Here is a 230,686-nt window from a genome sequence, read left to right as displayed (position 1 = left end):
CCGGCGGTCTGCCGCGAGTTACCGAGCTGTTCGAGGCCCGGCGACCCAAGGAGCCGGCGGTCATCGCCGAGATCGACGGCCGCGTCGAGTTGTTGGACGAGAAGCGTCGTGGTAAGCGAACGATCATCGTCAAGAACGAGAGCGGCATCGAGCGCGAGCACCTGGTGCCGCACGGTAAGTACCTCCGGGTCCACGGTGGCGACCGCGTCCGGGCCGGCGACGCCCTGGTCGAAGGGCCGCTGGTGCCGCACGACATTCTCCGAATCTCGGGTGAGGAAGCCGTCCAGCGCTACCTGCTCCGCGAGATCCAGAACGTCTATCGTTCCCAGCGTGTCGAAATCGACGACAAGCACCTCGAGATCATCGTCGCCCAGATGCTCCGCAAGGTCCGCGTCGAAAGCGTCGGCGATACCGGCTTGCTCCCAGGCTCGGTCATCGACAAGTTCGATTTCCGCGGCAAGAACCTCGAGCTGATGACTTGCGTCAAGGTCAAGGACCCGGGCGAGAGCGACTTCCGCCAGGGCGACATCGTCCCCCGCGACCACTTCGACCAGGAAAACCTCCGGGTCGAAACGGCCAGCGGCAAGAAGGCCGAGTGGATTCGTCCCAAGCCGGCCGCCGCGAGCACCCAGCTCCTCGGGATCACCAAGGCGGCCGTGCAGTCGGACAGCTTCATCTCGGCGGCCAGCTTCCAGGAGACGACCAAGGTGCTGACCGAGGCCGCGCTCGCGGGCAAGGTCGACTACCTCGTCGGCCTGAAAGAGAACGTCATCCTCGGCCACCTCGTTCCGGCCGGAACCGGCTTCAAGTCCCACCAGGATGCCGAAGTCCGAATCCGACCCGAGGCGCTCGAAGCCCTCGCCGAGAAGGGTCCCGGCTATAGCCGTTACCCCCGCGACGAGACGCCCAGTCCGGCGGCGGCCCCCGCGGGGGCCGGCAAGGCGAGCGACTAATCGCCCGTTTTCGTGTTCTCACCGTGGTTCAACCAACGGCCCTCATCTCCTTTCTCTGGGGGGATGGGGGCCGTTGGCGTTGCACTCGTACCGCGTAGACTCGACTCCCATGCGACCTTCCCCCGCGGCTCAGCCTGAAGCCAACCTACGTGCCGAGCTCGTGGCTTTCAATGCAAGGCTCCGCTCGTGCCGCCTCTGCCAGCGCGCAGGCTATCTCAGTCAGGCCGAGTCGGTCCCGATCGCCCGCGACCCCGAACCTGACGCCGCTTTGCCGCGGATCCTCCTGATCGGCCAGGCCCCCGGGCTGCGGGCCAACCTCGAGAACGTCCCCTTCGCCGGTGCCGCGGGGGAGAAGCTTCGTCTCTGGTTCGAGCTCGGCGGCATCCCGCGCGAAGATTTCTGGCGGAAGATCCACTTCAGCGCCGTCACCCGCTGCTACCCAGGGCGGCTCCCCGGCGCCCGCGGCGACCGCGTCCCCTCACCGGCCGAGCAAGCCCTCTGCCGCCCCTGGCTCGACGGCCAGTTCTCAGTTCTGAAGCCCGCGGTCGTGCTCCTGGTCGGGCTCCTCGCCATCCGCACCTTCCTGGGCCGCGTCCCGTCGCTCACCGCCGTCGTGGGCACGGCGACCCTCCGCGACGGCGTCCGCTATCTGCCGCTCCCCCATCCGTCGGGCGTCAGCCGCTGGCTCAACGACCCCGAAAACGTCGCCGCCGTCGGTCGAGCGATGGGCCGACTCCGAAGCTGGGTCGACGAGTTGGACCTCTGAGGGGAACCATTTTCGCTCGCCCCTCAGGCGAGCGGGGAGCGTAAGCTTCCTGGCTTCGGTGCTCCGCAAGCAAGCAGACCAAAGAAGACAGAAATCTTACGCTTCCTGTTCGTTTTCGGCTCAGCAGAAGACATGAGCCTTACGTTTTCTGTTCGCTTGCGATTCAGCGCAAGGACTAACCTTACGCCCGCCAGGGAAACAAACCGTTCCCGCGGATCCATTTCTCAGCCGGATCTCGGACCGAAGAGAATGACGCCCGTTCCCACCAGACAGAGGCCGGCTCCGGCGAGGTCCCAACGGTCGGGACGCATGCCCTCGACGGCCCAGAGCCAGGCGAGTGAGGAAGCGATATAGATCCCCCCGTAGGCGGCATAGGCCCGACCGGCGTGGCTCGACTCGATCCGAGTCAAGGCCAAGGCGAAGAGGACGAGCGCGACGACGCCGGGAACCATCCACCAAGGGCTTTTCTGATTCCTCAGCCAGGCCCAGAAGGCAAAGCACCCGGCGATCTCTCCCAGGGCGGCAAGTCCGTACCAGAGCAACGATCTCATGCCTGGCCCCTCCACGCCGTCATCGGGCACCACGGCGTGACGCCAAGGCGTTAACCAGCAAATCGTTGGCGGCCTGCCAGCGGTAGGACTCGGCGATCTGGCGTCCCAGATGGGCGCGACGAGCACGCTCGTCCGACTGATCGAGCAAGTTGCGCAGGGTGGCCAGGAGCGAGTCGTCGCTTTCAGGGTCGAAGTACCAGCCCGCCGCGCCCCCGATCTCGGGGAGGGCGGTCGAGTCGGCCAGGGCCACCGGAATGCCTTGCGCCATGGCCTCGACGGCGGGAATACCAAAACTCTCACAGAGCGAGGGGAAGACCAGGGCCGTGGCCTCGGCGTACGCGGCGCGGAGCAGCTTGCCCTGGCGGTAACCCGGCATCCGCACGACCGCGCGAGGGCCAAGAGCCGAGATCGCCTCGCGCAAGAGCCGGTCCTCGGAATCCGACCCTGCCCCCAGGAGCACCAGCGCCAGGTCGCCTCCGACCACCTCGGGCAACCGCCCGGCGACGCGAACGAGGCGGGCCAGGTTCTTCCGGGGCTGGAAATTGGCCACCGAGATCAAGTAAGGGAGGCCGCGCGGCAACTCCAGGTCGGCCCGAACGGCCGCCCGCTCGGATTCGCTCGCCGGTTCAAAGAAGAGGTCCTCCGCGCCATTGGGCACGTATTCCACCCGCCCCTGGCATTCGGGGAAAGCCTCAAGAAGTTGCTCGGTATTGAACCGTGAGACCGAGAGGATCAGGTCGGCCTGGCCGAAAGTCTCGCGCAACCGGTGGCGGAACTTCGGGTGGCTCCGGAGGTTCTGCAAAACGTCGTGGCAGGTCACCGCTCGTCGCGCCTTCCGGGTGGGTACCGCGTACTCGGCCGGGCAATAAACCCAATCGACCTCTTTCGACCAGAGTTCGATCGGGGGCCAGGAGCAGAGCCGCCACCACCGCAGGGCGTCGCGGGTCCGCACCGGCAGTTCCCTACGCGGGAGTGAACCCAGGCTCTCCCAGTAGACGAGGCCATCGGGCTCGCTGATCCGTCCCGAGAGCACGCTCAAGGCGACCTCAGGCCGCTTTGCCAGCCGCTCGAGTTGGGCCAAGGCATGGCGGGTGACACCGGTCGGTCCCCGGCAGGCGTCCATGTCGTAAACGAGGGCGACCCGCATCGCAGCCGGCGTCCCTGCCGTCGGTTCAGCCACCATGTCCGCCGTTCCTCCTGGCAGCGTTCGGCCTCACCATCGCCAGACCCACCCCAGCACGACGACCATGCTCAGAAGGAAGCCCAGCACAAACCACCAGGGATAGCGCCTTGGGGCGTCCTCCACCGAGAGATAGTGGCCACAGTAAAGGCAACGCTCCGCCTCCTCATAGACTGACAGGCCGCAGTAAGGACAGGGAATCGTGTCATCATCATCGTCCGGCTCATCGGGATATTCCGAGTCGTCGAGATCAGCCTCATAGTCGCGGTCATACATGCAGCATTCCCCCGGCCGCAAATCGTAGGGCAGGGGGACTCTCCATGTCAATTCGGTCGCCCACTCCCGCCCCGCCGGCACGCTCGGGAGCGGCTCCGGCTCGTCTGGGCAAGCGCTCCCGATCGCACCGCATGTTTGTCTTGACTCGTCTTGACAGGTCGAAGTAAGGCGTTACACTACTTGCTTCGCCGTTGTCCGGCCATTGCTTCGTCTTGCGCAGCGGTTCGGTGCACGGACCTGTTCAAAATGCGCCAGAGCACTCTCCCAGCGACAGGATCGACCCCGGCAAGGGAGTGACCGGCCGGGAAGAATGGAACTATCGACTCATGCCCACGATCAACCAGCTCGTCCGTAAGCCACGCAGGCCGGTGGTCTACAAGACCAAGTCGCCGGTGCTCGAAGGTTGCGCGTTCAAGCGCGGGGTCTGCCTCCAGGTCAAGACGATGACCCCCAAGAAGCCGAACTCGGCGTTGCGTAAAGTGGCGCGCGTCCGGCTTTCTAATGGCAAAGAAATCACGGCGTACATCCCCGGCGAAGGTCACAACCTTCAAGAGCACTCGATCGTGCTGGTCCGGGGCGGCCGTGTTCGCGACTTGCCGGGTGTCCGTTACCACATCGTCCGCGGCGTCCTCGACAGCCTCGGCGTGGCAGATCGTAAACAAGCTCGCTCCAAGTACGGAGCTCCCGCCAAAGCTGCCGCGCCGGCCAAAAAGAAGAAGTAATACACAAACGACCTTCAGGTATCCCCAGGACGAACGCGCATGTCCCGCAAGTTTACCGCCAGCAAGGCGCAGCTTCGCCCCGATCCTCGTTTCGGCTCGAAGTTGGCCAGCAAGTTCATCAACTGCCTGATGCACGATGGCAAGAAGAGCGTCGCGCAGAAGGTGTTCTACAACGCCATGGAACTCATCGAACGGCGCCTGCCCAACGACAACCCGATCGATGTGTTCAGCCGCGCCGTCGAGAACGTCAAGCCGATCATCGAGGTCCGCTCGAAGCGAGTCGGTGGTGCCACCTACCAGGTGCCGATGCAGGTCAACAAGGTTCGCCAGCAGACCCTCTCGATCCGCTGGATCCTGATGGCCGCCCGCGAGAAAAAAGGCCGCCCGATGGCCATCAAGCTCGCCGACGAGCTGGTCGCCGCCTACAACCGCGACGGTGCCGCCATCACCCGCCGCGAGAACGTCCACCGCATGGCCGACGCCAACAAGGCCTTCGCCCACTTCGCCTGGTAAGACCAGACCTCACGCAGTTCGACGCTCGAACGAATTACTGCCCCGAGTCCTCGTCCTTCATCGGCGAGCGCACGGGGTTTTTTCGTTTCCGGGGGCGGTTCTCGCTCGGCACAGTGGGCTGTCCCATCCCAGCCATTTGCCAGGCAGGTGGACCTGGTCTTCCTTGATATTGAATGATGTGCAAGCCCTGGGTGCCACGGGGTTGTACTCAACCCGTGAGCCAAAAACCTGGGCGATCGCTCACGGGTTGAGTACAACCCCGTGGCACCCAACGTCAGTAACTCGGCGTCGTCAACAACGGATGTAACTCTCACCGGACCAGAGAATTACTGCCGCTCCGTGGCTGCGGTTCGTTCGAGAGAAGGGGGGGCAAAAAATCGCCGTTCTTCGTCATGATGGGTGCGGCTAGCAACCGGCACTCACCTGGATTGAGGAAGAACGGCGATGAAGGCAGCTCGGACGCTGCAAGGCTTGCAGCAACCGCAGTCGTTGATCGGCTATGTCCGACAGTTTCTCACCCCGACGGTCTGGAAGCAAGCCCGAGGGGTTGTTCCTCAAAGGCGGTCGGCGCCGCGGTGGGATCTCCAGCCACTGGTCGTGGTCATGCTCGCCATGACCTGGGCCACCGGCGACTCCGAGTCCGAGAGGTTTGAGAAGGCCCGGGGATACTACGTCGCCTGCCATGAGTCGCGAAGACGCCCGGGAAAGACCCTCGTCGGCTTCCAGAAAGCGATGCGACGCGTCCCCATGCGACAACTCAGGGCGTTGGCCGCGGGGGTTCGGCAACAGATCCACGCCCGACTGGGGTCGCGGCGGATTGTCGACGGCTTCGAGCCGATGGGCTGCGACGGCTCGCGGATCGAGTGCCCCCGCACCCCCGAGTTGGAACGGGGACTCGGGCAGGCCGGCAAGAACGACGCGGCCCCCAACGTCTGGCTGACGGCGTTCGTCCACTTGCCCACGGGACTGCTTTGGTCGTGGCGACTCGGCCCGGGCACCGCGGCCGAGCAAGAGCATTTGAGGCACTTGCTCGCCACCCTCTCGCCCGAGGCCCTGATCGTCTGCGACGCCGCTTATATGGGCTTCGATCTGGTCCGGGCGATCCTCGGTGTCAAGCGATCGTTCCTGTTCCGGATGTCGTCGCGGGTCGACCTCTACACCCTCGAAGTGGCGAACCTGGAGGATTGGACCGAAGGCCCTGTCTTGTACTGGCCGAACTATGTCCAGAAGAAAGGGGAAGCGCCGATCCAATGCCGCTTGATCCGGATCCCGGCCAAGGGCAAGGGTAAGGGGTCGGTCAAACGCGACGTCTGGCTCCTGACCGACGTCCTCGACCCAGCCCGGATGTCGGCGGCGACGGCCGCCAAATTCTACCGCTGGAGATGGCGTAATGAAGGACTATTTCGCACATACAAGCGTATAATCAATAAATTGAAACTCGCTAGCCGCACGGTGGCCTTGGTGCATCGCGAGGCCGAGTTGTCACTGCTGGCCACGCAGATCCTCCTGGCGCATGCCGACCTGGCGCTTCGGCCGGCGTCGGCGTCGGCGACCGATGGCCCAGTGATCAGCCCCCGCAAAGTTCTGATCGAGATCCGCAAGGAGATCGACGCGGCCGTGAAACCCAAGGCCAAGTGTTACCACAAGCGACTCGCGGGCTGCCGCGCCGGGTGCCGGAAGCAGAAGAGCCCGAAAGCCACACGCAAGTGGCCTCGTCGCAAACCGCATAAGCCGCCGAAACCGCCTGTGCTCCACACCCTGACTCAGGAACAGAAAGCCTTGCTAAACAAGCACATGAGTGCAGTAGGATGAGGCATCAGTAATCGACGTTGCGTGGCACCCAACGTCAGTAACTCGGCGTCGTCAACAACGGATGTAACTCTCACCGGACCAGAGAATTACTGCCGCTCCGTGGCTGCGGTTCGTTCGAGAGAAGGGGGGGCAAAAAATCGCCGTTCTTCGTCATGATGGGTGCGGCTAGCAACCGGCACTCACCTGGATTGAGGAAGAACGGCGATGAAGGCAGCTCGGACGCTGCAAGGCTTGCAGCAACCGCAGTCGTTGATCGGCTATGTCCGACAGTTTCTCACCCCGACGGTCTGGAAGCAAGCCCGAGGGGTTGTTCCTCAAAGGCGGTCGGCGCCGCGGTGGGATCTCCAGCCACTGGTCGTGGTCATGCTCGCCATGACCTGGGCCACCGGCGACTCCGAGTCCGAGAGGTTTGAGAAGGCCCGGGGATACTACGTCGCCTGCCATGAGTCGCGAAGACGCCCGGGAAAGACCCTCGTCGGCTTCCAGAAAGCGATGCGACGCGTCCCCATGCGACAACTCAGGGCGTTGGCCGCGGGGGTTCGGCAACAGATCCACGCCCGACTGGGGTCGCGGCGGATTGTCGACGGCTTCGAGCCGATGGGCTGCGACGGCTCGCGGATCGAGTGCCCCCGCACCCCCGAGTTGGAACGGGGACTCGGGCAGGCCGGCAAGAACGACGCGGCCCCCAACGTCTGGCTGACGGCGTTCGTCCACTTGCCCACGGGACTGCTTTGGTCGTGGCGACTCGGCCCGGGCACCGCGGCCGAGCAAGAGCATTTGAGGCACTTGCTCGCCACCCTCTCGCCCGAGGCCCTGATCGTCTGCGACGCCGCTTATATGGGCTTCGATCTGGTCCGGGCGATCCTCGGTGTCAAGCGATCGTTCCTGTTCCGGATGTCGTCGCGGGTCGACCTCTACACCCTCGAAGTGGCGAACCTGGAGGATTGGACCGAAGGCCCTGTCTTGTACTGGCCGAACTATGTCCAGAAGAAAGGGGAAGCGCCGATCCAATGCCGCTTGATCCGGATCCCGGCCAAGGGCAAGGGTAAGGGGTCGGTCAAACGCGACGTCTGGCTCCTGACCGACGTCCTCGACCCAGCCCGGATGTCGGCGGCGACGGCCGCCAAATTCTACCGCTGGAGATGGCGTAATGAAGGACTATTTCGCACATACAAGCGTATAATCAATAAATTGAAACTCGCTAGCCGCACGGTGGCCTTGGTGCATCGCGAGGCCGAGTTGTCACTGCTGGCCACGCAGATCCTCCTGGCGCATGCCGACCTGGCGCTTCGGCCGGCGTCGGCGTCGGCGACCGATGGCCCAGTGATCAGCCCCCGCAAAGTTCTGATCGAGATCCGCAAGGAGATCGACGCGGCCGTGAAACCCAAGGCCAAGTGTTACCACAAGCGACTCGCGGGCTGCCGCGCCGGGTGCCGGAAGCAGAAGAGCCCGAAAGCCACACGCAAGTGGCCTCGTCGCAAACCGCATAAGCCGCCGAAACCGCCTGTGCTCCACACCCTGACTCAGGAACAGAAAGCCTTGCTAAACAAGCACATGAGTGCAGTAGGATGAGGCATCAGTAATCGACGTTGCGTGGCACCCAGCACCGTTGCGTCCCTCCGGTAGTCCATCAGAAAATCAAAAAAAACACACCGAGACCAACGGCTTAGGCGCCGGCCTCATGGAGCTCCACGAGGGCCGTGATCGCCGCGTCGCAGGCCTTGCTGACACCGTCACCACCGGCGTTGGTCGCGACCAGGACCGCGAAATCGCGTTTCGGAGCGATCCAGATCGTGGCATACCACATCGTGTTGCTTCCCGAATGCGTCAGGGCGCGGCCCCCCGCCCAGGGACGGTCGACGATCATCCAGCCTCCGGCGTACTCCGAACCGGGTGGTGGGGTCTGGAGCTTTTCAAACGTCTCCGCCTTCAGCAGACGAGGCTTCCCTTGCGCAGCCCGCATGTGAAGGATGGCGAACTGGGCCCAATCGGCCACCGTGCAGTGAACCGTACCGGCGGGTCCCAGCGCCGGGGCATTGTCCTCCTGCCGCGGTACAAAGCTCTCGCCTTTCGCGACATGGCCCCAAGGCTGGTCCACCTCTCCCTTCGTCCCAGGAGGCCCGAACCCCGCCGAGGTCATCTTGAGCGGCTCGAAGAGCCGCTGCCGCATCAACATTTCCCACGACCGACCCGTCGCCTGCTCGGCCATGTGCCCCGCCAAGGCGTAGCCGACGTTCGAATAGGCGAACTTCGTTCCTGGTTTGGTCAACGGAGCGCTCTGGAGCATCCCGGCCATGAGCACTTTCCGCTGCTCGGTCGTCGATCGCTTCGCCCCAAGCATCCCCCACGGGCCGTTCGCCGGCAGGCCGGCGCGGTGGGTCAGGAGATCCCAGAGCGTTACTCCCCGGAAACCGGGATCGATCTGCTTGGCCCGCGCGGGGAAGACCTCGCCGATCGTTGCCCCCCAGCTCAGTTTCCCGTCATCGACGAGCGAGCCGATCATCGTGGCCGTCATCGCCTTCGTGTCCGAGCCGATATGGACCTGGTCGCTCACCCGGAACAGGGTAGGGGAGCCAACCTTGCGGACGCCCACGACGCCGATCGATTCGAGACGGCCTCCCTGGACCAACCCACCGACCAGCCCGGGCAGGTGATGCTGCTCGCGGATCGGAGCAAGCACTCGGCCAATCGCCTCGCTCGCGCGAACCACCGCGGGCCCCTCGCCGCCCCTGGATGACGAATTCGGCGGCTTGTCCCCCGCCTCTTGCGCCAACCCACGACTCGCACCGGCCCCGTACGCCGCGATTCCCAGGGTGATGTCCCGCAAAAAATCACGCCGCTTTGACATGTCATTCTCTTTCTGAACAGAGAGAGACTCGTTTTTCATTCTCGGACAACGAAACCTCACAGTCGTCCCATTTTTACCGTATTCAAAATAAGAGAACAGTGTCGGGGACTTGGGCATGGTAATCGCACCAAGGTCGCTTCCCTTGCCTGGGTTGAGCCCTGGGCGTTTGCCGTGACCGTCCCGACCTTGAAATCCGAGGTAGGGATTCCCTAAAGTTGGTGTTCCAACGGCCGGATTTCTTGTCGGATCGGACTCCGACGGATTTCCGGCCCTTCGCAGAGGAGCGAACGATGCGATCGAGACTGCGCACCCTGACTCTGACAAGCCTCGTGGCCCTGGGTGGTCTGGTGACCGCCGGCGCGGAGAACGCCAAGGCTCAGCTCATCGTCACCACGCCTGGAGTGAGCGTCGGCCTGGGCACCCCATACGCGGCTTACCCCAGCTACGCACCGGTCGTACCGCTCACGCCGGTCTACCGCCCGATTCCCGTCAGGCCCTTGCCTTACGTCTACGGTCGCCCTGGCTTCTACGGCTCCCGGCAGTTCGGCCCCCGCCCCTATTACGGTCCCCGCGGCGGCAACCGCGGCTGGTACGGCGGTGGCGGCCGCCGCTGGTGACACTCGCTCCCCAGCGGAGCGGAACAGCGGAGTTGAAAAAATAAGGCGAGGGGGATTTGGACAAGCCAAACCCCCTCGCTTTTCGTTGGTGGCACGCCGAGCCACACACTCAGGTCATTGGCCGAGCGTATGTTCGTATACCACGCGAGAAACCCGCGCGATGAGCTCATGGGCCTTCGCGGAGTCCTTGATCCCTCGGGTCAACACGACCAGGACATAAGGCGCACGACCGGCGGGCTCGATGACCCCGGCGTCGTGAGCGATGGCCGTGATCGACCCGGTCTTGTGAGCCACGGGTACGCCCGCGGGCAAGCCCGCCGGAATTCCCTCATTAAACTTCTGGCCGCGAAGGATGGCCAACATCTCCTCCGACGCCTTGACCGAGACGACCCGACGCGCGGCCAGTTGCTGAAGGATCGTCGCCAGTCCCCGGGCGGTCGTCTCGTTGTTGAGACCGCGTTCAAAGGCGCGGTTGTCTTCAACTCCGCGGAGCACGCGGACATCCCCCGCGCCCATCGCCTTCATCAATTCCGACACACGCGGCGCCGTCACGCGTTCAATCAAGAGGTTCGTGGCCAGGTTGCTGCTCTCGGTAATCATCAGCCGGACGAGTTCGCGGACGGGTCGCTCCTCCCCCAGGTGGCGGTAGAGCGTCTTCTCGGAGTCCTCCGCGACATCGAGAGTGAACCGGCTCCCATCAGCGATACTGACGAAGTCATTTTTGAGTCGGATCCCGCCATCAAGGGCAAGCGTTCCCAGCTCGGCCTGGCGGAAGACCTCCATCATGACCGGCACCTTCATGGTGCTCGCCGGGTGAATTCGCTCATCTCCTTTGATGAAGACTTGCTCGCCATCGGCAAGGTTGGTGTAAACCACCGCCACCTCGCCGGCCGGTTCGACGATCGCCCGGAGCGTTCGCTCCAGGTCGGCGGCCTTCGCGGCTCGACCTGGTTCCACGCCGGGAACCCGGTGGGGGGCGATCAGTGCGAAGCCGAGGAGACCAAGCAAAAGGGCGGCGCCCCTCCATCGGCCTCTCACATCATGAAACGAGAAAGTGAGGTGGCGGGTTGATGAGCAGGGACGGAGGGATCTGCGAAGTTGCATTGACGGGCATCCCAATGGCGAAGCTTCAGGCCAACGACTCGACGCCCCAGGTTACTCCGAAATTGACTCGCGGCGTTAGGGGATTCTGTACTGCCATGAAAACCTCGGTCACGCGGCGTCCTGCTGGGGTTCAAGCGTGACTTTATGTCCCGGTTTCTCCAGCCACTTGGGTGAGCGTCTGGCGCCGCCAACGATCGCCTTTGGTCGTCCGGCCGCTCCGCCGTTTCCCGACGCTCTGATCGTTGCCCGGGCTCATCACCGCCCACGAGGCCAGGTGATCCGCCCTCGGGTATCGCTCCATGTCACTCCCGATCTCGGCGACGAGACTCTCCGCCATCCGCTGGTCCACCCCTGGGATCGTCGTCAGTCGCTCCACCGCCGCGGCAAATGGGGGCATCACGGCCTCGATCCTTGCGCTGAACCCCGCGATCAGCCCCTCCAGGGGGTCCAACTGGATCATCAACATCCGTAACATGAAGAGGTGATGTTCGGTGATCGGCCCCTGCAACGCCGTCCGGAACGCGGGCAACTTCCGTCGCAACCGTTGGCGGGCCAACTCGGCCAGTTCGTCCGAATCCTCCTGGCCGGCGATCGGGACACGGATCATCGCTCTTCCGGAGACGCCCAACACGTCGGAGGCCACCGAGTTGAACTTGATGTTGGCATCCTCCAGAGTCTTCTGGATCCGGTTGGCCACCGCGGCCTTCTCCGCCACCAACTGACTCCGCTGCCTCGTCAAGGCGCGCAACTCGCGGATCGACTTCGGCGGTACGAAACTGCCCCGCAACAGGCCGTGCTGGAGCAACTGGGCGATCCACTGGCAGTCCTTGACGTCGGTCTTACGCCCCGGGACCTGCTTGATGTGCTGCGGGTTGACCAGAAGCACCTCGAAGTGCCTCTCCAAGATCTTGAAGATTGGCTTCCAGAAGACCCCCGGTCGATTCCATCACGCCGTGTTCGGCCAGCCAGTCGAACAGAGCCAACAGTTCGCCGGTCATGGTGCCGAAGGTCTGGACCGACTCGCGGGCTCGGCCCGTCGCACACACGCCACGACGGTCAGCTTCTGGACGTCGAGTCCGGCACAGCGAGGATAGATCGTCTCCATGTTCGCCTCCTGAGGCGACCCCACGTCGGAGGACATCGTACGGGACAACAGTCTTTCATGCGTGCTCCGCAACCGGTGAGGGCGACAATCTCGGGTTCGTGGCGGTGTCCGGGTCAAACTGCCCTACAGGCTCGAAGCACCAAAGAACAACGACCTCCGATCCGAGGTCGAGTCACTCGATTCATGACATGGTCGACCCGTGCCGCTTTCATGATCTCTGGATGCCACAGGGCGGCATAACTAACTGAAGCGGCAGACCACGTATGTCGAACTGGGAGCCGACGTCCTGGACCACCACGAGCCGGAGCGGCTCACTCGTCAAGCGGGTGGAGAAACCGGGTCATAAAGTCACGCTCGAACCCCAGCAGGATGCCGCGTGACCGAGATTTATGGCAGTACAATCTAAACGCAACGGAATGCTTACACGACGCAGACTCTTTAGCGCCCTCCTGCTCACTATGATGCATGCCACATTTGACGCATGCGGCTTTGTGGCGACCTCCCACGGTCTTACCTGATCTGGGAATGAATTTCTTGACATCATCTCGCCCGTTTTTTATTATTCAATTTGCCCAAAGCCCCCATTTTTCATTTCTTGTCACGGTTCAAGGACCGTTTCGAAGGAGGGTGCTCGAAAATGAGAGTGCGAATCTTGATCGGCGCGTTGACATGCTTCGCGGGAACATTGTTGCCGGCGTCCAACGTCGAGGCAGCGGGGCCTCTGTCCCGCCTGTTCCACCACGTAGGCAACACCCGCCCCCCACAGCCGGCGACAGCGGTCTGTAATTACTACGGCTACTATTACGACGGTTCGGGCCAGCTTAAGTATGGAATACTCACAAGGATGTCCGACGGGACCACCGTGGTTGCCCAATCCGTGCCTCGGGCGGTGGCTCCCGAGTCAGATCCGGAATTGGAGGCGCTTCGACAGCTGGTCCTCCAGTTACAGGCGAACCTTGGCGTCGTAAATGGGACGGCGACCACCGCCGACAAAAAGGCGACCGCGGCCGACACGAAGGCGACCACGGCCGATGCCAAGGCGGTCGAGTTCAAGAACGAACTGGAGAAGAAGCTCGATACAAAGGTTGACAAATAAGCTCTGGCGAGATGCGACGACCGGAACGCCTCCACCGCTCAGGGACCGGGTTCGCTCAAACCATGGGGGGAGGTGTCGTGGAGACACCTCCTTCCCCGAGATACGTCCCGACGAAGCGGCTCCCGGGTCGAATTACTGGCGGACTAGCGGACCCTCGTCAGCCGAGAAGATGCCGTCGGGCAAGCTATCGGCAAGACGACCATTCTGCGGGCCAAACTACGAAGTTTTGCGAGGTGTTGTTAGGCCGTAATGTCCCCTCTAAACAGATGCTCGCGCCCTTTTTCAAGCCAAGGGGGAACGTGTGGTCGTCGTGCCAGCGGAAGGTCGCCGTATGGGAGAAGTTCGGGCTTTTCAGGCACTCATCACACTGGTCCCCGAGGAGGATAATCATCTCCGCCGGAAAGTCGATGACCGTCCCCGTCCATCGGATGAGTTTCCCTTCGTATCTCGAGATCGTCCATGGTTGAGTCGCTCGTTCCTTGATCAGATCCTGAAACGAGACGGGGCTTTCGGCGGTCCCCGCGAGGGCGACCGTCTTGAACCGATACGGGTCCGCGACAGCCTCCAACTTGTTCCCGTACTCGTCGGACACACCGTACACCTTCAGTTCGTACTCGGTCCCGGGTTCGAGCTTCCCATAATTGTTCGTGTCAATAAAAAGGTATTTTGAAGAGAATCGATTCTGTTCGAGCGACAGCCTGCCTTCCGCCACCAGGGGGGACAATACCTTCCCTTCGACGACTTTGGCCAGCTCGTAATCGCCGCTCACGACCGGCGCATTGAAGTAGACCTTAATCTTCGGCCGGAGCGGGAAGAGCCCGGATTCGGTTTTGTCGAGGATCGACCATTTGTGGAACTCCGGCGGTTGATCGTGGCCTTGCGCCGAGGTGTAGCCCCACTCGCACTCGGCGAGCGGGATGGTCTCGCCCCGCTCGTTCTTGACTCCTTCGAGCGTCACCCGGTATGTTGTGCCGCATCTGAGCCCCTTGGCGTGGAACGTCAGAATGCGACTGGCCGACACGCCCTCCGGGAGTTTTTCCGGGAGGATGCTCCCCGGCGAGTTTCCCGATGAGGCGGTGTCGCCTCCCGCGTCCTTCTTCCGGTCGGATCCCTCTCCGTTCGCGACATCCTTCGAAGTCTTGGTGCTCTTCGGGCCGGACGTGGTCGGCTTAAGGATCAGTTTGGCATCCGGCTTCACCGGCTTGTTGAAGATCACGAAGACCATCGGGTCCCTGGCGAGCTTGTCGTGGTACTTGGGCGGCCAGACGTCGACGATCGAGAGCAGCTCGGGCCGGGTGGCCCAGTAGGTCAGGAGCCCGACGAGGCTGAAAGAAAGGTAAGCATGCGGCAGGAATGGCCTGAGTCCCAGCCGCGGGTCGGGGACGATGCGTGCGAGGGTGGCCTTGCGGTAGGCGGTGTATTCCGCGATCAGGTCCGAGAGCCGCGACTGCTGATCCTCGCCCACACCCCGCTTCATGAATTCCAGCAGGTCGACTACCGTGAACCTGACGTTGGATCGGTCGTATTGGTACAGGCAGCGGACGAGGCCGCTCGCGAAGATTTCGGGAGGGCCTTCGATCGTGACTCGGCCCCTCAACTGCTCGAACTGGTCACCTCCTAGAACCAATTCCAGGAGCGATTTGCGACCGGAATCCCCCTCTTGCACGAGGTGGAACCGCTTGACCTCCTCAATGATCCTGGCACCAGGATAGGCCGGGAATGGATACGTCGGGATGCGGCGGAGTCTGGTCGGTCGCCTCCCGAAGAAGTCTTTGATCTGGGTGCGAAGCATCCGGAAGAATGCGAACATGGATTTGCCCTCACAGCTTCGCGAGGATAGACGGGGCTTTGTCTTTCAGGTCGGCCAGGATGGCTCCCATGGCCGTGCCGGCGTTGCGCAGAACTCGCGACGGACTCCCCGGGATGTCAACAAACTGGCTCGAGTGGTGGATCCCAACGACGGTCGGCCCGTTGAGGTCGAGAATCGGTGAACCGGACGAGCCCGGCTCGGTGCTCGCGGTGTACTGGATGACCGTCGCGTCGGCGAACTCGACGGCGTTATTACGCAAGGAGATCTGCTTGAGGTGTCCGTTGGGATGGCCGATGATCGTCACAGCGTCGCCGCGACGGGACGGATTCCCCCCAAGTTTCAGCGGGGAGCGGGCTGACTCCACGCTGGCAACCTGGACGACGGCGAAGTCCAGGGTCTCATTCGCGTAGAACAGCCCCCCCTCCACGGAGCTTGCGACGGTGACCGGCTTGGGCGCACAGTCCGTGTCGAGTTCGAAGTTGAAGACGAAGGTCGACCCGCGGGCCTGCTCCGCCGTCCTGATCACATGATGATTGGTCATGATCAGATCGGGTGCGACGAGGAATCCCGTGCCGGTCCATTGATGGTTCCCGTTGGAGACCACGACGCGATTGACCGAGTGCGAGGCCTCAATCGCCCGCTGGAGGATATGGATCGGGTAGAGCGTATTCTCGTCGAGGATGAGTTCGCGGAATTTCAGGCTCGAGGGGCCGTCGGCCTCGCCCTGCCACGCCGATCCGTCCATCGCCTTAATGGAGACGGCGGCATCCAGGGGATACTTGTCGAACAGCGAGCGGATCTCGCCCTGGATCTCGACGCCGACCTCGCCGATGACGGCGTTGAGGAAGACACCCAGCGCCTCCTTGCCGTATTCCACCTGCCCGAATCGGGCCAGCTTCGTGATCACCTCGACGGAGGCGATTGCCGGCGGGGTGTCGAGTCCCAACTGGCCTCGGAGCGTCTCGGCCCTTGGCGTCGACCCTAATGCCATCTCGACGAATTGGCGGCGTTCGCGTGCGCTATTCTCGAACCATGCCAGTTTCGAGACGATCTGCGCCAGGCGCCGCAGGTCCTGGGTCTCCAAATTAATCGCCACCGGGCTACCTCATAAATATCGACAACGTGTGCATATCCTCGGTTCGCTCCCATCAAACCACAGCGGCCCGGCGGGTTGCAAGCGGGAAAGGTCGGAGGGCACGCGACGCGGCGTGGGCGGGCGCCACGAAGGTCTTGTACCGCATTGATGACCTTCTGCCCGTAGAGCTGGAATGATCCGGTCCGGCTTGGTTGCCGGCGTACCTTTTCGCCGTGGTCATCTCGCTCGCGATTTGGCTCGCTGCCCTCGTCACGTGGTCGCGTCGCCGCTCCAAGTCGTCGCGAATAAGCGACAGCGAGTCCGAATGAATTAAATCACAAAAAGTGTAGAGTAGGATTCACACATAGGAGTTACGTAGTCGGACTGCATGTAGTGAATGTTTGTTCGCAGTTCGCCAGGTTCCACCCTTTGGACACGGCAATATAACTCGCCCAAGGACTCTAAAATCTCACGCACCTATGAACTGTTGTTCGTGAACTGCGTAATTTCTACCACACCTCATTTTCTATCGAGTCGGGCGGGATGGACGATCGGCCTTGGAAGGGTCCTCTTCTCCGCGGGTCGCCCGCGGTGACAACGGCCCCAACCCTCGAAAGAATCGGAAGGGCATCCCGCCTCGGTTTGTGACTTGCGCTGTGTTTTGACCTCAACCCGGTTAAGCTAGAGCGTTGTCGAATCGAACCCACCGACCCGGCTCCCAGCCCGTTTTTCACGCAACGCAACGGATAGCCACCATGGACACCAGCGACCCAGCGCATCTGCAATCGATCCGAAACATCGGCATCATTGCGCACATCGACGCCGGCAAGACGACCACGACCGAGCGGATCCTCTATTACACGGGCGAGATCCACCGGATGGGGGACGTGGACAAAGGGTCCACGACGACCGACTACCTCGAGGAAGAACGCGAACGCGGGATCACGATCGTCGCCGCGGCCATCACCTGCCGCTGGAAGGACGTGACGATCAACATCATCGACACCCCCGGCCACGTCGACTTCACCGCCGAGGTCGAGCGGTCGCTCCGCGTCCTCGACGGCGCGGTGGTCATCTTCTCGGCCGTCGAGGGAGTTGAGGCGCAGAGCGAAACCGTCTGGCGGCAGGCGACCAAGTATCACGTGCCGCGGCTCTGCTTCATCAACAAGATGGACCGCATCGGCGCGGAGTTCGACCGCGTCTTCGCCGAGATCCAGGACCGGCTCGAAAGCCACCCGATCCCGATCCAGATCCCGATCGGCGCCGGCCCCGAAGGGACGATGGGCGAATTCCAAGGGCTCATCGACCTGATCACGATGAAGGCCCTCCATTTCACGACCGAGGATCTCGGCTCAACCTTCACCGAGGGGGAAATCCCCGAGGCGCTGCTCCCCAACGCCCAGCTCTGGCGGGAGCGGATGATCGACTCCCTGGCCGACTTCGACGAGCCGTTCGCCGAAGCCTACATGGCTCACCTCGAAGGGGCCGAGCTGACCGAGGAGCAGATCATTGCCGGACTTCGCCGGGCGGCTCTGACAGGGCAGGCGCAACCGGTCCTCTGTGGCTCGAGCTTCAAATACGTGGGCGTCCAGCAGCTCTTGAACGCAGTCTCCGCCTATCTTCCGAGCCCACTCGACCGGCCGCCCGTCGTCGGACACCACCCCAAGAAGGGGACCGAGATCGTCCGCAAGCCGAGCCCCAACGAACCGTTCTGCGGCCTCGTCTTCAAGATCACGAACGACCAGCACGGCGACCTCTCCTTCGTCCGGATCTACTCGGGCGAGTTGAAGTCAGGGAGCCGGGTGTACAACCCCGGGCGCGACAAGAAGGAAAACTGCTCGCGGCTCTACCACATCCGCGCGGACGACCGCGAGAAGGTCGAACGGGCCGAGTCGGGGGACATCGTCGGCGTGGTCGGCCTCAAGGACTCGGTCACCGGTGACACCCTCTGCGACTCCGCGCACCCGATCCTGCTCGAGAAAATCGAGTTCCCCGAGACGGTCATCAGCATGTCGATCGAGCCGGTCAGCTCGTCCGACAAGGGGAAGCTCGCCGACACCCTGGGGGCCCTGGCCCGCGAAGACCCGACCTTCTCGTACAAGGTCAACGAAGAAACCGGGCAAACCCTGATCTCGGGGATGGGAGAGCTCCACCTGGAGATCCTCAAGAACCGGATGATCCGCGACTTCAAGCTCAAGGTCCACGTCGGCCGGCCTCGGGTCAGCTACCGCGAAACGATCAAGAAGGCGGTCAAGCGCATCCAAGGGGTCTGCATCCGCCAGACCGGCGGGTCGGGGCTCTACGCCAAGGTCACGATCGACCTCGAGCCCGAAACCCAGCCCAAGGGAGCGCCCGTCCTCGCGTTCGTCAATCGACTCAAGGGGGGCGTGATCCCCGGCGAGTTCCTGGGCGCGATCGAGGCCGGGATCCGCGAAGAGGCCAAGTCAGGGGGCCGTACTGGCTTCCCCTTGGTCGACCTCAAGGTGACCTTGATCGACGGTGACACCCATGACGTCGACTCCAACGAACACGCCTTCCGGTTCGCCGCGGCCGACGCCCTGAGCAAGGCGGTCCAGGAGGCAGGGGCCGTCCTCCTCGAGCCAATCATGAAGCTCGAGGTCGTCACCCCGGAAGACTACCTGGGCAACATCACGGGCGACCTCTCGAGCCGCCGCGCCCTGATCGACAAGACGTTCACCCGCGGCAAGCTGATGGTCGTCGAGGCCCGCGCCCCCCTCGAGAAGATGTTCGGCTACTCGACGGCCGTCCGCAGCCTCAGCCAAGGCCGCGCCAGCTACAGCATGGAACCGCTCGAGTACGCCGCCGCCCCCGACAGCATGCTCGAGAGCCTCGCCGGGGGTTAATCCGCCCAAGGGTGGTCCTTGCCGCGAGTGGTCCCCAGAGCGTTCGCCATGATGAAGCGAACGCTCTGGCAAGGGCAGGGGGGAGTTGTCCTCCCGCTCACCATGACCGAAAAGGAATCAGGGTGTCGGCCTGGGTCCCAGACGCGCAAAGAGCGGTCGAAGCGGAATCCTCAACCCGGTCAGAACGGGACTGCCGTCGAGCTCCTGATCTTCGCCCAAGACAAGCCCTTCACCGGGCGTGGAGAAAACTCGGACCGTCCTTGCCGCAGGATCGACATACCAGACGAGGCGGACACCCGCCTGGAAGTATTCCAGAAGCTTGCGGTCCATCTCCCGCGCCGTGTTACTCGGGCTCAAAACCTCCACGGCAAGGTCGGGGGCGATATCCAGGAACGGAGTGGAAGGAACGCGGCGGCCGGGAAGCCGATCCCACGAAATGAACGACACGTCGGGGATCCGCACGAGACCGGATGCGAGACGCGCCATACCATCGGCTCCTAGCACCATCCCCAGGTCGCCCCGCGCAGCAAAATCGCCCAAGAGACCCGCAATCAAGATCGCCAGGTAGGATTCCTGAATCCCCACAGCCTTCTCCACAAGAACCCCATCGACGAGTTCAAACAACCGCCGTTCGCGATCGCGGATCGCAAGGACATCCTGCTCGGTCGCGGTCCCGGGACCGGGGACCTGCCGAATCCGCCGAAATGGAATCGGGCCGAAATGCTCAAACAGGTCGGCAACCGTCCAATCCGGTCGGGAGAGAGTGGTGATCGTGGCCATGCCAGATTGCCTCAGAGCGAACCTAACTCAACCAGAATAAACCCATGGCGGGAATCAAAACCGACGCGGTAACTCCTCTTCAACAAACGAGAACCAGCTCGCTTAAGGAGAATCATAAAAACCGTCGCCAGCAACCGTCCCAAGTCGCACAATATGTGCTATTACCCTACCCGGAGCGGCCAAGCAAGCCAAGCCAGAGCCTCTTCTCAAAAAAGTCGCACGAGTTTCATTGACTTCGCTCTAGACGGTCGTTACATTCTTACTTTCCCGCGTGACATGCGGGCTGTGATGGTACGTCAAGGGAAGGCCGACGGGTCGGCGGTCGTCGGGAAGCGAAGGGAACCACGCGTGGCGGGTATCAGCAACGAACGGATACGCATCCGGATGGAAGCGTACGACCACACGATTCTTGACCAATCGGCCAAGGACATCGTTGACACGGCCAAGCGAACTGAGGCGATCGTCCACGGACCGATTCCGCTTCCCACCCGGATCGAGCGCTACACAGTGCTCCGAAGCCCGCACATCGACAAGAAGTCGCGGGAACAGTTCGAGATTCGGACCCACAAGCGGCTGATCGACATCGTTCAGCCCACGAACAAGACGATTGACGCCCTGAACAAGCTGAGCTTACCGGCGGGCGTTGACATCAAGATCAAGGCATCCCCCTCCGGGGCTTGATCGAATCAGTCCGCGGACGCTGGCGTGAGGGCCGGGAGCGGGGTGGCCGGGGAACGACGGGGCTTTGGCCCGGTGACGGTCTCGGCGTCGAACGAAGTCAGGGCACGGGAATCGGCCCTCATACTTCATCCAGCAGCGGCGATGCGATCGTCGCTGCGGCCCTCACATGATTCCGCAGAACAAATATTGATGCGAACGACTTCGCCGGGCGGCGGCATCGGGATGCCCGGGTAGGGACGACTGACGACGGAGTTTTGTGATGCGCGTCGGATTGCTCGGCCGCAAAGTCGGCATGACACAGATCTATGAAGCCGACGGCACGGCCGTCCCGATCACGGTCCTGGAGTGCGGCCCGTGTACCGTGCTTCAGGTCCGGACCGAGGAACGGGACGGCTACCACGCCGTGCAACTCGGCTACGCTGACAAAAAGCGAAAGAACGCCACCCAAGCGGCGCGTGGCCACGCTAAGAAAGTGGACGCCGAACCGAAGCGATTTATCCGCGAGCTCCGTCAAGACGGACCCACGGAAGTCGCCGCGGGGCAGACCCTGACGGTCGAGGTCTTCAACGAGATCGGCCGGGTCGACGTCATCGGCACCAGCAAGGGTCGTGGTTTCTCCGGCGTCTTGAAGCGACACGGCTTCAAGGGGCTTCGAGCCACGCACGGTGTGAAGCGAATGCACCGCCACCCTGGCTCCTCAGGCCCGAGTGCTGACCCGGCTCACACCCGCAAGGGAATCAAAAAGCCAGGCCAGTTCGGCAACGCCCGAATCACGGTGAAAAACCTCAAAGTGGTCCGGGTCGACCTCACTAACAACCTGTTGCTGGTTCGGGGCGCAGTCCCCGGTCCCAACGGCGGCTTCCTTACGATCCGCCAGACGAACAAGGTGTAATCGACCGACGGATCGAATCCGCAAACCTGAACCGTGAAGCGATCGAATCAATGCTGACCGTACCCGTGTATAACCCTGCCGGCGAAAAGGTAGGGGAGGAATCGATTGACCCGGCCGACTTCGGCGGCGAGGTCAACAAGCAGCTCCTGCACGACGTGGTGGTGATGCACCGAGCAAACCGTCGCGTCGGCACGGTGAACACGCGTGGCCGAGCCGATGTGGCCGGCTCCGGCAAGAAGCTGTTCCGCCAGAAAGGCACAGGCAACGCCCGTGCCGGATCGAAGCGGACGAATAAGCGAGTGGGTGGCGGTGTCGCCTTCGCCCGCCGCAATCGTGACTACAGCTACGCGATGCCCAAAAAAGCGGTTCGCGCTGCGATCCGCATGGCCCTCTTGTCGAAGTTTCAGGACGGCCAAGCCCTGATCATCGACGGCCTGGCACCGACGGTCCCCAAGACCAAGCAGGTGGTGCAGGTGCTGCGGGCGATCCGCAGACCGGACATTACCGAGGCCGAGGCCGTCATCACCGACGGTGAGACCAAGGCCAAGGCGAAGGATCGCACCCTCGAGGATCGGACGATCTTGATCGGCTTGCCCACGCACGACCCGATCTTCTACCAGAGCGCCCGGAACATCGAGGGGGTCCAGGTGTCGCCGGTGGCCGACTTCAACACCTACGACATCCTCAAGCAGCGTTACCTGCTCTTGACCCGCGAGGCGCTGGCCACCCTCAAGGAACGGGTCAAGGACAAGCCGGTCCGCCGCCCCGCCCCGACCGCCTCAACGGAGAGCTGAGTCTCATGGTCACGCTTCGTCGTCCACCCCAATATCAGCGCAGCGGGCCGGTCCTGGAACCGTACCAGGTCGTGCTCCGCCCGCTGATCACCGAGAAGGCCACCCACCTCTCGGAACGGCACAACGCCTACACCTTCGAGGTCAACCCCCTGGCCACGAAGACCGAGATCAAGGCGGCCGTTGAGGTCTTGTTCAACGTGAAAGTGGCCGACGTCCGCACCCAGAACCGCCGCGGCAAGCTCCGCCGGTACCGCCTCAAAGCGGGCCGTATGCGAAACTGGAAGAAGGCGATCGTTGCCCTCCACGAAGATTACCGAATTGACTTTTATTGATATCGACTGAGATCAATCGGCCGGGCAGCACCGGACCGGTCCAGCGAAGGACGCGACCCCGATGGGTATCCGCCACTACAAACCGACCAGCCCCGGGCGCCGGAACGCGTCGGTCAGCGACTTTTCCGAGCTGACCGACAAGAACAAGAAGCCCGAAAAGAGCCTGACCGAACCGATCAAGAAGACGGGCGGCCGGAACAATCAAGGTTTCATCACCGCGCGGCACCGCGGCGGCGGCCACAAGCGGATGTACCGGATCATCGATTTCCGGCGCAACGACCGCGACGGCATCCCGGCGCAGGTCACCCACATCGAGTACGACCCGAACCGCTCAGCGCGGATCGCCCTGATCGTCTATCCCGACGGCGCGAAGAAGTACATCATCGCTCCCGAAGGATTGAAGGCCGGGATGACCGTGAATACCGGTCCCGGGGCGGAGCCGAAAGTGGGCAACTGCCTGCCACTCTCGAAAATTCCGACCGGCCTCTCGATCCACAACCTCGAGATGCAGCCCGGCGGCGGCGCCAAGCTCTGCCGCTCGGCGGGGGTCTATGCGACCTTGACGGCCCGTGAAGGGACCTGGGCGCAAATCACCCTCCCGTCGGGGGAAGTTCGCCGGATTCCGGCGGCCTGCCGCGCCACGATCGGCGTGGTGGGGAACTCCGACCACATGAACGTCCGGCTGGGCAAAGCGGGCCGCAAGCGTTGGCTCGGACGCCGACCCCACGTCCGCGGCGTGGCGATGAACCCGGTCGACCACCCGATGGGTGGTGGTGAAGGACGCACATCGGGTGGACGCCACCCGTGCTCGCCCACCGGCAAGCTGGCCAAGGGGGGTAAGACCCGCCGCCGCCGCAAGCCGTCGAACTCGGCCATCATTCGTCGTCGCCGCAGCGTCCGCTACGGCCAGTTGAAAGTCTAATCGGCCTCGGCGTTTTGCCGCGTCCGTCTTACTCCGGCCGGTCGTCGTCTCCATGTACGAAGGCCGGCCGGGCTGTCTGAAGTGACGTCAACCCGATCCGGGCCGAACGGAATCGAAACCACCGCGAGATCTTGCTCCGTATCTCCACGCAATTGACCCCGAAGGGGGTCTGGGACCTGACACTCATGGGACGTTCGTTAAAGAAAGGCCCGTACGTCGTCGAGCGCTTGCTCGAAAAAGTTTACCGGGCCGACAACAACGGTAGTCGCGAACCGATCAAAACCTGGGCCCGTGCCTGCACGATCGTGCCTGAGTTCATTGGCAAGAACTTTGCCATTCACAACGGGCGGAACTTCATCAAGCTGTACGTGACTGAAGATATGGTCGGCCACAAGCTCGGCGAGTTCTCGCCGACCCGGACCTTCAAAGGCCACGGCGGCAAGTCGACCAAGGGCGCCCGCAAGTAATCGCCTAACAACCGCGTGGGAAACCGGCCATGAGCCCTTCATCTGATTATGTCGCAAAGCATCGCTTCGCCCGAATTTCGGTGCGAAAGCTTCGCCCGATCCTCGACTTGGTGCGTGGCAAGTATGCCGACGACGCCATGGATACACTCAAGTACCTGCCCCACCGCGGGGCACGGATGATCGAGCAAGTCCTCAAAAGCGCGATGGCCAACGCCGAGGATCGCGGCATCCGCAACGTCGGCGACCTGGTGGTTGTCGACGCCCGCGGCGATGGTGGGCCGATGTTCAAACGGCTGATGCCTCGGGCGCGAGGAATGGCTTACATGATTCGCCGCCGGAGCGCCCACATCGAGATCGGCCTGGCCGACCTGGCGGCCGTCCCCGTGACCTCGGACAACGACTAACCAAGAGGACGCCGATCCATGGGCCAGAAAACTCATCCGACCGGATTCCGCGTCGGCATCATGGAGGACTGGCGAAGTCGCTGGTACGCCTCCAAGCACGAATTTAGCGACCTCCTGGTCGAAGACTTCAAGATCCGCAAGTTCATCAAGGGGAAGTACAGCTATGCTGGCATCCCCAAGATTGAGATCGAGCGAACTCGCGACGCCGTGACCGTGTTCCTGTCCACTGCGCGACCGGGCATCATCATCGGCCGCAAGGGCGCCGAGGTCGACCGGCTCAAGGATGAACTCCAAGAGCTGACCGGCCGCCGGATCGAGGTCAAGATCGTCGAGGTCACCCGACCCGAGATCGACGCCCAGCTGATCAGCGAAGATATCGCCGAACAGCTCCAGAAGCGGTCGAGCTTCCGCCGGACCATGAAGCGGGCGCTCGAGCAGACCATGGACGGTGGCGCTCGCGGGGTCAAGATTCAACTGTCAGGCCGTCTCGGCGGCTCCGAAATGTCAAGGACCGAGTCGGCCAACCTCGGATCGATCCCCCTGAGCACGCTCCGGGCCAAGATTGATTACGGCTTCCACGAAGCGAAGACCGCGCAGGGCCATATCGGGATCAAAGTGTGGGTCAACCAAGGCGATTACCTGAAGACGGAGGGCGGCACCGATGGCCATGATGCCCAAGCGGGTCAAGTACCGAAAAAGCCAAAAAGGCCGCGTAAAAGGTAACGCGACTCGCGGCAACTACGTCGCCTTCGGCGAGTACGGCCTTCAATCGCTCGAGCCTGGCAAGATCAGCGCCCAGACGATTGAAGCCGGCCGCGTGGTCGCAAGCCAGTCGGTCAAGGGGGGCGGGAAGCTCTTCATCCGAATCTTCCCCCACAAGAGCATCACCTCGATTCCCGCCGAAACCCGGATGGGTAAAGGTAAGGGAGAAGTCGAGTACTGGGCAGCCGTCGTCAAGCCGGGTACAGTCCTGTACGAGATCGGTGGCGTGAGCGAAGAACTGGCCCGGGCCACCCTCGCTCGCGTTTCCCACAAACTTCCCGTCGCCTGCCGGTTCGTTACGCGGCGGCCCACGCTATAATTTCCACTCCTCGGCGCCAGGTCGGCTCGAGGGATTTCGACGATCAGATTATCGGAAAGCGATTACTCCGCGAGCCGACGCCGCCAGGAGAAAGCGAACATGAGCAAGACTGCCGAGCTCCGCGAACAGACCGATGAGCAGCTCGACCTGCTGCTGAAAGAAACTCAGCAGAACCTGTTCCGGCTCCGCCTCCAGAGTGAGACCGAGCGGCTCGAAGCGCCCAGCGAGATCATCAAGGCCAAACGGGAGATCGCTCGCATCAAGACGATCCTCCGGCTCCGTGAGATCGAGCGGGAACAAACCGTCGCCACGGCCACCACCCCATAACCTCGGAAACGAACCGGTAACCTGCGATGAGCCAACCGACAACCACTCCCGACGCCAGCTCCAGCGCCCGCTCCAGGCGCACCACGGAGATTGGGGTCGTGACTTCCGACAAGATGAACAAGACCCGGCGGGTCGAGGTCGAAATCCTCTTCCCCCACCCCAAGTACGGCAAGCTGCTCCGCCATCGGACGGTCTGCCACGCGCACGACGAGACGAACGTCTCGCACCTGGGGGACGTGGTTGAAATCATGGAGACCCGCCCGCTCTCGAAGCTCAAGCGGTGGCGGATCGTCCGGATCGTTCGGCAAGGTGCCCAGCAGGCCCTGGCCGGCGAAGGCGAGGCGGCACAGAAGCCGGCCTGATTCCGTTGGTAAAAGGTGGACGTCGTCCACCTTTTTCTTGGTTTGGATCGGTGGGCCACGTCCACCTTTCTACTTATAAGAGAATCGCGGGCATCCCCTTAGGTAGCGTGTCCCATGATCCAGATGCAAACGCGGCTTGACGTCGCCGATAACAGCGGGGCCAAGGAAGTCATGTGCTTCAAGGTCCTCGGTGGTAGCGCCTCGCACTACAAGCGACGCACCGCCGGGATCGGCGACATCATCATCGCCAGCGTCAAGAAGGCCAGCCCCGGTGGCGACGTCAAAGCGGGGGACGTTGTCCGCTGCGTGATCGTCCGCGTCCGCAACTCGACCCGCCGCATTGACGGCTCCTACGTCAGGTTCGACCGCAACGCCGTCGTCCTGATCGACAACGAGAAAAACCCGCGCGGGACCCGGATCTTCGGCGCCATCGCCCGTGAGCTCCGCGAACGCCAGTTCATGAAGATCATCAGCCTGGCCTCCGAAGTGGTCTAAACTTCCTCGTTTCGCAAGGGTGGGAGCGGCCCGCCAAGCCTGGAAGAGGACCGGTGGGGCGTCCCCACACCCAAACGACGACTCCGCTAAGAGCTGACTATGCAAATTCGCAAAGACGACCAAGTTGAGGTCATCACCGGCGACGACAAGGGTACCTCCACGAATCGCAAGATCGCCAAGGTGCTCCGCGTCCTCCCCGAGAAGAACAAGATCGTCGTCGAAGGGGTCAACCGAGTCTGGAAGCACCTGAAGCCGAGCGCCAAGAATCAGCAAGGGGGCCGGCTCTCCAAAGAGATGCCGATCGACGCATCCAACGTGATGCTCTACTGCCCCTCTTGCAAGCGCGGCGTCCGGATCGGTCACCGCTTCGCCGAGAATGGCCAGAAGCAACGGTACTGCAAGGCGTGCTCGGCCAGCCTGGGTAGCGTCGGCCCCGTCAAGCCGTCGCACGCCACGGCCGCCAAGAAATAAATCTCGAAGCCAAAGAGAAAACGCAACTCCGCGTTTGAAGGACGACCGGAATGGCTCGCTTGCTCGAACAGTACAATACGACGATCGCTCCGGCGATTGCCGAGAAGTTCAACCTGACCAATAAGATGGCGATCCCGAAGCTGGAGAAGGTCGTCATCAACATGGGGGTCGGACGCGCCACCCAAGACAAAGCCTTGCTCGAGGTGGCCGTCGATAGCCTGACCCGAATCAGCGGGCAGAAGCCCGTGATCACCAAGGCCAAGGTCTCGGTCTCGGGCTTCCGGCTCCGCGAAGGCAACGAAATCGGCTGCAAGGTCACCCTGCGCGGCAAACGGATGTACGAGTTCCTCGATCGCCTGATCTCGATCGCCCTGCCTCGTATTCGTGACTTTCGCGGCGTGAACCTCAATAGCTTCGACGGGCACGGCAACTACACTCTCGGACTCGCCGAGCAGGTTGTCTTTCCCGAGATCGACGCCGACCGGCTTCAGCATACCCAGGGCATGGACATCACGATTGTCACCACCGCCGACAATGATGACCAGTCCCGGGAACTCCTGCGTGCCATCGGCATGCCGTTCCGTCAACCCCAGCAGAAGTCCCGTTGAGCCGAGCGACGGGCACCGTCGTCCGGATCGGATTCCCAGGAATATGACCCTCTATCCCAGGTGACGGTGAGACAGCGATGTCGACCAAAGCCCAGATGATCAAGTCGCTGAGCACTCCCAAGTTCGCGGTTCGACACCGCAACCGGTGCAAGCTCTGCGGCCGCCCCCGTGCCGTCTATCGCAAATTCGGAATCTGCCGAATCTGCTTCCGTAACCTGGCCGCCCGCGGCCTGATTCCGGGTGTTAAGAAAGCTAGCTGGTAACCAGCCGATCGGGCCGTCGGGAAACAACCGACGCGCCGCTCTGTACGAACCTGCCGCGCCGACGCGGCCTTCCCGGCGACTGTCTCGCCGGCCCAAGGCGCGTTACCCGTGGTGGTTGATGGGACTTGCCCCTGCCATGATGACCGACCCGATCGCCGATATGCTCACCCGGATCCGCAACGCGACCCGGATTGAGCGCCCCCTGGTGGAGATGCCCACCTCCAAGATCCGCCGCGGGATCGCCCAGGTGCTCAAGGACGAAGGTTACATTTGGGAGTTCGAGGAACTCGACACTCTCCCCGCCAAGACCCTTCGCCTGCACATGAAGTACGGGCCCAACGGCGAACGCCTGATCACCCGAATCGACCGGGTCAGTAAGCCCGGCTGCCGGGTCTATCGCGGCTACAAGGATCTGCGACCGGTCCTCGGGGGCATGGGCATTCAGATCCTCAGCACCCCGAACGGGGTTGTCAGCGACCGCCGCGCTCGGACCGATAAGGTCGGCGGCGAGGTCCTCGCCCTGATCCATTGATGTCGACCCCAGAACCCCTTCGCCGGTTGGCGTGGGTCAGATGATGGGATCAGCGCTCAGTCGCGGTCCCATGGAGTTCGGGTCTCTTACGGATATCACCGAATCGCATCGCGGCGGCGAGGGCGGTCGGTCTCCCAGATGGTGCTCAAGAGCGAGAGGATGACGGTCCCATGTCCCGTATCGGTCGCAAGCCGGTGCCCGTGCCGGCCAATGTGAAAGTGTCCGTGGCCGACTCGACGGTCAATGTCGAAGGTCCCAAGGGAAAGCTGACGTTTACCTACCGGTCCGAAATCGAGGTCAAGTACGATGAGTCTGGCAACCAGATTCTCGTCACCCGATCGGACGACGAGCGCGAGAGTCGCTCACTCCACGGTTTGACCCGCAGCCTGGTCGCCAACATGGTCCAGGGGGTCACCGATGGCTACACCCGGAAGCTGGAAATTGTCGGAGTCGGCTATCAGGCCCAACTGAAAAAAGCGAACACCGTGGCGCTTCAGGTCGGGTTCGCCAATCAGATCGTGCTCGAGGCTCCCGCGGGAGTCACGGTCACGCTCCCCGACCCCACCCACATCGTGATCACCGGATCCGACAAGCAGGCGGTCGGCCAGTTTGCCGCCGTGGTTCGCAAGGTTCGCCCCCCCGAGCCCTACAAGGGCAAGGGAATCCGTTATGAGGGCGAAGTTGTCCGCCGTAAGGCTGGCAAGGCGTTCGGCTCGAAGTAATCTCTCGCATACTTCTGAATCCAAGAACTCATGGGCTGGACGTCCGGCTGATCCGGCCGTCCCTCAACCCCGAGTATTGCAAAGGATCATCCGGTGAACGAGCGCAAACAGGTGCAAGTGAGGAGGCTGCGGCGGCAACGGCACGTCCGCAAGCGGATCTTCGGCACCCCCGAACGGCCTCGCCTGGCCATCTTCCGCAGTTCCAAGCATATCTACGCCCAAGTCATCAACGACCAGGACGGGACGACTCTGGCCTCGGCCAGCACGCTCGACTCCGAGGTTCGCGGCGAGCTGACTTACGGGGGCAACAAGGCCGCCGCCACGGCCGTGGGCCGCAAGGTTGCCGAGCGCGCCAAGCAGGCCGGTATTGACAAGATTTGTTTCGACCGTCGAAGCTACAAATACCATGGCAGGGTTCAAGCCCTCGCCGACGCCGCCCGTGAGGCGGGACTGCAATTCTAATAGGAGCCCGCCGTGTCGAGCGACAGTCGTGAACGAGGGGAGTGGTCGGAAAGCGTCGTGGCCATCCGCCGCTGCGCCGCGGTCGTCAAGGGTGGCCGTCGGTTCAGCTTCAACGCCCTGGTCGTCGTCGGCAACAGCCGAGGACAGGTGGCCTGGGGTTACGGCAAGGCCAACGAAGTCCCCCCTGCGGTCGAGAAGGGCGTCAAAGACGCTCACAAGCAGATGAATCGGGTCAACCTCCGCGGCGGAACGATTCCCCACCGCGTGATCGGTAAATTTGGCGCGGCACGCGTCGTTATGCTCCCGGCCAGCCCGGGTACCGGCGTGATCGCCGGTGGCGCCGTCCGCGCCGTGGTGCAGGCAGCCGGCATCACGGATATCCTGACCAAGAGCTACGGCTCCACCAACAAGCTCAACCTGGTCAAGGCGGCAATCAACGCCCTGACGCAACTGCGGACCAAAGACGAAGTCGCACGTCTGCGGGGAGTGGCTCTGTAATGCAACTTCACGACGTCGATCAAGGCATTCACAAGCATAAGAAGCGGAAGCGGATCGGCCGCGGTATCGGCTCAGGGCACGGCAAGACCTCGGGCAAGGGACACAAGGGTCACTCCTCCCGCCAAGGGTTCAAGTACAACGCCCTGTTCGAAGGCGGTCAGATGCCTCTGGCCCGCCGCGTCCCGAAACGCGGGTTCGTCAATGGCGCGTTCCGCAAGGATTACGCCATCCTCAACCTGTCCGCGCTCGAGGCCTGCTACGAAACCGGGGCCGTGATCAACGAAGAGATCCTGCGGACCCGCGGCCTGGTCAAAGGTCGGCATGACGACGGGGTGAAAATCCTCGGTGAAGGCGAACTGACCAAAGCCTTCACCGTTCATGCCAACAAGTTCAGCGAATCGGCCGTCGCCAAGATTGTCGCGGCGGGCGGCACCGCGGTCGTTGTCCAATAAGAGCTCCCGAAGGCGGATCCGTCCGCTGGCATCAGGGCCGCCGTTCCCACGCGTGGCCCTTGTCCGTCTGTCGTATCCGCCGTCTCTTTCGTTGCCGACTACCGTCTGGTCCGCATTTTGACTGCCTGCAGCCTTAAGGAGGCGTCCCGCCGTGGGCAAGCTCTACACGATCCTATTCAAGGTGCCTGAGCTTCAGCGCAAGGTCCTGATGACGCTCATGTTCCTGGCGGTCTATCGGCTCGGCTTCTATGTGCCGCTGCCGATTGTCAACCAGGATCAGCTCAAAAACTGGCAAGAACAGCAGAGCCAGAACGCCGCGGGTAAGCTCTTCGGCACAGTTGCCATGTTCGGTGGCACCTCGATCGGGATGAGCACCATCTTCGGCCTCGGGATCATGCCGTACATCTCTGCGTCGATCATCTTCCAACTCCTCGGGAGCGTCGTCCCATCGCTTGAGGCGATGATGAAGGAGGGCGAGAGCGGGCGGAAGAAGATCAACGAGTACACCCGGTACGCCACGGTGATCCTCTGCGCGATCCAGAGCGCATTCTGGGTCCAGTACATGATGAGTCCCCAGATGGGTGTCGTGTTACCACAACATCAAAACTTCTGGGACGGCCTCGTCTGTGTCTCAATCATGACCGCCGGCACGATCTTCCTGATGTGGATCGGCGAACAGATTGACGAATACGGAATCGGCAACGGGATCAGCCTCCTGATTATGGCGGGCATCCTGGCGCGGATGCCGCTGGCGATGAAACAACTGTGGGAAAATGCCACCCCTCGGCTCACGGCCGACGCCGGCAAGTACCCGATCACCACCATCGTCTTGCTGATCGGCCTCTTCGTCGCCGTCGTGGTCGGTGTGATCGCGATCACCGAAAGCCAGCGACGGATCCCGACCCAGTCGGCCAAGCACGTGCGAGGACGGCGAGTCTTCGGCGGGACCCGGCAATACCTCCCGCTCAAGGTCAACCAAGCGGGTGTGATGCCGATCATCTTCGCCTCCAGCCTGCTCATCTTCCCCTCGTTCATCCTCAACGGGATGGCGCGTGCGACGCAGAGCTGGCGGACCGACACCTGGACCGTCTGGTCGAGCATCGCCACCCTCGCCCAAGAAATGTCCGACGCCTTCCAGAAGCAGGGTTACGTCTACACGCTCTTCTACATCGTGCTGATCTACTTCTTCTGCTACTTCTGGACGGCGATCACGTTCAACCCCAAGGATATGTCGGAGAACCTCAAGGATTACGGCAGCTTCATCCCGGGCTACCGTCCGGGGCGGCGAACCGCCGACTATCTTGAGAAGGTTATGCTCCGGATCACCTACGTCGGTGCGGCCTTCTTGAGCCTGGTTGCGGTCATTCCGTCCCTGGTCCAGAACGCCTTGAACGTCGACTTCACCATCGCGTCCTTCCTCGGTGGTACGGGGCTCTTGATCGTCATCAGCGTCTGCCTGGACCTGGTGCAGAAGGTCGACAGCCACCTGATCATGAGGAATTACAGTGGTCTGGTGAGCAAACGTTGATTGGGACGATATCGACTCGGGCGACCGCCAAGAGCCGAGACGCGTCAGGGATTGAAGCGACACTGTCCTCCGCCACGCCGCGGAACGGATCGAAACGAAACGAACCGTGCTCAAGCTGAAAAGCCCCCGTGAGATTGCTCTGATGCGCGAGGCGGGGCGAGTGGTTGCCCAGGCCCTCGACCGGGTCCGCCAACTCGCCGTGCCTGGCGTGACCACCGCCGAGCTCGACGATGCGGTCTCCGCAATCTTTCGCGAGCACAAGGCGATCCCGTTGTTCCGAGGCTATCCCAGTTCGATCAAGGGAAAGCCACCGTTCCCGGCCGTGATCTGCGCCAGTGTCAACGAACAGGTCGTCCACGGAATCCCCAACCGCCGTCCCCTTCGTGAAGGGGACGTCGTTTCGATCGACACCGGCTGCAAGCTGAACGGTTGGTGTGGCGACTCCGCCGTCACGCTCCCGATCGGCCCAATCGCACCGGAGATCCAGAAGCTCCTGGACGTCACGTCCGAGACTCTCGACCTGGCGATCCGGGCGATGACCCGGTGCCGGACCTGGTCGGAAGTGGCCGGCCTGATGGAGCAATACGTCAAGAGCCAGGGGATGTACGTGGTCGAGAAGTTCGTCGGCCATGGCATCGGTCAGGATATGCACGAAGAGCCGCAGGTCCCGAACTTCGTCAGCAAATCGCTCCGCAAGCACGATATCCGGCTTGAGCCCGGCTTGGTGCTGGCGATCGAACCGATGGTGGCGATCGGGACCAAGGACGTGCGAACCCTCGACGACGGTTGGACTGTGGAAACCAAGGACCGACGCGCCAGCGCCCACTTTGAACATACCGTTGCCATGACCACGGAGGGCCCGCGCGTCCTGACCTACCTCAATGACTAACTGAACTCAAACGCCCAACGGGCGGACGGCCACCTTCGGGGTGAACCTTCGTCGGCCTTGTCGGCAATCCTCCTTCACCCAGATGATTCCGGTCTTGCGGAATGTCGGGGTGGTCTGTATATTGGCCCAATTCGGCCTCAGGACTGGATTGGGATTCTCAACGAGGCGACCTCAAAGCGAGGGCTGCCTCGTGGTTCGGCCTCGCGATGTTAGGAAAGAGAGTTGGGAGTCCGATGAAGATCCGATCCAGCGTCAAGCGGATTTGCGAACACTGCAAGATCGTTCGCCGCCGGGGTAAAGTGTACGTGATCTGCGAAAACCCCCGCCACAAGCAGCGGCAAGGCTGAGGACGCGCCGACCTCGGCCCGGAGCTATGCCCACGCCACTCCACGTTCTTGCTTCACGGAGATAGGACGGATGCCTCGTATCCTCGGTGTCGATATCCCGAATGACAAGCGCACCGTGATCGCGTTGCGCTACATTTACGGGATCGGGCCGTTCCTCGCCGAGCAACTCTGCGAACGGACAGGAATTGACCCTGACAAGCGTTCGAAAGATTTGACCGAAGACGATCTGGCCAAACTCGCCTCGTTGCTCGATAGCGAGTACGTGGTCGAAGGCCAGTTGCGTCGTCAGGTCCAGCAAGCCATTTCTCGACTGCGCGACATCGGCTGCTATCGTGGCCTGCGGCACCGTAAAGGGTTGCCGGTCCATGGCCAGCGGACCCGAACCAACGCCCGGACCCGTAAGGGACCGCGGAAGACGGTCGCCGGCAAGAAGGGCGTCAAGGAAATGCGCTAAGGGCGTCGCGAAGTCTTGCGACCTTGGGTTCAGGCTTTCAACGGCATGGCCCAGATTTGCAAGGTTCGCGAACCGCCAGCGCCGCAACGACCAGAGCTCGCCCGGTTCTGACTGGCTCACCGTGGATCGGTTGGCCGGGGCCGAGGGGACCACGCTAGGGACTTACGTCTCTGCAAGCCCCCAGGTCATCCGGGAGTCGAGAGTTCGGTATCGTCTTCTCGTTTCCATTTCGAGATTCGACCAGGGAGCAACGGACCCGTGGCCAAGGCCAAGAAGCGGAAAACACGACGCAACGTCAGCCGGGCTGTCGTGCATATCAAGGCAACGTTCAACAATACGACGGTCACGATCACCGACCCCAACGGCGACGCGTTGTGCTGGGCCTCGTCCGGGACCGTGGGCTTCAAAGGGAGCCGCAAGAGCACTCCCTTCGCCGCCCAGCGTGCCGCCGAGACCGCGGCAGCCACCGCGACCAAGTACGGGGTCAAAGAGGTCGAGGTCAAGGTCAAGGGGCCCGGCTCCGGCCGTGAGAGCGCGATCACCGCGCTGCAAGCGTCCGGCCTCTCGATCAAGGCGATCGAAGACGTCACCCCGCTGCCGCACAACGGTTGCCGTCCCCCGAAGAAGCGGCGGGTCTAAGGCTCAACGCGGTTTGGACCAGGCCTTGCTGCCTTCCCGTTCACGCCCCGATGATCGCATCGCTTCGTTGAGAATGTTTCGTTTCGATCCGACCGGACCCGCGGGTCTGTCGTGATCCGGGTTGCCGAAACCCGCGGTCAGCCCCGGGCGGATCGCTCGCCAGTCTGAATTACCGAGGAACCCGAAGGCTCAACGAGGGCCTTGGAAAACTCGGCCGAATGCAACCCGACGTTGAGGAATGCCGAACCACCATGGGACGCCATATCGGGCCGGTCTGCCGGCTCTGCCGCCGCGAAGGACTGAAGTTGTTCTTGAAGGGGACGCGCTGCGATACCCCGAAGTGCGCCGTCGAACGCCGTGAAGGCGTGCCGGGTATGCACCAGTTCCGCCGCGGAAAAGCGAGCGAATACTCCATCCGGCTCCGTGAGAAGCAGAAGGTCAAGCGCTATTACGGCGTTTTCGAGCGTCAGTTCCGCAAGTACTTCGACCTGGCCGGTCGCCGCCCCGGCAACACGGGCGATGCCTTGATGGCCTTGCTGGAGCGACGGCTGGACAACGTCGTCACCCGTCTCGGGTTTGCGACCAGCCGCCCGCAGGCGCGTCAGATGATCACGCACGGCCACATCACGATCAACGGCCGCAAGCTCGACATCCCCAGCTACTTGGTCCGCCCCGGTGACCAGATTCAGGTCAAGGATCGCGAGCACTCCCGCAAGCTGGCCGCCGCGAACCTGTCCGCCGAAGGGATGCCCCCCGTGCCCGAGTGGCTCGACCGCTCCAGCACCGAACCGCCCGAGGGGCGGGTCTCCCGCTTGCCTGGGACCCAGGATATCTCGCTGCCGGTCACCCCGCAGTTGATCGTCGAGTTGTTGAGCCGCTGAGCCAAGCAATTTGTCGCGATCAGCAGTCTACTTTCAGGCATCCGCCAGGGATGAAGTTGGTCGCGAGGCCTCTCGGCCTTGGATCGATCGCTGAAGGCTGGTCGCGTTTTTGGAGAGAGCGATGCGCATCCGTTGGCGTGGCCTCGAACTTCCCAGCCGGGTCGTCTGCAACCGTGAAAAACTGACCGATACGTACGGCGAATTCCATGTCGAGCCGTTCGAACGCGGATTCGGTCACACGGTTGGCAACAGCCTGCGCCGCATCCTCCTTTCCAGCCTGGAGGGGAGCGCTGTCACCAAGATCAAAATTCAAGGGGTTCAGCACGAGTTCTCCTCGATCCCGGGCATGGTCGAGGATATCACCGACCTGGTCTTGAATATCAAGGGCCTGGTCGTCAAGAACCACTCGGAGCAGAACCGGACGATCCGGATCGAACGCGACCGTCGCGGTGTCGTCACGGCAGCCGACATTCTCCACGACGAATCGATCGAGATCATCAACCCTGATCACATTCTCTGCACGCTCACCGACGACGTTCCGTTTGCCTTGGAGATGACCGTCGAGAATGGCCGGGGATACCGGCCCGCCGCGGAAGGACACACCGACGACCTCGAAGTCGGCGCGATCCCGATCGACGCGATCTACAGCCCGGTCATTCGGGTGGAATATCGCGTGGAGAACACCCGCGTCGGCCAGCGGACCAACTACGACAAGCTCGTCCTGCGGATCTGGACCACCGGCACGCTCGGCCCCGAGATGTCGCTGGTCGAGGCCGCCAAGATTCTCCGTAAGCACCTGAATCCGTTCGTCCAGTACTACGAGCCGGGCCCCGGCCTGCCGTCCGATGCCAGCGGCCAGGATGGTTCTCGGTCCGAACCGGTCGACGCCGAACTCGAGCGCAAGCTCGATATGAGCTTGGCCGAGCTGGAACTCTCGGTCCGGGCGACCAACTGCCTGGAAAGCGAAGGGATCACGACCGTCCGCCACCTGGTCAGCCGCTCGGAAGACCAGCTCCTGACGGTCCGCAACTTCGGCGAGACCACCCTCAAGGAAGTCCGCGCCAAGCTTCACGAGATCGGCCTCGACCTGGGCATGGATATCCCCATGCGACAAGGGGTCTGAGACTCCTGCCAATCCTGTAGAGCCCTTTTTCGCTGGCGTGGCGAAGGTCTTCGAGCCGGGTGGGCAATGCCCACCATCGGAGGCCGAGATGGGTGGGTCACGCCCACCCCCTACAACGAACCAAACTTAGCTGCGAGCCTGAGAGACCATGCGACACCGTAAAGCCGGTCGGAAATTCAAGCGGTCGCCGTCGCACCGGCGAATGCTCCTACGGAACCTGGCCACCGCTCTGCTCGAGCACGGTCGGATCGAGACCACCCTGGCCAAGGCCAAGGAAGTCCAGCCGTTCGCCGAGAAGTTGATCACCCTGGCCAAAGACGGCTGGAATCTGAATGACTTCCGTCGCGTCTTGGCCGTCGTGACCAAGAAGGACGTGGCCTTCTCGCTCTTCAAAGAGATCGGCCCCCGGTTCAAGGATCGGACGGGTGGATACACCCGGATCTTCAAGCTCGCCAAGGTCCGCCAAGGAGACGCCGCGCCGATGGCCGTGATCTCGTTGCTGGGCGAGAACGAGCAGATCAAGGCGGCCACCAAGCCGACCGTTGTCGCGACCTCCGCCGGGTCCTGATTCCAATCCAGAAACAAGGCGGCCCCGCGTGGTCCTATCCGTCCGCGCGGGGTCGCTTGACCCTTGGGAATGAAGAAGTCTCGCTCTCATGGCTGGTCACGCTTACGATTCTCATTGTCCGTTCTGCCGGATCGTGCGCGGGGAGATCCCTTCGTCGAAGGTCCTCGAGACCGACGATGCGCTGGCCTTTCTCGACATCAACCCGGTCAACCCCGGGCACGTCTTGCTCGTCCCCAAATCCCATCACCTCAACCTGACCGAACTGCCCGATGCGACGGCCGCTCAACTCGGCTCGCTCGTCCCCCGACTCTGTCGCGCGGTGCAGGCAGCCACCCAGGCGGATGGATTTCATCTGATCGTCAATAACGGCCGCGCCGCCGGCCAGACCGTCGATCACAGCCATTGGCATATCATTCCCCGTTTCTCCAATGATTCAGTTCATTGGCCCTGGCCGCACAGCCAGTACTCGGGCGATCAACTCTCCCAGATCCAGCTCCGCATCGAGCGCGAGCTGAACTCGCCGCCCGGCGACGGCTGAGCGATCGGTTCGCCAGTCCAGGCCCCCCGAATCCGGCCGTCGTCCCCAGCGCAGGGCGCAGGTTCCCCCAAGCGCTCTGGTTGGCATTGACGGAGAAAGCTTCCCGCCATAGACTTCCGGCCCAGCTCCTTCCCCAGCGTGGTTGCCTCTTCACTCTATCTCGGTGACGCGGAAAGGATTCCGCTCCATGACTTGGAAAGCCCTGGCCCTTGGGATGGCCATGATGGCCGCCGCGGGCTGCTCGTTGAATCGCTCGGACTTCGGTCGCGACACGTTTCTGGCCAGGATCGGCGGTGGCGGCCAGATCATCGAACCCAAGCGCTGTAATCTGCGCGTGGCGATCCTCTCGCGGCCACTCCGTGACGAGGCGATCAATGGCGCTCTCTGGAGCGTGGTCGACGAGCAGTCGATTGCGCCCGAGCTCCGTCGCGCACTCGAGGTCAATGGGCTTCGGATGGGTTTGATCACCGGGGAGCTGCCCCACGAGGTCGACTCGATTCTCAACGCCAAAGCGCCGCACAAGGTCGAGCCGTCGCAGTTTGAGTTCCCGGACGGGGACCACGCGATGATCGACATGGTGGACACCACCCCCGAGGTCAGCCTGCTGCTGAACCGGGAGGGGCGTGCGTTCGGCAAACCGTACAAGGACGCCAGCGGTTGGTTCCGGGTCACGGCCAACCATGACGGGACCAGCGGGGTTGCCCTCCGATTCGTCCCTGAGATCCATCACGGCCCGATTCAGCGTGCGTTCACCGCCTTGCCCAACGCCGGCAGTTACGCGCCGCAGCAATTCATGCAGAAAGACGGTCAGCAGGAGGAAAGCCTCCGCGAGTTGTCGACCACGCTGACTCTCCAGCCGGGCCAGGTCGCCGTGGTCGGCTGTCTTCCCGAAGCGAGCCAGAGCCTCGGCTCATTCATGTTTACCCATGCCGAGGCGAACAGCGACCGCCTGCTCCAGCGCGTGCTCCTGGTCTGGGCGTCTCGGGAGGGGACGAACCCGTCCGCGCCGGCCAGTCTCCCCAGCCTTTTGCCGGTGGATCCGCCCAAGCCGTAACGCAAAGCCCGGTGAAGCCAGGTCGGTTTGCCGTTCGCTCGATCGATCAAATGGGTTGCCGAAGCCGGTGAACCGCCTCCTCATCTTGTTTGTCTCTCTGTTTGTCTGTCTGCCGGATCCCGACCGCCACGGGATTTCGGGAAGGAGTCTCCGCCATGGATTGGCAAGCGTTGAAGACGGGGTGGGGTAAGAAGGAACCGATTCCGTCGCGCAAGCGCTGGGTGATGCATGGCGGGCACGATCGTGTGGCGACTCCCCACCGTCTGTCGGACGAACTTGAGTCTCGAACCGAGGAGCCTCGGGTGGTGTCGTCGCGTCTGATCACCCTGGATGGATCGCGTGGAGAAGGGGGAGGGCAGATTCTCCGGACCGCCCTCACACTCTCGCTCCTGACCGGCCGCTCGTTCCGGATCGTCAAGATCCGCGCCAACCGCGACAAGCCCGGGCTCCGCCCCCAGCACCTGAAAGCGGTCGAGGCCGCCGCGAGCCTGGCGGGGGCCGAAGTCGTCGGCGCCTCGATCGGCTCGCGTGATCTGACCTTCCGCCCCGCCGCGTACACCCCGCGCGACCTCCAAATCGACATCGGCACGGCGGGGTCGACCGCCTTGGTGCTCCAGACCCTGCACCTGCCCTTGGCCCTCCGCGCCGAGCAGCCGATCCGGGTGACGCTCACCGGCGGGACGTTCAACACGGCCGCCCCCTCGTTTCCGTTCCTCGAAACGACCTGGCGGGCGCACCTGGCACGCCTCGGCTCCCCAATGGCCCTGGCCATGCCCGCGGGCGGCTTCTATCCCCGTGGTGGCGGCCGGCTCGACGCCTGGATCGAGCCCGCAACCCTCAAGTCACTGACCATGACCGAGCGCGGCCCGTTGACCCGGCTCGTCGGCATCGCCGGCGTGGCGAATCTTCGCCCCGAGATCGCCCAGCGGATGCGCGACCGGGCCCAAGCCCGACTCGCCGAGCGCGGGCTGTCGGCCGAGATCGAACTGATCGAGTGGCCGAGCCTGGGGCAGGGGGCTGCCATCAGCCTGTCGGCCACCTACGGCCAAGACGGCATTCCAGCCACGTTCGTCGGCCTGGGCGAGCGTGGAAAGCCCGCCGAAGTCGTCGCCGACGAGGCGGTCGACGAATGGCTCGCGTTCCACGACGCCGAGGGAGGAGCCGTCGATCCCCACTCGGCCGACCAGATCCTCGTCCCGTTGGCCCTCGCGGCAAGCCGGAGCGAGTACTCCGTCTCGGCCGTCACCGAGCACTTGCTCACCAACGTCGCGACCATCCGCGCCTTCCTCGACCGCGAGATCGAGGTCGAAGAGTCCGACGGAGACGGTCCCGGCCGGGTCATCATCGCCTGACCACGGCCGGAACTTCGTGCTCTCGGTCACATCGATCCCATCAAAGAGCGACGACTAGTCTGCCTTGTCTCCTCCCATCGGGAGGGCAAGGCGGAATCCGAGCGTCGGCGTCCGCTTTCGCGTGATCGCCGCCGCCACCGCGCACCGCAATCGCCCCGAGGCACGCGCCAGGCGTTCCAGGACCAAGGCGGGCGCAATCTGCTCCGAGGGGGGTTGAACGCAGACGGTGACCAGCAGCCGAGACGCGTCGGGCGCCGGCTCGACCGCCACCACCTGCAAGTTCCGCAAGACGTCGTCGCCGCAATCACCCGCCAAGACCTGGCCGAGCGCCTCGGCCACCTGGCCGCAGAGCTGCCAGGCCTTCCGCGACGTCTTCCGACCGGTTCGCCCCTCCTTGAGCCACTCACGCGGCTCCACGCCGTCGTCAGGGTGAGGCTGGGCGCACAGCGATCGCAACTGCTTCTGAGAAGGCTTCCTGAGTGTCATCCGGATCTCTCACGCGCAAAATCGGCGCACCCTCAGCGCCGAGGATCGAACGAATGGGACGTTCATGCGTGGGAGAGCCTGGCCCGAGACAGGCCGCGAGAGAGGGTTACCCGACCGCGGAGCGCAGGCTCGACGAGACAATCAGGCGTGCTGGGCGTCGCATCGTCGGCCTCCTCTCGGAACGGGGGGGGGACGGAGTCAAGCCGCCGTTTCAGCTCGACTCTTGGACAATCTATCCTAGAAGTGGGCTCGGTTTGAGTCAACCGGTCTGAGTGCGATCCAAGCGCGCCGAGAACATTGGAAATCAGGGGATCTCAATGTCGACCTTACTGTCGGTCGGCTGAAGGATCTTCGCGATGAAGTGGGCCTTCTGCTCGGCGGTCATGCCGGGCACGGTGACGCTGATGTGGTTGGTGCCCACATAGGTCTTGGCGGAATACGAACCATCCTTGCCAATCGGGGACTTCACCGTTTCGACGGCCGACCGCGACGAGGTTTTCGGGTCGAGGGTCACCTCACCGCCCGTCGCCGCCTTGCCTCCGACATTGACCGTCCCGCTAATCGAAACCTTGTCTTTCGAACTATCCAGTTCGACCGTGTTATCAGTAGGGGGGGCACCGACCGAACTGCTCGTTTCTGCGCCGCACCCTCCGAGGGCGAGTAAGACCGCAGCCACCAGAGGGGCCGCACACCATCGATATCGTTGACGCATCACCTTGGTTCTCCTGGCCAGGCGTGACCTCACGCCTCGCGGGGTGCTGGATCGATGAAAAGGAGGTACGGATGATGAGCGATCCCCACCCGAGGGCGGTTCTGATCCGCACCATCCTTGACCAACCGTTGCCATCAAGCAATCCGGCTTGAGTCTCACAAGTCCGGGAGGGCCTGAGCACGCCCCGCCCGGACGTCTTCTGCATCAATGACACAACCACATATCAATCATCTGCACCAAGCCAACCCGGTGCCGGAGGAATGACACCGCTCGGGTCACAACGAGCTGGCGTCGATCACCTCACTACCTCCCATGGTCCCGACGGCGTGCCAGGTCGAGATGTTGATCGTGCTCTTAATGAACCGCACCGAACCGTCCATCATCAACACGTTGACGCCGCCGGAGTGGCGGCTTGACGCATCGGAGGTGTTGTTGTAGTTCCAGTTGGACCCGTCGGTGGAACAGCCAAACGTATTGGGCGGCATGACGTGAGTATACGATCCCACCGACATCTTGGAATCACACCACCACCCCCCAATCCCGTCACCAGTGGCGAGCGATGGCGAGGTCCCCTTCGGTGCCAGCGCCAGACACGCCGTGTAGACAGCAAAGGGAGCCGTGCCCGCGCTGTAGAACGAGGTGGCGAGGCCGGTCACATTGTTCGAACCGGGGACAGTCGGATCCCACACGGAGTTCGTGCCGAGTCCCTTGACCTTCTCGGAAGCCGCAGCCGTGTTGCTCGTGCCGTCGGTGATGGCCGCCATGTTCCCGTTTTTTTGTGAACCGGCGCCACTGACGAACGGGCCTTGGAACTGCGAGTAGCCTTGCTCAGAGGCGAGGTCCGAGCCCACGTTGAAACAGTAGTTCAAGTGGGCCGTATAGCTGGTCAGGCGGTCTCGATCAGACGGGCAAAGAATGACGTTGAGCTGCACGGTCGATGACGTCGTGTTCGCACCGCCGGCAGAGCGAACACTGCCGCTCGTCGAGCCACCGAGCGCCGAGTTGAAATTGAAATTATTGAACACATTCTGCTGTTCCAGGTTGGGCAACAGCATGATGATCGCGCCCCAATCGTTCCAGGATCTGACCCCGTGGGGGAACGCGCCTACTGTGTCGTGATAGTTGTGAATCGCCAGGCCGAGCTGCTTCATGTTATTGGTGCACTGACTGCGCCTTGCCGCCTCCCGCGCAGCCTGTACGGCGGGCAGCAGGAGGGCGATCAACACGGCGATGATGGCGATGACGACCAACAACTCAATCAACGTGAAACCTTGGCGTTGGCCTGCGCCACGACCTGCTCTCTGGATATTCATGTGCAAATCCTCTTAATAAAAAAATCTTGTTTACAAAGCCACTTAACCAAACTTCTAGCCCGCGCACCCGCCGCTGGAAACAAAGAATGAGTAGGCCAGCGAGCCTACGGGACTATCGCTTGGCCAACCGCACTCACAGGGGGGGGGGGAGGGGGAAGAAGGACCGCTCGTGCCGGACCAGAAAACGATCGACGTCCATGGACTACCATCGTGAGTCACGACAATTACATGACCCACGCGTCGACAGGCGAGGAGTATCGTTTTGGTTTCGCAAGCGAACGGCCAAGTGATGGGATGAATATCTCCCATACCTTAAATTTGCACGACCATCGCGTCTTAAGGATATACGGCACTGCCCAACATGGCAAGAGCAAGAACGATCTCATGCATTAATTAAATCATCGCATCGAATATCGATGAACCGCCTTTTGGAAACCATAAGCTGTGATACGATTGACAATGTTCGACGGTTCCGCTTCGCAGAGGTTCCCCCCAACTGTTCGCTCGAGCTGCCTCCTGACCAACTCGCCGACGGCAAGTGAGTCCTTGTGACGTTCCACAAGGTCTCCAAAGTCGTCTCCTGGCGGATTGCTCAACTCCTGGCCTCCCTAGCCGATGCGCCAATCCTCGAGGAAGAGGGAGGAGATGAGAGGAGGGAGGAGGTGATCGGTCAAGTCTCGGAGATCATTGACAGAATCAGCGACAAGCCGAACGTGACGGGTGAGACCACAAAAAAATCGAACGAGCGGACAAGTGTGATACTAACAAACCTAATCAACCCACAGTGCTACAAAGCAGCAGGCCTTGACAACGGTGTTCGGCACATCGAGTTATCAGTCACGGCCCATGATTCCGAAAACGCGCACTGCGACGGTTTCCTCATTCAATCAGGCGAGAGACTGTCGCCACGTTACCGGCTTTTCCGCCCGCCCCTGGGTGGCCGGCCCCATCACCCCAATGCCCTTGTTCCAGTGTCAAGAGTCACGCAGTTTACAGACAAAAGCATTGAGGCACATGGGTGACTGAGCGAACCGCGAGTCCTGTGACCTCGTACCAGCAGCCTGAACTCGCCTGTTCGACCGACAAAGTTCCACTCTGCTCACTCCAACCGCGTAACTCCTCAGTCATCGGTGTTACGCCGTTCACGAACAACCGTTCATAGGCACGTGAGATTCTGGAGCCCTTGGGCGAGTGATCTGATCGCGGCCCCAGGCTGGAACCTGGCGAACCACGAACAAACATTCACTACATGCAGTTCAACGGCGTCGCTCCTCTGTCAGAGGAAATCCGATCGGAGCGACTCCTTTTTTTTTCAAGCGGCGCCCCATTTCAGGGCGGAACCGGCCTTCGATCGATCAAAGGTAGCCGAGGTCGGCCAGCCGTTGCTGGATCTCGGCGTCCTCTTCCTCGGTATACGCCACCGCCGCCGGAGTCACGCTGGGTGCCCCGGCCGCCCCGGACGCCGCTCCGTCGGTCGGGGCGAATGCGGAGTCGAGGATCTCGGTCAAGACGCGGCCATCCATGTCATCGGGGACCGGAACGCCGAGCAGGTGCAAGACCGTGGGAGCGATGTCGAGCAGGGCCGCCCCTTGGGGCGTCGCCCCCGCGCGAAAGGCCGGGCCGGACGCGACGATCATTCCTTCCATCCGATGGTCCCCGGTCGGTCCGAACGCCGGCGCGATCAGCTTGTTGGTCGTGAAGTCGTGCAAGCCGATCGTCCGATAGCGCCAGTCGCGGAGGACCACCGTCAAGTCGGGCGCCAGATGCGCGTGCGGCCCGGCGTAGAGGTCGTCACGCTCGCAGACCCGGTCGACCAGCGGCTCCCCCGTCTCAGGGTGGGGGATCGCCAACAGGCCCGCCTTGATCTCGTCCAGCAGGCCCCGCGCGTCCTCGGGCTCGACGCACCCTTGCGGCTGCCTCCCCTTGAGGTTGAGGAAGATCTGCCCGAAGTTCCCCTGAGAGTAGGCGCGGGTCTTCGACCAGTCGATATGCCTTCGCGACAGGAAGGCCGACTCCGCCAGCCGATCCAGGAGGCCCGTCTGCTTCCCCCGGAACCGGCTGACCCGCTGCCCGGCCAGGCCGAACTTCGCCATCAGGCCGTAGAACCACTCGGGGGTCGCCCCGCGCTTGTAAAACCAGTGCTTCTGCTTCACATAGAGCGAATCCTGAAGCGCGAGATCCCCGCGTTCCAGGAGCCAGACATTGAAGTTGACGTACCACTCGATCCCGCCAAACCCATGGTCGCTCATCAAGATGAGCGCCGAGTCGGCGGGGAGCTTCTGCTCGATCGCGCCGATCCCCTGGTCGAGCTTCTTCCAGAACGCGTCACACCCCGCCTGCAAGGCCGAGAAGTCCCGCCCCTTGGCGAGCCGATGCGCCTGGTCCCAGACGTGCCAGAGCTCATGTTGGATGCGGTCGGTCGCCATCAGGTCGAACATGAACAGGTCCCACTCGCAGCGACCCATCAGGAACTGAACCGCCTTCAAGTGTTGATCGAGAAAGTCGGTCAGCTCCTTGAGGACTTGCGCTTCATTCCCACCGTCATGCACCGTCGACGCCCAGGGGCGATAGGTCCCAACCTCCTTCTCCAACTCCGCGAAGATCGCGGGGTCGCTGGCAAAGTCAGGCGCATCGGCCGGGCTGAGGAAGTCCCCCAAGTAGAACCCCGGGGCCTGCCGGTGGGGATAGCTCATCGGCACCCCGCCCGCCACCGACTTCTTGCCGTGCCGCCCGGCGATCTCCCAGACCAGGTCGGTCTTGATCGCCCTCGACGAGTTCACCCGCCCCTTGAGCGGGTTGTGCGCGTACTCCAAAAACTCGAAGACCCCGTGCTTCCCCGAGTTCTTCCCGGTCATCACCGTGGTCCAGGCCACCGGACTGAGCGGCGGAAACACGGAGCCGAGCGTCCCCGACGCCCCCTTCTCCATGAGTCGCTGAAGGTTGGGCAGTTCCCCCCGTTTCACCAAGGGTTCGAGGATATCCCACGTCGCCCCGTCCAACCCCAGCACAAAGACCTTCATAGACGCCCAATCCCTTCCCACAACGCCGTCAACCAAAGTCCTCGAATCTCCTCCACTTCGACCCAAGAATCTTACCGAAGTCATGACGGGAAAAGCGACTCGGGTTTCTCGACCACCGCTTATGCCTCATTTCAGACCACGACCGCTAGATTATGAGGCACGTTTCATCGATCCCGCGCACCATCCTCATCGGATCTTCAAAAAAAACAGCAAACGCAACCCATTACCAGAATGGGTTTTAAGCCACCTCAGCGACGGGAGCGACCAGGCCCAGGCGGAATGGCACGCCAGATGCCTTATTACCTCTCACTCAAGTGACGCGACGACCCAAAAGCGTCCGGCCGGTTGATCGCTCAAAGAGTGGCCTACCGAAATCATGAGTTCAAATCACGAGCAAGCGTCGTTCTCCCTGGCTGTGCCCGGCCCCCTCGTGGGGGGCCGGGCTTTTTCATTGCTTGCCTGAAACCATGGCCAAGCCAAGATTTACAACGCCCAATCACGAAAAGCCCCAATCCCCCCGCCGCATTTCTGAGTGTATCGCTGCACGATGACAGTCTGGCGATTCCTCGGGGGCAGGAGAAACTCACCGTTTTTTTTCTTTCGCCGCAATGATCGTCCCTCTCCTGCTGACTCGAAGTTCGTCGTGCCTCGTTCCCCAGGCAAACGTACCGATGGAGTCGATTGATTATGCTTACGATGATCGTCGCGATTCTCTTTGGCGTGCTCGTCGTGGTCGAGGTTGTCTCAATGACGAAACGGCACACGACCACTCAGCCCATTGCGCCTTCAACCAAAAATCCCGCCTGAGCTTTCGAGAGGCGGGCAACCCAGAAATGTCCGCAGCGCCTTGGAAATCCTCTCAAGGATTTCCGCGCCTGCCTGACCGCAATGAATCTCGGTAGCGCTTTCTCGCGCCAACAGACCACCGCATAACCGCCATCACCCCTGCCACGTCCGCAATCTTGTGAATCCTGCCCGCTTGGCTCGCAGGGCGATTGCACCATAAGTCCTGTTCCAAGCAGCACTTGTTCGAGATAGTCGCCATTCCAGTCGGCGGCGAGTCGTTTCGACTTCACCCCCAACTTCTTGCTCTTCTCGTTCCTGAGCAGGCTCAAAGGCGTGCGGCGGACGATGGAGAAGCTGGCGTCGGCATGACAATTGTGAATCCGACTGTGATCTTCGCCCGCTTGGGCCTGGACAGTTCACGCGGGCGCAAGACCTTCGACGCGCTTCACCACCCACGACGCGTTCCCCGCCTGGGCCGACGCGTCGATTCCCCTCGCCAGCGTCCCCGCACCGTCCGGCGATCCTTTCCTCTCCCCGCTGAGCTCCCGGCAACGCCCCACCCGCTCGATCGCTCCGCGCGACGCCGTATCGCCCCTCACTGACAACCACCGCCCCACTCACCGGTGGTGTTCGGCACCAATCATCACCCTCTGAACCCGCCTCGTCAGGGGCCGACCTGCTCATGGCGATCGCCCAAGCATCCGAACTCTCTTATCCAGATTCTCGGCATTGCCAATTTTAAGTGCCTGACCACCTGGTGTTATTCATCAATCAGCAGAGGCATTACCCTACGTTCCGCACATCTCTGGTTCATTATCTCCGAATTTCCGGCGGCCTGCAATTTCAGCGATCGTAGGCCGTCGCCATGCCAAGCAGGTTCAGAATCTGGCGTTGCAACTTGGAGAGCTCGGTCGTGAATTCCACTGGCGCTTGCCCCTCCACGATCAGCTGATGACGCTGCACCTCCTCGAACAAATCAATCACCCGACGTGCCGTCGGGCGATGGCACGCTCGACCTTCCGGGTACAGAGGCACACTCTTCACACCATCGCGTTTCATCGCCGCACGCAGTTCCCGCTCCAGCAGCGCCTCGGTCAACAGGGCCAAGAAATAGACGCAAAGCAGCGACTGGATCCGCCCCACGTTCTGCAGGTACACGGGAGCCACTTCGAAGTCTGTCTTGAGTTGCGAAAACCGCTTCTCGATTACCGGCTGACGCTTGTATGCTAATAGCAATTCTTCCTCAGTAAGCAATAACTCGTTGGTGATTAGGGGAAAGACACCGTCGACGCACATTTCCGCCGCGAGAGCAACATGGTCGATGCGGTAAGTCAATGCGATGCGAACGGTCTCCTCTTTCACGTAGCGCGTCTTGTCGTTGGGACGGCCACGCCCCTCCTGACGGTAAGTTTCCTCCCGTTTTTCCACGACTTCGACTGTGATCCACCGGGCCAAGTCCCGCGGCTCCAGGATGGCCGCGACCGCCTCCTTGACCTTTCCGAGTTGGCGATAGCGGCTACGCGGCGAGCTGAGTTTTAACCGCAGTTCCGACAACGCCAGCAACGCACGCTCCACTTGCTGATGACGTGATGATGCGTCGACTTCCGCTTTCCGTGTGCTGTGACACCAGATCAGACGGTAGCCCTCGGCACTGAGGGTCGCCTGGTCGGCCACGCTGTAGCGTTCCAGGAGAACTCCCTTCTCATCCCGCTTCTCATGGATCGGCTTCCAGGTCACCTGGTCCTGGTACAACAACGCGCGGAATTCGCCATCTTCGGAGCGGGTACGAGGCAGGATGCTCAGGAATCGGCCGCCGTGCTGGTGCAGGTAAGCCATGTTCTCGGCGGTGGCGAGCTTGCAGTCGGCCACATAGAGAAAGTCCCGTCGCCCGGTCAACTGGCACAGCAGGTCCCAGGTGGCACGATGAGTGCGGTCGTCGGTGGTATTCCCGCTTTCGACGCGGAAGTGAACCGGTACGCCGCCATCGCGAGTGACGGTCAGGACGTAGAGCAGTTGTTTGAGGTCAGGGCGATGATCCTTGTTGTGCCCCCAGGTAATGGCCTGGGTCTTCTGGCCCCGCATCAGGTCCTCTTGGGCCGCCTCGCGATAGTCGCCGTGGAAGGTGATTGTGGTCGAGTCGTTATGGAGTTCGTCCAATGCGACGTTGAACTCCGCCACGGCATGGGTGGCGACGGCCAGGGTGAACGAGGGGACATTGGCGTCGAAGAGTCGGTCGAGACAACGTCCGACGCGGTCGTCGTTCCAGTGGGGCAGTTGGGCCGGGGTCAGAGCGAACCACTCGGCGGGGTGGCGACTCGCCCATTGGCCGACGCCATACATGGGTTCACGGGAGACGAGAAGGTTCTTGAGCAAGAGAAGGAGGCCGGTGGAGGTGGCGATCTTTTGGCGGGCATCCTCGGGGGGAAGGTATTGGCGGAGGAAGTCATCCAGTCGAAGTCGGCGGATGATCCGATCGAGGATGGGAAGGGCGCCGAGCCGGAAGGACTTGAGGGACTGACCGCCGGTGTGGGCCGCCTCGCCGGGACTGAGATCGGGAGCGGGATTCGACTGGCGCGGTCGTTTTTGTTCTGGCATGGACCATGGCCTCGAGAGGGATCAAATCGTCCTCGACATGCCCGCGATTGGCGACAGGCGTCGGGTTGTGATTCCCGTCGGCATGATTGTCCGAGAGTCGAGCGGGTCAAGGTGGAAAATTTTGTTGACTTGCAGAAATAATTACGCCTTGACGTAAGTCTAGGCCCGCAAGACTTACGTCAAAAGCGAATCCTCAAGTTTGACTCCGAAAGGAGGCAGGGAACGGTTGGGACATTGCCTTGCATGGGAAACAAGCGAAGAATCGATGGGGAACGATCACGATGGGTTGGCGGGACGAGGAGGCGTGATGTGAGCAAGTCAGTGGCGGAGATCATGGAAGGAGCGGGTCGCGGGAGCCAATACATCAGCGTATGCCAGAAATAGCAGGAGGTGAAAATTCCGAGAAATTGCAGGCGAGATGTGCGGAACGTATGGCATTACGGCTTCTGGTTCCAACATTTGTCAGCACGATTTTCAATGGGGACACCCATCGCTTGATGCATGAAACCGCCACCATTTACCACACCCTGATTTCTGGATTCCCCATTTTTCATTCTGTCACCAGGAGAAAGCAGAGAAAAGCCCGAAGGTCTCGCGGCCAAATCTCATCGAGTCGCTTGAGAGAGACCTGGCCCCCTGCTACACTCAACGCGATTCTGTCCCGTGCATCGGCTTGGGAATGTACCGACCGTGCCCGACTCGCTTCCCCAAAAGAGGGGGGAGGCAGAAGTTATGCGGCCCCCCCCCATCCGTTCATCACTTCAATTCCGGAACACTTCATGCTCACTTTTCAACGCGATCACGCAGTTATAAACTTCGATCATTTCGAAACTCAACGACGATCGTATCCAATTGTGTTCGCATTTCAACAATCCGTCAATTTCCAACAACAACTTATCAAATGATTCGTTTTTTTAACTCAACGTATTATTAGTGAATTCTCTTAATAACAAAAACTGCGATTTCACACTTCGCGATCGTGCATGCAAGCCTACGTGATCTCCAAGACGGGTGAAAATTACCCCAGGCAACCTCTTGACAGCGTTCTCGTCGTGGACAGCGTAGCGACCCTATCGCTTGGCTCGCTATTGCACCCATCGACTCTCTATCTTTTAATCCAACATATCTAACACGAGGTACAGATGCCGACTGACTCAATTATTACCCGGGCAGCGATCCATCCCGCGATCGGCATTGCACGGGTCGGAAACAGTGTCGAATTCGATGGATATTTCATCGGTCCCGAAGTCCCCGATGCGCCCACGCTTGCCGAGGGGGAATACAAGGACCGGGCAGGGGCATTGAAACGGCAGGCGGCCTGCTTCCGGATCTACGGTTACAACGCTGCGGGAGAAGTGGTGGCGGAACTGACGGCCGACAATGCCGAGATCGAATGGACCGTGCATCTCGCGAATAAGAAGGCGGAATGGTACGAGTTTCAATTGGCACTCGACATCCCTTCCGCCTCCGACGCGGGGGTCCCATTATCGCGCCGGCGAAACGCGTCGATTACCGGGAATGAACGGGCCCAGTTGGTGATTGATCCTGGACCTCGCTCGATCGCCGGCCGGAGCCAGCATGGTTCATCGTTTCATTTCGATGGCGGTTATTTCTTTCACCTCCCGGTCCCACTCGGAGAACTCCGCACCGATGCTTCCGGGCGATTGCTGGTATTCGGAGGTCACGGCTTGTCCCAGTCGCGGATCGGTACGTTACCGACGACCTTCGCCAATAATGATGACTGGCACGACGACATGTCTGATGGCCCGGTCGACGCCACGGTCACCATCCACGGAATCGACATACCTGTCGAGGGTGCCTGGATCGCCGTGGCTCCGCCGAATTATGCCCCGGCATTGAAGACTACCCGTACCTTGCACGATCTCCTTCTCGATCGAATGATTGCCTGGGGGTTCATTCCTCCCCCCGCACCGGTCTCATTTCAACGACACATCCGTCCGATTTTTGAACGACTTTCTGGCCTGCAGTGGGTCAACCACGGTTTTGCTTCTTGGTTTGGTGCGGGAGCACCTTTCGAGGCCGACGCGATTTTGCCACGTCTCGCGGATCAAAGTCCCAGCAACCGCGAGTTTCGCGAGCGAATCTACGTTCAATTCCGGAATCCCGGTCGGCCCTCAAATCTGGGCAAGCAACTCTGGCCACAGTTCTACGGAGACGCATTGGACGGTATGGATTCGGTGTCACCTCAAAACCCCGATCCGAGTCTGGCCGTTCCTGGCGGATTGGCCTCACTCTCGCAATTGCAGTTGAGTTGGCTGCAAAAATGGGCCGCCGGTGATTTTGAAAGCGATACGCCGCTCCCCATTGCCCGTTCATTGGCTGACCTCGACTTGCAACGACAACCCGAGGCGCTCGATGAAGCCGCACTCGCGTTCTGCCTGGCCGACGCCTTCCATCCCGGGTGTGAGCTGACTTGGCCGATGCGGATTCGGCACTTGTATCGCGGGTCTTTTCGGATCAAACGGCGGCCGCCAAGTTCTCCCGAGCCGGACTTTGGCGATGTCCTGTCCCCCGCGGTCGCCGTGTCGCCGACGGGGCCACTGAATGGCGCCTCGGCAGGCGACCTGACCAAGTGGATGGCCGTTCCCTGGCAGACCGACACCGCCAGTTGTCTGGCAGGCTATACCTTCTTCAATACATCGCCGAAACTGCTACCCACCTTCTGGCCGGCCCGTGTTCCCAACACCGTGCTGCGCGAATCAGACTACCAAACAGTCATGGACACGACCCTGTCACCACAGGCAAGAATCGAAGCATTCCACTCCCGAGTGGATTGGTTCCGAGGCCTTATTGGAAATGGAAGCTCCGATATCGCTCAGATGATCACCGACTTTGGAAAGCTCGGGATCATTGAAGAGCGAGACGGCCCCCAAGATTTACCCGGCGTCCCCTCGCGCATCTGGGTTGAATCACCGCCGGATTTACCAGAACCGGGTATGACGAGAGCAGTTGGGGCAACGACGGCCGCAGCAGCGCCGGCGCAGTTCGGGGGCCGCAAATTGCGCCAAATCGGAAGGTATGGGGCCCCTCCCGAATAGGGTGCACAGACTTCAGGAAACGATGCTCACCGCGCGGAGGCTGCCGCTCCGACTGCCCCGACGATGCCGTGCATACGTCCGCGTGATACCGTCGTTGTACAACTCAAACCACCATTCATCCCATTGCTGGCACGTGTTCCGATGTTAGTAAACGCCTCGATCGTAGTCATCGGCGGAGGACCCGCTGGAGGCGCCGCCGCGTTGGAGCTTGCGCAGGCCGGCTGCGATGTCGTGCTGCTCGAAAAACAGCCAGTGCTGGGCTGGAAGATCGGCGAGACACTGCCACCCGAGGCACGGCTCCACTTGCAGCGTCTGGGGCACTGGGAGCGTTTCCAACCCGAGCGTCATTTGCCCTGCCATGGCGTCGTTTCCGTTTGGGGACACGCCGCCCCTGTCGAGAAGGATTTTATCTTCAACCCGCACGGGCACGGTTGGCAACTTGACCGAGCCCAGTTCGAGTCGGGATTCCTCAATGCCGCCGTGGAGGCTGGCTGTAAAGTCCGATTGGACGTCGCTGTCGAACGAATCGAACGCCAGGCAGCCGCATGGACGGTACACACGTCGACGGGGAGTCTCCTCGCGGATGTGCTGGTGGACTGTACGGGCCGCCGCGGCACCCTCATCCGTCGAGAAGGAGGCCATTATGAACAAGTCGATCGACTGGTTTCGATTTTCGCCATCGCGACGACGTCGCAAGCCAGCGATTTTGATTCCAGAACGTACGTTGAGTCGCACCCTGATGGCTGGTGCTATACGGCCCTGATGCCGAATGGAACGCGAACGGTCGCATTCCAAACCGACGTTGATCTCGTACCAGAGGGGGCGCCCACAACAGCCTGGTTCTGGGAGCGGGTGAGGGCTTGCCACGAGATCTGCCGACTTTTAAATACTCATGCATACCAACTGCTCGATGCGCCACGGATGGTTGCTGCGCACTCGGGCCGGTTCCAGCACTGCGCCGGTCCGAATTGGATCGCCGTGGGAGATGCCGCCATGACGTTCGATCCGCTCTCCGGCCAAGGATCGGCCAAGGCGCTCGAGTCCGCTCGCCTCGCCGTTCAAGCCATCCTGCACCAAGGTGACTATCGAACGGCGTGCGAACAGTTGTGGCTCAACTTTCTCCGCGAGCGACGAGACACCTATCGCGCGGAACTTCGCTGGCGAGACACCCCGTTTTGGTCTCGCCGACATGCGGCCTGAACTCATCGCCCCTCCACGCGTCCCGGCGCGATACAGCGCGACGTCATCAAGCCAGTGGATCGACGTCGTTGATGGTTGTCGGTGCTGAAAAGACGGTGCTGGCCTCTTCCAAGGAACTGGGCTACTTTCTTAGTTCAAGTTTCGCATAAACAGGGACGGATCGGGAGCGGCCCGAGGCCTGTTATCGACCCCGGCGACCCCTTGATCAAGTGCGAGTGAGGGCCGAAATCTCCGGCCGATGTCGGCTCAGCCCGCGCGGCTGAGAAACTCGGTGAGCTGCGCAATCCAGGCTTTTAGGTCATACCGGTTGGATAGCGCTCCCTCGGTTTTCTCCTCATAGCTGACCCGCCTCAAGGTCGTCAGCAGGTCGGCAAACGAGGCCTCTTGCTTCTTCGGATACCACGGGCGGACCGGAAAACGAAGAAATCGATGACCGGTCTGGTGGAACCAAACCACCACCAAGCTGTAGAGAAACAACGCCATCGGCGCGGTTCGCTCGATGGCCTTGGGGAGGCGATTGGCGGGATCCTCGAGGCCGAGAAGTTGCTTGGTATTTTCAAAAGTACATTCGATTGCCCAACGGTACGAGTAGGCCGAGAGAATCTGCGGGACGGTCCAATCGAGCTTGGTGCAGTAGAACATCTGATCGGGACGTTTCCCCTGGAGGTCACGCACCAAGACGATCGTCAGGAGTCGGTCCTTGCCGGCCTTGTAGTAGAGGGCCTGGATCGTCTTGACCGCCAAGCTGGCATGGAGCCCGAACTGGTCAAAGTCGTGTGGGGTCCAGGGTTGATTCGCATCCTCGGCCCACTCCTTCATGCCGGGGAGGCGCTGGCCTTTCTTGCGGGGCGCCCCTTTGGATTTCTCCTCCTTGGGAGGCGCTGGCTCATAGAGGGCCCCCTTGGGATGGACATGGCTAATGAGATGGACCGTGGGCGGAAGTTGGCCGAGGATGCTCTGGCCCCCATAGGCGCTGTCGCCGGTGATGACGATCTCGTCGTCGGGGAACCAGTCCGCCGCCAAGTGGATCAATTCCATCGCGAGTTCGGGGCGGGTGCGATGATTGGGATCGGGCTTTGCCTTTTTCTTTTTCTGGTTCTTTTTGCCCTTGGTTAAGCCTTGGCGGTTGACATAGAGCCGCATGGCGATGGGCAAGGCAAAGACTTTGGTCGGTGCCCAGAACGGGTGGACGACGATCAGGCAGAGGACGACCCAGTCGTGTCCCCAACTGACGAGAGCTTTGGCTCGACTGGAGATGAGTGGGTCGTAGTGCATGCCGGCGCCGTAGAGGGTGAGTCCGCGTTTTCGGCAGAGGGTGTCGTCGACGGCCCAGTAAAAAGTGGCGCCCGGTGCGAGGATGGAGACGACAAGCTTGGCCAGGGACATCGAGAAGTGATCGAGGTCCCAAGCGGCATGGCTGAAGAAGCGATGGAAGCGTGACCAATGTCCGATGCCAACCTGGCCGCTGGAGAAGATGAGTTCGGTAATATAGCGGTGGCGATTCGAGAGGATCCAGCCGGAGGCGATCAAGGTGAAGGTGTGGAAGGAGGGATTGGTGAAGACGGGTGTGAATTGCTGTAGCAAGAGGAGGAAGGAGGGTGTAAGTTCCATGGGTCGGCGTCCTGTGTCAGGGGAAATTGTTCGGTGTAAGGCCCAAACAATTTGCCAAAAACTGACAGAGACGCCGACGTTTTTTTTGGAGCCCTATTGAATCTACAAGTCGGAATTTGACATTTGGGAAAAGTGCGAAACTTGAACTTAGGCGGGGAACTCTTGAGCCAATCCAAGAATCCATCCGCAACAGGGGAGAGCCTTATCATGAATAAGCGAACGTTCCTCAAACTCTCGGCCGCGATCCTGGGCGGATCGTCCGGGGCACCGCGCTTCGGCCAGGCGTCCGACGGCCCCCAGCGAGCAGCCCACTCACTAACTGGGCCGGCAACTACCGATGCAGCACGAACAACTTGTATCCTGTCACGTCGATCGAACAGATTCAAGAATTCGTCAAGGAGCACGATTCCCTGAAGACGCTCGGCATGCGTCATTGCTTCAATGGCATCGCCGACAGTTCGCATGCCTTGCTCTCCCTCAAGCCCATGGAGAAAACTCGGTGTCAGTTCATGTTTCCGCCTCGGTCACTTGTTGAGACATGAACTGACACCGAGTTCTTCCCGCGATCCGTTTTCCGCCCCCGAGAATGTTGTAGGCGATGTTCAGAACATGGTCGGATTCGTGAAAGGGGAGATGGGCTTTAAGGAGTTTGAGCCGGGCGTCGATGTCGCGGATCAATCCGGTCCTGCGCGCCAGCAAATGGATGGCGCCGATACCGCCGGGAGCCAGTCCCGCGACGAGATCGGACAGTTCGTAATGAATATTGGCGGCCGTGATCATGGGCTGGTCAAGCTCGGGGATCGCCTTCTTCTGGAGACGTCGGCGGATTCGCGGATTCTCTGCTTGCGTTGCTGGGACTTCTTGTGGACAGTAGGAGTCACTCGAAAGCCTCTTTTGTGTTTAGAAACTACGACATCTCGATAACTTCATTATTGATAAAAACAGGGAGGCTTTCGAGACTTATCTGCAAAACCGACCAAAACCCCCAATCCATCACGCTTGGTTCAGGACTACACCCCATGCATACGTACGGCGTACCCAAGGAGGATCCGATGGAGCAGGTGGACGTGCTGGTGGTCGGCGGCGGCACGGTGGGGTTGGCGGCGGCCGCGTTCCTGGCCAAGCACAGGGTACGGCCGCTCGTGGCGGAGCGGCACGCCGGCCCGAACGTGCACCCGCGCGCCACCGGCGTGGCGATCCGCACCGTCGAGATGCTCCGCGAGCTCGGCGCCGAGCAGGCGCTGAACGAGCTGGCCGTCGACCTGTCCGGCGCGTTCGGCAAGACCTCCGCGCGCACCGTCCGCGACCTCGATCCGGCCGAACTGCCCGCGCACCGCGCGGTCCGCCGGGCGATGACCGAGGAGGCCGGTGCGATCAGCCCGTCCCGCCTGCGCGGCACCTGCGCCCAGGACCGCCTCGACACGGTCCTGCTCGACCAGGTGACCCGCCGCGGCGTCGAGGTCCGCTACGGCACCGAACTGCTCGCCCTCCACCAGGCCCCCGACCACGTCACCGGCACGCTGCGCGGCCCCGCCGGGGAGGGGAAGGTGGAGGCCAGGTACGTGGTCGCCGCGGACGGCGCGGGCAGCACCGTGCGGCGGCTGCTCGGCATACCGGTGTCCGGCCCGGGGCCGCTGGGCGACGAGCTGGCCAACATCCTGTTCGAGGCCGACCTGGCGCCGCTGCTCGGCGACCGCCGGTTCGCGTTGTGCCAGATCACCCACCCGGACGCGCCCGGCCTGGTGGTCGCGATCGACGGCGAGCGCCGCTGGGTGTTCCACACCAGCGCAGCCGCGCCCGACGCCGGCCCCGAGGAGTGCCGCGTGCTGGTCCGCACCGCGCTGGGCGACCCCGACGTCGACGTGAAGGTCGTGAGCACGCTCCGCTGGCGCCCGCAGTCGCGGCTCGCCGACCGCTTCCGGGACGGCCGGGTGTTCCTGGCCGGTGACGCCGCGCACACGATCTCGGCGCTCGGCGCGTTCGGCATGAACACCGGCGTCGCCGACGCCCACAACCTGGCCTGGAAGCTGGCCCACGTGCTCCAGGGCCGCGCCGGCGCCCCGCTCCTCGACACCTACGAGCAGGAACGCCGCCCGGTCGCGGCCACCACCGTCGACCAGGCCCTGCTCCGCCTGTCCCACCCCGACCTGCACTGGGACCGCGGCCCCGGCACCGCCTCCCGTCGCGCCGCCGTGGGCATGCTCAACGCCCCGGTCGTCATCCTCGGCTACCGCTACACGTCCACCGCCGTCCGCGGCACCCAACCCGTCCTCCCCTCCACCGAGGACATCGCCGCCAACCTCGACGGCTCCCCCGGCACCCGGGTCCCCCACGTCTGGCTGACCAAGGACCGCCCCACGACGGAGGACGGCCAGGCCGACCGGCTGTCCACACTGGACCTGGTCGCCGGCCGGTGGACGCTGCTCGCCGGGCCCGATGGCGAGACCACGCCGGCTGGAGGCGCCGGGCCGGCTGGGACGACCTGGCCGGAAGCGGGCGCCGAGGCCGCCCGGCGGGCCGGCACGGAGCTGGCCTGCTACCGGGTCGGTGTCGACGTCGAGGATCCGGAGGGCCGCTTCCCGGCGGCGGCCGGGATCTCCCCCGACGGCGCGCTGCTGGTCCGGCCGGACGGCTTCGTCGGCTGGCGATCCCCCACCGCCGCCGGCGCCCCCGACCTGCCGGCCGTCCTCGCCAACCTGATCGGCTGCGGCTGAGACCGCTCGGGTTATCGTGCGGCGCATGTGGCATGGGCTCTGGGAGGGCGCTGGGTGGGGACCTTGTGGCGGGTCAGTGACCTGCACGTGGCGTACCCGGAGAACCGCCCTTTTCGAGCTTCTCGACCCACGCTTGCCATCGGCGCATCCGCTCCTCCATCTGCCGCGATGAGGGGTTCTGCGTCGGCGGCCGACGGTACAGGAAGATGAACTCACTCATGGCGTCATAGCTCCTTGTTGGGATCGTCGAACGGTGGAACCGAGGGGCCAGGTACAGCCTCGTAGAACGTTCTAACGGGGAATCGTTGCTGCCTAGCCCATGTGCTTACGACATCCAAGGTAGCATCGACAGAACCATTATCGACCACTATCATGGAAATGCCGGGCATGACTCCAATGGCTAGCGTCACCGATTCAAGAGTGCGAAATAGCGAGTCAGCCCTACTGCGAGCAAAAATTACTAGACTTATCTTCATGAACAATAAGATGATTACGATTTCTCAATTCAACAAATTAACGAATCTCAATTTCTATTTAATCCAAAACTGCCGATACCATTTATTGTCGCCAGGAATTCGCATAGTGTCATTAACAGGCAATAATTCCCGTTACCTTGACCTCGGACGCAGGACGTGCATAATGCGGCCATACAACCGAGAGCTTCAAAGGGGCCATTCCTATATCTCGACGTAAGCCTGAGAATCTGGGCAATCTCGCAATCGCCTGACCTATTCTCTGGTGGTTGGCCCGTCGAGCATGACCGTCAACGCCACAACGGGCCTGGTGACATGGAGCCGGCGACGTCGGCAACCACGACGTCACATTCCGTATTAGCGACGGACGTGGCGGGTCGACACTCCAGCACTCCGATGGCAAGGACACGCATTGCACTCTGGATCCTCACGTCAGAATCTCTTCGATTCCTCAGATTCACCCAGAAGACCCAACAATAACGATCGCTCGCGCTCATATCGTCGCCCCCGACGTCACACGATGGTATCACTGCATTACGCGATGCGTCCGACACGACTTCTTGCTCGGTGAAGGCGGCCCTAACCGGAAGTTCTGGGTCGAAAACCGGCTTCAGGAGTTGGCCGGCCGCTTCACCATCGCTGTCGGCGGGTTCGCCGTGCTCGACAACCACCTCCACGTCCTGGTTCGACTCGACCCGCAACGCGCCGGAGTCTGGCCCGACGAGGAGGTCGTACGTCGCTGAGCCGTCGCAGTGCGGTGCGTCGTCATCAAGCCAGAGGATCGACGTCGTTGATGGTTGTGGTACTGAAAAGTCGGTGCTGGCCACTTCCAAGGAACTGGGCTACTTTCTTAGGCGGGGAACTCTTGAGCCAATCCAAGAATCCATCCGCAACAGGGGAGAGCCCGGTCATGAATAAGAGAACGTTCCTCAAACTCTCGGCTGCGATCCTGGGCGGAGCTCCCGGGGCTCCGCTCTTCGGCCAGGCACCCGACGGCCCCCCAGCGCGCGGCCCACTCACTAACTGGGCCGGCAACTACCGATACAGCACGAACAACTTGTATCCTGTTACGTCGATCGAACAGATTCAAAAATTCGTCAAGGAGCACGATTCCCTGAAGACGCTCGGCACGCGTCATTGCTTCAACGGCATCGCCGACAGTTCGCATGCCTTGCTCTCCCTCAAGCCCATGAATCGGGTGCTTGCGCTCGATCCGATGGCACGCACGGTGACGGTTGAAGCGGGGATCAACTACGGCCAATTATCCCCCTATCTCCACGACAAGGGCTTCGCGTTACACAACCTCGCGTCCCTGCCGCACATTTCCATCGCGGGCGCTTGTGCCACCGCAACGCATGGATCAGGCGTCAAGAGTGGAAACCTGGCAACGGCGGTTTCGGCCCTGGAACTCGTCACGGCCGACGGCAACGTCCTCAACCTTTCCCGCGAACGCGACGGTAACACCTTCCTCGGGGCCGTTGTGAACCTGGGTGCGCTCGGGGTGGTGACCAAGGTCACGCTGGACATCGAGCCAACGTTCCTGATGCGCCAGGATGTTTACGAGAACATGACGCTGACTCAACTCGCCGACCACTTCGAGGCCATTGTGGCAAGCGGCGACAGCGTCAGCCTGTTCACCGACTGGCAAGCCAAGCGGATCAGCGAAGTCTGGGTCAAGCGCCGGGTCGAGGCAGGGGACAGATCGGCGGCCAAACCTGAGTTCTATGGCGCAACCCTCGCGACCAAGAATCTCCACCCGATCGCCGAACTCTCGGCGGAGAACTGCACGGAGCAGATGGGAGTGCCCGGCCCCTGGTACGAACGGTTGCCTCATTTCCGGATGGGGTTCACTCCGAGCAGCGGCAAGGAGTTGCAGTCCGAATATTTCGTCGCCCGCAAGGACGCCGTCGAAGCCATCCTCGCGATCGAGCGATTGCGGGACCGAGTCAGCCCCCACCTGTTGATCTCGGAATTGCGCACGATCGAGGCGGACCGCTTGTGGATGAGTCCTTGTTACAACCAGCCCAGCCTAAGCATCCACTTCACCTGGAAGCCAGACTGGGATGCCGTCCGCAAGCTGCTGCCGATGATCGAGAAGGAGCTGGCACCTTTCAAGCCCCGGCCTCACTGGGGAAAGCTATTCACCCTGGACCCCGCGCAACTGCAATCCCGCTATGAAAAATTGAACGACTTCAAGGGTCTTGTCAAGACCCATGACCCTCTCGGCAAGTTCCGGAACGCGTTCCTGGCCAGGAACCTTTACGGCTGAGATCCGGCTCCCCATTGAAACCAACCCGTGAGCCAATCACCTGGGACTCGACTCACGGGTTGGGTCCAGCTCGTGGCACCCAAAACTCGCGCACAATTTCAAAGGAAGGCCCTGTCCGCCTGCTGAGGGTCCGGCTCAGGCGAGGCGATAAACCCGCAGGGCGTTGTCGTGGAACAGCTTTCGCCGCTCGATCTCGCTCCGGTCCTGGACGATCTTCCGCAGCGCCTCGACCCACTGACGCGGGGTTGCGGCCAGGGTGCAGACGGGCCAGTCGCCGCCGAAGATGACGCGGTCGGGGCCGAAGGCGGCGAGCACGTGGTTGACGATCGGGGCGAGGTCGTCGGACGTCCAGGGATCGGGGGCCGCCGAGGCGACGATCCCTGAGACCTTGCAGACGAGGTTCTTCCGTTCGGCCAGGCGGGTGATGTCGGCACGCCAGGGGGCCAGATCCTTCTCGCGGACGCTCGCGTTACCGCAGTGGTCGAGGATGAACGACGTGTCGGGGCAGGCGTCAACGAGTTGGGCGGCGTCGTTCAATTCGCCGGCCCGCATGCAAATGTCGAAGCTCAGGCCCCGCTCCCCCAAAAGCTGGACCCCGCGGATGAACTTCGGGTCGAGGCAGTAGCCCCGCGGCGTGCTGCCACCATGGAGCACCTGGCGAACACCCTTGATCGCCGGTTCATCCTTGTGTCGGTCGAGATAGGCTGCGAAGCCGTCCGAGGAGGGCCGCCCGCCGATCACGGCGCCAACCATTGGGCCGACGTGGCGGCGACAGAGATCGATGACGTAGTCGGCCTCCGCCTTGTGCTGCTCGGGGTCAACGTCCACTTCCATGTAGACCGACTTGACGACGCCCAGGCCCTCGACGGCCTGCAAGTAGTCGTCCATCAGGAAGCTCTTGGCCAGTGGCGTGCCGTCCTTCAGCCAGGGCAGGCGGAACCGGTTCAAGTCCCAGAGGTGCTGATGCGTATCGATGATTGGAATCATTTTCCGAGTCTCCCCTGATGCTGGTGCGCCTGCCACCGCCGGCTCTTGTCCGAAGGCCCGACCCACTCCCTGGGCACCCGATCCTGCGGCCACCGCCAGCGCGATCGCCTGTCCCAAAAACTGCCGTCGCTCGGTTCGCCGCGTCATCGTGATTCGTCCCCCTCGACCGGTCGTTTCCCCCTGACCATCGACCACGAGACGCACCAATGTGCCTCGTCACGTCGCCAGGCAGAGGTCTCAATGAAATCAAGCGATTCAAGGTTTTCGCAAAGTCAATTGGTGGGTTTTGAAATAGGCGTCGCGGAGCGTGCGGAACTCCTCGAGCTCTTTGATGTAAGCCTTGAACGACGCATCCAGACCGTCCGGCCCTTTGAGGAGGCTCGCATCCTTGTCGGCGAAGAACCGGCTCAAGAGAATCAGGGCATGATGCTGATGCGTCCGCGCCTTGCTCAGTCGGTCAACCATGGCCTGGAGCTCCGGATTGCCCACGGGCAGCGTTTCGAGGCGGCGTCCCAGGCTCTCTGACTCGGCGCTCAGGCGGTTCAGCGTCGGCTCGATCTGACTCGCCGGCACAACGCCTTGATCGATGTCGCTCATCACCCGCTCGGTGGCTCGGGAGATGCGGTCGAACTCCTGAAACAGCGGCGCCGACGCTTGCTGAAACGCGTTCCACGCGGGCCCTGCGTTCAGGGCGGACTCGAGTTGGGGTCCCATGGTGGGATCGGCCAGGATCCGATCGTGGGCCCGCTCGATCGTTTGCCGGGTGAGCACAAAGAGTCCAACCGAGAGCACCGCGATGACCCCGACGCGACGCATCAATCCCACGCGATCGGGCCGATTGATGCGGCCGTCGGCCAGAACCAGGCCGACGACGAAGCCCGTGGCCAAGCCGCCGAGGTGGGCGGCCATGTCGATCGTCGGGCTGGTCAGGCCGAAGAGCACGTTGTAGGCCAGGAACCCGAGCGTCCCGGAACGCATCGGTTGCAGGATCGCGGGCGGCACGTCGCGGTGGCGGATGGCGAGGAACCCGAGCAAGCCGCCGAAGACCCCGAAGATTGCGCCCGAGGCCCCCGCGCAGATGAAGGTCGGATGGACGAACAGGCTGGCGGCCGCGCCACCGAGGCCCGCGAGCACGTAGAGCGCGGCGAAGCCGAGGTGGCCGAAGAACCGCTCCACCACGGGGCCGGTCGTGAGCAGGCACCACAGGTTCATCGCCAGGTGGATCAGGCCGAAGTGGAGAAACATGCTGGTCAGGAGCCGCCAGGCCTGGCCGTCGAAGACCACCGAAGGGCCGAAACTTGCCCCCCACTCCAGCATGACGCGGGGCGTGGGATTGATCGGCGAGACCCCTCGTGCGACCATCGCGACGTAGACGAGCACGCAGGCCGCCGCCATCAATGGGGTGACAACCGCGCGTTTGGCCACCAGGGTCTGAGAGTGGTAACCGCGGATGGCGGCCTGGAGCGTCCGCGCCTCGGCATCGGCGGCGACCACCGCCGGCCAGGCCGACCGCGTTTGATCGGCGGCCGCCGGGACGAGGTGGGGCAGGGGCTTCTCGCCGACCATGATCGATCGGACCTCCTTGAGGTATCCGATCAGGGCCTGGAGCAGGGGGATATGCGGCCCCAGGTTGAGCTGCCGGCCCTCGCCGAGGTCGATCACCTTGGTGAGCGCGCCGGTCAGGTCGATCGCCTCGGGCAAATCCTTGTAAGCGATGTACTCGCAACGTAGCGGCGGACGGCCGATGGCCTGCGCGTCCGGGTGGTCCGCATCGTCCCACTCCGCCTCGTCGCGCCGGGGGTCGCCCGCCCAGTAGATCCGTTTCGTCGTCAGGGCGCAGCTCTGGGTCGGCCCCTTGCCGACGATCGCCAGCAAGGTCTCATCGTCCGCGAGGCTCAAATAGTTCGTGAGAGCCGATGCCAGGACCGGCTGAGGGATCTGCGGAGCCACCCAGCCGTGCCCTTGTTGCCCCATCAGGGCGCAGAAGATCCAGGCGATGTGGTCGAAGGTCAGGACATCGTCCCCGCGCCCGGGCAAGATCTCTTCCATCGCGAACCGCGCTCCCTATCCACCGGCATCGAGCCACCACGGCATCGCGCCGTTCCCGGCGGATCTCCATCGTCAACGACCTCTGGAGTTGGCCCGACCATCGTACACGCCCAACGCGACCGGCGACATCCATTTCGGGCCGGCCGAGGCAAGCCCAGGCCAGGCGAACAAGCCTGCGGAGTTCGGGACCTGCCGAGAGAATCGCCAAGACCGGGGAGCCGGGGCCCCAACAGGAGGCAAGACCGTGATTTCTCGATTAGGATGGCAAGGGGGCACCGTTCTCTCGAGAGCCGTTGAAGCCATTGGCCCCGCGTTGAATCGGGATGGAGAGGGATAGCGATGAGTGCCACGACGATCAGACCGAGTGAACTCGAGGAATTGCGCCGCCAGGGAAGTCCGGTCGACCTGATCGACGTGCGGACCCCGGCCGAGTACCGGGAAGTGCACGCCGAGCCCGCCCGCCTGGTGCCGCTGGAGGCTCTCGACCCGTTGGCGATCATGGCGGCCCGCGACAACCCGACAGACGCCCCGCTCTATACGATCTGCCGGTCGGGGAGCCGGGGCCGAGCGGCGGCCGAGAAGTTCCGCGCCGCCGGATTCACCAACGTGATCAACGTCGAGGGGGGCACGCTCGCCTGGGAACAGGCGGGATTGCCGGTCGTCCGAGGCGTGAAGGCCGTCTCGCTCGAACGCCAGGTGCGGATCGCCGCCGGGTCGCTGGTCGTGCTCGGCACCGTGCTCGGGGCGTTCGTCCATCCCTGGTTCCTCGGCCTGCCTGGGTTCGTCGGCGCCGGCCTGGTCTTCGCCGGGGTCACGGACACCTGCGGCATGGCGATGATCCTCGCCCGGATGCCTTGGAACCAGGTCGCTTCCCAGCCGCCGACGAGCACCCCGTGATCGCCAAGGTGGCGGAACACGAACGGGCCATCGAGCCCACCCGTGGTCTGCCGAGCCAACGCAGAAAACAGCCACTATTTCAAGAATGAAGACGATTTCAATTTAAGAGCGGGCGGGACGCCCGCGGTCCCAGGGGAAGACGGAAGTACGCGAGAAGTCACAGCACGTGCCCCCATCTTCGAGGAGATCGTTATGCGTGAGCATCTCTGGTCGCAGTCGAAATCCCGCCCCTCACTCGCCGTCCTGTTTGCCTGCCTGTTCGGCATGGCGGCGGGAGCATTCCTAACGAACCTCTCGAGGCCGTCCCGAGCGCGAGCCGACGACGGCAAGGCCGCCCATGCGCCGCCACCCTTGCCTAGCGTAAAAGCCCCGATTCAGGAGGTGCTCCATTGCCCGCTGGCCTTCGCCGGGGTCCACCTTATGAAGGACTTGCCGGAGCACGCCCAGGTGGCTTATCACTACTGCAAGCCCGTGAATGACGACCTGTCCCAGTGTATCCTCTACGATGGCACCGGACCGGACGCCCATCTCATCGGCATTGAGTACCTCGTCAGCGATGCGTTCTACCAGAAGATGCCCCCCGAGGAAAAACTCTACTGGCACAACCACAAGTACGAGATCGACTCCGGGTTACTGAAGAGCCTCACCCAAGTCGGAGCCGAGGCCAAGCAGACCTTGGCCGCCGTCCGCCCGCTCTGGGGCAAGGTCTTCCACACCTGGGCATCCGGAAAAAGCTACCCGACCGGCCCGCCCCGGCTCTTCTGGAGCGTGACGGGTGAGGATCCGTTCGTCCTCTCTCCCCACGCGAAACTGCCCGTCGAGTTGGAAGCAAGCCAAGCGGATCGACCGGAGAAACCGGCCGGGCGATGAGCGACCGAGCCGTTGCGCCATCGACCCCATCGAAATCACCGGCCGGAGCGAAACCGCATGAGGATCTTTCCAGGAACGATATTACCCATGGCCTGAGGTCACCCTGCATTGTGGTGGATTTTGGTTGCCTCGCTGTGCGCTCAGGCTTGGCCCCCCCTTCGGCCGATCCTCAGTCGTCCTTGCTCACGAATGCTCGCGCGATTCGGCTCCTGGCCCCGGACAAGGCAGCGATGGGGCTGCCGGTCCGACTTGAAGCCGTGATCACCTACTTTGATATGGGCGCGACGACGTTTGTCCAGGACGACACGGGGGGGACGTTTTATCAAGGGCTGCCGCGGCATCCCGATTGGAGATGCGGGCTTCGCGTCCTCATTGAGGGAAAATCGTTTTCGGGGCTGTACGTCCCGGGGATCAAGGCCACCAAGGTGCATGTGATCGGACCGGGAGCGCTCCCGGCTCCATTGCCGATCACGGCCGATGTCCTGGCATCGGGCCGCTATCATTACCAGTGGATCGAGCTCGAGGGGATCGGGCGTTCGGTGACGGTCACCGGGGAGAATACGTCGGTCTTGCGACTGGCGTCAGGGTCGAGTCCGGTGGAGGTTCGGATCGACGAGCTCCCCGCGGGACACCTCGACTTGGTGGACGCCCGACTGCGGATCCAGGGGCTGGCCGCGGGATTCATCAACGATCGCCGGCAACTGGTTCTGCCCCACCTCAAGGTCCGCGGCTTTCGCGACGTGGCGATCCTCGATGCTCCGCCCGACCCGGCCCAACTCCCCTTGGTTTCGGTCGACGACCAGCTCCGGTTCCCCCCCAACGGCGCCTCGGGTCGGAGGGTCAAGGTCCGCGGTGTTGTCATCAGCGATCAACCCCATGAGCCGATCTTTCTGCGTGCCGGAGGGCGCGGGCTCCTGGTCGAGTCGAGGCGCAGCGAAGCGTTCGAGCCGGGAGATCTGATCGAGGTCCTGGGATTCCCCGAGATGGGGACCTTTCGCGCCTTCCTCGCAGACGCGACGACGACGAGGGTGGGGAACGAGCCGGCCCCCACGCCCCATCGCGTGACCGCGCAAAACCTTCTCACCGGAATCCGCGATGCCGACCTGGTTGAGTTGGAAGGGGAGCTCGCGGCGAGCTTCGCCGGGACCGAGGGGGTGGTGCTCACGATCCAGGCGGGGGAGACCGCGTTTCGGGTGCGCTGTCCGAGCGGCCCGCGTCCCCAGTGGACCCAGGGGAGCCGGCTCTCGGTCAGCGGGATCTGCCGGATCGCGGATACGGTCATGGCGGCCCGAAGCTACCGAGTCCAACCCGTCTCGTTCGACCTCTGGGCCCGCTCGCCGGAGGACATCCGACTGCTCCGATCTCCCACCTGGTGGACCCCTCGGCGGCTCACGGCCGCGGTGGCCGCGCTCGTCTCGGCGACCGTGGCCGCCTTGATCTGGGTCTTCCTGTTGCGCCGGCGGATCCGGGAACAGACGGCGATCATTCGATCGCAATTGGCCCGCGAAATCGTCCTCGACGAACGCCAGCGGATCGCGCGTGAAGTCCACGACACGCTCGAGCAAGAGCTCGTCGGTCTCGCCTTGCGGCTCGATGCCGCGGCGAGCGTCGCCGACCCCCGGCTGGTCGCGCTCCTCGAGGCGGCCCGGCACCTGGTCGACCGGATCCACGCCGAGCTCCGGATCCTGGTCTGGGACCTCCGTGAACAAGAAGACGGCCCGCGCGACCTGGGAGAAATGCTGGCGCGGTCAACCCAGGAATTGCAAACGTCACCCACCACCCAGTTGGATCTCACCGTGACCGGGACCCCCTGGCCCCTCGCCGCTCCCGTCGAGCACAACCTGCTCCGGATTGCCCAGGAGACGATCACCAACGCCCTTAAACATGCAGAACCTTGCATGATTCAAATCCAATTATCCTATGATCCGGAAGCCGTCTCGTTGCGGATTCAGGACGATGGCCGCGGCTTCGAGACCGACGGGCCGGCCGCCGTGAAGTTGGGGCACTTCGGCCTGATCGGCGTGCGCGAGCGGGCCCGGAAGATGGGCGCTCAACTTGAGCTGAGCAGCGAACTGGGCCAAGGGACGACGATCAAGGTGACCGTGCCCCGGGCGCGGCAACTCCTGGGGGGAACCGAGCATGGAGGAAGGGAAGGCGATGCTTCAGCCAACCGCGATCACAATCCTGGTGGTGGATGACCATTTCGTCGTCCGTAGCGGGCTGGCCGCATCGCTTGGCCTCGAAGCCGACCTCACGGTGGTGGCGGAAGCGGAGTGCGGCGAAGCGGCACTCACCCTCTACCGCCAGCATCGGCCGGCCGTCGTGCTCATGGATTTGATGCTGACAGGCCTCAACGGCATCGGCGCCACCGAGCAGTTGCGCAGCGAGTTTCCCGAGGCAAAAGTGATCATCTTTTCCACATTTGCCCGAAATGAAGAAATTTACCAGGCGATGCGTGCCGGGGCCAAGGGCTATCTCCTCAAGACCGCCCCCCGCGCGGAACTGCTTACTGCGATCCGCACCGTGTCGGCCGGGAACAGCTACTTGCCACCCCTGCTCACCGAGCGCCTGGCCGAGCGCCTGACCCAGTCGGAGCTGACCCCCAGAGAGCGAGAGATCCTCCAACTGATCCGCCGCGGCCTGAGCAATAAAGAAATTGGCGCCGCCCTCTTCATCGCCGAAGACACGGTCAAACGCCACGTCAGCAACCTGATGCAAAAACTGCAAGCCGGCGATCGCGCCCAGGCCGTCGCCGAGGCGCTGCGGCGGGGCCTGATCACGTTGGATTGATCCAGTGTGTTGGAGATTCCAACCAAGAATGGTGGGCACGGCCCACCAGGGAATCGTCCTTTGAGGTGGGAAGGGGACAGGGAGCTCACGCTCGCCTTCAAGTATTCCATTTCCTGGGACCGCGGGCGGGGTCACCATCTACTGCCTGTATGCACACCAACACGAAAGTGTTAGCTCAAGATCCCTCTTGGGTTGGATCGACGGTCCGCTCTCTTTCGCATAATGTGATTCCAATAGTCCCACTCCCGCCTTCCAAAACAATCAGCAGGTTTGCCGATGTCATCATTCCCACGACTCCGGCCGCTGGTCGGTGGAATCCTCGTCGCGCTGGGCGTCGGCGGCGGAATTGGCGCCGGGCCGGCCGCGGCGAAGAAGGAGCCAAAGCCGGACCTCGGGCTTCACGTCGTCCCGGCCGTGGACCACGATCGGCTGCCGAAGGATCGGGTGTTGGTGGAGATCTGCGAGGAAGGCGTCCCCATCGACGACACGTGGTCGCCCACGGCGCTCACGTCGAAAGAGTCGTATTCGGCGGACGCGTTCGGCTTCTCCCGGACCCCGTACAAATATATCGACACGGGGATCCGCGCGGACCGCCCCAACCCGTTCGTGCTCCGCGCCGTGGCCCGGATCGACCTGCCGGCCGGGAGTCACCGTATCCTGCTCCGAGGGCGTGGGGCTTCGCGGCTGCTGGTCGATGGCACCCTGCTCTTGAAGACGCCGTTTCCGCCCCCCATCACCGATGGTCACGCGACGATCCCCAACGACAGTTTGAACCTGGCGCCTGACTTTCGGTTCGCTCCTCCGGGGAATCGCGAGAGCTGGACGACCTTCGTGAGCCCGGGAGGGACGCACCTCGTCATCCTCGAGACCATCGTAGGGGGCCGGAAAGGGAGCGCCCGCCGTCCCGAACTGGGCGAGACGGTCGCCGCGATCGCCACGGAAGGGTCGGAGTCGTTTCGCCTGCTCGCCCCGCGCGCGGTCGTGGCGTACAACGACGCCGGCTGGCGGGACTACGCCGAGGGCGAGTCGCTCGCGATCGCGCGGATCGACGCGGAACGCCGAGCCGCCGCACTCCACGAACATGCCGCCGAGTGGGAGCACCGACGCGAGCGAGGCCGGCAGTGGCTCAGCGCGACGGCCGAGCCGGTCGTCCCCGAACTCTCGAAGGACGTCCCGGGCTTCAACGCCATCGACCGCTTCCTCAGCGCAAAGCTAACCGTGGCGGCCCAGCCGACCGACGAGAAACGGACGATCGACTTCCCCAAACAGATCCGGCCGATCCTCGAAGCCAAATGTTATTCCTGCCACCAGGGCCAGAAGGTCCGCGGCAAGCTCCGGCTCGACCAGAGCGAAGGGATCGCGAAAGGGGGGGCATCGGGCGAGCCGGCCGTCGTGCCCGGTCAGCCGGACGAGAGCCTGCTCATCGACCGGGTGACGAGTACCGACAAGCTCGAGGCCATGCCCCCCAAGGGGGATCGCCTCTCCGCGCCTGAGGTTCAACTCCTCAGGCAATGGATCGAGGAAGGGGCCTCGTGGAACCCGCTGCACGAGCAGTCGATCACGCCGCTGACGGACGACCTGCCGTTTCTCCGCCGGGTCACGCTCGACACCGTGGGGGTGATCCCGACCGAGGCCGAGGCGCTCGCGTTCCTCGCCGACCCGCGCCCTGACAAGCGGGCCCGCGCAATCGATCGCCTGCTGGCCGACCCGCGCTGGGCCGACCAATGGATGGGCTACTGGCAGGACGTGCTCGCGGAAAACCCGAACATCCTCAACCCGACCCTGAACAACAGCGGCCCGTTCCGTTGGTGGATCTATGAGTCGCTGCTTGATAACAAGCCGGTGGACCTGTTCGTGACCGAGTTGATCCGGATGCGCGGCAGCCTCAGCCTCGGCGGCCCGGCCGGGTTCGCGATGGCTTCGCAGAACGATGTTCCGATGGCGGAAAAGGCCGTGATCGTGAGCGCGGCCTTTCTGGGCGTCCAGATGAAGTGCGCCCGCTGCCACGACGCCCCCGCGCACAAGTCGACCCAGCAAGATCTCTTCGAGCTGGCCGCCCTCCTTGGGGAAAAGCCAATCACGCTGCCGAAAACGAGCAGCGTGCCTCCCGACAAGCTCCACGGTCAAGGCCGCAAGTCGCTGATCAAGGTCACGCTCGCGCCGGGGACCGTGATTCAACCGGCCTGGCCGTTCCCGGAATTCGCCTCGGCGGACCAGCTCACGGCGGACTTGCCGAGCGACGCCACGCCACGCGACCGCCTGGCGGCCTTGATCACAGGGGCCGGCAACGAACGGTTCGCCCAGGTCATCGCCAACCGGGCCTGGAAGCGCTTGCTGGGTCGAGGGCTGGTCGATCCGGTGGACGACTGGGAGAAGGGCACCGTAACTCATCCCGAGCTGCTCCGCTACCTGGGCCGCGAGCTGGTCCGAGAAGGGTTCGACCTCAAGCAACTCGTCCGGCTGATCCTGAACTCGCACGCCTACCAGCGCGGGGCGGACCTCGCCCTGACGGAGACCGATCCGAACTTCGCCGCCCGGGCGCAACGGCGGCTGTCGGCCGAGCAGATCGTCGACTCGCTGTTCCACGCGACCGGCAAGCCACTCGAGATCGAGGAGGTCAATCTCGACCTCGACGGCCGACGTGCCGTCACCAACTCGATCAACCTCGGGAAGCCGAGGCGCGCCTGGCAGCTTGCCTCGACGTCGAACGAGCGGGACCGACCGAGCCTGGCCTTGCCGCGGGTGCAGGCCGTCATCGACGTGCTCGAGGCGTTCGGCTGGCGTCCCTCGCGGCAGGACGCGGTCACGACTCGCGACAGCGCCCCCAACCTGATCCAACCCGCCGTCCTCGCCAACGGCACGATGGGCGTCTGGCTCACCCGACTCTCGGACGACCACGGGATCACCCATCTCGCCCTCGAAGATCAAGCCCTCGAACGCCTGGTGGATCGCCTCTTCCTCCGGATCCTGACTCGCCAGCCGCTCGAATCCGAACGGCAGTCGATCGTCGCCTACTTGCGGGACGGCTACGCTCAGCGCGTGCTCGAACCGCCCGCGCCGACCCCGGGGGCCGCTCCCAAGGAACGCCGACCCCCGCGCTACGTCTCGTGGTCAAACCATCTGACCGAAGAAGCGAACATGATCAAGGTGGAGCGCCAAGCCGAGGCGAGACGAGGCGACCCGCCGACCGATCGGCTCAACGCCTCCTGGCGCGGTCGGCTCGAAGACGTGCTCTGGACCATGCTCAACTCTCCCGAATTCCTCTTCACGCCCTGATTTGCAGGTGTAGGCATCGGTGCAATGGTGGACGCAAATCCACCCGAAATCACCACATCAGACATGCTTTGGGGAAGAGCCTTTCATGGATACCCAATCTCCCATGTTCAATCGTCGCGCATTCCTGGCGGCCGCCTCCGCCTCCCTGTCGACCACGGCATTGCGGGGCGTGCCCTGCCTGGGCGAGTCGACGGCCGCCCCGGTGCGGGGCAAGGCGGAGCAATGCATCTTCATCTGGCTGGGCGGCGGCATGTCCCAGATCGACACGTTCGACCCGAAACGGCTCGGCGTGCCCAAGAAGCGTGAAGCGGGATCGGCCTATCAGGCGATTCCGACGGCAGTGCAGGGGGTGCAAGTCAGTGAGCACCTCAAGCGCACGGCCCACTTGATGGACCGGATCACGGCCGTCCGGACGGTGAATCACAAGGTCATCGACGAGCATGCGTTCGCGACCAACCTCGTCCACACCGGGCGGCCGACGGGGGGCACGCTCATCTTCCCTTCGGTCGGATCCGTCGTCGCTCATGAGCGCGGAGCGGCCGCCGAGGGGGTGCCTGCCTACGTCTTGATCGGATACCCGAACGTGAGCCGGGGGCCTGGCTTCCTCGGACCCAAGGCGGGGTACGTCTACCTGACCGACACCAAGGCCGGCCCTGCCGGGTTCTCCCGACCGGAGGACGTGAGCGTCGAACGACAAACCGCCCGGACCCAGTTGCTCCAGTCGATCGGCCGCGAGGCCGCCAAGGCCGCCCCCGTGGCCGACTACGACCAGACCGTCGCCGAAAGCCTGCGGCTCGCCGGCCCCAAGTTCATGAACGTTTTCCGACTCGAGGACGAGCCGAGCAGCCTCCGCGAGAGCTACGGCGGTGAGTTCGGCCAGCGCTGCCTGGTCGGCCGCCGCTTGATCGAGTCCGGCGTCCGGTTCATCGAGATCTCGCACAACCTCGGCTTCCTCAACGGCACCGGGTGGGACACCCACAACAGCGGTCAGCTCAAGCAACACTTGCTCATCCAGGAACTGGATTCAGCCCTCGCGACCCTGATCACCGACCTGGAACAGCGCGGCTTGCTCGACAGTACGCTCATCGTGATCGGCACCGAGTTCGGCCGTCCCGCCCAGTTCGACGCAGGAGGGGGCAGGGGCCACCAGGGGACCACTTTCAGCCTGGTCCTCGCCGGCGGCGGCCTGCGGCACACCGGCGCCTTCGGTGTCACCGACGAGTTGGCCAAACTGCCCGTCGAAAATCCCGTCTCCGTGCCCGACTTCCACGCCACGATCTACGCGACACTCGGGATCGACACCACCAAGTCGCTCAGCGGCGGCCCTCGCCCCGTGCCGATCACGGACGGCGGCCGGCCCCTCGCTCAGTTGGTCGGATAAATCAAAGTCAAGTGGTGCGTTTTCAGAGAGTGCCCGAACCGCCGAACCGCCCTCGCCGGATCAGGCCCTGGCATCTCAGGCGGTGAGTCGGGAGAATGTGGCAAATCGCTATCAAGCTCGTGTCGGCCCGGGAGTTGCCACGCATGCCTCTGCCTCTCTCTCCACGATCGAAGCTCGCCTGCACTGGTGCCATCGCCCTTTCCGGCCTCTTCGCCTGCCTGGCGGCCGATGGGGTCCGCACCGGAAACCCGGTCACACGCTGGCGTCAGCACGACATCCAGCGCCCCAAGCCACCGGTCGTCGAACCCTCGGAAGCAGGGATCGTCACGAAGCCCCCGAAAGACGCGGTCGTCCTGTTCGACGGCACCAACCTCGACGCCTGGAAGTCCCCCGCGGGAAAGCCGTGGAAGGTGGTCGACGGCACGATGGAGACGGTGCCGGGCTCCGGAATGATCGAGACAAAAGGCAAATATGGCGATATCCAGCTCCATATCGAGTGGGCCGCCCCCAATCCACCGAAGGGGAAGGGGCAGGACCGCGGCAACAGCGGGATCTTCCTCATGGGCCAGTTCGAGATCCAGGTGCTCGACTCCTACAAGGCCGAGACCTATGCCGACGGCCAGGCAGGGGCGATCTACGGCCAGTATCCCCCCTTGTTCAACGCGTCGCGCCCGCCCGGTGAGTGGCAAGCCTTCGACATCGCGTTCCGCCGCCCCCGGTTCGATTCGTCCGGAACACTCCTCGAGCCGGCGCGGATCACCGTGTTCCACAACGGTGTTCTGGTCCAGAACAACGAGGAGCCGTTCGGGCCCACCTCCTGGCTCAAGTGGCTCCCGTATGAAGATCAGGGCGAGCGCGGACCGATCACGTTGCAGGACCACAATCATCCCGTCCGGTATCGCAACATCTGGCTCCGCGAGCTCCCCAAACGCCCCGCCCCCCCCACGGTGGTCGACCGGCCGAAAACCGTGAAGCTCGCGACCGACCTGCTGGATCGTTACGCAGGGCAATACCGCTTGAATCCGAATGCCAAGCCGAACGACCCGCAAGCCACGATCGCACGCGAAGGGGATCATCTGACCATATCGTTCCCATTCCGGCCCCGGCCGCTCGCCCTCGAACCGATCTCGGAAACTCAGTTCGACATGCCGTATACCGACGGGCGATTCACGTTCCAAACGGACAACTCCGGCCAGGTCACAGGCGTCCATTTCCGGATCGGCGACGGCGAACGGCAGTTGATGAAGTCCAAGCCCTGATCGATAAGGCAGAATGGATTTCCTGATTTGATGCTGAGTTCCGGGTGGCCCCAATGACGAGCCACCCGGAACTCTTCGCATTCAGGGACGAACCCAAAACCCAGAGCAGACCCCCGTCTCTCTTCCCGCTGGGACCGCGAGCGACCCGCCCGCTCTTGATTTGCCTTCCCAATCAAAACCAAGACTGTAGACAAGTTAAAATTCCCCATAAATCGTGACGGCTAAAGACACCGAGATCTCGTTCCCACGCTCGGCGTGGGAATGCCGTCTGCGACGCTCCGCGTCGTCTTGTCTTCCCCGGCGAGCGGGCCGCAGAGCGGCCAATACGGCATTCCCACGCCGAGCGTGGGAACGAGTTTCTCCCGTGAACTTCGGCCCCCGGGGCCGACAGGCGGCCCGCTTTCCTTGCGACTAACTCTCAAAATCCATTCAATTCTAGAAAATTGCAGGCATGACGCCCGCGGTCCCAGGGGAGGGGGGGACTTCCGGCACAGCGGTTAGATCACCTCTTGACAAGCCGTTCTAATTTTACAGAATGAGAACCCTCATGATTGCGTCGTGGAAACGAGGAGCCGAATCCCAATGGCCAGACCCCCCAGTGCGCACCCGACCGACGCCGAGCTGGAGATCCTCAAGATCCTCTGGGACGCCGGCCCGTCCGAGTTGGGGCCGATTGTCACCCGCTTGAACCTGGGCCGAGCCGTGGCCACAACCACGGTCGCCACCACACTCAAAATCATGATGCAGAAGGGGTGGGTCGAGCGGCGCCAAGGGGATCGGGGCTACCTCTGGGCCGCACTGGTCAGCCAGAAGGAGGCCACCTCGGGACTGCTTCGGAAGCTTCTCGACCGCGCCTTTGACGGCTCGGCGGGGCGGCTGGTGGCCCGGCTGGTTGAAGACGGTGCACTGAGCCAGCGCGACCGCGACGAGATCCGTCGGCTGCTCGAGACGCACGAAGCGGACGCCACCCCGAAGAAGAAGAACGGCCCAAAAAGGAGTCAGCCATGACGCTCACGGCACTGACCGCATCGCGGCCCTGGTTGCTGGTCGGCTGGACCATGCTCCACTTCCTCTGGGTCGGCGGCCTGCTCGGGCTGGTGGCCGCCGGGCTCCGCCGAGTCCTCCGCAAGGCGCGCCCGGAACTCCGCTACACCATCGCCATGCTCGGGCTCGCGGCGCTGGCCGGGGCGCCCGTCGTGATTGCCTCGTTCCTGCTCAAGGCCTCACGACCCATGCCCCCTCAGATCTCGATCACGAGCCTGCCGACCACGCTCGCGGTCGAAGCGACGAGCCCCCGGATGATCCCTCGGGAATCGTCGCCCCCAATCCGGCCGATCTCGGTCCCACCTCAGCTCGAGAGTCGAGCCCTACCGCCAGCACGTGCGGCCCTGGAATCGTCCCTCCTGACGGCCGCCGCGCGGGGCCTACCAGGGCTCTGGCTGGTGGGAGCGCCGGCGACGTTCGCTCTGCTCGCCACCGGCCTGATCGGCGCTGAGCGACTCCGGCGGCAGAGCCGGCTTGTGACAGACGGCGAACTCCTCGACCGCTGCCGCCGTCTGGCCAAGTCCATCGGCGTCGTCCGCCCGGTCGCCCTCGGGGTCTGCGACCGCCTCGTGACCCCGGTCCTGCTGGGCGTCGTCCGCCCGATGATCTTGCTACCGACCTCGGCGCTGACCGGTTGGAGTCCCGAGCAGGTCGAGATGGCCCTATTGCATGAACTCGCCCACATCCGCCGGCTTGACAACCTGTTCAACCTGGTGCAACGGACCATCGAAGCGGTGCTCTTCTTCCACCCGGCGGTCTGGTGGGTCTCGGCCTGGGTCCGCCTGGAACGAGAGCACTGCTGTGACGAGGTCGTCATCGCTCAGACAGGGCGGGCTCGCCCCTATGCCGAGTTGCTCGCCGCGCTGGCCGTGCCCGGCGCGTCGTCTCCCGGCCGCGCCGCGGTGGCCATGGCCGAGGCCCCGATCGTCGTTCGGATTCGTTACATCTTGAAACTTGAGGACAACCCGATGCGTCTCTCGCGTGCGTTCGTTGCTCTCGTGCCTGGTCTCCTCATCGCCCCCGCCGCCCTCATCACCTCGCAAGCCGGGCCGCCGGATCAAGCGGAAGCCCGACCTCCTGCAACGGCCGACCGCCCCGCGGCAACCCAACCTGTCAACGTCCGACTGGAATCGCTCTTCCGCGAAGCCAAGAAAGGGGTACAGGCAATCAAGGAGAAGACAGGGCGAGTCATGGCCCTGATTCAAATCGCAGAAGCCCAGGCACGGACCGGGGACCGGGACGCAGCGGGCCAGACGCTTGCAGAGGCTGCGACCATCGCCAGGGAAATCCGCAACGAAGACTCGAAGTCTGTCCCTCACCCCTTGTACTTCATCGCCGAGGCTCAGGCCGAGGCGGGCTTTCGGAACGAAGCGATCGCCTCGCTGAGGACGCTTCTGCAAATCGCCGAGACGCCCCCCCAAAGGGAGTTCAAGAAGGGTGAGTTCAACAACAGCGAGGTCAACAAGCCCACCCACTACCGGATGATGGTCGGCGCCCAGGCCAGATTGGGAGACGAGGAGGGCGTCCGTCTCACGCTTGAGAAGGGGCGGCGTTTCCACGCATCAAACCAAGATAAACTACGCGAAATCAGCACATCACGATTACTAGTCGCCTTGCAAGCGAGTTCACGCGACTTGATCGGGGCGCTTCGCATGCTTGACGACCCTGCTTTATTCCAGGGCCGGAATGCCGTGAGCGACCGCCACTTCGCCTTGCTCGACCTCGTTCGCGAGCTCAAGGCAGGCGATGATCAGGCAGCCGCACCGATTCTGGAACGGGCGAAACAGTCCACGGAGGTCAACACCGACGAGGTTCGCAAACCATGGGCGAAAGAACGCTATGGAAATGGCAGCCAAAATCACGACTTGGGTATCATCGCCATGGCCGAAGCGAGACTGGGACGTTTCTCCGAGGCGGCGAAGACGGCCCGGACCATCGACCCGCTACGCGTGAAGCCCGTCGAAAAAAACAGAGACGTTGCAAGCAATATCACCATGGAAGGGACAATTACATATACCGTGACAGGGTCGCTCCAATATAAGGATTTGGGCTCCTCATCGAGTAACGTTGTCAAGTTTACGAAATCCTTCGATTCTGAAATCGAAGACCTTGATACCGAATGGGACAATAAAGCCGCTAAGCTCGCCTGGATCGGCGAAGCGCAGGCGAAGGCCGGTGAGCAGGCCGGCGCCCGCGGCCTGGCCGAGGAGGTCGTTCGCATTGCCGAACGGATCCGTTCCCCTCGCCGGAAGCAAAGCCTATACAAGGCTGCGATCCAGATTCGCCTGCTAACCCTCGACTTCGAAGAGGCGCTTCGGATGAGTGAGGGCAAGTTCATGAATGCCGATATCGAGGTCGAGAACCACTTGCTCGTTGCGAAAGCTCAATCGGAAGCAAACGACAAGGCCGGTGCCCGGGCGACACTCGACATCGCTCTCCGACGTCTCAAGGCCCGGATCGACCACATCGAGCAGGAAGATGCCACTGAGGACCCCTCTCTAACTCGAGAACGCCTTCTTGGATACGTCGGATTGATCCAGGCGAGGCAGGGAGATCTGCAAAGCGGCCTTGCCTCGATTAAGAGAATCGCCAACAGGAAGCTCAAGTCCGAAGCGATCGCGCGTCTGGGCAAGGACCGGGCCTCGATGAACGACCCGGACGGGGCGATCGAGGTCGTCAGTCGGCTCGAGCTTCCGGAGGAAAGAGCCGAGGCCGTGGGGTTCGTTATGCTTGGCCTCCCTCACCCCATCGAGGCCGCGAGTCAGCCGGGCAAAGCCAGCCCACGGTGAACCGTTCGCGGAAATACGAGACGCCGAGGCATTTGACCTCGGCGTCTCGTAGGAATGCCTCAATGAAGCGGCCCGTCAATCCACAACGGCCGGCGCGGGGTCCAACGACCTCGATCCTGCCGAAGAGGTGGAAACGGGGTTCGGCACCGCGGCTTGGCCAGCCGGGATCAACTCGAGCCGGAGGTCCTTGTAGCGGACTTCGGTCGGACCGCCCGAATGGAGCTGGAAGGCGAAGATCCCGCGGCGGGCACCGGTGGGGTCGTCGAGGTCGGCACACGCCTTCCCGTTGATCGCCGTCTTGATCTTCGAGCCAACAGCCACGATTTCATACGTGTTCCACTCGCCCATTTTCACATAACGCTCTCCCGACTCTTTCCAGAGCAGGCCCCGGCCGAGTTCCTCGTAGACCTTGCCCCACCAGTCGGGGCCGATGTCGGCCTGATAGCCCTTGACCTCGTCATGAGGCGCGGCCTGGCTGCGGAACTGGATGCCGCTGTTGCCCTGATTGGCGACGAGCTTGACCTGGAGTGTCAGCTTGAAGTCGGAGCAGAGCAGGTCCGATCGCAGGAACGTGTTCTGCTTGAGCCCGGCCGTCTTGCCGACGATCTCGCCGTTTTCGACGGTCCAGAGCGTCGGCTCCCCTTGCCAGCCGGTCAGGTCGCGGCCGTTGAAGAACGAGGTGACGTTCTCGGCCGTGGCGAGCATCGGCACTTGCGCAGCGCTCGCGAGATAGGCGACGAGCGAGCGGACCTCGTGGTCGCTCAGCGGTGTGAACAAGTCGTCGGGCATCATCGACTTCTCGCTCGGGCGCCGGTCCTCGACCTCGGCCTTGGGGACGGTGACCGTCTCGTTGGCCGTGACGATCGTCAGGGCGTCCTTGTCCTCGTCCCGAAGGATGCCGGTGAGGACACGGCCGTCGGCGGTGGCGATGACGTGCGCCAGGTAGTCTTTGCCGATCAGGGCGCTGGGGTCGAGGACGTTCGAGAGCAGGTAGTCGAGGTCGGACCGGTTCGATCCGGTCAGTTCAGGGCCAACCTTGCCGCCGACCCCGAACAAGGTGTGGCACTGCTGGCAGGTCTTGGCGAACACCGCGCGTCCGAGCGCGGGGTCAGGGGCCTGACGCGGGCGAGCGGCCAGCTTCGCCTTGGTGGTGGCGATCAGCTTCGCCTTATCCTCGGTCGTCTCACGAACCGCCCCCCAGTGCTTGGCGATCTGGGCGTCGACATCCTTGTCTTTGTGGTTGCGCAACTGACGGATCAGGTCGGCCGACAGGTCGGCGGATGAGACCGTTCCCTTGCCGACGGCAGCCAGCAGCGGGCGCGCGAAATCCACCCGCGCCGCCAGGGTGTTCAGCGCATCGCGTTTCTCGGTCGGCGTGAACTTGGCATAGCCGCTCAGCACGACCTCGGGGGTCTTCGGGTCATCGAACGCCGCCAGGGCGCGGAGGGCAGGGCTTCGGAAGGCCGGGTCGGCAACCAGGACCTGCAAGGTCGGGACGGCCCCCGCGTCCTTGATCTTGACCAAAGCGGTCAACGCGTTCTGTCTCAGAGCGACCTCCGCGCGGGGGTCGGCCAGGGTCTTCCGCATCGCCTCGAGAGCCGAGACGTCGCCGAAGGTCACGCCCAACGAGGTCGAGAGCGATCGGACCGCGGGGTCGGTCGCCTTGGCCAGCTTGGCGAACGCGGCGGGCCAGGCGGCGGGCCGGCCGACCTGGCGACGCCCCTTGAGCGCATCGTTCAAGCCTTGCAAGAAGGCGAGTTGAAGCTCGGGCCGGTCCACGCGTTCCAAGGTCTCGACGAGCAAGGCAATGGCCTCGGGCGTGCCGATCGCCCCGATCCGTCGCGCCATGAACGGCAAGAGGGTCGGGATCTTGGCCTCGGTCGCCAGCCGGAGGGCGCGAGCGGGGTCGGCGACGGCCAGCGGCTCGGCCGCGTACCACTCCATCAAGGGGAGGTTGTGATCGCCCGCGTCCTCACTCCACTGGGTGAGCGCTCCGAGGATCTCCCAGCGGTCGGCGCCTGGAATCCGCTGCAAGGCCGAGGCGAGGTAGAGCCGAACGACCGGTGACGCATCGGTCTTGGCTCGCTCGGCGAGCCAGCCCAGGACCGACTGCGACGGTGGCGTTTCGCTGGCGAACTGGACCGTCCAGGCCCGAAGGTAGGGGTCGCGATCGCCGAGGAATGTCTTGATCTCCGCCTCGTTAAGTCCGCCCGCGGCCTGCAGAGTCCAGAGACCGCGGAGCCGATGGATCGGATCCTTGTCCTGATCGATCAAGGCATGCAAGCCTTCGCGAACCTCGGGCTTCGCCCCCCGCTCCTGAAGGATCCGCCGCGCATGACGCGCAAAGAAGTCGTTGGCATGGGTCTGGAGCTTGACGAGGCTGGCGTCCGTCGCCTTGTCGAGGTTCACCGGGGAGTGGGACGAACCTTGATACGAAACCTTGTAGATCCGCCCATTCGTGCGGTCGTGGATGTGGATGTTGTGGTCGTGGCACTGCTGGCGGTCGTACCAGTCGATGAAGTAGACCTGGCCGTCGGGCCCGTACTTGAGGTTGATGATCTGCGACCAGCTATCGTTGGCCATAAGGAAGTCGGGGGCATGCTGACCGACGAAGCCGGAACCGCGAGGAACGAGAACGTCGCGGTTCAACCGCCCGCCATGAATGTTGTTCATGAACAGGGAACCGCGATACTTGTCGGGCCAGGCGCCGCCGAGGTAGATCATGGCACCGGCGTGCGCGTGTCCGCCGCCGGCATCGCCCGATCGGCCGTTGCCCGCGTGCGGGTTGGCGCCCAGGTAATGGCGGTGGTCGGCGATCGTCTTGATGTCGTCATAGGTGTAGGGATTGAAGTGCGGCCCGGCCTGCCGTTCGTAGCGCCCCCCTTGAATCATCTGGTAGAGGTGGGGGATCACGCAGGCGGTCTCGAACGCTTGCCCGTGCTCGTTGAAGTCGATGCCCCAGGGGTTGCTCGTCCCTTGCGAGAAGACCTCGAACTGATGCTTCGTCGGATGATACCGCCAGATCCCGGCGTTGATCGGAACTCGCTGCTCATCCGGAGTGCCGGGCTTGCCGACCCGTGAGTGGGTGAAGACGCCGTGGCAGCCGTAGAGCCAGCCGTCGGGCCCCCACGTGAACGAGTTCAAGGTCTCGTGCGTGTCCTGATATCCCCAGCCATCGAGCAGGACCTGGGGGGGCCCGTCGGGCCGGTCGTCGCCGTCCTTGTCGGGGATGAACAGAAGCTGGGGCGCGGCGCCCACCCAGACACCCCCAAAGCCGACCTCGATGCCGCTGACCAGGTTCAACTTGTCGGCGAACACCTTCTTCGAGTCGAACTTGCCGTCGCCGTTGGTGTCTTCAAAGATCAGGATCGTGTCATGCGCCTGGTCGTCGGGGAGGCGAATCGGATACGAGTGCGCCTCGGCGACCCAGAGGCGGCCCCGGTCGTCGATCGTGAAGCCGATCGGCTGATGGACGTCGGGTTCGCCAGCGAAGAGGGTGACCTTGAACCCGTCGGGCACGGTCATGGCGGCCGCCGCCTCGGCGGGGGGGAGCCCGGCGTGGAGGAAAGCATCAGGCGCTGCGAGAACGCGACGGGGGTCGGCGACGGGTCGGGTCGCGTGCAGCCGGAAGTCATCGAAGTTGAGGTGCCCCCAGCCGCCGCTCTGCTTGTCCACGAGCCGGACGACCAACTCCTGACCGCGATAAGGGGTCAGGTCGACGACCACGCGCTTCAACTCCTCGGTATCATCGCCCGAGACTCGCGAGACGACCTGCCCGTTCTCCTTGCGGACGAGCTGCACGCAAGTCTCCGGCGACGATCCGCCGGCCACGAGGAAGCTCGCGAACGGCTGAGTCACCTGAAACGGCAAGGAGGTCAAAGTCCCTTGCACCTGGTCGCCGTTGCGTTCGTAGGTCCCCACCCAGAAGTTGCCGGCATGACCACTCTTCATGTCCGATCGTCTTGATTTGACTACGTCTCCCTGGATCGGCTGGCCGGCGAATGCGTCGCCCTCGGCCGTCCAGCCCTTGAGCGATCCGGCCTCGAAGTCGAAATTCAGAGGCTTCCCCGCCCGGTCGGTCGGCGCGACTCCGAGGTCAGCCCCCTCGGTTCGGGCCGCAAAGAGTAAGGGGGACAAAGACAAAATCAACCACAATCGGAGCCGTCGATGACCCGTCATTCGCGATTGCCTCTCATAGACCCATCACCAGGTAACGCCTGGGCTCAGTTCGTGCGGCCAAAATTCTCGGATCCGTCACCCGGACGTGTGCCACCCCAGGAAATCGTTCCGGGGCAAGCCAGCTCGCTGAGGTTGCGGGCAAACTCTCGAGCATACCGCCTGGCGGGTCCCAGGTCAGCAGAGTTCCGCCGATCCCTCTCCGTTGCCATTCGCTCGCCCTCCCCAAAAAAAAGAAGGCGAGCGGGGAGCAATTAAACCCATCCATTAATAACTATCCGAGCTGACCACCTCGGACCCCTTGGCGGTGGAAATCGCCCGCCAGATCACCAGGCTGATCGAGTCTTTCACGAACCGGACCGAGCCGTCGGCCATGGCTGCGTTCACGCCGCCGGAGTGCTTGCTGCGGGCGTCGAACGACTGCTCCTCGGCCCAGCCATTATAGCCGTTACTCGAATTGATCACGGTGCAGCCCGGGATCCCATTCAGGTCCTGCTTCTGCGGGCAGACGCGAAAGATTTCGTCGTAGACCTTCGAGTTCGGGGTCAACCAGGACTGGAACGTCTGCGCCCCCATGCCGATCATTGAGTCGCCGAGCGGGCCGGTCCAGTAGTTGGTCGACGGGCTGGTCGGGGTGATGTTCTCGGAGACGAACAAGGTGTTGCTCAGGCCGTCGGTGATATCCGAGAAGCCGCCGCTCTTCCCGTTGCTGAAGGGAGCTCCCCCGAAAATTACATTGGCCTTGGTCCACTGGCCATAGTTGGTGTTGCCGTAGTTGACCGGATAATTGCAGCGGATCCGCGACCAGGTGGGGTTGTCCCACTCATTCTCCTTGAGGCCGTCCGACGGGCAGCCAAAGGTGCTGACCTTCGTTTTCCGCGCCGTGATATTCGCGGGGTTGTTATTTGAGATCGCGAAGTTGAACGAGTTGAACCAGGCGACCTGTTCGATCTGGGGCCCGATCCGCGCGTGCCAGGTCCCCTCGTCGTACCAGGCGCCGCTGGCGCTGCCGGGCGGGAGTGCGTAAGGGTAGGGGTAGGGCGTCCCCGGCGGCATCGAGCCCGTCGTGTCATGGTAGTTGTGCATCGCCAGAGCGATCTGTTTCAGGTTGTTCACGCATTGCGACCGGCGGGCCGCCTCGCGGGCCGCCTGCACCGCGGGCAGCAGAAGCGCAATCAGAACAGCAATAATCGCGATAACAACGAGCAATTCGATCAAAGTGAAACCGCGGCGTGATCGGCCCATGGCTTAGCTCCGCTGCTTGGTGTTTGGGGACTTGGAACCGGACTCCTTCGAGCTCATCGGGAAGTCTTGGTCCGCCTTGTTTTCCTTGACCTCGATGGGAAAGCCGGTCTTATAACGGTTCGGAATCCCGACCGTCTTCGGAGTCTGGTAATCGCTCGTGATTTGCGCGGGGGGCGCGGGGGGATTGGCGTGAAGAATCGCGGTGACCTTGCCCAGGGGAACCTTGTTGGCCACGTACCGGCCCTTCATGATCGTGGCCTGGGTGATCGGTCCGTCCGCCAGGTTGGCCGGAACGAACTGGACCGTGCCGTCCTCGATCGGCTGTCCGTCAACCGTGACCTCCCCTTCGAGCCGCGCCGACTGATAGTTACTGCTTGCCGCCTCCTGGCAGCCGGCCAACAGCACCAAGGCGATGACTGGGATCAAATCAGAGATTGGCCGTAAAGCGTTCATGATCCGAAGCACTTTGCCTCCATCCGCTTGCTGAGGCACTCAAGCGATCGCGGCCCGCGCGTTCCGAAGGCCAAACCGATCGATCCGTCGTGCCTGGAATCCCGAAGTCGATTCAATCCGAGCACTTGAGAGTTCGCCGATGCGGGCTCCCCACGAAAACCGAGTCCGCCGGAACGGATCTTCATCAGAACATAAATATTGCTCCTTCCTCAGGCAGATTCCCCGCCACCGCCGCGCCCACAGCAGCGGCGTTCCTCACTCAGTGACCTTTGCCGTCACCGATGCGTGCAACCTTTGCCGGCGACTCGATCCCGACCTTATGGAAGCCATTTTCGCCGTGCGGATGCGCGCCGTTCGCCACGGAGAGCCCGCCCGACGGCGCCGGTTTCCCCGGGGACGACGCCGGCCGCAGCGCAGCAAACTTGCGGACCTGGGTGGTGATCCCCGCCTCCGTCGGGAGCCGCTCCATCGAGCTCGCCCCGTAGAAGCCGACCAGATCCGCGCAGCGATCCAGAACGTACTGGGCGTCCTCAGGCAGCGCGATCGGCCCGCCGTGGCAGAGGAGGAGGATGTCCGACCGGTGCGCCTTGGCGGCCGCGCTGATCCGCTGGATCTCGTCGACACATTGGCTCAACGACTTCGCCGTGACCGTCCCGGCGGTTCGTTCGACCGTCAGGCCCATGTGGACGATCAGGGCATCGGCCCCCGCGTCGGTCATCCACCGCGCCTGCTCGGCGTCGAAGACATAGGGAGTCGTCAGCAGGCCCATCGCGTGGGCCTCGGCCACGCACTCCACCTCGAGCATGTAGCTCATCCCCGTCTCTTCCAGATTCTTGCGAAAATGGCCGTCGATCAGGCCGACGGTGGGGAAGTTCTGGATCCCGGCGAACCCAAGCTCGATCAACTCCTTGAGAAAATGGGTGCGGAGCAGGAACGGGTCGGTGCCGCAGACCCCCGCCAGAACCGGGGTCCGCTTCACCGCCGAGAGGACCTCGGGCGCCATTTCCTTGACGATCTGATTGGCGTTGCCATAGGCGAGCAGGCCGGCCAGTGAACCGCAACCGGCCATCCGGAAACGCCCCGAGTTGTAGACGACGATCAGGTCGGCCCCGCCCGCCTCCTCCGCCTTCGCCGAGATCCCGGTGCCGGCACCGGCCCCGATGATCGGCAGGCCGGCATCGACCTTCTTTCGCATCTGTTTCAGAATTTCCGCACGCGTCAACTTGTTCATAATCAATATGCCAGGGACGGCGGTGTGTTCCAGAAGGCCCGCTTGAAAACCAGCATTTCGAGGCGTTGAACAATCCAAAGCGATCGCCGCGAACCTCCCGTCCATCGACGCGAGGAACGCATCCCAAACTCCCCGGTGGGTGTCCGGGGAGCGGGTGTCGAGAACAAGCCTTGGGGTGAATTTGTGGAATCGTTGAGAATCGGGACGGTTGGCCGCCAACGCACAGCGGCCGCTCTGCTCTCATGCAGAACTCGCGCCAACATGTCCCGACCCCATCAAATAACACCCAAACCACTTCCCCATCAAGCACTTAAGAAATTCCACCGAAAGATCAGCATCGACTAGACACTGTGTACCCACTGTGCCACAGTATCCATCGGGTACACAGCCCCCCACATTCCGGGGACATTTCCCGAACTCCCAAATGAATAGCATTCATAAAATCATCGCATCACACCGTAGCCAGAGGTCGCCGCTGGTTGGGGTGGTTGCGGGGTCGGGCCTGGTCACGAGCGGGGCGCTTGATGCCGGCGCCGACTTGCTGTTTGCGCTTAACTCCGGGTTCTATCGGAGCCAGGGGAGCGGTTCGTTCGCCGCCTTTCTGCCGTATGGAAACGCCAACGACCAGACCGAGGCGTTGCTCCGGGAGCATCTCTTACCGCGCCGCGGTCGGATGCCGGTGATCGCGGGCCTGTTGGTCAACGACCCCACCCTCGCGCTCGACGAGCGGTTGACCCGACTGCAACAGCTCGGGGTGGAAGGGATCGTGAATTGGCCGACGGTCGGCTTCGTCGACGGCCAGTTTCGCGAAGCGCTGGAGGCGGCCGGCCTGGGAACCGAAGCCGAGATCGAGATGCTCCATCGCGCCAAGGCGATGGGGTTCGCCACCTTCGGGTTCGTCGTGGTCGGTGACGGCTCCGCCTCGAGGTTCGCCCGAGCGGAGGTCGACGCGATGATCATGGGCCTGGGCCTGACCCACGAGGTCCACGACGTCCAGGAACGACGCGACCATATCCAGCACTCATGCACGTTACTCAATGCCATGCTCGAGGAGGTGCACCAAACGGGCCACTCGCCGGTCTGCCTGGCGTTCGGCGGGCCGATCACGACCCCCGAAGATTTGGAGCAATTGCTCACGCATAGTGCCATTGATGGATTCGCGGGGGGCTCGGTCTTCGAGCGGCTCCCGTTTCAGAGTGCGATCGTGTCGTTGGTCCGCCGGTTCAAGAGCCTCTTGCTCCGCGCGGGCGACGTGGTCCACCCCGCCGGGTTTGGCCCCTTGGTCGGCGTTTCCGACGAGATGCTCGAGCTCTACCGCCGGGTGGAGCGCGTGGCCCCGTTCGACGTCAGCGTCTACATCCAGGGCGAATCAGGTTCGGGCAAAGAACTGGTCGCGACCCAGATCCACCGGCTGAGCTCGCGACGTCATCGCGCGTTCGTCACGCTCAACTGCGGCGCCATTCCCGACAGCCTGTTCGAATCAGAGCTCTTCGGTCACGAGAAGGGGGCGTTCACCGGCGCCCACCGCCGCAGGCTCGGCAAGTTCGAGCTCGCCCATGGAGGGACCCTCTTCCTCGACGAGGTCGCCGACCTCAGCCCGCACGGCCAGGTGGCCTTACTCCGCGCGATCCAGCAGCGCGAGATCACCCCGGTCGGCGGCGAGCGTCCCAAGTCGGTGGACGTCCGCATCCTGGCTGCGTCCAACCGGCCCCTCTCCCAGCTCATCGACCAAGGAGGGTTCCGCGCCGACCTCTATTACCGCCTGAACGGCGTCACCATCGAACTGCCGCCGCTCCGCCGCCGCCTGAAAGACATCCCCTTCTTAGCCGAACACATCTTGGGCCGGCTCAGCGTCCAGTTCAAGCGGATGGTTCTCAGCCTCTCCCCCGACTTCTACGCGAAGATCATCAAACACGATTGGCCGGGCAACATCCGCGAGCTCGAACACGTACTTACCCAATCCATCATGCTTGAGGACGGTCCGATCCTCGAGGGCAAGCATTTCGAACCGGTCTCGCGACGGGCGACCGGCGCCGGCCCGCCCCAGGATGACCGCGACATCGATCCCTTGGCCGCCCGCCGAACGGCCCTCCGCCGCGCCTTGCGACAGGCAGGGGGCAACAAGAGCCGAGCCGCGGAGCTCCTCGGAGTCACCCGCCGGACGCTCTACGCCTGGATCCGCGACGCCAACCTCGAAGCCGATCCTCTCGCGGAATCTCAATAACGCAGCAAGCCAAATCTCTACACAAGCAATCAACCAACTATTTAAATTTATTAGCGTTATCGGACTGAACCTCAACCCCAAACCGACCATCAACACCACACGAACGAAATGTCATATTTCAATGGACAATATCCGTGAAACCAACGAGGGGCAACTGCTTCCGCGTTTCCCCGAGCTAGGCGTGAGATTCAATGCGTACCGCACATCCGTTCTCGGTCGACACCGCGATCTCCCCAAGCTGCTATTCTTCCTAAACCACTCAAGCCTCCCCGTTGAAGTGCCTGCGACTTAGCCCCTTCCATCGTGTATCGCTTGCACTCCATGCGACAATGTCGTACAGTACCAATATCCCGATAAAAACAGAAATCAAATCATGTACGACGACTTTCAACCAACAGAATGGCCCCGAATTCTGCAATTACCTGGCTTCACTCGGTATTGGGATAAACTTGGCTTGGACAACACCGCTTTGGTTGACCTTGAAATCGAAATTCTTGAGGATGTTTTGGGTCATCCGGTGATGAAGGGGACGGGAGGTCTTCATAAGGTTCGATTTGTACCGCCCGGGGAGTCGAGAGGAAGAAGTGGTGCCTACCGAGTTGGGTATTTCGCTTTCCCATCACATGGCTTAGTGATTCTTGCAATTCTCTGGTCTAAGAACGAAAAGGCTAATCTTACGTCAAGCGAGCGCAATGCGATCGCCAAGGTCGCCAGTGAGATCGAAGAGCTTCTCAAGAAGGGAATGATCTAAAATGGGGAAGAAGTCGACCAAAGCGATCTCTCCAAAGGTCGCTGAGATGCTCTCGGACATGGAACTCTTGAGAGACACCATCGCAGAGGGTGTCCCTATTGAAGACCGATTTACGGTTCGTCGCGTCGAAATGGTCCCCCCGCCTCGGGAATATTGCCCAGATGATGTGAGGCGGGTTCGTGATCTCATGGGTATGAGTCAGGGTGTTTTCGCGTTGTTTCTGGGGGTTGATTCCGGGACAATTTCTGCGTGGGAGCAGGGGAGGCGTAAACCTACTGGAACCGCTCGACGGCTCATGGATGAGATCGAAGCCGATACCACGCATTGGAGAGTAAGGATTCATTCTCTCGTGAAACCTAAGACTGGCGGCTCGTCTTGCAAGTAACATCGGGTGCAAAGCCGCACATCCCTTTCTCGGTCGACGCCGCGATCTCCCCAATCTGTTGGACAAGGTTTTCCTTGATTTCCTGACAAATGATCGCAGTCATGCAAATATTTCAGGACGCCACGGGTTGGGTACAACCGTGGCCCCCAGGCCTCACGCACAATTCAATGCAAGGCCATATCCACCTGCTTGGCGCCACGCCATGGGCGAAAGCGCATCGCCCTGATCAATCAGGCACATCAACAGCCGTGACGACCGGCTGTGGATCCGCCGGGTCGTCATGAACCGCGGGCGGGACGGTTGCGATGGGCAGTTCGATCGTGAACCGGCTGCCTTGTCCCAACGCCCCTTGTGCGGAGATCCGGCCGCCGAACGCCGTGACGATTCTTCGGGCCACGGCCAGGCCGAGCCCGACCCCGCGCTGGTCGCGCCGGGTGGCCTCAGGCGCACGGTAGAACGGCTCGAAGGCTCGGGCCTGCCCTTCGGGCGAGAGCCCATCCCCCTGATCCACCACGGTGAGCGAGACAAGGTCGGCTTGCCGCCCCGTCCGAACGATGATCGGCGTGTTCGGGGGACTATATTTACAGGCGTTGTCGAGCAGGTTATCGACCGCCTGCGCGAGCAAGAGCGGGTGGACCCGCACCCAGAGCGGGCCGGCGTCGGTCGCTTCCGCCTTCAGATCCGTACCGCGCACATGGCTGGACCACGCCTCGAGGTGCTCGGGCACCCAGGCGGTCAGGTCGATGACCACCGGTTCCGGGCGCCCGGCCTCCGCCTCGGTTCTCGCCAGGAAGAGCAGGCTCTCGATGATCTGCTGGAGGTGGACCGCCTTGTGGCGGACGATGCCGAGCACTCGGCGGTATTCCTCGGGCGGGCGATCGCGGCGGAGCACGACGTCGACCTGGCCGAGCAGGCCCGCCAGGGGGGTGCGTAACTGGTGCGACGCGTCGCCGGTAAACCGGCGCTGTTGCTGGAGCGTTTCGTGGAGGCGATCGAGCAGGCCGTTGAACGCCTGCCCCAGGTCCTCGAGCTCGTCCCCGGTTTTCGGGACGGGCAAGCGCTCGCGGCGATCCTCCGCGTCGGCATCGCGCGCGGCCATGGCCATCTCGGTCAAGGGAGCGAGCCCGCGCCGGCAGAGCCGGCGGTTGACCGCGGCGGCCACCAGCCAGAGGACCGTCGACAGGCCGAGCAAGGTCAGCCCAAGCTGGCTCAGGGTCGCCTCCGTCGGCCCAAGCGGGGCGTAGGCGACCAGGATCAACGCGGCGTGCCTCCCGCTCGCAAGCGGTTCGAGCGGTTCTACCGGCTCCTGGAACGGCTTGGGAACGGTCAGGCGCCTCGTCTTCACCATCCAGGGGCGGCCGTCACGCCCCGACAATCGGCCGGCGGGCGGTTCTTCGGGGAGTTCGATCGGCAGCCGGCGCGGATTCAGGTTGGGCGACTGGTCGATCAACCGTCCCCGCGCGTCGCGGACGACCCAGCGGATCTGGTCGGCCCCCGCATCCAGGCCCACCCCCAGCACGCGCTCGCCGGGTTCCCACTCGACCCCCTCCGGACCGACCTCGGCGGCGGCCGCCAGGGTCGTCAGGGCCGAGTCGAGCCGCTCGTCGATCAGGCGATAGAGGTGGTGGACCGCCAACCCGCCCAGCGCCGCGGAAAAGCCGATCAGGACGATCGCGAGCGCGGCCAGGAACGACGCGGAGAGCCGAGAGGCGAGGCTCATGGGGCTCCTTCCGACCCTCGGGGCGATTCGCCGAAGAGGTACCCTCGGCCGCGCAAAGTATGGATCAGCCGGACGCCATTCTGCGCTTCCAGCTTGCGCCGCAACTCTTTGACGTGGACCTCCAAGGTGTTGGAGAGACCGTCAAAGCTTTCATCCCAGACATGGTCGTAGAGACGGGTTCGCGTCAGGACCTGCCCCGGGTGTCTCAGAAAGTAGACGAGCAGCGACTGCTCCTTGGGCGTCAGGTCGAGCGCCTTTCCCGCGCGCTCTGCCCGCCCGGCGATGGCGTCGACCCGCACGTCGCCGTACTTCAAAACTCCTCCGGCTCCGTGCCCGCCCCGGCGGACCAAGGCGCGAACCCGGGCCAGCAATTCCTCGAAGCTGAACGGCTTGCAGAGGTAGTCGTCGGCCCCGCCGTCCAGGCCGCGGACCCGGTCGGAGACCGCGTCACGCGCGGTCAGGAAGAGGACGGGCGACTCCCCTCCCGACTGGCGAAACCGCTTGAGCAAGACCAGGCCGTCGGGCCCGGGGAGCCACCAGTCGAGAATGATCAAGTCCCAGTTCAGGTCCAGGAGCGCAACCCGGGCGGTATCACCGTCCGGGGCATGTTCGACCGCGTACCCCTCTTCGCTCAACCCGCGGATCAACGAATCAGCAATTTCGACGTCGTCTTCAACGACCAAGATCCGGGTTTCCATGACGCTGAAACCGCCCTTCCCACCCGAACGAGCCGCCCCCCCGGCACTCGACCGGGGGGGCATCTTTTTTTATCGAAAACTTGACTCAGCTCGCGAGCGATGCAATCCTCACCGCTCCACGACTTCCCATCACCAATCACTTGCTCTTGGCGGGAGTCGCTTCTTTCTCATCATCGTCGTCGTCTTCTTCCGTCTTGACGATCTTCCCCTTGGCGTCCAGGACGACTTCCTTCGACCCCACGATCACCTCGTAGCTGACGGCGCCCGTATCTCCCTTGGTGATTTCCTCGGCCTTCTTGATTTTCACATTGGGAAACTTGGCCGCCAAGGTGGCTTTGACCGCCTCGGGCAACTTCTCGACGGCGACTTCCTTCTCGATTTCCAAGATCGTGCCGTCCGCCTTGAGCGCCAAATCGACGGCGTGCCCGTCGACCTTCAGCTCGACTTCATAGGTCGTCACCCCATCCTCAACCTCTTTGGAGGCTTCTTCGATCTTCGCCGTGGGAAACTTGGCCTTGGTCGCCTTGAGCACGGCCGCGGGCAACTTGTCCACGGGGATGGATTCTTCGTCGGCCCCGGCCGCCGCGCCCAGGACCAGCGAGCCAACGAGTCCCGACAGAGCCGTCCATCGCGTAAATCGAGTCATCATCATTCTCCGCTTGATTTGGACTTGGTGAAATGTCGCCGAGGAATTCTCGAACCCCACCGGCGATGACCGATCTTAGCGAGTGGAACTAAAGCCTCGATGAGCGAAATCTAAATTATTCCTTATTCGGAAAAATGCGGTCCCCGGATCGCAAACCAAGGGGCGTCAACCTCGAACGGGTTCCAAACCCTTTTCATCTGATCGCCTTTTGCTCCCAGAGGTTTGCGTACCTGGAGTGTTCACCCGTGGTTTTTCAGGCGAGTCCCAGGATGCCGAGTGCGTCCCGTTCGATCATTGCCTCGATCGCCTGCTCGTTCAGTTTCGGTAGGCCGGTTCCCTGGGTCATCGCGTTGAGTTTGCGCAGGCCGTCGATCGAGGCATTGACAGTGGTAAACGGGTAGTCGCTGCCGAAGAGGAGCTTGTCCCAGACGCCATACTCCTGCACGAGCATCAGGCTCTGGTAAAGCTGAAACGGCCGGTAGTGCAAGGCGCTAACGTCGGCGTAGACGTTCGGGTGCTTGCGGATGGTGGCGACGCATTCCCCCTCGTACGGATGCGAGAGGTGCGCCATGATGATCTTGACGTCCGGGAAGCGGATCGCGACGGCGTCGAGGTGGCGTGGGAGCGTACACTCCAGGGGGGCCTGCGCGATGAAGGTCGTGCCGGTGTGGAGCAAGACGGGCAAGTGGTGCCGCGTCGCGTACTGCCAGAGTGGGTCGAGCCGCGGTTCATCGGGCCGAAACCCCGCGTACATCGAGAGCAGCTTGATCCCGCGCAGGCCGAGGTCCTGGTGCCCTTGCTCCATCTCCGCTTCCCAGCCCGGTTGCGTCGGGTCGACCGAGAGGAAGCCGATCAGGGTCTCGGGATGGGCGTTAACGTAGCGGGCGACGTACGGGTCGTCAACCCAGAGTCCGCTCAGCTTCGCCTTGCCGCCGAAGACAATCGCCTTGGCCCCCGGCTGGGTCGAGGCGACGTAGTCTTCGAACCGGACCGTGAGGTCGACCTCGACACCCGCGCGCGCCCGGCAGGCCTGACGGCGAAAGTCGTCGTTGAAGTGGAGCGGGTACTGCCAGGCATGACTGTGAACGTCGACGATCATGAAAGTTTCCCCCAGGCATCGACGGCGATCGGGCGGAGCGATCGACCGTCGAGCCACCAGAATCGATCTTGGAGGTTGACGCAAAGGGCGACCGTCAAACGAGCGGGCCGGCACGGACGGTCGCCTCTCATTACCCAAAGCCACCAATACACCTAACACTATTTATAGCATCATGCACCTTACTCGAAGCGGTCGCCCCTCCGGGGCTACAAATTCCGTTTATCACTTTTCAGCTTCACCCGATTTCACCCTATAATGAAGGGGCAAGGGAGCGTTTTCCCCTGACTCGGTTTGCTGCCCGCCCCCACCAGGTCGGCACACCAATTGCTTTCGATAGTCATCCGCACAAGGGATCGGCCCGTGCTCGACAGCCTGCCGAGTCGGCCCAAAAACGCAAAGTCAACCCAGTCAATCAGGACTCCAACATGCGAACAATCCTCGTAGCCGTCGCCATCGCCGCGATCACGAGTGGCTGTGCCGAATGGAGGGGTATTGTGCAGCCTTCATCACCGCACGTCAAAGCCTCTCCAAACGTCCCGGTCGCGGCGAAGCCCCCGACCCCGAGTTGGCCCTGAACGGGGAGCCGGACGACGAACCGAACCGCCAGGGCCAACCCAGAAGTCAGCACCCCGCCATGCCCGAGCTGACAACCGGGTCGGTCCCACAGCTCTCGAAAGGCCGCTGAGCTTTCAGCAACGCTCACTTCTCGGCCATACGAATGGCGTAGAGATCGGCGTCTTTCATGACAAAGCGTAGGCGCACCTCTTTGCCGGCGAGGGCCCGGAGGTCGCTGCCATCCTTCCACCGCGCGGGGCGTTCGATCTCGTTGCCGATGGACTCGACGCTCTCGGCCAGGGTGAAGCCGGGGATCGGTTTACCGCTCGCGTCCTGGATCTCGACGCGGATCCCCCCCGCGGCCGAGGTCGCGAAGTTGAGGAAGAGCCGCGTTCCCTGAAAGGTCAGCGGCTTCATGACCAGTTCGCCCCCTTCATAGGGTGCCCGCACCGACGCGAAGCCGTCGAGCCGCAGGCTGTAGCGATGGAGGTGGGCGGTCGGCTGAGCGTAGTCCTGGTTGGTATAGACCGACATCTCGGTCGGCCCGGTCGGCACGACGTTCAAGGCGGGATAATTGGTCCGCGAGACCCAGTTCCGCGCACCGATTCCCGGGCGGATGAACGAGCCCAGAAATGTGCGGTCGTAGACCTTTCCGCCCCGGCTAGTCATGAAGATCGCGTCGGAGGTATCCTTGAAATAGCTCGGATCGACGCCGATCGCTTTCGCCTCCTCGGCGCTCAAGACCTGGCGACCGGGCATGAAGCGAGCCGCCGTCGCAATCGCGAGGTGCGGGGCGCGAAAGTAGGGCTGGGTCTGGTTCGTGTAGAGGTGCTCGACCGGAGCAGGGCGGCCCTCGGCATCCTGGTATTCCATCAACTGGATCGATTTCCAGTTCACGAAGTCATCGCTCTCCGCGCGACAGATCCGCCGCACCTTCCCTTCAAAAACCCGGAAGTACGTGAGGTACTTCCCTTCCGCGGGCGACCAGAACGCCAGGTTCTGCGAGTCGAACATGGAGGGGAACGGGACCATGCTCTTGGTCAGCACGGGCTCGTCTCGCAGCGTCTTCCACCGGAGCCCGTCGGCCGAAACGAACGCGACCAGGCCCGTCGACATCGTGCCGCCCAAAGCCTTGTAACGCTGGTCGGCGGGGGCCGCCGGGTTCGTATCCAAAAGTGGACTGAAGTTGTGCGACAGCCCATCAACGGCCAGCACCACGTTGTTGTCGCGGCTGCCGCCAACTTCGACCAGCCCGAGTTGCGGCTTCACCCAGTGGATCCCGTCCGTGGAGTCGGCCACGCAGGTCACCTCGCCGAGCCCATCCTTCTGGGCGGTCGCCTTCCCTCGGTAATAGGCCCGATAGTTCTTGCCGTCGTGGATGATCGTACAATAGCCGGAGAAGCCCCCCTCCCACGGCTTGTCGAAGGCGAGGACCGCCCCCTCGTCCCTTGGTTCGCACAACCGGAGCGAGACCCCGCGCATCCGGTCGATCAACCGAGCGTCCACAAACGGTTCGACCCGACCTGCCGGGGCCCCGGTGGCCGGCTCAACCGCCAACCCGGGCGTGGAGAGGACGATCGAAACGAGTGTGCAAAAGCCAATCAGGCGCATGCTTGATCTCCTTGGACAAGGGGTGGCCCGCTCCTCAGGCACAGCCCAATGATCCTATATTGGTACGGACAACCGGTTCAACCCTGACGCGCCAGGGCCGCCCATTTTGCCGTATAGCGGAGAACGTAAGCCCCGATCGTCTGCCAAGGCGGCTTCCAACGCCGCGCCAGGTCGGTAAGATGGGACAGACTCCGCTCGACCCGATGCCCCTGTGACCTTGGGACTCCGCAGAAATGAATTGGCCTCAATCCGAGCAACTTCTGGCTGACAACGCCCGACTCATCCCCGGCGGACTCGCTTCGCTCAATCGCAAGGCCGATCCCGTGATCGCGTTCGTCCGCGCCAAGGGATCGCGGCTCTGGGACATCGACGGTCATGAATATATCGACTACCATGCCGGTTTCGCCCCGTACATTCTCGGCCACGGCGACGAGGACCAGACCGCCGCGGTGATCGACGCGATGCAGAGCGGCCTGTCGAACTACGGGTCCGGTCCCACCCTGGAAGAAGGGGTGCTCGCCCGGCTCTTCCTCAAGGCGGTTCCCCATGCCGAGAAGGTCCAGTTCTTCAACACCGGCTCGGAAGCGACCTCGCAAGCGATCCGCGTGGCCCGCGCGTGGACCGGTCGATCGCACTTGATCAAGATGCAAGGGGGTTATAACGGCCACCACAACGCCGTGGCCACGAACTTGATGAGCACGCGTGAACAGCTCGGCGGCGTCGCCATTCACGGCGACGAATATCCGAGCGTGCCGATTTCGGCCGGGATCCCCCCCGTCGAGCAAGCGCTGACCCACGCGGTGCCGTTCAACGACCTGGCGGCCGTGGAGCAGATCGCCAAGCGTGGTGAGATCGCGGCCTTGATCACCGAACCGGTGCTCCAGAACATCGGCGTGGTCAAGCCGAAGCCGGGCTACCTGCAAGGGCTCCGCGACCTGGCCGATCGTTACGGCTTCGTCTTGATCTTCGACGAGGTGAAAACCGGGTTCCGCTCCAGCCTCGGCGGCTACCAAGCGGTGGCCGGAGTATCGGCCGACCTCTCCACCTACGGCAAGGCGGTCGCCAACGGCTTCCCGCTGGCCGCGTTGGCGGGTAAGGCGGAGCTGCTCGACCTGGCGATGAGTCCCGACCCCACCAAGCGGGTCTTGATCGCCGGCACCTACAACTGCCACCCCGTGCCGGTCGCCGCCGCGATCGCCTGCCTGAAGAAGCTGATGGATCCCGCGCACCGGGTCTACGACAAGCTCGAGGCGCTGGCCCAACGGCTCGAGGCCGGGCAACGTGCCTTGTTCGACCGGTTTGGCGTGCCGACGGTGATCAGCCGCGTCGGCAGCGCCAGTTGCGTCTACTTCTCGACCGTGGAGCCGTCGGATTGGTGGGACGTGCTCGAGCACCACGACGCCGCGTTCGATACCCGCTACCGCCGCGCCTTGATCGAACGGGGGATCTACCACTTCCCGGTCATCGTCAAGCAAGGAAGCATCAGCTTCGCACACAGCGAGGCGGATATCGATCAAACGCTCGAGGCCACCGAAAGCGCTCTGCGAGCGCTGACCGCCGGCCCCAAAACGACCACTTGATAGGTTTCCCCAGAAGCCCGCTCAGGCCGACGTCGAGACGGCCACGGCCGACTTGGCGGGAGTCCCACCGGCCGAGGTCAGGTTCTCCTCGGCGGCGGGAAAGACCTTGGCCAGGATCCGGTCGCGGGCGTCGGCCAGCGTGAAGACAACGTGGGTGGCGCCGACGTTCGTCAGACGCTCGGCCGCGGCCGCGGCACCCCCGGTCTCGCCCCAGCGACCGACCACGATCGGCAAGACGGAGGACTGCGCGCGGAGCCGGCTGACCAGGTACCGCGACTGCGCCAGCCCTTCGGGCGGCACGTGCGACAAGACGACGAGTTCCGGGTTCCGCTCGGTCACTTGCTCGACGACTTGCAGGGGCGATCCCGCGTCCGCAACGATCTCGAGATGACACCCCGACGGAGCGAGCAACTGCCCGAGCATCTTCAAAACCAGCAGATCCGAGTGATCAACCACCGCCACGCCCAGGAGCTCGACCGCCAAGGGGGCAGGGGCCTCCTGCTTCGCGGCGGTGCTCGAAGACTCGCCAGGGACCGAGGCGGGCGACTGCAACGTCAGCTCCGACACCCCTTCGAGGTTATCGACGATCTCGCCGATGACTTGCCAGATGAACGCCTGCTCGCGCTCCTCGAGATCGGCCCGGGCGGCGTCGCGCTCGGCCAGCGTCAGGGTCGGGACCAGGACCCGATCGAAGACCTCAGCGCGTGGCCACTTCCGCTGCGCCTCTTCGACCAGCTCAACGGCCCCTTCGCGGTCGAGGGAGACGAGCCGCTGGTAGAACCGGACGTGCGGGTCGAGCTCCGCCTCCTCGCCCAGCATGAGGGCGAAGAAGCGAAGGCCGGGCACGTACTTGCCGACCACCGCCAGGCAGACGGTTAAAGGCGTGGAGAGCAAGAGCCCGAGCGTTCCCCAGAGCCAGGTCCAGAACATCGCGGCCACCAGCAGGCCGAGCGCGGAGACCCCGGTCGTCTTGCCGTAGATGATCGGCTCCAGAAAGCTGTTCAGCACCGTCTCGAGCACCGCGAAGAGCGCGACGACCAGGATCGGCTCGAACCAGCCCGGGAAGTAGGCGAACGAGAAGACCAGGGGGAGAAGAAACGCCACGGCCGGCCCCACGTAAGGGATGAACCGCGTGACCGCCGCCAGGCAGCCCCAGAGCACCGCATACGGGACGCCGATCAAGGCCAGGCCCACGCCGATCACCAGCCCAAACGCCGAATTCATCAGCGCGAAGGTGGCCAAATAACGGCTGATTCGCTGGCCGATCTCCTCCGTCGTCCGGGTCGTCAAACTCACCTGGCGGTCGCCAAACAGACTCACGATCCGGTCGCTGAGATCCTCGTGTCCCATCAGGATGAACAGCACCAAGATCAACACGAAGCTGCCGACCCCGAGGAATTCCAGGTAAGGGCCGGTGGTCGACCGGAGCCGCTCCTGAAACGATGGTTCGGCGACCACAATCACACGCGGAATCTTATTCGCATTTTCATTCACATATGAGTCTTCGCCTCGGGCGGCAGACGGCTTATCGAGTTTGGCCATGACTCGGTCGGACATCGTCGTGAGCTTCTCGGCCGCCGACTCCTGCCCGGGCTTCAGCACGCTATTCAGCTTCTTCTCGATGTTCTCTTGGTAGTCGGGCAACTGATTGGCGAGCGTGGTCAACTGGTCTCCCACGACGTAACCCAGCCCACCGAGCAGGCCCAACGCCAAGACGACCGTCAGGACCACCGCGGCCGCGCGGGGCATCCCGAGCCGCACCAGCCGGCGCACCGGCGGAGCCAGGGCGAAACTCAGGAGAATCGACAGGGCCAAAGGCTTGAGCACCTCCGCGGTGAAATACATGAACGCGATGATCGCGAAGATGAGAATCGTCAGCTTGAACGGGTCGTTCAAGGCGGATGACTTGCGTGCGTTGGCCATGGAGTCTGCCCCTGCATGAGGTCCATTCGAGTCGCTGAAGCTGGAACGCAGGATCGACCTGCGCCCTCAGGTTCAGTCGATCGCGCCACCGGGGATCCCGCTTCGAGCGAACTTCAACGCGCTCGTCCCAAAAACAAGGAAACCTGTGCAACCCTCATGCCGCCCTCGCCAATCCCGGATCGACCCTTGTTTCAGGGACACAGCTCTTCGACCAGGCGGCGAATCAGGACCGTCGTCCGCGCCTCGTTGAGATGCAAGGGGTTGATGACCAATTTCCCCTCATCGAGCCGTCCGTGGCCCACATAAACCGGTGGTGATCCGTGCCGTAGCCGACGGCAAACGTCGAGCGCGGAGCGTCCCAAGCCCGCCTCATCGAGACCGATTTCCAGCACCGGCAGGCTTTCTCCATCGGCCGGTACCACCAATCGGCCCCGCGCCGGTGTCCCTTCCCATTCCAGAGCCGCCGCCACCCGCTCGAGATAGCTGCGGAAGACCGCCAGCTCCCGGTCGTACGCACCTTCGTTGAAGAGGCGCAAGGCGGTCAGCAGGGCAACGATCTGCTCCTTGGAAACCTTCATGCCACGGCCGATGCCATGCCGGGGCAAGCCCGCCAACCGCGTCCGATCGAACAGGTTGTCCGGCGGCTCCCAGAGGTCGAAATGATCGTCCATATCGAGCATCTGCAAGGCCGCCGCCCCGACGAGCTCGCGCCGGCCGCAGAGGAGGCCCGTGGCTTGCGGACCGCGAATCGCCTTGCCACCGCTGAACGCCACGAGGTCGGCCCCGGTCGCGACGATCTCACGCAGGTTGGCACGCGGAGGCAATTCCCCCGCCGCGTCGACCAGAACGCTGAGACCATGCTCGCGCGCCACGGCGACCACTTCGGCGAGCGCCGGTCGCGAGTGCGGCCCATAAACGTAGACGATGCCGGCCGTCAGCGGCCCGATGGCGCTGGCGTATTCCCAGGCCTCCACCCGCCGCACGCCCGCGCCGGCGATCGGCTCGTGAAAGCCAACCTCCACCAGGCGGGCCCCTGCCGCGCGCACGGCGTGGTCATACCCATTGCGCTGCTCGCGAGCCATGATCAATTCATGGGGAAACCCGTCGCAGTTCGGCAACCGCTCCATCCGCCCCAGGTCATACCCCGTCAAGATCGCGGCCGCCCCCAGCGTCAACCCCGCCGCCGCCCCCGCCGTGACCAACCCGGCCTCCGCCCCCGTCGCCTCGGCAATCCGCCGCGAAGCCGTAAGCGCTCGAAATAGCCAGTCTTGTGCCGCCTGATAGCCTGGAAGACGGACCATTTTGTTCGTCCTCCGGAGTCAGAAGATGCCACGTGCCGCCAATCCTGCCCTCCCAGTCCTCTGGCGTCGGCGACTGCAACAGCAGTCCGACAGCGGTCTCACCATCGGCCAGTTCTGCCACGGCCAAGGGATCTCGACCGCGTCTTTCCACGCTTGGAAGCGACGCCTCGCCTCGGATTCGCCTGGCCCTGTCCCCTCTCCGGCTCGCGAACCGGCATTCGTGCCGGTCATCCTCGCCGCCGCCCCCGAGTCGCGATCCGGCGATTCCGCTGAATTCCTCACCATCCGACTCCCCGACGGCGGACGAATCCTCCTGCCCATCGCCGCGGGCGACGAACTCGTCTGCCGGGTCGTCGAGACCGTCGCCCGCGTCGCGGCGAGGATGGAGGACACCTCATGTTGAGCGTCCCACACACCGTGCGGATCCTCCTTCACGCCGACTCCGTCGACCTCAGAAAAAGCTTTGACGGGCTCTCGGGAATCGTCAGCCAAGCCTTCCCTCAGGAGGAGCTCCTCTCCGGCCATCTCTTCCTCTTCCTGAATCGCCGACGTGATCGCATCAAGATCCTCTACTGGAATGTCGATGGCCTGGCGATCTGGTACTATCGCCTCGAAGCCGGCTCGTTCCAGGTCCCCCTCCGGCCCTCCTCCGACGCCCCGATCGAACTCCGGTCCGCCCAACTCGCCATGCTCCTGGGCGGCATCGACCTGGGGAACGCCCAGCAACGAAAACGATACCGGAGGCCTGAGAAAAACAGGGAGAATCCCGGGAAAACCACTTGAAATCAGAGGTGAGCATGCGATAATTCAAGTGATGACTATTCCTCTCGGTCGAAATGCCCAATCCGGCCCCGAATCGCCCGCGTCGCCGCCAGTCTCTGGCGACGCGGCCCCTCCCGTCGATGCGATGCAGCAACGGATCCAGGACCTGCTCGCCGCACTCGATCAAGCCACCAGGGCCAATGAGGAGTTGGCGCAAGAGAACGACCGCCTGCGCCAGGAGTTGGAGCGGTACCGCCGCTATGTCTACGGGCGACGTAGCGAACGATGCGACGATCCCGGACAAGGTCATCTCTTCGCGTTCGGCGAGGACCTCGAGGTGACTCCCGAGGCCGAACCGGAGGCCCCGACGCCGGCCGCTCCGAGGAAGTCCCGGCCATCGCGGACGCTGGATTTCAGCCGCCTGCCCCAGGTCCGCATCGAACATGACGTGCCCGAGGCGGACAAGACTTGCTCATGCTGCGGCCGGTCCAAGGCACGCATCGGCGAGGATGAGCGGCGTGAGCTCGAATTCATCCCGGCTCGCCTGGAGGTCCGGGTCCACGTCCTTCCCAAGTACGCGTGCTCGCACTGCCACGACGGTGTGAAAAGCCCCGACGGACCGGAGCGGCCGCTCCCGGGGTGCATCGCGGGAGCGGGTCTGCTTTCGCAATTGCTGATTTCCAAGTTTATCGATCACTTGACCCTGTACCGCTTCGAGGACATCTCGGTTCGCTACGGTTTGCACCTGCCGCGTGCGACGCTGTGCGATTGGGTCCGCAAGGCCGCCGAGTTGATGGGGCCGCTCTACGACCTCCAGAAGCAGCTCGTGCTCCAATCTCCGGTGATCTGGACCGATGACACCCCCGTCAAGGCGCTGGGCGGCGAGGCTCCCGGGAGCCTGACGACACGGTTCTGGCTCTATCATGGGGACGAGGATCATTCCTACGACGTGTACGACCATACGGCGAGTCGCAAACGCGACGGGCCGGCGACGTTCCTCGCCGGCTTCGCGGGTTATCTTCAGGCTGACGCATATGCCGGATATGACGGACTCTATCTCGGGTCGCCTTCGGCGATCCTTGAAGTCGCTTGCTGGGCGCACGCCCGCCGCAAGTTCTACGATGCGCGGTCGTCGTCGCCGGGGAACGCGGGTTTGATCCTGGAAGCGATCCGCCGGTTATACGACGTGGAGGATCGCGCCCGAGGGTTGTCCGTTGAGGCGAGACAGGCCCTGCGTGCGCAAGAAGCGGTGCCGATCCTGGAACGGCTTCGAGGGGACCTCGATCGGCTTGCGGACCAGTCGCTGCCGAAATCGGCGTTGGGCCAGGCTCTGACCTATGCGCGGAATCAGTGGAAGGCGTTGTGCCGCTACACCGAGGACGGCCGGCTGACGATCGACAACAACGTGGCGGAGCGTCGCCTCCGCGACCAAGCCATCGGCCGGAAGAATTGGTTGTTCCTGGGGAATGTGGATGCGGGACCGCGAGCGGCGGTGTTGAGCACGATAGTGGCAGGGGCGAAGCGTCATCGTCTGGAGCCGTGGGCCTACGTCAAGGACGTGCTGATGACGCTGAGCGTGGCCCCGGAACGAGTCGAGGACCTCTTGCCCGATCGGTGGGCTCGGAACCATCCGGGACACGTGCTGACGCATCGCCTGGAGGAATCACGTGAGCGGGCACGGCGTCGCGACGCAAAACGAGCGGATCGTCGCAAGCGGAAGTGATCCAAGGGCGGTCCGATGCGCGGAGTGACGGGAGTGCCAATCGCGGCCTCCCCCCTGGGAATCTCGAGCGCTTACGCGAAGCCACCCCCTGCAACTGTTCGAGCGGCACCGATTCACCGGCCGCCGCGCAGAACGCCTCCAAAACCAACGGAGCCATCGGCGCCCCGCCGAGTCGCGTCACCGCCCCCGAAGCATTGATGATCGGCTCAATCCCCAACCGCTCGAAAACATCCATGACTCGATCCTCAAAACCCAAAAACGGCAGCCAATCGGCACCGCAACGACACCAACGGCTCCGCCATCAAAGCCACGGATCGGCCGTCCCGATCTTGTCAACTTGGCCCATCATGGCGACTCACCGACGAATGATCCAATCCCGTCCGCATGAGTTCCCAAATCAACGGTTGAGACGGCGGCGACCGGCTGGACCGCGTGTGCCCGACGATTGGTCCGCGCTTCTGCCTCAGAGAGGCTTGAGCTCGCTCTCGGCAACCTCCTTCCCATCCAGCCGAGCCCGATGGCCGAGAATTCCAGCCCGCTACTCCCGAACTTACCACTCACACATGCTCACTCGCTAATTTTATTCAGACTTGAGAGACGCCAGGTCGATGGCGAAGCGATACTTCACGTCAGACTTCAGCAGCCGCTCGTAAGCCTCATTGACCTTCTGGATGGGGATGACTTCGACGTCGGAGGTGATGTTGTGTTCTCCACAGAAGTTGAGCATCTCCTGGGTCTCGGGGAGGCCGCCGATATTCGAGCCGGACAGGTTGCGACGCCCCATGATCAGGCTGAATGCGGAGACCGCGAGCGGCTTCGCCGGGGCACCGACGAGGGTCAGGTTGCCGTCGAGGCGGAGCAGGTTGATGTATGCGTTGACGTCGTGCTCGGCCGAGACGGCGTCGAGGATGAAGTCGAAGCTGCCGGCATGCTTCTGCATCGCGTTCGCATCGCGAGAGACGACGACTTCGTGGGCACCGAGGCGAAGGGCATCTTCCGTCTTGTGGGGCGACGTGGTGAAGACGACGACGTGGGCACCGAGTGCACGGGCGAACTTGACGCCCATGTGCCCGAGACCGCCGAGTCCGACCACACCGACTTTCTTGCCTTTGGTGACGCCCCAGTGACGCATGGGCGAGTAGGTCGTAATCCCGGCACAGAGGAGCGGGGCGGCTCCCGCGAGGTCGAGATTGGAGGGAACGCTGAGGACGAAGCGTTCATCGACGACGATACTGTCGGAGTAGCCGCCGTAGGTGACGCCCCCGAGGTGCTTGTCCGGGGAGTTGAAGGTCAGGGTCAGGTTCGGGCAGAAATTCTCAAGGCCGGCCTGGCAGTTGGGGCAGGTACGGTCCGAGTCGACCAGGCAGCCGACCCCGACCCGGTCGCCCGGCTTGTATTTCGTGACCGCGGAGCCAACCTTGGTGACCCGCCCGACGATTTCGTGGCCCGGCACAATCGGGTAGACCGTGGGCATGAACTCGCTCCACTCGTTGCGAACCGAGTGGAGGTCGGAGTGGCAGATGCCGCAGAAGAGAATCTCAATCTGCACGTCGTGTTCGCCCGGGTCGCGCCGCGGAATCGTGGTCGAGGCCAGCGGTGACTTCTCAGTGGCGGCGGAATAAGCCTTGGAGCTATTCATGAAATCCTACTCCCTATTTCAAGCAATGCCAGCAGGCGTGAGGGGAGGGGGCGGTGCCCCAATGACTGGCTCCGATGCCAACACCTCCCGGACCGGCTCACCGAGATTCATTAGAGGGCAACCGGCCAGCAACGGAAAGGAACGTTCCTCCAAAAGATTTGCCTAATCCTCTTAGAGATCCAGGACATCTATCGAGCCTACCCCGAAAATCGTATCCTAATGCTATGAAACTCCGAGTAAGAACGGAGGACCGAATGGACGACCGACACGACAATCGCAAGCGACTGGCCAGCCTGCTGGACGAGGCTGCCGTTCACGAAGGGCTGCACCCGACGCGGATCGACGGCGTCCAGGTGCTCCGCAGGTCGCAACCGTTGCCCCGTGCCCCGATGGTCTACCACCCGAACATCGTCATCGTCGGCCAGGGCCGGAAGCGGGCCTATCTCGGCGACGAGGTCTACACCTACGACGCGTTCAACTACCTTGTTTCGTCGGTGCCGATGCCGGCGGAGTGCGAGGCGGACGCGAGCCCGGAGGCCCCCATCCTCATCGTCGCCATCGACGTCGAGCCGACCATGCTCGGCGACCTGATCCTCGAGATGGACGAGCTCTCGCCCCCGGTCGGCCCAACGCCTCGGGGCCTCTCCACGACTCCGATGAGCGAGGAGCTGGTCGAGGCTGTGAACCGGCTCCTCGAATGGCTCAGATGCCCGCTCGACAGCCGCATCCTCGGCCGCCAGACGGTCCGCGAAATCGCCTATCGGGTGCTCCGCGACGAGCAAGGCGGGGCGCTCCGTGCCCTGGCCAGCCGAGACGACCAGTTCGCCCGCATCGCCCGGGTCCTGAAGCACATTCACACCGAGTACGCGAAACCGCTCGGCGTCGAGGAGCTGGCGAAGCGTGCGGGCATGAGCGTCCCCGCCTTCCACCACCACTTCAAGCTCGTGACGGCCAGCTCGCCGCTCCAGTACCTCAAGCGGATCCGACTCGACCAGGCCAAAAGGCTCATGGCCCACGACGGCTATAACGCGGGCACCGCCGCGCGGGCGGTCGGCTATGAAAGCCCGTCGCAGTTCAGCCGGGAGTTCAAGCGGCTCTTCGGAGTGACGCCCGTCGAGGAGGCCGAGCAGACGCGGGCTCGTCTCGTCGCCGGTTGAAGCCACTCGGAACGTGCTCCATCGAGACCCTAGAGCCACAGCCGGTTTTGCCGGAGATCATCTCCAATTCCACCAGGAATCGCTCCAACAACACCCCTTTGACTTCCAGAGCATCCGCTCCCGACGCAATCCGGCGGCAAAACCGTTCCGCCAATCCCTCCGCTCGCGATCCTCACACCGAGGATTCACGATTTCCAAGCGAGATCCCCACGGCCCGCGCGTAGGCTGATGGTTTGAGGCCGCCGTCAGGGTTGCCGAAATGTGCGGGATCGAACAGCGATCGGCATTCACCAATTCGGGATTCATGCCCATGGGAAAACCAGCGATTATCGCCGGAATCATGCTCCTGTCTTCATCGCTGACGCAGGCCGCTGCCGAGCGTCGGCCGGGGGTGGTGCGATTTGCCACATTCAACGCCTCGCTCAACCGTGAGTCGGCGGGCGCTCTGATCGGCGACCTGTCGACGCCGGACAACACGCAGGCACGCAACGTGGCCGAGATCATTCAGCGGGTGGCGCCCGACGTCCTTCTCATCAACGAATTCGACCATGATCAAGATGGCAAGGCTGCCGACTTGTTTCAGCAAAATTACCTCGCGGTCAGCCAGCACGGCGCTCCGGCGATCGTATACGCCCACCGCTACACGGCGGCTGTGAACACCGGGATTCCAAGCGGAGTCGACCTCGATCACGACGGCAAAATCGTGACCGAACCCGGTACGCGCGGCTATGGCAATGACGCGTTCGGGTTTGGCCAGTTCCCTGGGCAGTACGGGATGGTGCTCTACTCGAGGTTTCCCCTCGACGTCGCAAAGATCCGGCGGTTTGGAAAAGTGCTCTGGAAGGACATGCCCGGAGCACTGCTGCCCTTGAAGAAGGATGGGACATCCTGGTACTCGCCCGAGGCTCTCGCCGTCTTTCGGCTCTCGTCCAAGGACCACTGGGACATCCCCGTCCTGGTCAACGGACGAACGATGCATGTCCTGGCGAGCCACCCGACGCCGCCCGCGTTCGACGGCCCGGAAGACCGGAACGGCAAGCGCAATCATGACGAGATCCGCCTCTGGGCCGACTATCTCACGGGCGGGGAGAACGCCGCTTATCTCGGGGCCGACGCGAAGCAGGGCCGGCCGGCGGAGTTCGTCATCCTGGGCGATCTGAACTCGGACCCGGTGGACGGTGGAAGCGTGCCAGGGGCGATCGACCAGCTCCTGAACCACCCGCGGGTGGATGCCCGGTTCATCCCGACGAGTGCGGGGGCAGACGAAGCGTCTCGTCTTCAAGGAGGCGCGAACCAAGGCCAGCACGGTCCCGCCGATCAGGACACGGCCGATTTCGACGACCGGGCGGTGGGCAACCTTCGCGCCGACTACGTCCTGCCGTCGAAGGGCCTGCACATCGTCGGCGGGGGCGTGTTCTGGCCCCGTCGCGACGAGCCGCTCGCACCGCTCGTCGGGATGTCTCCCGTGGCGAGCTCGGACCACCGCCTGGTGTATCTCGACCTCGACCTGGGCGAAACCGAGGCCAAATAGCCGAGTCGCTCAGCGGCCGTTGGTGAACGGGACGGCGAAGGCTTGACCTTGAAGCGTGGCCTTCAACTCCCCGATCATCGGGTCGACCGCATAGTCGCCGGGCACCGAGGCGAAGCGTCCCGGATCGTTGCGGGAGTTCGCCTCGGTCACCGGCTTCAACGGGATCGTCTCCGCCACCCGGTCGGGAAACTCCAGCTTGATCGACACCTCGCCAGGCAGTGGCTCAAGTGCCGACTTCAGGTCCGGTCGGAGGAAGCGAGCGACGAGCGTTTGTTTCGAGGATCGCTTGGAGGCCCCTTGCGGGGCTTCCAACGAGACTTCGGCCAGGCCCTTCTGCTCGGGCAACGGCACGAGAATGCCCCCGTGCGGGCCCGCCTCCAGCGTGGAGGTGGAGACGGACGCCCCGGGGTGGGAGCCCGCCCCGCCACAGCCGCCGAACGTAACACATAGCACTGCCCCGAACATCATCGTCCGCATCGGCGATCCTTGAGAAATAGCTTACAAACGAATCAATACTATTAACTTCGTAGATTTCAGTATCGGTCCGTCAGTAGCTGTCGGCGCTCAGGACCTCGCCGCCGTTGCGACTTCCCAGGCCGCGCCAGACCGGCAGCGCGATGCTGTCTTTGAAGAACTTGACTGCGCCGTCACCCAGCAGGCCGTTGACCCCGGCCGGGTGCGAGCTCCGCGCCGAAATGATCGCGTATTCGCCGGGGACGTCGGTGATCGCGCTGGCGGCCCCGCAGTCCTGGCCCTTCCAGTTTGGCGTCCCCATGTGATTGTACATGGTGGACGAGTACCAGGCGAACGGCCAGCCGTTCGAGTACAATGAGCCTGGCGGGAACCGTCCTGAATCCATGAAATTGAACGAATCGACCTTGGGCTGATACTGCAAGCAATCAAAATAGAGTTGATACTCGCCGTTCGCGCCCGGAACCAGCTCGCCGACGTTCCGATTGGGTGACGTGATGATATCCGATCGGGTCGGAGCGACCGAGGCCTTGGACTGGCTGCTCCCCTTGCTCCGCTCGGCGAAAACCACGGTGTTGCTCAAGCCGTCGGTGAACTGCGCCGTCGCGAACGCCTGGCCGATCGTAAACCCGCCATTGCCCGGCTTGGAGCGGTCTTCATTCTGGTTCCAGTTGATCGCCCCCGCCTGGGGCGTGCTGCCGCCGAAGTTATACCGATAGTTGTTCTCGCTGACACCGCCACCCGTCATGTTCGGGTCGGACGGGCAGAGGAACGTGCTCTGTGCGAGGGCATAAGCGGTGAAGTTGGGCGAGTAGACGGTGGTCCCGGAACTATACATTCGATCCGTATTCGTCGTTGCAAAATTCAACGCATTGTAGGCAGGGACCTGCTCCATATAGTTCAAGATTTGCGAGTGAACCGAATAATAGCCGCTCCAATTGCCGGGTCCGGGAGGGACGGTACTTGTGTATTGCGTCCAGTACCCTTTCTTCTCAGCCCCACCGATCACGACGTCGGGGCTCATTCGACCGGGCGGGAAGGCGGTGTGCGTGCTCAGGTAATTGTGCAGAGCCAGACCAATTTGCTTCAGGTTGTTGGTACACTGGGCACGTCGAGCCGCCTCTCGTGCGGCCTGCACCGCCGGCAGCAGCAAGGCGATCAAAACGGCGATGATCGCGATCACCACCAGGAGCTCAATTAAGGTAAAGCCGGGGCGGCGGGACCGAGATAAAAGGCGGTTGCGAGTCAGTGGCATGGTCGTCATCTCGTTTAAAGCCAACAATCATACAATCGCTCTCCATCAGTGTAGATTTGACTGTAAAGATCTCGTGGAGAACACGAGACTTAATGAGGAATTCCGGATTTGCAATCCCTCTCAACCGGGGACCTGTCTCGGCAACCGATCGACTCAACTCGATCGGGGTCGAGGCCGTGCATGGCGAGAGTACGCGGAGGCAAGCCGGGGCGCTCGGACACGGGGCAGGGGCGGGCGCAAAGCATGTCGTCAAGGGTCGGCTCCGGCCCCGTTGGATTGGATGGGATTACATCCCGAACCGGGTCGATTTTGCGGAACAGGCCTCGAAAGGGCCAGGGAGCGAGGTCACAGATGCCAGTCGACTCTTGGGAGTGGATACCGGGGAAATCGGTCGGTCCGTTTCAACTCGGCGCCGAGGCAAACGCCGTGATCGATCGGTTCGCTCTCCGAAAGCTTGAAACCGCTTACCCGAATGCCGATTCGGACACGTACGAAATCCCGGGGCATGAATCCTGGATTTCGACCGAGGACGACACAATCTCATCAATTAACTGTTGGGATCGTCTCGATTACAAAAACGCAGACATCCTCACACTGAGCCTGGACGAAGCGCGGGCACTCCTCGGCCCCGAGGAGGAATCGGAACCCCTCGGTGAAACCGCGCTGATGGCCGTGTACTACCACAGCCTCGGATTGACCCTCTGGATCGAGGACGGCTGGATCAAGAGCGCCACTTGTGAAGAGTGCTCCAACGCGGACCCGATTTTCCAGATTCTCCCAGAGAATCTCTGGGGGAAAGCGATGCAAAGCGAAAAGAGACGAGCGTTCCGGAACAACTGAGCCTCGAACGCTCATGCCGTGACGCACAAAACCCAACATGATTTATTGCATACATGATCCCGTCGGCAGGACAGGGCCGAGCGATCAGAAATAACTCAGCCAGGGATCGCGGCGACGTCGCTTCACATCGGCAAACCAACGGCAGGGGAGGTAGAGGATCGCGATCGCGACGACCCAGCACAGGTAGACCGTCGCCAGGCTGTTATTGTAGCCTTCGGGCGACTGGAAGGGAGCGGTCTCGAAGAGCCAGGCGACCGGCTGTCCCCTCAATGCGGCGACCGCCACGCCGAGGCCGTGGGCCAAGGGCATCTGCAACAAGAAGAAGAACAATGGGACCCGCCCGAAGGTGGCCAGCGGGCCAGCCAGGAAGCTCGGAAGGCGGTCGAGCCAGGCCAGGGCGAAGAGCGCCGGCCCGAGCGTCATCAACAAGTAAAGCAACGACGGCGGATACTTCAAACAATTCAAGAACGACGCCACGGTCAAGAGCGGGGTCGCCTGGACCGTCCAGGGCCGGGGGTCGCCATAGACATTCAGCGCCCTGAGCCCGACAAACCCCAACGTGAGGCCGATCCCCAACGCAACCAGGATCGTGCGCCGCCGGTCGGGCGGAACCAAGAGCACCGGACCAAATGCGTATCCCACCGCCATGACCCCGATCCAGGGGATCAGCGGATACCCCTCCAGGATGCCGAGCCCCCCCGTCAGCGGCACAAAGCCCGGTTGATGGAGCAGGCGCCAGAGGAGCGACCCGACGCCCGAACTCTCGACTTGAACACCATCGAATAGGTTATGGAACGCGATCAGGCCGATCCCGATCGCTCCCACCGCAACCCTGGGCAGGCAGATCAGGCCCGCCAGCGCGATCATCGACCAGCCGATCGCCCAGAGGATCAACGCCAGGATCACCTTCGGCAGGGTGAACGTGAGCGAAACGCTGACCCAGGTCTGCTCGAGCAGGATCAGCCAGAGCCCCCGCTTGACCAGGAATAAGGAAAGTTGCCCTTGGGTCTTGCCTCGCGTCCCCGCGAGGAAGGCCGAAGCCCCGGCGAGGAAAATGAAGGTCGGGGCACAGAAGTGAGTGATCCACCTCGTGAAGAACAACGCAGGGGACGCCACCCCGAGATTCGTCGGGTCGACTCGCGCGTCCATCAAGTAGTCGCGAACGTGGTCGAGGACCATCAAGATCATCACGGTCCCACGCAGGAGGTCGACGGAGACCAGCCGTCCGTTGGCCCCCTCTCGATCACCTTCGACCCGACCCGAGGTCGTATCGTCCGCTCTCGTGTGAACTTCGAGGTCATTCATAATCGAGGCTCCGACTCGTCCATTGGGGTTCAGGGTTGCGTCGAGTGTCTCAAAAGTCGCACGGCCGAAACTCAAGGCTTGCCGGCTGCACCACCAAAGCGACAGCATCGGCATTTTAATCACGAACATTCCTTGGGGACACAATCAAACCCACTTGTTCAAGTTGAAAGACCCCGCCCAACGCCTGTAACACCAAGATCTGAAATGAGACGCTGACTCCATCGACTCATACGATGGCATGAGCAATCGAAAGTGCGTCCCGCGTTTCGAGGACAAACGTGGCGGAGGTAGGTCTTGGCTTTCTCCGTGCGAGCCGGACTATAATCAGAACGGATCCAAAGGGACTGACGTCGAGGACCACTCCGAAACGGATGGAATCCATGAGCGTGCCAGCCGGAGAATCAGAAGCGCCGCAGGCTCAACTTCGGTGGCGCGAGCCGATCCACCTTCGCCTCACGCTCACCCTCCTCCTCCTGTTCGGCTGCTGTCTCGCGGGCTCGACGTCGACGAGCGCGGTGACCCTGGCGGAGGCGGACACTCTGTTCCGCACCGGACGTTACGACGAGTGCGCCCAGGCCGCCACCAAGGAAATCGAGACCGGCGTCTGGGGCGAACACTGGACGCGACTCCTGATCGAGGCCGAGCTGGCGCAAGGGAAATACAAGGCGGCGCTCACTTCGTTCGAGGCGGCCAAGCGACGCTATCCCGCGAGCGGCACGTTGCGCATGCTCGGCCGCGACGTCTATCGCGCGAACGGGCGCGGCGACGAGGCGGCGGCCGAGATGAAGATGCTCGAGTCCCTGGTCATGAGTGCCCCCCACCGCTTCGCCACGCCGGAGGGACGGCTCGTGCTCGGGCGATTCTTCCTGATCCGAGGCGCCGATGCCCGCAAGGTGCTCGACCAGTTCTACGACGTCGTCACCAAGCAGCACCCCGATGATGCGGAAGGCTTCTACGCCACGGCCGAGCTGGCCCTGGAAAAGCAGGACGCCGCCCTGGCGGCCCAGACGCTTCAAAAGGCGCCGAAGGACGCGGCCGAGGATCCACGCTATCACTACCTCCTCGCCCGTGCCTTTTCCGACGACGACCGCGCCCAGTCCGACAAGGCGCTGGCCGAGGCCCTTAAAATCAACCCAGGGCACGTGGACAGCCTCCTGCTCAAGACCGATCATCTGATCGACGGCGAGCGGTACAGTGAGGCCGAAGCCACGCTCAAGCAGGCGTTCGCGGTCAACTCCGAAGAGCCGCGAGCCTGGGCCTATCAGGCGGTGCTCGCCCACTTGCGGAACGACCGCGCCGGGGAAGCGTTCGCACGACAGGCTGCATTGTCACGCTGGGCGACGAACCCCGAGGTCGACCACCTGATCGGCCGTGAGCTCTCCAAGAAATACCGGTTCGCCGAAGGCTCCACCTACCAGAGACAGGCGCTCAAGCTCGACCCCGAGAACCTCCCCGCCAAGATCCAGCTTTGCCAGGACCTGCTCCGACTCGGCGAGGAAGAGGAGGGCTGGAAGCTCGCCGACGAAATCTTCGCCACGGACGGCTACAACGTGGTCGCCTACAACCTGACCACGCTCCGCGATCGCCTGGCCGGATTTCGGACACTCGAGGACGCTGGGTTCGTGGTGCGCATGGAGGCACGCGAGGCTGACCTTTATGGCAGCCGGGTGCTGGCGCTGTTGCGGCGAGCGAAAGAAACGCTCGGGAAACGATATGGGGTGACGCTCAACGAGCCGGTAATCGTCGAGATCTTTCCTCAGCGCAAAGAGTTCGCCGTGCGGACCTTCGGCCTCCCAGGGGCGGACGGACTGCTCGGGGTCTGCTTCGGCCGCGTGGTCACAGCCAACAGCCCGGCCTCCCAAGGGGAGTCGCCCTCGAACTGGGAAGCCGTCCTCTGGCACGAATTCTGCCATGTGATCACCCTGAGCAAGACGCATAACAAGATGCCCCGCTGGCTGAGCGAGGGAATCTCGGTTCATGAGGAAGGGCGGGAAAACCCGAGCTGGGCCGAGGCGTTCAATCCTCGGTTCCGCGCCATGATTCTCGATGAAACCACGTTCACCCCGCTGAGCCGGCTCAGCTCCGCGTTCCTGGCCCCCAAGTCGGCCGTCCACCTCCAGTTCGCCTACTTCGAATCCGCGCTTGCCGTTGATTTTCTCGAACAAAAGTTCGGCCACGACGCCCTGAACGGCGTGCTCGACGACCTGGGGTCGGGAATTCTGATCAACGAGACCCTGCCGGGTCGGACAAAAACGTCGCTAGATCAACTAGATCGAGATTTCACCGAGTTTGCGCATCGAAAGGCCAAGAGCATCGCCCCTGAGTTGACCTGGGAGGAGCCGGAGCTCCCGCCCGACGCCAGTGCCGCGGCGCTCACGACCTGGCTCGAGACCCACCCCCAGAGTTTCTGGGGACGGAAACGGCTGGGGGCTCAGCTCGTGGCCGAAGCGAAGTGGGGACAAGCCAAGGACGTTCTGGAACAGCTCAAGGGCCTTTACCCGGAATATGTCGGGGCGGAGAACGCCTACGTGCTACTCGCCAAGGTCTACAAGCAAGCGGCCGATCCCACGGCCGAACGCAAGGTTCTCGAAGAACTGACAGCGCGGGTCGGCGATGCCGGCCCGGCCTACGAGCGGCTGATGACCCTGGACGAGGCGGACAAGAACTGGAAGGCCCTGGCCCACAACGCCTGGCGTCTCCTGGCGGTCAATCCGTTGATCCCGAGCCCACACCGCCAGCTTGCCCGCGCGGCCGAACATCTGGGAGAACGGGCCGAGGCAGTGACGGCCTATCGCGCCCTGGCGTTGCTCGACACCACCGACCCGGCCGAGGTCCACTACCGCCTGGCCAAGTTGCTCCACGAAGACGGCAAGCGGGATGAGGCCCGCCGCGAAGTGCTCATGGCATTGGAGGAAGCGCCCCGATTCCTCGACGCGCACCGGCTCCTGCTCGAACTGGTCGAGCCCGATGGAAAAGCACGCCCCAATCCGGCCCATTGAAAATGCGATGGGTGGGCACAGCCCACCCTTCTCTCTGATGCAACACACATGAAGACTTCGTGGGTTGTACCCACCTGATCGGCCCGAACGCGTCCCATTCCCCAAAGGGCCCAGATCCCATGACCCGACGACGCCTGATCCTGATCGCGCTTCCTTGCCTGCTGGCGATCGTCACGGGCGTCTGCCTGGCTCAGCCACGGTTCGGCCGGAGGCCGAGGACAAGGCCCGGAATCATCCCCGACGATCGCGCGGGCGTGCCCGACTGGAAAGTGGACGAACGGTTCAAGAAGGACGTCTTCACCTTCGTGCGAGTGGAGTACGACGCGGACTACGGCGGAGGTGGTGGCGGAGGATTCGGATATGGAGGACGGCGACGCTGGGGTGGAGGTGGCGGCTGGATGACCGACTGGCCCGACAGCGACCTGAATTTCTCGTTCCGGCTTCAGCAGTTGACATCACTGAAGGTCAACCCCGAGCCGATCTCGATGCGGGTGACCGACGAGCGGCTGTGCGACTATCCCTTCCTCTACATGATTGAGCCTGGAAACTTATCGTTCTCGGAAGAGGAGGTGGTCGCCTTGCGCCACTACCTGCTCAACGGCGGCTTCCTGATGATCGACGACTTCTGGGGCGACCATGCCTGGCAGACCGTTTCCGACCAGTTCAAGCGGGTCTTCCCCGACCGTGAGCCGACCGAACTGTCGATCGAGCACGAGATCTTTCGCTGCGTGTACCGCCTCAAGGAGAAGCCGCAAGTCCCCGCCATCAACGTCTGGGAAAACACGGGCGAGACCTGGGAGCGGCACGATGGCGACTCGCAGACCGTCCATTACAAGCAGATCGTCGACGACAAAGGGCGGATGATGGTGATCCTCTGCCACAACACCGACCTGGGGGACGGCTGGGAGCGGGAAGGCCTGAGCACGGACTACTTCCACGAGTTCTCGGAAAAGAAGTCGTATCCGATGGGAATCAACATCGTGACCTACGCCATGACGCACTGAATCGCGGACCGATCCGAGGGATCCGCCGGCGCGGCACGGGGTCGAGTCGAAAGGAGCGATCGTGACGGCAGACGTCGATGCCTACGAAGGAGAGCGCCGGATCGTCGAAACGATCCACGAGAGCCGCGGCCGGATCGAGCGTGAGCTCGGCAAGGTGATCGTCGGCCAGCGGGAAGCGACGCATCAACTCCTGATCAGCCTGTTCGCCGGCGGCCACTGCTTGATCACAGGGGCACCCGGGCTGGCAAAAACCTTGCTCGTCCGCACGATTGCTCAAGTCTTCCACTTGCAGTTTCAACGAATTCAGTTCACCCCCGACCTGATGCCGGCCGACATCACAGGGACCGAGATCCTCGAGGAAACCGGCGACGGCCGGCGGCGGATGCAGTTCGTCAAAGGGCCGATCTTCGCCAACGTCATCCTCGCCGACGAGATCAACCGGACCCCGCCGAAAACCCAGGCTGCGCTCCTCGAAGCGATGCAGGAGCACCAGGTCACGGCGGCCGGGGTCCGCTACCCGCTCGAAGAGCCCTTCTTCGTCCTGGCCACCCAGAACCCGATCGAGATGGAAGGGACCTACCCGCTCCCCGAGGCCCAGCTCGATCGATTCATGTTCAACGTGATCGTCGACTACTTGCCCGAAGACGATGAAGTCGCCGTCGTTCAGCGAACCACCTCGCGCAAGACCGAACCGCTCGAGCCCTTGTTCGACGGCCAGGACGTGCTCCGGTTCCACGAGGTGGTCCGCAAGGTCCCGATCGCCGAGGACCTGGTCCGCCACGCCGTCAGGATCGCCTCGGCGACCCGGCCAGGGCCACAAGCCCCCGACTTCATCAACAACTGGGTGAGCTGGGGCGCGGGACTTCGGGCCGCGCAATCGCTGGTGCTCGGGGCCAAGGCGCGGGCCTTGCTCGAAGGCCGATTCCACGTCACGCCCGACGACATCCGCGCGCTCGTCCATCCCACCTTGCGGCACCGGATCTTGCTCGGGTATCGGGCCGAGGCCGACGGCGTGGCCGTCGACGCCGTAATCGACCGCTTGCTGGAACATATCAAGAGGCCACACGACTGATGCCCCCCTTGGATCGTCACGACCCGCGCCCTGCCGGATCTGCGCCAGCCCCGATTCGAGGCGGAGACCCCGCGCGGCCGGGCGGGTCCTTGATCGATCCGGCGACCTTGATGCGAATCAAGAGCCTGCAGATCCGCGCCAAGGTCACGGTCGAGGGATTCATCAAGGGGATCCACCGCAGCCCCTACCACGGGTTCTCCGTCGAGTTCAGCGAGTATCGCGAGTACAGCCCCGGAGACGATCCGCGCTACCTCGACTGGCGGCTGTTCGCACGCTCGGACCGCTATTATGTGAAGCGGTTCGAGGACGAGACGAACCTGCGTTGCTACCTCGTGCTCGATACCAGCCGGTCGATGAGCTACAGTTCGGGCACCTACAGCAAGAGCGATTACGCACGCACGGCGGCGGCCACGATCGCCTACTTTCTCTCGATGCAGCGCGACGCGGTCGGCCTGCTCACGTTCGAGGACAAGATCACCGAGTACCTCCCCGCGCGGCACCGCCCGGGGCATCTCCGCCGGATCATGGCCACGCTCGACCGCGAACCGACGGGCCGCGCGACCAACCTCGCCGAACCGCTCGAACAGATCGCCGCGACGGTCCGCAAGCGCGGCCTGATCGTCCTGCTTTCCGACCTGCTCGCCCCGACCGAGGCACTCAAGACCAGGCTCGGCTACCTCCGGTCGCGCGGGCACGACGTCGTCGTCCTGCGGATTCTCGACCCGGCGGAAGTCCAATTCCCGTTCACGACACCGGCGATGTACCACGACGTGGAGTCGGGGCGCGAGCTCTACATCGACCCCGACCAGGCCCGCGCGGAATACCTCCGGAAGTTCAACGCCCACGCCGCCGAGATCGAGCAGGCGTGCGTCGACCTCGGAATCGAATATGAGTTGGTGACGACCGATATCCCCCTGGAACTCGTGCTCTTCGACTTGCTGAAAGCGCGAATTCGCCGGGGCCGTCGGCCAGGCCGGCGCAACGCTCCGGGGCGGGGAGGTGCTCGTTGAGCTTCCTCACTCCTCTCTATGCACTGGGGCTGCTGGCCATCGCCGGCCCAATCCTGTTCCACCTGATTCAGCGCAAGCCGCGCGGCGAGGTGCCGTTCAGCTCCTTGATGTTCCTCACCCCGACGCCCCCGCGCCTGACCCGGCGGAGCCGCCTCGACAACTTACTGCTACTCCTCTTGCGAGCGGCGGCCCTCACGTTGCTCGCGTTCGCGTTCGCGCGGCCGTTCTGGCGGCAAGCGGCCAACCTCGAATTCGGCAACGTCGAACGGCGCCGGGTCGCGGTGGTCATCGATACCAGCGCAAGCATGCGTCGCGGCGACCTCTGGCCCAAAGCGAAGCAACTCGCCGAGGAGGCGATTGCCGCCTGCCGCCCGGCCGACGAACTGGCCCTCTTCGCCTTCGATGGGTCGTCGCGGCCCCTGCTGAGCTTTCCCGAGTCGGCCACGCTCGACCCGAGCCGGCGGCAGGCCGTCGCGCGCGCCATGGTGGAACGGCTCGAGCCGACCTGGGGGGGAACCCAACTGGGGCAGGCCCTCATCGATGCCGTCGCCGCGATTGAAGACGTGACGGATCAGAGCGAGAAGGCCGGCCGAATGCCGCGGCGGATCGTCTTGATCAGCGACCTCCAGCAGGGGAGCCGGCTCGAGGCCCTGGGGGGGTTCGAGTGGCCCTCCGACGTCGAGCTCGACCTCAAAACGGTCGCCGACCGGGGCTCGAACGCCAGCCTGCACGCGCTGGCGGAGCTGACAGAGACCGAGCCGTCGACGGGGGCAACCGGCCGGCGGGTCGGGGTGAGCAACGAGCCCGGGTCCACCCGGGAGAAGTTTCAAGTCGTCCGGGTCGATGGGAACGGGGTCGAGACGGGCCAACCGATCGACGTCTACGTCCCGCCGGGAGAAAGCCGCGTCGTGCGACTGCCGAAGCCGCAGGGGAAAGCGGCTCCCGGGACGCTCCGGCTCAAGGGCGATGCCCATCCGTTTGACAACACGCTCTACGCGGCCGACGAGCGGCGTGAGGAGTCGACCGTGCTCTCAATCGGCAAGGACGATCCCGACGACTCGGCCGGCCTCCTCTACTACCTTGAGCGCGTCTTTCACGACACACCGCGGCGGAGCGTGACCATCCGCACCGTTTCGCCCGCCGAGGCGCTGACGCTCGAGGCACCGCGGTCGCTGCCGCTGGTCATCCTCACGAGTGAGACGACCACCGAGAACGCCCGCAAACTCCGAGCCTATGCGCAAGCCGGGGGGACCGTGCTCGATGTCGTCACCACGGCCGGCAAGGCCGAGACGCTCGCCGCGCTCCTGGACGTCGCCCCTTGGAAGATCGAGGAGGGGGCCGTAAACCGCGATGTCATGCTCGGGGAGATCGCGTTCGACCATCCGCTCTTCTCCGCGCTGGCCGCCGCGCAGTACAACGACTTCACCAAGATCCACTTCTGGAAATATCGTCATCTCGACACAGACAAAGTCAAAGACTCGCGAGTTCTGGCACGGTTCGAGAATGGCGACCCGGCGATCGTCGAGCAGGGGGTTGGCAAGGGGAGCCTGATCGTGCTGGCGAGCGGTTGGAATCCCAGCGATAGCCAGCTCGCGCGATCCTCAAAGTTCGTTCTGTTGATGGCGGCGCTGCTCGAGCGACGGGAGGGGCGGCCGGCGACTCAGGCGAACCACCTGGTCCATGACCCGGTGTCGCTACCGGTGATTGAAGGGACAGCAAAGGGCCTGGTCGTGCGTACGCCGGGAGGGGGGACGGTCGCCACGACGCCGGGAACCCCGCTTTTCTCGGAGACGGACCGGCCCGGCCTCTACACGATCGAGACGCCGGCGGGCGCTCGCGAGTTCGCGGTGAATCTTGATCCGATGGAGAGCAAGACCGCCCCCTTGAACGTCGAGACCCTGGAACAGTTCGGCTGTCGGCTGGCGAACCACTCGAATGCAGCGGTCGACCGCGATCAATTTCGGCAGTTGCACAACGCCGAGCTCGAAGGCCGCCAGAAGCTCTGGCGCTGGCTGATCCTGACGGCTATCGGCATCTTGATCGTCGAAACCTGGCTGGCGGGGCGACAGCCCGCGCCTCGTTCGGCTCGTGCGGAGGTTCTGGCAACATGAGCACGGAACTGCGGCAAGCCCTGGAACAAGTCGCGCGCCGATTCCGGCAGGTCAGGCTCTGGAGCTCGTTGGCGCTCTGCTGGCTGGCCTGGGCGATCGTCGGACTGGTCATCGCCGTCCTGCTGACGCGAGCCAACCTTGCGGAGTCAACATCGTCGTCCGCGACCTGGGTGCCGGCGATCCTGGCGGCCCTGGCCTTGGCGACCGGTGCCGTTTGCGCGATCACAGCGCATCGTTGGGCGCGTGACCTGCGCTGGGTGGCCCGACAAATCGAAGCGAAACATCCCGAGCTCGCCACCGGCCTGCTCGCCGCGGTCGAGCAGGCCGTGGCGACGCCCGCCGAGCGGTTCGGGTTCTTGCAGGCGACCGTGATCCGCAAAGCGCTCGACCACCGCCGGGCCTCGAACTGGGATGACATCGTGCCGACCTGGAGGCTGCAAGCCTCACACCTGGCCCACGCGGTCGCACTCGCGTTCCTGATCGTCGCGGTCGTCGGCCTCTTGGTGGAGACCCGCTCGCACGCCAGCGGGCGGAATCCAGGCGGGGCCAGGCCGGTCGCCACCGGCGTCGTGGTCGACCCGGGGAACACCGAGCTCGAGCGCGGTGCATCGCTCCTGGTCGTCGCGCGGTTCCACGACGCGGTCCCGGCCGAGGCGAGCCTCGTCATCGGTCCGGAATCGAACGCGGGTGCGAGCCGGGTGATGACCCGGAGCCTGGAGGACCCCACGTTCGCCGCGCGGGTTGAGTCGGTCGATACCGACCTCTCCTATCACGTCGAGTTCGTGGGGCGGAGCACGCCGACCTATCGCGTCCGCGTGTTCGAGTACCCCGAGCTTCAGCGCACCGATGCCACCCTCGTCTTCCCCCATTACACGTCGCTCGACACCAAGACCGTCGAGGACGTCCGCCACGTCACGGCGGTCGAGGGGACCGAGCTCACCTTGCTCTGTCACCTCAACAAAGACGTGTCCGTGGCCCGCCTGGTTGACGAGCAAGGGCAGGCCCTGACTCTCAATCGCCAAGCCGAAGGGGGCGACCACCTCTATCGCGCCCGGTTCACCCTCACCCAACCCAAGCGGTTCAAGGTCCAGCTCGTCGACCGCGACGGACGGGCCAACAAGCTGACCTCCGAGATCGTCATCAACGTCACGCGGAACCGGCCGCCGGTCGTCGCGATGACCCAGCCGTCGCGTGACGTTCGGGTCTCGCCGGTGGAGGAGCTCACGCTCAAGGCCAAGCTCGACGATGATTTCGGCGTGGTCCGCCACGGCCTCACCTACAGCGTGGCGGGCCAAGACCCGCAAGAGGTGGTGCTGCCGGCTCCCGCATCCAAGAGCCAAAGCAAAAACCTAAAAGCCGAGCATCTGCTCAATTTCGAATCCTTTCACGCCATTCCCGACCAGCTCGTCACCTACTTCTTCTGGGCTGAGGACGTCGGACCCGACAATCAGCCGAGGCGTGCCTCGGGCGACATGTTCTTCGCCGAGGTCCGCCACTTCGAGGAAATCTTCCGACAAGGCGAGGCGCCTCCCAGCAGCTCGTCCGAGAACCAGGAGCAACAGCAAGGGCAGAACGCCCAGCAGGCGGAGAAGCTCGCCGAGCTCCAAAAAGAGATCATCAACGGCACCTGGAAAGTGATCCGTCGCGAGACCGGGGCCAAGCGTTCCGCCGAGTTTGCCGCGGACAGCAAGCTCCTCCTCGAGTCCCAGCAATCGGCCATCGCACAGGCAACAGAACTTGCCGAGAAGCTCCGCGACCCGAAGTCGAAGGCCAACCTCGAGCAGGCGACCCGGTTCATGAAGGACGCCGAGACGCAGCTCAGTGAAGCGGTGAAGTCGACCTCGATCGCCGCGCACACGCCGGCCCTGGCTGCCGAGCAAGCGGCCTATCAAGCGTTGCTCAAGCTTCGCGCCCGTGAGTTCGAGGTCACGCGTAGCCGCTCGCGACAACGAAGCCAACAAGGAGGACAAGCCTCGGCCGGCAGCCCGTCGCAACAACAGCTTCAGCAGCTTGAGCTATCGAACGATGAGAACCGGTACGAAGAGCAGAGCGCGGCCCGGGTTCAGTCGCAAAAGCAACAAGAACAGCGCGAGACCCGACAAGTCATCAGCCGGCTCCGCGAGCTGGCCCAGCGGCAAACCGACCTCAACGACCGGCTCAAGGAACTGCAATCGGCCCTCGAAGAGGCCAAAACGGCCGAGGCGAAGCAGGAGATCGAACGCCAGCTCAAGCGGCTCAGGGACCAGGAGCAGCAGATCCTCCGCGATACCGACGAACTGCGCGAACGGATGGAGCGCGAAGAAAACAAGGAGCGGATGGCCGAGGCCCGCCAGCAGATCGAGCAGAGCCGCGAGCACGTCCGGCAAGCCTCCGAGGCGCTCGAACAGGGCCGCGTCCCGCAAGCCCTGACCGAGGGCGCCCGGGCCGGTCGCCAACTGAACGACCTCCGCGAGGAGCTCCGCAAAGGCGCGGCCGACCGGTTCACGGAAGAGATGACCGAGATGCGCCACCAGGCGCGGCAACTCAACGACGATCAAGACAAGCTTTCCGAGCGGCTCGAGGCCAAGGACAATCGCCCCGCCCGGTCGCTCCGTGACAACGGAGAAGGCGAGCAAACCAAGCAAGGGCTCGAACAGCAGAAGAAGCGGCTTGACCAACTCCTGGACCGAATGCAGACCACCGTGCAAGAGGCGGAGGAATCGGAGCCGCTCCTTGCCAAAGGTCTCTACGACACGGTCCGCAAGGCGAACGAGCAGAAGATCCCCGACGCCCTGAAAGTCGCCGAGCAACTGGCCGACGCGGGAATCGCCGAGGAGGCCGCCAAGGCCTCTCGCCACGCCGGCCGGGGCATCAACCAACTGCGGGAAGGCGTCGAACGCGCCGCCGAAAGCGTGCTCGGCGACGAAACGGCCGCCCTGAAGCGAGCCCAAGGCGAAGTGGAAGACCTCGCCGACCAGATCAACCGCGAAATCGCCCGAGCCACGGGCGAAGAACCGAATGGCCGGCCAGGCCAGGCAAATCCGCGAAATCGCCAGGGCCGCCAAGGTGAGCAAGATCCTGAACAGGGACAGCAGCCGGGTCAACAGGGACAGCAGCCAGGCCAACAGGGACAACAGCCAGGGCAACAGGGACAACAGCCAGGGCAACAGGGACAGCGTGGTGGTCAAAGAGGCCAGCAAGGGCAGGGGCCCTTGCGAGGCGGCAACACCCCGCAAGGCGATCAACCGGGACAGCCAGGACGACAGGCAGGTGCCCTAGGTGGTGGTGGGGAAGGTTCTGGGCTTGAACAGATGCTGGAGGGACTCTCCAGCAACGGCGGAACCCCCGGAGGGCCGATCACGGGGGAAGGCTTCCGCCGCTGGTCCGACCGGATGCGCGACGTCGAGGAGCTGCTCAACGATCCCGAACTCCGGGCCGAGGCCGCGCGGATCCGGGATCGCGTGCGGGGGGCGCGTGAGGAATTCAAACGCCACTCGAAAGAGCCCGACTGGACCAAGCTCAAAGATCTCGTGGCCGAACCGATCGGGGAGCTCAGCAAACGCATCGCCGAAGAAGTGCGTAAGCGTGAATCCCCCGATTCGTTGGTCCCGATCGACCGCGACTCCGTCCCTCCCGAGTTCGCCGAAGGCGTGCGCCGCTACTATGAACAATTGGGAAGCGGTCGCAAAGGGATGACCGGACGATGATCACCCTGGCTCTCCAAACAAATCCAGCAAAACATGGAGACAGTCGCAAGAATACCGGGATCTCGTTCCCACGCTCTGCGTGGGAATGCCGTCCGCGACGCTCCGCGTCGTCTTCCCCGGCGGGTGGGACCGCAGAGCGTGGGAGAACGAGCCGAGGCCGCGAGACGACATGACCACCCAATGACCCAACGATTTCAACACGCAAACAATTCACGCCATGCACGAATGAGACGTGGTCGATGACGATGCCTTCCATCATCTGGGGATCGCCTCAATGGCTGACCGGAGCGGGCCTCATCATCGGGGTCGCGGCCGTCTCGCTCCTTTGGAGCTACGGACGGGCGCGGACGACTCGGTCCGTGAAGGTCGCCGGCGTGCTCTTGAAAGTCGCTGGCTTCACGGCCCTGGCGCTCAGCTTGCTCGAACCGCTGCTGACCGGCACGCGGCCGCGGCGCGGGGCGAACGCGTTCGTGATCCTGGCCGATAATAGCCAGAGCCTGCTGATCCGAGACGGCAACGCCCCGCGTACCCGAGGTGATTGGGTGCGCGACTTGCTCGCCAAGGAATCGAGCTGGAAGACCCGGCTCGGACAGGACTTCGACGTGCGCAATTATGCGTTTGACTCGCACCTCCGCGCCGTCGACGGCTTCGACACCCTCGCGTTCGACGGCACGGGGACCACGCTCAACGCATCGCTCTCCGCGCTTGCGAAGCGGTTCCACGGCCTGCCGCTCGCTGGCGTCTTGCTCTTCAGCGACGGCAATCGAACCGACGTCGGCAACCTCGACGGGCTGGACTTGCCACCGATCTATCCCGTGATCCCCCCCGCGCAAGGGGTCGCCAAAGACATCGGCGTCACCCAGGTCTCGATCAGCCAGACCAACTTCGAGTCGGCCCCCGTCGTCGTCCGCGCCGACGTCACGGCCACCGGCTTCAAGGGGGAGACGATCGTCGCCGTCGTCACCGACGAGGCCGGCCGAGACATCGAACGGCTCGAGGCGAAAGCCACGGGGGACAACGACAAGCCGCTCAACTTTCGGTTCCAGTTCCGACCCGAGCGAAAAGGGGTCAGCATTTACCGCGTCCGGGCGTTCGCCGGCTCGGAAGAAACGGTACATCAACAACCGAACACCACAAAACCTTCCGGCGAGCAGACGCTCGCCAACAATAGCCGGCTCATCGTCGTCGATCAGGGGAGCGGCCCTTACCGGGTGCTCTACGTGAGCGGGCGGCCCAACTGGGAATTCAAATTCCTTCGTCGCGCCCTGGCCGAGGACGAACAGATCGATCTCGTCGGCCTGGTCCGGATCGCCAAGCGCCAGCCCAAGTTTGATTTCCGGAGCGCTCGCTCCTCATCGGCGGCCCCGCTGTTCGACGGGTTCGACAACCCCGACGCCGATACGGCCGAGCGCGTCGACCAGCCGGTCCTTGTCCGCCTGGGCACGCGCGACGAGGTCGAGCTTCGCGACGGATTCCCCAAGACGGCCGACGAACTGTACCGCTACCACGCAGTCGTGCTCGACGACATCGAGGCCGAGTTCTTCACCCAGGACCAGCTCGGCCTGCTCCGCAACTTCGTGAGCCAACGCGGTGGCGGACTCCTCATGCTCGGCGGCCCCGACTCGTTCGCCGACGGCAAGTACGACCGCAACCCTGTCGGGGAGCTCTTGCCCGTCTACCTCAACCGGCCCGCCACGATCCCCGAGCCGGAAGACTATCAGCTCGTGCTCACCCGCGAAGGCTGGCTCCAACCCTGGGTCCGAACCCGCAAGACCGAGGAGGAGGAGCGGCAGCGGCTCGCAACCATGCCTCCATTCCGCACGCTCAGCCAGGTCGGCTCCATCAAGCCGGGGGCGGCCGTGCTCTCCCAGGTGCGGAACACCGCCGGCAACCTCGCCCCCGCACTCGTGGCGCAGCCGTTCGGCAAGGGGCACGTCGCGGCCCTGATGATCGGCGACCTCTGGCGCTGGGGGATGCGCCGCGCGGATCCGGCCGAGAGCGACCTCGATCGTTCATGGCGTCAGACCGTCCGCTGGCTGGTCGGCGACGTCCCGGGACAGGTCGAGGTCAACGTCGATCCCAAGGCCGATTCCACCGCGCCGGCCGTCGTGCTCACCACCCGAGTGCGCGACGCCGAGTACCGACCGCTCGACAACGCGAAGGTCCGCTTCAAAATCAGCCTCCCTGGCGGAGACGACCTGACCCTGGACGCCGAACCCGACCGCAAGGAGGCCGGCGTCTACACCGCGACCTACGTCACCAAGCAGCCCGGCGCCTATCGAGTGACAACCACCGCCAACGCACCCGACGGCAGCACCCTCGGCGAGAAGGAAGCGGGCTGGGCCGCTCAACCCGCAGCCGACGAATTCGCCCGCCTCAAGCCCGACCGGGAACTCCTCGAGACGATCGCGGCCCAGACCAAGGGAGAAGTCGTGGACGGCACCCGGCTCGCCCCGTTCGTCGCCAGCCTCTCGTCACGCCACGCGCCGATCAGCGAACCGTGGACCTCGCCGTTGTGGCATCAACCGCTCTACTTCCTCATCGCCATCGCCTGCCTGACGGCCGAATGGGGACTACGACGCATCAACGGACTCGCGTAACCCCAACAACAATCATGACAATACTCCTCGCGATCTGCTTGGGCTTGGGCGTGACCACGGCGGCCGCGACCGACGATCATCGGCCGGCCGTTCTCATCGTCGTCGGCGCTCCGGGAAGTGCGGTGTACGAGGCCCGGTTCCGTCAGTGGGCCAACCAGTGGCAGGCCGCCGCCGAGAAAGCGAAGGCGGAATCGATCGCGATCGGCCTGGTCCATGAACCGGGCACGGACACCAAAGGCACCACCGACCACGATCGCTTGCAGTCGATCCTGGCCGAGAAAGCCAAGGCAGGCGCCGGGCGGGAACCGCTTTGGATCGTTCTGATCGGCCACGGGACCTACGACGGCCGCGAGGCCAAGTTCAACCTGCGGGGTCCGGATGTGACCGACCTCGAGCTGTTCGAGTGGCTCAAACCGCTCCAGCGGCCGATCGCGGTCATCAACTGCGCCTCGGCCAGCGGCCCGTTCCTTAACCGCCTCTCGGGCCCCGACCGCGTCATCATCACCGCGACCCGGAGCGGCAACGAACAAAACTATGCTCGCTTCGGCCAGCACATCGCCGAAGCGATCGCCGACAACCCTCGCGCCGACCTCGATAAAGACGGCCAGGTCTCGCTTTTGGAAGCCTATTTAACGGCCGGGGGACGGGTCGAAGAATCATATCGCGAACAGTCACAACTCGCCACCGAACACGCACTCCTCGACGACAACGGCGATAAACTGGGTACGCCGGCCGCCTGGTTTCGCGGCGTCCGCGCCACCCGTCGCGCCAAGGACGGAGCCCCCCTGGACGGCATCCGCGCCAACCAGTTCGTCCTCATCCCGAGCGATCGCGAACGCAAGCTGCCCGCAGAAGTCAGGCAAAAACGCGACCAGCTCGAACTCTCCATCGCCGCCCTCCGCGACGAGAAGGAGAAACTCACGCCCGACGCCTACTATCGCCGCCTCGAACCCTTATTGGTCGAACTGGCCAAGCTCTATCGCTCCATTCCAGCCGCGTCCCACGGCTCCCCACGCTGAGAACGTTTCTTCTTCGCTCGCCCCGAATGGGCGAGCGGAGAGCGTCAGTTCCCTGTCTTTTGGTATTTTTCTGATGGGCGACCGCAGGGATGCAAAGGCCTTGGGTGCCACGGGTTGTACTCAACCCGTGAGCGATGGGCCAGGTTTTTGGCTCACGGGTTGAGTACAACCCGTGGTACCCAAGGCTTGCACATTATTCAATACAAAGGTCGTTCAGGTCCACCTACTGAGACGACAGGGAGCTTACGCTCCCCGCTCGCCTGCTGAACCACGAATGCGAGGTCCCTGATTACGGGCGTGTCGGCTTGAGCTTGGCGATCAGAAACTCGGTGCCGTTGGCATAGTCCGGATCGTTTTGGCCCGGGTACTTGAGGTGGGTTTCGACGCCCTCTTGTTTGAGCTTCTCTTGAAGCATCAGGCCGAGGACGGCCGAGTGGGTAGGATCGCGCTGTTCTTCGCCGACTTTGGCCGGCTTGTCCTGCGCCGGGTAGTCGAGGTAGAGGGGCGGGTCGCCTGCGCTGGCATGCTCATGGGGGGAGTATTCCTTGATCCAGGGCAAGACCTCATCGCGGTGTTCGTAGAACGTCCGGAACTCGTCCGTGCGATTCTGCCCTTTTTTCCAGAAGCCGAAAGCGTGACCCCCATAGGCCATATTGGGCATCCACGACCGGAGTTGCTTGGCATCAAGCGCCGTCTGCGCGCCGACGACCGCCGCACAGGTCAGGCGGGTCGACTCGCGAGCCACCGGGTCGGTGCTCTCAGGCTTGGCCAGGTCGTCGTGCATCGCCAGCCAGAGGGACGAGCAGGCGCCGGCCGACCCGCCGGTGGCCGCCACGCGCGTCTTGTCGATGTTCCACTCGCCGGCCTTGGACCGTAGGAACTGAAGCGCTCGCGCGGCGTCTTCCAGCGGCCACTTGACCGGCGGCTTGACGTCGGCCTCATACGCCTGGGGAAGGAACCGATAATTGATCGCCGCGACCGAGATCCCCTGATCCAGCAGCTTCTTCAAATCGACGGTGCCCACCCGCGCCTTGTCTCCGTTCATCCAGCCGCCACCGTGGATGTAGACAACCAGGGGAGTCGGGGTCGTCGACTCCGCCTTGTAGAAATCGAGAACCTCGCGCTCGTGATCTCCATAAGGCACGTTGGCGAACGTAGGCGGCCGTTGCGGCACCGCCGGTTTGTCCTTCGCCTTGTCTTTGGCCTTGGCCTCGGGCTTCGGGGCCTGGGAGAGTGCCGGGCTGGTCGCAAATGCTCCGATGAGCATCGCCACCAGCGTGCATGCAAGTGCGCGTCGTAAAATGAAGAAAAGCGAGCGCATCGAGATGAGTCCTCCAGAATGGTTCGGTTCGCCTGGGAGGTTCGTCCTCGCGGGGGACAAGCCGCGGCCGCGGAATTCCGCACGACGATCGGCTCTGGAGTGGAGCATACCGGGCGCGGCGAACCGAGTCACGTCTGTCCCGCCAGCGTGCGCCGCGTCAAGTCAGCGGCGGGCGAGGCCCAAAGTTCATCTGCCGTAAAGGCTTACAGGTTCATGAGGTGTGATGTTTTCTTGCGAGTTCAAGTCCGGTTCGGCCGACTGGGCTATTGAATTGGTCGGTGCGATCCGGTGAAATATTTGTTCGCATCCATCGCCCGAGGCGATAAGCGGGCCAGACCGGAACAAGCCGTCCTCCCGGCAAAGCTCCACCCCCGCCTCGATCCAGGGCACCGCCGCTCTCGACCAGCCGCCCAAGACGTGGAATGGAAAGCCCGATTCTCTACCTAGCGTCGATCGATAATCCTGGCCCAAGCGCCCCTGGCGCCCCCCGGCCGGACCACCCGACGCTCGGCTTCGAGATCGCCCGCCGGACGCTCCCTTTCTTGCGAAGGCCGGACGACGGATCGAGTGCTGGTCCCACTCGGTTCGTAGAGCGCTTCTATAACGTCTAGATATCAAGGGTGATTCTTTGGAACCGATACGGGTTCATTTCCCGGGCTCCGGAACATTCCACCTCGAGCTCAAACGCCGGGTTGCCGAGTACTTCGAAGGGGTACGGATCTCGCCGCGCGACGCCGCGTGGATGTATCTGAAGTCGGCGATCCTGCTCACCTGGACAATTAGCTTCTACCTCCTGCTGATCACCAACACGCTGGTCTGGTGGCTTACCCCATTCGCCGCAATCTGCCTGGCAGTCGGAATGGCCGGCATCGGCGTCAGCGTGCAACATGACGCCAACCATGGCGGCTACTCGCGCAATCGCTGGGTCAACCGGATCTTCGGCTGCTGCCTCGACGTCATGGGCGGCAGCTCCTACATCTGGTACTGGAAGCACAACATCGTCCACCACACCTACACGAACATCTCCGGGATCGACGTGGACGTGGACATCGAGCCCTTCTTACGGCTCGCTCCGACCCAACCTCTGCTTCGTTACCACAAATACCAATACATTTACATCTGGTTCATTTATGGTCTTTTGCCCGCCAACTGGCATTTCTACGCGGACTATCGCGACCTGGTGAACAGCGACATTGGCGGCACGCCGATTCCGAGGCCGAGCAAGCTGGTCTTGATCGCCACGCTCTTCGGCAAGCTGTTCTTCTATGGGTGGTCGCTGATCCTGCCGCTGATGCTCTATCCGACCTTGCCCGTCCTCGGATTGTATGCGCTCACCACGTTCACGCTCGGCACGGTGCTGACCACCACGTTCCAGTTGGCGCATTGCCTGGAGGAAACCGAGGTCCATGTCGCCACCACCGAGTCCAACTCGGTCGAAGCGGGCTGGGCCGAGCACCAGGTGCGGACGACGGCCAACTTCGCGCCGCGCAACCGGTTCCTGACGTGGTATCTGGGCGGTCTGAACTATCAGATCGAGCACCACTTGTTCCCGAAGGTCTGCCACGTTCACTATCCGGCGATCTCGCCGATCGTCGAGGCAACCTGCAAAGACTTCGGCATTCCCTACCAGATTCACCCGACCTTCCGCGACGCCCTGGCATCGCACGTCCGCTGGCTCTACCGAATGGGCCGGCTCGAACCGGTGCCGGCGAACGAATTGGTTCCCTCGGCCTGACACCCGAGAGTTGGCGAACCACGCCACCGTTCATGGCCAATGGGGCCGGAGCCAATGCGGCTCCGGTCCCGATCCCCGTCTGACGTCCCCCCATCACACCCCCTCAGCTCTGCTCTGCCCATCAGTGCGCGGGCACACCCTTGTATTCTTCGATGATTTCCGGCACAATGAGGAAACGTCATTTTCCTCGGTCCAGCGTGCAAGTTCCGGGGATCAATCACGCTTCGCTTCATCCCAAGGCAGGCTGGCCCCGGTCGGTCCGCTGGGGGGACATAGCACTTCGGCATAACCAACATCACATCCCCTCAGGGGTTGGTGCGATTACACCATGAAATAAGCACTCATCATCAGATTCAAACAAACCCTTCATTTGCATTTCAATCCTCGCTGTTAGGTTCTTGACCAGCGGCGGGCAACTCCCGAACAATTCCACCGTCGGGAGCCGGAACCTTCTCGCTGTCGCTTCGGCCCTCGGCGAGGCACCGCGCCTCGAGCGGCCGACAATTGGGCCTCCGCGAGGACTTCACCGATGGTGACCACCCTGATCCAGTTCTTCTCGATCGTAGGGGCACTCCTGGTCCTGTCCGCCTACGGCGCAAGCCAGTACGCCGGCATGCGGGCCGACGGAATCGTCTACGGTCTGCTCAACCTCTCCGGTTCGACCCTCCTGGCGATCTCGGCCCTGACACCGCCGAATCCCGGGGTCCTGCTCGTGGAAGCCGCCTGGGCCTTGATGAGCCTGGGCGTCACCGTTCGCGCCTTACAGCGCCGGAGAGTCGTCGTGGCGCCTCGATCCCTCCTGATCGACCCCTGACCTAACCTCCAGGTGCCGGGCACCTGGAGCATTAGCATTCCCTGGGACCACGGGCGCCTCGCCCCCCTCGGGTATGGAATTCCATTCCTCCCTGGGAACGCGGGCGATCCGCCCGCTTCTCAATTTCAAACCAAGAGCGGGCGGGTCGCCCGCGGTCCCAGGGGGGAGGATTGAATGGCGGGTGGAGCACCTGCGGCCCCCGGCCCCCTCACTGACTCGTCAGGACAAACCATCTCAGGTCGGGTCGGGCGGCGACGGCGTTGTTCAGACCGGCTGCCATTCGTGTTGGACCTCGTCACAGGTCTTGCTCAGGTGGACATGATCGTGGACCTTGGCCACCCACGCCAGCGGGATCATGTGGTGATGGCCATCGGGGCTATCGCTCTTGGTCAGCTTGATCTCACTCCCCTCGACGTGGTCAACCTTGCCGATCAGTTTGCCGCACGCCCCGTAGACTTCCATGTGCTCGCGGATGTCGGCGGTCGAACCGGTCGCCCCTTTGCTCTGGTCGAGCGTCGCCCCGGTCTTGTGCTCGACTTTCTGGACGACCTCCTGGATCCGATGGCCTGCCTGATGGGCTTTCTCCTTCGCCCAGTCGGCCGCCTCCTCAACCTTCTCCCCCACCTTGTGCTTCACCTCGGTCGCCTTCTCCCCCACCTTGTGGCCCACCTCGGTCGCCTTCTCGGCGATCTTGTGCCCCGCGTCCTCGACCTTGTCTTTGAATGATTCGGCCATGGCTTTCTCCTTATGCTGGGGTGTTGAGACAACTCGTCCCGTGATCCGAGCCGAATTCGTCTCCACACGGAAATCCAACACGCAATTGTCGCGCCGAATCGCCCGCCTCGTTCCAAGGCCGACCCGGGTGAAACCGCGCCAGCTTGATCCCCAGTCGCAACCATCGGGCTGGCCCGAACGAACCTTCCGCCGCTTGGCCACGGCACCAAGCGCCGCCGATTCGGATCCCTGTCATCGGCCCGGCGGCCCGGATAGACTGGCCGGAATCGTCGTCGGCCGTGGTGGGGCGCAGCGAGCGTTCCGATCTCTTCCGACGTGTTGAGGATCCCCCCACCCCACCCCCTTGGGAGCACCAAAGGCATGCCCGTGACTCGACGATCCCTGCTCAAAGCCGCCGCGCTCTCGCCCTGGCTCTCGACGCAATTCGCATTCGGAGCCGATGCGACGCCGGCCGACGAGTCGCTTCCTCCGCCGCGTTACCAACTCGCGATGAACCTCGAAATCATGTTCCCGGCGAAGATGTCGTACGAGGATCGAATCGTCGAGGCCGCTCGTTGCGGCGCCAAGCATTACGGCTTCTGGAACTACAGCGGCAAAAACCTCGACCGGATGCTCGAGGCTCAGCAATCGCACGGCATGACCTGCGTGAGCATCACCGGCGCCCCCCGCACCGGCTGGGGATCGGGACTCACCAAAACCGGCCAGGAGCAAGCGTTTCTCGACGACTTTGCCGAGGCCTGTCGAGTCGCCAACCGCTTCGGCGCCGAGAACCTGATCACGTTTGTCGGCAAGATCCAGCCCGACATCGCCCCGGAAACCCAGCACGCGCAGATCATCGCCGGCCTGAAAAAGGCCGGTGAGATCGCCAAGGAACACAAGGTCTATCTGACGCTCGAGCCGCTCAGCCGCGTCGAGTCGCCCCAGATGACCATGGTGACGTCGGCCGACGCGTTCCGCTACGCGACCGAGGCCGGGCATCCCAACGTCAAGGTTGACTTTGATATCTACCACCGTCAGCTCGGCGAAGGGAACGTGCTCAACACAATGGCCGACGGCCTGAATCGCGGGCTGATCCAGTTCATCGAGGTCGGTGACGTGCCCGGCCGCAAAGAGCCGGGGAGTGGCGAGAGCAACTACGTCAACATCTTCCGATTGCTCCGTCGAGTCGGCTACGCCGGCGCGATCGGCATGGAGCACGGCACCACGAAAACGCCCCAGTACGCCTGGGACACCGTCCGCACCCTGGCCGGCCTCAACTGACCGGCCGCTCGGGGCGGCAGGGTGTTGCTCGAGCGCATCCGGCCCGACACACTGGGGCCGACTCGAGGTGGATCGGCCGGGCGGCCGGCCTCGGCGTTTCTTTTATTCCTCGAGATCAGAGAGATCGCTCCCATGCCGCTCGCGAGCAAACCGATGATCCGGGTAGGGCTCGCCCTCCTGGCGAGCCTGGCCGCCGTGGGATCCCTTTCGCAAGCCCAAGGCGCGGAGCCGGTTCAGGCTCCGAATCAGTACCTCGAGTTCATCCGGGGCCAGGCCGAAGCGCTACGGGCCGGCGAACGGCCCCCTGAGACGATTCCCGAATGGGAGGCCCAGGCCGCCACGGTCCGCAAGGGCCTTCAAAAAGCGTGGGGCGAATTCCCAGCCCAGCCGTGCCCGCTCGAGCCACAGGTGCTTGGGATCCTCGACCGCGACGGGTATCGCGTCGAAAAGGTCGTCTTCCAGACCCGGCCCGGCCTGCGGATGACGGCCAATGCCTACGTGCCCAACCGACCCGGCAAGCACCCGGCGATCCTCGCCGTCCACGGCCACTGGAAAGGGGCGAAGCAAGACCCGGTCGTCCAGGCCCGTTGCATCGGGGCGGCCAAGCTCGGCTTCTTCGTGCTCGCCGTCGACGCCTTCGGAGCCGGCGAGCGCGGGGTCGGCAAGGCGCTCGGCGAATATCACGGCGAGATGACCGGCGCGACGCTCTTGCCCGTCGGCTTGCCGCTCTCGGGCATCCAGGTTTACGAGAACATGCGGGCGGTTGATTATCTTCTCACCCGGCCCGAGGTCGACGGCGCGCACATCGGGATCACAGGCGCCAGCGGAGGCGGCAACCAGTCGATGTACTCAGGCGCCTGGGACGACCGGCTCAAGGCCGTCGTCCCGGTCTGCTCCGTCGGCAACTACCGGGCCTACCTCGGCGCCGCCTGCTGCATCTGCGAGATGGTCCCCGGCGCCTTGAGGTTCGCCGAGGAGTGGGGCGTGCTCGGCCTCACCGCCCCGCGTAACCTCCTGATCGTCAACGCCACCCAGGACGCGTCCCAGTTCTCGGTCGAAGCGGCGAAACGGACGCTCACCCCGCTCCAACAGGTCTACCGGCTCCACGGCGACGAGGGGCATCTCCGGCATGCGATCTTCGAGTCGAAGCACGACTACAACCAGGCGATGCGCGAAGCGATGTACGGCTGGATGACCCTTCACCTCAAGGGGGAAGGGGATGGGGCGCCGATCGCCGAGCCCGAGATGAAAACGGAAGACCCGGAGACACTCCGCTGCTACCCGGGAGACACCCGGCCCGACGACTGGATGACCCTCCCCCGGTTCGCCGCGGCGGAAGGGCGAAAGCTCGTCGCGGCGAAAGCGGTGCCCGGCGATGCCAATGCCTGGCGTACGGAGGCCGAGACACGCCGCAAGGCGCTCGTCGATACGGTCTTTGGCGGGTTCCCGACCGTGCCCCCCATCTCGTTTTCGCACATGCTGGACGGTTCTCTCACGACACTCTTCGAATCCGAGCCCGGGATGTTGCTCTCACTGGGGGCTGCGTACGAGCCAGCGCCCTTCCGGAGTCTCGATCCCAAGGTTCAGGAGAAGGCGGACCAACATCTTGCCATCGTGATTGACCTCGACGGCCCCGATACGGACGGCAACCGCTTCCTGGTGTCGGAAGTCAGTCGCGCCGGCTGGCGGTCCGTCCCACTCTCTTTGCGAACCACGGGCAGAAATGCCTGGCCGACCGATAAGATCGGCCAGGCTCCTGACCATAACTCGGCGGAGTGGGCCCTCTGGATCGGCCGACCGCTCCTGGGGCAGTGGGTGTTCGAGGTGCGTCGGTTGCTCGACGCGATCGAGAAGAAGGAGAACCGGCTGCCGGCGAATCTCGTCTTGATCGGCAAAGGTCCTGCTGGGTTGGTCGCACTGTGCGCGGGGGCGGTCGACCCGCGAATCACCAAGGTCGCCGCCGTCGGCACACTCGCCAGTTACATCACCGAGGAGCCCTACGTCGGGCAGAGGCTCGGCGTCATGGCGCCTGGGATTCTCCGCGAAGTGGGGGACGTCGCTCATCTGGCTGCCCTGAACGCTCCCAAGCGCATGGTCATCGCCGGTGGGGTCGCCGGCAACGGCACAACGCTCTCGGCTGAGGCGGTTCGCGACGTCTATCAACCGGCCGCGCACGCCTGGGAACTCCTGAACGCCAAGGAGAACTTCCGCCTGATCGACGGCACCGACCCCGCCGATGTGCTCGAAGCGCTTCGGTGAGGGCCGCCCCGTCGTCGTTGTCCTGAAGTCCGATCCCGACCCGACCCGATTCAATCAAGGAATCTCATTCATGAAGCGTCAACGCTTGCCGATTTCTCTGGTCGTGGCTCTCCTGGCGCTGGGCACGCAGCCACTGCGAGCGGCCGAGCCCGAACTCGTCTCGGTCGAGAAAATCTGGGACAAGGGGTCGCATAACGCGTTCACCGACCTGACTCGTTGGCACGACAAGTGGTACTGCACATTCCGCGAATCCGCCGCCCATGTGGGAGGCAACGGCAAGCTGAGGGTGCTCGAATCGAGCGACGGCAAGACCTGGGAATCGGCCGCTTTGATCGCCGAGGACGGGGTCGACCTCCGCGACCCCAAGTTCTCGATCACCCCGGACAACCGCCTGATGATCGTCGGCGGGGGTTCGATCTACAACGGGACAACCACCCTCCAAGGACGACAACCGCGGGTCACGTTCTCCAAGGACGGCCGCGAGTGGACCACGCCGACGCCGGTCCTGAGCGAAGGAGAATGGCTCTGGCGGGTCACCTGGCACGACGGTAAAGCCTACGGCATCTCTTATGCCTCGGGGGCACGAACGACCCCGGAGACGAAGCCCGCGGCCGACTGGAAGCTCAAGCTCTTCGTCAGCAGCGACGGTGTGAAGTACGACCTCGTCACCCACCTCGACGTCCCCGGCAACCCCAACGAGTCGACCGTGCGATTCCTGCCCGACGGCGAGATGATCGCCCTGGTCCGCCGCGAAGCCGGCAGCAAGCTCGCCTGGATCGGCCACAGCCAGGCCCCTTATACCGAGTGGACCTGGAAAGAGACGAAGCACCAGGTGGGCGGCCCCAACTTCATCCGCCTGCCGAACGGCTCCCTCTGGGCGGCCGGCCGCAGCTACCCCGGCGGCGCCAAGACTGTGGTGGCCCGAATGACGGGCGACAGCTACGAGCCCTTGCTGACCGTGCCGAGCGGCGGTGACACGAGCTATCCCGGCCTCGTCTGGCACGACGGCCTCTTGTGGATGAGCTACTACTCCTCCCACGAAGCGAAGAAGTCGTCGATCTACCTCGCCAAGATCAAGCTCCCCCTGGAATAACGAGCCGACTCCTATCCCCTTGCAATCAACGACCCGATCCAGGGCTAGGAAGCCTCTCTTTCCTCGTTCCCACGGGGGACCGTGGGAACGAGGGTGATTCTTAGCTCTCTGGCGGGTCGTTGCTTGCAATGGCTGAGACGACCCACCATGGCTTCATCCGGGTGGGCCTACAAGAAAACACAATCCCAGACATCATACCGTAAAGACACACAACAATAACCTACTCGAAGATATGATTCAACTCATTGGCCAGACGGACCCCCGCCTGGGCGAGGCGGCGTTCGAGGATTGGGCGAGCGAAGGTCTCGTAGTCCTTGCCAAGGCGCGTTCCACTCTCCATCGGCCGGCGCGCACCGGCGGGGAACAGATAAGCGGACTTGGCGTCTTGCAGGCTTTCATTCGCCCAGTCCTCGACACTGCCGCGTGACCAGGCTCGAATGTTCTCCTGGGTCAGTTGCGGTTCGATCCGGTCGACCCAGGCACGTTCGTTGCGGTCGATCTGGTTGATCAGGCCCGAGTCCCAGAGCCGATGAAGGTTCGTCCCTTCGCCGAGGAACTGGAGCTGGGTCTGGTTCCCGCCCCGGTCGTGGTTGTCGCCGACGTGCAACGGCTGGTGAATGTCCTCCACGAAATGGACCAGGAACAGCAAGGCCCGCTGCCGCTCGCGCACCGGAGCGCGACGGTCGGCCAGGACCGTGCGGAAATGCTTGATCTTGGCGACGACGCAATCGCCCTTCGAACAGTAGCGATCCTCATAGCGCGCGGCCGTGATCGGCACGTTGACGTAGTGCCAGGGAGCGCTTCCCGGCACGGCGTCATGGCCGTCCTGATCGGCCCAGGTGGAGACATCCACCAGTGTATCCCCCTTGAGCAACAACTCGCTCACGGCCCGACGGGCTCCGGGATTGAGCCTGGCCTCGGCCACCCGCGTGGCAATCCGATGGCCGTGCGGCCCCCACGCCCAGCTCGGTGGAGGAGCCAGCGTCAGAACAACGAGTGCGATGAGCCAGACCGAAGTCGATCGCGAAGGGCGCATGACGGAGGGTTCCCAAGGGCAAAAGACGCGTGAATCTTCGATTCCAGGGGGAACGAAGGGTTGATCGCTCCCAGTCTGCTGGCTCACCCAACGCGAAGCCACACGGACAGGGAGTGATCCACTCCCCGCTCACCTGACGGGCGAGCGAAAGCTTCAAAATCAGGACAAGAATAACCCGACATCAGTCGACGGTAATGATGTCCTTGATTTTCCCGAACTCGACGTCTTTGATCCCCTTGACCGTCTTGATGTCCTCGATCTTCTTGAACGGGCGGGCCTCGATAATCGCCTGGGCACGCACCGGGCCAATCCCCGGCAGGACGTCGAGTTCCTCCTTGGAGGCCGTGTTCAGGTTCACCTTCTGCCCCGGCGCCAGAGTGGCTTTGGCGGCCGCCTTGCCCTTGGCCGTCTTGGTCGCCGTTGTCCCCGGAGCGACCGGCTCGGAAGCCGCGGCCGCCTTCTTCTGCACCATCTTCGGCTTGGCCGCCGGCTCGACAACGGCCGGCGCAGGGGCAGGGGCCTGGTTCACCGTCACCAGGCTGCGGATTCCATCGATCGTTCGGGCGGGCACCCCCGCCTTCGCCAGGTCGTCAACCTTGGCATAAGGCCGGCCCGCCACGATCTTCTTCGCCGTCGCCTCGCCCACGCCGGGGAGGGACGCCGAAAGCTCCTCCTCGCTCGCCTTGTTCAGGTCGAGCGGTGCCGAAGGGGCAGGGGTAGGAGTCGCCGCCTTCTTCCGCGCCAACTTCTCCTTGGCCGGCGTTTCGGCCGGCGCAGGGGCCTGGGTCACCGTCACCAGGCTGCGGATTCCGTCAATCGTTCGGGCGGGCACCCCCGCCTTCGCCAGGTCGTCTACCTTGGCATAGGGCCGACCCGCTACGATCTTCTTCGCCGTCGCTTCGCCCACACCGGGGAGTTGTTCGACGAGTTCCTCCGCAGTCGCCTTGTTCAGATCAAGCGGCGTCGAGGCGACCGCCTTCTCTTTCTCCTTTGCTTTCTCCTTGGCTTTCTCTTTGGCCTTCGCCTTGATCTTTTCCTTGGGCTGCGCCGTGGTGGTCTGCCCGGTGGTCACCGTGCCGACGCCCGCGAGGACGACGCTCAACAAGGTCGACATGGCCGCAAACTTCGCAAGACGTCCAGTGAACATTCAAGCCTCCGTTTCTTCAGTTTCGGGAGACGAAATTTCGGGCACAACCACAGCGACTTCGTCCTCGGCGATACGCCCCTCGGGAGTCATCGTATCCACTGCGTGCGGAAGAATCTGGGAGAGCAAGGCCGCCGCCTGCTCGGTGGGAATCCCGATCTTGGCGGCGAGATTCTGAACCAGGTCGGAACCCAAGGCCTGTTGAATCTGCTCGCCCGAGATCGGCAGGTTGGCACCAGTGCCGACCCAGGACGACACCACGTCCCCCAGTCCCCCTTCGCGAAACTTCTGCAACAGGCCCCCCAGTCCTTGCTGCTCGACGACCTCGGCCACATGATCCGTGACGGCCGTCGAGCTGCCTGCCTCACCCTCCTTGGACGATCCTCCGAGAAAGCCGGCCAGTTGGCTCTGGACCGCGTCGGTGATCTGGCTCTTGACCGAGTCAAGCAAGCCCATGGGTGAAACTCCGAGATGTTAAGTGCGAAACAGCGACCCGGAAAAGACTTGAATCGTTCCGATTTTGACCGATCCTATGCAGGCAGGCAACTTCCATCTCACATCCGTCTTAAATTATTTTTTCAGGTGCCGCTCCGGTCGCTTCGGGTCCGCCACGGCTCTGGGTTGCCCGTGGCAACAATGGCTCGACCCTCGCCTTTCGGCAGCGGCTCAGGACCACGGCGGCAACAACTCACAACCGAAGACACCATTGCCTCTTGACGTTCTCGCATAATGCTCCAAGCATTTTTTATGAAAATCGCTCCGGGCCAACCTGCGTCGCCTTCGCGGCCCTCCGGGTTTCCCCAACCACGCTGACCGGCCCCGAAACATCCGCCCGGAGCGTTCTTGACGTCAACTACGCACCGTAGTACTATCGCCGGAGTACTACACAGCGGAGCCGAAGTCATGGCGAAGAAATCGGTGGAGGAGCTCGGAACGCTCCAGGCGGCGACGCTGGAGGCGGTCTGGGCGCTGGGCGAAGGCACGGTGCACCAAGTGCGCGAGCACTTGGCGAAGGACAAGCCGCTCGCCTACACGACCGTGCTCACGGCCCTCCAGAAGCTGGAAAAAGGCGGTTGGCTGACGCATCGGGCCGAGGGGCGAAGCTATGTCTACGTCCCGACGGCGACTCAGCGGCAGAGCGTGACGGCGTCGGCCCTGCGGCTGGTCAAGAATTCGTTCGGCGGCGATCCGCTGCGGTTGTTCCGGCAACTGCTCGACGCGCGCCCCTACTCGGACGACGAACTCGCGGAACTGCGGCGGATGATCGCCGCCAAACGCAAGGAGCAAAAGGATGCCTGAGTGGCTCAAGGGATTGCCGACGGCGTTCGCGGCCTCGGGGACCGTCTGGCTCACCCTGGGATTGGCGACCGCCTGGTTACTCCGGCGCCGGCCGGCCCGAGCGCATAGTGTGCTCACGCTAACCGCGGTTGCCGCGCTGGCCATGCCGTTGCTCGTCGTCCTCGTCGAGCAGGCCAACTGGGGCGTGCTCCCCGCGGCCACCGCCCCGTTCCTGGCGGCAGCCCGCCAACCGACCGATCCGGCCACGGCTGCGGCTGCGGCTGCGACCACGGCCGACTCTCCGAGCGAACGGCATTCCGATTCGGCACGACCGCCGCTCCTCCCGGTGGCCGGCAGCCCGAGGATTCGGCCAACGCCCCCAGGGCTTGAACGGCCTTGGTGGACCGCGGCGCTCGCCCTCTGGCTCACGGTTTCGGCGGCGCTGATCGTGCGGTTGCTCGTCGACGTCGCCGCCGGTTGGCGGACCGTCCAGCGCAGTCTGCCGACGGCCGACGCCGCCTTGGCCCAGGCCCTGTGCAACGCCTTGGAACGGATCGGCGGTGCACAACGGTCCCAGTCCCAGCCTCGGCTACGGACGAGCCAGGCCGTCGCCTCGCCGGCCCTCTGGGGCTGGAGTCGCCCTGCCACGATCTTGATCCCGGACTCAGCCCCGCTCCCCGGCGATGGCGAGGCGGTCTTCTGCCACGAGCTCGCCCACCTCCAGCGCCGCGACCACTGGACGGCGCTCCTGGCGGAATGGCTCGTCTGCATCCTTCCCTGGCACCCACTCGCCTGGGCGACCCGGCGATGGATGGACGAATTCTCCGAGGAGGCATGCGACGACTGGGCCGTCGCTTGCGGCTGCCCGCCGGTCGACTACGCCGCCACGCTCGTCCGCCTGACACCGACGGCCACACCGGCCCTGACGATGGCGGCGGTCTCCCGGCGTTCGCCGCTGGCGACCCGCGTCCGGCGACTCCTCGCCGGCGGGTTCCAACCGCCCCGGCTCGGTCGCGGCTGGATTGCCGGCGCGACCTTCGGAACCCTGATCCTCGCCGCCACCTGGGCCCTCTGGCAACCGCGCCATGCCGAAGCCGAGTCCACAAAAGGCGCCCCGCCAACCAAGGACCACGCTCCGCCGACCGAGACGAAACGACTCCGCGTCGTGGTCCTCGATCCGAATGGCAAGCCGATTCCGGACGCGACAATCCGGGCCTCCATCAGGACCGAAGCAACGGAGGGGCAAACCATGCGTGAGGCCAAGACGAACACGGCCGGTGCCGCCGAGGTGGAACTCCCCAAGACCGTCACCCGTCTTCGGCTCCTGGCCGAAAAACCGACTTTCGTGTCGATGGTGGCGAGTTGGGATCAATACGAACTGGCGAGCGGACACGACGTCCCGACCGAATCCACGTTCCGACTGGAACCCGCCGTCACCGCGGGCGGCCAAATTCAGGACGAGCAGGGAAGGCCAATCCCCGGCGCCCAGGTCCAGGTCATCCTGGGCGACATGCTGCGGCCAGCCAAAGGGGACGACCGGATCAGCTACGCCATTGTCTTGACCGACCGGGATCACCCCATCACGACTGACGCCGAAGGTCGGTGGCGCATCGACAACGTCCCGGACCATCCCCAATTGGAATTGAGGCTGCTGGTTTCCCACCCGGATTATGCGCCGTACGGGTATTGGCAGGAGGGTCAGAAGAAGGCCGCCGGGGTCACGACCGCGATGCTCCGGCAAGGGACGGCCACACTGACCCTGAAGTCTGGCGTGATCGTGCGTGGACAGGTAACGGACCCCGCCGGCAAACCGATCCAGAACGCGTTCATCGCCTATGACAACGATTCTGGGGCCTCGGTGACGACCGACGCCGAGGGCCGGTTTCGTTTGCCGGCGCAGGCGGTGGGGGAGCGGACACTGACGGTCATCGCCCCCGGCTGGGCCCCTCAAATGCGACCGGTCAATCTTGAGACCGAGCTACCGCCCCAAAGCTTTCGGATGGAGCCGGGTAAGCCGATCCGCTTGAGCATCGTTGATTCCGCGGGCAAGGCGATTCCCGATGCGTCCGTCAAGTTCGTCGAGTGGAATGGAAAGACGTCGCTCCTCAACAGCGACGCTCCCCACGGGCACGACACCAAGATCCCGCGCCGGGCCGACGGGGACGGCCGCTGGGAATGGACCTGGGCACCCAACGAACCGGTGCAGCTTCGAATCGCGTCCCAGGGCTATACCACGCTGCAGCTCGAAATCGGCGGCGGTGAAGCGCCCCGCACGGTCGTGCTCAAACCCGAGCTCCGTATCACCGGCCGGGTCACTGATGCGGTGACGGGCAAGCCGATCCCGGTCTTTCGCGTCTATCCCATCAACTTTCTTACGATCGCCGAACGGTATCACTCCGTGGCGGGCAGAGAGGGCCGGCTGAATTACTCCGAAGCGAGCCCCGACGCACCGTTCTCTCTGCGGGTCGAGGCGGAAGGATACCTGACGCAGGATGGGCCCGAGTTCCGGGTCGGGGGCGATACCGCCCTCTCGCAGGATTTCCGCCTCCGTCCGAGCCCACCGATCACCGGCAAGGTCCTCGACACCCACGGACGGCCGATCGCGAACTTGGAAGTCCTCCTGGCAACCCCAACCCAGGTGGCCGATCTCTCGGCGTTTGACACGAATTATACAGCGATGACCGATGCTTCAGGAAAGTTCGCATTTCCCGATCCTGGCGAACCGTGGGCCGTCATCGCCCAGAACGACTCCGGATACGCGAGCGCCGAGTTCACAGCCGGCGAGCACGACGCCGGCGCCCTCCGACTCTATCCCTGGGCCTCGGTTCGCGGCCAATTCCGCGAACGTAACCGGCCGGTGCCTGGGGTCCGGATCAATCTGGCGTTGGATCGGCTCAACGGCCCCGGCCGGCCACGCATTGACGGCGGACTCGGAACTGTCACTGACGCGGACGGCCGATTCGAGTTCCCGCGTGTGCCCCCGGTCTCGGTGAACGTGAAGTCCTATATCAAGGCGGAGCGAGGCACGACCTACCACCCCGGGGCGAGCAGGCTGCTGGATCTCCAGCCAGGACAACGGGCGGACGTCTGGACGTCCGAGGTGACGGAGCGACCCTGAATCGGCTCGGAAAACCCGCGCATCGCCAATCTCGCCCAGGCAGCATGGAAATGCGTCCGGTCCCCGAGCCGCTCGGAGACCGGACGCATGCTGATTCACCGACCTTCAAAGAATGACGGCGGGACCTCAAGCGACCAGACCTCGCTGTTGAGCGGCTTGGCGTGCCCGCCCGCGACCCAGATCTTGTCTTTGAAGACATAAGTGGAATGCTCGTGGCGCTCCTTCCAACTCACGTTGGACCGGAGTTGGGTCCACTTCTCACCGTTTTGCGAATACCAGACGTCGCCCCAGTTCTCCGACGGGTTGTTCGACCAGCCGCCCAGGACCCAGATCCGGTCGCGGTAGACCACCGCGGAGGACCAGAGCCGAGGACTCCAGGGCGCCTTTTCCGTCACCTGCTCCCAGTTCACGCCGTCGGACGAGCACCAGACGTCGTTCCGCGCGTGATAATTCGGGACGTAGTTGCCGCCGCCGAGGATCCAGATCTTGCCGTCATGGACGACCGCCGAGTGGTAGGCGCGGGGCGACCACGGGGCGTTGGCCAGCTCTTGCTTCCATTCGATGCCGTCGGCCGAGCTCCAGACGTCGTTTTTGACGCTCTTGTCGTCGCCGAAGTAATAGTCCTCGATCCCGCCGAGGATCCACATCCGCCCTTGGAAAACCACCGCGCCGGCGGCGAGCCGCGGACTCCAGCCCGCTTTTTGGGTCACCGAGTCCCACTGCAAGCCATCGGTCGACGACCAGACTTCGTTGGTGGCGCCATGCCCCGGAAGCCGGCCGTTGTACCAGCCGCCCAACATCCAGATCCGGTCGTTGAAGACGAGGGACATCGGCAGGTCGCTGTATTTCCAGGGGGCTTCCTTGGTCACAAGGTCCCAGGCCTTGCCGTCGGCCGAGCTCCAGACGTCGCGCGGTGGAGCGGCGAACGAGTCGAACCAGCCGCCGAGGATCCAGAGCCGGTCCTTATAGACCACCTCGCCGCTGGAGTCGCGTGCCTGCCATGCCGCCTTGTCGGTCTCTTTCACCCAGTCAAGGACCTTGTCCTCGCCCGGAGCGGCCCCGGGAACAAGGGAGAGCACCGCGCTCGCCAGGACGATTAAACGCCAACTCATCAGGCAAATCCCTCCCGATATGTTGTCAAAAAAAGTGCAGGCTCCAGGCGGACCATCACCCACCGCCGACCGACCGTTAAAAAAGAAGCGGGGAAACCCCACTCGGCCGGTTCCGTTCGCCAAGATAGCTCGCCCCACGAGCAAACGCCAACAAACGGGCCGGTTCACCGCGATGATGGGAACCCCGCACGACGCTCAGGCGAGCCAATCCGGTTGTTGTGCTTCATCGCGATCGCGAACTCCGTTAGAATCATGGCCCGAGGCCTTGGACGATCGATTCCTGTTGTCAGTCAGCTCGACCGAATGCAAGCCAACCGCACCCATCCCATCTCCGAGAATGAGCTCTACCTGCAGCTCTTCATCACCAATGGCGGTGGCTGGTAGCCAATTCCCCCGTCTGCTCCGCTCTCATAGGTTGGAGACTCCCTGCCTGTGGGACCCGATGAACTTGTCCCCCAGACAAGTCTGGTCCTCCGCGTGCCCACATCCTCATAAAAACAAAGCAGAGTAAGAAAGCCCTTCATGGAACATCTCAATGTCCCCCAATTCCTGGGGCTACTCGTCATCATGCTCGGCGCGGCCAGACTCTGTGGCGCGTTGGCCAAGGCCGTCGGACAACCGACCGTCCTCGGTGAATTGGTGGCCGGGGTCCTGCTCGGATCCTCGATCCTGGGGCTGGTCGATCCCCAGGTCGACGTCATCCATCTGCTCGCGGAGCTCGGGGTGATCCTGCTCCTGTTCGCGATCGGCCTCGAGACCGACTTGCGAATGCTCTTGAAGGTCGGCGGCGCCTCGGCGGCGGTCGCCGCCGTCGGCGTCGCCCTGCCGTTCGCACTGGGCTATGCCGTCTGCCGGCTCCTCGGGCTCCCGAACCTCGTCGCGCTCGTCGCCGGGGCTTCCCTCACGGCCACGAGTGTCGGAATCACGGCCCGCGTCCTCTCGGATCTGGGCCGGCTGCAAGAGCCGGAGAGCCAGATTATTCTCGGGGCCGCGGTAATCGACGACGTCATCGGCCTGGTGATCCTGACCGTCATCGCCGCCCTCACCCAGGGGGAAGCGGTCACGGTGCTCAGCGTTGCCAGGATCACCGGCGTGGCCTTCGGATTCCTGCTCGGGACGATCCTGATCGGCAGCCTGGTCGTACCGCGACTCGTCAGTCTCGTCAGCAAGATCGAACTGCCGGGGACAACCACGATCCTGGCGCTCATTCTCGCGTTCGGGCTCGCCTGGCTGGCGGACCGGGCCGGCTCGGCGGTCATCATCGGCGCGTTCGCGGCGGGCCTCTTGCTGGCCAAGACCCCCCAAGCCCGCGAGGTGGAGCATGGGGTCACGGAGCTCGGGAATTTTTTCGTCCCCTTGTTCTTCGTCTCGGTCGGGGCCGCCGTGGATATTCGCGTGTTCAACCCGCTAGTCCCGGCGAACCATGCGACTCTGCTCGTCGGTACACTCCTGATCGTGGTGGCGGTGGTCGGCAAGTTCGCGGCCGGTTATGCCGCACCCTGGTTCAAGGGGAAGAAGAACGTCATCGGCGTGGGGATGATCCCTCGGGGCGAGGTCGGCCTGATCTTCGCACAGATGGGACTCACCAGCGGCGTCTTCGATGCCAAACTCTTCAGCGCCGTGACCTTGATGGTGATGGCCACCACCTTCCTCGCTCCACCCCTCTTGCGTGCCTTATTTCCACCCCGCGATGCCAACTGGATCCCACCCAAGCCGGACGGGATCGAAGAATTGGTGACGGGCGGCTAAGACTCACGATTCCATTCCAAAAAGGCGACTTCGCGTTGGAATGGGCTCGCGGACAGGGAACTGACGCTCCCCGCTCGCCTTACGGGCGGGCAAAATCTTCCCTGATGACAGGGCCCCAAATGACCGATACGATCGTCCCTGACTCCATCCGAGCAAACAACCGAAAATGAAGCCGTTGCCGAGGGACGGCCGATTGACTATCGTAAGGGTTCTTCCTGACCCACCCTGCCCATGTTAAAGTTCAAGGCGAAACACGACGCCGACTAATCCGGTCGAGGAGCCCACCCGATGGATCAGGCGAGAAGTTCGGGCCCCCTGGCGAAATCAACGCCTGGCACGCGTTCGCTTCGATGGCGGATCGGCGTCGCGTTGGCCACCGTCGCGGCGGTGACCGGGATCGCGGCGGAGGGAGTTGCAGGGCAGGGGGATCCCAGCGCCAGCCCCGAGCAGGTCAAGTTCTTCGAGACGGAAGTCCGCCCGCTCCTGGCCGCGAGCTGCCTGAAATGCCATGGGCCGGACAAGCAGAAGGGGGGCCTGCGACTCGACTCCAAGGCCGCGATCCTCACCGGTGGCGAGAGCGGGCCCGCGGTCGTCCCGGGCAAGCCGGCGGAGAGCCTGCTCGTCGAGGCGATCAACTACGAAGGCCCCGAGATGCCCCCCAAAGGCAAGCTCGGCGCCCCCCAGCGCGAGACGCTGACCAAGTGGATCGCCATGGGCCTCCCCTGGCCGGCGAACGATCCCGGGGCCTCGGCCTCCGCAACGCCCACCCAGGCCGCGAAGTCGAAGATCACCGACGAAGACCGCGCCTTCTGGTCATTCCAGCCGTTGCGGCGACCCGACGTGCCGAGCACGAATGACGGCGGCTGGGCACGCAACGCGGTCGACCGATTCATCTTCGCCCGCCTGCACGCCGAAGGGCTGACTCCCGCTCCCCAGGAAGACCGCGAGATCCTGATCCGCCGCCTCACGTTCGACATCTGGGGGCTCCCCCCCACTCCGGCCGAGGTCGACGCGTTTTTGGCCGATAAGGGCCCGAACGCCTATGAGACCCTGGTCGACCGGCTGCTCGCCAGCCCTCGCTACGGCGAGCGGTGGGGACGGCACTGGCTCGACCTGGTCCGCTACGCCGAGTCGGACGGCTATCGCGCGGACGGCTACCGGCCCGACGCCTGGCGCTATCGCGACTACGTGATCAAAGCGTTCAACGAAGACCGGCCCTACAACCGGTTCGTCACCGAGCAACTCGCCGGCGACGAGCTCGACCCAAGCGATCCCGAGTTGAAAGTCGCCGTCGGCTACTACCGGCTCGGGACCTACGAGTACAACCAGCGCGACGTCCCGGCCCAGTGGTCGGCCATCGTCAACGACATCACTGACGTCACCGGCGACGTCTTCCTCGGGCTCGGCATGGGCTGTGCGCGCTGCCACGACCACAAGTTCGACCCGATCCTCCAGAAAGACTATTATCGGCTCCAGGCCTTCTTCAGCCCGATCCTGCCCCGCAACGACCTCAACCTGGCGACCCCCCGCGAGTGGCCCGCGTACCAGGAAAAGCTCGCGGCCTGGGAAGCCAAGACCGCCGAGACCCGCGCGGCGATCGCCGCGCTCGAACGCCCCTACCGCGAGGGCGTGGCCAAGATGGCGATCGACCGGTTCCCGGCCGAGATGCAGGCGCTGATCAATAAGCCGCAAGCCGAACGAACGCCGAGTGAAGAGCAGCTCGTCGCGCTCGCCTATCGCCAGGTCACCCACGAATACGACCTGATCGCCGACAAGATGAAGAAAAGCAAGGACAAGGACGCCTGGACCGCCTTGCAGAAGCAGTTGGCCGAACAAGGCCGCGACCGGCCGACTCCTCCCGCGGCAGTGCTGACCGCCACCGATGTCGGACCGCTCGCGCCTCCGACCATGATCCCGGGGGATCGGAAGAAGGAAGCGATCGACCCCGGCTTCCTGACCTTGCTCGACCCCGCCCCGGCGACGATCAAGCCCGTGGCGACCGCACCCCAGTCGACCGGCAGGCGCACCGCCCTGGCGAGCTGGCTGACCCGCCCTGACAACCCGCTCTCAACCCGCGTGGTGGTCAACCGGATCTGGCAGTACCACTTCGGCCGCGGAATCGTCAGCACCTCCAGCGACTTCGGCCGGCTGGGCGAGCGCCCCAGCCATCCCGAGCTGCTCGACTGGCTGACCACCGAGTTCGTCGCCCGAGGCTGGAGCTTCAAGCAGATGCACCGGCTGATCCTGACCTCGGCGACCTATCGCCAGTCGGCCACCCACCCGGACGCGACCGTCGCGCGACGAAAGGACCCCGAGAACCGGCTGCACTGGCACCGACTCACGCGCCGGCTGGATGTCGAACCGATTCGCGACGCGATGCTGGCCGTCAGCGGCGAGCTCGACCTGGCGATCGGCGGCCCGGCCGTGGACGCGGATCAACCCCGACGAACCGTCTACTCCCAGGTCAAGCGCAACAAGCGCGACCCCCTGGGCGAGGCCTTCGACGCCCCCGACGGCTCGATCACGACCCCCCAGCGCGACGCCACCGTCACGCCGATCCAGGCCCTCTTGATGATCAACGGCTCCTGGACCTTGGACCGAGCCAAGGCCTTCGCCACCCGCCTCCAGAAAGACGCGGGCGACGACGAAGCGCGCGTCGAGCTCGCCTATCGCCTGGCCTTCGGCCGAAAACCAGGCCCCGCCGAGCAGGCGGAAGCCCTCGCGTTCCTCCACCACCAAGCCCAAGTGGCCGAGCCCACTCCCAAGCCCGAGGTGGCCGACGGAGAGGGGGCGGGGGCGGCCTGCAACAAGCCAGGTGAATCCAGGTCGGCCGAAGTCGATCCCGCCTCCTGGGCCGACTTCTGCCATGCCCTCTTGAACGCCAGCGAATTCCTCTATATCGACTAATCTAGCCGGCACGAGTGAGCTCGCTAGCCAGCCGCGAGGCCCGACCATGAGCGATCCGAGGCGCGACGGACACCAGCCGACTCCCCATATTGCGGCCCCGCTCTCCAGACGCGAGATGCTGGTCCGCGGTGGGGGTGGCTTCGGGGCTCTGGCCCTGGCCCACCTGCTCGGCAGTAACCCGTTACGGGGGGCAACCCCGCCTGAAGGGGTGCCGAACGCCTTGCTCGGGGGCGTGTCGTACACGATCCCGACGCGGGTGAAGAGCTGCATCTTCCTGTTCATGGAGGGGGGGCCGAGCCATATCGACACGTTCGACCCCAAGCCGATGCTCAACAAGCTGGCGGGGCGGCCGCTGCCGGCCAGCTTCAAGCCGGTGATCACGCCGATGGGGGAAGCAGGGTCCCCCTTGCTCGCCTCAAAGCGGAAGTGGAAGCAGCACGGCAAGAGCGGACTCTGGGTCTCGGACTGGCTGCCGCACCTGGCGGAATGCGTGGACGACATCGCGGTCATCCGCTCCTGCTGGTCAAACGGCCTGAACCACGTCGGTGGTGTCTGCCAGATGAACACAGGTTCAATCCTGGCCGGCCGGCCCAGCCTGGGAAGCTGGGTCAGCTACGGACTCGGCAGCGAGAACCAGAACCTTCCTGGCTATGTCGTCCTGCTGGATAACCCCGGCAGCGTGGTCGCTGGCGGCCCCCGAAACTGGGGCGCGGGGTTCATGCCGGCCACCTATCAGGGGACCCGGCTCGGGGCGGCCAGCGACGTGATCCCGAACCTGGCGACTCCCAAGCAGGTCAGCGCGGACCGTCAGCGCGACAAGGTCGAGTTCCTGCACCGGCTCAACGCACGCCACGCCGACCAGCGCCAGGATCAGACCGAGCTCGACGCCCGAATTCGCGCCTATGAGTTGGCCTTCCGGATGCAGGCCGAGGCTCCCGAGGCGGTCGACCTGACGCGAGAGTCGGAAGAGACCAAGTCCCTCTACGGGCTCGACCGTAAGGAAACCAAGGTGTTCGGCCAGAACTGCCTACTGGCCCGCCGCCTGGTCGAGCGTGGGGTCCGCTTCGTCCAGCTCTACCATGGAGCCGGTTCCAAGTGGGACGCCCACGCGGGTATCGAGAAGAACCACACAGGGCTCTGCGAGGGCATGGACCAGCCGGTCGCCGCCCTGCTCAAAGACCTCAAAAGGCGCGGGCTGCTCGACGAAACCCTTGTCGTCTGGGGCGGCGAGTTCGGCCGCACCCCGATGTCGGAGCAGGGGGACGGCCGCGACCACAACCCCTACGGCTTCACGATGTGGATGGCCGGCGGCGGAATCCAAGGCGGCCGAACCATCGGCGCGACCGACGAGGTCGGCCTCCACGCCATCGAAGACCGGCTCCACGTCCACGACTTGCACGCCTCGATCCTCGCCCTCATGGGCGTCGACCACACCAAGCTCGTCTACCTCCACAAGGGCCGCCCCGAACGGGCTACCCTCAACGAGGGGATCGTCTCCGAGAAGCTGCTGGCTAGCTGATCCTGGTATTCGTCCAAATCAACATCTCTTGAGGCTAATCCGTCTTATAGGGTGGGCACGGCCCACCAGGGTTAAATCCTGGTGGGCCTACAAGACGGGTCGAACCCCGCTCACACCACTCACCATATCAAATCAACGACCCGCCGGAGAGCGAGGAATCACCCTCGTTCCCGCGGTCCCCGTGGGAACGAGTCGCGAGAGGCTTTCTAGCCCTGGATCGGATCGTTGCATCAAATCGGCTTCATGGCACAAGCTTAAGAATCCGGTGGTTGCTGCTATCGGAGATAAAGAGCACCCCGTCGGGGGCGAGTGTAACCCCATGGGGCTGGTTGAACTCCGCCTCGGCCGGCGCCTTGCCGACGCCCGACGTCCCCTTCCGGCCGGTGCCGGCGACGCCTTGGATCGTTCCGTCGGACGGGCGATAGAGGCGAATTCGATGGTTCTCGGTATCGGCGATGATGACGTCCCCTTGTGGGTTCACGCAAAGATGTTTCGGACCGTTGAGCGTCGCCTTCCGCCCGGGGCCGCCGTCGCCCGACGAGCCTTTCTCCCCCGTGCCGACCAGAGTCCGGATCTTTCCTGAGCGATCGACGACCCGTAAGGCATTGCCCCCTCGGTCGAGGATATAAACGTTCCCCTTACCGTCGGTCGCCACCGCTCTGGGGTCGACCATTGGGGAGGTGCGGGCATCGGCCCCATCTTGCGGAACCCCCTTGCGCCCGTTCCCCGCCACGGTCGAGACGATCCCCGTTTTGAGGTCGACCACCCGGATCCGCCGATTATCCAGGTCGGCCAGGTAGAGGGCCTGGCCGGGCTCGTCGAGGGCGATGCAGTAGATGCCGCCGAACTTCGCCTGCGTGGCTGGGCCGCCATCTCCCGAGAACCCGTGCGCCCCGGTCCCCGCGACCGTCGTGATCGTCCCCGTGCCGGCGTCGATCTTGCGGACCCGGTTGTTCCAGGTGTCGGACACGAGGATATCGCCGTTCTTCATGACGGCCAGGCTGTGCATCCCGTTGAACTCGGCCTTCGTCGCCGGGCCGCCGTCGCCGCTGTCCCCTTTCTTGCCCGTCCCCGCCACGGTCTGGACGTGGCCGGCCTTGTCGATCCGGCGGACGCGCTCGCCGAGCATTTCGACGAAGATGACCGTGCCATCGGGCGCGAACCCAACGCCAAACGGATTGGTAAGCTTGACCTGGTCAGCCGGAGCGCCGTCGCTTCCGGTCCCCCCGCCGGCGACGAGCGCCAGGCGTTGAGCTTGACCCGGATCGTCAGCGCCGGAGAGCCCGCAAACCGCCAGCATCGCAAACAGAGACATACGCATTGAAGAGATTCTCCCTATCCATTCATTCAAGCTCGACCCCATAGAGCGACACTCAGCCGGATTCCCGTCGATTCCGCCAGGTGCCTCCCGCTCCGTCAAGAGGGTGGCGACGAGTTGGAGCGCATCCGCATCCCGGCGCGCGGTTCGCCTCGTGACCGCTACTTTTTTTCGAGTCTAGGCACTCGCGAGGCTGTCCCGAACGCCGTACCATTGGCGTCGACCTCGAAGTGGCTCCGTTTCAAGGGGCGAGCTTCCCCATCTCACCCAGCGATCGCGACCATGATCAAGACCAAGACAAGGCTGATCTCCGCCATTTGCACCCCGTTGACCGCCGACGAGTCGCTCCACCACGACGGTCTGGAGGCCCATCTCGACGAGCAATGGCGCTCCGGGATCGCCGGGGTGCTCGTGGGGGGCACGATGGGCCTCATGCAGTTGCTGGCCGACAAGACGTACCTCGACCTGGCGCGACGAGCCACGCAGTTATCCCGGGGCCGGGGCGAGATCATGGTCGGCGTCGGTGACACGAGCTTCGCCCGCACCGTGGAACGCATCGAGCGGGTCCACGAGCTCGACATCGACGGCGTCGTCGTGATCACGCCCTACCTCTGGAAGTACACCCAGACCGAGCTCGTCGACTACTTCCGAGCCGTGGCGGACCGCTCGAAAAAGGCTGTCTACCTCTACGACCTGCCGGGCCTGACCGGAACCAAGCTCTCGTTCGAAACCGTGCTGGCCGTGGCCACTCATCCCAACATCGCGGGCATCAAGTGCTCGGGTTCCTGGGACTGGACCCGCCAACTCGTCGATCGGATTGGCGACCGCTTCCGCGTGATCCCGGCACAGCCCCACCTGGTCGACACCATGATCCAGTCGGGCGTGCGCGACAACCTCGACGGCATCTACGGCCTCGCGCCCCAACGGTCGGTCGCGATCGCCCAGGCCGCCGAACAAGGGAACTGGCCCGAGGCCGCCCGCCGCCAGCAATGGCTCTCGGCCTTGCTCGAGGTGATCGCCGTGAAATACCCGGTCTTCCCCGCCTGCACGACCGTACTCAATGCCCGCGGCATCCCCGGGAACTTCGCCCCCGCCCCGATCCGCCCACTCGACCCGCAACAACGCCAGGCCCTGCTCGACGAACCGGTCATCCGCGATCTGCTGAGCGACGACCGTTGATTTTTCAACGACCCGATCCATGGCTAGGAAGCCTCTCGCCCCTCGTTCCCACGGGGGACCGTGGGAACGAGGGGGATTCCTCGCTCTCTGGCGGGTCGTTGTTCTTTTTCCGTCGAAGTCGAAATCCATGATTTGGATTTCGACTCCTCAAACAGCAAAAGGCTTACACATGAATCCACGCTCAACTTCTCTCATCGCCCTTGTGGGCTGGGCGATCGCCCTCGGCGGATTGGCACAAGCCGCCAACCCCGCACCTCCGCTCGAGCTCGACGAAGCCACCCGGGATCGCTGCCTGACCGTGCTCAAAGGAGCCCTGGCGTCCGACGAGTTCTGGCCGTCGATGCACGCCTCCGAGGCGCTCACCCAGGCAGGGCAGGGGGCTCTCGTCGAGGCCGCGCTCACCCCCAAGCTGCCCAAGGAGACCGATGACCAGAAGCGGTGCGGGCTGGCGCGCGAGCTGTCGCGGGCCGGCGATCTCTCCTATGTGCAGGTCTTGCTCGACATCCTGGGGAGTCCGAGCCCTCACGGCCACATTCACGCAAGTGAAAGCCTCTTCAAAATCGGCCAGGTCGGCGACGGCGTCAAGCTCCGCCAAGCCGTGACGCAGGCCGATCAGCCCAAGCTCGTGATGATGGCCGCCGCCGCACTCGGGCGCGCGGGGAACCGCGCCGCGCTCGATCAGGTCCGCACGTATGTAGGCGACGCCAATGGCGAGACCGCGCGGATCGCCGCCTGGGTGCTCGCCCGAACGGGACGACCCGCCGATCTCGAGTCGCTCCGGGCCGGAGCAACTCGGTTCAGCGACCCACTCACCAAGGCTTACTTCGAGCACGCGCTGGCGAGCCTGGGCGACGCGGACGGCCTCAAGGCGTTGATCCGCAACCTCGCCCACGCCGACTTCAACGTCCGGGTCTACGCGGCCGAGTTCGCCCCGGAAGCCCGCGCGGTCGAAGCCAAGGACGCGCTCCTGCACTTGCTCGACGACCCGGTGCTCGACGTCCGGATCCGCGCCGCCCAGGCCTTGCTCCTGCTGGCGAAACCGGCTCCCGCGTCCCCTTCGGAAGAGTTCAGCCGCGACGTCTTCGTCGCCACCCCCCAGAATCCGCGCTACAGCGAAGGGTCGGTCCTGGTGCGCCGCGACGGTAGCCTGATCTACGCGACGACCGAGTTCCAGGGGAGCGGGTCGGACTTCGCCAAGGCCCGGATCATCGCGGTCGACTCCACCGACCAGGGCCGGACCTGGAGCGAGCGACGCGTGCTCCAGGAGAACGTCGGCCAGCAGAACGTGATGTCCGTCACGTTGCGTCGGCTCAAGACGGCCAACCCGTTTGACGGCCCGATCGGCCTGTTCTACCTCGTGAAGAACTCGCCCACGGATCTCGATGTCTACTTGCGCGTCTCCAACGACGAGGCGAAGACATTCGGCGAGCCGCTGCTCGTCACCACCGACCCGGGCTACCACGTCCTGAACAACGACCGCGTCACGGTCCTCTCGTCGGGTCGAATCCTGGTGCCGATCGCGACGACCAAGGACGCCGTCAAAGGGCCCAAGTACGCCGCTTCCTGCTACTTCTCCGACGACCAGGGGAAGACCTGGAAGCGAAGCCGAGGCCTGATCGAATATGCCAAGCAAGGGGCGATGGAGCCCGAGGTGCTGGAACAGGCCGGTGGACGGCTCCTGATGCAGATCAGGACCATCGTCGGACACGTCGCGGTGAGCGAGTCGACCGATGGCGGAGAGAGCTGGACCGAGGCCAAGTCATGGGAGGTCGCCGGGCCCGAGTCACCCGCCACGCTACGACGGATCCCATCCACGGGCGACTTGCTCTTGATCTGGAACGACACGCTTCGCGACGGCAAAGTCAACAGCAAGCGGACCCCGCTCACCGCCGCGGTCTCGACCGACGAAGGCCGGACCTGGTCGTTCCGCCGCAACGTCGAGAACGACCCCACCAAGTATTACGCCTACACGAGCGTCGTGTTCGACCGCGGCCGGGCCCTGCTCACCTATTATGTGGGCGACTCGAAGACAGGGCGGATCTCATCGCGGTTCCGGTCAGTCCCGATCGCCTGGTTCTACGAAGCCACAACCTCAAACTAATTTGTTCTCGTCTGAATTTGCAAGATCCGGGGAGCCACTCGTGGAACTGGCGACATTGCGACTCGGGGGCCGGCACGACGGTCCCCACGTCCTGCTCACCGGCGGCGTGCATGGCGACGAGTTCGAGCCGATGGCCGCGCTCCGGACGCTGGCCGTCCGGCTCGCCCCTCACGAGATCCGGGGGCGGATCACCATCGTCCCCGTCGTGAACGAGCCGGCGTTCCGCCTCGGCCAACGCGTAGGGGACGACGGGCTCGACCTCGCACGCACCTGCCCAGGGCGGCCCGACGGGTCGACCACGGAGCAGATCGCCCATGCCCTGGCCAACTTGATCCGGGCCGTCGATGCCTATATTGATCTGCACACCGGTGGAGTCAAACTCTCCGTCTCCCCGTTGACCGGGTACATGCTCCATCCCGTCCCCGCCGTGCTCAACCGCCAGCGGCGGATGGCCTGCGCCTTCGGCCTGCCGATCGTCTGGGGGACCGACCCAAGCCTCGAGGGCCGTTCCCTTTCAGTGGCCCGCGACGCAAACGTCCCGGCGATCTATGCCGAATACCTCGGCGGCGGTGGATGCGACCCGAACGGCGTGTCCGCTTATGTTCAAGGGTGCCTCAACGTCCTGGCGGACCTGCACCTGATCGACGGCACACTCGCACGCCCGACCGACGAGCCCCTCGTCATCGAAGATCAGCGCGCCGGCTCGGGGCACATGCAGGTCCAGCACCCCGCGCCGAGCGACGGACTCTTCGAACCCGCCGTGACACTCGGCCAACAAGTCCGCCAGGGAGAGTTCCTCGGAACCCTCTCCGACGTCCTCGGACATGAAGTCATCCCGATCAAGGCCGACCGGACCGGCCTGGTGCTGGTCCTCCGCGGCTTCGCCCGAGTGTCGGCGGGCGAAAGTTTGGGGGTCGTGCTGGAGACCGACCCACCTCCGCAAATTGCCAGCCTCGGAGCGGCGACCGTCAAGTGCCAGCCCTAGGCAGGGTGGCCCGGAACAGGGAAGTCGAGACCTTGATGGCCGCCCCAGGAGATCAAACCATTGAAACGTCAGACTATACTGATCATCGGGGTCGGCTCGATCGGAGAACGACACCTGCGTTGCTTTCAGGCGACGGGGCGTGCCGACGTCCGCCTGGTGGAGATCAACCCCGAGTTGCGACGGACGGTGGCCGAGCGCTACGGGGTCTCGAAGCACTATCCGGACCTCGACTCCGCGCTCCAGGAACCGCCCGACGTCGCGGTCGTGGCCACGCCCGCTCAGACGCACATTCCGATCGCGACCCGACTGGCTGAAGCCGGCATCCACCTCCTGATCGAGAAGCCGTTGAGCACGAGCGAGGCGGGCATCGACCGGCTCCAATCGATCGTCAACGCCCAAAAGCTCGTCGCGGCCGTCGCGTACGTCCACCGCGCTCATCCACTGCTCCAGGCCATGCGTCAGGCGATCCTCGACCAGCGGTTCGGCCGGCCCGTGGAACTCATCGTCGTCACTGGCCAGAACTTCCCGACCTATCGCCCTGCCTATCGCTCGATCTACTACAACGACCACGCCACCGGCGGCGGCGCCATCCAGGACGCCCTGACCCACATGCTCAACGCGGGCGAGTGGTTAGTGGGCCCGATCGATCGGCTCGTGGCCGACGCCGCGCACCAGGTGCTCGAGGGAGTGGACGTCGAAGACACGGCGCACGTCCTGGCCCGCCAGGGGCGACTCCTCGCCAGCTACAGCCTGAACCAGCACCAGTGGCCCAACGAGCTCACGATCACGGTCGTCTGCGAGCACGGGGCGGCCCGGTTCGAGCCGCATGCCCACCGCTGGCGCTGGATGTTGGCGAAGGAGGAGACCTGGCACGACGAGTCGATCGCCCCGCTAGAGCGCGACACACTGTTCATCACCCAGGCCTCGGCGTTCCTCGACGCCGTGGAAGGCCAGCGTGCGCCCCTCTGCTCGCTCGACGAAGGGCTGCAAACCTTGCGGGTCAACCTCGCCGCCCTGGCAAGCGTCAAGACTCAGAGTTGGCAGACGGTGGGAGGCTCATGAATTCAGCCCTGTTTTAGAGACTGTAGCAAGGATACCAGGATCTCGTTCCCACGCCGAGCGTGGAACGAGTTTCTCCCGCAAATTTCGGCCCCCGGGACAGACAAACGGTCCGGTTTCCTTGCAACAGACTCCTGTTTCATACTTTGAACCAACCGACTCGTGGAACCAAGCAAGATGCCTCAGGCTGCCGGCGAATCCCGACCGACGCATGAACCGACCATCCCGGAGCTGTTCGACCTGACGGGCAAGGTCGTCCTGATCACCGGTGGCACGGGCCACCTCGGCTCCGCGATGGCCCGCGCTCTGGCCGAGGCGGGGGCCTCGGTGGTCATCACCAGTCGCGACGCCCCCCGCGCCGAGGCGGCCGCCGCCGCACTGCCGCGCCGGGGCGAGACCGCGACGCACCACGGCCTGGCGCTCGACCACATGAAGCCCGACGAGCTCGACGACGCATTCTCACGCGTCGTCGACCGCGCCGGTCGGGTCGACATCCTGGTCAACAACGGACACGAAGCGCTCGGCAACGACCTGACCAGCGTGACGGCCGAGCAGTTCACCCGGCACCTGGCCCACGCCACCGGTTACTTCATACTCGCCCGGCTGGTGCGTGACTACGCCGTCGAGCGTGCAGGCCCGGCCAGCATCATCCTGCTCGGTTCGATGTATGGATTGGTCGGCTCCTACCCCGACGCCTACGAAGGCATCTGCTCCGCCAGCCCCGTGGCCTACCACACCCTCAAAGGGGGAATCGTCCAGATGACCCGGCACCTGGCCGCCTACTGGGCGGCGGACGGCGTCCGGGTCAACTGCCTCAGCCCCGGCCCGTTCCCCCCCGAACGAGCGCCCGCGGCGATGGTCGAGCGGCTCCGCGCCAAGCTCCCGATGAAGCGGATGGGGCAGGCCCACGAACTCAAGGGGGCCGTCGTCTTCCTCGCCAGCGACGCCAGCAGCTTCATGACCGGTCAGAACCTCGTCATCGACGGCGGCTGGACAGCCTGGTAACGCCAATCAATCAACCACAGAAATCCTATTTATACAAAATCAATCACTCCATCGACTCAAACAGAAACCGAGGCGAATTCACCAGGGCAGGCTTCAGCCTGCCCCCTTCGGAAAGACGCTCGGGCGCCACGGGTTGTACTCAACCCCTGAGTGAAAGCCCTGGTTTTTGGCTCACGGGTTGAGTACAACCCGTGGCACCCAAGGCCTTCGTCCGGCCACTCCAACCATCCAGAACTTCAAGAGCAACTCGCTCCAACGGCTTCGTCTCCGGAACTACCGCGAAGGGGGATTCCATGAAACTCATCGGCAAGAAGGCATTGGTAACAGGTTCAGCCCGAGGGATCGGCCGCGGCTGTGCCATCGAATTGGCCCGCGCGGGGGCCGACGTCGTGGTCAACGACCGCGTGCGTACGCCCGAGGCCGAGGCCGTCGTGGCCGAGATCCAGGACCTCGGACGGCAGGCCGTGCTGGTCGAGGGGGATGCCTTCGACTATGACTCTTGCGCCCTGATCACCCAACGGGCCATCGAGGCGATGGGACGTCTCGATATCTTGATCAGTAACCCCGCCTACTCCCGCCGCGACGACTTCCTCGACTACGCACCCGACACGTTCCAGAAAGTGATTCAAGGAACGCTGGTCGGGGGATTCTCGATGAGCCAGCATGTCGCGAAGCACATGGTCGAGCGGGGCGGGGGAGGGAAGATCGTCTTCATCTCGAGCGTCCACGCCCGCCGCCCGTACCCGCGCAGCGTCGCCTACAACGCAGGGAAAGCGGGGCTGAACCACATGGCCCTGACCATCGCCGCCGAGTTGGTGCCGCATCGGATCAACGTCAACCTGATCGAACCCGGCTGGATCGACACCCCCGGCGAACACGAAGCGTTCGGCGCCGAGGTCATGAGCCAGGCCGGCGCCACCCTCCCTTGGGGCCGGCTCGGCAAGCCCGAAGATATCGGCAAGGCGGCCGTCTTCCTCGTGTCGGACGACGCCGCCTACGTCACCGGCGCGGCACTCCTGGTCGATGGCGGCTTACTTCTTCAAGAGTCGCACTCCTAACCTGTGAGCCGTATTTTACTGCCCTTTTCCTGATGCCCCCGGTGGCTTGCAACCGGGGTGACGCAACACCAGGAGGTCTCGGCCCCAACCAAGGGAAGCTCGTCACCCCTTCGGTTTGTTGGATTGTCTTCCCCTGGGACCGCGGGCGCCCCGCCCGCAATTCCATGAATTCTGATTCCAATTGATTCAAATCAAGAGCGGGCGGGACGCCCGCGGTCCCAGGGAAATCGACGAAGGCACTACGACCACCCATCAGAAAAACGAGGAAGGCCGCTTCTCCCTGTTCGAAGCCCATGCACCCGAATTCCATAAACCACGCCTGGGAAGCACAACACAACACGAGGGCCCTCCATGCTCCATTTCTCATGGATCGACTACACCGTCTTCGGGGGCTACTTGCTCCTCACCCTGACCATCGGCGGCATGTTCTTCCGCGAGAAAAGTAATTTAAGCGAGTACTTCCTGGCGCAACGGAGCATGGGCAGCGTCATCGTGGCGATGACCATTCTTGCGTCCCTGTTCTCGGGCATCAGCTTCCTGGCCGCCCCCAGCGAAGGATATGCCTACGGCTTGACGTTCTATATTGTGAATTTCTCATTCTTCATCGCCACGCCGATTACCACCTTGCTGTTCCTGCCGTTCTTCTACCAGAAGCAGTTCTTCACGGCCTACCAGTACCTGGAGTCGCGCTTCTCGGTGCAGGTGCGAACCCTCGCCTCCGCCTCGTTCATCGTGCGGGTCTTGCTCTGGCTTGCCCTGGCAACCTATGCCCCGGCCCTGGCCCTGGAACAGGTGACCGGCCTGCCGCTCTGGTTCACGATCCTCTGCACCGGGGTGCTGACGACGTTTTACACCACGCTCGGCGGCATGAAGGCGGTCATCTGGACCGACGTCATGCAGCTCGTGGTCCTGTTCCTCGGCCAGGTCATCATCGCGCTCACGGCAGTCTCCCGGGTCCCTGGCGGTTTCGGTCACGTGCTCGAACTCGCGCAATCGAGCGGCAAGATGCAGGTCAGCACGAGCCTCGACCCCACCGTGCGCCTGACGCTCTGGGGCTTGCTCATCGGCGCGACCTTCATGAACCTGGTGCAGATGGCCACCGACCAGGTCTCGGTCCAGCGCTACCTGACCGCCAAGAGCCTGAAGGAAGCCCAGCGCGGGCTCTGGTTCAAGCTCTGCCTGGTCCTCCCGGTCACGGCCGTCTTCTACGGCACCGGCGTCATCCTCTACGCCTTCTACCAGGTCCACGGCGACCCGCTCGCCGCAGGCTATATCCGCAAGCCCGACCAGATCCTTCCTTACTTCGTGGTCACCGAGCTCCCCATCGGCTTCCCCGGCCTGTTCATCGCCGCAATCTACGCCGCCAGCATGTCCACGATCTCGGCCGGGATCAATTCGCTCACCTCGGCCAGCCTCGTCGACTTCTACCAGCGCCTCTGGCCGCACCCCAACCCCGACGAACAGGTGCAACTGCGGCTCGCCCGCTACCTGACCCTGATCTACGGCGCCCTGGTCATCGGACTCGCCTTCCTGATGCCGTACCTCGGCACCCTCCTGGAAGCAAGCAACTCCATCATCGGCCTCGTCGGCGGCCCGATGCTCGGCCTCTTCTGCCTCGGAATCCTCGTCCGCCGCACCACCGCCCAAGGCGCCTTGATCGGCTGGGCCGCAGGCCTCGGCGCCCTCATCCCGATCTGCTTCCTGACCAAAATCTCTTTTCTCTGGTACGCCATGATCGGCTGCCTGACCACCATGCTCATCGGCTACCTCGCCAGCCTCCTCGAACCAGCTCCGTTACCTGAAAAACTGATCGGCCTGACCTGGAACGACCGCACTTCACCCCAAACAGAAACTCAAGATTTTAACCACAAATAATTTAATTCAACACGAACTTTAATACGAATTTCAATTTTATTTTACTTTGTTTTCATTCGTGTCATTCGTGTTATTCGTGGTTAAAATCTGTGTTGTCTTAGCTCCACTCAACGCGTACTGCACCCTGATTTCCGTAGCCAGTCGAGGGAGACGCCCGATGAGAGTCCCCGGTTTCTTGGTCGCGACCGTACTGGTCTTGGTCTCGTCGACGCGGGCCCAAGATCCGCCCGCGTCCCAGAGTACGCCCACGCTGCCCAAGGTGATGCTGATCGGCGACTCGATCCGGCTCGGCTACGCTCCCAAGGTGATTGAGCGGCTGAAGGGCAAGGCGATCGTGGTCAGCTTGCCAGCCAACGGTGGCGATAGCGCTAACGTGCTCAAGCAAATCGATCAGTGCATTCGTGAGCAACCCGACGTCATCCACTTCAATTGTGGCCTGCATGACTTGAAACGTCTCAAGGCCGACGGCACCCACCAGGTCGAGCTCGCCGCGTATACCGAGAACCTCAACCAGATCGTTGCCCAGTTCCGCGCGCTGACGAAAGCCAGCGTCGTCTTCGCCAACACCACGCCGATTATCGACGCGCGGCACGCACGCCGGGGCGGGAACTTCGACCGCGTCGAGGCCGACGTCAAGCAGTACAACGCGGCGGCGGAAAAGGTCATGCGCGCGGCCAAGGTCCCGGTCCACGACTTGCACTGGGTGGTGGAGCAGGAGCAGGGGGGAGCCGAGACGATGCTCGGCAAGGACGGCACCCACTACACGCCGGCCGCCTCCGACCGTCTGGCCGAAGCCGTGGCCGACGTCGTGCTCCGTCAACTCGCCGTCGCCCGGTACCGCCCGTTGCCCGGCCACGCCTCCGGGCCCGAAGCGGCCTCAGCCTATCGCACGGCCCAGGCCAAACGCGACCGCATGGTTCCCGAAGTCTACCGCCAGATCAAGGCGAAGGAGTTCCTCGTTCCCCACGATGCCAACGAATGGAAACGCCGCCGGCCCGATCTCCTCAAGGCCGTCCGCGGCACACTCGGCGACTTGCCGCCTCGGCCGGCTCCGTCGCAGACGCGGGTCATCTCGCGCGAGCTTCGGCCCGACTACGTTCTCGAGAAGGTCGAACTCGACAACGGCGTCGACGGCCAGGTCAGCAGCCTCCTCCTGATTCCCCAAGGCGTCGCCAAGCCTGCACCTGCGATCCTCTGGCTCCACTCTTCCACCCCCGACAAGACCCAGATCCTGATCCCCGACACCAACGGTGGCGAGGAGTCGCTGGGTGAACTCTACGTGAAACGGGGCTACGCCGTCCTCGCCCCCGACGCCTACTGGCACGGCGACCGCGTCGGCACCGGCCCTTCGGGCTCGCTGGAGACTGGCAAGGTCGAGCAAGAGTCGCTCCACAAGTGGAACCTCTGGTTTGGCCGCACCCTCTGGGGCATGATGGTCCGCGACGATCAGGTCGCGCTCGACTACCTTTGCTCCCGCCCCGAAGTCGACAAAGCCCGGATCGGCGCCACCGGCATGAGCATGGGGAGCACCCGCGCCTGGTGGCTCGCCGCCGTCGACGATCGGGTCGCGGCCGTCGTGGCCGTCGCCTGCCTGACCCGCTACCAGAACCTGATCGCCCACGGCGAGCTCCGCGCCCACGGCTTGTACTACTTCGCCAACGGCCTGCTCAACCACTGCGACACCGAAGGCGTCCTCGCCTTGATCGCCCCTCGCCCCTTCCTCGCCCTGACCGGCGACCTCGACGCCGGCTCCCCCGCCGACGGCATCCGCGACCTCGAACGCCTCGTCGGCCAGACGTACCAAGCCCTCGGCGCCGCGGCCAACTACCGGAGCATCCTCTACCCCGACGTCGGCCATTCCTACACCCCCGAAATGCGTGCCGAGATGCTCACCTTTTTTGAACGTTGGCTCACGCCTACTCCGTCTCCTGCAACCCCCACCAGCCCCTGATCCGTCCCCCACTCAAGAGTTCATCATTCCCCAAGCCGGCAATGGTGGACTCGCTGATTCCATTGAAAACAACCATTTTTTGATTTCATTATCCGTAGGGTGGACACGGCCCACCATGGGAACCAGCCCGAGAGCGCATGAGGCTCGGAAGCAAACACGCTCTGCTCGCCTTCAAGAAATTCAGGCAAGCAAAAAGCGACGGCCCCCGCTTTCTCGGTACGAGTCGACAAAACATAGTGGACCGTACCCACCCCACAATTGAGCACTTTCGCATCGATCGGCCTCAACTCCCCTCGTTCCGGAAACCCTGATGCAACCCAGCGCCAATCCCAAATTTCAAGAGACTGCAGCAAGGATACCGGGATCTCGTTCCCACGCTCTGCGTGGGAATGCCGTCCCCGACGCTCAGCGTCGTCTTCCCCGGCGGGTGGGGCCGCAGAGTGTGGGAACGCGTTTCTCCCGCGGCTTTAAACCTCCGGGGCAGACAGATGGCCCGGTTTCCTTGCGACAGACTCAATGGAAAGCGATGCCCATCCTGGCTCTCGCCTTCCTGTTATCCCCCCTCGCCGCCTCGGCGGCCGAGCGTGAGCACTACGACTTGCTCCTGAAAGGGGGCCGGGTGGTCGACGGCACCGGGGCTCCTTGGTATCACGCCGACGTCGCGATCAAAGGTGGCCGCGTGGCCGCGATCGGCCGACTCAAGGATTCGGACGCCGATCGAACCCTCAACGTCGCGGGCCTGATCGTCGCCCCCGGGTTCATCGATATGATGGGCCAGACGGGCGCCTCGTTCCTCAACGATCCGCGGAGCGCGGACAACTTGCTCCGGCAAGGGATCACGACCATCAACGCCGGCGAAGGGTCGTCGGACGCCCCGCTTGGAGGCAAGGAGGCGGAGTCGGCCGGCTGGACGACGATGGCCGAATACTTCAACCGGCTCGACAAGGCCGGGATGCCGATGAACGTCGCCCAGACCGTCGGCCACACCCAAGTCCGCCGCATCGTCCTCGGCGACACCGACCGCAAGGCGACCGCCGAAGAGCTCGAACGCATGAAAGGCCTGGTGCGTGAGGCCATGGAGGCCGGCGCCATCGGGGTGTCGACGGCCCTGATCTATCCCCCGGCCGTCTACGCCCCCACTGAAGAGATCGTCGAGCTCGCCCGAGTGGCCGGTTCGTTCGGCGGCGGCTACTACACCCACATGCGCAACGAGGGCGACCGCCTCCTGGAAGCCATCGACGAAGCGCTCGAAATCGGCCGAGCGGCGGGCACCCCCGTTCATATCTTCCACCTCAAGGCGGCCGGCCGCGCCAACTGGCCGAAAATGGAGCAGGCGATCGCCCGGATCAAGGCCGCCCGCGGCGGCGGCCAGCAAGTTGGGGCCGACATCTACCCTTATATCAACAACGGCCTCGGCATTACCGCCCTGATCCACCCCCGGCATTCCGCCGAAGGTTTCCAGGCCCTCAAAAAGAAGCTGGCCGACCCGGCCGCCCGGGCCCGGATCAAGCATGAGATCGAGACCGAAGCGGGCTGGGAGAACTGGTACCGCCACGTCGGGTCCGACTGGGACAAGATTGTTCTTGTCCAGATCAATGCAAAACCTTACGCCCAACACAACGGCGAGAGCCTCGCCGCCATCGCCCGAGCGGCGGGCAAGGACCCGTGGGACGTCTTCTTCGAGATCGCCCAGGAGGGCGCGGCGGCCTTGCCCCAGAGCATGACCGAAGCGAACGTCATCCGCGCGATGCGTGAAGAGTTCGTCTCATTCTGCACCGACATGGGCCCGGCCGGCGGCCCCGACGTCCTGGGCCACCCGCGCGGCTACGGCGCCTTCCCGCGGATCATCGCCCACTACGTCCGCGACCTGGGCATCCTCTCCCTCGAACAAGCGATCCACCGCATGACCGCCGTCGCCGCCAACGAGCTCCGCCTCTACGACCGCGGCCGCATCACCCCCGGCGCCGCCGCCGACCTCGTCCTCTTCGACCTCGACCGCACCCGCGACCGATCCACCTTCGCCGCCCCCAACCTCCCGGCCGAAGGCATCACCCACGTCCTCGTCAACGGCCTCCTCGTCATCGAAGCCGGCAAACCCACCGCCGCCCGCCCCGGCCGCGTCCTCCGTCTCAAAGAATCTCCCCAATAGCAACCCCTTCCCGTTGAACGGCCGGTCCGGCCGTTGGGATTCCACCCCGGCGGCCCGCCTGCCTGGATACATTCCGGCACTTTCCCCATGACCGTCGCCATAAAGCAGTGTCGGCTGCCCGTATACGAGAACGGCGTCGCGATTTTCAGCGGCATTCTCGGTCCGGCCGCGCAGCAGCTACCGGGCGCAGGTGGGAATGGCTCCGCCAAACACTGAGCGATAGAATCTAGCCCTAGCCCTTCCGCATCAGTTGCCGAATCTTGGGGCGGGACGCTGAAGGACAAACATCGGCTGTAACATCCGCACATTCATCGAGAGTTGGTTCCCATGCTCCCGATCGCGAACTCCACCGAGCTGCCCTGGTGGGCCTACCTTGCGTACTCCTTGATCTTCCTGACAGCCGTGCTGTTCGTACGAAACCGCGACATCAACGACGCCCAGCGCCTTCTCGAGAACGGCTGGTCCGCCCGAGCCATCGGGCTGTTTGTCATCGCCCTAGGACTTGCGGCTGCCTATATACTCGCCTATACGTCGATCATGGACGCGATCCGGATGCAACGGGTGATCCTGATTCATCGCGGTGCGCTGAGCGTTCCGGCGTTGGTCGTTTATGCCGGCCTGTTGCTCCTCGCCGCCGGGCGGCACTCGTCCAGGCTCTTCATCGTGCGACCCGGCGAGCGCTTCACGGCGTTCCAATGGGGTATCATCGCCATCGGAAGCGCCATCGCCCTGGTGCTAGAGTTGGGCCTCATGCAGTTCTTTGAAGCGAACGGGTACACTCCGCACCTGTAGTGCTCACACATGCTACGGCAGGCGTGGTCGCCTGTACGGGGGGTATGATTCCACTGAGCATTTACAGATCAGGAGCTTGATGCGATCGGCCGCCTTGTCGCGAAAGCCGAAGAGGTCTCCCGCGTGCAGATCGCCCTGGAGTCCTTCCCGGACTAGGGCCGCCAAACTGCCGAATGATCTTCTCAGGTCGACCGGCTACGCCGCGAGCCAGATCCGGTCAGACTAGCAGATGACGCAGCCACAGGTGGTATCCGGTCGGCGGACAAACGCCAAACGAAAGACCCGTAAGAGCAATGAAATGACAGGATCGGGCGTGGATGTGTGTCTCACCTCTTATTGATACCGAGAGGCGTTGCCCCCGTGTCGAACCAAGTCCTCGTCGATGCAATTCACCAGCGTACGGTCCGTCGGATTCCGCACTCCGTTCCCCCGGCCGGCAGTAACTCACCACTTGATCCGGGGAAGGGTGGTCAGGCACCTAAAGACGGCAAAGCGGGAAACCTGGATACTCCAACAAGGCAGGCACCCATTTCCACAGAAACTCCCAGATATCCCAGCGGAAATGCCTGGCCACTCGATCATCTGCGTTGAGGGAGGCACCGGCAGCGAATAAGATGGGGCGCTCACTCGACTCGGGGAGTGTCCTTATGTTTGCTGAAATTATCTTCGAGGTCATCTTCGAACTTATCGCCGAGGCGATCACCATCCCGTTTCGCCTGGCTTGGAGGCTATCCCATCCGCCAAACCAAGGGGCAGAGCAACTTGGCACTTCAGTTGATCCGCTATCGTTGACGAACTGTCAAGAGACATGTTCACCTATCAGCCAAAACCAAGGCGAGGCAACTTCCCTCTGGGACCGGGAGTTGGATGGCTGACCGACCGCATGCCAGCACAAATTCACCTCCACACTATCCAATTTTTTAATTTCAATTCGTCTACACATTTCGACTTACCCCTGACTTCGAGTCGAGACCATCCAACCGGGTGGGTTTCGTCAATCGAGAGCGGGCGGTCGCAGACTCAAGGAGAATCCTCGCGATTGGACGATCACTTCAATCACTTTCACCACTTCGATCACCCATTGACCGTCATCCAATCTCCCCACATATCGCCCCCTCCGGGAGATGTCCCAGATACGGTGCAGGTCGAAGAAGGCCGTGGCACGCGCAGATGAGATCTGGCAGAGGATTTCAACGACTTTGCCGTCGGCGATCTCGATCCGCTCACGATCGACCGTGCTTCTGGACGCGCTGAGCCTGAGAATTGAGTCTGGACGTCCCGCTCGAGCCGGGAGTGATCGATCCCTTTCCCGTCAGCTTGACGGTAGCGAAGATCGGCCGAAAAGAGGCTCATGTACGCCTTGAGATCCTTGCGGCGGAATGCGACCTTTGCTTTCCGGTGCGCGGCGTCAAACTCTACAGCAGCTTTAGCTGTATTCAATATCTTCATTTGCCCATGTATCCGAATCGTCCCTAACTCGCCGGATCCGGCTTGAACGACCGAACCTGTGAGGACTTCGCTTACAACGATACCTCACCCATTGCGCACGAGGAGATTTGGCTCCTATGCTACGCCGAACTGCAGTCAATGTCGCCGACGAAGGGGCCAGTCGCTCCGTTCTCCGTTTCGTTCTTCTGACTGGTGCAATGGCGACTCCAGGATGGCCTGGAGCGGAAACCCTCGATCCGGCTGGCCCCATGCTTTGGTGCCTCCATCGGTGATGCAGCATGGCGTTGAGCACCGGAGTCTGGCGGATTCCCCTCGACATCGGCAGGCAGGAACTCACCCCTGGGTGGGTAAGCTGGTAGAATCAAAGCGGCCCCCTTGATTGAAAAGGGAAGGCCCTCTCGTTGAGACACTCGCCGCGCGGCGTCTGAGCTAGAGTCCCATCGGCTGCGGCAGGCTGACTTTACGGCATGGGCGTGCTTAGTTCAAGTTTCGCATAAACAGGGACGGATCGGGAGCGGCCCGAGGCCTGTTATCGACCCCGGCGACCCCTTGATCAAGTGCGAGTGAGGGCCGAAATCTCCGGCCGATGTCGGCTCAGCCCGCGCGGCTGAGAAACTCGGTGAGCTGCGCAATCCAGGCTTTTAGGTCATACCGGTTGGATAGCGCTCCCTCGGTTTTCTCCTCATAGCTGACCCGCCTCAAGGTCGTCAGCAGGTCGGCAAACGAGGCCTCTTGCTTCTTCGGATACCACGGGCGGACCGGAAAACGAAGAAATCGATGACCGGTCTGGTGGAACCAAACCACCACCAAGCTGTAGAGAAACAACGCCATCGGCGCGGTTCGCTCGATGGCCTTGGGGAGGCGATTGGCGGGATCCTCGAGGCCGAGAAGTTGCTTGGTATTTTCAAAAGTACATTCGATTGCCCAACGGTACGAGTAGGCCGAGAGAATCTGCGGGACGGTCCAATCGAGCTTGGTGCAGTAGAACATCTGATCGGGACGTTTCCCCTGGAGGTCACGCACCAAGACGATCGTCAGGAGTCGGTCCTTGCCGGCCTTGTAGTAGAGGGCCTGGATCGTCTTGACCGCCAAGCTGGCATGGAGCCCGAACTGGTCAAAGTCGTGTGGGGTCCAGGGTTGATTCGCATCCTCGGCCCACTCCTTCATGCCGGGGAGGCGCTGGCCTTTCTTGCGGGGCGCCCCTTTGGATTTCTCCTCCTTGGGAGGCGCTGGCTCATAGAGGGCCCCCTTGGGATGGACATGGCTAATGAGATGGACCGTGGGCGGAAGTTGGCCGAGGATGCTCTGGCCCCCATAGGCGCTGTCGCCGGTGATGACGATCTCGTCGTCGGGGAACCAGTCCGCCGCCAAGTGGATCAATTCCATCGCGAGTTCGGGGCGGGTGCGATGATTGGGATCGGGCTTTGCCTTTTTCTTTTTCTGGTTCTTTTTGCCCTTGGTTAAGCCTTGGCGGTTGACATAGAGCCGCATGGCGATGGGCAAGGCAAAGACTTTGGTCGGTGCCCAGAACGGGTGGACGACGATCAGGCAGAGGACGACCCAGTCGTGTCCCCAACTGACGAGAGCTTTGGCTCGACTGGAGATGAGTGGGTCGTAGTGCATGCCGGCGCCGTAGAGGGTGAGTCCGCGTTTTCGGCAGAGGGTGTCGTCGACGGCCCAGTAAAAAGTGGCGCCCGGTGCGAGGATGGAGACGACAAGCTTGGCCAGGGACATCGAGAAGTGATCGAGGTCCCAAGCGGCATGGCTGAAGAAGCGATGGAAGCGTGACCAATGTCCGATGCCAACCTGGCCGCTGGAGAAGATGAGTTCGGTAATATAGCGGTGGCGATTCGAGAGGATCCAGCCGGAGGCGATCAAGGTGAAGGTGTGGAAGGAGGGATTGGTGAAGACGGGTGTGAATTGCTGTAGCAAGAGGAGGAAGGAGGGTGTAAGTTCCATGGGTCGGCGTCCTGTGTCAGGGGAAATTGTTCGGTGTAAGGCCCAAACAATTTGCCAAAAACTGACAGAGACGCCGACGTTTTTTTTGGAGCCCTATTGAATCTACAAGTCGGAATTTGACATTTGGGAAAAGTGCGAAACTTGAACTTAGATGGATCATATCATAAAGAGGGGCGAGGCGGATTCGAGGTCATTGTGAAGAGGAGAGGGGCCGGCTTGCACAAGTTGTGTGGGGTTGCGGGTGGCCGGGACGATGAAGAGGAACAGGAGCGAGGAACACGCTCATGACGATCCCAACCGAACCGATTGGGAGTATTCCGAGGCCGCTCTGGCTGCTCGAGGCGATCGCGGCGGGGGATGGCGCGGACCCGAGGCTTGAACCGCTCTACGAGGAGGCGATTCAGGAGACGATTGCCCGGTTTGAGGCGACGGGCTCGCCGGTGATTAGCGATGGCGAGCAGAGAAAATATCATAATTTTTGGACCTATGGCGTGGACGGACTGCCCAACGTTGCGCCCGACGGGTTCAAGATTCCGTTCGCGGCCGGGCATACGCGGCGGATGCCGCGGCTCACGGCGGGGCCGTTTCGGTATCTCAGGCGGGCCGATCGCTTTCTGGACACAGCGCTACGGTACGCGCACGTACCGGTAAAGCAGGCGGTCATCTCGCCCTCGGCGATGAGCCTGATGTATCCGGCCGACGAGATTCCCGGGTACTCCCGCGACGCGTTCATCCACGACCTGCTGGGCGAGCATGAGACCGAGGTCCGCAACTGTCTGCGGATGGGAGCACACAAGGTTCAGATCGACTTCACGGAAGGGCGGCTGGCGGTCAAAATCGACCCCACCGGGGCGCTGCTCCATAGCTTTATCGACCTGAACAATCTGGCGCTCTCGCGGTTCTCGACCGAGGACCGAAAGCGGATCGGGGTGCATACCTGCCCGGGCTCCGACCATGACTCGACCCACAGTGGGGAGGTTGACTATGCGGAACTGTTGCCCAGCTTGTTTGCGTTGAAAGCAGGGAATTTCTACGTCGCGATGGCGGGCGAACCGGATCGCGTCCGGGTCCTCAAAATCATCCGCCACCATCTCAAGGCGGATCAGCGGGTCTTTATTGGAGTCGTCGCCTCGATCGACCCGCGCATCGAGACTCCCGAAGAGATTCGCGACCGGGTCCTCGAGGCGGCCGAGTACATTCCGGTCGGGCAGTTGGGGACGACCGATGACTGTGGATTCTCGCCGTTCTGTGACGACAGGTCGACGAGCCGCGAAACGGCCTTCGCAAAGATCCGGGCCCGCGTTCTGGGCACGGCGCTCGCGGCGGAAGTGCTGGGAATGGGAGCACCGTAATGGCGGCCGACGAGGATGAGGACAAGCTGCTCCGCTCGGTGGCTTTGCAGAACGCCAACGCCATCCAGATCGCGCGCCAGCAGGCCGAGAAAGCGCTGATCCAGGCCAAGGAATCGCTGGAGCGGAAAACGGTAGAGCTCGCCCGGTTGCTGGCGATGATGCGCGCCACGCTGGAGTCGACCACCGACGGGATTCTGGTGACCGATGGCAACGGCAATGTGACCTGCTATAACGAAAAATATGTGGCGATGTGGCGAGTGCCCCGCTCCGTGATGGACTCGCCCGCACCACGCTCGCTCCGGGAATTCAGCGCGCGTCAGACCAAAGATCCCCAGCAGTTTCTCACCGTGATCGACGCGATTTACACGGCGTCGCCACCGGAAAGCCACGACCTGCTGGAACTGGCCGACGGGCGGGTGATCGAGCGGTCGTCGCGGATCCAGTTTGTCGACGGGCGGAACGCCGGGCGGGTCTGGAGCTTTCGCGATGTTACCGAGCGGAGGCGGGCCGAGGAGGCCCGGGCGCGGTTGGCGGCGATCGTCGAGTCATCCGCGGATGCGATTATCAGCAAGGATCTCGACGGCCGAATCCTCTCGTGGAACAAAGGGGCGGAGCGGCTCTACGGCTACAGCGCCCAGGAGGCCGTCGGGATGCCGATCACTCTGATCATCCCGCCGGATCGGCAGGACGAAGAGCGAGCGATTCTGGAACGGTTCCGCCGCGGGGAGCAGGTCGAGCACTTCGAGACCGTCCGGGTGTCGAAGCAGGGGCGCTGGATCGACATCTCGCTGACGATCTCCCCGATCCACGACGCCAAGGGACAGGTCGTCGGCGTGTCGAAGGTCGCCCGCGACATCACCGCGCGGAAGCGGTCCGAGGCGATGTTGAACGGGCAGAAGCGAGTCCTCGAGTTGATGGCCCAGGGGGCCGGGCTCGCGGAAGTGCTCGACTCCCTCTGCCGGACGGTCGAGGGGCAGTCCGCGGAGGGGATGCTCGCCTCGATCCAGCTCGTCGACCGCGACGGCCTGCACCTGCGACATGGGGCGGCCCCGAGCCTGCCGGACTCGTACAACCAGGCGGTCGACGGGATCGCCATCGGCCCGTCCGTCGGGTCGTGCGGGACGGCCGCGTTCCGTCGCGAGCCGGTCTACGTCGTCGACATCGCGACCGACCCGTTGTGGGCCAAGTTCGCGCACGTGGCCCTCGGCTACGGCTTGCGGGCCTGCTGGTCGCACCCGATCCTCTCGAGCGCGGGGGACGTGCTCGGCACGTTCGCCATGTACTACGACCGCCCCCGCAAACCCGCGCCCGAGGATCTCGGGCTCGTGGGCATCATCACCCGGACGGCCGCGATCGCGATCGAGCGAAAGCGGGCCGAGGAGGACCTCAAAAAGCAGTCGGTGCGGCTCCGGCTGCTCTGGGAGGCGGCGGAGGTGCTCCTGACCACCGAGGAGCCGGGCTCGATGGTTCGCGAGTTGTTCGCCAAGATCGCGCCCCAACTGGGACTCGACACCTACTTCAACTACATGGTCACCGACCTTGGCGACGCACTCAGGCTCGAGTCCTGCGTCGGCATCTCCGAGGAGTGGGTCGGCTCGATCGCCCGCCTGGAGTTCGGGCAGAACCTCTGCGGGACCGTCGCACTCCACCGCCAGCCCGTGGTCGTCGTCGACATCCCGCAGTCCACCGACCCGAATACCGCCTTCCTGAGGTCGTGCGGGATCCGGGTCTACACCGGGATCCCGCTCCTGGTCGACGGCCGACTGCTCGGCACCTTGGCGTTCGCCAGCCGGACGCGGGACCGGTTCGACGAGGACGAGCTGGAGTTCCTCCGGACCCTCACGCACTACGTCACGGTCGCCTACGAACGGCTGCGGCTGGTCCGGGAATTGCAGGATGCCGACCGCAAGAAGGATGACTTCATCGCGATGCTCGGCCACGAGCTCCGGAATCCGCTGGCCCCGGTCCGCAACGGCCTGCAGATCATGCGGCTGGCGGTGGACGATCCGACGGCGATCGAGCAGGCGCGCGGTATGATGGACCGGCAGCTCGGACATATGGTCCGGCTCATTGATGACCTGCTCGACGTCTCGCGGATCAGCCGGAACAAGATGGAGCTCCGCCGGGCCCGGGTCGCGCTCGCCGACGTGATCGACAACGCCACGGAGACCGCCCGACCGGCGATCGAGGAGGCCGGGCAGACGCTCGCGATCTCGCTCCCCAGCAAACCCATCTTCCTCGACGCCGACCTGACCCGGCTCGCCCAGGTCCTCTCGAACCTGCTCGCCAACAGCGCCAAGTTCGCCGAGCGCGGCGGGCGCATCGAGCTCGCCGCCGAACGAACCGCACACGAGGTCGTGATCATCGTCCGGGACACCGGGATCGGCATCCCTCATAGCGACTTACCGCGGATCTTCGACATGTTCTCGCAAGTGGATCGGAGCATGGAACGAGCGACCGGCGGGCTCGGGATCGGGCTGGCGCTCGTCAAGGGCCTGGTCGAAATGCACGGGGGCACGGTGACGGCCGAGAGCGGCGGCCAGGGTATGGGCAGCACCTTCACCGTGCGACTCCCGGCGCTCGACACGGGCTCGGAATCGGAACCGGCCCTTGAGCTGGGAATTCCACGGGAACCGGTGCTCGCGGCGCCGAGCGAGGACGACCGAGCGGCCGCCCAGCACCACCAACGACGAATCCTTGTCGTGGATGACAACCAGGACTCGGCGCGAACGATGGCGCGGTTGCTCAAGCTCCTTGGCAATGAAGTCCACACCGCCTACGACGGCCACGAGGCGGTGACGGCCGCCGAGGGGTTCCGCCCCGAGGTCGTCTTGATGGACGTCGGCATGCCGGGGCTCAACGGCTACGAGGCCACCCGCCAGATCCGCCAGCAGCCCTGGGGCCAGGACACGATCGTGATCGCCCTGACCGGCTGGGGCCAGGATATCGACCGGCTCCAGTCGAAAGCGGCGGGATGCGACGGGCACCTGGTCAAGCCCGTCGATCTCCCCGACCTGGAACGGCTGTTGGAAAACCTGGCAGACCACGGCGCGGCGAGCTGAACCGCGCCGAGCCGGCCGGCCGGCCGAGCGACCTACGACTTACGGGTCGGCGGGGGTGGGGGCGCGGTGGCGGGGGAGTTGGGCTTTGAAGTCGCCCAGGCTGTGCCAATATAAGGGTTCGTTGAGGTCGACTTCGGTGAGTGCGATCGTGCCCCATTCCGAGGCGCGGGCCAGGGGACGGCCGTCCTGGCTGTAGATCGCGGAGAGGGTCCAGTTGTCCTTCGGGTCGGTGAACGTGCTGCTGACGAGGTAGACGTGGTTCTCGCAGGCACGGGCGGCGGCGAGCAGCGGGTTGCAGCCCCAGACCGGCCAGGCGATGACCTCGGCGCCTCGGTTGCTCAGGGCGCGGGCGACTTCGGGGAAGAAGCCGTCGTAGCAGATCATCATCCCGACCCGGCCGAACCGGGTCGTGAAGACCGGGTACTCGTGACCCGGCGTGATCCCACCGCTGACCTCGCCCCGCGGGAGCGTGACCTTGCGGTACTTGCCGACCAACGCACCGTCGGGGCCGATCAAGACGGCCACGTTGTAGACGAGATGCTGGTCCCGTTCGAGCAGGCCGGCCACGATGTAGAGGTCGTGCTCCTTGGCGAGCCGGCCGAAGTAGGCGGTGGACGGCCCCGGGATCGGCTCGGCGCAATCGGCGTAAGTCGAAGCGTCTCGGCCGAAGTAGGTCAAGGTCTCGGGGAGCACGACCAGGTCGGCCTGTTGCCGCGCTGCCTCCGCGATCGGCGCGGCGAACTGGTCGCACTTCTCCTGATTCGTCGATCCCTTCTCCGGCTTGAGGTGGACCGTCGCCAGCCGAACCCGGCGCGGTGCGGGGGTCGCCGTTTCCTCGAGCGCGACCTCCGACCACTCAACCCGCCCCCCGGTCGCCCACTGATAGGCCAGCTCGACAAGCGCCTGCGAGGCGTCCGCCGGAACGTGGTAGACGGTGCTGACGGTGGTCCAACCGCGCGCGTCGGGCGGCCCCTGGTCGGCGGGGTACTCGGGCTCGGCGACCGGGCGACCGCCCGGGCGAAACGAGGCGACACTCGGCTGTTCGCGGAGCACGGAACGGCCCTGGGCGTCTTGCCAGAGGATCCGCGGCACGGCCGTCTGGCGCGGGGTCGCGATGTGCTCGGCCTTGCGTTTCGCGGAGAACTTGTAGAAGCGCCCCCCCTGGACCGGGAACGTCTTCTGCCACCAGCCGATCAAGCCTTCGCGGGCGTCAGCCTCAATCACGAAGCTACCACGCTGATTCGGGCCCCCTTCGGGCAAGTAGGTGAACCGAGGCTGGATCTCCGCGCGCGGCGACCGGGTGCTCCAACCGCGGGGCGCGGCCGCTCCGTCGGGCTCGGCCCCCTTGGCCAGGGGGACCGCGATTCCCGTTCCAGATCCCACTCCAGCCAGGAGAAGCACCAACCAGGGGAGACGGTTCGGGAATGCTCTCATCGCTGCGGACTCCCTTAAGATTCGCCGGGCTAATCTGAGTCTGTCGCGAGGAAACCGGGCTGTCTGTCTGCCCCGGTGGCCGAAATTCGCGGGAGAAACTCGTTCCCACGCTCTGCGAGGGAACGAGATCCCGGTATCCTTGCAACAGTCTCGCTAATCTTGTTTGAAAACAACTTTGCCGTTGAGGTAGGTTGACAACACACGGGCCTCGCGGATTGCGTCCTCGGGGCAGGTCAGCAAGTCGCGGTCGAGCACGGCGAAGTCGGCGAGCTTGCCGACTTCGAGCGAGCCGACCCGATCTTCGAGGAACAGGAGCTTGGCGTTATTAATCGTGTAAAACTGAATGGCTTGTTCACGCGTAAGTGCTTCTTCGGGGTGGAGGCGGCCTTCATAGTTCTTGGCCTTCCGGCTGATCGCTACCCACATCCCGAGGAACGGGTTGTACGGGTTGATCGAGCGAAGTGAGCCCACCTTCTGCATGTGGTCGGACCCGCCGCCGGCCGTGACCCCGGCCGCGAACAGGCTCTTCAACGGCTGAAAGTAGCGGAGCCGATCGTTGCCGAACTGGGCGACCAGGGTCCGGGTGTCGAGGTAGAGCCAGGCCGGCTGGATGTCCACCGAGACGCCCAGGCGGGCCGCCTGATCGATCGCCTCGCGACTCATGAAGTTCGAGTGGGTGATGCACGGGCGGGTCGGAGCGACCGGCATGACCTTGTTGACCGCCTCGTAAGCGTCCAGGAGCGCATGCACCGCGCCATCGCCCACGCTGTGGGCCGTGAACTGGAGGCCCGCCTCCACCGTCGCCCGGACCATCGGCTCGAGCCGATCGGGCGGAATGAACAGGACACCGCGATACTCCGGGTCGTCGATCGCATAGGCCCGGCTCACCCCCCAAGGCTGGCGCATGTAGGCGCTTCCGGTGAGCATGCCGCCATCAAGGAACATCTTGATTCCAATCAGGCGAAGCATCGGCCCCCCCTTACGGAGCGGGTGGGCGGCCACCTTGCGGATCTCGTCGCCGATTTTCTCCAAGGGGCCCGTGGTCCCGACCCCGCGCGAGGCGCCCATCCGGACGGTCAAGGTGCCGGCGTCGAGCAGGCGCTGGTATTCGTCGAGCGCGGAGTCGGTCGCGTTGCGGTCGATGATCCCTGTGATCCCGACCGAATTGTAATCCTTGAAGAGTTCGATGAGACGACGGTCCTGATCTTCGTCGGTCGGCTTACGGCCCGTGCTGGTTGTCTTGACGTACCGGGTCAGGTTACGGAGGATCCCGGTCGGCTCGCCGGTAGCTGGGTCCTTCTCGACCTTGCCCGGCCCCTCGGGCTTGAAGGTCTTGTCGATGCCGCTGAGACTCATCGCCAGCGAGTTGAGCGAGGCGTCGGGCCCGGTCGAGAACAGAACCGGGTTTTTCGGAGCGGCCTGGTCGAGCTCCGCCCGGGTCGGGTAGCGCTGTTCTTTGAGCCGGGTGATAAACACCTGGCGCACCACGATCCAGCTCCCTTCACCCAGGTGCTCGGCCCGCGACCGGATGTAGTCCAGCACGTCGCCGACCGTCTCCATGTCGGGAACGGGATGATCGAACTCGATCATACAGGCACCTGTCGGATGCGTATGCGAGTCGATCAAGCCGGGCAGAACCATCTTGCCCCCCAGGTCGACGACCCGCGTGCCTGGTCCTCGAAACTTCATGACCTCGTCGTTGTCGCCGACCCCGATCAGCCGGTCCCCCTTGATCGCCAGGGCCTGGCGGATCGAGAAACGGGTGTCGACGGTGACGACCTTGCCGTGGTGTAGGAGCAAGTCCGCCTCCTCGGCCTCAACCCTTGCGGAGACGAGGAGGATGGCAGTGGTGGTGACAAAGGTAGTCCAGACGGCAGCGCGAGGCGTGCTCATTGGGTGCGCACTCGAAGTGGAGGTAGGGACCGCATTTCGTCTTGAATCGTCCGGCCGTCACCCGGCACGAACGTCTCGATCAAACCGCGGCATTCGAGATCATCCCCGACCGGCCCTCGACTTTCAATCGTCCAACTCCCCGTTTCCTCGATGGCCGTTGGGAGACGCTATAATGCGAATCGGTCGCCTGGGTGGATGGAGGACGGGAAGGAACAAGCGATGCCTGATGTCGATGATGCACAACCACGAACAATCCGTGAGGCCTTCACCGAGTTGACGGTCGACGAATTGAAACCTTTGGCTTCGTTGGTGGGTGCGACGGCGATGAGGAAGGGTGATCTCGTCGATCTGCTGGCCAAGGCGCTGGAAGACCGGGAGAAGGTTCGGAGCTTGTATGACGGTCGCGGCGATGTGGGGAAGAAGGCTCTTCAGGAGGCCACGCACGATCCAGGGGGTGCTCTGAACCTCTTCACGTTTCAGGCCAAGTACGGCCGCGCCCCCGATTTCGGCGGCAGCGGCAGTCGCTATGGAGCTCATAAGGAGAAGCCCACGATACTCCGCCTCTTCTTCCCACGTAGAAATGCCTTGCCCCGCGATCTCCAGGCGATCCTTCGTGGTTTCGTTCCCGAGCCGCCGCCGGCGACGGTTCAGGTCCTTGATGAGCTTCCTGTCAAGGCGGGTCGGCCGCACGGCGGACTGAGCCAGAATTCTCGCAAGGAGGACAACGAGGAAGTCGAACTCCGTGTGCGACAGACGGCCGGGGCGGCCTTGCATGACATCAAGGCAATCCTCCGCCTGATCGACATGGGCGAGGTGCGGGCCAGCGAGAAGACGCGACGGCCTTCGCTGGCTGCGATGAAGGTCATCACCGGCGTGTTGGCCGACGGCGATTTCTACGCGGAGGGGGACCAGAGCAAAGCCGACTGGGAACCCGCATCCGACCTGCGCATCCAGTCGTTCGCTTGGCCGATGCTCGTGCAGGCCGCGGGATTGGCGGAGGTGGCCGGCACGCGTCTGCAATTGACGGCGGCAGGTCGCAAGGCGACGACCAAGCCGTCCCATGAATTGATCCGCCAGGCCTGGGAAAAGTGGCAGAAAACAACACTTTTGGATGAGTTCAGTCGAATCAATGCCATCAAGGGACAGCAAGCCAAGGGCCGTGGCTTGACCGCCGTAGCGCCTCGCCGAAAAGCAATCGTCGAGGTGCTTCGCGAGTGTCCCGTGCAAAAGTGGATCACGGCGGACGAGTTGTTCCGGTTGCTCAAGGCATTGGCCCGCGATTTCGAAGTGACGCACGACGCCTGGAAGTTGTACATCGGCGATCAGAAGTACGGAAGTCTTGGCTACGACAGCGCCTCTTCGTGGGAGATGCTCCAGGGCCGTTTCGCGCTGGCGTTCCTCTTTGAGTACGGGGCAACGCTAGGCCTGTTCGATATCGCGTACCTTTCTCCGGAGGGAGTCCGCAACGACTACACCGGTAGCTGGGGCACTGACAGCCTTTCTTGCTTGAGCCGGTATGACGGACTGATGTACTTCCGGATCAACGCCCTGGGTGCGTGGTGCCTGGGTCTGGAGAAGAGCTACGAGCCGGCTGTCGTTCCGCACGAACCACTCCTCAAAGTGTTGCCCAACAGGGACGTGGTTGCGGCCGATCGACCGCTTGCCCAGGCCGATGCCCTCTTTCTGGAGCGGTTTGCCGAGCGGAAGTCGGAAGCCGTCTGGCAGCTCGACGCGGGCAAGATCTTGGAATCGGTGGGAAAGGGGTTGACCGTTGAGGAGTTGAAGATATTCCTCAAGGCCAAAAATCAAGGGCCCTTGCCCCAGACTGTGCAAGTTTTTCTGGATGACATGGAGAACAGGTCCAGCCAGTTGGAAGACTTGGGAGCCGCCCGCCTGATCGCCTGCAGGGATGCAGAGGTAGCCCATCTGCTGGTTCACGATCGTCGCCTCCGCAGTCTCTGCCAGCTGGCCGGCGAACGTCAGATTGTCTTCAGGTCCGCGGACGAAACGACGATCCGACGAGTGCTCAAGGAACTGGGCTACGTCTTGCCGCCACCCTGATCCAGGGAGGCAGGAAAAGAATGTCCGCAAACTCTTGCCGATGAGCGCGTTCTTTTGAAGCCCCGAAGGGGCGACCGTCAATAGCCAGGGGTGAAACCCCTGGAAAACACTCGACATATGAAATAATCTTGAATCCCGAAGGGGCGACCGTCGGCGGAAGGCCTCGACGATTGACTGTCGCCCCTTCGGGGCTGTGAAATGCGGACATTACATTCAGTCCTTTTGGCCAAAGCTCAGTCGCAGAGGCCGGCTCCAACGTTTTCAGGCGTTCCTCGACTCGAAGAGACGTCGGATACGGGCGGGGAGGAACCTCGTCAGCGTGGGCTGGTCAAAGCCACCCCAGCTTGCCTGGGGGCTGGACCGATATCGGGGATAGGTGACCGTCAGCCAGGTCCGGGCTCGGGTCAGGGCGACGTAGAAGAGGCGGAGCTCCTCGTCGAGCTGAGCGGCCGACTCCATCGAACGGGCCGAGGGAATACCGCCATCGGTGGCGTTGATCACGGTGACCGCTTCCCACTCCAGACCCTTGGCCGAGTGGATGGTGCTCAAAACCAGCGCGTCCTTGTCGCCCTCGCGCGCTCCGGCCGTGGCGAAGTCCCTGGTCGAGCTCGGCGGGTCGAGCGTAAGCTCCGCCAGGAACGCGGAGCGATCCTCGTAGCGCTCGCCCAACCCCCGGAGCTTATTGAGGTCCTCGATCCGTTGCTCGGGATCGTCGTACTTCTGCCGGACCAGGGGTGTGAGAAACTTGAGCACCTGATCAATCTGACCGGTCACCGAGGGCGACGGCGTCCTGGTAAGAGTGCCGAGCAGCGACCGGAACGTGTCCCACGACGGGGCCGTCGCCGCCGGCACCTTGGAGCGAGCGAGGCATTCGAGGCCCCCTCCGGCGGCGATGACCTCCTCCATGATCCCCTGGGCCTTCTTCTGACCGATCCCGGGGAACAACTTGAACAGCCGCATCCCCGAAACCAGATCCATCGGGTTCTCGGCGAGCCTCAGGAAGGCGACCAGATCCTTGACGTGCGCTGCGTCGGCAAACTTGAGCCCGCCGTACTTGTGGAACGGAACCTGCCGACGGGCCAGTTCCATCTCAACCGCCAGGCTATGATGCGACGCCCGAAAGAGAACCGCCTGCTGCCGCAACGGGACCCCGTCCTTCTGGTGCCGCACGATCCGGTCGACCACCGCGCGGGCCTCCGCGTACTCGTCAGCGCAAGCGAGGAGTTGGGGAGGCTGTCCTCCCGTTCGGCTGGCCCGAAGCTCCTTCGCGAAGCCTTCCGAGACCTGTCGGATGATCGTGTTGGTCGCGTCGAGGATCGGCGCGGTGCTCCGGTAGTTGTCCTCGAGCCGGACGACCGTCGCGTCGGGAAACTGCTTGGGGAAGTCGAGGATGTTGCGAACTGTGGCCCCCCGGAACGAGTAGATCGACTGGGCATCGTCTCCGACCACCGTGAGCCCCTGGCCGTCGGGGCAAAGCTGCCTGAGAATCTGCGACTGGATCGGGTTGGTGTCCTGATATTCGTCGACCAGGACGCAGTCAAACCGCTTGCGGATCAGGGGGCCTGCCACCGGCTCGGCCAGCAACCGGTTCCAGAAGAGGAGAAGATCGTCGAAGTCAAAGACGTTCTGCGACCGCTTGCGCTCGGCATAGGCCTCGAACAACTTCCTCAGGCCGTCGAGGTGCGGTTTGCACCAGGGAAACGAGGCGTTGACGAAGGCGTCGAGTTTCAAGCCGGAGTTGATCCAACCACTATGGAGGCCCTGACAGGTCCCCTTCTTGGGGAAATCCTTGCGAACCTCGGCGAGCCGGAGTTCGGTGCGGAGCACCTCGAGGAGGTCTTCCGAGTCGGACTGGTCGAGGATCGTGAACCGGGGATCAATGCCGATCCTCGCGCCCTGAGAACGGAGCAGCCGGGCACCCGTCGCGTGAAACGTGCCACCCCAGACCTTGGTTCTGGCCGGAGCGCACGCGCCCCCCTCGGCATCGTTGGACACGGACTCGTTGCAGATCTGCGCGACCCGCTGGAGCAAGGATTCCGCGGAACGTCGGCTGAAGGTCAGCAGCAGAATCCGGTCTGGCGGGGCCCCGTCCACGATCAGGCGAGCGGTCCGATGCGCGAGCGTGAGGGTCTTGCCCGTCCCCGCGCCGGCGATGATCAGCAATGGGGAACGACCGTGCTCGACCACCTTGCGCTGGGAGTCGTTGAGCACGCTGGTGCCGACCTTCGTCGAAGCGACCTGGGGAGCGTCCTCGGCCCTGGCCTTCACGGCGGGTTTCACCGAGGCTCTCAGTGTCGCCCTCGACGTGGCCTTGGCCGGGAAGTTCTGGCCGTGGGCCTTGGGCTCCACCAGACCTTTGAGCTGGACCTTGGGTTCGGGTTTTGCCTTGGTTTCCGCGACCTTCGCCGTGACTTTGGCCTTGGGCCTGGGCTCAGTGGCCTTTTTCTTCGCCATTGGAGGTAGCGACTTTCCCATGGAGGTGGCCCATCGGGCCCTGAAGCGGTCGTCCCCATTCGGACCGTCCTGAAGGTGCCTGCAGATCGATTATAAGGAAGCGCGTGTTTGAATCCGAGTCCCGCGATCGAAGGGATCGGCCAAGCGACGTGGCGCCGTCCCAGTGAAACTCACCATCCGCCAGGCGCTCTTCGAGCTCACGGTCGGGCCGAGAAACGTCGGGCCTGCGGACTTGGGATCGTCCTCGATCAGGGTCAGCGCGAAGAGCAGCATGGCAGTAATCATGACATCCGTTAATCCAAAATGCCATCTTGAGATAAACAATCCCGATGTAGTCCCCTGCCGGCCATCGTCTCACCGGTCGGCGGGCCGCTCCAGGAGTTTCCGCCAACGCCGTCGGATGCTCGCCCGTGGCGCTGAGGCCCATCACTACAGGTGAACCATTCCAGTCCCGGCGAGTCGGAAGTCCTGCGCCATCGTATCCCCCGCCCATCGACTCAACGGCAGACGCCATCATGAACATTGGCTCCACAACCTGATGGCGTCCACCTCAATGATGGGCTTCAGAAACCGCAAACCTGCAATCCGATAGAGTCAGCGATATTCAATGCTCCAGTGTGTCTCGAGAAGTCTGAGTGCCACTCGGAACCGCGTGGCACCCAGCAGTGTTTGCAAAGACACAACAACTCATCACAACATAACAACCCATACCACTCATTTGTTTATACAGTTTTGGGCTTTGCAGACTTCCGGTTGAGGAGTTCCTTCACGAGATCGGCGAAGGCGCGGGCGTGAGGCATCATGAGCGATCCGTTTCTCCAGACCAGGTGGACCTTGACCCGCCCGAGCTCGCGGCTCAGCGACCGCTCATGGAACTTGGGATCGGCGAGGTGCGAGGGCACGCGTAAGGTGAGGCCGACTCCGAAACCGAGTTCCACGTAGCGGAGGACGGCGGCCGCATTGGCCGCTTCGACCCGGCGGGGCTCGGCCTGGAAGGCGTTGAGCATCTCCAAGGCGATGCTGACGGAGGGGTCGAGAATTCCCGGCGGCGCATTGACCAGGGGAAACTCGGCGAGGTCGCGGGCACTGACCTTGCGGCGGCGGGCGAGCGGATGGTCCTTGGGCGTGACCAGGACCACCTCCAGCTCATAAGCCGGCTCGAAGGCGATCCAGGCATTTCCGGGGGCGGGACTGCTGGTGGTGGTCAGGCCGAGGTCAGCCTTGCCCGTTTCGACGGCCTCGGGGATCTCCTCCATCCGCATCTCCTCGAACCGGATGTGGACGTTGGGCCAGTGCTTCGAAAACTCGACGACGCACTTCGGCAGGTCGTCCACCAGGATCCGCGGCGTGGTCGCCACAATCAGGCGCTGAACTTCCTTGCCGCGGACCTCCTGAAACGTGTGCTCCAAGGAGTTGAACCCCGCCACCAGGGGGGCAACCATCACCGCGAGCAGACTGCCATCGGCCGTCGGGCGACACCCGCGTGCATGAGTTTCGACCAGCTTCACGCCGAGGTGGTGCTCCAAGGCGTGAACCTGGCTCAAGACCGTCGGATGCGACAGCCCCAGCGACCTGGCGGCCGCCTTGAAACTGCCCAGCCGCACCGAGTCGCAAAAACAGCGAATCTGCGGAAGCGAGATTTCCTTGTAAGCGTGCCGCTGGACAGAGGAGGGGGACATGAAAGAACCTCGTGTCAGGATCTTTGATACCTCGTATCAGCAAATTGCACATCAATATACTATGGCCTTCGTGATCGTAGAGCGATATCATCCGACTGATCCTGAGAATTTTCTCTCCGGAATCGAACTCTCACCGGCGACAGCGAAGTCTCTCAATCCCATATTTCGCTGCCGAGCCCTCAAGCGGCTCGGACTCCGCTTAAAATCGACGATATCATATCATCAATGATGCGATGCGGTCCTCTGACGGTGGCTTCGAAGAGTCGGTTCTCACGCCAAGGCGTCGACCGAAAACCAGGCGGGAACGCACTCGCCGCGGATTGACGCACGCCAAGCCTCAATGGACCCGCGCAACCATCGCGGCCATGAACACGCTCTGAATTCAGGACGTACGATCGGCGTCATGCACGACGACATCGTCACCCCCAATACGACATGCGATCATTGATCGATGTTCTGAGATCGACGCACATCAGAACTCGTTGCAGGGAGAGTGCAAAATGAAGACTTTTCGGAACTTTCGCGGTCGGCTCATGATGATCGTCATGACCTTATTTTTTCCCGCGGGATGTAGCCTCGAGGAAGATGATCCACGGGCGAGGGAGCCGATTTCGGGGACGGTGACCTTCGACGGTGAACCGCTCAAGGACGGGACGATCCAACTCCAACCGGCGACGCAGAAGGAAGGGGTCGCGGCCGGGGGCATGGTTTCCGACGGCCACTTCGCGATCCCTCGCGCCGAGGGACCGGTGCCAGGAAAGTACACGGTGGCGATCTACGCCGCGGCGAGCCCGACGACCTCAGGGAGTGCGGAGCAAGCGTCGCCGACGGCCCCCACGCCTCGGACCAGGAAATCGATCGCGTCGCTGAGAGGGGTGATCCCCACGCGTTACAACATCGAGTCGGAACTCACCGCCGAGGTGAAGCCGGGCGGACCGAACTCTTACGCGTTTAACCTCAAGAAGTGAGGCTTTTCCGCTTCCATTTGTTTTGGGAGAGAGAGGGAGGATCGAGGGTCTTTCCTCATCCGTGGTCCGCGCAACGACGGCACGTTTCATTTCATCATTCTTATCGACCCATGGCAAAACGCGAGAAAGAGGAGACGCTAACGATGCACCTTCGACGTCGAGGCTTCACGCTGATCGAGTTGCTGGTCGTGATCGCCATCATCGCCGTTCTGATCGCACTTCTGCTCCCCGCCGTGCAGGCCGCGCGGGAAGCGGCCCGGCGTGCCCAATGCATCAATAACATGAAGCAGATCGGCCTGGCCTGCATGAACTATGAGTCGACGACGGAAGTCCTCCCTCCGGGGATCAAAGGGAGCATCTGGGGAACCTGGATGGTCTTCGTGCTCCCGTACGCCGAGCAACAGGCGCTTTACAACTCCTGGAATTTCCTGGGAAATAATACGAACACCTACTCGGGCATCACCTACGGCTCGGCCTTTAACATCACGGTGTCGACCTCGCGGCTCAACACGTTCACCTGCCCGTCCGACATCCCCAACGCGCCGATCACCCAGACCTACAACATCGGCGGCAAGACCTCCTGGCCGATCACGTCGCACAACTACGCCGCCAACTTTGGAAACCTCTTCGTCTTCCAGAACCAGACCGGCACGTCCGGAACCGCGACGGTGCCCTATCTCGGCGCCCCGTTCAGCGACATCGGCTCCCCGCTCGCCACCCTGGTCTCGATCACCCTGGCCGCTCCGATCGGCGGGTATGTCGACGTCAGGTTGAGCTCCATCACCGATGGCCTGAGCAACACGATGCTGGCCTCGGAGGTGATCCAGGGGCAGGGGACCGGCGGCCAGTACAATGCGAAATTTGACCTCCGCGGGTTCGCCTGGTGGTACGGTGGCGCGACCTTCGAGACCTGGCTCGCCCCCAACAGCACACTCCCCGACCAGATGGAGTCGGGCAGCTACTGCGTCTACCCGTACCCGAACAACCCACCCTGCATCGCGGCCCCCTCCGTCCTCTACATCACCAACGCCGCGCGGAGCCGACACCCCGGCGGCGTGAACACGGTCATGTCCGACGGCAGTGTCAAGTTCGTCAAAAACACCATCAACCTCGCCACCTGGCGGGCCCTGAGCACCACCCAAGGGGGCGAGGTGATTAGCGCTGACGCCTACTGAGGACGATCGGCTCCGCGATTTTGATCCCCGGGCGAGCGGAGCCAAAGCCTTGGTCAGGGACCGATCGGGTGGCTTTCGGTTCCTGACCTCTTTGTATCTCCAAACGGCCTACCCCCGCCCGTCCCGATTCCCTCGACAGACCAAACGACCAAGTCACGAAGACAGGGAGCTGACGCTCCCCGCTCGCCTTGGGGCGAGCGAAATTTCCGAGGCGTGCGCTATCGCATGCCGCCGCCCATGCCGCCCATGCCCATGGCCCCGCCACCGATGGGGGCTTCGCCCAGGCCGCCGGAGATGAACCGGGGTTGTGGGAGGTCGCGGGCGTATTCCAGGCGGAACTCGTAGTTCAGGGACATCGTCTTGTCGCCGACCGTGCCCGGAGGCACTTCGAGGTCCCAGCGCAGCAGGTTATCGGTCCGGGCGGTGCGCTCGTAGAGAGCGTCGGTGCTCAGTGCGGCCGACGTCTTCACCAGGTTGACCACCACGGCCTCGCCATCCGGGCTGGGCAGGCGGTCCCAGAGTTGAACCTTAACCGGGCCGGGCCGGTAGTTCCGCAGGCTGATCCGGAATTCATAGGAGAAGACCTGGTTCCCTCCCTGCACTGTGCGCGACTTGTGGACCAGCCGCCGGCCAACCTGGAGTTGGGGATCGACGCCGAAGCCGACCACAAACGGCTCTCCCGCGGCCACCAAGGGGAGTTTCATCCGCCCGACGAAATCGGTTCCGACGTAGACCGTGGCCTCACCAGGCAGGAGTACGAGGTCGCTCTTGTTGGTCAGCTTGGCCAGGCGATAGACGCGAGGAGACAGGACGGGCACGGCCTTGGCATAGTATTCGGCAGGCAGCTCGACCCGATTGACTTCGAGCAATTGCGGGTCCCTGCGCGACGGGATATCGATACGGCCGACCACGTTGAAAGTGACGCTCGGACTGTCCTTCTCACCCAAGCGAAGCCCCGCCGCCGGGTCGTCCTGAACGCGCATCTCCTCGGCCTGGTCGCTGGCCGCCGCCTGGTTGAGCCTCACGCTGCCGGTCGCTTGCAGTTTCTCCAACGTGAAGCCCATCCCTCCCATACCGGCCATGCCTCCTCCCCCGAAGCCACCCCCCGCAAAGCCTCGTTCAACGACCGAGCCGTCCGGATTCACCAGGTCCTCCGAGTCACTTGAGGTAATCATCAGCAGTCCGTCCCGAACCTGGTAAACCATGCCGAGCTGCTTGAGGATCAGCTTCAATGACGTTTTCAGGGGAACCTGCGGCAGGTCGAAAAGAACGGGTGAAGTCATGGTCTTCTCCGCCTCCTGGAGCCCGACCGGATCGACATAGATCGGGATCCCCTCGGGAAAGGCGGAATTCCGGGTACTGCTCCGGATAAACTTAATCACATCTTCGAGTGGCGTTTCCTCCTTGAACGGGAGATCGATGAGCTTGCCGAGTTCCTCCGCGATCCGCATGGACCGGTCGTCGCGTGACGCGATGGGGCCGGAATTGACGGTCTCAGCGATGTTCATTTTGAGCGGGAGGAGTTCCGGGGGCGCGGCGTCGAGCGAAGGGCGAGCGGTGGAGAGCGTGACGCGGACATCCGACCAGGCTTCGCCGGTCTGCTGGACCACGGCGGCGAGGCATTCGATCCGGACGGGGGCGTCGTCGGCCCCGCCTCGGAGGCGGTACTGCGGCGACCAATCGGCCGCGCCGACGAGGTAGCCGAGTCGCACGGTGCCGGCGTCGGGCCGGGTCTTGTGCACGACGATCACGGCGTCACGTTCGACCCGGCTCGAGCCGGCCGACATCTCGGTGAGCTGCCGTTTGGTGAACTCGGCCCCTTCAGTGTTGGCCAGCAACTGCTGGTGGAGCTCGGTCTGGGCCTTCGCCTTCAGGCCTCGGCTCTCCATGACGAACTTGCTAAGGGTCAGGACTCCTTCGCTGTCGAGCCGCCCCTTCGCCGTCAGGTTCGTCAGCGCCGAGCCGGTGAAGCCCTCGAGCTTCTCGAGGTACTGGAGGTCGCGTACCTGGACGGCGACCTCATTTTTGAGTCGCTCGGCGTCGGCCTGGAGCTTTTTGAGTTGTGCTTCCTTGGCTCGGACCGCCTCGCGCGTGTCCTCCTTGACGGCGCGGGTTCGGTATCGGGTACTGAGCACGCGCAGGCCCTCGATCCCCTCAGTGTAGAGCGAGCCATCGACAGTCTGCGGAGGGAGCGGAGTGACGACCAGTTCGATCGTCCCCTCGCCCTCGGGGACGCTCACCTCGCGGGTCACGAGCGCCTGGCCCTGGTACACGGTCACAGCCACGATCCGACTCGCCGCGGGCCGGGGCGGCGGCACGTTCTCGACCAACGTTTGCGCATTCTGATCGGCGTTCGCAGGGGCCGACCCCAATACCATCCCGCCGAACTGCGCGCAGGCCAACGCGGCCACCAGCCAAAAGGCAGTGTTCATGCTTCCTCCTCAACAATCGGTGAGTGGGACCAGGATGAAGCGTGCAGGTCTGGGGTCAACCAACAACACTTCTGTCGATTGGACCGATGAAAGCGCCGATTTATTCGATGAAACCGCGGAACCGAGAGGAACGGTCCACTGACTCGGGACGGGTCGCCAAGGCGAGGAAGCCATGCCTGACGCCAACCACAGACTCGAAGTGAGACGTAAATTTCGGCGGGATTGACGACGGCTAAAGTATGCCAGAAGGAAAAACTCGGTGTCAGTTTAGGTTTCGACAAATGGCCGATGCGGTAACATGAACTGCTCTGAAAATAGCGAGCTCCAACCAACTGAGTGGTAGCGAGTGTGCATTTTCATCGGTTCGGGTGCCGCCAGAATGGCGGCATGTCGGCTGACACCAAGTTTTCCGCGCCCGCCCAACGCCAACCATGGCCTCGCAGTGGACCGTAAATTTCAGCGGGGATTGAGGAGACTGTAGCAAGGATACCGGGATCTCGTTCCCACGCTCTGCGTGGGAATGCCGTCCGCGACGCTCTGCGTCATCTTTCTTCCCCGGCGGGTGGGGCCGCAGAGCGGCCAAAACGGCATTATTCCCACGCAGAGCGTGGGAACGAGTTACTCCGGCGAAGTTCGGCCTCCGGGGCTGCGAAAAAGAACGGACTCGACTTTTCTGTCGATCAGTCGATGCCCGTTCCGAAAAGTTCACCGAGCGCTCACGACTTCCGATGCACGACGGTATTGCCGAGACGCTCGGCCTCGAAGGCGTCGGAAACTCCGTAAAGACTTTCCGCCGCGCCGACCAAGAGGAGCCCCTGGGGGTTAAGGGCCGCGTGCAAGCCTTGACACAGGCGCCGGCGTGTCGACTCATCGAAATAGATCAAGAGATTCCGACACAAGATTAAGTCGAAGGTCCCCAGGTTGGGCAAGGGCTGGACGAGGTTGAGGGGGCGGAACTCGACCATTCGGCGGAGTGAGGGGGCGACAACCCAGGCCCCATTCTCCTGGCGGAAGAAGCGGTCGCGCTGATCGTGGTTGAGTCCACGGCCGAGTTCCGCGGTGGTATATCGCCCCTCTCGGGCCGTGGCAAGCGCGTTGCAGGAGATGTCCGAGGCGAGGATCGGGAAATCGTCAGGGGTCAGACCCAGGCCGGGGCGAGCCGCCAAGAAATCCGTCACGGCCATCGCCACACTATACGCTTCCTGGCCGGTCGCAACGGCTGCGCACCAGATGCGAACCTTGGGGGAGAAGAGCCGGGGCGACGCCTTCCGTTCGATCAACCGGCTGGCAAGGTCCATGAGAACCGTGCGGCGAAGTTCGTCGTAGGGATGGCCGTCCCGATTGAACGAAGTCTCCTTGGTCGTGATGGCCTCGATCACCTGGTCCTGAAGGGGCCGCGACCCCGGCTGGTTCAGCCGCTGCACCAGCGCTTCGTACGAGGGCAGGCCGTTGCTTTTGAGGATGGCTTCCAGACGCGACTTGACGAGGTATTGCTTGTCGACCGAGATCACGATGCCGCAGAGGCTGTGAACGGCCTTGCGGATGTCCTGGAATGCGGCGTCGCTTAGTTGCATGGCGTCGCCTTGGACCCGAGCAGAGAGAGGATGGTGGGGCCGAGGCGGTCCAGCGGAAGAACCTCGTCGACGAGGTTGGTGGCGACCGCCGCGCCGGGCATTCCCCAGACCACGCTCGTCGCTTCGTCCTGGACGAGCACGTACGCCCCGTTTCGCTTGAGTGGCCCCAGCCCCTGCGCGCCGTCGGACCCCATCCCCGTCAGAACCACGGCAAGGACCGACTGCGGGTAGGCGAGGGCGACGGAGCGGAAAAAGACGTCGACCGAAGGACGGCACCTGTTCTCAGGAGGCTGGTCGTTGAGGCCAAGGAAGACCCGCCCGGCGCGACGCCGCACGATCATATGTTGCCCCCCGGGCGCGACATAGACGGTGCTCGGCTGGACAGGGTCCCCGTCCGACGCTTCGACGATCCGGTAGTTGCACCTTCTCCCCAGGCTTTCCGCAAAGTAACCCGTCATGCCCATCGGCATATGCTGAACGATAAAAATCGGCAGAGTGGTTTGCTTCGTCAAGGCGGGAAGCAATCGAGCGAGGGCCGCCGGGCCGCCCGTCGATGACCCGATCGCGATGCACTGAAACCGGCCCGGAACCGCACTCGACGGCGCGACCCGCGGTTCGGGATGGGACGGGGGAGCCGTGCCCGAACGTCCGGTGCGCCGCTGGACGAAGAGGTCGATTTTCTCGTTCAACTGTTGTTGAAGCAGGGCCGCATTCGCCTTTTCATCGGGCCCGTCGGGCTTGCGAATGAAATCAAATGCACCCCGCTGGAGCCCTTCCACGGTCGTCGCCGCACCCCGCGACGTCAAGGCGCTGACGAGCAAGACCCCGACCGAGGGCTGGCCCGGCCGGGAGGCGTTGAGGTCCTGGATATCGCTGAGGGTTTCCAGGCCGCCGCGTCCCGGCATGTTCACATCAAGCGTAATCAAGTCGGGCGGCGATTGCCGGACGAACTCGAGCGCCTTCTCGCCGCTCCACACGGAACCGACCACGCGAAGTCCCGGCCTGCCTTCGAGCGCGTCCTGCAAGGCCGCGCGGAAGATCCGTGAGTCGTCGACGATCAGCACTCGCAAGGGTTCCGTGTTCATACGGCGGAGGCATCTTCCGTGCTGAGTTTGAACCGGCCGACCAGTTTCCGAAGTTCCTTGCCGATCTGGTCGAGTTGCACCGCGGAGTCGTTCACCTTGGAGGCGGACTCGTTGGTGGACCGCGAGGCGTCGCTGACTCCGTGGATATCGGAGGAGATGCCGCCGGCCGCCTTCGCCGCCTCGCCGACGTTCCGCGAGACGTCGGTCGCTCCCCGCGCGGCCTCGGCCACATTCCGCGACATATCTCCCGCGGCTTTGGCCACTTCGGCGATCGACCGGGCGATGTCTCCGACCCCCTTGTTCGCCTCTCCCACGTTCTGCGAGATCATGGTTGCGGCCCGCGTCTGTTTCTCCACCGATAGTGATATTCTACCGGACGATGCGTTAATGTCTTTGATAATCTGCGAGACGTTCTGGATCACCTCCACCGCCTGACGCGTGTTGTTCTGCACCCCTTCGATCTTGCGGGCGATATCTTCGGCCGCCTTGGCACTCTGGTTGGCCAGTTCCTTGATCTCGTGGGCGACGACGGCAAACCCTTTGCCCGCCTCGCCGGCCGAGGTGGCCTCGATCGTCGCGTTGAGCGCCAGCAGGTTGGTCTGGAGCGCGATCATCTTGATCGTCTCGGTGACCTTGCTGATTTCGGCCCCGGAACGGTTGAGCAGTTGAATCGTTTCCGTGGCCGAGTCGGCCATCCGGCTCGCCTCACCGGCCACGTTCGAGCCTTCGCGAACGTCCTTCAACACGTCGGCGAAGGAGCTGGAGATCTCGCCGACCGCGGTGGAGACGACGCTGACGTTGGTCGAGGTCTGCTCGGCGGCCGAGGAGATCGTGCCGACGTTGATGCTCATTTCTTCGCTTGCGGAGCTGATCGACGCGACGTTGACGCTCATCTCTTCGGCGGCGGCGGCCATGGTGCTGATATTCGACGACAACTGCTCCGAAGCGCTCGCGACGCTGGTCGCCTTGAGTGACGCGTGCTCGCTCTGCGAGAGCAACTGGTTCGACACTCCCGAGAGGTCGGTCGCCGAGCCGGCCAGCCCTTCGGAGACCTTCTGAATCTCGGTGACGATCAGCGTGAGCGATTCCGCCAGGGTGTTGGTCGCGTCGGAGAGCTGACCGACCTCGTCGTGCTGTTTGAGCCGGATCCGCTGCCGGAGGTCGCCTTTGGCCATCGCCTGCGCCAGGTTTCGGACCTCGAATACCGGTCGGGTGATCGACTGCGTGACGAAGTAGGCGAAGAGACCGCCTAGCACCACGCCCGCGAGCGCCACCCCCAGGATCCACCAGAGCCCATTCTGGTAGGCGACTTCGCTCAGGTCACGGCCGGTCGTGGCTTCCTTGGCGAGCAACCGGTCGAGGTCGCTGATCTTGATGACGAATTCGTCGGCCGCGAGCTTGGCCGCGCCCAGGGAGATCGCCGTGGAACGATTGTTCGTGTCCGACCTTGAGAGTCTGAACAGATTGGCAAAGGCGTTGTTCAGGTCGGTCAGGGCGGCCCGCGGCTCGACCTCGCTGGTCGGGTCACCACCGGCGGCGACCGTCAACCCGCCCCGGATCCGGTCCTGGAGCTCCGCCAGCTTCTTTTCCTGCGCGGTCATTTCCTCGTCATTGGACGATTCGATATGTTTGGTCGTGTTCGGTTGCAATTCCAGCAACGCGGTATGGATTTCGTAAAGCGTCTTGAGTCTGGCGACGTCGGCGGCGCTGGGAGCCTCTTTCGAGGGGACCGCCCCGACCCATTTCCGGAAATGCGCCGCAAGGATATCCATCTGTCGTTGAATATCGCCAGCGAGCAGTTTTCTGGCTTTGACGTTGGAGTTCTGCACCGAGAGTTCGAGGGCTTCGTCGTTGAGCTTCTGGTAGCCGTCGATCGCCTTTCCGAGCGCCTCGACGGCGGCCGACTGGCCGACGTTTTTTTCCGCCGCGATCAACTCCTTGAGTTGCTCCAGGATCGTCCGAGCGTCGACCATACTGGCCCGGGACGCGGCCGCGAACTCCTTCGACTGCTCGTCATTAGGCGAGAGGATCGAGTTCTTCTGGGCGCGGTTACTGGACAGGAGCTTGACGTGCAGCTCGGTCTCCAACGTGCGTTTCACGATGGTCTGGTCGACGAGTTGGCGAACCTGGGAATTGACGGCCGTCAGCCGCGTCACGGCCACGTAAGTCACCGCCAGCATCGATGCCATCAATATCAGGGTCGACGCAAGCATCTTATGGGCAAGTTTGAGATTTTTCACATGAAGCCCCTGCGAGGGAGAAGCGATCAAGGGTGGTTGGTCAGGCGAGGGCGGACAACTTTTGTTCGACGACGGCGAGAAACCGTCGCGGGTTCAGAACGACGAGCAGTTCTCCGCTCAGCTTGCAGACCGCGTCGATAAGGTCGACCCGGCGCACGTTCGCAAGGGCGTTCTCGTGGTCATTTTGCGTGAAGCTTTCAATCTGATTGGAGTCGACGGTCTGGATCTCCGCGATCTGATCGACGACCACTCCGAACGCGCTGCCGACCGAAGGCTTGAAGAGGACCAGCCGGCTCTCGCCCGTCACCTCCGTGGCCGGCACTCCCAGCAGGCGCCGCAAGTCCAGGGCGAGGTAGATGTGCCCGCGAATATTCACCAGGCCGAGCACCTCGTCGGGAGCATGCGCGACGCGCGTGGAGGTCGTCTCGGCGGTGACCTCCTTGACGTCGAGGATGTCGACGCCGAAGAGGCGGCCGTCCACGCGGAACGTGCAGAACAGGCGTTGCGACTCCATGGGGGCTCTCTTCAGGTCAATGAGGACTGGGCGATCAGGAGGTTGCCGACCTTGCGCACGAGCCGGTCATGGTCGAGTTTGACCTCGTAACTGTCGAAACCGCATTCTTTGGCTTTGACTTCGTAGGGGATTCCGCTGAGCGACGTCAACGCGAGCATCGGCGTCTTGACGCCACGACGACGGACCTCGCGAGCGAACTCCCAGCCGTCCATGATCGGCATCTCGATGTCCGAGACGATCAAGTCGAACTCGCGTCCGGTCGCGAGTAGGCTCAGCGCGTCCTCGCCGTTCACGGCCGTCTCGACGTAGTGGCCATCCGCCACCAGGTAACGCTTGACGACCTCGCGAAAGAAGGGGGTGTCATCGACCAGGAGCAGCCGACTCGGCCGTTGGGTCGACGTTGCCGCCGCCGGGTTCCCCACAACTTTCACCGACTTGTTGAACAATTTCTGCATCAGCCGATGCAGGTCGAGGAACAGGGTCAGCCGGTCGCGGACGATCGCCGAACCGAGAATGCCTTCGTCTTGTTCCGGGTGTTCCTGGAGGTCGACCGCCAACGATTCCATGTCGACGATCCGCGACACGAGAATCGCCATCGGTTGGCTCACGAACTTCGGCAAGATCAGCGCCATCTGCGAACTCGACTCCGCCAAGGCCGGCTCAGGGGCGGAGACGTTGATCACCTTGTCGAGTCGGAGCACCCGCAACGACTTGCCGTCGACCGTGACGTATTCGTGATCACCGACGCGATCGAGCCGGTCTCGGCCGATCATCTCGATCCGGCGGATCTGGAGCAGCGGCAACGCGAACTGCTCGTGCGGCCCGTATGCGAATAAGAGCACGCGATGGGACTGCGTCGATTCGCGGGCACTCGCGGCCTTCTTCTCTGATTCCAACGCCGCCTCGAAGCTCAGTCGCGCGTGCTCGACGATCCCGGCCACGTCGGTGATCAAGGCCACCCGGCCATCGCCCATGATCGTCGCGCCCGTGAAGATGCCCACCCGTTTGATCGAGGCGTGCATCGGCTTGACGACGATCTCCTCCGTGCCGCGCACCTCGTCGACGACCAGTCCGAAGCGGCGGCCGGGCAGTCGTAGCACCAGGATGTACTCGATGCGGGCCGGGTCGGCGTTGGCCGCGTGCTCCTTCAAGATCTCCGCCTTGTCTTCCGCCGTGAACGGATGCGGCCGGCTGAGCACGTCGCGGAGCCGGACGACCGGCAGGATCCGGTCGCGCAACCGATAGACTTCCGTGTCGTAGGCTTGCTCGATCCGGCCGGTCATTCCGGGATGCAGGCAGACCGCTTCTTCCAGTTCACGCTGGGGGATGGCGTAACGCTCGCCGTTCACCGTCAGGATCAGGCAAGGGATGATCGCCAAGGTCAGCGGCATCCGCAGGATCATCGCCGTCCCGGCACCGAACTGGGAGTCGATCGTCAGCGACCCTTCGAGGTGCTCGATGTTTGTCTTGACGACATCCATGCCGACCCCCCGCCCGGACACCTCGGTGACTTGCCGGGCGGTCGAGAAGCCGGGAAGGAGGATCAGGGCCAGTAACTCACGGGTCGACATCCGGTCGAGTTCGGCCTCGGTGTTGAGCCGCATGGCGAGCGCCTTGGCCCGCACGGCTTGGGGGTCGATCCCCCGACCGTCGTCGCGAATCTCGATGCGAACCTGGCCGTCCTCATGGGCGGCCGTCAGCGTGATTTGCCCGGCCGCGGGCTTGCCGTTCGCAACCCGTTCCGCGGGGGACTCGATCCCGTGGTCGACGCTGTTGCGGACCAGGTGAGTCAGCGGGTCGGAAAGCTGTTCGAGGATCGTCTTATCGAGCTCGACGTCGCGGCCGACGACTGTCATTTCCACTTGCTTGCCGAGTTGTCTCGCGAGGTCGCGAACCACCCTCGGGAATTTCCCGAACAGGTTCCCGACCGGCTGCATCCGGGTCCGTAAGACCGTTTCCTGGAGCGAGGACGTGACCGCGTCGAGCCGCTGCACGATGGGCCGGAGCAGGCCGTCATCCGGGTCGAAAGCCAAGAGCGACTGGTTCCGGATCAGCGTGAGCTCGCCGGTCAGGGTCATCAGGCGGTCAAGCAGCTCGACGCTGATCCGCAGCGACGCCGTCTTGTCGGGTTCCTGCCCGTGAACTCGGCTTGCCGAACCGAGTCCCTCGACGGTTGCCAGCGCTGATTCCGAAGGCGGCACGAGTGGGGTGGCCGCGAGGTCCGGCGTCGCGATCGCCACGCTTGGTGACTGGACCTGCTGATTCTCAACGGGGAAGCGGAGTCGTTGCTCAACCTCCCGCTGAGCGAGCGCCGTCCGCAATTTGCCTCGCAACCGGACCGGCCCAACCGGGGGGCCGACCGCTAAATCGCTCGCCGCGAATTCGAGAACGGGGTCCTCGACGCCCCCCAGGCGATCGAGTTCGGCAAGAAGCGTCGCCAAGGGACGCTGACTGGCGCGCATCCATTCCGCGAGGTCCACTGAAAGCGGCAAAGATCGGTCCTGGTGGACGTTCATCGCGTCCGCCGAGAGCCCCAGGGCGCGGCGAATGTCTTCGGCCTGGAGCGCCGTCTTGAGTCGGGCACGGAAGTGAATCGGGCCCCGGGCAAAGTCACCGGTGACATCCTCCAAGCCCATCTCGATCCGGGGGGCGGAGACCGCTCCACAGCGCTCGAACGCCGCGAAGAACCCCGCGATCCGGCCGGAACACTCCCGATCCAGTTGCCGGAGATCGATCTCCCACGCCTGAGAGCCCTGAAGCGGCGCGTCCTCAAGCCGCTCGAGTTGCGCGAGAATCTCGCTCAGATCCGCGGCATGGCTGTTTCCCAGGTCATCCACCAGCGTCGCGAGATGGTCTCGAGCCACGAGGAGGCGCTCGATCGCCAGGGGCGAAACCGGGATCGCGTCACTTCTCAACGCTTCCAGCACCGTTTCCATGGCGTTCGCCAGGGTTCGAACCGACGAGTAGCCGAGGAAGCCCGCGTCTCCCTTGAGCGAGTGGACGATCCGGAAGCCGCGGTCGATCCGTTCCCGGCGCTCCTCCGGTCCTCCGGGGTTTTCCAGGGAAAGGAGCGTCTGTTCGAGGACCGCCAGGTGTTCTCGGGCCTGGATCACGAATTGATCGGCGTGGGCTTCCATCGGTTATTCAGCCTCTCGCATCGGGCCGCGACGAAGGCCGAAAGGCTGATCCAGCCCCGTGACGCGGAACACGGTCGCCATTTCGACGGACACCCCCGCCAATTCCAGGGACGATCGACCGAGTCGAGCGAGATGCCGCGGAACCGCCGCCAGGAACGCCAGGCCCTGGACATCCAGGTCCCTGGTCGCTCGTAAATCGAACTGGATGGTCGCGCACGGGGAATCAATCGCGGCAAGGAACTGCCCGCGGATCCGTTCGACGGCCGCTGAATCCAAGATGTCCGGGAAGGCGATCGTCGTGACCGAAGGTGGAGGAGGCGAAGCCGTCGCCGGTTCCGACTGGGGAGCGACGGCCAATGGTGACGGGGCAGGGGCCGCCGATTCAACGGCGACCGCACCACGACCGGACGGACCGGTGCCGCTGAGCACGGCTCGGAGCTCGACGACCTGCGCCTGCACGGGGCCGCTGAACGCCAGCTCGAGGTCCGCGTTGGGGTCCCGGGTCGCGTTCGAGATTTTGCCGAGGAGGTCCACCCCCCGCAGCAAGACGTCGATGTCTCCTGGTGAAAACGAGAGGGTCCCTTTCTGCGCCTCGACGAAGCAATCCTCCATGACGTGAGCGACTCGGGCGGCCGGATCGACGTCGACGACCCGGGCAGCCCCTTTGATCGAGTGCGCCGCACGCATCATTTCGTCGAGCCGCGACGTGTCGCCCGGCGCGCGTTCGAGCGCGAGCAGGGCGGTACTGAGCACCTCCGAATGAGCCTCCACCTCGGCCCGAAACATGTCGATCAGAGTGTCGTCCGGACCAAATCCGCTGCTCATGGGGATGGCTCGCCCGCCGTTGAGATGCGTGGAACGGTCATTCCCTCACGCCAAAATCCCGACGACTCGTGACGCGTGACCGCCCCGGTGCTCCAGACCCACGTCGAAGTGCTTACACCGCCTCGTCGAAGCTTCATCGTGTCAAGCGAAGGCAGGTTCTTACGGCTGCACACACTCAAAAAAGGCAATCCCGACTGTACAAAGAACCCAATAATCGTCTGTTAAATTTGCCAGGGTCGTAAATCAGCTGCCGAATGCGTAAAGGAGCGAGCGAACTGCATCGGTGAGGTGTTTTCAGTTGAACCTTGAACCCATCCCGTTGAATCAAGACACACTGATCTTCACAAGAAAAGACCGGTTTCAAACACGGACCATATCGCGTCCCAAGAGCTTTGAACGGACCAATTTCCGCTGATCTCTAAGCTATCACTCACCTGAGCTTACCACAACAACTGGTCATCCCAAATCACCCAATTTACAGCCGACTTTACCAATTGCGAGGATTATTCAAGCGGCAACAAAAACACCAACTGTCTCGGCTGCAGTCAAAATCGGGAAAGCGGTGGCAGCCGAGTTCGACGGCGTACACCTTGCTTGGGACGGTGGACAAGCACCTCAAGCGGAGCCGGGGGAGGGGGGCCTGGAAGATCCATCGGGGGGGGGGAGGGAGGGAACCGGTGTTGATCGTCAGCAACACAACAGTAAACAAATGACGACTAGAAACGGGGAAAGGTAAGCGGTCAGGCACCTAATACTACAGCGCTAAGTCGTATCCCATTTGCATCGGGGCAACTCTGTGAGTTTGATGCCCAACTCATGCAGCCTTCGCCTTGTCCGCTTGGTGTGGCACCGCTGTGCCACGGCGTTTCGACGTTGCGCCCGCTCGATCTCTTCGGAGGTTCGCTCCAGTAGCTTCCGCGGAGCACTCAGCCCCAACCACCAGAATGGGATCAACGCCGCTACTGCGGTGTGTACCTGGCACTCCGTCAGGCCCAGGTTTTTCCCCCCCGAACTCCTGTCGCATCCGCGACAGGAACAGGTAGCTCAGGCAACTCAGGATCAGGTGGCGTTTGAGCCCCTGGTAGCGTCGGCCCTCGTACTGATCCAGCCCGATCTCGGACTTCTGGTCTTCGAAGCAGCGCTCGACTCGCCACCGCGAAAATGCGACGAGCAACAGCACCTGCACCGACGTCTCCTCGGGGGCGTCGCCGACGAAGAACTTCAACTCCGCCGGGTTCAAGACGTCGCGGGCGGCGACCAGGTGCAGCGGCTCGCCCGGCAACCCGTCCGCGCCCACGGGGGAAAACCGCAAGTGCTTGACTTCCCAGACCATCGGCCCCTTGTGCCCGTCCTTGACCCGCCACCGGACCCAGGGCTGGTTGCGAAACCCGTCCTGATCGAGCATCGCCTCGACCCGCCGGGCCGGCGCGCTGCCGCTCGCCAGGCGAGGCGTCTTGCGGCCGCGGCCCCGCCCGTGCTTGCGATACTTCCTGGTGACGACACGCGGTGCCTTGATCCAGCCCATGAAGCTCCGCGGCACCTCGCCGACGTACTTCTGGCTGCGGCCCCTCAACCCCCGCAGGAACTCGGGCTTACTGCCGTAGCCCTCGTCGAAGGTCACCCAGTCGAAGTGCAGACCGTTGGTGATGGCGCGGTCGTAGAGTTCCAGGGCGATCGTCCACTTGGGCCGGTAAACCATAGCGTCGGGGATGCCAGTCTCCCGGCAGCGGTCGCGGTCAGAGGACCAGGACTCCGGCAGATACAGTTCGCCGTCGAGCAGGCAGTGAAAACCGTCGCGGGCGTAGGCGAGGTGGACCGTGACGATGCAGTTCTCCTTCTTGCCGACGGAGCCGCACCACTGCCGCTGCACGCCGGGGGTCTTGTTCCCCTTCTTGACGTCGCTGGTCTCGTCGAAGACGCCGATCGCGTTGGGGCCGGCGTGCTCGTCGCGGACGATGTGCTGGAGCCGGTCGCGCGCCCGGTCCTGGTCCCAGCAGTGCTGGCTGAGGAACTCCTGCAGGGTCCTGACGGGGACGCCGGCATTGATGGCGATCGGCTCGACACTCTTTTCGGGGATGTCCGAGAGTTGCCCGGAGACGTACACCGGCAAATGGGACCGCGTGTCCTTGCGCGGGAAGCAGTCATCGAACCGCTTGAGGAACTTGTTCAGCGCGGGTTTGAGCTTGCGGATCTGTGGGATATCCATACTCGTCCCTCCATAAACCATGAAGGCGAGCATACTTTCGCAATGGCTGGCGGATCAAGACGGTACAACTTGGCGCTGTAGTACTAAGGAACGGGACGCAAATCACTTCCCGATTTCAGAACGATTCACGGACGTGCCTCGTTACGGCGTTAACCCGTTAAGAGACTCTATAATCGCAAACAACCTTATGTCTTGAATACGCCTCGGACTGTTTGGTTTAAATTCAGCCCCACCGGGGCGGCCCAAGGAAGCCCAGGGCAACGCCCTGGGGACTCGTCCACGAGGATAATCAGCCCTGAAATGGCGACTTAAAAGGTTACACCAGAATGACCTACATCGCAAGGCTCCCGCTCGAACTAGGCCGCCCTTACAGGGCCATGTCATGCAAGCATGTCGAGTTCCCGGGGCGTTGCCCCGGGCTACCTTGGGCCGCCCCGGTGGGACTGAAACCGGCGAGAGCGTACGCCACTCGACGGCAAACCGCCGTAGGTCTCGCCCCAGCCTACTTTCGTGGGGTGAGTCTCGGGAAGTGATTTGCGTCCCGTTCCTTAGTTCAAGTTTCGCATAAACAGGGACGGATCGGGAGCGGCCCGAGGCCTGTTATCGACCCCGGCGACCCCTTGATCAAGTGCGAGTGAGGGCCGAAATCTCCGGCCGATGTCGGCTCAGCCCGCGCGGCTGAGAAACTCGGTGAGCTGCGCAATCCAGGCTTTTAGGTCATACCGGTTGGATAGCGCTCCCTCGGTTTTCTCCTCATAGCTGACCCGCCTCAAGGTCGTCAGCAGGTCGGCAAACGAGGCCTCTTGCTTCTTCGGATACCACGGGCGGACCGGAAAACGAAGAAATCGATGACCGGTCTGGTGGAACCAAACCACCACCAAGCTGTAGAGAAACAACGCCATCGGCGCGGTTCGCTCGATGGCCTTGGGGAGGCGATTGGCGGGATCCTCGAGGCCGAGAAGTTGCTTGGTATTTTCAAAAGTACATTCGATTGCCCAACGGTACGAGTAGGCCGAGAGAATCTGCGGGACGGTCCAATCGAGCTTGGTGCAGTAGAACATCTGATCGGGACGTTTCCCCTGGAGGTCACGCACCAAGACGATCGTCAGGAGTCGGTCCTTGCCGGCCTTGTAGTAGAGGGCCTGGATCGTCTTGACCGCCAAGCTGGCATGGAGCCCGAACTGGTCAAAGTCGTGTGGGGTCCAGGGTTGATTCGCATCCTCGGCCCACTCCTTCATGCCGGGGAGGCGCTGGCCTTTCTTGCGGGGCGCCCCTTTGGATTTCTCCTCCTTGGGAGGCGCTGGCTCATAGAGGGCCCCCTTGGGATGGACATGGCTAATGAGATGGACCGTGGGCGGAAGTTGGCCGAGGATGCTCTGGCCCCCATAGGCGCTGTCGCCGGTGATGACGATCTCGTCGTCGGGGAACCAGTCCGCCGCCAAGTGGATCAATTCCATCGCGAGTTCGGGGCGGGTGCGATGATTGGGATCGGGCTTTGCCTTTTTCTTTTTCTGGTTCTTTTTGCCCTTGGTTAAGCCTTGGCGGTTGACATAGAGCCGCATGGCGATGGGCAAGGCAAAGACTTTGGTCGGTGCCCAGAACGGGTGGACGACGATCAGGCAGAGGACGACCCAGTCGTGTCCCCAACTGACGAGAGCTTTGGCTCGACTGGAGATGAGTGGGTCGTAGTGCATGCCGGCGCCGTAGAGGGTGAGTCCGCGTTTTCGGCAGAGGGTGTCGTCGACGGCCCAGTAAAAAGTGGCGCCCGGTGCGAGGATGGAGACGACAAGCTTGGCCAGGGACATCGAGAAGTGATCGAGGTCCCAAGCGGCATGGCTGAAGAAGCGATGGAAGCGTGACCAATGTCCGATGCCAACCTGGCCGCTGGAGAAGATGAGTTCGGTAATATAGCGGTGGCGATTCGAGAGGATCCAGCCGGAGGCGATCAAGGTGAAGGTGTGGAAGGAGGGATTGGTGAAGACGGGTGTGAATTGCTGTAGCAAGAGGAGGAAGGAGGGTGTAAGTTCCATGGGTCGGCGTCCTGTGTCAGGGGAAATTGTTCGGTGTAAGGCCCAAACAATTTGCCAAAAACTGACAGAGACGCCGACGTTTTTTTTTGGAGCCCTATTGAATCTACAAGTCGGAATTTGACATTTGGGAGAAGTGCGAAACTTGAACTTAGTTCTCCCGGAATTGGATGAGAAGATCGACGGGGTTCTTCACATCTTTGAGAGTGATCGTTTCCTCGCAAATCTCCAGAGGGGTCGACGGGGTCGCCTTCGCGGAGGCGATCGGGCGGCCAGACGGGTGACGGAGGCGGAGTTTGAGCTCCGCTGGAGCATGACGGGTCGGGGGGTCGAGGTGAACGCGGAAGGTGCCGTCGGCGTTGGCGTCGATCCGGTAGCTCAGATCGCCGTAGGTGGTGGGCGCGGCGGTGACGGCGACGTGTTTGCCGGGCTCGAGCCAGGCGCGTGGGATTCCTTGGCCGAGCCAGAGTACGTTCTTCTCGGGCTTGGTGCTGCTCTCCTCGCGAAGTAGCAGGTTCCGCAACAGGCGGAGCTGCTCGGTGCAGGAGTAGAGGTGCGGCAACGTATAGTGGTTCTCGCCGGTTTTAATCATTGAAACTTCTACAGGCGAGTATGTGTCGCGGGTCATCCCGAACGCCATGAACGACCAGAAGCCGAGCAAGGTCTTGCGGACCTCGTCCCGTTTCAGGGTGTGATTGAGGTAGCCGAACGTATAGGCGTGGTCGATGCCGTCCTGGAACTCGGAGACGCCAGCGATCAGGCCCCCGCGCTGTTCGATGAGGTCGACGATCCAGGCGGTCCGCGGGTCGTCAGGCGCGAGCAGGTCGGTGCCGAGCAGGGGGCTGGCGATCAGGCCCCAGTAGTCGCCGCCGCGGTACTTGCTGAGTTTGAGCAGCCGGTGCGTGTCGGGCTCCATCGGCAAGAGCGTCAGGCCGTCGCGCGAGAACGCCGCCGCCTGCATGGAGTCGAGAATATCGTTGCGGTACAACTCAGACTCGGCGGCGAGCTTGCCGGCTTCGGGAGCGCCGAGGTCCTTGAGCGCCGCGGCGGCGAGCGCCATGCCTTGAGCGCACCAGGCGTTGCCGAGGTAGTTATAAACCTTTCCTTGATAATCGTTGTAGGGCCGGAACTTGATCAGGCCACGAACCAGACCGTCCTTCGGGGCGGCCTGCCGTTCGCGGAGAATCCAGTCGCACTGCTTCACAAGGTTCGGCGCGACGCGTTGGAGCCAGTCGCGGTCGCCGGTCAACTCGTAGTGCTTCGCGAGACCCGCGATGAATCCACCGGCATCAACCAGGCCGCAGTCCTGGACATAGAGCCCGTCGGCTTGCTGGAAGTGGCACTGCATGTCGAGGATCTTCGCCGCGTAGTCATGGAGGCCGTACTGGTCCATGGCGATCGCCTGAAGCGTCACGCTGTTGCCGAACATCGAGTCATAAAACCCGGCGCCGTCGTGCGGCTCGAGGTGGCCGTTGATGGTGTCGGCATTGAGCATCGAGTACGCGATCCAGGCGCGGTACGCTTCCATCACCCGCCGGTCCGGCACGTCGAACCGCGTGGCAGGGGCAAGCTTCTGCTGCCACAGAGTCGCCGTCGCCTGGAACTTGGCGGCGAACTCGGTCGCTTCGATGGCACGGGCCGAGGTAGGTTCAGGCCACTTGAGCTTGAGGAAGCACTCGGCACGGCCGTCGCGCTCGGCCATCGCCATCGTTCGATGCTTGTTGCCGTCGCCCCAGGCGAGCGTGACTCGCTTGGGCAACCGGGCCTGCTTGTCCACAACACGCGCGGTCATGCGTGCATAGGCGAACGTATCCTGATCGACGCGGAACCCTTCGGACCAGCCAAAGACCGTGAGCTCGTGCTCGACACCGTCGATCACGCGGCTGAGCGTGACGAGTGGCAGGTAGCCATGCAACAGACGGCGCTGAAACGGCACGCCAAGCTGGCCGAATTCGACGGCGGAGTCGCCCACCAGAAACCAGGCCTTGGGCGGTGTCCACGGGCTAGTGTCGAGCCGGCCGAGCCAGTCGACTCCGATCTCCTGCACATGCCCCGCCACGCCGACGATCTCGCGCGGCGAGCGGAACGGCGGGTAGTAACCGACGATCTGCTCGTAGGTCGGGTCGTCCTTCCCCTGCCTGAGCAGCGCGTTTACCGGCTCGTCCGGTGGCTGGCGCACGGCCTTGAGCTGGGCCTCGGTGAGTTTCCACTCTGAAGTCGGCGTCGGCTCGATGCCCACCTCGTCGATCGCGCCACTCTGTTTCTCGTCACCGATCGTGTTGTGGGCGCCTTCAGTGGCGAACGGCTTGTCGTCCACGCCGTAGGCTTTGCCGGCCGCGACTAGCGTCGGTGCCCCGGAAAACCCGTTAGGCCGCTCGATTGTTCTGAGGTCGACCCACTTGCCGTCGAGCTCGTACTGGAACGCGACGTGGTCGCTGCCAAGCCGAATCCTCATCGCGTGCCGCGTGTTGAAGTCGACCCCGCGGTGGTCGACCTCGGTCCCTTTCCCATTCGCGACGTCGATGCTATAGAACCGGCCGAACGGCGTCGGCGAAAGCTTGCCGACCCCACACCAGTTGTCGGCATCCCAGACGATGTAGATCGACGCCCACCGCGCCAGCTTGCCGGAGACGGAAATCAAATCCGCCCCCGCCGGCCTCTGGATGTGCGAGCGGCCGCCGGCCGGCGCGACGAACGTCGCCCAGCCCTCCTTCACCTCGATCGTCCCCGCGGAACCGATCACCGTCTCCCACCCCGCGCCCGGCCCCGAGCCGTCGAACCGCTCCTGGAACGGCAACACCTCCGCCCCCGTCGCTTGGGACAAGCCAAGCCAAAGGCCGAGACAGCAGGGCAGGGCGAGGCACGGCCAGATCCGGCCAGCCCGCCTACGGTCGAGCGTGCTCGACGCCCGAAGCTTCGGTTTCGCGCGATTCGCAAACATGAGTGTGGCATCCTCAAGGTCCGCTGACCTTCGGAAAATCACTGGCAGAGCTCTCGACCGCCGATCAGCCGCGAGCATTATTTCCATTTTTGGAATATACCGCACGCGGATCGCACCAACAAGGGGTTGACGCAACCGCTCCGTCCTCATAGGCCGGCAAATCCGACCTCAGCAGGTTGGACCAAGAGCCTCAGTGGATTCAGCCGCCCAACCAAGGAGGCGGATTCCCTTCAGGCAACGACGTTAAATCCAAAACTGGAATATAACCATCACGGCCCGTCCCGGAACGGCCGGTCGCATACGCCCGACGGCCCGCCGACGTCGAGCGTGACCGGCCCGAACCTATTTCTCGCTCGCCTCAGCAAAGAAAGAATCCCAGAGGACAGGGAGCTCAGATTCCCCGCTGGTCTCCTCGATAAGGAGTGTGATTCACCGAGGCGTTCGGCCTCGCGAAGGTGTCCCGGTTGAAGAGTTGGCCCGGTTTCCACCGATTTGTCGCGGGTAGCAAGGCTCAGGACCAAACCCGAACCGGTCGTAACATGAACAAGGGGTAGCGGCTTCATGCCCCGCCCGGCACATCAGGACTATTCAGAACATTCAAGAACTGGCACCCCGCTTTCCCCAAACGTCCCAGTCAAGGATTGCCGAGAAACTATAATGGGGCGATTTGATCCCACGGACGTGGTGTCGGGAAGTTGACAGGGCCTGCGTTGACGAGACTGGGGGGATGGGCTATGGTGCGATCCCCTATAATCCGTAGGCCGGTGCCGTCAGGTTTGGCGTCAACTGACGCAGGGCAAGGAGGCCCAACGATGGCCATGATCACGGATGTGTCTCTGACCCAAATGACTGAAGCCGAAGGACTTGCGTTCGCACGCGAAGTCCTTCGGGTTGAAGCGCATGCGCTCGAGCGGGTGCGTGAACGGCTCGGCGTCTCGATCGCGAGGGCGGCCGACCTGGTTTATCGCTGCCCGGGGAGCGTGATCGTCACCGGGATGGGCAAGGCGGGGCTGGTCGGCCAGAAGCTGGCGGCGACTTTGGCCTCGACGGGCACGCGGGCTTTTCCGCTCCACCCGGCTGAAGCCGTCCACGGCGACCTCGGACGGATCCGGGCCGGCGACATCGTGATCGCGCTCTCGCAGAGTGGCGAAACGTACGAGTTGCTCCGGCTCGTCCCGGCGCTTCGGCGACTCGGGGCGCACCTGGTCGCGATCACCGAAGGGGTGGCAAGCTCGCTCGGCCAAGCGGCCGACCTCTGCGTTGCCTTGGGCCCCGTCCAGGAAGCCTGCCCGCTCGGCCTGGCCCCCTCGGCCAGCACCACGGCGCTCATGGCGGTTGGCGATGCCCTGGCGCTCTTGGTCAGCAAGATGCGCGACTTCCGGGCCGAGGACTTCGCGCTCTACCACCCCGGGGGAAGCCTGGGACGCAAGCTTTGCCATGTCGAGGAAGTGATGCGGACCGGCGCCCAGATCCGCCGGGCGCGACCCGACGAGACCGTTCGTGCGGTTTTTGTCCGTTTAGCCGGACCACGACGCCGTTCGGGGGCGATTTTGATCGAGGGAGCGGACCAGAAGTTGCTTGGTATCTTCACCGATAGTGACCTGGCCCGGTTGTTCGAGAAACGGCGCGAGTCCGAGCTCGACCGGCCGATCGGCGAGGTGATGACGGCCAACCCGGTCAAGGTCGAGGTTGGCGCGACGATCGCCGATGCGGTGGAAGCGCTCAAAGCCCGGAAGATCAGCGAGCTGCCGGTCGTCGATCGCGGCGGCCGGCTCGTCGGCTTGATCGACCTGACCGACGTGATCGACCTGGTCCCCGCCGAGCCGGAGGAATGAACCGAATGCAGTCTTCCCTCGACCTGGCCGCGCGGTGTGGACCGGTCGAATTGCTCCTGGTGGACGTCGACGGTGTGCTCACCGACGGCGTCATCGCGATCGACGACCACGGGGTCGAGACCAAGCACTTCCACGTCCGTGACGGGAGCGCCTTCGACCTCTGGCACAAGGCGGGCAAGCGCTCCGCCATCCTGTCAGGGCGGTGGGCTCCCGCCGTCAACCGCCGGGCGGCCGAACTCGGAATCGCGCCGGTGATCCAAGGCGCGTCCCAAAAGGGGGAGCCGTTCCGTAGGTTGATCGCCGAGCTGGGCCTCGCCGCCGAACAGGTCTGCTACGTGGGTGACGACCTGCCTGACCTGCCCGTGCTGCGGGCGGTCGGGCTCGCCGCCTGCCCCGCGGACGCCGCCGCCGAGGTCCGTGAGGCCGCCCACTTCGTGACCCAGGTGCACGGAGGTCGGGGGGCGATCCGCGAGATCGTCGAAGTCATCTTGAAACACCAGGGGGTCTGGGACGGGCTCGTGGCCCGCTACCAGGTGCCGGCCTGACGCGATGGGGCGGTCGCGAGACGCCCGTTCTGCCGATCGGTCGTTCCGAACAACGGATATTGCTGTGTTCAAGAAAGCACTTCAGGTCGTGACGACTTTCGGCGTCTTGCTGGCGGCCTACGCTGGCTACGTCCGGATCTTCGCGATCATCGCCGCGGGGGTCGGTCCGGACGCCTCGCGGGCGACTCCCTGGCAGCGTCGGGAGTCAACGACTCAGCAAGAGGCCACCAAAACGGCGGCACGCGCGTTCGGCCCCAAGCACTGGAGCGGCGACCCTGCGCTCCCGGTACGGTACTACAACCACGAGCGTGGTTACTGGATGTACGCCAAGGAGTACGAACGGCTCAACGGCGGCAAGCAGTTGCGATTGCGGCCGTTCGCGATCGTGATGAAGTCACGCGATGGCCAGGCCCTCAAGACGGCGTCCAGCGACGAAGCGATTGTGGACCTCGACCAGCCGTTGGGCGTGGCGAACAAGTCAGGGACGGCGATGAAGGTGGTCCACGCCCGGATGGAAGGGAACGTCCAGCTCCGCGACGACAAGGGCACTCCGCGCTCGACGATCGACGACCTGGTGATCGGCCCGATGCCCTACGTCGAGTTCGACGAGCCCAGCTTGCAGATCAAGAGCGTCTCCGACATCGTGATCCAGGATCGCGACATGCGGATCACCGGCTTCGACCTCTTGATCCAGCTCCGTCCCAAAGACGAGAGCGCTCCGTCCAGCACCGCCGGCGGCTTCGACGCGAAGACGGCTTACATCCGAAAGAACGTGCATATCGTCCTCAATGACGTGGGCCGCACGGGAATCCTCCCCGGCAAGGCCGAGGCTGAGGCCGGATCGGGACCGGCGGCCGTCTCCACCCAACCGCGGGAACCGGGGCAGGGGGAGGGCCAGGGCCAGGAGGCGCCCACCCCGCTCGACCTCCGTTGCGCCGGGGAAATGCGGGTCGAGTTGCCGAAGCCGCGGAAAGCCGTCGAGGTCGGTCCCCCCGCGCCTCCGTTGCCGACCTTGATCTACTTCGCACGCGATGTCATCGTGATCCGCGGCAAACCGGTCCTCCCTGGCCAGGTCGGCCCGAAGCCCGACCAGTTGGACTGCGATGCGCTCCGCCTGACGATGGTTCCAAAGCCTAAAGCGTTGCCGACTCCGAAACCCGCGTCGAACAGCTCCTTCGAACCAGCCGAGACCGCCGAACCGGCCCCCGCCGCCACCGGCGCGGGCACCGAGATGGCCCTCCGCGAAGCGCTGGCGACCGGCCACGCCGTCTGGCTCCAGTCGCCGGGGCAGGGGATCACGGCACGCTGCAACGAGCTGATCCACAAGAAGCTCGCTCCCGAGCAGGCCGACGAGACCTACCTCCGGGGTGACAGCAAGACCAAGCTCTGGGTGGAGAAGGTGGAGACCGCCGACTCCGGCCCCAACAAGGGAAAGGTCGGGACGGTCACCACGATCAGGACGATCGACGCGACGATCTTCGAAGACGGCAAGGGGAGCCAAAACGCCACGATCGTGGCCCGTGGCCCTGGGCTGCTCGAGACCCGCCCGAGTCGGGACAAGCCGGTTGAGCGCAAGGCGATCTGGCAAGACCACCTGGTCATGCGGACCGAATTCGATGGCAGCAACCGACCGACCAAGAAGGTGACCCTGACCGGCAAACCCGAGTTCATTGACGTGGCGCAAGCCAGCCTCGACGCCGAGAAGGAAATCGTCGTCTGGCTCACACCCAAGCCGAAGACCGCAGCGGTGCTGGCCGCCGAAGCCAAATCCGGCAAGCCGGCCCCGGCCGCGCCTGGGGCGGCGTCCGATTCGTTCCAGATCGAGAAGCTGAGAGCGCTGGGGAACGTCCACCTGATCTCGCCGGGCAAGGTGATGAACGCCCGCAATGAGCTCGACGCCCTCTTCGAGTCTCCGGCCCCCGCCAAGCCGGCCGCCGGAGCCGCGCCTGGCACGCCCGAAAAGGCCAAGGCGGCTCCCACTCCGGCCCCGGATCCCGCTGCGCCGCCCGCCACCGGAGAAAAGGCCGAACCCGCCACCACGCCCAAGGCCAAACCGGCCGAACCGGGGGTGACCGTCTCGGCGGATCGGGTCTGGGCCTTGATCCGCACCACCCCGAACGCGGATCCGACTCCGACCGGTGCCGAATCCAGCGCTCCCGGGAACACACGTGGCGAGATCCAAAAGGTCTTGCTCCGCGGCGGCGTCGCCTTCCATCAGGACCCCGACACCGGCAAAACGCAAGGCACCGACGTGACGGGCGAGGCGCTTGACGTCCACAACCAGGGCGACGGCAAGATGATGTTCGTGGTCGAGAACCTGATCGACTCGGCCAAGGCCACCACGCCCGAAAAAGCCATGGCGCCCCATGCCCGGGTCGCCACCGAAGAAATGACGATCACCGGACCGCGGATCGGACTGGACCAGGCCGCCGACCACGCCTGGGTCGAAGGCGCGGGCACACTCACCCAGATGGCCCCGCGCGGCCTGCTGACCGACAAGGGACTCGGCGAAGGCGCACCCGACGCCAAGGACCACGCCGTTGCAATCGCTGAGTCCAACACTAAGGAGAAAGACAAAGACAAAGCAAAGGCCAGCGTCGAAGCCAATAAGCGTCCGATGAGGATCTCCTGGAAGTCGAGCATGAAGTTCGTCGGCCGACCCGAGAACGTGTTCCTCCGGGGAACCCCCGTCGCCCTCGTCCAGTTCCATGACGACGTCCGCGCGGTCATGGATGACGCCCAGCTCGCCTGCAAGAAACGAATGGACGTTTACATGGATCGGCAGGTCTCGCTCGTCCGACCGAAGGGTGTGTCCAAAGAGGCCGCGCCAGGCGAAGAACCGGAACCGAGGCCGCAGATCTCCCTGCTCGACTGCTTCGAGAACGTCGTGGTCGAGAGTCGGAAGATCGACCCTGACACGCGCGTCTTGCTCCAGAAGCAGCGGATCGAAGGAGCCCGCGTGACTTATGACAAGCTCACGGGTAACTTCCACGTGCCGGGCAAGGGGAAGGTTGCGCTCTGGAACCGCGAGGACGGAGCCGACAACCCGCTGGCGGCTCCCACGCCGGCCCCGGCCGATCCGGGCACAACGGCCCGGCGTTCCATCAAGCCGGCGAGCAACCCGGCTGCCCCGGTCCCGTTAAGACGGACCCCGCCCGTCATCGGCCACAACGCCAGCCAAATTCCCCCCGCCCCCGCCACTGCGAAGGGGGGAGCCGCGGCCGGACGGGCCAAGCTGGCGCTCCTGCCGTTGAAGGCGACCGTGATCACCTTCGACGACGAGATGACCGGTCGCTACGTCGCCGGCAAGGACGAAGACACGACCGAGACGCGGTGGGCGACCTTCTTGGGCGACGTCCAGACGCTCCACGCCACCGTCGCCAACGAGAACACCCTGATCGACTTCGACCGGCCCCCGGAAGACTTCGTCGTGTTGAACTCGCAGCAATTGAATGTGAGCAGCACCCCGACCCCCGGGAAGTCGAGCGCGGCTAAGAACAACCTCATCGCCGTGAACGAGGCCCAGGCCAAGACCCGCAACGAGACGATCAAGGCCGACGTCATTACCTATGACTCGCAGAAAGGCCTGTTCTACGCTTACGCCGAGGGGGGCCGCCCGGTGGCCGTACTCCGCCAGGACACGATCGGGCAGCCAGCCTCGGGCGGGCTCAGCCAGGCGATCAAGTACAACCGCCTAACAGGCGAGTCGGAATTTATCAGGCCCATGAGCGCCGTGGAGTTCGTTAACATCAAGACCGGCATCCGGCCCGGCCCCGCGGGCGAGACCAAGGATAAGAGGCCGAAGACGCCGCGGATCGGCCCCGGAATGAAGATCCCGGGCCGCAGCCAGACCGAACGAAAGGGCATGACCGGACGCTGATGAGCGTCCCAAGTCCAAGTCCGAGCGAGCCGGAGGGTGGGGGGCCGAATCCGGGCCCCCGGCCACTCATAGGGTGTCGGCACCCCGAAGGTCGATCGCGGGTATGATGACGACGCAAGAAAACGAAAAAAGGCCCTTCCCCCCCGCGATGGGAGGGAAGGGCCTTTGTCTCGATCAGCACGTCGGTTTCGTGCCTGGAATCAATAGACCTCGCCCGCGCGAACGACGTGGCCACCGGTTCCGCCGGCCGCCTTGGCATGGGGGGCGAAGCGGAAGTGCCAACCTTCGCTGGCCCGGATCGACGCCAGGTCGTCCTTGCTCCAGCCGTACTTGGCGAACCAAGGGGTACCGTGCTCGCGGACGACCGCGTCGACGTCGGCAACCCGCTTCAGGCCGATCGTGGCCGCGAACTTGCTGCGGGCCTCGTCGCCTTCCTGGACGAAGTATTCCTTCCAGAAGGCACGACCGCCGAGGACGCCCGAGCAGCCGCACTCCATCGCCATCTTGACCTGCTTGAGGTAGTCAGGATAGTCGACACCCGCCGACAGGAGCACCCAGGGGCGCTCGCTCGCTTCGGAGAGGGCGTGCAGGTTGTCCGTCAACTGGCTGTCGGAGCCGTGGCCGAGGGTGCCGGGGAACTCGGCCTTGTAGACGTCGCAGTACCGGCTGAGCTGCCGGGCCGACTCGATGGTCGTCGCGGCCTTGCGGTCGAGGAAGCTCTTGTCCGTCTTCTTCTCGCCGTGGATCGGGAACGCGACCGGTTCGAGCAAGAAGAGGATGTCGTGGCGTCGGCAGTCGTCGGCAACCTGCTCGATGAACGCGAGGTTGTGTTCCGCCGAGATCACCTCGGTCGGCTCAAACGGAGCGAGCAGCTTGACGGCGTCGGCCCCCATCAGCTTGATCTTCTCGACGCTCAAGCCCGGCTCGTATTCGCCCATCGGGCCTCCGGCCTTGTTCTTGGGGCTGCCCGACTTCTCAACCCGGACCAGCAATCCCTTGTGCGGGGGGATCGACTCGGTCGCGATCGCCGAGAAGGCGCCGTAGTAGGCGTCGATCAGGACGCCCGAGGCGGCCGGCGACATCTGCCGGGCCAGGTCGAGCTTGGCCTCGACGACTTCTTCGTAAGTGGGCTCGCGATCCTGCCCCTTGCCCTTGAGCGCTTTCTGCGCCATCTCGATCATCGAGCTGTTCTGGTCGAGCGCCAGCATCGTCAGCGTCCCGTTCGGGTTGCTGATCCGCTGAAGTCCGCGGAGCTTGCCGGGGGTCAACCCCTTGCTCAAAAGCACGGTCGCGCTCAAGTGACGGTTGGTGGTGGCGTCAGCCATCAGAGGAAACTCTCCCATTTCTAATGCGAGGAATTGAGCCAGGAAGACTTGGACATCAAGCCAATAAGGGTTTTGCGTGCAGCCATCACGAGTCAGAATCCCGACTCCGACCACGTGTCCGGAGTTCCCGTAGGGGGGGCACAGCTCACCATACCCAACGAACAAGAAGGCGAAAGCCTGGTGGGCTGTGCCCACCCTACAAGACCGACGATCACTTTCTGACTCTCTACAAAGGGGGAGAGCCCGGCGCAAACAGTCCGTTGGTCGTTCAACCCCGCAAACGTGAGTCCGTCGACCAAAAGAGCCCTATTTTAACGATCTAAGGCCGTTTTGCAAGGCGACGACGCTTCTCGGCAACGGCGTTCCTCAGCGTCTTCGGACGCGAGAAGCTCGGCGCGTGAACCCGGCTTAGCGAGCGCCGATGCCGATCAAAATGCGCGAGCCGTCGGGCCGTGCCTTGTCGCAGAAGAAGAGTTGGTTGGGAGGGGTCGACACCAGGGTGCCCACCTGGGGGACCTCGTTTTGGAGGATCTCGCAGCGGAGCTGAACCTTGCCGTTGTCGTCGAGCGGCATCATCAGGGTGGTCGCGGCCGCCGCCCCGCCGCCGAGGTCGCAACTGACGGTCTGGCCTGCCGTGAGCCGCTTGCTCTGCACATCGAGCAGCTTGAAGCCGTGATTGGGGAGCAGCCGGCGAAGCTGAGGCGCAATCGCCTTGAGCTTGGGGTCGATCATGTTCTTGTTGGGCACCGCCACGATCCCGAACACCGTCACCTGGCGCGCAGACTGGCTATCCTGAGGCCGAGCCTCATTCCCGGGGAGGAACACCAAGGCGGCCAGAACCCAAGCGACCGCTCCCACACGGGCCCTCGGCCCGGGTCGCGCCCGGATCGTCATTGCAATCCCGCCTGCGATTCCAGGTCGTTGAACCCATTAAACAAGGGATCCACCTCGTACGGATTCCCATTCAAGGCCAGGTTGCGCAAGGTCTTGTCGTCGAGCGAGATCACTGAGGTCCCGGTCGACGGGAGGTTGAAAACCATGTCGCTGACATCCAGGGCCGCGACCAGGGCGGGATCGGTCCCGGGATCAGGAGCAGGGACAGAGACAGGAACAACCGGAGTCGGGGCGACCGCCACCGACCGAGGTTGCGAAGGCGTCGGAGATCGTAACGGTGACGGTGCGTGGTGCCAGGCAAGCCCGAGCCCGGCCAGGATCGCGGCGGCCTGGGCCAGCGCGAAGACGACCACCGCCGAGCGACGCCAAGAGCGGAAAATTACCGGAGCCGACGGGGCCGGGACCGTCACCCGCGGCTGGTCGAGCGACTCGGACACATTCGCCCAGATCCGATCCCAGGCGACCGCCGACAGCTCAGGGGCACGGGTCGCGTCCCAGATCTGGCCGAGACGGGCATTCCGCTCCACCCAGCGCGCACAACTCGGGCAGTTCTCAAGGTGTTCGGACAGGACCGCCTGCTCGAGGCCCCCGGTCGGCGCCGCCAGTTCGTGAATCACATCCGCACAACGCATGGCACACCTCCCCGAATTGATTGCGGACCGTAGAGTTTTAATGCGTTCCGTTCTCATTCTCGGGGTTTGAATTCCCTTCTAGATGTCGTTCCCATCAATTGCGTCGAGGTTCAGATACGACTGCAGTTTGTTTCGGGCATGGTGCAGGCGGCTCATGACCGTTCCGATCGGGATTTCCTGCACTTCGGCAATTTCTTTATAGCTCAAACCAGCGTCGGCGAACAGCACGAAGGTGGATCGGATCGCGGGAGACAGTCGGTCGAGGGCCGCGGTGAGGAGGCGATGGAGGTCTTGTTGGTGCAAGCCCTGGGCCGGGTCGTGGTTGCAGGCGGGATCGGTCCCCTGGTTTTCCTCATCGACCAGGTTCAGGGTCGGCCGTCGCTTCCGTTTTCGTCCCAGGTCGAGGGCCGCGTTATGAACGATTTTGACGAGCCAGGTTCGGAACGTGCTTCGTCCGTCGAACGCTTGCAGATGCGTAACCGCCTTCAGAAAACCATCTTGAACCGCGTCCTGGGCATCTTGTTCATGTCCTAGCAAGCGGTAGGCCACGCTGTAGGCCACCCCACGGTGTCGAAAGAAGAGCTCCTCGCAGGCGGAGCGATCCCCTCGACGGGTCCGATCAATCAAAATCTCATCGGGCGTCAACACGCCGGTGACCGCCTTGGGCATTTCGCTCACCTGCGAGAACAGACGCTCAGCGTCCTGATTCTATTCGATCATTCCGCTCACGATTTGGGAAGAACCAAAAGATCATGGCCTGCGCTGGGTTGGCTGAGAAACGTCCTCGACGGTTCCGGTTCCCGGCGGCCACCCGGCCCCATGCTTTCGCGCTTCGGCGCGGCCGAAACACGCGTGACGGAGTCGTCACTCACAAAATACGTCGAAAACGTTTCAAGTGTCGGCGAAAGAGGTTGGGTTCCCGAGGGGAATGAAACCCAAGAAACCGATCTTGACCGATTTGCGGATTAGAAACACAATCCGCCCGTTGGTCTCCGGATCCCAAAGTCAGTCGTGTGTGTTCGCAACCTGGATCTTCCTTCAAGAATGGCCAGGGATCTCGGGTCATTGATCCCCCTTCCAAGCCGCCTGGTCGGCGTTGTGTGGAACACAACGATTGGCATCGAAGGCACGGGAGGTCATCCGTTCCCCTCCGGCCCGGCCGGTTGGCGTGAACGATGGGTCCGGGATTAGCGCAACCTTTTCTAGGATAGTAGTCTCCGTTCAGGGAGGAACCTTGTCGTGATGCGGCGATGCCTCACCATTCAGGCCGTGTTCACGGTCGTCCTGACCATGGCCGTTCGGCCCACTTCGGTCCAGGCCGACGGAATTAATTCAACAAAGACGGCGACCTATTCGCTGACGATCCCCGGAGGTCTTCCTGATCCTGGACCGGATGTTAACCACGTCAATTCGGGTGTGTCGCTTCCTCAGCTTGAAGCGAAGGTGGTTCCGGCGGGCGGAATCGTGCCTCCCACGCTGCCGGACGGCTCGCAGGGGAGCCCGCTCACGATCGAATCCGACTCGTTCGGCTTCGACAAGGACCACCTCGTGGTCGCCCTCAACAACAATCCCCAGGACGCGACCGACCAGAAGTTCGGCCTCGTCTTCTTCAACGGCGGCCTCGCGGCCAACAACCTGCTCCATTTTTCGCTGAACATCAACGACGCCCTGAGCACGCCGCCGGCCCTGGAAATTACCAGTCCGGGATCGCTCAGTGGCAGGACCCTCACCGCCCTCGCCAAGACGCCGGACCCCGTCCCCCCCCCGCCCGACCACGGATCGGTGAACATCCCCGAGCCAATGTCGGTCCTCGTCTGGTCGGCCCTGGCCGGCTTCGGCCTGGTTCGCGCCCGGGGACTGCGACGGTCGTCGAAGCTCTGCCCCGCTTGACCTGACCCATCGCTCCCGAGTCGTCCGCGACTCACCGGCGAAAGCCGACACGACGCCCTTCGCCTGAACTCTCGAAGACATGCAGGAGTGCCCCGCCGACCTGACTCATCCGCCCACGCGGATGAGACGGATCGGTGGGGCACTCCTGTTTTCATTTCGAAAGCGGCCCCCTCAGCGCGACCCTCCCGTCACGAAATCCGAAAGTCCGCTTGGACCAGGAATCCTTTTGGTCTCCAAGCTCGCGATCCTTTATATTCGCCAAGGACATTTCAAGAAATTTCCTACCGATGCGAGGCGTCCATGAAGACTTCGCTGCTCTGGATCGGGATCGCTCAGCTCGCCATCGTCGGCTTGGCAAACGCCGAGACGAAAGACCCCGCGAGCGCCAGACACGTCTTGCCCCCGGTCGGGACGATCCTCAGCGTTGTGAACCAGGTCGTGGACGACGACGGTCAAACCGCCAGCCTGACCCGTTCCGCAACCGACCAAGAACCTTCTCAAGGCGATCGGGCGGAGCCCACCCACCCATTCCCCCCTCTCATTCAATTTGGCTTGCGCAACCTCATCGGACTGGTTTTGCTGACGGCGGGGGAGGATGACATCGCGGAGTACGACGAGGCGATCCGACTCAACCCCAACGATGCCTCCGCCTATTTCAATCGCGGCTATGCCTGGAGTGAACGGAAGGAATACGACAAGGCCATCGCCGATTACACTGAGGCGATCCGACTCGATCCCGCATATACCTCGGCTTACCATAATCGAGGCTATGTCTGGAGCGAAAAGGAAGAATACGACAAGGCCATCGCCGACTACGACGAGACCATCCGCCTCGATCCCAAGGACGCGATGGCATACGTCAATCGGGGCCATGCCTGGAGCCAAAAGAACGACTTCGACAAGGCGATCACCGACTTCAACGAGGCCATCCGACTCGATCCCAATGACGCGTCGGCGTACGCCAATCGAGGCTACGCCTGGACCCAAAAGCCGGACCTCGACAAGGCGATCGCCGACTACAGCGAGGCCATCCGACTCGACCCCATGGATTCATTAAGTTACTTGAATCGGGGCCACGCATGGGACCAAAAGAAGGATCACGACAAGGCCATCGCCGACTACAGCGAGGTCATCCGACTCGATCCCAAGGAGGCATCAGTTTACTTTAAACGAGGGCACGCCTGGAGCGAAAAGAAGGAACTCGATAAAGCCGTTGCCGATTACACCGAGGCGATCCGACTCGATCCCAATGACGCCTGGACCTACCTCCATCGCGCCGGGATCTGGGGCGACAAGGAGGACCACGACAAGGCCATCGCCGACTACAACGAGACCATCCGACTCGATCCCGAAAATGTCTGGGCGTACCTCAATCGGGGCCACGCCTGGAGCGAAAAGCAGGAATACGACAAGGCCATCGCTGACGAGAACGAGGCCATCCGACTCGATCCCCAAACGTCCTCGGCTTACTTCAAGCGGGGCTATGCCTGGAGCCAAAAGAACGACCAAGACAAGGCCATCGCCGACTACACCGAGGCGATCCGACTCGATCCCCAGAACGCGTTGGCTTACTTTAATCGAGGCTATGCCTGGAGCGAAAAGAACGACCAAGACAAGGCCATCGCCGACTACAGCGAGGCCATCCGGCTTGATCCCCAAAACATGTCGACGTACCCAAATCGGGGCTATGCCTGGATCGAAAAGCAGGAATACGACAAGGCCATCGCCGACTTCAACGAGGCCATCCGCCTCGATCCCCAAAATCCCTGGGGTTACTTAAAGCGAGGCTATGCCTGGAGCGAAAAGAACGACCAAGACAAGGCCATCGCCGACTACAACGAGGTCATCCGACTCGATCCCAATTACGCGTTGGCTTACTTTTATCGAGGCTATGCCTGGAGCGAAAAGAAGGATCTCGACAAGGCCATCACCGACTACAGCGAAGCCATTAAGCTTGATCTCAAGAACATATCAACTTACAAAAATCGGGGCGATGCCTGGTTCGAAAAGCAGGAATACGACAAGGCGATCGCCGACTTCAACGAGGCCATCCGGCTCAATCCTCAGGACACGTCGGCTTACATCTACCGCGGCAACGCCTGGAGCGAGAAGAAGGACTATGACAAGGCCATTGCCGACTACAACGCGGCAATGCGACTCGACCCCCAACGTGCCCTTGCTTACTACAATCGGGGAATCGCCTTACACCACAAGCAAGAATACGACAAGGCGATTGCCGACTATGACGAAAGCATTCGCCTCGATCCCCAGGACGCATTCGCTTACCTCAGTCGGGGGATCGTCTGGCAAATCAAGAAGGACAAGGAAAAGGCCATCGCCGACTACACCCAGGCGATCCACCTCGACCCCAAAGCCGCCAGGGCGTACCTCAATCGGGGCACTGTGTGGAACCACGCAAAGGATTACGAGAAGGCCATCGCCGACTACAACGAGGCGATCCGACTCAACCCCGAAGACGCAATCGCGTACAACTCCCGGGCTTGGTTGTGGGCCACATGTCCCGACGCGAAGATCCGAGACGGGGCGAAGGCCGTGGAATCCGCCACCCGTGCTTGCGACCTGAGCGACGGCAAGGAAGCCGATTACCTCGACACGCTTGCGGCCGCCTACGCCGAGTCTGGTGACTTCGAGAAGGCCGTCGAATGGCAGGAAAAGGCGAACAGGCTCTACACCGACCCCAAGGACCAGGAAAGAAGCAGGGAGCGGATTCAACTCTACAAGGAAAAGAAGCCCTATCGGACTCAATGACCCGCGCCGCATGAGCTCGACGACTCGGGCGGTCCGGTCATCGCGAAGCAGGAACGCCCCGGAAACGAGCGACGGCGAGAACAACGCATCACCCGGCCCCTTGGCAAGAGACCGGGCGATCGGACATGATGGGGTCGCAACGGGTGGTCCGTCTCAATTTCAATGACCGAACGCAAAAAAAAGAAGGAATCCGCGCGCCGTGGACGTCCTCATCACCGAGGCTCAGATTCAGGACCGGGTGCGCGAGCTCGGCCGGCAGATCGAGGCCGACTACCAAGGGAAGCCGCTGACGATTGTGGCCGTCCTGACCGGCAGCCTGATCTTCCTCGCCGACCTGATCCGCCAGATCGAGTTGCCCCACCGCGTGGCGCTGTTGCAGGCCAGCAGCTATCGGGGGGCCACGACCAGCGCCGGGGCCTTGAACGTCAACGAGGCGTTCCTGCCCGAGGTCAGCGACCGCGACGTGCTGCTGCTCGACGATATTCTCGACACCGGCCACACTCTGGCGACCCTCGTCGACCGAATGAGCGTGCGCGGGGTGCGCAGCGTCCGGACCGCGGTCCTGCTCCGCAAGATCGGCCGCCAGGAAGTTCACCTCGAGCCCGATTACTGCGGCTTCACCATCCCCGACGCCTTCGTCATCGGCTACGGCCTCGACTACAATGACGACTATCGTCACCTCCCTTATGTAGGCGTTCTCACCCCTTGAGCTCCGATCGACGGCGATGAAACTGGCCCTGATCACCCGGCGCTATCCTCCCGACATCGGCGGGGCCGAGAAGGTGTTGAGCTACCTCGCCCCGGCCCTGGCCGCCGAAGGGGCCGACGTGACCGTGCTCACCGCGGACGCGCCAGGACGGGCCGAGCGCGAGGAGATCGACGTTCCCGCCGGCCGCTTGACGGTGATCCGGCTGGCGACGTCGCGGGCGCGGTTCGTCGGGACCTGGCTCTACATGCGCAACCTCGGGCATTGGCTGTCGGAACACGCAATCGACGCCGCCTATGTATCGATGCTCAAACATGATGCTTACGTCACCGTCGAGCAGGGGCGGCGGCACGGGTTCCCGGTGGTCCTCCGACCCGAAGGGGCCGGGGCAACCGGCGACATCGCCTGGCAGTCCTGGGGCCGGTTCGGGCAGACGATCGCCCGCCGCTGTCGTGAAGCCGATGCAATCGTCTCGATCTCGCAGGCCATCACCCATGAGCTGCTCGCAGCCGGCTTCGACGGCGAACGGATCCAGGCCTTACCCAACGGCGTACCGGTTCCCACCACCCCTTGGCAGCCGCGGCCCGACTGGCAGTCCGCCCCCCGCGCCCGCTTCGTGGGGCGGCTCGCCCCCGAGAAGGGGCTCGATACCCTGGTCGACGCCTGGCCCTCGGTCCGCGCCACGCACCCTCGGGCGACGCTGACACTGATCGGCGAAGGACCGGAGCGAGCCGCAATTGAGGGACGGATCGAACGGCTCGGGCTGGCGGGCACGGTCGAGCTGGCCGGGGCGAGCGCCAACCCGAGGGGCCAACTCCTCGAGTCCGACCTGTTCATCCTCCCCTCACGCGAGGAAGGGATGAGCATCGCCCTGTTGGAAGCAATGGCCCTGGGCATCCCCCTGGTCGCCTCGGCGATTCCGGGCAATCAGCAACTCGTCCAGGACCAGGTCCACGGCCGGCTCGCCCCGCCCGACGATCCCGCCGCCCTGGCTCGGGCGATCCTCGACCAGTGGGCCGGGTTCGATCGGGCCGCCCGGATGGGGCAGGCCGCCCGCCGCCGAGTCGCCAAGGAATTCTCGATCGCCGCCGTCGCCCGCAAGCATCTTGACCTGTTTCAGAGGCTGGTCGATCGAAGCGGGAAGGGCCGCTCCGGATGATCGGTGCCAGGTTCGCCGATCCTCTTTGTGGCGGCACTCGCGGGCCGTCGGACGACAAATACTAAATCATGCTTACACAACATTAACAAAGTGAATCTGGTGGGCCATGCCCACCCTCCAAGAGGAAATTGCGCGTGCTCAACGTATTGCAACTGATACCGACGCTCGATCGCTCGGGGGCGGAGAAGCAGATGGCGATTCTGGCCCAGGGGCTGCCGCGCGACCGGTTCCGGGTCGAGGTCGCGGCGCTGACCCGGCTGGGGCCGCTCGAGGCCGAGCTCCGCGCGGCCGGGATTCCGGTCACGTCGATTGGCAAACGGATGAAGCTCGATCCGCTGGCCCTGGCGCGGTTGACTCGGTTCCTCAAGGTCAAGCGGTTCGACGTCGTGCAGACCTGGATCTTCGCGGCGAACACCTATGGGCGGATCGCGGCGCGGGGGGCAGGGGTCCCGGTCGTGGTCACGGCCGAGATGGCCGTCGATCTTTGGAAAGGGCGCGGGCAACTCAACATCGATCGCCGCCTGGCGAGTTGGACCGACCGAGTCGTGGGGAACTCACGCGCGGTGGTCGAGTTCTACCGGAAGGCCGGAATCCCGGAAGACAAGCTCGCGATGATCCCATCAGGCATCGCCGATGAGGATCCTCCGGCGGTTGACCCGGCCGCGGTTCGCGCGGAGCTCGGCATCGCCGGCGACGCCCCCTTGATTCTGTTCGCCGGCCGGCTGGCCCCCCAGAAAGGGGTCGCCGACCTGATCGCCGCGCACGACCTGCTCCACTACGGCATGCCCGAGTTGCGAACCTTGATCGTCGGCGACGGCCCGCTTCGCTCCCAGCTCGAGGAGATGGCAATCGCCTACCGGCACGACCACGCGATCCATTTCCTGGGCCACCGCAACGACGTCCCGCGGCTGCTCGCCGCCGCCGACTTGCTCGTCTTGCCCAGCCTGTACGAGGGTCTGCCCAACGTCGTGCTCGAGGCGATGCGATTCGCCAAGCCGGTCGTCGCCACCGCCGCGCCTGGGACGACCGAAGTGGTCGAGAACGGCCGGACCGGCCTGCTCGTGCCGATGAGCGACCCGCCCGCCCTGGCGCAGGCGATCCGAACGGTGCTCCGCGACCCCGACCTGGCCCGGCGACTCGGGGCCGAGGGCCGCGCTCGCGTGGACGCGGAGTTCCGCGCCGACACGATGATCGCGCGGTTCGCCGCGCTCTATGAACAACTGGCTCGGGCCAAAGGGCTGTCGGCCTGATCGAACGGATCCAAGGAACCGCCGAAATCGTCGCGATCCGCGAGACCGGCGGCATCGACACCAAGGGGCGGATCCTGAGCGTGAATCGCGCGGTTCGCATTCAATTCCACCGAGGAATCCGGTCGAAAGAAAGCACGTCGCTCGACCGAAATCGCAGGCGGTGGACTGCTCGTCACCGGCCATCCCCTCAGTGAATTCGCAGTCGGGCGTTCGACTTGGCCCCTCGAATCGGAACGCGAGGGTTTTCCGGATCGCAGGATCGCGGTCGACCGACCCTTCTTTACTCCTCATCCGAGTGCAGTGAAGGGTCGCCTCTTTACTTATAACCGACTGGTGACATGATGGATCGATCAGGCCGGCGACGGAACGTAGCTTTTCGCCCTCAGAGCGAGTCCATGGAGGGACGGCTCCTTTTGAGCACGATCCCGCCGGTGGATAATCGACATCCTTACCTTCGTCCTCTCGGCGTCCCGGCGGTCCGGCCCAACACACCGGTCCTCCCCTTCGGCGCCACCAAGGTGGCCTCGTTCATCGACCCGACGGTCGGGATCGTCAACGGCCGGCACGTCATCGTCGGCAACAAGACGTTCATCGGTCCTTATGCGAAGCTGAACTCGACCTCCGGGTTCATCAAGATCGGCACCGGTTCGAGCATCCTCGACGGCGCCACGATCCAGAGCAATCCAACCCGTGCCAAGAACCCGACGACCTCGATCCTGATCGGCAACTTCGTGTCGGTCGGCTTCGGCGCCACGGTCATCGGGCCGAGCCAGATCGGCGCCTTCGGCGCCCAGAGCAAGCCGACCGGGATCGGAGCGAACGCACTGATCGACTCCGCCACGATCGAGCCGGGCGCGATTGTGGGGACGTTGGCTCGGGTCGGGCCAGGCGTGACCGTCCCCGCGGGTATCTACGTCCTGCCGGGCGCGAACGTCACGACCAACGCCGAGGCCTCCGACCCCGCTCTCGGCAAAGTCGCCCCGATCACCGCGACCGAGGCCTCGGATCTGTCCAAGAACCTCGCGAACAACACGGCACTGGCCGCCGGCTACGCCGCGCTCTTCCAGGGCGATTCCTCAACCGGAACCACCAATATCTTCACGCCGGCCAGAAAAGGGGTCTTCAACGGCAACCTCTCCGCCGTCGAAGGGGCGGGCAACGAGCCTGGTTCCGCGAACGGTCCCAGCTTCGAGCCCACCAGCCCGACCGGCCCGACGTTCCAGGCTCCCCTGGGACAGCAGCAACCCGGCCTGATCTCGAACTTCCGCGCTCGGGTCACCGGCGAAGTGGTCTTCCATCAGCAGGCCGCCATCGTCGCGCATAGTCTCGGGATCGGCAACTCGATTCGGGCCGACCAAGGGCAGCCGTTCGTCTTCGGCTCGACATTCACGTCCGGTGATTACGTCGTGATTAACTCCCCGTTGGGGAGTAACGTGGCCAGCACCGGCAGCGGAATCACGATCTACGACGGCGTGCAAGCGGGGGACCGCTCAGTGATCCTGGGTGGGCCCGGAGCCAAGGTCAGCATCGGTGGCAACGTGATCATCGGAGCGGGGGCGGTGCTCGACCGCTCGACGATCGGCGCAGGCGCGTCGATCGGTGCCCGCGCCTACGTCGCCAACTCGACGATCGCCGACGGCACGGTCGTCCCCACCGGAGCGATCATCATCAACAACAAGCTCGTCGGCTCGATCCAGTGGTGATCGACGTCTGAGCGAACGGCAGCCACTTCGCGCAGGCCGGCCTCCCTCGCCTCAGCCAGGCCTGCGCGTAATGTCGAACCACTGGCCGGGCTCGATCTCGACCGGCTCGGCCTGAGTCTCCCGGCGCACCCGATCGGCCCACGCCTTACCGTCCTGCGCGATCGCATCAAACGTATTGAAATGGATTGGCAGGACCGATTTCGGGGCGATCATCGTCACGGCCCGAAGCGCGTCGTCCGGGCCCATCGTGTAATAGTCGCCGATCGGCAAGATCGCCAGGTCGATCCCCTCTTCACCGATCAGTCGCATGTCGCTGAACAGGGCCGTATCCGCCGCGTCGTAGACCTTGGTGCCGTCGGGGAAGGTGATCAGGAACCCGGCCGGATTGCCACCATAGGTGCCGTCGGGCAAGACCGAGCCGTGGAAGGCGATGGTCAGCTTCACCCGGGCAATCCCCTCGAACAGGCGACCGCCGCCGTGCTGCATGCCGTGCACGTCGATGAGTCCGCGATCGGGCTCCTTGAGCCATTCCCCAATCTCGTAGTTGGTCACGACCGGCGCTCCGGTCCGCTTGGCAATCGCCACGGCATCGCCAATGTGGTCGCCATGGCCGTGCGAGACCAAGATCAGGTCGGCCGGGACCGTGTCCGCCGCGTCCGCCGCCTTGGGGTTGCCGGTCAGGAACGGGTCGACCAAGACGTGCCGCCCATCGCTCTCGAACAACAGGCACGAATGCCCCAACCATCGCACGCGTGTCGACATGACGCTGTTCCTTCGATTGAGTTGTCGGGGAGCCGCTCCGGCGATCCTCGAACCAAGGCCGAGACCATCGCTCCCCTGGCGGCCGTTCGCCAAAATCAGAACAGGACGGCGCCCCCCTGACAACCCCAGCCTACCCGGCCGGTCCCCGGCCCGCGCGTTGGGATTGATGCGGGTTCCCTGAGCGACTATCTTCGCCTCGAGGAGTCTCCCTTCGGGTTTATCCCGTGGTTCGCGTTCGAGGGCTGCCCCCATGAGTTCCGAGACTGAGCCCGACGACGCCACGTCCGCTTCTCCGACGTGCCCGCGCTGCCGTGAGCTGGAGGAACGCGTGGCCACGCTCGAGCGCCAACTCGCGGAGGCGAACCAAAACCAGGCCCGCGACCCCGGCCCCTTGGAGTTGAAGGCTCTCAAGATCAAGGACGGAAGCTGGCTCGATGGTTGGCGGCTCCGCCCCTCCCCGGCGCGTCGGCACTGGATGGACGGACGCCCCTATTCGTACCAGTGCCTGCCCATGGTCATGGCCAACCAGTGGGGCTGGCAGGTCCTCTGCCCGACCGACGTCCGGGTAACCTGGAACGGCTCCCCCGAGTCGTCGGGCCTCCGGGTCGAAGTCGAGCCCCCTTATCAGGTCGCGATCAAGAGCCAGTTCGGGCTCGGGATCGTCACGTTCTCGCTCCCTTGGCTGTTCCGGACCTCGCCCGGCTGGGACCTCTACGTCAAGGGCCCGGGCAACCGCTGGAAACCGAACTGCGCCCCATTGGAAGGGGTGATCGAGACCTGGTGGCTCAACTACACGTTCACCATGAACTGGAAGCTGATCGAGCCCGGCACCGTCGAGTTCGCCAAGGGGGAGAGCCTCTGCCAGCTCGTCCCGGTTCCCCACGGCACGTTCGCCGGCGCCTCGGCCGCCGAGTCCCTGCTGGCCGAAACCGAGCCCAAAGCCCATGCCGAGCTGCTCCACTGGCTGAGCGAACGGCGACGACTCGCCCGCGAACCCGACTCCCTCGTTCGGTTCTACCGCAAAGCCGAAGGGGTCGACGACCACCTGGCCAAGGCCCACGTCCCCCCGTTCGCGCCCCCGCGGGGGGACCCCTCCTAAGCAGGTGGCCCTGGCCTTTCTCTACATTGAATGATATCAACGACCCGCCATAGAGCTAAGAATTACCCTCGTTCCCACGGTCCTCCGTGGGAATGCCGTCCCCGACGCTCTGCGTCGTCTGGCCCTCGAAAGCCGAGGACGCAGAGCGTCCCAGCTGCATTCCCACGGGGGACCGTGGGAACGAGTCGCGAGAGGCTTCCTAGCCCAGGATCGGGTCGTTGAATGATATGCAAACCCTGGGTGCCCCGGCGGCCTTCTGCATCACGGCGGTCACCCATCAAAAAACAAAGAAAATACAGACACGACCACTAATCAATGCCGATGAGGCACAACTTATTCGGCCTTGCCCCTGACAAGTTGTCGCGTCACCTGAGCCACTCGCTCTCCCAGGTGACGTGCGGTTGCCAGATCCGCTTCAGGCGGCGCGACATCAGGTCCTTGATCGATATTCGACTGCGCCCCCGCGCCCAGGAAAAACCCGAGCCGGTTCAGGTCGGTTTCCGAGCCCATCGACGAATTATTGGCAGGCGGCAGGCCCAGGTTAACCCAGTGCATTCCGTGTTGGGCGGCGAACAATGCGATCTGGATCAGGGTGGCCAACTTGTCCCCGGAGCGGGATCCTGAGTTGCTGAATCCCGCCGCGATCTTGTCCTTCCACTTGAAGCCCGCGGCCATAACCTTGTTCGAGGTCGCATCCTGAAAGGCTTTAAACTGCGCCGAAGGTCCGCCCATGTAGGTCGGTGCACCAAAGATGATAGCGTCCGCCCCCTCCAAATCCTCCCAGGTCGTGTCGCCGCCCTCGACAGGGATCAACTGTGATTCGACGCCCGCAACGGCTGCAGCACCCGCAGCAACAGCCTGGGCCTGCTTGGCCGTATGGCCATAGCCGCTATGAAAGACGATGGCGACCCGGATCTTCGACTGTGCATGTGACATTTTGTATGGCTCACAAGAGAATTTCAACAGAACATGACGACCCGGCACCGCTTCGTGATCTGCGGATGCACCTTGCGGGGTCGGACCGCCCCCCAGTGAGGCTGTTGACGAGATGGGGATGTCGTGTTGGCCTCGCCCCCCCGATTCTCAAAGCCCTTTGGGCCAACGGCGGGTTTCGACAAGCGATTCGCCTGTTTCAAGGAGGCTCTTGAGGCTGGCCAACAGATGCGGCCATCCGTTCGACAGGGTTTTGACAAGCTTCGAATCGGGTTGGTCAATCTCGTGGACGACGGTGAGCTTGACCGACTCGCCCTGCGGCTCGAGTTCAAAGGTGACGCGTGAATCGCCTTCGGCACGCAGCTCGGGATTGAACTCCGCACGCCACGACAGGACCAGTCGCCGCTGGGACTCGACTTCGAGGACTTCGCCACTGTGGCCAACTCGCCCGTCGGGAATCATCAACCGCCACGCTGCGCCAGGATTCCACTCGGATTCGTGCCATGTCTCGAACCAGTATTGGCGCGTGAATTCAGGGTCGAGGAGCGCCCGCCACAGTTTTTCCGGTGTCGTGCGAATGTAGGTAACATACACAAATCGTGAATCAGCCATCAGTTCCACCTTCCCGCGTTCGCTTGAGGCCGGCCAGGGCACAAAGATCCAGGTGTTGGCAAAGTTGCCCCAGTGTTTGCCCGGCCTCCGCGTGCAAACGGTCGAGCAACAATCGGCGAGTGCCTTGAACACGGAGTCCACGCCTACGACCTCGCCTCATTATGCAACCAAACGGTTGCATGTCAAGAGTGATCGGCTTGTGGAGTTCGGTTCATGACTTGGCATCGCCTCTTGTTGTCCCCGAGAGAATTGGCCGCAATCCGCCTTCGCAGCCGAGGATGCCGGCGAAAAAAGTGGGCTTGCGATCGCCAGGCAGCCTGCGGCGCGGAGCCTCTCCCACCGACGTCGAACGAGGAGGCCGGAGCCTGCCCGTACGGCCGAGGCCTTAGACCGAAATCTCCATCGCCACCGAACCTACCGGGCCTCCTCACGGATCTGCCTGGCGTGAGTGACGCCTTGCAACGGGACCATTACCGGCGCCCGCCCCGGATCCGGTCGAGTTCGGCAATGATCTCCGACGGCTCGCGACTGAGGACCGCTTCGGAAATGTCGTGAGTCGACGCACCGGGGAAGTTCGCGGCCTTCTCGTGGCCCGGCGCTCGGCTGACGTCGGCCAGGATGTTCAGGAGCTCCTGAAAATGAACGGGGGACTCACAAGGGTGACGGATGAAGTGGATGTCATAATAGTCGCCGTTGGGCTGATGCCCTCGAATCGTCACCGCGTACCGGAGATCTTGCAGATTCCGACGTTCGAGATAGCGCCGCAAGTCGGATGGGTCCCGTACGACTGAGGACTGGGGACTCGCCAATTCCCTGATCGATTCAGGCAGCCACAGATGAATCACCTCGGAACGTACGATGGTGCCCGAATTCGCGGGGACCTCGTCGTACTCGTCCCCCTGAGTCGGTGGGGCCGGATGGAGGCTCACCCAGACCAACCCGGCGCTCACCAGGACGAGCAGGATGGCCACTCCGATCGACTCGTCCCGGACCGGGGAGAGGCGTCGGAGCCAGCGGAAGGCCATATTCCTTACTCCTCGAACCGAGGCTTCGGCCATCGTCGGGCGGGGCCGTGCGGAATTCTTGCGGACGTCGGATGATTGGGTCATGGCAAGGAATCAACGAGGCCGCTGGGTTTGGAATGATCCCTATTTCTTGGACCGCGCAACTCGCCTTTGACGAGACATCACGGGCGACACTTTTCACGCGGGCCGTTTCGAGAGCCTCGGCATTCGCATTCATCGGGTTCGGAGGATGATTCTCGGAATCGTTGTCTCGTGCGGACGAGAGAACGCGGTTCCATTCTTAAGATGAATGCGCGCAACGCAATAGGATGGCAGCCATCGGTTTGACTGACCGCTGATGCAACTCGTCGCGAGTTCAACCACGAGCGACTTGAACGAGTTGAGAGACTTCACCAGGCAGCAGGTCGGCCGAGTCACAACCCCTTCCTCATCCCGGTAGACTGTTTTCAGACTCGATATCGAGTATCAGGCCCGGCCGGCGAGGGAAGAAGGGAGTCAGCCATGGCAACGGTAAAGGTGGACCTCAGCGGACTCGACGCCTACTGGATCAAGGCTTGCAAACGGGCGGTCACGGATCTGAATGTTCTGTTCAAGAAGTCAGACATCAACGTCGTCCTCGCCTTGGGGAGTTCGACGGGGCCAACCATCACGGTGACGACCGATTCCACCATCAGCGGCACCGCGGTGCATGGCCGGACCGCGGCCACGACCAGCGACTCGGGCCAGTTGCAGAGTGCCGAGGTCAAATTGCCGGTGGAAGTCCGCATCAATACGCCGGGTGGCCTGCGGGGCGCCGGGCTCGGTGTTCTCGAAGTGATCGCCGCCCACGAGTTCGTCCACGCGCTCGGGCAGGTGAAGCACAACTCGCACCTGATGGCCCAGACCTGGACCAAGCTGTCGGGCGATACCCCAGCCGGCGACAAGTTACAGGAGGGCGGCCTCTCGATGCCGCCGCTCGCCCTCGCTCCCGAGTCGGTCGAGAAGTTGAAGGCGATCTGGGGCTGAACGGGTGTGGCTTCCAGATAGGTGATGAGGCCAGTCCGTTGGTTGGCGGTGGCCAAACACATTTAAATCCAATCACAAATTGGCTTTATTGACAAGTATCGCCCGCCCGTCGAACACAGCCACTTTGTCCGAAGCGGATCGGGGAGAATGGTTTCGACGGCCGGGCGACGCAGCGCCTTCCGAAAGGGCAATTGACGCAGAACGTTCCCCTAAAACAACTTGCAGCCCACCCTCCAGCAGGGATCGTGCATTGGCATCGCCGTTGCGTTGGCTCCTCTCCAAAAGGGTTACCAACCCGTGGCTCCAACATCCATGGAGAGCATTAAGCCTGGCAAACAATAGCCTCCATGGGACCGAAGTAGCTCGAGATGCAAGTAGGCCACAAAGGGCAGGATGCCCGCCGGCTCCACAAATTGATTGCAAATATGCCTATACACAAAATTCCATATTCTCCCCAGGACACCCGTAATGCAATGCGAACATGAGATCGGTCTCCACCCGGTTGCCGCCCGCACGCCGGCAGGGTGTGAAGAGTGCCTGAAAACGGGCTCGCCCTGGGTCCACCTGCGGCTCTGCCTAACCTGCGGCCACGTCGGCTGCTGTGACAGTTCGCCAGGCCGCCACGCCACGAAACACTCGCACCACACGCAACACCCCGTGGTGGCCTCGTTCGAGCCGGGCGAGCGGTGGGCCTGGTGCTACGTTGATCAGACGGAAGTGGACGTGCCGGAGCAGGTCTTGCCGTACTTGCGGGACTGAGGCAGGCTTTGGGCTTCGGTGGAGGTCGAGCCATGTCCGAGTCTAACTTGCACGCCGTCGCCTTCCCCTTGCTCGACGAAGCCCAGATCGCCCGGCTGGGACACTGCGCCGGGGCATCTCTCACGACGTACCGGGACGGGCAATGAAGGGAATGTAAGTTGGGCAACCGAAGGGAGTTCCATCGCCAGCGTCCCCGATTGCAGGCCAACCCACGGTGGACGTTCACCCGGTCAGGCGATAAGTTCAAGATGCTGTGAATCAATCCCGGAAACAACCCAAGCACTCACTGGGAATTGCATCTGGGGTTTCTCCGGCACTTCAATGAGGAGTGATCGCGGTGAAAGGGCGTGAAAGCGGAATGCCTGACGAGGATTTCTGGGGGACTTTCTTCGATCCTCTCTGCATCCTCGAAAAGCTTGGCTGCGCGGAATCCCGCAGGGGACTCGTCGAGTTTGGATGCGGGTTTGGCCACTTCACCGTGCCGGCAGCCCAGCTCGCCCGAGGAGAGGTTTTCGCCATCGACATCGACCCGGCGATGGTGGCGACGACCATCGAGAAAGTGCAATCGGCGGGTCTCACGAACGTCACTGTGGAGCAGAGAGACTTTGTCGAGGCGGGTTGTGGTCGACCGGATACGAGCACCGATCATGTCATGCTCTTCAACATCCTCCAATCGAAGACCCGGCCAAGTTGCTATCCGAGGCTCATCGCGTCCTGATTCCTGGCGGGAAGGTGAGCATCATCCACTGGCGATCCGATATCGAGACTCCTCGCGGCCCATCCCTTGCCATCCGCCCGCGTCCCGAGCAGTGCCTTGATTGGAGCGAGCAGGCGGGATTACGATTCGTGCGTTCCGAACCGCTTTCCTGCTGCTCTTACCATTACGGCCTGATTCTCGAACGGCCAATCACATAAGTAAGTCCGCCAGCAATCCTCTCCAGCCAAGAAAAGGTAGATGGCCCGGCCCCGTTCAAGGAACCGGAAAACTGGGGACGGAGGGAACATTGACTCGGGTTAAGTACTCGGCAGGGCGCCGCCGGATCGTGCCTGACGAGTTCGGCCAATCAGCATAACCCGCCATCATTGATCTCTGCGTGCTTCTTTCGAAGAAACTTATCCCCCCCCTCGGGCAAGCCGTTGGATGAGGGCCGGGAGGTCGCCGAGGGCGAACTGGGACTGGACGGCCCGCTCCTGAAATGCGGCCTTGTTCATACCATAAACAACCGACGTCAGCTCGTCCTGACCGAAGGTTTGGCCGCTGGCGTCGAGGATTTTCTTGCAGCCCTCGACGCCGTCACGGCCCATGCCGGTCATGATGATCCCGATGGCCGCCGCCCCGTAGACTCGCGAGCCCGACTGGAAGAGCATATCGACGGAGGGCTTGTGCCCGCTGACCAGCGGCCCGTCGGTGAGGGTGACGCGGACGTTGGGGGGGGATCCGGTCAGGGTCATGTGACGGCCACCGGGCGCGATCAGGATGGCGCCGGGGAGGACGCGGTCGCCCTGTTCGGCCTCTTTCACGGGCACGGAAGAGTGGCGGGCGAGCCGCTCGGCGAAGACGTACGTGAACTTGGCCGGCATGTGCTGGACGATCAAGACCGGCGGGATCGGCGGTGTCAACCCGGGAAGGACCTGGGCGAGCGCCTGGGGGCCTCCGGTCGAGATCCCGATCAAAATGCAAGAGGTAATCGGTCCCTCGCCCACCGAGGCGGCGGGCGTGGAAGCAGGGTCGCGTGAGGCAGGGGGGACTGCACCCGGCGAGCCGGCACCTCGTGGTCCCGAGGGGGTCGGACGCGGCTCTTCGCGGCGGAGAGGACCTTGGAGATCAACAGGTCGCGCGAGTCCTTCAGACCGGCCACCTGGTGGCGATCGGGCTTGGGGAGGAAATCGACGGCCCCCAGCTCGAGCGCCGTCAGGGTGACTTCGGCCCCCTCCTGCGTCAAGGCGCTGACCATGACGACCGGGACCGGGTGCGTCTTCAGAAGTGCGGGGAGCACTTCCAGGCCCGACATGCCCGGCATCTCGACGTCGAGGGTCACCACGTCGGGCCTGAGCCGTTCGGCCAATTCGAGGGCCTCCGCGCCGTCGCGGGCGGAGCCGACGAGCTCGATCGCAGGGGACGACCGGAGCAAGTCGCCGAGCAGCTTCCGCATCAGGGCGGAGTCGTCAACGATCAGGACCCGGACCGGGCGCGGCTCAGAGGTGTCCACCGTCGACCTCGGTACCTGGGGAAGGGGTGTCGATCCGGAGCAGGGGGTCTGCCGACACCGGCGCGTCGCGTGACTTGACCTTGTTCAGGAGGCTGATGACCCGGTCGCGATCGAACGGTTTGACGATGAAGTCGATCGCACCGTCGCGGATCGATTCCATGAGGGTCTGCTTCTGGTCCAAGGCGGTGACCATCACGACCTGGGCCCCTGGGTCGGCGGCCCGGATCTGGCGGAGCGCCTCCAGACCGCCCAGCTTCGGCATCACGACGTCCATCGTGACGAGGTCGGGGCGGAGCCTCGCGTAAAGCTCGACGGCTTCGGTGCCGTCGCGTGCCTCACCCGCGACCTCCCAGCCGGCCTCGGCGGCGACGGCACAGATCATCTTACGCATCAGGAGGGCGTCGTCGACGACCAGCAGGCGTTTCATCGTCCCTCCGCGGATAAGGTCGAGTCGAATCGGGTCGGCTCTCGATTGAGATTTAGATCTGGTAGTCTGCGCCGCCGGGAATCCTGATAGAGACAATGCCGGAGAGCGTGTCGAACGTCAAGCGACGCCCGGTGTCCCCGCCGATGTCGCGTGCGACGACGGGGATGCCCAAGTCGGCCAGGATCAATGCGACCGCATCGTTGTTCATTCGGCCGATGTTGGTCGCCGCGCCGGTCTGAAACATGCTTGCTCCCCCCGCGACCTTGGCCGTGAGCCGCCCCCGGGAGGTCCGACCGAGCTTGCGCTCGAGGTCGGCGATCAGGGCCGGTATCGCCGTGTCGGCGAACTTGCCGGGGTGGTCAGCCGCCCCCCGCGAGTCGGGCAGCACGACGTGCGCTACGCCACCGACCCGGGCCACCCGGTCGTAGAGGACCACCCCCGCGCACGAGCCGAGCAGCGTCCTGATCTGCACGGGAGCGGCCCCGACCGCCCACCGGCCAATCGGTACCGACACGATCTCCACGGAGTCTGAGGACTCTGGCGACGGCAAGACCGACCTCCTCATAGCTTACCGAGATGCGGAGTCCGCCAGTGACGAAGACAGCGTGCGCAACGCCTCGCCACTCGGCACGAAGAGTAACGACCAGCGGAGCTCGGCCCCGTCGGCGCTGAACC

The 230,686-nt window shown here is 63.5% G+C and carries 178 protein-coding genes and 3 pseudogenes (2 of these 181 cut by a window edge); 111 read left to right on the top strand and 70 right to left on the bottom strand.

The annotated features are described in order from the left end of the window. On the top strand, positions 1 to 953 hold the 3' end of the coding sequence (gene rpoC, locus BUS42_RS22430) for a DNA-directed RNA polymerase subunit beta' (RefSeq protein ID WP_074309844.1). 3,328 nt of this gene lie to the left of the window's left edge; the window shows 953 of its 4,281 coding nt (coding positions 3,329–4,281); its start codon lies off the left edge, out of view; its stop codon occupies positions 951 to 953. A gap of 109 nt (positions 954 to 1,062) precedes the next feature. Next, positions 1,063 to 1,719: a uracil-DNA glycosylase family protein gene (locus BUS42_RS22425; RefSeq protein WP_074309842.1), complete on the top strand. Its 657-nt coding sequence runs from the start codon at positions 1,063 to 1,065 to the stop codon at positions 1,717 to 1,719. 224 nt (positions 1,720 to 1,943) lie between these two features. Here BUS42_RS22425 and BUS42_RS22420 read toward each other — a convergent pair whose 3' ends face one another. The 3 genes from BUS42_RS22420 to BUS42_RS22410 are packed head-to-tail and all read right to left on the bottom strand — an operon-like array spanning position 1,944 to position 3,726. Then, the gene (locus BUS42_RS22420) at positions 1,944 to 2,270 is read right to left on the bottom strand and encodes a YnfA family protein (RefSeq protein ID WP_074309840.1); all 327 of its coding nucleotides are present in this window, start codon (positions 2,268 to 2,270) and stop codon (positions 1,944 to 1,946) included. Between the two features lie 19 nt (positions 2,271 to 2,289). Further along, positions 2,290 to 3,453 carry a glycosyltransferase family 4 protein gene (locus BUS42_RS22415; protein ID WP_074309838.1) on the bottom strand — a complete coding sequence of 388 codons (1,164 nt, stop codon included), beginning with the start codon at positions 3,451 to 3,453 and terminating at the stop codon, positions 2,290 to 2,292. A gap of 30 nt (positions 3,454 to 3,483) precedes the next feature. Then, a complete protein-coding gene (locus BUS42_RS22410) occupies positions 3,484 to 3,726 on the bottom strand; it encodes a zinc ribbon domain-containing protein (RefSeq protein ID WP_074309836.1) in 243 nt (80 codons plus the stop codon). 326 nt (positions 3,727 to 4,052) lie between these two features. Between BUS42_RS22410 and rpsL the strand changes: the two genes are divergently transcribed. From rpsL to BUS42_RS22390, 4 genes are all read left to right on the top strand, one after another. After that, positions 4,053 to 4,448: a 30S ribosomal protein S12 gene (gene rpsL, locus BUS42_RS22405; RefSeq protein WP_015244113.1), complete on the top strand. Its 396-nt coding sequence runs from the start codon at positions 4,053 to 4,055 to the stop codon at positions 4,446 to 4,448. Between the two features lie 39 nt (positions 4,449 to 4,487). Further along, positions 4,488 to 4,961 carry a 30S ribosomal protein S7 gene (gene rpsG / locus BUS42_RS22400; protein WP_015244112.1) on the top strand — a complete coding sequence of 158 codons (474 nt, stop codon included), beginning with the start codon at positions 4,488 to 4,490 and terminating at the stop codon, positions 4,959 to 4,961. Positions 4,962 to 5,405: 444 nt separating this feature from the next. Beyond that, positions 5,406 to 6,773, top strand: a complete 1,368-nt coding sequence (locus tag BUS42_RS22395) for a transposase (protein ID WP_074304734.1) — start codon at positions 5,406 to 5,408, stop codon at positions 6,771 to 6,773. A gap of 204 nt (positions 6,774 to 6,977) precedes the next feature. After that, entirely contained in the window at positions 6,978 to 8,345 is a 1,368-nt protein-coding gene (locus tag BUS42_RS22390) for a transposase (protein ID WP_074304734.1), read from the top strand. A gap of 94 nt (positions 8,346 to 8,439) precedes the next feature. Here the strand turns inward: BUS42_RS22390 and BUS42_RS22385 are convergent, their stop codons facing one another. Then, complete coding sequence (locus BUS42_RS22385; RefSeq protein WP_074309834.1) at positions 8,440 to 9,621, bottom strand: serine hydrolase domain-containing protein; 1,182 nt, start codon at positions 9,619 to 9,621, stop codon at positions 8,440 to 8,442. Positions 9,622 to 9,911: 290 nt separating this feature from the next. Here BUS42_RS22385 and BUS42_RS22380 point away from each other — a divergent pair, with 290 nt between their 5' ends. Continuing rightward, the gene (locus BUS42_RS22380) at positions 9,912 to 10,238 is read left to right on the top strand and encodes a hypothetical protein (RefSeq protein ID WP_074311355.1); all 327 of its coding nucleotides are present in this window, start codon (positions 9,912 to 9,914) and stop codon (positions 10,236 to 10,238) included. Between the two features lie 114 nt (positions 10,239 to 10,352). On the opposite strand, the gene BUS42_RS22375 is transcribed toward BUS42_RS22380, so the two are convergent. Beyond that, positions 10,353 to 11,246, bottom strand: coding sequence for a serine hydrolase (locus BUS42_RS22375; RefSeq protein WP_254053667.1), 894 nt, complete (start codon positions 11,244 to 11,246; stop codon positions 10,353 to 10,355). 238 nt (positions 11,247 to 11,484) lie between these two features. Then, positions 11,485 to 12,264: pseudogene (locus BUS42_RS22370) on the bottom strand (IS110 family transposase); the annotation flags it as partial. 820 nt (positions 12,265 to 13,084) lie between these two features. Between BUS42_RS22370 and BUS42_RS42945 the strand changes: the two are divergent. Beyond that, complete coding sequence (locus BUS42_RS42945) at positions 13,085 to 13,543, top strand: hypothetical protein (RefSeq protein ID WP_143206431.1); 459 nt, start codon at positions 13,085 to 13,087, stop codon at positions 13,541 to 13,543. 184 nt (positions 13,544 to 13,727) lie between these two features. Here BUS42_RS42945 and BUS42_RS22355 read toward each other — a convergent pair whose 3' ends face one another. Further along, entirely contained in the window at positions 13,728 to 15,353 is a 1,626-nt protein-coding gene (locus BUS42_RS22355; RefSeq protein WP_074309824.1) for a hypothetical protein, read from the bottom strand. A 10-nt stretch (positions 15,354 to 15,363) separates the two neighbouring features. Next, complete coding sequence (locus BUS42_RS22350; protein ID WP_074309822.1) at positions 15,364 to 16,449, bottom strand: trypsin-like peptidase domain-containing protein; 1,086 nt, start codon at positions 16,447 to 16,449, stop codon at positions 15,364 to 15,366. A 734-nt stretch (positions 16,450 to 17,183) separates the two neighbouring features. On the opposite strand from BUS42_RS22350, the gene fusA reads away from it, so the two are divergent. Continuing rightward, entirely contained in the window at positions 17,184 to 19,292 is a 2,109-nt protein-coding gene (gene fusA, locus BUS42_RS22345) for an elongation factor G (RefSeq protein ID WP_074309820.1), read from the top strand. A gap of 117 nt (positions 19,293 to 19,409) precedes the next feature. Here the strand turns inward: fusA and BUS42_RS22340 are convergent, their stop codons facing one another. Continuing rightward, a complete protein-coding gene (locus BUS42_RS22340) occupies positions 19,410 to 20,072 on the bottom strand; it encodes a Uma2 family endonuclease (RefSeq protein ID WP_074309818.1) in 663 nt (220 codons plus the stop codon). A gap of 348 nt (positions 20,073 to 20,420) precedes the next feature. Here BUS42_RS22340 and rpsJ point away from each other — a divergent pair, with 348 nt between their 5' ends. The 31 genes from rpsJ to rtcA all read left to right on the top strand — a co-directional run bounded on the left by rpsJ (position 20,421) and on the right by rtcA (position 40,210). After that, positions 20,421 to 20,753 (top strand): 30S ribosomal protein S10, encoded by a 333-nt coding sequence (gene rpsJ / locus BUS42_RS22335; protein ID WP_015244106.1) that lies wholly within the window; start codon positions 20,421 to 20,423, stop codon positions 20,751 to 20,753. A 259-nt stretch (positions 20,754 to 21,012) separates the two neighbouring features. After that, on the top strand, positions 21,013 to 21,645 hold the full coding sequence (rplC, locus tag BUS42_RS22330; RefSeq protein ID WP_074309816.1) for a 50S ribosomal protein L3: 633 nt from the start codon (positions 21,013 to 21,015) through the stop codon (positions 21,643 to 21,645). 50 nt (positions 21,646 to 21,695) lie between these two features. Then, positions 21,696 to 22,439 carry a 50S ribosomal protein L4 gene (gene rplD / locus BUS42_RS22325; RefSeq protein ID WP_074309814.1) on the top strand — a complete coding sequence of 248 codons (744 nt, stop codon included), beginning with the start codon at positions 21,696 to 21,698 and terminating at the stop codon, positions 22,437 to 22,439. A 5-nt stretch (positions 22,440 to 22,444) separates the two neighbouring features. Continuing rightward, positions 22,445 to 22,771 (top strand): 50S ribosomal protein L23, encoded by a 327-nt coding sequence (gene rplW / locus BUS42_RS22320; RefSeq protein WP_015244103.1) that lies wholly within the window; start codon positions 22,445 to 22,447, stop codon positions 22,769 to 22,771. 61 nt (positions 22,772 to 22,832) lie between these two features. Beyond that, a complete protein-coding gene (gene rplB, locus BUS42_RS22315; protein ID WP_074309812.1) occupies positions 22,833 to 23,693 on the top strand; it encodes a 50S ribosomal protein L2 in 861 nt (286 codons plus the stop codon). A 185-nt stretch (positions 23,694 to 23,878) separates the two neighbouring features. Further along, the gene (rpsS, locus tag BUS42_RS22310; RefSeq protein WP_015244101.1) at positions 23,879 to 24,160 is read left to right on the top strand and encodes a 30S ribosomal protein S19; all 282 of its coding nucleotides are present in this window, start codon (positions 23,879 to 23,881) and stop codon (positions 24,158 to 24,160) included. A gap of 29 nt (positions 24,161 to 24,189) precedes the next feature. Beyond that, entirely contained in the window at positions 24,190 to 24,564 is a 375-nt protein-coding gene (gene rplV / locus BUS42_RS22305) for a 50S ribosomal protein L22 (RefSeq protein ID WP_015244100.1), read from the top strand. Between the two features lie 18 nt (positions 24,565 to 24,582). Next, the gene (gene rpsC, locus BUS42_RS22300; RefSeq protein WP_015244099.1) at positions 24,583 to 25,287 is read left to right on the top strand and encodes a 30S ribosomal protein S3; all 705 of its coding nucleotides are present in this window, start codon (positions 24,583 to 24,585) and stop codon (positions 25,285 to 25,287) included. Continuing rightward, on the top strand, positions 25,226 to 25,645 hold the full coding sequence (gene rplP, locus BUS42_RS22295) for a 50S ribosomal protein L16 (RefSeq protein ID WP_074309810.1): 420 nt from the start codon (positions 25,226 to 25,228) through the stop codon (positions 25,643 to 25,645). Before rpsC ends, rplP begins: the two co-directional genes overlap by 62 nt. A gap of 99 nt (positions 25,646 to 25,744) precedes the next feature. Next, complete coding sequence (gene rpmC / locus BUS42_RS22290; RefSeq protein ID WP_074309808.1) at positions 25,745 to 25,972, top strand: 50S ribosomal protein L29; 228 nt, start codon at positions 25,745 to 25,747, stop codon at positions 25,970 to 25,972. Between the two features lie 26 nt (positions 25,973 to 25,998). Then, positions 25,999 to 26,334: a 30S ribosomal protein S17 gene (gene rpsQ / locus BUS42_RS22285; protein WP_074309807.1), complete on the top strand. Its 336-nt coding sequence runs from the start codon at positions 25,999 to 26,001 to the stop codon at positions 26,332 to 26,334. A gap of 114 nt (positions 26,335 to 26,448) precedes the next feature. Next, on the top strand, positions 26,449 to 26,829 hold the full coding sequence (gene rplN / locus BUS42_RS22280; protein WP_015244095.1) for a 50S ribosomal protein L14: 381 nt from the start codon (positions 26,449 to 26,451) through the stop codon (positions 26,827 to 26,829). 99 nt (positions 26,830 to 26,928) lie between these two features. Then, positions 26,929 to 27,300 carry a 50S ribosomal protein L24 gene (rplX, locus tag BUS42_RS22275; protein ID WP_074309805.1) on the top strand — a complete coding sequence of 124 codons (372 nt, stop codon included), beginning with the start codon at positions 26,929 to 26,931 and terminating at the stop codon, positions 27,298 to 27,300. A 50-nt stretch (positions 27,301 to 27,350) separates the two neighbouring features. Further along, positions 27,351 to 27,908, top strand: a complete 558-nt coding sequence (gene rplE / locus BUS42_RS22270; RefSeq protein ID WP_074309803.1) for a 50S ribosomal protein L5 — start codon at positions 27,351 to 27,353, stop codon at positions 27,906 to 27,908. 77 nt (positions 27,909 to 27,985) lie between these two features. Continuing rightward, complete coding sequence (locus BUS42_RS22265; RefSeq protein ID WP_074309801.1) at positions 27,986 to 28,171, top strand: type Z 30S ribosomal protein S14; 186 nt, start codon at positions 27,986 to 27,988, stop codon at positions 28,169 to 28,171. Between the two features lie 136 nt (positions 28,172 to 28,307). Continuing rightward, positions 28,308 to 28,703: a 30S ribosomal protein S8 gene (gene rpsH / locus BUS42_RS22260; RefSeq protein ID WP_074309799.1), complete on the top strand. Its 396-nt coding sequence runs from the start codon at positions 28,308 to 28,310 to the stop codon at positions 28,701 to 28,703. A 170-nt stretch (positions 28,704 to 28,873) separates the two neighbouring features. Continuing rightward, on the top strand, positions 28,874 to 29,425 hold the full coding sequence (rplF, locus tag BUS42_RS22255; RefSeq protein ID WP_074309797.1) for a 50S ribosomal protein L6: 552 nt from the start codon (positions 28,874 to 28,876) through the stop codon (positions 29,423 to 29,425). A 93-nt stretch (positions 29,426 to 29,518) separates the two neighbouring features. Further along, positions 29,519 to 29,887, top strand: a complete 369-nt coding sequence (rplR, locus tag BUS42_RS22250) for a 50S ribosomal protein L18 (protein ID WP_074309795.1) — start codon at positions 29,519 to 29,521, stop codon at positions 29,885 to 29,887. Positions 29,888 to 29,899: 12 nt separating this feature from the next. Beyond that, positions 29,900 to 30,385 carry a 30S ribosomal protein S5 gene (gene rpsE, locus BUS42_RS22245; protein ID WP_074309794.1) on the top strand — a complete coding sequence of 162 codons (486 nt, stop codon included), beginning with the start codon at positions 29,900 to 29,902 and terminating at the stop codon, positions 30,383 to 30,385. Further along, positions 30,385 to 30,837, top strand: coding sequence for a 50S ribosomal protein L15 (gene rplO, locus BUS42_RS22240; RefSeq protein ID WP_074309792.1), 453 nt, complete (start codon positions 30,385 to 30,387; stop codon positions 30,835 to 30,837). Before rpsE ends, rplO begins: the two co-directional genes overlap by 1 nt. 151 nt (positions 30,838 to 30,988) lie before the next feature. Next, positions 30,989 to 32,365 carry a preprotein translocase subunit SecY gene (gene secY, locus BUS42_RS22235; RefSeq protein WP_074309790.1) on the top strand — a complete coding sequence of 459 codons (1,377 nt, stop codon included), beginning with the start codon at positions 30,989 to 30,991 and terminating at the stop codon, positions 32,363 to 32,365. Between the two features lie 106 nt (positions 32,366 to 32,471). Continuing rightward, the gene (map, locus tag BUS42_RS22230) at positions 32,472 to 33,254 is read left to right on the top strand and encodes a type I methionyl aminopeptidase (protein ID WP_074309788.1); all 783 of its coding nucleotides are present in this window, start codon (positions 32,472 to 32,474) and stop codon (positions 33,252 to 33,254) included. Positions 33,255 to 33,487: 233 nt separating this feature from the next. Then, positions 33,488 to 33,601 carry a 50S ribosomal protein L36 gene (gene rpmJ / locus BUS42_RS22225; RefSeq protein WP_015244084.1) on the top strand — a complete coding sequence of 38 codons (114 nt, stop codon included), beginning with the start codon at positions 33,488 to 33,490 and terminating at the stop codon, positions 33,599 to 33,601. Between the two features lie 70 nt (positions 33,602 to 33,671). Further along, entirely contained in the window at positions 33,672 to 34,055 is a 384-nt protein-coding gene (gene rpsM, locus BUS42_RS22220) for a 30S ribosomal protein S13 (protein WP_074309786.1), read from the top strand. Between the two features lie 258 nt (positions 34,056 to 34,313). Further along, the gene (gene rpsK, locus BUS42_RS22215; protein ID WP_015244082.1) at positions 34,314 to 34,694 is read left to right on the top strand and encodes a 30S ribosomal protein S11; all 381 of its coding nucleotides are present in this window, start codon (positions 34,314 to 34,316) and stop codon (positions 34,692 to 34,694) included. Between the two features lie 251 nt (positions 34,695 to 34,945). Then, positions 34,946 to 35,575, top strand: coding sequence for a 30S ribosomal protein S4 (gene rpsD, locus BUS42_RS22210; RefSeq protein ID WP_074311353.1), 630 nt, complete (start codon positions 34,946 to 34,948; stop codon positions 35,573 to 35,575). A gap of 121 nt (positions 35,576 to 35,696) precedes the next feature. Continuing rightward, positions 35,697 to 36,698 carry a DNA-directed RNA polymerase subunit alpha gene (locus BUS42_RS22205; RefSeq protein ID WP_074309784.1) on the top strand — a complete coding sequence of 334 codons (1,002 nt, stop codon included), beginning with the start codon at positions 35,697 to 35,699 and terminating at the stop codon, positions 36,696 to 36,698. Between the two features lie 148 nt (positions 36,699 to 36,846). Further along, positions 36,847 to 37,266: a 50S ribosomal protein L17 gene (gene rplQ, locus BUS42_RS22200; RefSeq protein ID WP_074309782.1), complete on the top strand. Its 420-nt coding sequence runs from the start codon at positions 36,847 to 36,849 to the stop codon at positions 37,264 to 37,266. Between the two features lie 88 nt (positions 37,267 to 37,354). After that, positions 37,355 to 37,804 carry an HIT family protein gene (locus tag BUS42_RS22195; RefSeq protein WP_074309780.1) on the top strand — a complete coding sequence of 150 codons (450 nt, stop codon included), beginning with the start codon at positions 37,355 to 37,357 and terminating at the stop codon, positions 37,802 to 37,804. 187 nt (positions 37,805 to 37,991) lie between these two features. Continuing rightward, complete coding sequence (locus tag BUS42_RS22190) at positions 37,992 to 38,858, top strand: hypothetical protein (RefSeq protein ID WP_074309778.1); 867 nt, start codon at positions 37,992 to 37,994, stop codon at positions 38,856 to 38,858. A 155-nt stretch (positions 38,859 to 39,013) separates the two neighbouring features. Beyond that, positions 39,014 to 40,210, top strand: a complete 1,197-nt coding sequence (gene rtcA, locus BUS42_RS22185) for an RNA 3'-terminal phosphate cyclase (protein ID WP_143206430.1) — start codon at positions 39,014 to 39,016, stop codon at positions 40,208 to 40,210. A gap of 54 nt (positions 40,211 to 40,264) precedes the next feature. Here the strand turns inward: rtcA and BUS42_RS22180 are convergent, their stop codons facing one another. From BUS42_RS22180 to BUS42_RS22155, 5 genes are all read right to left on the bottom strand, one after another. After that, a complete protein-coding gene (locus BUS42_RS22180; protein ID WP_074309776.1) occupies positions 40,265 to 40,696 on the bottom strand; it encodes a ribosome-binding factor A in 432 nt (143 codons plus the stop codon). A 304-nt stretch (positions 40,697 to 41,000) separates the two neighbouring features. Beyond that, entirely contained in the window at positions 41,001 to 41,408 is a 408-nt protein-coding gene (locus BUS42_RS22175; protein ID WP_074309773.1) for a hypothetical protein, read from the bottom strand. Positions 41,409 to 41,683: 275 nt separating this feature from the next. Next, positions 41,684 to 42,721, bottom strand: coding sequence for a DUF1559 domain-containing protein (locus BUS42_RS22170; protein WP_074309771.1), 1,038 nt, complete (start codon positions 42,719 to 42,721; stop codon positions 41,684 to 41,686). Positions 42,722 to 44,076: 1,355 nt separating this feature from the next. Continuing rightward, complete coding sequence (locus BUS42_RS22160; protein WP_074309767.1) at positions 44,077 to 45,741, bottom strand: alkaline phosphatase family protein; 1,665 nt, start codon at positions 45,739 to 45,741, stop codon at positions 44,077 to 44,079. A 1,629-nt stretch (positions 45,742 to 47,370) separates the two neighbouring features. Continuing rightward, entirely contained in the window at positions 47,371 to 49,122 is a 1,752-nt protein-coding gene (locus BUS42_RS22155; RefSeq protein WP_083670021.1) for an IS1634 family transposase, read from the bottom strand. A 1,142-nt stretch (positions 49,123 to 50,264) separates the two neighbouring features. Between BUS42_RS22155 and BUS42_RS22150 the strand changes: the two genes are divergently transcribed. After that, entirely contained in the window at positions 50,265 to 52,181 is a 1,917-nt protein-coding gene (locus BUS42_RS22150; protein ID WP_074309765.1) for a LodA/GoxA family CTQ-dependent oxidase, read from the top strand. A 141-nt stretch (positions 52,182 to 52,322) separates the two neighbouring features. Further along, entirely contained in the window at positions 52,323 to 53,381 is a 1,059-nt protein-coding gene (locus BUS42_RS22145; protein ID WP_074309762.1) for an NAD(P)/FAD-dependent oxidoreductase, read from the top strand. Positions 53,382 to 53,627: 246 nt separating this feature from the next. Here the strand turns inward: BUS42_RS22145 and BUS42_RS22140 are convergent, their stop codons facing one another. Continuing rightward, the gene (locus BUS42_RS22140) at positions 53,628 to 54,992 is read right to left on the bottom strand and encodes an IS701 family transposase (protein ID WP_074304624.1); all 1,365 of its coding nucleotides are present in this window, start codon (positions 54,990 to 54,992) and stop codon (positions 53,628 to 53,630) included. Positions 54,993 to 55,499: 507 nt separating this feature from the next. Then, positions 55,500 to 55,772 (bottom strand): hypothetical protein, encoded by a 273-nt coding sequence (locus tag BUS42_RS22135; protein WP_074309761.1) that lies wholly within the window; start codon positions 55,770 to 55,772, stop codon positions 55,500 to 55,502. A 272-nt stretch (positions 55,773 to 56,044) separates the two neighbouring features. On the opposite strand from BUS42_RS22135, the gene BUS42_RS22130 reads away from it, so the two are divergent. Then, complete coding sequence (locus BUS42_RS22130; RefSeq protein ID WP_074309758.1) at positions 56,045 to 57,706, top strand: FAD-dependent oxidoreductase; 1,662 nt, start codon at positions 56,045 to 56,047, stop codon at positions 57,704 to 57,706. Between the two features lie 73 nt (positions 57,707 to 57,779). Here the strand turns inward: BUS42_RS22130 and BUS42_RS43790 are convergent, their stop codons facing one another. Continuing rightward, positions 57,780 to 57,926 (bottom strand): hypothetical protein, encoded by a 147-nt coding sequence (locus BUS42_RS43790; protein WP_159452278.1) that lies wholly within the window; start codon positions 57,924 to 57,926, stop codon positions 57,780 to 57,782. 813 nt (positions 57,927 to 58,739) lie between these two features. Between BUS42_RS43790 and BUS42_RS22125 the strand changes: the two genes are divergently transcribed. Both BUS42_RS22125 and BUS42_RS22120 read left to right on the top strand, forming a co-directional pair. Next, positions 58,740 to 58,922: a hypothetical protein gene (locus BUS42_RS22125; RefSeq protein WP_074309756.1), complete on the top strand. Its 183-nt coding sequence runs from the start codon at positions 58,740 to 58,742 to the stop codon at positions 58,920 to 58,922. Positions 58,923 to 59,089: 167 nt separating this feature from the next. Next, positions 59,090 to 60,448 (top strand): FAD-binding protein, encoded by a 1,359-nt coding sequence (locus BUS42_RS22120; RefSeq protein ID WP_074309755.1) that lies wholly within the window; start codon positions 59,090 to 59,092, stop codon positions 60,446 to 60,448. Positions 60,449 to 60,583: 135 nt separating this feature from the next. Here BUS42_RS22120 and BUS42_RS22115 read toward each other — a convergent pair whose 3' ends face one another. Both BUS42_RS22115 and BUS42_RS22110 read right to left on the bottom strand, forming a co-directional pair. Beyond that, entirely contained in the window at positions 60,584 to 61,435 is an 852-nt protein-coding gene (locus BUS42_RS22115; protein WP_254053665.1) for an amidohydrolase family protein, read from the bottom strand. Positions 61,436 to 61,690: 255 nt separating this feature from the next. Then, positions 61,691 to 63,484: a rhomboid family intramembrane serine protease gene (locus BUS42_RS22110; RefSeq protein WP_083670434.1), complete on the bottom strand. Its 1,794-nt coding sequence runs from the start codon at positions 63,482 to 63,484 to the stop codon at positions 61,691 to 61,693. A gap of 339 nt (positions 63,485 to 63,823) precedes the next feature. Between BUS42_RS22110 and BUS42_RS22105 the strand changes: the two genes are divergently transcribed. The 9 genes from BUS42_RS22105 to BUS42_RS22065 all read left to right on the top strand — a co-directional run bounded on the left by BUS42_RS22105 (position 63,824) and on the right by BUS42_RS22065 (position 77,790). Continuing rightward, positions 63,824 to 64,381, top strand: a complete 558-nt coding sequence (locus BUS42_RS22105; protein ID WP_074309754.1) for a rhodanese-like domain-containing protein — start codon at positions 63,824 to 63,826, stop codon at positions 64,379 to 64,381. Positions 64,382 to 64,573: 192 nt separating this feature from the next. Continuing rightward, positions 64,574 to 65,251, top strand: coding sequence for a DUF1264 domain-containing protein (locus tag BUS42_RS22100; protein WP_074309752.1), 678 nt, complete (start codon positions 64,574 to 64,576; stop codon positions 65,249 to 65,251). 179 nt (positions 65,252 to 65,430) lie between these two features. Continuing rightward, a complete protein-coding gene (locus tag BUS42_RS22095; RefSeq protein WP_254053664.1) occupies positions 65,431 to 67,449 on the top strand; it encodes a sensor histidine kinase in 2,019 nt (672 codons plus the stop codon). Next, positions 67,409 to 68,041 carry a response regulator gene (locus BUS42_RS22090; RefSeq protein WP_254053663.1) on the top strand — a complete coding sequence of 211 codons (633 nt, stop codon included), beginning with the start codon at positions 67,409 to 67,411 and terminating at the stop codon, positions 68,039 to 68,041. The genes BUS42_RS22095 and BUS42_RS22090 overlap by 41 nt, the downstream gene beginning before the upstream one ends. Before the next feature lie 276 nt (positions 68,042 to 68,317). Further along, a complete protein-coding gene (locus BUS42_RS22085; RefSeq protein ID WP_074309748.1) occupies positions 68,318 to 71,317 on the top strand; it encodes a DUF1553 domain-containing protein in 3,000 nt (999 codons plus the stop codon). 85 nt (positions 71,318 to 71,402) lie between these two features. Beyond that, on the top strand, positions 71,403 to 72,698 hold the full coding sequence (locus BUS42_RS22080; RefSeq protein WP_074309746.1) for a DUF1501 domain-containing protein: 1,296 nt from the start codon (positions 71,403 to 71,405) through the stop codon (positions 72,696 to 72,698). 143 nt (positions 72,699 to 72,841) lie between these two features. Beyond that, positions 72,842 to 73,957 (top strand): 3-keto-alpha-glucoside-1,2-lyase-like domain-containing protein, encoded by a 1,116-nt coding sequence (locus tag BUS42_RS22075; protein ID WP_254053662.1) that lies wholly within the window; start codon positions 72,842 to 72,844, stop codon positions 73,955 to 73,957. Between the two features lie 582 nt (positions 73,958 to 74,539). Next, a complete protein-coding gene (locus tag BUS42_RS22070; protein ID WP_074309744.1) occupies positions 74,540 to 74,965 on the top strand; it encodes a BlaI/MecI/CopY family transcriptional regulator in 426 nt (141 codons plus the stop codon). Beyond that, positions 74,962 to 77,790 carry a M56 family metallopeptidase gene (locus tag BUS42_RS22065; RefSeq protein WP_074309742.1) on the top strand — a complete coding sequence of 943 codons (2,829 nt, stop codon included), beginning with the start codon at positions 74,962 to 74,964 and terminating at the stop codon, positions 77,788 to 77,790. Before BUS42_RS22070 ends, BUS42_RS22065 begins: the two co-directional genes overlap by 4 nt. A gap of 75 nt (positions 77,791 to 77,865) precedes the next feature. Here the strand turns inward: BUS42_RS22065 and BUS42_RS22060 are convergent, their stop codons facing one another. The 4 genes and pseudogenes from BUS42_RS22060 to BUS42_RS22040 form a co-directional block, all read right to left on the bottom strand. Continuing rightward, positions 77,866 to 81,927: a PVC-type heme-binding CxxCH protein gene (locus tag BUS42_RS22060; RefSeq protein ID WP_254053661.1), complete on the bottom strand. Its 4,062-nt coding sequence runs from the start codon at positions 81,925 to 81,927 to the stop codon at positions 77,866 to 77,868. Between the two features lie 306 nt (positions 81,928 to 82,233). Next, positions 82,234 to 83,211, bottom strand: coding sequence for a DUF1559 domain-containing protein (locus BUS42_RS22055; RefSeq protein ID WP_074309738.1), 978 nt, complete (start codon positions 83,209 to 83,211; stop codon positions 82,234 to 82,236). Positions 83,212 to 83,214: 3 nt separating this feature from the next. Further along, entirely contained in the window at positions 83,215 to 83,664 is a 450-nt protein-coding gene (locus BUS42_RS22050; protein ID WP_074309737.1) for a hypothetical protein, read from the bottom strand. Between the two features lie 397 nt (positions 83,665 to 84,061). Beyond that, a pseudogene (locus BUS42_RS22040) lies at positions 84,062 to 84,895 on the bottom strand (phosphoenolpyruvate hydrolase family protein); the annotation flags it as partial. 424 nt (positions 84,896 to 85,319) lie between these two features. Between BUS42_RS22040 and BUS42_RS22035 the strand changes: the two are divergent. The 3 genes from BUS42_RS22035 to BUS42_RS46625 all read left to right on the top strand — a co-directional run bounded on the left by BUS42_RS22035 (position 85,320) and on the right by BUS42_RS46625 (position 88,255). Continuing rightward, positions 85,320 to 87,119: a phosphoenolpyruvate hydrolase family protein gene (locus BUS42_RS22035; RefSeq protein ID WP_074309734.1), complete on the top strand. Its 1,800-nt coding sequence runs from the start codon at positions 85,320 to 85,322 to the stop codon at positions 87,117 to 87,119. A 373-nt stretch (positions 87,120 to 87,492) separates the two neighbouring features. Next, positions 87,493 to 87,870, top strand: a complete 378-nt coding sequence (locus BUS42_RS42940; protein WP_074309732.1) for a hypothetical protein — start codon at positions 87,493 to 87,495, stop codon at positions 87,868 to 87,870. A gap of 1 nt (position 87,871) precedes the next feature. After that, the gene (locus BUS42_RS46625; protein ID WP_083670432.1) at positions 87,872 to 88,255 is read left to right on the top strand and encodes a helix-turn-helix domain-containing protein; all 384 of its coding nucleotides are present in this window, start codon (positions 87,872 to 87,874) and stop codon (positions 88,253 to 88,255) included. A gap of 226 nt (positions 88,256 to 88,481) precedes the next feature. On the opposite strand, the gene BUS42_RS22020 is transcribed toward BUS42_RS46625, so the two are convergent. From BUS42_RS22020 to BUS42_RS21995, 5 genes are all read right to left on the bottom strand, one after another. Beyond that, positions 88,482 to 89,975 (bottom strand): sensor histidine kinase, encoded by a 1,494-nt coding sequence (locus BUS42_RS22020; RefSeq protein ID WP_074309730.1) that lies wholly within the window; start codon positions 89,973 to 89,975, stop codon positions 88,482 to 88,484. Continuing rightward, complete coding sequence (locus BUS42_RS22015) at positions 89,972 to 90,673, bottom strand: response regulator transcription factor (protein WP_074309729.1); 702 nt, start codon at positions 90,671 to 90,673, stop codon at positions 89,972 to 89,974. The genes BUS42_RS22020 and BUS42_RS22015 overlap by 4 nt, the downstream gene beginning before the upstream one ends. Positions 90,674 to 90,809: 136 nt before the next feature. Next, complete coding sequence (locus BUS42_RS22010; RefSeq protein WP_254053659.1) at positions 90,810 to 91,325, bottom strand: PepSY-like domain-containing protein; 516 nt, start codon at positions 91,323 to 91,325, stop codon at positions 90,810 to 90,812. Between the two features lie 247 nt (positions 91,326 to 91,572). Next, positions 91,573 to 92,418, bottom strand: a complete 846-nt coding sequence (locus BUS42_RS22005) for an amidohydrolase family protein (protein WP_074309727.1) — start codon at positions 92,416 to 92,418, stop codon at positions 91,573 to 91,575. 699 nt (positions 92,419 to 93,117) lie between these two features. After that, positions 93,118 to 94,584 (bottom strand): hypothetical protein, encoded by a 1,467-nt coding sequence (locus BUS42_RS21995; RefSeq protein ID WP_074309724.1) that lies wholly within the window; start codon positions 94,582 to 94,584, stop codon positions 93,118 to 93,120. A 233-nt stretch (positions 94,585 to 94,817) separates the two neighbouring features. Here BUS42_RS21995 and BUS42_RS21990 point away from each other — a divergent pair, with 233 nt between their 5' ends. Next, the gene (locus BUS42_RS21990) at positions 94,818 to 96,164 is read left to right on the top strand and encodes an aspartate aminotransferase family protein (RefSeq protein ID WP_074309722.1); all 1,347 of its coding nucleotides are present in this window, start codon (positions 94,818 to 94,820) and stop codon (positions 96,162 to 96,164) included. 21 nt (positions 96,165 to 96,185) lie between these two features. Here BUS42_RS21990 and BUS42_RS21985 read toward each other — a convergent pair whose 3' ends face one another. Both BUS42_RS21985 and BUS42_RS21980 read right to left on the bottom strand, forming a co-directional pair. Then, positions 96,186 to 98,087 carry an AI-2E family transporter gene (locus BUS42_RS21985; RefSeq protein WP_074309720.1) on the bottom strand — a complete coding sequence of 634 codons (1,902 nt, stop codon included), beginning with the start codon at positions 98,085 to 98,087 and terminating at the stop codon, positions 96,186 to 96,188. Positions 98,088 to 98,278: 191 nt separating this feature from the next. Continuing rightward, a complete protein-coding gene (locus BUS42_RS21980) occupies positions 98,279 to 99,388 on the bottom strand; it encodes an aminotransferase class V-fold PLP-dependent enzyme (protein ID WP_254053658.1) in 1,110 nt (369 codons plus the stop codon). Positions 99,389 to 99,413: 25 nt separating this feature from the next. Between BUS42_RS21980 and tnpA the strand changes: the two genes are divergently transcribed. Genes tnpA through tnpC form a run of 3 tightly spaced genes read left to right on the top strand, consistent with a single transcriptional unit; the run spans position 99,414 to position 101,873 of the window. Then, a complete protein-coding gene (tnpA, locus tag BUS42_RS21975; protein WP_074306042.1) occupies positions 99,414 to 99,791 on the top strand; it encodes an IS66 family insertion sequence element accessory protein TnpA in 378 nt (125 codons plus the stop codon). After that, a complete protein-coding gene (gene tnpB, locus BUS42_RS21970) occupies positions 99,785 to 100,171 on the top strand; it encodes an IS66 family insertion sequence element accessory protein TnpB (RefSeq protein ID WP_074306044.1) in 387 nt (128 codons plus the stop codon). Before tnpA ends, tnpB (BUS42_RS21970) begins: the two co-directional genes overlap by 7 nt. 31 nt (positions 100,172 to 100,202) lie before the next feature. Continuing rightward, a complete protein-coding gene (gene tnpC, locus BUS42_RS21965; protein WP_074306046.1) occupies positions 100,203 to 101,873 on the top strand; it encodes an IS66 family transposase in 1,671 nt (556 codons plus the stop codon). A gap of 580 nt (positions 101,874 to 102,453) precedes the next feature. Here the strand turns inward: tnpC and BUS42_RS21960 are convergent. After that, positions 102,454 to 103,512: an NAD(P)-dependent alcohol dehydrogenase gene (locus BUS42_RS21960; protein ID WP_074309718.1), complete on the bottom strand. Its 1,059-nt coding sequence runs from the start codon at positions 103,510 to 103,512 to the stop codon at positions 102,454 to 102,456. A gap of 254 nt (positions 103,513 to 103,766) precedes the next feature. On the opposite strand from BUS42_RS21960, the gene BUS42_RS21955 reads away from it, so the two are divergent. Next, on the top strand, positions 103,767 to 104,669 hold the full coding sequence (locus tag BUS42_RS21955) for an AraC family transcriptional regulator (protein ID WP_074309717.1): 903 nt from the start codon (positions 103,767 to 103,769) through the stop codon (positions 104,667 to 104,669). A gap of 310 nt (positions 104,670 to 104,979) precedes the next feature. Then, positions 104,980 to 106,200, top strand: a complete 1,221-nt coding sequence (locus tag BUS42_RS21950) for an endonuclease/exonuclease/phosphatase family protein (protein WP_074311340.1) — start codon at positions 104,980 to 104,982, stop codon at positions 106,198 to 106,200. A 9-nt stretch (positions 106,201 to 106,209) separates the two neighbouring features. Here BUS42_RS21950 and BUS42_RS21945 read toward each other — a convergent pair whose 3' ends face one another. Further along, complete coding sequence (locus tag BUS42_RS21945) at positions 106,210 to 106,677, bottom strand: hypothetical protein (RefSeq protein ID WP_074309715.1); 468 nt, start codon at positions 106,675 to 106,677, stop codon at positions 106,210 to 106,212. Positions 106,678 to 106,747: 70 nt separating this feature from the next. Then, positions 106,748 to 107,926, bottom strand: coding sequence for a DUF1559 family PulG-like putative transporter (locus BUS42_RS21940; protein ID WP_074311338.1), 1,179 nt, complete (start codon positions 107,924 to 107,926; stop codon positions 106,748 to 106,750). Between the two features lie 351 nt (positions 107,927 to 108,277). Here BUS42_RS21940 and BUS42_RS21935 point away from each other — a divergent pair, with 351 nt between their 5' ends. Beyond that, a complete protein-coding gene (locus BUS42_RS21935; protein ID WP_074309713.1) occupies positions 108,278 to 108,766 on the top strand; it encodes a hypothetical protein in 489 nt (162 codons plus the stop codon). Positions 108,767 to 108,850: 84 nt separating this feature from the next. Here the strand turns inward: BUS42_RS21935 and BUS42_RS21930 are convergent, their stop codons facing one another. Further along, the gene (locus BUS42_RS21930; RefSeq protein ID WP_074311336.1) at positions 108,851 to 110,071 is read right to left on the bottom strand and encodes an acetyltransferase domain-containing protein; all 1,221 of its coding nucleotides are present in this window, start codon (positions 110,069 to 110,071) and stop codon (positions 108,851 to 108,853) included. A 380-nt stretch (positions 110,072 to 110,451) separates the two neighbouring features. Here BUS42_RS21930 and BUS42_RS21925 point away from each other — a divergent pair, with 380 nt between their 5' ends. From BUS42_RS21925 to BUS42_RS21890, 8 genes are all read left to right on the top strand, one after another. Further along, positions 110,452 to 113,070, top strand: a complete 2,619-nt coding sequence (locus BUS42_RS21925; RefSeq protein ID WP_074309712.1) for a tetratricopeptide repeat protein — start codon at positions 110,452 to 110,454, stop codon at positions 113,068 to 113,070. A gap of 119 nt (positions 113,071 to 113,189) precedes the next feature. Beyond that, a complete protein-coding gene (locus BUS42_RS21920) occupies positions 113,190 to 114,074 on the top strand; it encodes a DUF4159 domain-containing protein (RefSeq protein ID WP_074309709.1) in 885 nt (294 codons plus the stop codon). Between the two features lie 61 nt (positions 114,075 to 114,135). Then, positions 114,136 to 115,146, top strand: coding sequence for an AAA family ATPase (locus BUS42_RS21915; RefSeq protein ID WP_074309707.1), 1,011 nt, complete (start codon positions 114,136 to 114,138; stop codon positions 115,144 to 115,146). Beyond that, positions 115,146 to 116,156, top strand: a complete 1,011-nt coding sequence (locus tag BUS42_RS21910) for a DUF58 domain-containing protein (RefSeq protein WP_074309705.1) — start codon at positions 115,146 to 115,148, stop codon at positions 116,154 to 116,156. Before BUS42_RS21915 ends, BUS42_RS21910 begins: the two co-directional genes overlap by 1 nt. Beyond that, positions 116,153 to 118,267: a BatA domain-containing protein gene (locus BUS42_RS21905; RefSeq protein ID WP_074309703.1), complete on the top strand. Its 2,115-nt coding sequence runs from the start codon at positions 116,153 to 116,155 to the stop codon at positions 118,265 to 118,267. The genes BUS42_RS21910 and BUS42_RS21905 overlap by 4 nt, the downstream gene beginning before the upstream one ends. After that, positions 118,264 to 121,953, top strand: coding sequence for a coiled-coil domain-containing protein (locus BUS42_RS21900; protein WP_074309701.1), 3,690 nt, complete (start codon positions 118,264 to 118,266; stop codon positions 121,951 to 121,953). Before BUS42_RS21905 ends, BUS42_RS21900 begins: the two co-directional genes overlap by 4 nt. Before the next feature lie 239 nt (positions 121,954 to 122,192). Further along, positions 122,193 to 124,553, top strand: coding sequence for a glutamine amidotransferase (locus tag BUS42_RS21895; protein ID WP_074309699.1), 2,361 nt, complete (start codon positions 122,193 to 122,195; stop codon positions 124,551 to 124,553). Between the two features lie 14 nt (positions 124,554 to 124,567). Beyond that, positions 124,568 to 125,572: a hypothetical protein gene (locus BUS42_RS21890; protein WP_074309697.1), complete on the top strand. Its 1,005-nt coding sequence runs from the start codon at positions 124,568 to 124,570 to the stop codon at positions 125,570 to 125,572. A 289-nt stretch (positions 125,573 to 125,861) separates the two neighbouring features. Here BUS42_RS21890 and BUS42_RS21885 read toward each other — a convergent pair whose 3' ends face one another. Next, the gene (locus BUS42_RS21885; RefSeq protein ID WP_074309696.1) at positions 125,862 to 126,893 is read right to left on the bottom strand and encodes an alpha/beta hydrolase; all 1,032 of its coding nucleotides are present in this window, start codon (positions 126,891 to 126,893) and stop codon (positions 125,862 to 125,864) included. Between the two features lie 628 nt (positions 126,894 to 127,521). Here BUS42_RS21885 and BUS42_RS21880 point away from each other — a divergent pair. Further along, on the top strand, positions 127,522 to 128,628 hold the full coding sequence (locus BUS42_RS21880) for a fatty acid desaturase family protein (protein WP_074309694.1): 1,107 nt from the start codon (positions 127,522 to 127,524) through the stop codon (positions 128,626 to 128,628). 529 nt (positions 128,629 to 129,157) lie between these two features. Further along, on the top strand, positions 129,158 to 129,442 hold the full coding sequence (locus BUS42_RS21875; RefSeq protein ID WP_074309692.1) for a CBU_0592 family membrane protein: 285 nt from the start codon (positions 129,158 to 129,160) through the stop codon (positions 129,440 to 129,442). Positions 129,443 to 129,706: 264 nt separating this feature from the next. On the opposite strand, the gene BUS42_RS42060 is transcribed toward BUS42_RS21875, so the two are convergent. Then, entirely contained in the window at positions 129,707 to 130,177 is a 471-nt protein-coding gene (locus BUS42_RS42060; protein WP_083670430.1) for a DUF2171 domain-containing protein, read from the bottom strand. Between the two features lie 360 nt (positions 130,178 to 130,537). On the opposite strand from BUS42_RS42060, the gene BUS42_RS21865 reads away from it, so the two are divergent. The 3 genes from BUS42_RS21865 to BUS42_RS21855 all read left to right on the top strand — a co-directional run bounded on the left by BUS42_RS21865 (position 130,538) and on the right by BUS42_RS21855 (position 134,789). Further along, on the top strand, positions 130,538 to 131,437 hold the full coding sequence (locus BUS42_RS21865) for a TIM barrel protein (RefSeq protein ID WP_074309690.1): 900 nt from the start codon (positions 130,538 to 130,540) through the stop codon (positions 131,435 to 131,437). Positions 131,438 to 131,569: 132 nt separating this feature from the next. Beyond that, positions 131,570 to 133,696: an alpha/beta hydrolase family protein gene (locus BUS42_RS21860; RefSeq protein WP_074309689.1), complete on the top strand. Its 2,127-nt coding sequence runs from the start codon at positions 131,570 to 131,572 to the stop codon at positions 133,694 to 133,696. 70 nt (positions 133,697 to 133,766) lie between these two features. Continuing rightward, a complete protein-coding gene (locus BUS42_RS21855; protein ID WP_074311332.1) occupies positions 133,767 to 134,789 on the top strand; it encodes a sialidase family protein in 1,023 nt (340 codons plus the stop codon). A gap of 220 nt (positions 134,790 to 135,009) precedes the next feature. On the opposite strand, the gene BUS42_RS21850 is transcribed toward BUS42_RS21855, so the two are convergent. The 3 genes from BUS42_RS21850 to BUS42_RS21840 all read right to left on the bottom strand — a co-directional run bounded on the left by BUS42_RS21850 (position 135,010) and on the right by BUS42_RS21840 (position 137,425). Next, positions 135,010 to 135,825 (bottom strand): S1/P1 nuclease, encoded by an 816-nt coding sequence (locus BUS42_RS21850; RefSeq protein ID WP_074309688.1) that lies wholly within the window; start codon positions 135,823 to 135,825, stop codon positions 135,010 to 135,012. Between the two features lie 181 nt (positions 135,826 to 136,006). After that, positions 136,007 to 136,972: a ComEA family DNA-binding protein gene (locus BUS42_RS21845; RefSeq protein ID WP_074309687.1), complete on the bottom strand. Its 966-nt coding sequence runs from the start codon at positions 136,970 to 136,972 to the stop codon at positions 136,007 to 136,009. Then, a complete protein-coding gene (locus tag BUS42_RS21840) occupies positions 136,973 to 137,425 on the bottom strand; it encodes a YidB family protein (protein ID WP_074309684.1) in 453 nt (150 codons plus the stop codon). 447 nt (positions 137,426 to 137,872) lie between these two features. Here BUS42_RS21840 and BUS42_RS21835 point away from each other — a divergent pair, with 447 nt between their 5' ends. Both BUS42_RS21835 and BUS42_RS21830 read left to right on the top strand, forming a co-directional pair. Further along, positions 137,873 to 138,268 carry a BlaI/MecI/CopY family transcriptional regulator gene (locus BUS42_RS21835; RefSeq protein ID WP_074309681.1) on the top strand — a complete coding sequence of 132 codons (396 nt, stop codon included), beginning with the start codon at positions 137,873 to 137,875 and terminating at the stop codon, positions 138,266 to 138,268. Further along, the gene (locus BUS42_RS21830) at positions 138,261 to 141,365 is read left to right on the top strand and encodes a carboxypeptidase regulatory-like domain-containing protein (RefSeq protein ID WP_074309679.1); all 3,105 of its coding nucleotides are present in this window, start codon (positions 138,261 to 138,263) and stop codon (positions 141,363 to 141,365) included. Before BUS42_RS21835 ends, BUS42_RS21830 begins: the two co-directional genes overlap by 8 nt. Positions 141,366 to 141,460: 95 nt before the next feature. On the opposite strand, the gene BUS42_RS21825 is transcribed toward BUS42_RS21830, so the two are convergent. Next, entirely contained in the window at positions 141,461 to 142,477 is a 1,017-nt protein-coding gene (locus tag BUS42_RS21825; RefSeq protein ID WP_074309677.1) for a Kelch repeat-containing protein, read from the bottom strand. Between the two features lie 522 nt (positions 142,478 to 142,999). Here BUS42_RS21825 and BUS42_RS21820 point away from each other — a divergent pair. From BUS42_RS21820 to BUS42_RS21810, 3 genes are all read left to right on the top strand, one after another. After that, positions 143,000 to 144,226 carry a cation:proton antiporter gene (locus BUS42_RS21820; protein WP_074309675.1) on the top strand — a complete coding sequence of 409 codons (1,227 nt, stop codon included), beginning with the start codon at positions 143,000 to 143,002 and terminating at the stop codon, positions 144,224 to 144,226. 288 nt (positions 144,227 to 144,514) lie between these two features. Beyond that, the gene (locus BUS42_RS21815) at positions 144,515 to 147,133 is read left to right on the top strand and encodes a PSD1 and planctomycete cytochrome C domain-containing protein (RefSeq protein ID WP_074309674.1); all 2,619 of its coding nucleotides are present in this window, start codon (positions 144,515 to 144,517) and stop codon (positions 147,131 to 147,133) included. 46 nt (positions 147,134 to 147,179) lie between these two features. Beyond that, positions 147,180 to 148,652 (top strand): DUF1501 domain-containing protein, encoded by a 1,473-nt coding sequence (locus tag BUS42_RS21810; protein ID WP_074309672.1) that lies wholly within the window; start codon positions 147,180 to 147,182, stop codon positions 148,650 to 148,652. Positions 148,653 to 148,893: 241 nt separating this feature from the next. Here BUS42_RS21810 and BUS42_RS21805 read toward each other — a convergent pair whose 3' ends face one another. Next, on the bottom strand, positions 148,894 to 149,973 hold the full coding sequence (locus BUS42_RS21805; protein ID WP_074309671.1) for an NHL repeat-containing protein: 1,080 nt from the start codon (positions 149,971 to 149,973) through the stop codon (positions 148,894 to 148,896). Between the two features lie 279 nt (positions 149,974 to 150,252). On the opposite strand from BUS42_RS21805, the gene BUS42_RS21800 reads away from it, so the two are divergent. From BUS42_RS21800 to BUS42_RS21750, 10 genes are all read left to right on the top strand, one after another. Further along, the gene (locus BUS42_RS21800) at positions 150,253 to 151,149 is read left to right on the top strand and encodes a dihydrodipicolinate synthase family protein (protein WP_074309669.1); all 897 of its coding nucleotides are present in this window, start codon (positions 150,253 to 150,255) and stop codon (positions 151,147 to 151,149) included. Between the two features lie 169 nt (positions 151,150 to 151,318). Then, positions 151,319 to 153,250 (top strand): exo-alpha-sialidase, encoded by a 1,932-nt coding sequence (locus BUS42_RS21795; protein ID WP_074309667.1) that lies wholly within the window; start codon positions 151,319 to 151,321, stop codon positions 153,248 to 153,250. A gap of 40 nt (positions 153,251 to 153,290) precedes the next feature. Continuing rightward, entirely contained in the window at positions 153,291 to 154,235 is a 945-nt protein-coding gene (locus BUS42_RS21790; protein WP_074309666.1) for a succinylglutamate desuccinylase/aspartoacylase family protein, read from the top strand. A 60-nt stretch (positions 154,236 to 154,295) separates the two neighbouring features. Further along, positions 154,296 to 155,297 (top strand): Gfo/Idh/MocA family protein, encoded by a 1,002-nt coding sequence (locus BUS42_RS21785; protein ID WP_074309665.1) that lies wholly within the window; start codon positions 154,296 to 154,298, stop codon positions 155,295 to 155,297. A 174-nt stretch (positions 155,298 to 155,471) separates the two neighbouring features. Then, entirely contained in the window at positions 155,472 to 156,299 is an 828-nt protein-coding gene (locus tag BUS42_RS21780; protein WP_074309663.1) for an SDR family oxidoreductase, read from the top strand. 293 nt (positions 156,300 to 156,592) lie between these two features. Next, positions 156,593 to 157,357 (top strand): SDR family NAD(P)-dependent oxidoreductase, encoded by a 765-nt coding sequence (locus tag BUS42_RS21775; RefSeq protein ID WP_074309661.1) that lies wholly within the window; start codon positions 156,593 to 156,595, stop codon positions 157,355 to 157,357. Positions 157,358 to 157,708: 351 nt separating this feature from the next. Continuing rightward, positions 157,709 to 159,232, top strand: a complete 1,524-nt coding sequence (locus tag BUS42_RS21770; RefSeq protein ID WP_074309659.1) for a sodium:solute symporter family transporter — start codon at positions 157,709 to 157,711, stop codon at positions 159,230 to 159,232. A gap of 157 nt (positions 159,233 to 159,389) precedes the next feature. Further along, positions 159,390 to 161,183: a GDSL-type esterase/lipase family protein gene (locus BUS42_RS42055; protein ID WP_083670424.1), complete on the top strand. Its 1,794-nt coding sequence runs from the start codon at positions 159,390 to 159,392 to the stop codon at positions 161,181 to 161,183. Positions 161,184 to 161,709: 526 nt separating this feature from the next. Further along, the gene (locus tag BUS42_RS21755) at positions 161,710 to 163,332 is read left to right on the top strand and encodes an N-acyl-D-amino-acid deacylase family protein (RefSeq protein WP_074309657.1); all 1,623 of its coding nucleotides are present in this window, start codon (positions 161,710 to 161,712) and stop codon (positions 163,330 to 163,332) included. A gap of 327 nt (positions 163,333 to 163,659) precedes the next feature. Then, entirely contained in the window at positions 163,660 to 164,124 is a 465-nt protein-coding gene (locus BUS42_RS21750) for a hypothetical protein (protein WP_074309655.1), read from the top strand. Between the two features lie 12 nt (positions 164,125 to 164,136). Here BUS42_RS21750 and tnpB (BUS42_RS46620) read toward each other — a convergent pair whose 3' ends face one another. After that, complete coding sequence (tnpB, locus tag BUS42_RS46620) at positions 164,137 to 164,310, bottom strand: IS66 family insertion sequence element accessory protein TnpB (RefSeq protein WP_083670422.1); 174 nt, start codon at positions 164,308 to 164,310, stop codon at positions 164,137 to 164,139. Between the two features lie 461 nt (positions 164,311 to 164,771). Here tnpB (BUS42_RS46620) and BUS42_RS21740 point away from each other — a divergent pair, with 461 nt between their 5' ends. After that, positions 164,772 to 164,999: a hypothetical protein gene (locus BUS42_RS21740; protein ID WP_143206429.1), complete on the top strand. Its 228-nt coding sequence runs from the start codon at positions 164,772 to 164,774 to the stop codon at positions 164,997 to 164,999. Positions 165,000 to 166,167: 1,168 nt separating this feature from the next. Here BUS42_RS21740 and BUS42_RS21730 read toward each other — a convergent pair. Further along, the gene (locus BUS42_RS21730) at positions 166,168 to 167,532 is read right to left on the bottom strand and encodes an IS701 family transposase (RefSeq protein WP_074304624.1); all 1,365 of its coding nucleotides are present in this window, start codon (positions 167,530 to 167,532) and stop codon (positions 166,168 to 166,170) included. Positions 167,533 to 167,816: 284 nt separating this feature from the next. On the opposite strand from BUS42_RS21730, the gene BUS42_RS21725 reads away from it, so the two are divergent. Then, positions 167,817 to 168,884, top strand: coding sequence for a cobalamin-independent methionine synthase II family protein (locus BUS42_RS21725; RefSeq protein ID WP_074309650.1), 1,068 nt, complete (start codon positions 167,817 to 167,819; stop codon positions 168,882 to 168,884). After that, positions 168,884 to 171,946, top strand: a complete 3,063-nt coding sequence (locus BUS42_RS21720) for a PAS domain S-box protein (protein ID WP_074309649.1) — start codon at positions 168,884 to 168,886, stop codon at positions 171,944 to 171,946. Before BUS42_RS21725 ends, BUS42_RS21720 begins: the two co-directional genes overlap by 1 nt. 39 nt (positions 171,947 to 171,985) lie before the next feature. Here the strand turns inward: BUS42_RS21720 and BUS42_RS21715 are convergent, their stop codons facing one another. Both BUS42_RS21715 and BUS42_RS21710 read right to left on the bottom strand, forming a co-directional pair. Continuing rightward, positions 171,986 to 173,380 carry a carbon-nitrogen hydrolase family protein gene (locus tag BUS42_RS21715; RefSeq protein WP_074309646.1) on the bottom strand — a complete coding sequence of 465 codons (1,395 nt, stop codon included), beginning with the start codon at positions 173,378 to 173,380 and terminating at the stop codon, positions 171,986 to 171,988. Between the two features lie 153 nt (positions 173,381 to 173,533). Then, positions 173,534 to 175,273: an amidohydrolase gene (locus BUS42_RS21710; protein WP_074309644.1), complete on the bottom strand. Its 1,740-nt coding sequence runs from the start codon at positions 175,271 to 175,273 to the stop codon at positions 173,534 to 173,536. A 219-nt stretch (positions 175,274 to 175,492) separates the two neighbouring features. Between BUS42_RS21710 and BUS42_RS21705 the strand changes: the two genes are divergently transcribed. Beyond that, complete coding sequence (locus BUS42_RS21705; RefSeq protein WP_074311328.1) at positions 175,493 to 177,334, top strand: helicase-associated domain-containing protein; 1,842 nt, start codon at positions 175,493 to 175,495, stop codon at positions 177,332 to 177,334. A gap of 261 nt (positions 177,335 to 177,595) precedes the next feature. Here BUS42_RS21705 and BUS42_RS21700 read toward each other — a convergent pair whose 3' ends face one another. Then, on the bottom strand, positions 177,596 to 179,788 hold the full coding sequence (locus BUS42_RS21700; RefSeq protein ID WP_074309642.1) for an ATP-dependent helicase: 2,193 nt from the start codon (positions 179,786 to 179,788) through the stop codon (positions 177,596 to 177,598). Positions 179,789 to 180,510: 722 nt separating this feature from the next. After that, positions 180,511 to 181,467: a LysR family transcriptional regulator gene (locus BUS42_RS21690; protein ID WP_074309636.1), complete on the bottom strand. Its 957-nt coding sequence runs from the start codon at positions 181,465 to 181,467 to the stop codon at positions 180,511 to 180,513. Between the two features lie 500 nt (positions 181,468 to 181,967). Between BUS42_RS21690 and BUS42_RS21685 the strand changes: the two genes are divergently transcribed. Then, positions 181,968 to 182,435, top strand: a complete 468-nt coding sequence (locus BUS42_RS21685; RefSeq protein WP_074309634.1) for a hypothetical protein — start codon at positions 181,968 to 181,970, stop codon at positions 182,433 to 182,435. Positions 182,436 to 182,578: 143 nt separating this feature from the next. Then, positions 182,579 to 183,610 carry a DUF1559 family PulG-like putative transporter gene (locus tag BUS42_RS21680; RefSeq protein ID WP_074309632.1) on the top strand — a complete coding sequence of 344 codons (1,032 nt, stop codon included), beginning with the start codon at positions 182,579 to 182,581 and terminating at the stop codon, positions 183,608 to 183,610. Positions 183,611 to 183,828: 218 nt separating this feature from the next. On the opposite strand, the gene BUS42_RS21675 is transcribed toward BUS42_RS21680, so the two are convergent. The 10 genes from BUS42_RS21675 to BUS42_RS21630 form a co-directional block, all read right to left on the bottom strand. After that, positions 183,829 to 186,042: a mucoidy inhibitor MuiA family protein gene (locus tag BUS42_RS21675; RefSeq protein ID WP_074309630.1), complete on the bottom strand. Its 2,214-nt coding sequence runs from the start codon at positions 186,040 to 186,042 to the stop codon at positions 183,829 to 183,831. A 716-nt stretch (positions 186,043 to 186,758) separates the two neighbouring features. Next, on the bottom strand, positions 186,759 to 187,616 hold the full coding sequence (locus tag BUS42_RS21670) for a CheR family methyltransferase (RefSeq protein WP_074309628.1): 858 nt from the start codon (positions 187,614 to 187,616) through the stop codon (positions 186,759 to 186,761). Continuing rightward, positions 187,607 to 188,701 (bottom strand): chemotaxis-specific protein-glutamate methyltransferase CheB, encoded by a 1,095-nt coding sequence (gene cheB / locus BUS42_RS21665; RefSeq protein ID WP_074309626.1) that lies wholly within the window; start codon positions 188,699 to 188,701, stop codon positions 187,607 to 187,609. Before cheB ends, BUS42_RS21670 begins: the two co-directional genes overlap by 10 nt. Continuing rightward, complete coding sequence (locus tag BUS42_RS21660; RefSeq protein ID WP_143206427.1) at positions 188,698 to 190,941, bottom strand: HAMP domain-containing methyl-accepting chemotaxis protein; 2,244 nt, start codon at positions 190,939 to 190,941, stop codon at positions 188,698 to 188,700. The genes cheB and BUS42_RS21660 overlap by 4 nt, the downstream gene beginning before the upstream one ends. A gap of 40 nt (positions 190,942 to 190,981) precedes the next feature. Further along, complete coding sequence (locus BUS42_RS21655; protein ID WP_074309623.1) at positions 190,982 to 191,455, bottom strand: chemotaxis protein CheW; 474 nt, start codon at positions 191,453 to 191,455, stop codon at positions 190,982 to 190,984. A gap of 11 nt (positions 191,456 to 191,466) precedes the next feature. After that, positions 191,467 to 194,592: a hybrid sensor histidine kinase/response regulator gene (locus BUS42_RS21650; RefSeq protein ID WP_074309621.1), complete on the bottom strand. Its 3,126-nt coding sequence runs from the start codon at positions 194,590 to 194,592 to the stop codon at positions 191,467 to 191,469. Between the two features lie 3 nt (positions 194,593 to 194,595). After that, a complete protein-coding gene (locus tag BUS42_RS21645) occupies positions 194,596 to 195,417 on the bottom strand; it encodes an STAS domain-containing protein (protein ID WP_074309620.1) in 822 nt (273 codons plus the stop codon). 814 nt (positions 195,418 to 196,231) lie between these two features. Beyond that, on the bottom strand, positions 196,232 to 197,623 hold the full coding sequence (locus BUS42_RS21640) for an IS701 family transposase (RefSeq protein WP_074304409.1): 1,392 nt from the start codon (positions 197,621 to 197,623) through the stop codon (positions 196,232 to 196,234). A 665-nt stretch (positions 197,624 to 198,288) separates the two neighbouring features. Next, positions 198,289 to 199,653: an IS701 family transposase gene (locus BUS42_RS21635; RefSeq protein WP_074304624.1), complete on the bottom strand. Its 1,365-nt coding sequence runs from the start codon at positions 199,651 to 199,653 to the stop codon at positions 198,289 to 198,291. Between the two features lie 148 nt (positions 199,654 to 199,801). Then, positions 199,802 to 202,591 (bottom strand): glucosidase family protein, encoded by a 2,790-nt coding sequence (locus BUS42_RS21630; RefSeq protein WP_074309617.1) that lies wholly within the window; start codon positions 202,589 to 202,591, stop codon positions 199,802 to 199,804. Between the two features lie 812 nt (positions 202,592 to 203,403). On the opposite strand from BUS42_RS21630, the gene BUS42_RS21625 reads away from it, so the two are divergent. From BUS42_RS21625 to BUS42_RS21615, 3 genes are all read left to right on the top strand, one after another. Beyond that, positions 203,404 to 204,426 carry a KpsF/GutQ family sugar-phosphate isomerase gene (locus tag BUS42_RS21625; protein ID WP_074309615.1) on the top strand — a complete coding sequence of 341 codons (1,023 nt, stop codon included), beginning with the start codon at positions 203,404 to 203,406 and terminating at the stop codon, positions 204,424 to 204,426. A gap of 5 nt (positions 204,427 to 204,431) precedes the next feature. Beyond that, positions 204,432 to 204,971: a KdsC family phosphatase gene (locus BUS42_RS21620; protein WP_074309614.1), complete on the top strand. Its 540-nt coding sequence runs from the start codon at positions 204,432 to 204,434 to the stop codon at positions 204,969 to 204,971. A 64-nt stretch (positions 204,972 to 205,035) separates the two neighbouring features. Further along, positions 205,036 to 208,851: a hypothetical protein gene (locus BUS42_RS21615; RefSeq protein WP_074309612.1), complete on the top strand. Its 3,816-nt coding sequence runs from the start codon at positions 205,036 to 205,038 to the stop codon at positions 208,849 to 208,851. Between the two features lie 200 nt (positions 208,852 to 209,051). Here BUS42_RS21615 and BUS42_RS21610 read toward each other — a convergent pair whose 3' ends face one another. The 4 genes from BUS42_RS21610 to BUS42_RS21595 form a co-directional block, all read right to left on the bottom strand. Further along, positions 209,052 to 210,176 (bottom strand): tagatose 1,6-diphosphate aldolase, encoded by a 1,125-nt coding sequence (locus tag BUS42_RS21610; RefSeq protein WP_173878250.1) that lies wholly within the window; start codon positions 210,174 to 210,176, stop codon positions 209,052 to 209,054. A gap of 408 nt (positions 210,177 to 210,584) precedes the next feature. Beyond that, complete coding sequence (locus BUS42_RS21605) at positions 210,585 to 211,070, bottom strand: hypothetical protein (RefSeq protein WP_074309611.1); 486 nt, start codon at positions 211,068 to 211,070, stop codon at positions 210,585 to 210,587. After that, complete coding sequence (locus BUS42_RS21600) at positions 211,067 to 211,702, bottom strand: hypothetical protein (protein ID WP_074309609.1); 636 nt, start codon at positions 211,700 to 211,702, stop codon at positions 211,067 to 211,069. Before BUS42_RS21600 ends, BUS42_RS21605 begins: the two co-directional genes overlap by 4 nt. Before the next feature lie 78 nt (positions 211,703 to 211,780). After that, positions 211,781 to 212,371 (bottom strand): RNA polymerase sigma factor, encoded by a 591-nt coding sequence (locus BUS42_RS21595; protein ID WP_074309607.1) that lies wholly within the window; start codon positions 212,369 to 212,371, stop codon positions 211,781 to 211,783. Positions 212,372 to 212,944: 573 nt separating this feature from the next. Between BUS42_RS21595 and BUS42_RS21590 the strand changes: the two genes are divergently transcribed. The 6 genes from BUS42_RS21590 (at position 212,945) to BUS42_RS21565 (ending at position 221,179) form a co-directional block, all read left to right on the top strand. Continuing rightward, on the top strand, positions 212,945 to 213,592 hold the full coding sequence (locus BUS42_RS21590; RefSeq protein WP_074309606.1) for a hypothetical protein: 648 nt from the start codon (positions 212,945 to 212,947) through the stop codon (positions 213,590 to 213,592). A gap of 300 nt (positions 213,593 to 213,892) precedes the next feature. Continuing rightward, the gene (locus BUS42_RS21585; RefSeq protein WP_074309603.1) at positions 213,893 to 216,361 is read left to right on the top strand and encodes a tetratricopeptide repeat protein; all 2,469 of its coding nucleotides are present in this window, start codon (positions 213,893 to 213,895) and stop codon (positions 216,359 to 216,361) included. Between the two features lie 199 nt (positions 216,362 to 216,560). Beyond that, entirely contained in the window at positions 216,561 to 217,070 is a 510-nt protein-coding gene (hpt, locus tag BUS42_RS21580) for a hypoxanthine phosphoribosyltransferase (RefSeq protein WP_074309601.1), read from the top strand. 16 nt (positions 217,071 to 217,086) lie between these two features. After that, positions 217,087 to 218,226: a glycosyltransferase family 4 protein gene (locus tag BUS42_RS21575; RefSeq protein ID WP_074309599.1), complete on the top strand. Its 1,140-nt coding sequence runs from the start codon at positions 217,087 to 217,089 to the stop codon at positions 218,224 to 218,226. 134 nt (positions 218,227 to 218,360) lie between these two features. Beyond that, the gene (locus tag BUS42_RS21570; protein ID WP_074309597.1) at positions 218,361 to 219,476 is read left to right on the top strand and encodes a glycosyltransferase; all 1,116 of its coding nucleotides are present in this window, start codon (positions 218,361 to 218,363) and stop codon (positions 219,474 to 219,476) included. A gap of 395 nt (positions 219,477 to 219,871) precedes the next feature. Then, complete coding sequence (locus BUS42_RS21565) at positions 219,872 to 221,179, top strand: LbetaH domain-containing protein (protein WP_074309595.1); 1,308 nt, start codon at positions 219,872 to 219,874, stop codon at positions 221,177 to 221,179. Positions 221,180 to 221,230: 51 nt separating this feature from the next. Here BUS42_RS21565 and BUS42_RS21560 read toward each other — a convergent pair whose 3' ends face one another. After that, positions 221,231 to 221,941, bottom strand: a complete 711-nt coding sequence (locus tag BUS42_RS21560) for a metal-dependent hydrolase (protein WP_074309593.1) — start codon at positions 221,939 to 221,941, stop codon at positions 221,231 to 221,233. A 250-nt stretch (positions 221,942 to 222,191) separates the two neighbouring features. Between BUS42_RS21560 and BUS42_RS21555 the strand changes: the two genes are divergently transcribed. Next, positions 222,192 to 223,040, top strand: a complete 849-nt coding sequence (locus tag BUS42_RS21555) for a DUF6065 family protein (RefSeq protein ID WP_074309591.1) — start codon at positions 222,192 to 222,194, stop codon at positions 223,038 to 223,040. Positions 223,041 to 223,373: 333 nt separating this feature from the next. Here the strand turns inward: BUS42_RS21555 and BUS42_RS21550 are convergent, their stop codons facing one another. From BUS42_RS21550 to BUS42_RS21540, 3 genes are all read right to left on the bottom strand, one after another. After that, entirely contained in the window at positions 223,374 to 223,976 is a 603-nt protein-coding gene (locus BUS42_RS21550; protein WP_074309589.1) for a flavodoxin family protein, read from the bottom strand. Positions 223,977 to 224,123: 147 nt separating this feature from the next. Further along, on the bottom strand, positions 224,124 to 224,585 hold the full coding sequence (locus tag BUS42_RS21545; protein ID WP_074311324.1) for an SRPBCC family protein: 462 nt from the start codon (positions 224,583 to 224,585) through the stop codon (positions 224,124 to 224,126). 470 nt (positions 224,586 to 225,055) lie between these two features. After that, the gene (locus BUS42_RS21540; RefSeq protein WP_074309587.1) at positions 225,056 to 225,610 is read right to left on the bottom strand and encodes a hypothetical protein; all 555 of its coding nucleotides are present in this window, start codon (positions 225,608 to 225,610) and stop codon (positions 225,056 to 225,058) included. Between the two features lie 501 nt (positions 225,611 to 226,111). Here BUS42_RS21540 and BUS42_RS21535 point away from each other — a divergent pair. The 3 genes and pseudogenes from BUS42_RS21535 (at position 226,112) to BUS42_RS21525 (ending at position 228,289) form a co-directional block, all read left to right on the top strand. Beyond that, positions 226,112 to 226,615: a hypothetical protein gene (locus BUS42_RS21535; protein ID WP_074309584.1), complete on the top strand. Its 504-nt coding sequence runs from the start codon at positions 226,112 to 226,114 to the stop codon at positions 226,613 to 226,615. Positions 226,616 to 227,083: 468 nt separating this feature from the next. Continuing rightward, positions 227,084 to 227,374: a ubiquitin carboxyl-terminal hydrolase 14 gene (locus tag BUS42_RS21530; protein WP_074309582.1), complete on the top strand. Its 291-nt coding sequence runs from the start codon at positions 227,084 to 227,086 to the stop codon at positions 227,372 to 227,374. Positions 227,375 to 227,711: 337 nt separating this feature from the next. Next, positions 227,712 to 228,289 (top strand): annotated as a pseudogene (locus BUS42_RS21525) (class I SAM-dependent methyltransferase). Positions 228,290 to 228,487: 198 nt separating this feature from the next. Here BUS42_RS21525 and BUS42_RS42050 read toward each other — a convergent pair. The 5 genes in view from BUS42_RS42050 to BUS42_RS21505 are tightly spaced (at most 54 nt apart) and all read right to left on the bottom strand, a layout consistent with a single transcriptional unit that may run on beyond the window. After that, positions 228,488 to 229,048, bottom strand: a complete 561-nt coding sequence (locus BUS42_RS42050) for a CheB methylesterase domain-containing protein (protein WP_159452274.1) — start codon at positions 229,046 to 229,048, stop codon at positions 228,488 to 228,490. Beyond that, complete coding sequence (locus BUS42_RS42045) at positions 229,045 to 229,584, bottom strand: response regulator (protein WP_083670414.1); 540 nt, start codon at positions 229,582 to 229,584, stop codon at positions 229,045 to 229,047. The genes BUS42_RS42050 and BUS42_RS42045 overlap by 4 nt, the downstream gene beginning before the upstream one ends. Beyond that, complete coding sequence (locus tag BUS42_RS21515) at positions 229,571 to 230,011, bottom strand: response regulator (protein WP_074309580.1); 441 nt, start codon at positions 230,009 to 230,011, stop codon at positions 229,571 to 229,573. The genes BUS42_RS42045 and BUS42_RS21515 overlap by 14 nt, the downstream gene beginning before the upstream one ends. A gap of 52 nt (positions 230,012 to 230,063) precedes the next feature. Beyond that, on the bottom strand, positions 230,064 to 230,525 hold the full coding sequence (locus tag BUS42_RS21510) for a chemotaxis protein CheD (RefSeq protein WP_254053655.1): 462 nt from the start codon (positions 230,523 to 230,525) through the stop codon (positions 230,064 to 230,066). A gap of 54 nt (positions 230,526 to 230,579) precedes the next feature. Beyond that, positions 230,580 to 230,686 carry the final stretch of a chemotaxis protein CheC gene (locus BUS42_RS21505; RefSeq protein WP_074309576.1) on the bottom strand. The gene runs 541 nt beyond the window's last position, so the window shows 107 of its 648 coding nt (coding positions 542–648); its start codon lies beyond the right edge, outside the window; the stop codon is at positions 230,580 to 230,582.

This window comes from Singulisphaera sp. GP187 (genome assembly GCF_900129635.1).
Taxonomy (GTDB): domain Bacteria; phylum Planctomycetota; class Planctomycetia; order Isosphaerales; family Isosphaeraceae; genus Singulisphaera.
The sequence above is the reverse complement of the archived record's forward strand: the minus strand, read 5'-3'. Positions and strand labels throughout refer to the sequence as shown.

Bases quoted from the DNA above. Each gene is read 5' to 3' on its own strand.
- BUS42_RS42940 (WP_074309732.1), top strand. From the start codon at position 87,493: ATGTACGACGACTTTCAACCAACAGAATGGCCCCGAATTCTGCAATTA.
- BUS42_RS22065 (WP_074309742.1), top strand. From the start codon at position 74,962: ATGACGCTCACGGCACTGACCGCATCGCGGCCCTGGTTGCTGGTCGGC.
- rpsC (WP_015244099.1), top strand. From the start codon at position 24,583: ATGGGCCAGAAAACTCATCCGACCGGATTCCGCGTCGGCATCATGGAG.
- rpsS (WP_015244101.1), top strand. From the start codon at position 23,879: ATGGGACGTTCGTTAAAGAAAGGCCCGTACGTCGTCGAGCGCTTGCTC.
- BUS42_RS22085 (WP_074309748.1), top strand. From the start codon at position 68,318: ATGTCATCATTCCCACGACTCCGGCCGCTGGTCGGTGGAATCCTCGTC.
- BUS42_RS42060 (WP_083670430.1), bottom strand. From the start codon at position 130,177: ATGGCCGAATCATTCAAAGACAAGGTCGAGGACGCGGGGCACAAGATC.
- BUS42_RS22120 (WP_074309755.1), top strand. From the start codon at position 59,090: ATGAATAAGAGAACGTTCCTCAAACTCTCGGCTGCGATCCTGGGCGGA.
- fusA (WP_074309820.1), top strand. From the start codon at position 17,184: ATGGACACCAGCGACCCAGCGCATCTGCAATCGATCCGAAACATCGGC.
- BUS42_RS21670 (WP_074309628.1), bottom strand. From the start codon at position 187,616: ATGCAACTAAGCGACGCCGCATTCCAGGACATCCGCAAGGCCGTTCAC.
- BUS42_RS22015 (WP_074309729.1), bottom strand. From the start codon at position 90,673: ATGGAAACCCGGATCTTGGTCGTTGAAGACGACGTCGAAATTGCTGAT.
- rplX (WP_074309805.1), top strand. From the start codon at position 26,929: ATGCAAATTCGCAAAGACGACCAAGTTGAGGTCATCACCGGCGACGAC.
- BUS42_RS21910 (WP_074309705.1), top strand. From the start codon at position 115,146: ATGCCCCCCTTGGATCGTCACGACCCGCGCCCTGCCGGATCTGCGCCA.
- BUS42_RS22150 (WP_074309765.1), top strand. From the start codon at position 50,265: ATGCCGACTGACTCAATTATTACCCGGGCAGCGATCCATCCCGCGATC.
- BUS42_RS21940 (WP_074311338.1), bottom strand. From the start codon at position 107,926: ATGCCACTGACTCGCAACCGCCTTTTATCTCGGTCCCGCCGCCCCGGC.
- BUS42_RS21590 (WP_074309606.1), top strand. From the start codon at position 212,945: ATGCGGCGATGCCTCACCATTCAGGCCGTGTTCACGGTCGTCCTGACC.
- BUS42_RS21780 (WP_074309663.1), top strand. From the start codon at position 155,472: ATGCCTCAGGCTGCCGGCGAATCCCGACCGACGCATGAACCGACCATC.
- rpsH (WP_074309799.1), top strand. From the start codon at position 28,308: ATGATGACCGACCCGATCGCCGATATGCTCACCCGGATCCGCAACGCG.
- BUS42_RS22170 (WP_074309771.1), bottom strand. From the start codon at position 42,721: ATGAATATCCAGAGAGCAGGTCGTGGCGCAGGCCAACGCCAAGGTTTC.
- BUS42_RS22190 (WP_074309778.1), top strand. From the start codon at position 37,992: ATGACTTGGAAAGCCCTGGCCCTTGGGATGGCCATGATGGCCGCCGCG.
- BUS42_RS43790 (WP_159452278.1), bottom strand. From the start codon at position 57,926: ATGAGTGAGTTCATCTTCCTGTACCGTCGGCCGCCGACGCAGAACCCC.
- BUS42_RS21890 (WP_074309697.1), top strand. From the start codon at position 124,568: ATGACAATACTCCTCGCGATCTGCTTGGGCTTGGGCGTGACCACGGCG.
- rplB (WP_074309812.1), top strand. From the start codon at position 22,833: ATGGGTATCCGCCACTACAAACCGACCAGCCCCGGGCGCCGGAACGCG.
- BUS42_RS21515 (WP_074309580.1), bottom strand. From the start codon at position 230,011: ATGAAACGCCTGCTGGTCGTCGACGACGCCCTCCTGATGCGTAAGATG.
- BUS42_RS21705 (WP_074311328.1), top strand. From the start codon at position 175,493: ATGCCTGATGTCGATGATGCACAACCACGAACAATCCGTGAGGCCTTC.
- BUS42_RS21740 (WP_143206429.1), top strand. From the start codon at position 164,772: ATGTTTGCTGAAATTATCTTCGAGGTCATCTTCGAACTTATCGCCGAG.
- rplN (WP_015244095.1), top strand. From the start codon at position 26,449: ATGATCCAGATGCAAACGCGGCTTGACGTCGCCGATAACAGCGGGGCC.
- BUS42_RS22205 (WP_074309784.1), top strand. From the start codon at position 35,697: ATGCGCATCCGTTGGCGTGGCCTCGAACTTCCCAGCCGGGTCGTCTGC.
- BUS42_RS21815 (WP_074309674.1), top strand. From the start codon at position 144,515: ATGGATCAGGCGAGAAGTTCGGGCCCCCTGGCGAAATCAACGCCTGGC.
- BUS42_RS21610 (WP_173878250.1), bottom strand. From the start codon at position 210,176: ATGGCTGACGCCACCACCAACCGTCACTTGAGCGCGACCGTGCTTTTG.
- BUS42_RS22010 (WP_254053659.1), bottom strand. From the start codon at position 91,325: ATGATGATGACTCGATTTACGCGATGGACGGCTCTGTCGGGACTCGTT.
- BUS42_RS21730 (WP_074304624.1), bottom strand. From the start codon at position 167,532: ATGGAACTTACACCCTCCTTCCTCCTCTTGCTACAGCAATTCACACCC.
- BUS42_RS21820 (WP_074309675.1), top strand. From the start codon at position 143,000: ATGGAACATCTCAATGTCCCCCAATTCCTGGGGCTACTCGTCATCATG.
- BUS42_RS21645 (WP_074309620.1), bottom strand. From the start codon at position 195,417: ATGAGCAGCGGATTTGGTCCGGACGACACTCTGATCGACATGTTTCGG.
- BUS42_RS21595 (WP_074309607.1), bottom strand. From the start codon at position 212,371: ATGCCCAAGGCGGTCACCGGCGTGTTGACGCCCGATGAGATTTTGATT.
- BUS42_RS21950 (WP_074311340.1), top strand. From the start codon at position 104,980: ATGGGAAAACCAGCGATTATCGCCGGAATCATGCTCCTGTCTTCATCG.
- BUS42_RS21900 (WP_074309701.1), top strand. From the start codon at position 118,264: ATGAGCACGGAACTGCGGCAAGCCCTGGAACAAGTCGCGCGCCGATTC.
- BUS42_RS22115 (WP_254053665.1), bottom strand. From the start codon at position 61,435: ATGATTCCAATCATCGATACGCATCAGCACCTCTGGGACTTGAACCGG.
- BUS42_RS22005 (WP_074309727.1), bottom strand. From the start codon at position 92,418: ATGATCGTCGACGTTCACAGTCATGCCTGGCAGTACCCGCTCCACTTC.
- BUS42_RS22395 (WP_074304734.1), top strand. From the start codon at position 5,406: ATGAAGGCAGCTCGGACGCTGCAAGGCTTGCAGCAACCGCAGTCGTTG.
- rplQ (WP_074309782.1), top strand. From the start codon at position 36,847: ATGCGACACCGTAAAGCCGGTCGGAAATTCAAGCGGTCGCCGTCGCAC.
- BUS42_RS22110 (WP_083670434.1), bottom strand. From the start codon at position 63,484: ATGGAAGAGATCTTGCCCGGGCGCGGGGACGATGTCCTGACCTTCGAC.
- rpsD (WP_074311353.1), top strand. From the start codon at position 34,946: ATGGGACGCCATATCGGGCCGGTCTGCCGGCTCTGCCGCCGCGAAGGA.
- BUS42_RS21655 (WP_074309623.1), bottom strand. From the start codon at position 191,455: ATGGAGTCGCAACGCCTGTTCTGCACGTTCCGCGTGGACGGCCGCCTC.
- BUS42_RS21805 (WP_074309671.1), bottom strand. From the start codon at position 149,973: ATGCGTATGTCTCTGTTTGCGATGCTGGCGGTTTGCGGGCTCTCCGGC.
- BUS42_RS21800 (WP_074309669.1), top strand. From the start codon at position 150,253: ATGATCAAGACCAAGACAAGGCTGATCTCCGCCATTTGCACCCCGTTG.
- BUS42_RS22050 (WP_074309737.1), bottom strand. From the start codon at position 83,664: ATGAACGCTTTACGGCCAATCTCTGATTTGATCCCAGTCATCGCCTTG.
- BUS42_RS21835 (WP_074309681.1), top strand. From the start codon at position 137,873: ATGGCGAAGAAATCGGTGGAGGAGCTCGGAACGCTCCAGGCGGCGACG.
- BUS42_RS21560 (WP_074309593.1), bottom strand. From the start codon at position 221,941: ATGTCGACACGCGTGCGATGGTTGGGGCATTCGTGCCTGTTGTTCGAG.
- BUS42_RS21845 (WP_074309687.1), bottom strand. From the start codon at position 136,972: ATGTTCACTGGACGTCTTGCGAAGTTTGCGGCCATGTCGACCTTGTTG.
- BUS42_RS21620 (WP_074309614.1), top strand. From the start codon at position 204,432: ATGCAGTCTTCCCTCGACCTGGCCGCGCGGTGTGGACCGGTCGAATTG.
- BUS42_RS22080 (WP_074309746.1), top strand. From the start codon at position 71,403: ATGGATACCCAATCTCCCATGTTCAATCGTCGCGCATTCCTGGCGGCC.
- BUS42_RS21720 (WP_074309649.1), top strand. From the start codon at position 168,884: ATGGCGGCCGACGAGGATGAGGACAAGCTGCTCCGCTCGGTGGCTTTG.
- BUS42_RS21985 (WP_074309720.1), bottom strand. From the start codon at position 98,087: ATGGCCAACGCACGCAAGTCATCCGCCTTGAACGACCCGTTCAAGCTG.
- BUS42_RS22355 (WP_074309824.1), bottom strand. From the start codon at position 15,353: ATGTTCGCATTCTTCCGGATGCTTCGCACCCAGATCAAAGACTTCTTC.
- BUS42_RS22135 (WP_074309761.1), bottom strand. From the start codon at position 55,772: ATGATCACGGCCGCCAATATTCATTACGAACTGTCCGATCTCGTCGCG.
- BUS42_RS22055 (WP_074309738.1), bottom strand. From the start codon at position 83,211: ATGGGCCGATCACGCCGCGGTTTCACTTTGATCGAATTGCTCGTTGTT.
- BUS42_RS22160 (WP_074309767.1), bottom strand. From the start codon at position 45,741: ATGAAGGTCTTTGTGCTGGGGTTGGACGGGGCGACGTGGGATATCCTC.
- rplF (WP_074309797.1), top strand. From the start codon at position 28,874: ATGTCCCGTATCGGTCGCAAGCCGGTGCCCGTGCCGGCCAATGTGAAA.
- BUS42_RS22075 (WP_254053662.1), top strand. From the start codon at position 72,842: ATGCCTCTGCCTCTCTCTCCACGATCGAAGCTCGCCTGCACTGGTGCC.
- BUS42_RS21550 (WP_074309589.1), bottom strand. From the start codon at position 223,976: ATGTCACATGCACAGTCGAAGATCCGGGTCGCCATCGTCTTTCATAGC.
- BUS42_RS21575 (WP_074309599.1), top strand. From the start codon at position 217,087: ATGAAACTGGCCCTGATCACCCGGCGCTATCCTCCCGACATCGGCGGG.
- rtcA (WP_143206430.1), top strand. From the start codon at position 39,014: ATGGATTGGCAAGCGTTGAAGACGGGGTGGGGTAAGAAGGAACCGATT.
- BUS42_RS21725 (WP_074309650.1), top strand. From the start codon at position 167,817: ATGACGATCCCAACCGAACCGATTGGGAGTATTCCGAGGCCGCTCTGG.
- BUS42_RS21675 (WP_074309630.1), bottom strand. From the start codon at position 186,042: ATGAACACTGCCTTTTGGCTGGTGGCCGCGTTGGCCTGCGCGCAGTTC.
- tnpA (WP_074306042.1), top strand. From the start codon at position 99,414: ATGCCACGTGCCGCCAATCCTGCCCTCCCAGTCCTCTGGCGTCGGCGA.
- BUS42_RS21630 (WP_074309617.1), bottom strand. From the start codon at position 202,591: ATGTTTGCGAATCGCGCGAAACCGAAGCTTCGGGCGTCGAGCACGCTC.
- rpmC (WP_074309808.1), top strand. From the start codon at position 25,745: ATGAGCAAGACTGCCGAGCTCCGCGAACAGACCGATGAGCAGCTCGAC.
- BUS42_RS22420 (WP_074309840.1), bottom strand. From the start codon at position 2,270: ATGAGATCGTTGCTCTGGTACGGACTTGCCGCCCTGGGAGAGATCGCC.
- BUS42_RS21920 (WP_074309709.1), top strand. From the start codon at position 113,190: ATGACCCGACGACGCCTGATCCTGATCGCGCTTCCTTGCCTGCTGGCG.
- BUS42_RS22410 (WP_074309836.1), bottom strand. From the start codon at position 3,726: ATGTATGACCGCGACTATGAGGCTGATCTCGACGACTCGGAATATCCC.
- BUS42_RS21825 (WP_074309677.1), bottom strand. From the start codon at position 142,477: ATGAGTTGGCGTTTAATCGTCCTGGCGAGCGCGGTGCTCTCCCTTGTT.
- BUS42_RS21885 (WP_074309696.1), bottom strand. From the start codon at position 126,893: ATGCGCTCGCTTTTCTTCATTTTACGACGCGCACTTGCATGCACGCTG.
- BUS42_RS22130 (WP_074309758.1), top strand. From the start codon at position 56,045: ATGGAGCAGGTGGACGTGCTGGTGGTCGGCGGCGGCACGGTGGGGTTG.
- BUS42_RS22340 (WP_074309818.1), bottom strand. From the start codon at position 20,072: ATGGCCACGATCACCACTCTCTCCCGACCGGATTGGACGGTTGCCGAC.
- BUS42_RS22385 (WP_074309834.1), bottom strand. From the start codon at position 9,621: ATGTCAAAGCGGCGTGATTTTTTGCGGGACATCACCCTGGGAATCGCG.
- rplC (WP_074309816.1), top strand. From the start codon at position 21,013: ATGCGCGTCGGATTGCTCGGCCGCAAAGTCGGCATGACACAGATCTAT.
- rpsG (WP_015244112.1), top strand. From the start codon at position 4,488: ATGTCCCGCAAGTTTACCGCCAGCAAGGCGCAGCTTCGCCCCGATCCT.
- tnpC (WP_074306046.1), top strand. From the start codon at position 100,203: ATGACTATTCCTCTCGGTCGAAATGCCCAATCCGGCCCCGAATCGCCC.
- BUS42_RS21650 (WP_074309621.1), bottom strand. From the start codon at position 194,592: ATGGAAGCCCACGCCGATCAATTCGTGATCCAGGCCCGAGAACACCTG.
- BUS42_RS21850 (WP_074309688.1), bottom strand. From the start codon at position 135,825: ATGCGCCCTTCGCGATCGACTTCGGTCTGGCTCATCGCACTCGTTGTT.
- BUS42_RS21565 (WP_074309595.1), top strand. From the start codon at position 219,872: ATGGAGGGACGGCTCCTTTTGAGCACGATCCCGCCGGTGGATAATCGA.
- BUS42_RS22390 (WP_074304734.1), top strand. From the start codon at position 6,978: ATGAAGGCAGCTCGGACGCTGCAAGGCTTGCAGCAACCGCAGTCGTTG.
- BUS42_RS22195 (WP_074309780.1), top strand. From the start codon at position 37,355: ATGGCTGGTCACGCTTACGATTCTCATTGTCCGTTCTGCCGGATCGTG.
- rpmJ (WP_015244084.1), top strand. From the start codon at position 33,488: ATGAAGATCCGATCCAGCGTCAAGCGGATTTGCGAACACTGCAAGATC.
- BUS42_RS21995 (WP_074309724.1), bottom strand. From the start codon at position 94,584: ATGCGCCTGATTGGCTTTTGCACACTCGTTTCGATCGTCCTCTCCACG.
- BUS42_RS21960 (WP_074309718.1), bottom strand. From the start codon at position 103,512: ATGAATAGCTCCAAGGCTTATTCCGCCGCCACTGAGAAGTCACCGCTG.
- BUS42_RS22180 (WP_074309776.1), bottom strand. From the start codon at position 40,696: ATGACACTCAGGAAGCCTTCTCAGAAGCAGTTGCGATCGCTGTGCGCC.
- BUS42_RS22100 (WP_074309752.1), top strand. From the start codon at position 64,574: ATGCGTGAGCATCTCTGGTCGCAGTCGAAATCCCGCCCCTCACTCGCC.
- BUS42_RS21955 (WP_074309717.1), top strand. From the start codon at position 103,767: ATGGACGACCGACACGACAATCGCAAGCGACTGGCCAGCCTGCTGGAC.
- rpsM (WP_074309786.1), top strand. From the start codon at position 33,672: ATGCCTCGTATCCTCGGTGTCGATATCCCGAATGACAAGCGCACCGTG.
- BUS42_RS21945 (WP_074309715.1), bottom strand. From the start codon at position 106,677: ATGCGGACGATGATGTTCGGGGCAGTGCTATGTGTTACGTTCGGCGGC.
- BUS42_RS21755 (WP_074309657.1), top strand. From the start codon at position 161,710: ATGCCCATCCTGGCTCTCGCCTTCCTGTTATCCCCCCTCGCCGCCTCG.
- BUS42_RS22105 (WP_074309754.1), top strand. From the start codon at position 63,824: ATGAGTGCCACGACGATCAGACCGAGTGAACTCGAGGAATTGCGCCGC.
- BUS42_RS21625 (WP_074309615.1), top strand. From the start codon at position 203,404: ATGGCCATGATCACGGATGTGTCTCTGACCCAAATGACTGAAGCCGAA.
- BUS42_RS21935 (WP_074309713.1), top strand. From the start codon at position 108,278: ATGCCAGTCGACTCTTGGGAGTGGATACCGGGGAAATCGGTCGGTCCG.
- BUS42_RS22020 (WP_074309730.1), bottom strand. From the start codon at position 89,975: ATGAGCCTCGCCTCTCGGCTCTCCGCGTCGTTCCTGGCCGCGCTCGCG.
- BUS42_RS21530 (WP_074309582.1), top strand. From the start codon at position 227,084: ATGCAATGCGAACATGAGATCGGTCTCCACCCGGTTGCCGCCCGCACG.
- BUS42_RS21540 (WP_074309587.1), bottom strand. From the start codon at position 225,610: ATGGCCTTCCGCTGGCTCCGACGCCTCTCCCCGGTCCGGGACGAGTCG.
- BUS42_RS21545 (WP_074311324.1), bottom strand. From the start codon at position 224,585: ATGGCTGATTCACGATTTGTGTATGTTACCTACATTCGCACGACACCG.
- BUS42_RS21635 (WP_074304624.1), bottom strand. From the start codon at position 199,653: ATGGAACTTACACCCTCCTTCCTCCTCTTGCTACAGCAATTCACACCC.
- BUS42_RS21925 (WP_074309712.1), top strand. From the start codon at position 110,452: ATGAGCGTGCCAGCCGGAGAATCAGAAGCGCCGCAGGCTCAACTTCGG.
- BUS42_RS21715 (WP_074309646.1), bottom strand. From the start codon at position 173,380: ATGAGAGCATTCCCGAACCGTCTCCCCTGGTTGGTGCTTCTCCTGGCT.
- BUS42_RS22145 (WP_074309762.1), top strand. From the start codon at position 52,323: ATGTTAGTAAACGCCTCGATCGTAGTCATCGGCGGAGGACCCGCTGGA.
- BUS42_RS21895 (WP_074309699.1), top strand. From the start codon at position 122,193: ATGACGATGCCTTCCATCATCTGGGGATCGCCTCAATGGCTGACCGGA.
- BUS42_RS21535 (WP_074309584.1), top strand. From the start codon at position 226,112: ATGGCAACGGTAAAGGTGGACCTCAGCGGACTCGACGCCTACTGGATC.
- BUS42_RS42945 (WP_143206431.1), top strand. From the start codon at position 13,085: ATGAGAGTGCGAATCTTGATCGGCGCGTTGACATGCTTCGCGGGAACA.
- rplW (WP_015244103.1), top strand. From the start codon at position 22,445: ATGGTCACGCTTCGTCGTCCACCCCAATATCAGCGCAGCGGGCCGGTC.
- BUS42_RS22265 (WP_074309801.1), top strand. From the start codon at position 27,986: ATGTCGACCAAAGCCCAGATGATCAAGTCGCTGAGCACTCCCAAGTTC.
- BUS42_RS21750 (WP_074309655.1), top strand. From the start codon at position 163,660: ATGCTCCCGATCGCGAACTCCACCGAGCTGCCCTGGTGGGCCTACCTT.
- BUS42_RS21600 (WP_074309609.1), bottom strand. From the start codon at position 211,702: ATGCGTTGTGCGGATGTGATTCACGAACTGGCGGCGCCGACCGGGGGC.
- BUS42_RS21810 (WP_074309672.1), top strand. From the start codon at position 147,180: ATGAGCGATCCGAGGCGCGACGGACACCAGCCGACTCCCCATATTGCG.
- BUS42_RS21700 (WP_074309642.1), bottom strand. From the start codon at position 179,788: ATGGCGAAGAAAAAGGCCACTGAGCCCAGGCCCAAGGCCAAAGTCACG.
- rplD (WP_074309814.1), top strand. From the start codon at position 21,696: ATGCTGACCGTACCCGTGTATAACCCTGCCGGCGAAAAGGTAGGGGAG.
- BUS42_RS21875 (WP_074309692.1), top strand. From the start codon at position 129,158: ATGGTGACCACCCTGATCCAGTTCTTCTCGATCGTAGGGGCACTCCTG.
- cheB (WP_074309626.1), bottom strand. From the start codon at position 188,701: ATGAACACGGAACCCTTGCGAGTGCTGATCGTCGACGACTCACGGATC.
- BUS42_RS21770 (WP_074309659.1), top strand. From the start codon at position 157,709: ATGCTCCATTTCTCATGGATCGACTACACCGTCTTCGGGGGCTACTTG.
- BUS42_RS21990 (WP_074309722.1), top strand. From the start codon at position 94,818: ATGAATTGGCCTCAATCCGAGCAACTTCTGGCTGACAACGCCCGACTC.
- BUS42_RS21685 (WP_074309634.1), top strand. From the start codon at position 181,968: ATGAAGACTTTTCGGAACTTTCGCGGTCGGCTCATGATGATCGTCATG.
- BUS42_RS22140 (WP_074304624.1), bottom strand. From the start codon at position 54,992: ATGGAACTTACACCCTCCTTCCTCCTCTTGCTACAGCAATTCACACCC.
- rpsQ (WP_074309807.1), top strand. From the start codon at position 25,999: ATGAGCCAACCGACAACCACTCCCGACGCCAGCTCCAGCGCCCGCTCC.
- BUS42_RS21980 (WP_254053658.1), bottom strand. From the start codon at position 99,388: ATGGTCCGTCTTCCAGGCTATCAGGCGGCACAAGACTGGCTATTTCGA.
- BUS42_RS21855 (WP_074311332.1), top strand. From the start codon at position 133,767: ATGAAGCGTCAACGCTTGCCGATTTCTCTGGTCGTGGCTCTCCTGGCG.
- BUS42_RS21585 (WP_074309603.1), top strand. From the start codon at position 213,893: ATGAAGACTTCGCTGCTCTGGATCGGGATCGCTCAGCTCGCCATCGTC.
- BUS42_RS21830 (WP_074309679.1), top strand. From the start codon at position 138,261: ATGCCTGAGTGGCTCAAGGGATTGCCGACGGCGTTCGCGGCCTCGGGG.
- BUS42_RS21865 (WP_074309690.1), top strand. From the start codon at position 130,538: ATGCCCGTGACTCGACGATCCCTGCTCAAAGCCGCCGCGCTCTCGCCC.
- BUS42_RS22070 (WP_074309744.1), top strand. From the start codon at position 74,540: ATGGCCAGACCCCCCAGTGCGCACCCGACCGACGCCGAGCTGGAGATC.
- rpsL (WP_015244113.1), top strand. From the start codon at position 4,053: ATGCCCACGATCAACCAGCTCGTCCGTAAGCCACGCAGGCCGGTGGTC.
- BUS42_RS46625 (WP_083670432.1), top strand. From the start codon at position 87,872: ATGGGGAAGAAGTCGACCAAAGCGATCTCTCCAAAGGTCGCTGAGATG.
- BUS42_RS21710 (WP_074309644.1), bottom strand. From the start codon at position 175,273: ATGAGCACGCCTCGCGCTGCCGTCTGGACTACCTTTGTCACCACCACT.
- BUS42_RS21795 (WP_074309667.1), top strand. From the start codon at position 151,319: ATGAATCCACGCTCAACTTCTCTCATCGCCCTTGTGGGCTGGGCGATC.
- BUS42_RS42055 (WP_083670424.1), top strand. From the start codon at position 159,390: ATGAGAGTCCCCGGTTTCTTGGTCGCGACCGTACTGGTCTTGGTCTCG.
- BUS42_RS21640 (WP_074304409.1), bottom strand. From the start codon at position 197,623: ATGGATATCCCACAGATCCGCAAGCTCAAACCCGCGCTGAACAAGTTC.
- BUS42_RS21555 (WP_074309591.1), top strand. From the start codon at position 222,192: ATGAGTTCCGAGACTGAGCCCGACGACGCCACGTCCGCTTCTCCGACG.
- rplE (WP_074309803.1), top strand. From the start codon at position 27,351: ATGGCTCGCTTGCTCGAACAGTACAATACGACGATCGCTCCGGCGATT.
- BUS42_RS21605 (WP_074309611.1), bottom strand. From the start codon at position 211,070: ATGACGATCCGGGCGCGACCCGGGCCGAGGGCCCGTGTGGGAGCGGTC.
- BUS42_RS21840 (WP_074309684.1), bottom strand. From the start codon at position 137,425: ATGGGCTTGCTTGACTCGGTCAAGAGCCAGATCACCGACGCGGTCCAG.
- BUS42_RS22090 (WP_254053663.1), top strand. From the start codon at position 67,409: ATGCTTCAGCCAACCGCGATCACAATCCTGGTGGTGGATGACCATTTC.
- BUS42_RS21860 (WP_074309689.1), top strand. From the start codon at position 131,570: ATGCCGCTCGCGAGCAAACCGATGATCCGGGTAGGGCTCGCCCTCCTG.
- BUS42_RS22155 (WP_083670021.1), bottom strand. From the start codon at position 49,122: ATGCCAGAACAAAAACGACCGCGCCAGTCGAATCCCGCTCCCGATCTC.
- BUS42_RS22425 (WP_074309842.1), top strand. From the start codon at position 1,063: ATGCGACCTTCCCCCGCGGCTCAGCCTGAAGCCAACCTACGTGCCGAG.
- BUS42_RS22175 (WP_074309773.1), bottom strand. From the start codon at position 41,408: ATGCGTCAACGATATCGATGGTGTGCGGCCCCTCTGGTGGCTGCGGTC.
- BUS42_RS21775 (WP_074309661.1), top strand. From the start codon at position 156,593: ATGAAACTCATCGGCAAGAAGGCATTGGTAACAGGTTCAGCCCGAGGG.
- BUS42_RS22415 (WP_074309838.1), bottom strand. From the start codon at position 3,453: ATGGTGGCTGAACCGACGGCAGGGACGCCGGCTGCGATGCGGGTCGCC.
- tnpB (WP_074306044.1), top strand. From the start codon at position 99,785: ATGTTGAGCGTCCCACACACCGTGCGGATCCTCCTTCACGCCGACTCC.
- rplP (WP_074309810.1), top strand. From the start codon at position 25,226: ATGGCCATGATGCCCAAGCGGGTCAAGTACCGAAAAAGCCAAAAAGGC.
- BUS42_RS22380 (WP_074311355.1), top strand. From the start codon at position 9,912: ATGCGATCGAGACTGCGCACCCTGACTCTGACAAGCCTCGTGGCCCTG.
- BUS42_RS21680 (WP_074309632.1), top strand. From the start codon at position 182,579: ATGCACCTTCGACGTCGAGGCTTCACGCTGATCGAGTTGCTGGTCGTG.
- rplO (WP_074309792.1), top strand. From the start codon at position 30,385: ATGCAACTTCACGACGTCGATCAAGGCATTCACAAGCATAAGAAGCGG.
- BUS42_RS21930 (WP_074311336.1), bottom strand. From the start codon at position 110,071: ATGAATGACCTCGAAGTTCACACGAGAGCGGACGATACGACCTCGGGT.
- rplV (WP_015244100.1), top strand. From the start codon at position 24,190: ATGAGCCCTTCATCTGATTATGTCGCAAAGCATCGCTTCGCCCGAATT.
- BUS42_RS22035 (WP_074309734.1), top strand. From the start codon at position 85,320: ATGAATAGCATTCATAAAATCATCGCATCACACCGTAGCCAGAGGTCG.
- BUS42_RS21690 (WP_074309636.1), bottom strand. From the start codon at position 181,467: ATGTCCCCCTCCTCTGTCCAGCGGCACGCTTACAAGGAAATCTCGCTT.